Genomic DNA, 214,348 nt, shown 5'->3' on the forward strand with positions numbered 1-214,348 from the left:
AATCGGCTCAAACATGAAGAAATGAAATGACTGAGTCAGCCGAGAAGAATTTCCCCGCTTATTCGCACCTTCCTTAGTTGTTGTTAGATATATCACGCTTTAACGCAAAATATTCATTCGAATATCATTCTTCGTGACCCAGACCAAAATTACCAGGGTTGCTTGTTCCGTTATTAGGTAGAACCCTCTATTTTTTCTCCATAGACTGAGGATGAAAGCCAAGTAATGCCACAACGAATATATCAAGGTTGTTGTCATTACCATCATCTATATCACGAGCAAGGAGATTGTCATGGCCAAAAAATTGAAAGCACTGGCAAGTTCGGTGACCGACAACCAACTCACCTCCACCATCAAGGAGTCCACCCAGCAGATCTGGTTGGCGGGTCTGGGTGCCTATGCCAAAGCCCAGGAAGAAGGCGGTAAAATCTTCGAAGCCCTGGTGCAGGAAGGGGAAGCCCTGCAAACCCGTACCCGCCAGAGTGCAGACGAGAAGATCGCTGCCATGACCGACAAGACGGCCGGTACTTGGGGACGTCTGGAGCAGGTATTCGAGGATCGCGTGGCCCGCGCCGTCGCCAGCCTTGGCATCCCGACCCGCAAGGACATCGACAAACTCTCCAAGCGCATGGCTGAGCTGACCGAGGTGGTACAACAGCTGATCGATGCCCAGGACCTGGATGACGTTGCCCCGGCTGACGAGGCCAAGCCTGCCGCCGCTGCAGCCAAAAAGCCGGTTGCAGCCAAAAAGCCGCCGGTCAAGAAAGCCGCCGCTCCCATCGCCAAGGTGAAGGAAGAGGTGAAAGCACTGGCAACGGAAGTGGAGAGCGTGGCCAAAGAGGTCAAGGAGAAGAGTGAAACCACGCTCTTCTGATCCACTGACCGGCTTGTTCTGATTGCGTAATGATCCACCGGCCCATGCCCTCTGCTGGGCCGGTTTTGCATGAGAAGGGAGGCAAATCATGAGCACGATTGCGGTTGCCCTCGCCGGAGGGGGACCTCTGGGGGGGATCTACGAGATCGGAGCCTGCGCCGCCCTGGCCGACAGTATCAAGGGGCTGCGTTTCGAGCAGGCCGATATCTATGTGGGGGTGAGCTCGGGGGCGGTGATCGCCTCGGCGCTGGCCAACGGCATCTCGCCGGACAAGCTGGTGCGGATCCTGTTAAGCGATGACACCGGCGAGTTCTTCGACCCCTCCACCCTGCTGCGTCCCGCCTTCGGGGAGTATTTTGACCGGCTCACCTCGCTGCCACCGCTGGTGCTGACGTGTCTGGCCGACTATCTCTCCTCACCCTGGAACAAGAGCCTGCTCGGCTCGTTGCAGGGGTTGTCCCGAGCGATCCCGACCGGCATGTTCGACAGCCGCGGGGTGGATCGGATCCTCACCCAGTTTTTCTCCCGCCCCGGTCGCAGCAACGACTTTCGTGAGCTTGCCAGCCGGCTGTTCGTCATCGCTACCGAGCTCGATACCGGCCGCGCGGTGGCCTTCGGCAGCCCGGGGCTGGACCAGGTGCCCATCTCCGCCGCGGTGCAGGCCTCGGCCGCCCTGCCCGGCCTGTTCCCGCCCTCGCTCATCGATGGCCGCTACTACGTGGACGGGGCGCTGATCAAGACGCTGCACGCCTCGGTGGCGCTGCAGGAGGGGGCCGACCTGGTGTTTTGCATCAATCCGCTGGTGCCCTTTGACGCGGGGCTGGCCAGCGAACACCCTGCCAAGCTGGTGGACCGCGGTCTGCCGGTGGTGCTGGCCCAGACGTTTCGCGCCATCATCCACTCGCGCATGCACGTGGGAATGGATCGCTACAAGCACCAGTATCCGGAGGCGGATGCCCTGCTGTTCGAACCCTCTTCGGCCGACGGCGAGATGTTCTTTACCAATGTGTTCAGTTACCGGGATCGGCGCCATCTGTGCGAGCACGCCTTCCAGCATACCCGCCAGGATCTCTGGCAGCGACGGGCCGAGCTTGGCCCCATTCTCGCCAAACATGGGCTGGAACTGGATCTGAGCGCGCTGGTCGATGAACAGCGTTCCCTGCTGACCCCGGGCACCGGCTCGGTGGCGGCGCTGGATGCCTCTTTGACCCAGCTGCAGCACTGGCTGACTCGCCGCTATGGCGGCAAGGGTCGCCGGCAATCGAAGGAGTAGCATGGACTGCAAACCCAAGCGGCGCACGCGGGATCGCATCCTGGCCACCGCCCTCGCCCAGTTCAACCTGCTGGGCGAGCCGACCGTCACCACCTCCGCCATCGCGGCCGAGCTGGAGATGAGTCAGGGCAACCTCTATTACCACTTTCACAACAAGGAGGAGATCGTCAACGCCCTGTTCGGCGAGTTCGAACAGGAGATGGCCCACCTGCTCGATACCATTACCCCGCCGTTGAACGAGGCGGAGGACATCTGGTTCTTCTTGCACCTGATGTTCGAACTCATCTGGAAGTACCGTTTTTTCTACTACGACATCAGTACCCTGATGAGCGGCAACCACAAGGTGGAGCTGCGCTTCTCGGCCCTGCTGCGACGCAAGGAGCAGACCGCCGCCGCCATCTGTCACAGCCTCTGGCGCAGCGGCCTGCTGCAAGGCGATGAGACGCAGGTGACGGCGCTGGCCGCCAACATCGCGCTGGTCGGGACCTTCTGGATCTCCTACCAGCGGGCGCTGCATCCGCGGGCCGATGCCGACATCGCGCTCGGGGTGTTTCAGGTGATGCAGCTGGTGGCCCCCCGGCTGCGCGCCGATGCCCGCGCCGATCTGGATGCCATCGCCACCCATTATCAGCCCACCACCACGGCGAGCTGACAGCATCGTGTATTTGATTGTGTTTTTAACAGGGAGAATCATATGACCACTTCACAGCCCAAATTGTCCGATTTCACCCCCTTCCCCTGGCCGGATGCGGCCTATGACTATGCCGGGGAGCGCCTTGAGCAGCATTGGGAGCGGCTGCACCAGGGGGATGCCGAGCCCTGGCCCGAAGATGAACAGGTGCAGGAAGCCTGGCGCGCCTATCACGCCGGTGATTTCGCCCGCGCCGTCAGCCTGGGGCTGGGCGCCGGCGAGGAGGGCCTCAACGTGGCGAACAAGGCGCTTGTGATCCACGCCAGCTACCTGCTGGATGACAAGTATGCCAAGCGCGAAGCATTCGAGCTGGCCGCCAGCAACGCCGAGAAGTTGCAAAAGCGCCAGCCGGGCAACGTCAACGCCTGGTACTTCCACGCCCTGGCGCTGGGTCGCTACAGCCAGGTGATCTCGGTCTCCAAGGCGCTCTCCATCGGCATTGGTGACAAGATCAAGAGCAGCCTGGAGCAGGCGCTGATCCTTGAGCCTGACCACGCGGAAGCCCATACCGCCTTCGGTGCCTGGCATGCGGAGATCATCGACAAGCTGGGCGCCATGATCGGTGGCATCACCTATGGCGCCAAGAAGGATGAGTCCGAACGTCACTTCAAGGCGGCGCTGGCCATCATCCCCCACTCCGCCATCGCCCGCATGGAGTACGCCAACGCCATGGTGATGATGCACGGCAAGAGCAAGATGGCGGCCGCCGAGGCGCTCTACGGCGAGGCCGCCGCGTGCGAGCCGCTGGATGCCATGGAGCGGCTCGACCTGGAAGCCGCCCGTGAGGAGCTGGCGGACGAGTAAGGCAGCCATTGCCGCAATGAAAGAGGCCAACCCCCGGGTTGGCCTCTTTTCTTTTTCACTTTTTTTCTTGCAGGCTTCCTTTCTTGCCGGCTCCTTCTCTTGCAGGAGTGGCGCGGTCAGCCGTGCAACAGCTGATCCAGCATGTCGGGATCGTAGAGCAGGTCCGGCTCCATCAACACCAGCAGCAGCAACTGCTCAAACTCCACGGCGAAGCGCTCGACGATGAGATCCGGGTCCGGCACCCGCTTCTTGTCGGTGATGAGACCGAGCTGCACCTTGTTGTCATAGGAGAGAATGGAGACGCCGACCGCAATGTCGCCGGCCTGGGGCACCCAGAACAGCGGCTGACGCAGGCGGGCGCCGGCCAGATAGAGGGTCTGCTGCGGGCCCGGCACGTTGGTGATGACCGCACTGGCCTTGGCCGAGAGGATGTCGATGGCCTGCTGCTGCACCGCCTTGGGCGCCATGCCCATCACTTCCAGCAGGTTGAGCACCACCGCCGGCTGCAGGGAGGACTTGAGCGCCTGCATCCGATCCCGCACCGCATAGAGCCGTTGCAGCGGGTGCTCGATGTTGAGGGGCAGATCCAGCGCCACCAGCCCGAAGCGATTGCCCAGCGCCCCCTTGTCGTCCGGGGCGCGCATGTTGACCGGCACCAGCGCCCGGATGTCGATGTCGGTCTGGTCGCCCTGCTCCAGCAGGTAGTGACGAAACGCGCCGGCGGTGGCGGCGATCAGCAGATCGTTGACCGAGCAGCCGAGCACTCGCCCCACCGCCTTCACGTCCGGCAGCGGGATCTGTTCTGACCAGGCTACTCGCTTGGTGCTACCAGTCTCCCCCTTGAGCCGGGTATTGGCGTCATCGGAGAGGGTGGCGATGGTGTAAAGCTCGGCGGTCACGTCCCGGCTGGTCTTGAGGTAGTCCATCGCCTTGGTGGGATGGGTCAGTACCTCGACGTACTTGGACCAGAGGGTGCCGGTCAGCTTGAGGCCGGCCCGCAGCAGGCGACTGCCCTGTTGATCGTGCTCCTCGTCGCCGTCGTCGTTGGCCACCGGCTCGGGTTGCGGCCTGGGGGGCGCCACCGGGCTCTCGTCCATCATGGTCAGCATGGCCCGCACCAGGGAGAAGCCGTCCCCCATGGCGTGGTGAAAACGCACTACCAGCGCCTGGCCGCCCAGAGAGGTATCCACCAAGTGCATCTCCCACAGCGGGCGCTGGTGGTTGAGGGGGGTGGAGGCAAAATCGGCCACCAGCCGCTCCAGCTCGGCCTTGCCGGCCTTGCCTGGCAGGATCACCCGCTTGAGGTGCAGGTCGAGGTCGAAGTCGGGGTCGGTGCGCCAGTAGTATTCGCCCCCTTCCAGGCAGGCCTTCTGCCCGAAGCGCGGCTGTACCCGAACTGTGTGCAGCAGGCTCTCCCGCAGTATGGCTTCATCCAGCTGACCGTCGAACATCAGCACGCCGACGATCTGCATCAAGTTGTTGGGCCGGTCCATCCGCAGCCAGGCGGTATCGACACAGGAGATGAGTTCACACACAGACATGTATTATCCCTATCGTTGCACGTTATTTGTTCAATTCTGTTTCAGACATTGGCTTAACCAGGAATGAATAAACAAATAACGCTTTATATGTTGGTGAAACTGCACGGCGATTAATTCATGATGATGTTTCATGACAAAAATGGAGGCGATTTTCATGCCTCTTAAAATAAAACAAACAAAGTGTGTTTGGCCCTTCTAATAATAAATATCAGGCCGGGTAACGATAGTGGAATCGGTTATTTCATGATTATTTCTTGCGCTGGATCAGTATTTATTGGCCCCATCAGCGCCGGGTTGGGCAAGGCAGGCGCTGATCGACGTATTCGAGGATCTCCTGCTCCAGCACGCTACGCACCGGCAACAGCATCAGGCCGAGGCGCACCTCCAGCGACAGGGTATCGTCGGTGAGGAACAAAGAGCCGTTGACCCCGGCGCCACGAAACAGCAAGCGGGTCTCCTCCTCGTCTTCCCACTCGCAGTCGAGTTCGTACTCCTCGCTCATGTCCTGGGCGATGGCTTCGGCGGCCAGTCTGGCGCCGGCGAGGCCCAGCGGGTGTTGGCGGCTGACCTGGATGGTCGACAGGCTGCTGCCGGCAAGGGGATCGTATAGAAACATGCTAATTCTCTGAGCGATGACAACATTTATTGATATTAAACACATGAATCAAACAAGTGAAAGCCATTTGCAACATTTTTGGGACTCACTTAACAAAGCCTGTTGAGTAAAAGCTCCATCGATTCCGCCTGGGCTGCCGCCGCGTTACACTGGGTCGGCAACACGTGACGAGCGTCGGCAAGGCGCCGCCTGTCGTCATGTCTATCCGTGACAGGCCATTGGAAACAGGTCAAGAGAGCCGCAGATGACCCAACAGCAACAACCATTCGATGACCCGCAACCGGATGAAGAGAGTACTCTGGCGCGACTCTATCGCCAGCTCAACCGGGTGGCCGCGCTGCGCGAGCAGATGCGCACCCATCCGCAGGATCAGCAAGACAGGGACGCATTGCGCCAATGGCAGGCCGATCGGCTGGGACGCACTCACCGTGACCTCTTGGAGAGCAAGCGCTACGGGCCGGCCGCGCAGTTCTTCCTGACCGATCTCTACGGGCCGGGAGATTGTGCCCGCCGGGATGCGGATGTGATGCGGGTGATGCCGACCGCCGAGCGACTGTTGCCAGAATCCGGTCTCAAGGTGCTGGCGCAGGCCATTGAACTTGATGCCCTCTCCGAGGAGCTTGACTACCTGATGGTGGTGGCGCTGCGTCGCAGTGGCCGCATGGCGCGGTTGAACGCCAAGGCCTATGCCCTCGCCTATCAGGAGGTCGGTGAAGAAGTGCGCCGCCGTCATCAGTTGCAACTGGTCAACGAACTGGGGATGACCCTGGATCGGCTGGCCAGAAAGCCGCTGCTTGGGGCGACCTTGAAGCTGATATCGGGGCCGGCCCATCTGGCGGGACTGGGCGAGCTCTTTACCTTTGTCGAACGGGGTTACCGGGTGTGTCACCACATGGGGCGGGCCAACGAGTTTCTCGAGACCATCGCCAGCCGCGAGACGGCGATCATGCTGGCGCTGCTGACGGGCGACGAGACTGTGCTGGATTGATCTTGGGAGCCATCCGGGCAGACATGACAAAGCGGGCCGAGTGGCCCGCTTTTCGTTTATCGCTGTTTGCCTGTAGATAGCGGTCAGATCACCAGCAGATCCATAAAGGCGTGCACCGGGGTGGCGGCCAGTTGCTTGCCATCCTGGCAAAGGGCCAGGATCGCCTCGGCCCGTTTGGCCGGGAAGCGGGTGGCCAGGTTGTGGCGGAACTTCTCTACCAGCAGCGGGATCCCCTCTTCGTGGCGGCGACGATGACCGACCGGGTACTCCACCTCCACCTTGGCGGTGTGGGTGCCGTCCTTGAAGAAGACCTGGATGGCGTTGGCAATCGAGCGCTTGTCCGCTTCCAGATACTCGCGGCTGTAGCGCTTGTCCTCCTGCACCACCATCTTGGCTCGCAGCCCATCAATGCGGGGATCGATGGCCACGGCGTCCTCGTAATCCTCGGCGATGAGGCGCCCGAAGATGAGCGGTACCGCCACCATGTACTGCAGGCAGTGATCCCGGTCGGCCGGGTTGTTGAGGGCGCCGACCTTGCTGATGATGCGAATGGCCGACTCATGGGTGGTGAGCTCGATGCGGTCAATCTCGTCGAGGCGTCCCTTCACCTGCTCATGCAGCTTCATGGCGCACTCCACCGCCGTCTGAGCGTGGAACTCGGCGGGATAGGAGATCTTGAACAGCACGTTCTCCATCACATAGCTGGCGTACCCCTGGTGCAGGGCGAACTGGTTACCCTTGAACAGCACGTCGTAGAAGCCCCACTTGGGGGCGCTCAGCACGCCGGGATACCCCATCTCGCCGCTCATGGTGATAAGGGCCAGGCGCACCGCCCGGGAGGTGGCATCCCCCGCCGCCCAGCTCTTGCGCGACCCCGCATTGGGCGCATGACGGTAGGTACGCAGGCTCTGGCCATCGACCCAGGCCTGGGAGACCGCATCGATCACCTGATCGCGGCTGCCGCCCAGCATGTGGGTCACCACGGCGGTACTGGCAACCTTCACCAGCACCACGTGATCGAGACCGACCCGATTGAAGGAGTTCTCGAGCGCCAGTACTCCCTGAATCTCATGGGCCTTCACCATGGCCGTCAGCACATCGCTCATGGTGAGCGGCGCCTTGCCTTCGGCCACCCGGGTACGGGAGAGCCAGTCGGCGGTGGCGAGGATGCCACCCAGGTTGTCGGAGGGGTGCCCCCACTCGGCGGCCAGCCAGGTGTCGTTGTAATCGAGCCAGCGGATGATGGCGCCGATATCCCAGGCCGCCTTGACCGGGTCGAGGCAGAGCTGGGTGCCGGGTACCCGGGCGCCGAAGGGCACGATGGTGCCCGGTACGATGGGACCAAGGTGCTTGGTGCACTCGGGAAAACGCAGGGCCAAGAGGCCACAGCCCAGGGTATCCATCAGGCAGTAACGGGCGGTATCGAGGGCGGCCTGGCTGGTAATGGGGTGATTGCAGACGTAATCGGCAATATCGACCAGCACCTGATCGGGGTCTGGTCTGTGGTTGACGTCGACGTTGGCGGACATCGTGACTTCCTTATCGTTGTTGTGAATGAAACGGGGTGATGAAACGGCGCCCTGCCCGCCCGCCTGCGCACATCGACCCCGCTGTTGCCGGTGTCGGGTGACGCAATGGGGTGACAGGACCGCCCATGGTTATCGCTGCTGCAGCGAGACGAAATGCCGGGGCGCCGGGCCGACGTAATCGGCGCTCGGACGGATGATCCGGTTGTGTTCGCGCTGCTCCATCACGTGGGCGCACCAGCCGGTGACCCGCGAGCAGACGAAGATGGGGGTGAACAGCTTGGTCGGGATCCCCATGTAGTGATAGGCGCTGGCGTGGAAGAAGTCGGCGTTGGGGAAGAGTTCTTTCTCCTCCCACATCACCTTCTCCGCCTCGCAGGAGACGCGGTATAGCCTGTCATCGCCCACCGCCTCGGCCAGCTTGGCCGACCACCCCTTGATGATGACGTTGCGGGGATCCGAGGTGCGATAGACTGCGTGGCCAAAGCCCATGATCTTCTCCTTGGCCGCCAGCTTTGCCAGCAGCTCGCGCCGCGCCTGGGCCTCATCCTGCCAGGGTTCGATCATCGCCATGGCGGCCTCGTTGGCCCCGCCATGGAGCGGGCCGCGCAGGGTACCGATGGCCGCGGTGACACAGGAGAACATGTCAGATAGCGTCGAGGCGCAGACCCGCGCCGCGAAGGTGGAGGCGTTGAACTCATGCTCGGCGTAGAGAATGAGGGAGACGTGCATCACCCGACGCTCCAGCTCGCTCGGCGCCTTCTGGTGCAGCAGCGCCAGGAAGTGGCCGCCGATGCACTCTTCGTCGGTGTCGAGGGGGATGCGTACTCCGTCGTGGCTGAACTTGTACCAGTAGAGGAGAATACCCGGGAAGGCGGCCAGCAGCCGATCCGCCACCTCGTGCTCGTGTTCGAAGCCATCTTCCGGCTCCAGATCGCCGAGCATGGAGCAGCCGGTGCGCAGCACATCCATGGGATGGGCGTCGGCGGGAATGCGCTCGAGCACCTCCAGCAGGGCGGCAGGCAGGGTGCGCAGACTGCGCAGCGTCCGCTTGTAATCTTCGAGTTGCTGCTCGTCCGGCAGCTCGCCCTTGAGCAGCAGGTAGGCGACCTCTTCGAACTGGGCGCCATCGGCCAGCTCCTGGATGTCATAGCCGCGATAGGTGAGCCCGGTGCCGCTCTTGCCCACGGTGCAGATGCTGGTCTCCCCTGCGCTCTGGCCACGCAGGCCGGCGCCACCCAACGGTTTTTGCTGTCCCATTTTTCCTCCTAGTCCCTGGATGTAAACAGACGGTCCAGCGTCTGCTCGTAGTGGTGATAACCGAGGAAGTCGTAGAGCGACTCCCGGGTCTGCATGGTGTCGACGACGGCCCGCTGATGGCCATCCTGGCGAAGGTGCTGATAGACGTTGAGGGCCGCCTGATTGGCCGCCCGGCTGGCACTCAAGGGATAGAGCACCATGTCGACGCCATGGGCGGCGAGCGCCTCCTTGTCGAACAGCTCGGTTTTGCCGAATTCGGTCATGTTGGCGAGAATGGGCACCCCGGCCGCCTGCTTGAACAGATCATACTGACCGAGCTCGGTCACCGCCTCGGCGAAGATCATGTCGGCCCCGGCGGCCACGTAGGCGGCGGCGCGCTCCAGCGCCGGGCCAATCCCCTCCACCGCCAGCGCGTCAGTGCGGGCCATGATGACGAACTCGCCATTCTCGCGGGCATCCACCGCCGCCTTGATGCGATCGCACATCTCCTCCAGCGAAACCACCGCCTTGTTGGGCCGGTGGCCACAGCGCTTCTGGGCCACCTGATCTTCCATGTGCACGGCGGCCACCCCGGCTCGCTCGAAGGCGCGCACGGTGCGGGCGATGTTGAATGCCCCGCCCCAGCCGGTGTCGATGTCGACCAGCAACGGCACACGGGTGGCTGCTGTGATGCGCTCGGCGTCGATCAGTACGTCATTGAGGGAGGTCATGCCGAGATCCGGCAGGCCATAGGAGGCGTTGGCAACGCCGGCGCCTGACAGATAAATGGCCTGAAAGCCGCTGCGCTCCGCCATCAGCGCCATGTAGGCATTGATGGTGCCGACGATCTGCAGGGGGCGTTCGTTGGCGAGGGCGGTGCGAAAATGCAGGCCTGCCGAGGGGGTAAGGCTGGACATCATGACTCCTTTCACTTGTCTGGTCAGACTATCTAATATCACGTTTACGTTAACGTCAATCATACTTTCGTGGCATGCCCCCGCCAGGCAAGACAGGACGCGGGTTTTAGGGTAAATTTCACCAATTCCTTCAACAGGTTGAATCGTAATGTCGGATCTCAATCCCGTGATCGTCTGCCCGGCTTGCGACTTGCTGATCGAACGCAAGTTATTGCCGCTGAGGCGCCATGCCCACTGCCCCCGCTGTCACCAGCATCTGTACGGGCGCTATGCATTTCGCCCCTCCCAATTGATGGCGCTGACCATCACCGGCTTCCTGTTGCTCCCATCCGCCTTCTTCGAACCGCTGATCTACCTGCGCCTGGCCGGCGTCAACTCGGACGCCAACCTGCTCAAGGGCATCATGGTGCTGCTGCTCGAGCACGAGATCTGGGTGGCGGGGCTGGTGTTCTGGTGCGCCGTGCTGGCGCCGGTGGGCTTGCTGCTCGGGATCTTTGCGCTGGCCTCGGGCCTTGCCAAACGCTGGCACATACTGGCGCCAACCCTGAAGGCGGTGGAGGTGTTTCGTCACTGGGCCATGCTGGAGGTCTACATCGTCAGCCTGCTGGTCGCCCTGTTCAAGCTGATCGACATTGCCGACGTGCGTCTCGGCGGCGGTCTGTTGAGCCTGGGGATCCTGATGCTGCTCAACCTGACCCTGCTGATCCTGTTTGACCCGGCCCCCTACTGGGAGCGAGTACCGCTGGAGGAGCCGGACCATGTCCCAGACCAGCGCCCGTGAACTGGGGCTCTGCCGCTGCCACACCTGCGGCCTGCTGGTGCGCTATCAGGCGGGCAGCGTCTGCCCTCGTTGCCATAGCCGGCTGCAGGTGCGCATTCCCCACTCCCTGGCCTGGTCCTGGGGGTTGCTGGCGCTGGCCAGCTTCATGTTGTTACCCGCCAACCTGCTGCCCATCACCCATTTCTACAACAAGGGATTGTTGCAGTCCGACACCATCTTCAGCGGTATCATGATGCTCTATCGCAGCAAGATGTCGGGCATCGCCACCATCGTCCTCACCGCCAGCATCATAGTGCCGGTGGGCAAGATCCTGGGGCTGGGCTGGATCTGCTGGCAGCTGCAGCGAACCAAGCCGGTGCGGCGCAAACGCCAGCTCATCATGTATCGCATCATCGATTTCATCGGCCGCTGGTCCATGCTGGACTTGTTCGTCATCTCGCTGATGGTGGCCCTGGTTGATCGCGGGGTGCTGCTCAACGTGCGGGCCGGCCCCGGCGCCACCGCCTTTGCCGGCGTGGTGGTGCTGACCATGATGTCGGCTCGCATGCTGGATACGCGCCTGCTGTGGGACAAGGCGGCCCGCTAGGGTCTGCCATCACATATGCCTGAAACTGTTTGTCTTTATCTGAACTGCTGTTTATCTCAGCCAATTAAGGAGTCGGTATGATCGGGGCTGAACCCGTCATTGAGAAGCGTCGCTGGTTGTCACCCGTCTGGTTGCTGCCCTTTATCGCCCTGTTGCTGGCGGGGGGCTTCATCTACCAGCAGTTTGCCAGCAGTGGCCAGCTGATCCGCATCAACTTCGCCCAGGGCAACGGTATCCTGCCGGGCAAGACCCAGGTGCGTTATCAGGGGGTCGCCATCGGGGTGGTGCAGGAGCTGGAGCTGGCCGAGGATGGCCGCAAGATAGCCGTGCTGGCCAAGATTGACAGCCGGGCCCGCCCGCTCATCCGCAAAGGCTCGGATTTCTGGCTGGTGAGCCCCAAGGCGTCGCTCACCGAGATCTCCGGCCTCGATACCCTGGTCTCCGGCAACTACATCAACCTGCAGCCCGGGCGGGACAACAACCCGCTGCAGGAGGAGTTCGACGCGCTGGACGGCCCTCCCCCCGGTTATCAGGCCCAGGGACGGATGCTGCACCTGACCGCCGATTCGCTCGGCTCGGTCGGCATCGGCGCCAAACTCTATTTTCGCGGCATCGAGGTGGGCAGCGTCATCAATACCCGCCTTGGCGAAGAGAACCAGAACGTGATCCTGGATCTGGTGATCGAGCCGCGTTTTGAACACCTCATCAAGGCCGACACCCGCTTCTGGAACATCAGCGGCATCAAGGGCTCCTTCAGCCTGGCAGGGGTCAATGTGGAGGCCGGCAGTCTTACCTCCATCCTGAGCGGCGGCATCGCCTTTGACTCTCCCAAGGACTCTCCGGAGCCGGAGAAAGGCCAGGTCTTTACCCTCTACAAAGGCTTGGCCGAGGCGGCCCGCGGCGAGCGAATTGACATCCAGGCGGGAGATCTGCCCATCAAGGAGGGGATGCCCATCCTGTTCGAGGGCATCGAGATCGGCCGCATCGACCCCATTCGCCTGACCGACAAGGGCCGGGTGGTGACCGCGCTGATCAACCCGGAGCAGGCGTTTCGGATCACCGGCAACAGCCGTCTGGTGTGGGAGAGCGTCTCCCTCGGTGCCGGCGGCATCAAGCATGCGGATCGCCTGCTGGCGGGGCCGGCCATTCGCCTCGACTATGTGGCGGGCGAACGGGTCAAGGCCATGACCCTGAGCAGCAAAGAGCAACCGGGTGGCATCAAGCTGGTGCTGCAGGCCGACGATCTGGCCGGCCTCAACGAAGGGGCCCCGCTCTGGTACAAGGGCTTGCAGGTGGGCCAGATCAGCCAGCTCACCCTGGATGGCGGCGGCAATGCCAGCGTGGCCCTGGTCGTGCAGAGCCAGTATCAGCATCTGCTCAACCGGGCCCGTTTCTATCGGGCGGCGCCGCTGCAGATCGATGCCGACCTGAGCGGCATCAAGGTGGAAACCAGTCCGGCCAGCGCCTGGATCGGCGGCGGCATCAAGCTGGTGCAGGCCCCCGCCGGCGAGCGGGTCAACCGGCTCTATCCCAGCCAGGAGCTGGCCCTGCTCGGTACCCGGGATGCCAAGCCCCGTCGCTGGGTGTTGAAGGCGGAGCAGGCTGATGGCATCGGCATCGGCTCCCCGGTGCTCTATCTGGGGCTCGAGGCCGGCAAGGTCAACGCGCTGCGCGCCGCCAAGGAGGGGGTGGAGATCGAACTCGAGATCGCCGGTGTCTATGCCCCCCTGCTGGAGCAGCAGCCGCAATTCTGGAAAAAGCCGGCGCTGGACACCCGGGTGCGGGTGGATGGCGTGCAGGTCAAGGTGGGGAACCTCGCCACCCTGCTGCGCGGCGCCATCGAATTCGATCGGCTCGGCACGGGTCGCAGTAGTCACCAGCTGTTTGACAACAAGGAGCAGGCCAAGGCCAAGGTACGGACCCTCTCCCTGGTGGCCGACACCAACCCGGGACTCGGGGTCGGCAGCACGATCCGCTACCGCGGGGTCGACATCGGCAAGATTGAACAGATTGAACTGGAGCCGACCCTGGGTCAGGTGATCTTCAAGGCCGAGCTGGATGGCCAGTATGCCGCGCGCTTCCTGCAGTCTGGTGCCCGCTTCACCCTGGTGCAGGCCAAGTTGGGGCTGGGCGGCGTGGCCCACCTCGATACCCTGATCAAGGGCGCCTTTGTGGAGGCACAGCCCGGCCAAGGCGCTGGCAAGGAGCGTTTCCCCCTCAGCCAGAGCGGCCCGGCCGGCCTGGCGCTCACCCTCAAGAGCGCGTCGGTCAACGGCTTGAGCGTCGGCAGCCCATTGCTGTTTCGCAAGATGGTGGTGGGCAGCGTGACCAAGGTGGCGCTGGCCCGCGATGGCAGCGAGGTGCTGATCGACGTCAACGTGGAGCAGGAGTACGCCCATCTGGTGCGGGCCAACTCCCGCTTCTGGAACGTCTCCGGGGTCAAGGCGGATATCGGCCTGACCGGTGGCACCATCGAGGTGGAGACGGTGCAGAGCCTGCTCGCCGGCGGCATCGCCTTCAACACTCCGGAGAAAGAGATGGGGCCGACCGTCAAGGCCGGTCACAGCTACCCGCTGCATGCCAAGGCGGAGAAAGAGTGGCAGGAGTGGAGCCCCCGCATCCAGCCCTGATCTCTCCCCTCACCCACGCTCACCCAAGCCCGGCACTGTGCCGGGCTTGTTTTTACCCGCCGTGTTTTCAGAATATTCCTACCCTTGTGATAAGATGTCGCCCCTCTTTTTCGGTCAACGAGACTGCACCGTGCACGACAACACCTATCTTCCCGATCACTTCTTGCGCCATATCGCGGCCATCATGCCGGCGCACCTCTCCATGGATGAGTTCGTGGCCAGTTGTCGACGACCGCTGCGGCGCAGCATCCGGGTCAACACCCTGAAGATCTCGGTGGCGGCATTTGTGGCGCGGATGCAGCCGCTCGGTTGGCAGCTCGATCCCGTGCCCTGGTGCGACACCGGCTTCTGGCTCAGCCGCGAAGACGAGAGCGTGCCTCTTGGCAACACCGCCGAGCATTTGAGCGGCCTCTTCTACATTCAGGAGGCGAGCTCCATGCTGCCGGTCACCGCCCTGTTTGCCTGCCAGCAGACCCGGTGCGACGGCATGCTGCTGGACGCGGCGGCGGCCCCCGGCTCCAAGACCACCCAGATTGCGGCCCTGATGAACAACCAGGGCATGCTGGTTGCCAACGAGTACTCCAGCAGCCGGCTCAAGGTGCTCAGCGCCAATCTGCAGCGCTGCGGCGTGACCAACGTGGGCATGACCCACTTCGATGCCAAGGTCTTCGGCCAGTGGTTGCCGGAGACCTTCGATGCCATCCTGCTCGACGCCCCCTGCTCCGGCGAGGGCACGGTGCGCAAGGATGAAGACGCCTTGCGCAACTGGAGCATCGAGAGCATCGACGAGATCGCGGCGGTGCAACAAGGCTTGCTGGAGAGTGCCTTTCATGCCCTCAAACCGGGCGGCGTGCTGGTCTACTCCACCTGCACCTTGAGCCTGCAGGAGAACCAGGCCGTCTGTCAGTCACTGCTGGACAAGTTTGGCGATGCGTTCAGCTTTGACTCGCTGGCTGACCTCTTCCCCACTGCAGAGCAGGCCTGCACGCCGGAAGGATACCTGCACGTTTGGCCCCAAATCTTCGACAGTGAAGGCTTTTTCGTTGCCAGATTGCGCAAGCACCACTCCGTGCCCAACACCATGTTCAAACCGGGCAAGCTCGGCAAATTCCCCTTCTTTCCGCTGCCGGCCAAGGAGTCCGAGCCCATGCTGCGCGAGATTGAAGCCGCCTTCGGGGTCGTGCCACAGGGAAATCTGTTTGGCCGCAGCGAGGAGATCTGGCTCTTCCCCCAGCTGTTCGAACAGGTGCAGGGCAAGCTGCGCTTCGATCGCATCGGGCTGAAACTGGCGGAGACCTTCAAGAAGGGGTATCGGCTGACCCATGAGTGGGCGCTGGCCTATGGCGATGGCGCGAGCAAGGGATTCGTCGAGCTCGGCATTGCTGATGCGCGGGAGTTCATGATGGGGCGGGATGTGTGGCCGGAGCAAGCCGCTGGCACTGGCGAGGTGATCGTCCGCTATCAGGGTCATACCCTGGGCATGGGGAAATGGGTGGGCAGCCGGGTCAAGAATGCCCTGCCCCGCGAGCTGGTGCGCGACAACAATCTGTTCGTGTAACGAGTGTTCTCGGAGCAGGAAAACCCACACTCCGGTTGAACTTTTACGTGGATCTTGAAAAGCCTTGAGCCTTGTCTAAGCTTAAGGCTATCCGAACACCAGTTAGCGCACGGCTCTGCAAGGAGCCAATTCCCCTATGCCAGGTACAAGGAATTCGTACCTGGCTTTTTTTATGTTCGCCGTTCGCATCTAGCAATGAAGCATCATGCCGCCGGTGCGTTTACTCGAGCACCTCTGCCGGCTCTGGCACTTCGACATGCGGCGCGGCTTGTTCCTGTTGCAGCTCATGTTGATAGAGCAGATCGATGGCCTGCTCGATGAGAGAGGCCTGGCTGTCTTCGAGCTGCAACCCCAGCATGGCCAACCGTTCGGCGTGGCGATTGCTGATCCAGCATTGTAATCGGCTGTGCGTTTCCTGTTTGCGTTTCACATGCTGGCGCTGCCGCTCGGCGTTGTCTTGTGCACTGCTCACTTTCATTTCCTGGCTTATCCACCTTGCAACTTTGATTCTTGTCACCTGTTATCTCTTACCAGTTCTTCACTATTCGCTGGCGAACGTGAGGAGCCTGGCTCTCCCCTCTTGATGGGGTGAGTTCAGTGCGCTGCAAATATATCATTGGATCAACAAGATATCATTTAACATAAAAATATGAGTGACGCGGTTAGCTTACAGCAAGCCATCCAGGGCGTGATCCGAGAACTTGTGGGCATCGTCGAAATACTCCTGCAAAGTGCGGATATCCTTGTGGCGGGTAACCTCGATGATCTTGTTCATCGGTTTGCCGGCAGTGACCGCCGAGGTGATGAAGCCACGGCGCAGGCTGTGGCCACTGACCTGGAGATCATCGATGGCCTGACCGGTACGCCGCTTGATCATCAGGTTGATACCCTGCGGACCGAGCGGCTCCTGCATGAGCTGACCCCAGCGATTCATGCGGCGAAACAGGGCGCCCTCGCTGATCCTGCTCTGTTTGAGCCAGTGCGCCAGCGCCGACACCGGACAATATTGTTTGCCGGGCACCAGGGCGATCTCTGTTTCATGCAGCTGATGCTTGCTGGGTTTGAGCCGAAGACGGATCCCCTGCCCCACAAAATCGAGATCATCCACCTCAATTCTTGCGGCCTCCGAGCGTCGCAAGGCGCCGCTGAACATCAGCAACAACAAGGTGTAATCCCGCAGCCCCGCCAGATTGCCGGTGTCGATTTCGTCGAGTACACAGGCCAGTGGTTTCAGGGTCAATGCCCCCGTTTTGCGTTTGCGGTTGTCACCGAGCCGCACTATGCCCCGCATCATCTCCTTTATCTCCGCGTGCTCGGTCGGCATGGGGTGGATCCCCTTCTGCTTGAAGGCATAACGAATGCCGGCGAGCCGTCTTACCAGGGTGGCGGGCTTGCGGGGTTCACCGTTGCGCAGCTCCCCCTTCCCCTCTTCTTTGTCCAACCAGACCCAGTCAGCCAGGATGCCGTCAGCCTGATCTGCCAGGAAGTTCATAATGTGATGATGGGTGGTCTGCAACGGATCGAGCCCATGCAGCTGACACCAGAACACGAAGATGCGGGTATCGGCCTGATAGGCATTGAGGGTGGAATCGGCTTTGGCGCTGCGCAGGAAGCGTCTGGCCCGGCTGTTCAACTGAGGATCGAAGACACTCTGTAAAGCCTGTTGAGTTTGGGCCTGGATGTGTGGGTAGTTCACTTAACTCTATGATTTAATGCGGAGTTTCGTTGGATCTTACAGGATCTTGCAGATCTATCAAGTATCGATAATGAATATTATCGATACTTATGAAGAGTCCTTTTAACCTATTTCAGCCCCCTCATTTATTCCTCAGCTCCCTCTCATCCCTGCTCCGTTTTATCAGGGTTGGGGATTTTATCTCATCAGTATCCACGACACCAAGTGAGAGATAACGACCTTCCGTGATCGTTTTTGGATGGGTCATGATAGTACCGATTGTCATAGTAAAACGCCCCGCTATGCGGGGCGTTGTTTGTTATCGCTTTGCCAACTTGAACAACTCAAAGAAGTTGTGACTGGTCGCTTGCGCCAATTCGGCCAGCGGTATTTGCCGCAGATCCGCGATGAACTGGGCCACGTCGCGCACAAAGGCCGGCTCGTTCTCCCTGCCCCGGTGCGGAACTGGCGCCAGATAAGGTGAGTCGGTTTCAACCAGCAGCCGCTCCAGCGGCAGCGCCTTGACTACCGCCTGCAGAGCTGCCGCATTCTTGAAAGTGGCGATGCCGGAGATGGAGATATAAAAACCCATCGCCATGGCCGCCTCGGCCATCTCGAGCGACTCGGTGAAGCAGTGCAACACCCCGCCGACCTGCTCGGCCCCCTCTTCGCGCATGATCTGCAGGGTATCCTGCTGGGCATCACGGGTATGGATGATGAGGGGTTTGTTCAGAGCGCGGGCCACCCGGATATGCTCGCGGAAGGAGGCCTGCTGTACTTCCTTGTTCTCCGGCGAATAGAAGTAGTCGAGCCCGGTCTCGCCGATGGCCACTACCCTTTCATCTGCCGCCTGGGTCAACAACAAGGCGGCATCGACACCAGGCTCTTGGTTGAGAGGGTGCACACCACAGGAGGCAAACACTTGAGGATAAGGGGCGATCGCTTCCAGCATGGTCGGGAACTGCGCCTGGGTAACGCTCACGCACAGAAAATATCCCACGTCCTGCTCGGCGGCCTTGGCCAGCACATCGGCCATATTGGTCTGCTTGCTGCCATAGCTCAGGCGATCGAGATGACAATGGGAATCAACGAGTAACATATAAAACCTTTGTAGCTAGATCTATAACCAGCGAGTCAGCCAGTTCATCAGATGGATGGTGGGATTGGAGAGCTGTCCCGGCTGGCAGGCTATCTTCAGCTCGACCAGCTGTTGCTCTGCCTCCAGCAGCTTCTCGCTGGAATGAAGCTCGGCCAGTTGCTGACTCAGCGCCGTCAAATCCGGCATTGCCAGCTGATGATGGCCGCAACCGGCCTGCGTCTTGAGGGCATCGCACAAGAACAGCTGCAGCCAGTGCAGCCTGACCTGGGTATCGGTCGCCAGCAGACCGCTCACGTGGTTGGCCCGGGTCGGCGTCTGTGCCAGCGCGAGAAAACTCTCCAGCAGATCCCGGCGGGCACTGTCTTGCTGCTCTTCGATATAGCGCAGCACCCGCAGCGGCGCCCCCTGGCAGATCCGTACCTGGGCCAGCGTGGCCTGATGACCCTGCTCGGCCAACCAGCGCACCGTCTCACCCTCGGCAGGCAACTGGCAGACATGTTTGTGACAGCGACTGAGAATAGTCGGCAGCAGACGGGAAACCTGAGAGGCGATCAGCAACAGCAAGCTGTCGCCGGCGGGCTCTTCAAGGGTTTTGAGCAGGGCGTTGGCGGCCGACTCCGTCATGCGCTCCGCATCGGGGATGATCACCACCTTGCCGCGAGCAAGCTGGGCCGAATTCTGCAGCCGTGAACAGATCTCGCGAATGGCCTCGACCCCGATGGTCTTGCTCTCCGTCGTCAGGCGGCCCAGATCCGGATGATGGCCCTTCTCAAACAGCTGGCAGGAGTGACATTGGCCACAGGGCTCACCCCGATCGGGCCGATGGCAGAGGTGCAAGCGCGCCAATTGTTCCGCAAGCTGCTCCTTGCCAAGGCCGGGATCACCGAGCAGCAACCAGGCGTGACCGAGTCGGCCGGCCGCGGCGGTCTGGCTCAAGGCATGCCAGTCCGGGATCAACCAGGGATACATGAGGGCTCATCTTTCAGGTAGTGGGCCAATGCAGCCTCGATGGCTACCTTGACCTGCTCCGGCGCTTGGCCGGCATCGATCACCTTGATTGACTCATCGGCGGCGGCCAATTCCAGATAGCGCTGGCGGGTGCGTTCGAAGAAGCTGAGCTGCTCGAGCTCGATCCGGTCCAGCTCACCGCGGTGGCGGGCTCGCTGCAGGCCGATGGCAGGATCGATGTCGAGATAGAGGGTCAGATCCGGTTTGAAGTCACCGAGCACGGCCCGTTTGATGGCACCGATGAGATTCGCATCGATGCCACGGCCACCGCCCTGATAGGCCTGGGACGAGAGATCGTGGCGATCGCCCACCACCCAGATGCCGTCGGCCAGCGCCGGCTTGATGCGGGTCTCGACCAGCTGGACCCGGGAGGCGTACATCAGCAACAGTTCGGCTTCGATGGTGAGGCGCTCGTCGTGCACCTCCTTGACGATAGCCCGCATCCGCTCCGCCAGCGGGGTACCGCCCGGCTCACGGGTACACTCGATCCGCGCCACGCCGTGGCCATGCAGATAGTCGGTCACATAACGCACCGCGGAGCTCTTACCTGCTCCTTCCAGTCCTTCAATCACGATAAATTTAGACATTAGGGTTTCTTCAATATGTATTCGCGGACCGCCCGATTGTGTTCATCGAGGGTCTTGGAGAAGTAGTGGGCTCCGCCCCCTTTGGCGACAAAATAGAGGTAGTCGGTCGATTTGGGGTTGAGCGCCGCCTCGATGGAAGCCTTGCCCGGCATGGCGATGGGCGTGGGCGGCAAGCCGTCGATCACATAGGTGTTGTAGGGGTTCACATCGGTCAGGTCGCTGCGGCGGATGTTGCCATCATACCTGTCCTTCACCCCGTAGATGACGGTGGGATCGGTCTGCAGCTTCATGCCAAGACGCAGGCGATTGACGAATACCGAGGCAATCTGGGCCCGCTCTTCCGGCTGACCGGTCTCTTTTTCGATGATCGAGGCCATGATCAGCGCCTCATAAGGGGTCTTGTAAGGCAGATTGGCCTGGCGCTTGTCCCAGCTCTGCTGCAGAAAGGCTCGCATGTCCTGATAGGCGCGACGCAGGATGGAAATATCGCTGGCATGAGTGGTATAGGCGTAGGTTTCCGGCAGGAACCACCCCTCCAGCTTGCCATTGTCGATGCCAAGCTCCTGAGCCAGATCCGCTTCGCTCTGCTCCACCGTCAACCGCTCCAGATAAGGGGCGCTGGCCAGCTGCTTCAGCCAATCCTCGAAACGGGATCCTTCGACGAAGGTCAGGCTGAAGTGAAACTCCTTGCCGGAGGCGAACAGGGAGAGGGTCTCCTTGAGCGGAGCCCCCTCCTTGATTTCATAGGTGCCGGATTTGATGGCAACCAGCTCGGGGTGACCGCGCAGCCAGAGCCGCACCGCCCAGGGACTGGTTTCCCCCTCCCCCAGTTCGGCGATCAGGCGCGCCGCATGGGCCCCCTTCTCGACGGTAAAGAGGCGGGTCGGCCCCTTGTTGGTGAGCGTCTCCACCTGCTGCCATTTGTAATGTACATAGCCCCCGGCCACGGCGACTGTCAGCGCCGCGCCCGCGAGCAGGGTGTAAAGCCGATTAAACTTCAATGACCAAACGCTCCTGTAAACGGCGGATCAATACCGGACTGGCATATTGGGTCTCCCCGATGCCGGTCACCGGCACTATGCCCATCAGGGTATTGGTCAGCCATACCTCTTCGGCCTGCCACAGTGACTCCAGCGGAGCCTCCACGACACGCAGTTCAATGCTCATCTGTTTTAGCATTGCCATCACATGGCGCCGCATGATGCCGTCTATGCCGCAGTGGGTAAGATCCGGCGTAAACACCGTTCTGCCACGGCGCCAAAACAGATTGGCACTGACCCCTTCTACCAGAAATCCCCGGCTGTTCAAGACTATACCTTCGACTCCCGAACGCGCCGCAAGTTCGCTTTTCAGCAGCACCTGCTCCAGCCGGTTGAGGGTCTTGAGGCCCGCCAGCATGGGGGCGTCGCCCAGTCGTTTCTGGCATACCAGCAGGGGAATGCCGGTTTGCTGCCACGCTGAATAGTGAGCCGGGTAAGCGGCCAGCGACAGGATCCGGGTCGGCGCATGGCAGGCAGTACCATCATACCCCCGGCCACCACTGCCTCGGGTCAGCATCACCTTGATCACCGCCAGCGTCTGATCGCGAGCCATCCCGGCGACCTCGTCACCAAGGCGTTGCCAGTCCACCTCGGCAAGGCCGAGTCTGGCGCTTGCTTGCTGCAGCCGTGCCAGATGAGCCGGCCACCAGACGGGGCGACCATCCTTGACCAGCAAGGTGGTGAAATGGCCATCGCCATAAGCCAGGCCACGATCCATGGCGGAAACGCTGTCTGTCGGTATTCCATTGATCAGCAAAAGGATCCCTCCGATAAAAAAGGCCCGATACTGTCGTATCGGGCCCATACTATCCGCCCAGGGCGAATTATACGCGTTTGAAGATCAGTGAGCCATTGGTGCCACCAAAACCGAAGGAATTGGAGAGGGCATATTCGAAGTTGCCAGCCTTGGCAACATGAGGCACCAGGTCCAGATCGCACTCATCATCCGGGTTGTCCAGGTTGATGGTGGGCGGCGCCATCTGATCGCGCAGCGCCAGTACCGTGATGATCGCCTCGATGGCGCCGGCGGCACCCAGCAGGTGACCGGTCATCGACTTGGTGGAGCTGATCATCAGGGATTTGGCATGCTCGCCAAACACCGCTTTCATGCCGCGCAGTTCGGCCACGTCACCCAGGGGGGTGGAAGTGCCGTGGGCGTTGATGTAGCCCACCTGCTCGGGGGCGATGCCAGCATCCTTGATGGCATTTTGCATGGCGCGGGCGCCACCGTTGCCGTCAGCGGGAGGCGCTGTCATGTGGTAGGCATCGCCACTCATGCCAAAACCGACCAGCTCGGCGTAGATCTTGGCGCCGCGGGCCTTGGCGTGTTCGTACTCTTCCAGCACCAGCACCCCGGCGCCATCACCCAGCACGAAACCGTCGCGATCTTTATCCCACGGACGGCTGGCCTTGGTTGGCTCGTCGTTGCGGTTGGAGAGCGCCTTGGCTGCCGCAAAACCGCCCATCCCCATCGGGGTGGAGGCTTTCTCGGCGCCGCCGGCCACCATCACGTCCGCATCGCCGTAGGCGATCATCCGGCCGGCCATGCCGATGGCATGGGTACCTGTGGTGCAGGCGGTGGTCACGGCGATGTTCGGCCCTTGCAGACCCTTCATGATGGAGAGATGACCGGACACCATATTGATGATGGTGGACGGTACGAAGAAGGGGCTCAGCTTGCGGGGGCCGCCGTTGACGAGGCTGCTGTGGTTCTGTTCAATCAGACCCAGGCCGCCGATACCGGAACCGATCGCCACACCGACGCGCTCGGCATTTGCCTCGTTGATGACGAGACCGGCATCATCCAGCGCCTGTATGCCTGCGGCGATACCGTACTGGATGAAGAGATCCATCTTGCGAGCTTCTTTGCGGTTGATACCGTACTGCTCGGGATCGAAATCCTTGACCTGGCCTGCGAAACGGGTCGCAAACTCGCTGGCATCAAAGTGTTCGATGGGAGAAATGCCGCTCTGCCCGTTGAGCAGGGCTTGCCAGCTGGATTCGGCAGTGTTGCCTACCGGGGAAAGCATCCCCAAGCCGGTCACCACGACTCTGCGTTTTGACACTGAGGTAGTCTCCGAGAGGTGTTTTGAAAAGGGGTAAACATAAAAGAAGCGGCCCTTGGGCCGCTTCTTTCAGAACAGGAACTTATTCCTGATTAGCGGTGATGTAGTCGATAGCCGCTTGAACAGTGGTGATCTTCTCGGCTTCTTCATCAGGAATTTCGGTATCGAATTCTTCTTCCAGCGCCATTACCAGTTCAACGGTATCCAAAGAGTCAGCGCCCAGGTCGTCGACGAAGGAGGCAGCGTTCTTAACGTCTTCTTCTTTAACACCCAGTTGTTCGATGATGATTTTCTTTACGCGTTCTTCGATGTTGCTCATGACCTGAATTTTCCTTTAAAAATACGCTATTGCGTCTGGTTGGGGTAGTTTATTCAATTGACGTGAGTTTGCAAGTGGCTTGCCGCTGGTCAAACCACGAAATTCGCCAAACTTCGGCGTACTATCGCAAATTTGAACAGATCTCACGACAAATTGATTACACCATGTACATCCCGCCATTAACATGCAGGGTTTCGCCAGTGATGTAGGCGGCATCATCCGATGCCAAGAATACCACAGCAGCGGCAATTTCTTTTGGATCGCCCAGACGAGCGGCAGGCACCTGGCTCATGATGCCGGCACGCTGCTCTTCATTGAGCGCCTTGGTCATATCGGTCTCGATGAAACCGGGGGCAACCGCGTTAACGGTAATGCCGCGGGAGGCCACTTCACGGGCCAGCGACTTGGTAAAACCAACCAGCCCCGCCTTGGCGGCAGCATAGTTGACCTGACCGGCATTGCCCATGGTTCCCACCACGGAGCCGATGCTGATGATGCGGCCATTGCGCTTCTTCATCATGGCGCGCAGCACCGGTTTGCTCAGTCGATACAGGGAAGTGAGGTTGGTGTCGATGATCTCGTTCCACTCATCATCCTTCATCCGCATCAGCAGGTTGTCACGGGTGATGCCGGCGTTGTTGATCAGGATGTCGATGTCGCCAAAACGCGCCTTGATGGCGGCGAAGACGGCTTCGATGGATTCCTGGCTGGTCACGTTCAGTGCCATGCCGCAACCCTGTTCACCCAGATAGGCGCTGATCGCCTCGGCGCCGCTCTCGCTGGTCGCCGTGCCGACTACCTTGGCGCCACGGGCCGCAAAAGTTTCGGCAATTGCACGGCCGATGCCACGACTGGCACCGGTCACCAACACAACCTTATCGGTAAAGCTCATTACTTGCTCCTGTTTACTTGATCTGGGCCAGCGCCTGCTCGAAAGAGGCGGCGTCGTTGGCATGAATACCTTCCACGCGCTTGTCGATGCGCTTGGCGAGCCCGGTCAATACCTTGCCCGGTCCCATCTCGATCTCGAGGGTAACCCCCTCATTGGCCATCCGCTCGACAGTCTCGGTCCAACGAACCGGGCTGAACAGCTGACGCACCAGAGCCTGTTTGATGGCGGCCGGATCCTGTTCACAGGATACGTCGACATTATTGATGACAGCGATGGCAGGAACCTTGATCTCGATCCCGTCCAGCGCAGCTGCCAATTTTTCTGCGGCAGGTTTCATCAGGGCGCAGTGAGAAGGCACGGAGACCGGCAGCGGCAGTGCACGCTTGGCGCCGGACTCTTTCATCAGCACGTTGGCACGCTCGACGGCCTCTTTGTGGCCGGCGATGACCACCTGGCCCGGAGAGTTGAAGTTGACTGGGGAGACCACTTGTCCTTGTGCCGCTTTTTCGCAGTTGGCGGCGATGGCGTCATTATCTAGGCCGATGATGGCGGCCATGGCACCGGTGCCTTCCGGCACGGCTTCCTGCATGGCCAGACCACGCAGCTCAACCAGTTTGACCGCATCGGCAAAGGCCAGTGCACCGCTGCACACCAGGGCGGAGTACTCACCCAGGCTGTGACCAGCCATCACGGCGGGGGTTGCCCCACCCTGCTGTTGCCACAGGCGCCACAGCGCGACAGAGGCTGTCAGCAAGGCGGGCTGGGTGCGCCAGGTCTTGTTCAGATCGTCGGCCGGACCATCCATCACCAGGGCAAACAGGTCATAACCCAGCACCTGGCTCGCCTCGGCGAAGGTCTCCTTGATCACGGCATGTTGTTCCGCCAGCTCGGCCAGCATGCCGACGGTTTGGGAGCCCTGTCCCGGGAAGGCAATGGCAAATTGGGTCATCATTGATTCCTTTAGATAAGACAAAAATGAGAGCGGCAGGATGAGCCAGATTGCTCATCCCGACGACGATCAGAGGCGAACCAGCGCCGAGCCCCAGGCAAAACCACCGCCGAAGGCCTCCAGCAATACCAGCTGGCCCGGTTTGATCCGGCCGTCACGCACCCCTTCATCGAAGGCGATGGGCACGGAGGCGGCAGAGGTGTTGCCGTGCTTGTCGAGGGTCAGCACCACCTTGTCCAGCCCCATGCCAAGCTTCTTGGCGGTGGCACTGATGATGCGGAAGTTGGCCTGATGAGGCACCAGCCAGTCCAGCTCGCTCGGCGCGATGCCGGCGGCGGCCAGTGTCTCGGTGACGATCTCGCTCAAACGGGTGACCGCTACCTTGAACACATCGTTGCCCTTCATGTACATGTAGGCTTCAAGTTCGGCCCCCGGCATGCCGCGGCGCGGCTGCGGCAGCTTGAGCAGATCGCCGTAACGGCCATCGGCATGCAGATGGGTGGAGAGAATGCCCGGCGTGTCGCTGGCGCCGATCACCACGGCCCCTGCCCCGTCACCAAAGAGGATGATGGTGCCGCGGTCTTCCGGATCGCACATGCGCGACAGCACATCGGCCCCGACCACCAGTACGTGGCGGGCAGCACCGGATTTGACGAACTGATCGGCGATGGAGAGCGCGTAGGTAAAGCCGGCGCAGGCAGCGGCCACGTCAAAGGCCGGGATCCCTTGCACCCCGAGCAGGCCCTGCAATTCACAGGCGGCGGCCGGGAAGGCGTTCTCGGCACTGGTGGTGGCCAGCACTATCATGTCGAGATCGGCAGCGGTCAAGCCCGCTGCGTCCAGGGCGCGCAGAGCGGCCTGGTGAGACAGGGTGGCGACGGTTTCATCGGCACCGGCAATGCGACGTTCACGGATCCCGGTACGCTCCACAATCCACTCGTCGCTGGTTTCCACCATCTGTTCGAGATCGGCATTGGTACGTACCGAGTTCGGCAGATAACTGCCAGTACCCAAAATTTTGCTATGCATAGAGTTCTTATAGATCCCTGTCGGAAAAGACAGATTCAAGGCGATCTGCTATTTGCAATGGAAGTTGATGCTTGGCCTCTTGCGCGGCCAGCAGGATCGCGTTACACAGGGCGCGCCGTTCGGCCCGCCCGTGGCTTTTTACCACAATGCCGCGCAATCCTAACAGACTTGCACCGTTATACTGGTCGGGGTTCAGGTAAGAAAAACGCCGTTTGAACATAAATCCGGCGATGCGACCAAGAAAACTGCGTTTTTTGCGGGGATATCCGGCCAGTTGGGCCATCATCCGCACGACCCCTTCCGCCGTCTTGAGGGCCACGTTGCCGACAAAACCGTCGCAGACGATCACGTCGCACTCGCCGCTGAAGATCCGGTCCCCTTCGACAAAACCGACGAAGTTGAGCGCCTGGCACTGACGCAGCAACTCGGCACTGTGGCGCACCAGATCGTTGCCCTTGATCTCCTCCTCCCCCACGTTGAGCAGGGCCACCCTGGGAGTGGCAATGCCCTCCACCTTTTCAGCCACCACGGCCCCCATCACCGCAAATTGCAGCAGGGTATCGGCATCGCAGCTGACGTTGGCGCCAAGATCCAGCATCACGGTACGTTTGCCGGAAAGAGTGGGCAGCGCCTTGATGAGGGCGGGTCGGTCGACCCCGGGCAGGGATTTGAGCACGCACTTGGCCATGGCCATCAGCGCACCGGTATTGCCGGCGCTGACGCAGGCATCGGCCTCGCCAGCTTTCACCAGATTGAGGACGACCCGCATGGAGGAGTCTTTCAGGGTGCGCAGCGCCACGATCGGTTTGTCGCCCATGCCAACCACCTGGGATGCATGCACGAAACGAACGCGGGGATGATTCAGCAAGCCATGTTGCTGCAAAAGAGGGGTGGTCTGGTGTTGGTCACCGACCAGGATCAGTTTTAACTGGGGTAAAAGAGACAGTGCCTGCACGGCGGCAGGCACTGTTTCCGAGGGGCCAATATCTCCCCCCATGATGTCTAGCGCGACAGTTTGCGTAGACAAAGGCAATCCTTAAGCGATTACCTTTTTACCGCGGTAGAAACCATCGGCAGTCACGTGGTGACGACGATGGATTTCGCCACTGGTCTGATCAACAGTCAGGGCAGCGGTGGTCAGCGCATCGTGGGAACGACGCATGCCACGCTTGGCACGGGTTTTACGGTTCTGTTGTACGGCCATTGTAGGCTAACTCCTAAATTCACTTACGTTTAAGCTCTTCAAGAACTGCAAAGGGATTCGGCCGCTCATCAGCAGGTTCGATTTCACCCCAGGTCATCTCCATGTTACCGCGCGGGCAAGCATCCATGGGATGCATGGCCACCTGCGGCAACGAGAGGATGAGTTCATCCTCCAGGATTTGATGAAGATCCATCTCGCCGTTTTCGTCCAACTCAATGGGCTCATAAGCTTCCGGCAGTTCTTCCTCGTTTGTTCTCTCGAACAGCGGAGTGTAGATAAATTCAGCTTCACAGAGATGCTCGAATGTTTCTCCACAACGCTGGCAAACCAGGTCAACCTTGGCATGGGCAGTGCCTTTCATAACGGTCAACTTCTGGACATCTTTGCCAAAGTGCAGCGATACATCGATATCACTCTGCAAGCCTGCGGTTGATTCCTCCAGCCTGGGCATCTGCGACTTTTCCACTATCCCGACATAATCGAGCAGCTTCGAGGCACTACGGACTGGATCAACCTTTACGGGCAACTTCACCTTTTGCATAGGGCGCGAATATTATAGGTCCAACAACTGATAGTCAAAGGAAAAAGTCCTTACCGCCGATGATTTTAACCTCACAACCCCCGCACATGGCGGAACTTGCGCTCACCGGTGACTGATTATGCCATAAACCAAAGGATCCGACACCGGATCCTGGCCGCATTTGCGTTGACGGCGGGGATCCGGCTCACTCCTTGACAGCAGAATTTCACAGCGTAGGTAGCTCAACCACTCCCCTGCCCCCACAAGGTTCATGGATGGCTGCCGCACAACCCGACTGGGCGCCCCTGCCGCATATGGGCGCAAGGGCAAGGCTCGGGCGGGATGGCCTCCATCAGACGGCGGATGGCCCGAAAACTGTCCAGTGCCGCCTGGGCGGCGATGGGATTGATGAGCCAGCCAGGCAGGTTGTCACCCGGGTTGGTATAGGTTTCGAGGCGTATCAGGGTGGTACCGTTGAGTTGCGGCACCGCCTCCCAGCGTCCTTCACTGGCCCGGATCCGCACCCGACCGGGGTAAGGCGGCAAAGCATCAGGGGCGGCCCATACCGTCAGCACCAGGCCGCAATTTGGCAGGCGTTGCAGGCGGGAGTGGGTGATAAGCTCCCGCTCCTGCACCGGCCAGGGCGCAGAGAGCCGGGTATAGACCAGATCTTCATCGGGTGCCGGCTTGGCCAGCACCCTTACCTCCAGGCTCTGGGGCAGCCACTCCTGATGGCGAGCGGTATCACGCAGCACGGCCAGCAGTGCCGACGGCGGAGCGGCCACGTTCATCTCCAGGCGCAAAGCCTGAAATGCGCCAGGGGGATGAGCCCAGCTCCACAGCAGTATGCCCGCCTCCCCCGCCTGCAGGTGCCAGCCCTGTGCCCAAGCCGGCACGCAGAGCAACCATAACAGCCATATCCCGACTCTCATCATCCATGACCCCGCCTTGCCCATTCCTATGCTTATAGCCGTTTTTCTGGCCCTGCGAGGTACAGGTCAGGGTTAACCCGCGCCAGCGGCCCCGATATGCTGGTGGTAAAGCCGTTTGATCTCGTCGCGCAGCCACAGCACCTTGGTGTTGTGGTTGTTGCGTTTGTGCCAGAGCAGGATAAAGGCGATGTCGAGTTGCCGGTAGAGGGCTTCATCCAGCGGCAGCGGCAAGGAGATCAGATTGTCATGGTGCTGGCGGGCATAGCTGGCGCAATAGGAGGGCACCACCGCGATCAGTTCGTGGTCTGACTGGGCTGCGATGTGCAGCGCCTGCTCGAAGCTGGAGACCCGGATCGGCACCTGCCGGCTGAGCCCCTCATCATCCAGCAGGCTGTCGAGCGCCCAGGCATCGCTCGCCTCCCACACCACGCTGACATGGGGATAGGCGAGAAAGTTGTCGAGATTCCAGGTGCGGGCCAGCAGCGGATGATCCTTGCGCAAAAACACCATGGGCCTGTCTTCGAACAACACCTCGTGATCGATGTAATAGGGCAGCCGGTTGATCCTGGCCAGCGAGCTGGGGTGGGTTTCCCTCGCACAGAAGCCGAGATCGGCATCGCCATTGATGATGTCGTTGAGGGAGTGATGGTCCCAGTTCATGATCCGGATGGTCGATTTGCGATAGGTTTCATAAATCACCATGGGCAGGTCATTGAGAAAGCTGATGTAAAAGGGTGACTCCAGCACCAGCCTGAACGCGGCCCCCGCCGGAATGGCATTGCCGCAGAGGGAGGCAATGTTGCCCGATAGCTGGAACCACTCCTTGAGCTCTTCCTCCAGGGTGAGCGACAGATTGGTGGGCTCCAGCCCCCGCTGAGTGCGAAGGAACAGCGGGTCGTCGAACCAGTCGCGCAGCCGCGCCAGCGCCTTGCTGACGGTAGGCGCCGTGACATTGAGTTTCTTGGCAGCCTTGGTGACACTGCGCTCTTGCAGCAACAGCCGAAATACCACCAACAAATTGAGATCGAGGTCGATCAAGGGTCGCATGCTCAGGGATTCTCCATGACCGGGGCACCGTGGGCGGCGCTGTCGAAGGCCGGCCCCAGGGCGCGAAAGAGCAGATAGAGTAACACGGCGCCGAGCAGGGCACAGGCAAGCAGCGTGCTGGGTGCAAAGCCAAGCCACCCCATCAACCAGATATAGCCGGCGCTCACGGTTATCTGGGCAAGACAGAGGGTGGCGCTGGCAAGGGCTATCTGATGACGGCAACTGGCCAGCGCCTCGCCCATGGCGATGCCGACGCTCGCGGAAAAACCGATGCAGGTGAAGGCAAAGCCCGCCAGCAGCAGCCGCAGACCCCAGGAGCTCTCAAGATGAGAGGCCAGGATCAGCAGCAGCGCCAACCCCAACCCACCGTGGGCCAGCGCGAGCAGGCTGTGCTTGTGGAGCCGACGCAGCAACCAGGGGGCGAAGAAGGAGGTGATCATGCTGATCATCGCCATGATCATCATGATGCGGGCATACTCTGCGCTTGCCAGCCCCTTTTGGGTCATCAGGATCATGGGTGAAGTGCTGACATAGGTCAGAATGCAGGTCATGCCGGCACTGCTCAACCCACACATCCAGAGAAACTGCGGCACTCGCAAGAAGGCAAAGCGGGCTGCTGACGCACTCGAGGATGGTTCAGGGTGCAGCGGCAGGCTCTCTTTCAGCCCCAACAGGTTGATCAACAGCACCACGCCGCCGAGCAGCGCCATGGCCTGAAAGATGGCAGGCCATGGGAAGCCGGTCAGGATGAGATAGCCGAGCAGCGGCGCCAGTACGGGGATCACGCAGATGATCCCATTGATGGCCGACAGCACGGCCGCCAGCCGGGCCGGTGGCAACACGTCTCGCAGCACGGTAAAGGTCATGATGTAGAGCGCGCCGGCCCCTGCCCCCTGCCCCACCCGCGCCAGCAGAAACTGCGCGGTGTCGTCGGCGCTGCCGGCCAGCAGCGACGCCAGCATAAACAAGCCGGCCCCGCTCAGGATCACCGGCCTGCGACCGTGGCGATCCGCCAGCAGGCCGGCCAGCGGGACGGTCGCGGCCATGCCAAGCAGATAGAGGGAAAACGCGGTGTGCAGCTGAGCCTCGCTGGCCTGAAGGCTGGCGCCTATGTTGGGCAACGCCACCAGATAGAGATCGATCCCCACCGGGTAGAGCGTGATCATCAAAAAACAGCAGAGCATGTAACGGCCCATGGTGACTCCTCAGCGAATGGGTAGCATCGACGGGGTACTATAACGTCAGGCCGGATGAATAAGCCGATAGCGGTGTTTTCCAATCTCGACATGCTGGAAAAAAGAGAGTAGCGGCGACATTTGCCCTCGCCGCACGGGGGCGATACCATCCACGTCTGCCCGTTTCTGAACCTGGATACCTGATTGCCATGTCGCGTCCCCTGATCCTCGCCTCCACCTCCCGTTACCGCAAAGCCCTGCTGGAAAAGCTGGGCCTCCCCTTTGAGTGCGCCGCGCCGAATGTCAATGAATCCGTGCTGCCCGGGGAGGATGCACAGACGCTGGTGGCTCGCCTTGCCCATGCCAAGGCCCGTGCCATTGCCGACCAGCATGATCAGGGGCTGATCATCGGCTCGGATCAGATGTGCGTCTGTGATGGCCGGATCCTGGGCAAGCCGGGAACGGTCGAGCGAGCGGTGGCCCAGCTGATGGCGGCCCAGGGACGCAGCGTCACCTTTTATACCGGCCTGTGCGTGCTGGACGCCGCGTCTGGCCGCGCCGAACAGCTGATAGAACCCTTCACCGTTCACTTTCGCCAGCTGGATGAGGCGGCCATCCGCCGCTATGTAGAAGCTGAACAGCCCCTCGACTGTGCCGGCAGCTTCAAGTGTGAAGGCATGGGGATCGTGCTGTTCAAGGCCTTGGAAGGGCGCGATCCCAATGCGCTGATCGGCCTGCCGCTGATCGGCCTGATCGAGCTGCTGGCCCGCCACGGTATCGCCCTGCCCTGATGGGAGCGGTATGCCAGCCATGAAAAACGGGAGCCAAGGCTCCCGTTTTTCGTTTATTCATCGGTTATATTGCAAGGCTAATCCAACAACCGCTGGAGCTCCGCCATGGTATCGACCACCGCCAGCGGATGGTGGGTCAGCAAGCGGGTACGGTCGTGCACGCCCCAGCTCACTCCGATCCGCGGCATGGCCAGCGCCTCGGCCATCGCCATGTCGTGGATGGAATCACCGATCATCACCGCCTGGTGCGGGGCAATGCCCAGCTCATCCAGAATTTGCGTCAGCATCAGGGGATCAGGCTTGGAGTTGGCCTCGTCCGCCCCGCGCGTGGCGGCAAAGAGCGGCCGCAACCCGGTTTCATCCAGTACCCTGTCCAATCCACGCCGGGACTTGCCAGTGGCGACCGCCAGGGCCACCCCTTGTGCATGCCAATGCTGCAACAGCTCCCTCGCCCCGGCAAACAACGGACTGGGTGTGCTGTCATGGATGTAATGGTGGCGATAGCGGGCGATCAGGGCGTTGGCTCGCTCACCCCCCTGCTCCAGGGAAAACAGCCGGGGGATACCGACCTCCAGACTGAGACCGATGATCTGGTGCGTCTCGACGGCGGTGGGCACGGGCTCACCACAATCACCCGCCGCGTGCGCCACACAGGCAACAATCCGGCCCACCGAGTCCATCAGGGTACCGTCCCAGTCGAAGATGGCGAGCCGGATGGTCTGCATCAGCGGGCCAACTTGTTCAGAAAGTCGTCGAGTTCGGGGGCCAGCGGTGCTTCCACCTGCATCTCGCGGCCATCGGCCGGATGAATGAAGCTCAGCTTCCAGGCATGCAAAAACAGTCGTTTCAGCCCCTGGCTGCGCATTTTATCGTCAAATACGGCTTCTCCATACTTGTCATCACAGGCGATGGGGTGACCCGCATGCTGGGTATGCACCCGGATCTGGTGAGTACGACCGGTGATTGGGCTGCACTCCACCAGGGTGGCCTCGGCAAACTGACGGGCAATCCGGAAACGCGTCTCGGAAGGCTTGCCATCGCTGCTGACCCGCACTACCCGCTCGCCGGATTGCAGGTCATTTTTGCGCAGCGGCGCATTGACCACTTTGACGTGAGGCTGCCACTGGCCACGCACCAGCGCCAGGTACTGCTTGCGCATGGTCTTGACCCGCAGCTGCTCATGCAGGCTGCGCAGGGCGCTGCGCTTCTTGGCAACCAGCAGTACGCCGGAGGTGTCGCGATCGAGCCGATGCACCAGTTCGAGGAAACGGGCTTCCGGACGCAGGGCGCGCAGCCCTTCAATCACGCCAAAGCTCAGGCCGCTGCCGCCGTGTACCGCCATGCCGGACGGCTTGTTCAGCACGATCATGGCATCATCTTCAAACAGGATCTGGCTCTCCAGACGCTGGATGCTGCCAAGATTGGCCGAGGGCAGTTCGTTCTTTTCGGCAACCCGCACGGGGGGGACCCGTACCTCGTCGCCAGTGCAGAGTTTGTATTCCGGTTTGATGCGCTTTTTGTTGACGCGCACTTCCCCTTTGCGAAGGATGCGATAGATCAGGCTCTTGGGGACGCCCTTTAGCTGAGTCTTGAGAAAATTGTCGATGCGCTGCCCTTCATGCTCAGCTTCGATGGTGAGCAGCTGCACTTGTTGATGTATCTGTGTCATGGCGCGGATTTTAACACTGCCGGCGGCCCTTGGCTGCATGCTTTGTTGAAAAATGGCGCCTTGCTATAAAAGTGGTTTAAATGGGATAATAAACAAGGTTTTGTCATTGTGTTCAAGCCTTGTACTAAGTGGCCAAAATTTATGCCACCCAATCCCGAAACACCGTGTATACAAGAACATGACGGTTCCCGGGTGCGAGGTACAGCGCATGGAGAACGCAAACAGAACCGCTAATTTGTCTCCACACCGGTATCCTTTTCATGCCTTCTCGAGAAGGCTGGACCAGAGTGCCCTTAGTTTGCGCCTCATGCATACCCCAACCGGGAGGTTGCCCCAGTATGCTGAAGACCCGAGGCCGGCGCCGGCAGGATCCTGTGGAGGAAATCAAAATGACAAAATAACGAGAACTCAATGAAAAGAATGCTAATCAACGCGACTCAGGAAGAAGAGTTGCGCGTAGCGCTGGTTGACGGACAACAGCTCTACGATCTGGATATTGAAAGTCCGGGACACGAGCAGAAAAAAGCGAACATTTACAAGGGCAAAATCACCCGCGTAGAACCCAGTCTTGAAGCTGCTTTTGTCGACTATGGCGCCGAGCGCCACGGTTTCCTGCCGTTAAAGGAAATCGCCCGCAATTACTTCCCCTCCGGTTACTCCTATCAGGGTCGTCCCAACATCAAAGAAGTGGTCCGCGAAGGCCAGGAAGTGATCGTCCAGATCGATAAGGAAGAGCGTGGCACCAAGGGTGCAGCCCTCACCACCTTCATCAGTCTGGCCGGCAGCTACCTGGTACTGATGCCGAACAATCCTCGCGCCGGTGGTATCTCCCGCCGTATCGAAGGTGATGAACGGACTGAACTGAAAGAAGCCCTGAGCGGCCTGACCGTGCCGGACGGCATGGGCCTCATCGTGCGTACCGCCGGTGTGGGCAAATCCCCGGAAGAGCTGGAATGGGATCTGAACGTTCTGCTCAACCACTGGGATTCCATCCACAAGGCGTCACAGAGCCGCTCTGCACCGGTGCTGATCCATCAGGAAAGCAACGTCATCGTGCGCGCCATCCGTGACTACCTGCGTCGCGATGTCGGCGAGATCCTTATCGACAACCCGGTCATCTTCGAGCGTGCCAAGGCGCATATCGAGCTGGTTCGTCCCGATTTCCTCAATCGCGTGAAGCTGTACAAGGGTGAAGTTGCCCTGTTCAACCACTTCCAGATCGAGAGCCAGATCGAGTCGGCCTTCCAGCGTGAAGTGCGTCTGCCCTCCGGCGGCAGCATCGTCATCGATCCGACCGAAGCACTGACCTCCATCGATATCAACTCCTCCCGCGCCACCAAGGGCGGCGATATCGAAGAGACGGCGCTGCAAACCAACCTGGAAGCGGCCGACGAAATTGCCCGTCAATTGCGTCTGCGCGACTTGGGTGGCCTGATCGTCATCGACTTCATTGACATGACCCCGGTTCGTCATCAGCGCGAAGTGGAAAACCGTCTGCGTGAAGCGGTGCATCAGGACCGTGCCCGCATCCAGCTGGGCCGGATCTCCCGTTTCGGTCTGCTGGAGATGTCTCGCCAGCGTCTGCGCCCCTCCCTCAACGAGTCCAGCAGCCATATCTGCCCTCGTTGCCAGGGTCAGGGTGTGATCCGTGACAACGAATCACTGGCGCTGTCCATTCTGCGTCTCATCGAAGAAGAGGCCATGAAGGACAACACCGAGCAGGTTCACGGTCAGGTGCCGGTGGATGTTGCCGCCTATCTGCTCAACGAGAAGCGTGCCTCCATCGCCAGCCTGGAACAGCGCAATGATGTGCGTGTCTACATCATTCCAAACCAGCATCTGGAAACCCCGCACTACGAAGTGACCCGCATCCGTCAGAACGAGATCCCGGAAGCGGCCAGCTACGAGCTGAAAACCGAGATTGCCAAGCCGGTCTACCAGCCGAAACAGGCTCAGGTGATCGAGCGCGAACAACCGCTGCTGCAAGGTTTTGTCCAGGCGCCCCAGCCGGCTCCCGCCGCACCGGCCCCGGTCGTGGCTCCCGCCGCACCAGCCGCCCCCGAAGCCGGTCTGTTTGGCAAACTGTTCAAGGCCATCTCCGGCTTGTTCGGTTCCGACACCGCCCCTGCCGACGTGAAGGCCCCTGCCGACAAACCGGCAGCCCAGCGCGAAGCACGCAAGGATGAGGGGCATCGTCATCAACGCGATGAAACCCGCAGCCGTGGTCAGCGTGGTCGTCGTGATGACAACCGTGGTAACCGCAGCCCTGCCGATACCGCAGAGAAGCGGGAAGCGGGTGCCAACCGTGAAGGTGGTGAAAGCCGCAACCGTCGTCCCCGCAAAGAGCGTGAGCCGCGTCAGGAGCGTGAAGCCCGTGGCGAAGTGCGTGAACAGCGCATGGAACGTGAACCTCGCGAGACTCGTGAGCCGCGTCAGGAACGCGAACCCCGCGCACCGCGCCCTGCTCGTGAGCCCCGTGCTCCGCGTGAACCTCGTGCCGAAGTGGTCGTTGAAGCGGTAGAAACCGTCGATACCACCACCATGGTCAACGACGAGCCGCGTCTGGAAAAAGAGCAGAAAGTGGCTGAGCGCCGCGAACGCCGTCAACTGCGCAAGCAGATCCGGGTCGATGCCCCGGCCAGCGACGTTGCCGCCCTGCCCGCCGATGCTCCGGTTGTTGCCGAAGAGGCCTCCGATGCAGTAGAGCAGCACGATGAGCAGGCCGAAGGCCAGCGTCGTTCCCGCCGTACGCCGCGCAATCAGCGTATCGAAGGCCAGCGTCGCAAGCGCATCAATGAAGATGCCCGCAGCCAGCGTGAAGATGAAGAGCAGTCTGCCGAAGGCGCTACCCCTACCCTGACTGCAGCTGCCCAGGCAGATGCCGCCCAAGTGAAAGTGGAAGAACCGGCAGTTCCTGTCATCACCATTCCCAGTGCTGAAGCGGTTGCCGCCGCCCTGCAGGCCTCTGCTGCGCTGACCGAGCATGTCGTGCCTGAAGCCGTTGTGGCCGAGGCTCACGAGCAGGCTGAAGTCGTGGCTGCAGAGCCAGTGGTAACCGAAGCGGTAGTTGCTGAAGAAGCCCAGGTAGCGGTTGTCAACGAGCCAGTGGTTGCAGAAGTTGCTGCCCCGGTCGCAGTGGAAGCCATTGCTGTCGAGGCTCCGGCCATCGAGACTGCCGTGGTTGAAGCTGCACCTGCTGCACCTGCTGCACCGGCAGTTGAAGAAGTGGCTCCGGTAGTGGTTGTAGCCGAGGTTGCCCCTCTGGTAGTTGAACAGCCAGCTCCGGTCGCTGAGCCTGTCATCGCTGACGAGGCTCCGGTAGCCACTGCCGTAGCAGCCCCTGTGGCCAAGCAAGTCAAACGTGGTGGTGGCCTGCTGGCCGGTGCCCGCAAGGCCTCTGCGCCGATGGCCACACCGGCTGCGGCCCCTGCCCTGCCAGTACGTGAGCCGGTTGCTCATGCTCCGCTGGTTCGCAGCGAAGTGGCAAGCTCAGGTCGCCATGGCGGCAGTACCGCTGCCGTCAACGTTGCAACCAGCCCGGCCGGTCGTCCTTGATGACTCGCTAGTCTGACAAAATGAGCCACACATTGTGTGGCTCTTTTTTTATGTGCGGCATAGCACCGTCAGCTCGTCTCGATTACCCGTCCCTTTACTGCGCCACGACCTCTACCTACCTATTAGCACTTAGTACCCCAAGTCTTCCTCATCATATTGAATAACCACAGCCATTGGCTCGCTGCGGCTCAATCCACACTCCTTGTTTTGTCTTCCTGCTGCCGCGACTGCATGGCTCCTGGTTTAGGCTGGCTGGATAAGATAAGAGCCGGCACAGATACAAATATCGCGTAGTGTGTATACATCCTTGACGACATTGATGCGCATGGACTGCATGGCCAAGCCTGCCATCCATCTCGAAATCGGTTTGAAGTGCGCATGCCTCTGTCAACCGGCATCGGTTGACCATTCAACCTTCCATCCTCTCGGCAACTTAGGCGTACCGCCAAGCGGCGTAGGCAAAGACCCCTCTTCCACAGCCGTCAACACAGCTAATCCCATCTGCTAATTTAGGCCGTCATGTGCCATGAGATAGCAGGCGCCGACCTTCGCCGAGCAGCTCCATGGCTCTCGCTGCACCCTAGCAGGGGCAGAACCGCAAAAGACGTCCACTCTGCCAACCCTCCGATCTTGAATGCCTGTTGATGGGTGGGGATGAGCTTAGTGGGTGAGAGAACTAATTGATTGAATGGAATAATTAGTTTGATGGCATATAAAAGATGGTCAGGCTGGAAACCCGGCGGGTAGGAACCTGACATCACACACACGTTTTTGAGGCCATGAAAAAAGGGCCGCAAGGGCCCTTTCTCAACACGCTTTTGGTATCTGCAATCAGCTGAACAGATGATGGCTGATCAGGAACAGACCACCAGAGAGCAGCATGGTCAGCGGCAGGGTCAGCACCCAGGCCATCAGGATGGTCTTGATGGTCTGGCTCTGCAGGCCCGACTTGTTGGCCACCATGGTCCCCGCTACCGCAGAGGAGAGGATGTGGGTGGTCGATACCGGCATCCCGGTCAAGCTGGCCACCCCGATGGAGGCGGCAGCGGTGATCTGGGCGGCAATCCCCTGGCTGTAGGTCATGCCGGAGGAGCCAATCTTCTCGCCTACGGTGTAGACGATACGACGCCAGCCCACCATGGTGCCACAGCCCAGCGCCAGCGCGATGGAGACGATGACCCAGGTCGGTGCATATTCGGCAGTGGCCGTCAGATCCTTGCGCCATTTGGCAAGGTCCGTCAGCTCTTTGGCCGGCAGCGGCAGCTTGGACACCTTGCGAGCGGTATCGTCGATGCACAACAGCAGACGGCGCACTTCACGGCGATCGGTCAGGTCCATCTCTTCATAGGTCCGCACCTGGGCAAGACGATTGTCCAGCGTGGCCATGGCCTGCAGGGCACCATCGGCAGCACAGTGGGTCATCAACTCTTCCTGGGCCTGGGCAGGCACACTGAAGTTCACTACCTTGGAAACCTGCTCATGGTTGCGCTGATAGATCTCCATGATGCGCTGATTGGCATCCTGGGTGCGATCCAGGTCATAGGAACGGCTGTTCATGTCCAGTGCGAAATAGGCAGGAGCCATGCAGATCAGCACCAACATCACCAGACCAATGCCCTTCTGGCCATCGTTGGAACCGTGCACAAAGCTCACCCCCATGGCGGAGCAGATGAGGGTCACCCGCGCCCAGAACGGCGGATGCTTCTTGCCATCCACCAGCAGACGCTCTTCCGGGGTCTTGTGGATCTTGCTGCCCTGCCAGACACGTTTCATGGCAAACAGCAGCAGCGCAGCGATGATGAAACCGACGGTGGGAGAGATGATGAGGGAAAGCATGATGTCGATGGCTTTCGCGACGTTGATGCCTTCCTGCAGCGGTTGATGGCTGATCCAGGCATAGGCGCCGCCTACCCCCAGAATGGAACCGATCAGCGTGTGTGAGCTGGACGCCGGGATCCCGAAGAACCAGGTACCCAGATTCCACACGATGGCGGAAAATAGCAGGGAGAACACCATGATCAGACCCTGAGTGGAGTCCATCCCCAGCAGCAGATCGATGGGCAGCAGGTGGACAATGGCATAAGCCACGCCCAGACCACCCATCATGACCCCGGCAAAGTTGAACAGACCGGAGGCCACTACTGCCATGTGTGCCGGCATCGCCTTGGTATAGATAACCGTTGCTACCGCGTTGGCGGTATCGTGAAAGCCGTTGATGAATTCATAGGCCAACACAAAAAAAACGGCCAATACCAAACCGATTGACCACCACAAACCCAAACCACTAAACATTTCAAACATAAAAAACGAACCTGTTTATGAGTTGCGGCGGATTATGCCAGAAGGCTGGTAACGCCATACCCGTTGTTGAAATATTTCAGTAAGAAAAAAAAAGAGCATTCCGCCAGTAAATAGCTTAAAGCCAGTCAGCATGCGGCTTATCACAGATTAATTAAACAGACCTTGCCTGACAAAAACAGTCCCCAAACGGGAACAATTCATCATCAGTATGCCGCAGAGATCACTCTCACCGACCTCGGCTCCGTCAATTTTCGACCGACCGTATCGCCCTGTTTGTACAAATGGCAGGCAAGATCACTCCCTCGCCCTGCCCTCTTTGCCACATCCACCTGCCCAAGCGAATGGAGAAGGGCGCCAGCGGCGCCCTCTTTTAACACATTGCCGACGGCTCGACTGTCGATCCGATCTCAGTCCTGATTGATGCGACTGGCAACCGCACCCTGCTGGCTCTTGTACTTGGCGTTTTCCCGTTTGTTATAGGGACGCGCCGCCACACCTGAGAGCATCTCGAAGTTCAGCGCACCGATCTTCATCTTGGGGCGCAACGCCAGCGGCAGCTTGCCGCCGTTGTAGAACTCCAGCACGATGCGACCGGACCAGCCCGGATCGATGCGGTGCGCGGTCACGTGCACCATCAACCCGAGGCGGGCCAAGGACGAGCGGCCATCCAGCCAGCCCACGATGTCGGCCGGCAGGGTGACCGATTCGTAGGTCACCGCCAGGGCCAGCTGACCCGGGTGCAGATAGAAGGCTTCGCCATCCGGCACATGGATTTCATCGCTCATCACCCGATCGATGGCGTCGGCCATTTCGCTGCTGGGGCCGCTCAGATCGATATAGGGGGCGGTGTGATCGCGAAACACCCGAAACTCGTTGCCCAGCAGCACGTCGACGCTGACGCCGCTGATCCGTTCAATACCGGGTCTGGGCTCAATGACGATCTTGCCTTCATCTAGATGACGTTCGATATCGGTATCACAAAGACGCATTGGGCGACTCTCCTGACAAATTGTTCATTTAAAAAAGCCGGGCATCACCCGGCTTGATATCTCTCAACCAATCAACATGTGGCGGATACGCGCCTTGAGCATGTCGATGGCGATGCGGTTCTTGCCGCCACGGGGGACGATCACGTCCGCGTACTGCTTGGAAGGCTCGATAAACTGCAGGAACATGGGGCGTACCGTCTTCTGGTACTGCTTGAGCACCGAATCCATGGTCCGGCCACGTTCCTGCACGTCACGCACCAGACGGCGCAGCAGGCAGATGTCGAGCGGCGTATCCATGAAGATGGAGGCATCCATCAGATCCCGCAAGCGGCTGTCGGTGAGCAGCAGGATCCCTTCCAGAATGATCACCCGGCGCGGTGCGAACGGGGTCACTTCACTCATGCGGGTATGTTCGGTATAGGAGTATTGGGGAATATTGACCGCATCACCTTGCACCAGCTGGCTCAGGTGCTGGACCAGCAGGTCGTGATCCAGCGCGTTGGGGTGGTCATAGTTGGTTTTGACCCGCTCTTCCATGGTCAGGTGGGTCTGATCGCGGTAGTAGCAATCTTCGGTGATCACGCCAATCTGACCGGCTCCCAGCTCGGCCACCAGCTCTTCATAGATGGTTTGGGCTATAAGACTCTTGCCGGAAGCGGATGCACCAGCAATACCGATGATCACACACGAATGTTGAGTATCAGACATTGAAAATACCTAAAGAGAAGAGCAGTGGGGATGGTTTAAACCGATCCATTATATAAAAAAGGGTGAGCCATGCCCACCCTCAAATCCACCCCAGGCGGTCGACCGCCGATTATTCATCCAGCGCCATGGCATAGAGGGGGGTCGCAATCGGTTTACCGCTGAAATAGAGTTCAGCCCCCACCCGACGGGCCAGTTTCAGATAGGCCTCTGCCAGCTCCCCGGTCGGGGCGCCAAACACGGTCGGACAGCCATCGTCCATGTGCTGGCGGATGTCGATATGCAGCGGCAGCTGGCCAAGCAGCGCTACCTGATACTGTTCCGCCATCTTCTGGCCACCACCGGTACCGAACAGCGGCTCATGATGACCACAGGCGCTGCAGACGTGGTAACTCATGTTTTCGATGATGCCGAGCACCGGTACGCTGACCTTGTTGAACATGGCCAGTCCCTTGCGGGCATCCGCCAACGCCACGTCCTGCGGCGTGGTGACGATCACCGCCGCCGTGGTCGGCACCTGCTGGGCCAGGGTCAGCTGGATGTCGCCGGTACCCGGTGGCATGTCCACCACCAGATAGTCCACTTCACCCCAGCGGGTCTCGTGGAGGATCTGGGCCAGCGCCTTGCTCGCCATAGGGCCACGCCAGATGGTGGCATCCTGCTCGGCCACCAGATAGCCGATGCTGTTGCTCTTGAGGCCGCAGGCCATCACCGGCTCCATCAGCTTACCGTCAAGGCTGACGGGGCGCTCCTTCAAGGTCCCGGTCATGGTCGGAATGGAGGGGCCATAGATGTCGGCATCCAGAATGGCGACCCGCGCTCCCTCTTTTTGCAGCGCCAGCGCCAGGTTGACCGCGGTGGTGGACTTGCCCACCCCGCCCTTGCCGGAGGCGACCACGATGATGTTGCGAATGCCCTGCACCGCCGCCAGCCCTTGCGCTCGCGGCAGGCTGGCGACCTCGATTTCGCCCACCCAGTCGATACGGGTGGCCCCGCTGGCGCTGCGCAGACGAGCATCGAACTCCTGCTTGATCTGCTCAAACAGGGAGTGGCCTGCAAAGGGCAGCACCAGCTTGATGGTCAGCGTCGAGCCCTGTTTGTCGATGCTGCGCACGAAGCCGGCAGCCACCAGATCCTTGCCCCAGCCAGTTGGCTTAAATTCGGCGAGGATCTGTTTTACTGAATCAATCACCATTAACTCCTCATTATCTTGTCTTTATCTTGAGGTGAACGGTTACCGCACACAAATCAGTGGCTTGCCTGCTGGTCGACCAGCGTGTGCCGGCAGGGCGGACGAGCCACAACCCTAGGCAGGCTACCCCCAATTCGGGTAACATGCACGGCACTCTATCATCCCAACAAGCACATCAAGAACGACTATATGGCAACTGATCCTCGTACAATGCTGGTAACCTGCGCCCTTCCCTATGCCAATGGCTCCATCCATCTTGGCCACATGCTGGAACACATCCAGGCCGATATCTGGGTTCGTTATCAGCGAATGCGCGGTCACCAGGTGCACTTTGTCTGTGCCGACGATGCCCACGGCACCCCGATCATGCTCAAGGCCCAACAGCTGGGGATCACCCCGGAAGAGATGATCGCGGCCGTCTCCAAGGAGCACCAGGCCGACTTCGCCGGGTTCAACATCAGTTTTGACAACTATCACTCCACCCACAGCGACGAGAACCGCGAGCTGGCGGAGCTGATCTACGGCCGTCTGCAAGCCGGCGGCAAGATCAAGAGCCGCACCATCTCCCAGCTGTTCGATCCGGAACAGTCCATGTTCCTGCCGGACCGCTTCGTCAAAGGCACCTGCCCCAAGTGCAAGTCCCCGGAGCAGTATGGCGACAACTGTGACAGCTGCGGCGCGACCTACAGCCCGACCGAGCTGATTGATCCGAAATCCGCCGTCTCCGGCGCCACCCCGGTGATGAAGGACTCCGAGCACTTCTTCTTCGACCTGCCGCAGTTTGAAAAATGGCTGGCAGAGTGGGTGCGCGGCTCCGGTGCCATTCAGGAAGAGATGGCCAACAAGATGCAGGAGTGGTTCGAGAGCGGCCTGCAGCAGTGGGACATCACCCGTGACGCCCCCTACTTCGGGTTCGAAATTCCCGGCGCCCCGGGCAAGTACTTCTACGTCTGGCTGGATGCCCCCATCGGTTACATGGCGTCGTTCAAGAACCTGTGCAACAAGCGCGGCGACATCGATTTCGACAGCTACTGGAAAGCGGACTCCGAAGCCGAGCTCTATCACTTCATCGGCAAGGACATCGCCTACTTCCACTGCCTGTTCTGGCCGTCCATGCTGGAAGGCGCGGGTTTCCGCAAGCCGACCAAGGTCAACGTGCACGGCTACGTGACCGTCAACGGCGCCAAGATGTCCAAGTCCAAGGGCACCTTCATCAAGGCATCCACCTATCTCAATCACCTGGATCCGGAGTGCCTGCGTTACTACTACGCCGCCAAGCTCAACAGCCGCATCGACGATCTGGACTTGAACCTCTATGACTTCGTCGCCCGCGTCAACGCCGACGTGGTCAACAAGCTGGTCAACCTCGCTTCCCGCAACGCCGGTTTCATCGCCAAGCGTTTCGACGGCAAGCTGGCCGCCACCTGCGCCGAGCCTGAGCTCTACGCCGAGTTCGCCAACGCCCGCACTGCCATTGCCGAAGCCTACGAGAGCCGCGAGTTCAGCCGCGCCATCCGCGAGATCATGGCGCTGGCCGACAAGGCCAACCGCTACGTGGATGACAAGGCTCCCTGGGTCATCGCCAAGCAGGAAGGCGCTGACGCCGAGCTGCAGGCGGTCTGCTCCGTCGGCATCAACCTGTTCCGGGTGCTGATGGCCTACCTCAAGCCGGTGATGCCGCTGCTGGCCGAGCGTGCCGAAGCCTTCCTGGGGGAAACCCTCAGCTGGGACGGTGTCGCCCAGCCGCTAACCAACCATCAACTGGCCCCGTTCAAGGCGCTGTTCTCCCGCATCGAACCGGCCAAAATCGAAGCCATGATCGACGCGTCCAAGGAAGATCTGGCCAAAGAACAGGCACCGAAAGCGAGCGGCCCACTGGTAGACGATCCCATCAGCGAGACCATCAGCTACGACGACTTCGCCAAGATTGACCTGCGCGTAGCCCTGATCAAGAAGGCCGAAGCCGTACCGGAAGCGGACAAACTGCTCAAGCTGCAGCTGGATATCGGCGGCGAGACCCGTCAGGTGTTTGCCGGCATCAAGTCCGCCTACAACCCGGAAGATCTGGAAGGCAAGCTGACCGTGATGGTGGCCAACCTGGCCCCGCGCAAGATGCGCTTTGGCATGTCCGAAGGCATGGTGCTGGCGGCAGGCCCGGGCGGCAAGGATCTCTGGATCCTGGAGCCGCAGGAAGGTGCCCAGCCCGGCATGCGCGTCAAGTAAGCACTGCCCGGTCATCAAGCAACGAGGGAGGCCTGCGGCCTCCCTTTTATTTGCCCTCTTCGCCCCCTTCCCTCTTTCCTCTCCCCACTGAACGCCCTGGGTGGTGAGCGCTTCACCCTTTCGGTGCTTGTTGCACCTGGGTAATTTGCCTAGACTGGCGATTCACTACGGGCCCATGGCCCCCTTCATCAGGCAAGGAGCAAGCATGATCACCTTATATGGCACCCCCGTCAGCCGGGCCCTGCGCGTATCCTGGTTACTGGAAGAGCTGGACGTGGCGTGGCAGTTCCAGTTTCTCGACTTCGCCAAGGGCGAGAACCGCAGCGACTGGTTTCTGACCCTCAACCCGAGCGGCAAGATGCCGGTGCTCAAGGACGGGGAGTTCGTGCTGACCGAATCCGCCGCCATCATGCAGTACCTGGCCGAGGTGTATGGCCCGAACTGGCTGCCGGCCAGAGGGACCCAGGCCTCGGCGCTACACGCCCAGTGGGTCAGTTTCATCACCTGCGAGCTGGAGCAGCCGCTGTGGACCATCGGCAAGCACCGCTTCGCCCTGCCCGAGACCCAGCGTCTGCCGGCCATCTTCCCAACCGCCAAGTGGGAGTTCGACAAGGCAGCGGCCATCGCCGAATCCTGGGTGCCCGAGCAGGGTTACCTGCTGGGTGAGCAGGTAACCATCGCCGATCTGCTGCTGGCCCATACCCTGATGTGGGCCACCCGCTTCGAGCAGACCATTCTCCCCAAGCTGGCGGCCTATCGGGATCGTCTGGCCAAACGCCCCGCTCTGCAGGCGGTGCTGGCCAAGACCCAGGCCATCGCCGATGCCGCCTAGGCCGGCTGACTCAAGAGTGCCATCGATGCAAACGGGAGCCTGTGCGGCTCCCGTTTTTCATGGCTGTTCGACGTCATTGGCATAGCAAGGCGCTCAATTGGTATGAAAGCCGCTCCCCTTGGGTGGCGGCGCCGCTTCATACTCCATCCGGGTCACCTCGGCGGTACGCGGCCCGCGCTCCAGCCAGCCCAGCATCATTTGCACGCTCTGCTCCGGCCCGCAGATGAGGATCTCCACCGAGCCATCTTCCAGGTTGTAGGCGTGGCCCCGCAGCCCCAGTTGCAGCGCCCGCTCCCGGGTGAAGTAACGAAACCCCACTCCCTGAACCAGACCCCACACTCGCACGACAAACGATTGCTCTCCCATTTCTAACACCTTCCCCTTAAGAAATTTCCCCCCAAGGCGATAATGAGCGCGACACTCTCATCCCCTTGCAGGACGCAATACCATTATGAAAGAAGTAAAGTTTCGGTGGGTTGACCGTTATCTCATTCACCTCACGATCAGCGAAAAATTTCTCATCACCTTCTGGTGCCCGCTGCTGTTCATCGCCTTTCTCAGCTGGTATCTGCTGGCAGACGGTCACCAGCAACAGATGCAGCTGCGCCTGGATCAACTCAAACAGCGGGTCGAACTCAGCGCCCAGCTATCCAGCCAGCACGCTGGTCTCACTTTGCCGGCCGAGCTCACCCTGAGCCCGACCGGCAGCACAGGGTTAACCCGGCAGGGCGACATCTATCGATACGGTGCCAGCGCCGGTCAAGCCGGGGTCATCACCGGCACCCTGGATGCCTCCCGCTACTCCATGTGGGATGGTCAGGGCACCACGCTCACCATCATCGCCGTGCTGGCTGCCCTGCTGGCCCTGGTCACCCACTACCTGATGACCTTTGTCTCCGGTGCGCTCTACTCCACCAACAAGGCATTGCAGACCGTGGCGGATGGCGATCTCACCTTCCGCCTCAACTTCTTCCCGGTGCGCGACGAATTCTCCATTCTGGCGGGCAGCATCGACAGGTTCACCGACCGCCAACACAAGATAGTGCAACTGGTGGAAGAGTCCGCCGAGGCGCTCACCCTGGCCGCCGACGAGTTTCGCGATCACGCCAGCGAGGGTGAGAGCATGGCCCGCTCCCAGCGCCAGCACATGGACTCCCTGGCCGCCGCCATGGAGCAGATGTCCGCCGCCATCCGTGAAGTGGCCCGCAACGCCAACGACACTCTGCAGCAGACCCGCCAGTCGAGCGAAGAGGCGGCCAACGGCGCCGCCCGGGTATCGCGCACCATCGCCGCCATCCGCACCCTGGCCGACGAGATCGGCAACGCCTCCGGCGCGGTGGAACGACTGACCCACAACGCCAATCGCATCAACGAAGTGGTCAACGTCATCAATGCCATCTCCCAGCAGACCAACCTGCTGGCCCTCAATGCCGCCATCGAGGCGGCCCGCGCCGGCGAGCAGGGCCGCGGCTTTGCGGTGGTGGCCGACGAGGTACGCACCCTCGCAAGCCGCACCCAGCAGGCCACGGTGGAGATCCAGCAGATGATCGAAGAGCTGCAGGCCGGCACCGGCGCGCTGAACGACATCATGGAGAAAACCGTAGGTCGCGCCGCCAGCAGCCAGGCCTTGATCAGCGAAGTGGGGCTCGACATCGACAAACTCAGCAACCACAGCGATGCGGTGCTGGAGATGAGCACCCAGATCGCCACCTCCAGCGAACAGCAGAGTTCGGTGGCCGAGGAGATCACCCGCAATCTGGATCAGGTGCGCCACGAAGCGGGCCAGGTGGAAGAGTCCGCCAGCGCCTCGGTGGCCGGCACCGCCGGCCTCAAGGCCACCGCCACCGAGCTGGCGCAGGCATTGAAAGGGCTAAAAATCTAACGTACCGCCAAACAGCAGAGGCCATCCATGGGACGGCCTCCGTTGTTTCAGCATCAATTCACAATCTGAATATCATGACTTCACAATCATCTGCCAAGGGAGAAATCCCTTTGTTGAACTCATGGCACTGCAGAGTGCCATGAGTTCAACTTGCTGCTCATGACTGCAGCAGACTAAGTGCCATATTGGGCCGACTATTGGCCTGACTTAATATGGATGAGCTGGCCTGCTGCAAGATCTGGGTACGAACCAGACGCGCCGACTCACTCGCCATATCGGCATCACGGATCCGTGAACGGGCAGCACTGAGGTTCTCATTAGCATTGGCAAGATTGCGCACCCGTGCATCCAGTGCATTGGCCTGCGCACCGAGTCTCGCACGCTGCACTCCCAGCTGTTTCATTCCCACATCCAGCGTCTTGATCGCTCTGCTGGCATTGTCATTATTCAGAACATCAATGTTATCAATGGTGTATTTCTTCTTGTCTGCTTGATAAAAGCCCAGCGCATTCAAGCTAGCCCCTTGCATATCGATGTTAGAGTACTTGTCGCCTGATGAATGCAGCTCTATCTGACCGATATATGTCGTGGGGGTAACGTCAGGCAACAGAGCGCTCAAAGAGGAGTTGCTGCTCACTGGAAGTGCCGGTGGAGCGGGCTGCGGAGGGGCCGTTGTGCCATTGGCCAGCGCCAGGCTGTTGCCCTGAGCACTATGCATGGTCAAAGCATTGCTGGCGGGATTTCTGTTGTTGGAGGCACTCACATAAAAACCCAGACCTGCCGCTTGAGCAGTACTGTTGATGCGCTGAACCACGGTTGCCATGATGGCACTATTTTTCGCTGTCGGATTGACCGGATCCCATCCAGTCATGTCAATGCCGGTAGTCAAGTCCACAGAGTGGCCTGCCACATCGATATAGGATGGCAAGGCGGATAAATCGACTGCGGAGGCGACTGAAAAAGGCAGTTGTTGCGCTTTTACCGGCCCCTCATTATTGGGGAAAGTGGTGCCATTGATATCTGCCACGAATGCTTCCAGGGTGGAATAATCCTTGTCAAAGGTCACGCCATTGAGAGTCACAGGTTGAGATGAAAGTTTGAGATCAGCAATGTCATATGCTCCCGGCTTGCTGCCTGCCGGACTGCGCGCTTGCCACTCCATCTCTCCCAAATTTTTGGTCTGGGCATTGAGATCGGTAATGATGGTATTTTGTCCTGCATAAGCACCGACCGAAAAAATGCCTTTGTAGCTCCCCGCCAGCAGATCCTGTCCGGCAAACCGGGTGCCTGTGGCAATCCGGTCCATCTCCAACTGCAGTTGCTTGAATTCAGCATTCAAGGCCGCGCGATCCTCTGCCGTATTGGCACCGCTTCCCGACTGAAGAGCCAAGGTGCGCATTCTCTGCATCAGGTTTACCGACTCATCGAGTGCACCATCGGCCACATTGATGACCGAGATCCCATCATTGGCATTGCGGATCGCCGTGTTGGTTCCGTTCACTTCACTGGTAAGACGATTGCTGATCTGCAAGCCGGCTGCATCATCGGCGGCACTGTTGATACGCAGTCCGGATGACAGTCGTCGATATACAGAGTCCAGCGTATTTGCTGACTGACCAAGATGGCGAGACGCATTGAGGGCAGAAACATTGGTGGCAATAGAAAGTGACATGGACAGCTCGATGCAAGGAAAGATTCAAAATAGCCCCCACTCTATCGACATCACCAAATGGCTCTTTAGAGGAAATCTCACAAAATAAAGATAAAAATACCAATATGGATATATTTTGCGCATCAAGAAACGATTATTGAACATAAATTAAGCACCTCAAACCACAGCCACTGAAATAAGCAGTCTGCAACACCAACAAGAAATCTCCTCAAACTGCGCATATCCTGCATCCAACCATTGTCCAACGGCAAAGATGAGTCATTCGTCATATACCAGCAAAGACTGGCTTAGCCGCCCTATTGCCCTTAGAATGTGGCCCCTTTTCTTTTGACCATCTGGCAATCCCCATGAGCGCTTCCATCTATCTCGTCAAAGGCCGCGAAAAATCCCTGCTGCGTCGCCACCCCTGGATCTTCTCCAAGGGGATCGAGCGGGTACAGGGCAACCCCATCGATGGCGATACCGTCGAGATCTACACCCAGGATGGCAAGTGGCTCGCCCGCGGTGCCTGGTCCGGCAGCTCCCAGATCCGCGCCCGGGTCTGGACCTTCGACAAAGATGAAACCGTCGATCTCGACTTCTTCATCCGTCGCCTCAAATACGCCCAGGAGTCCCGCGACGGGCTCATCAAGCGTCAGGGCCTCACCGGCTATCGCCTCTGCGCCGCCGAATCCGACGGCCTGCCGGGTCTGACCATCGACCGTTATGCCGACTTTCTGGTGTGCCAAATTCTCTCCGCCGGCGCCGAGTTCCAGCGCGATCTGATAACGCAAGCACTGCGCACTCTCTACCCCGAGTGCAGCATCTATGAACGCTCCGACGTGGCGGTACGCAAGAAGGAAGGGCTGAAAGAGCGCACCGGTGTCATCTATGGCGAGACCCCGACCGAGCCGGTGGTGATCGAGGAGAATGGCGGCGTCAAGATCCTGGTGGACATTCGCAACGGCCACAAGACCGGTTTCTATCTGGATCAGCGGGATAACCGCCAGGCTGCCGCCAAGTACACCGAAGGCAAGCGGGTGCTCAACTGCTTCTGCTACACCGGTGGTTTTGGCGTCTACGCCCTCAAGGGCGGCGCCAAGGAAGTGGTCAACGTCGATCTCTCCCAAAATGCGCTGGACATCGCCCGCCAGAACGCCGAACTGAACGGGCTGGATACCAGCAACACCCAGTTCGTCCGTCACGACGTGTTCAAGCTGCTGCGTGAATACCGCGAGAAGGGCGAGAAGTTCGATGTCATCGTGCTGGATCCGCCCAAGTTTGCCGAGAGCAAGGCCCAACTGCTGGGCGCCTGTCGCGGCTACAAGGACATCAACATGCTGGCGTTCCAGCTGCTGGCACCGGGTGGCGTGCTGCTGACCTACTCCTGCTCCGGCCTGATGGAGCAGAGCCTGTTCCAGAAGATCGTCGCCGATGCGGCGCTCGATGCCGGCCGCGACGCCCAGATCCTGGAGCTCTTGTCCCAGGCATCCGATCACCCCATCGGTACCGCCTATCCGGAAGGCTTCTACCTCAAGGGGCTGGTGGTGCGCGCCCGCTAAGCCGAGCAGACCAGCGCCCCCCCCTTGTTCCCGGTTCCAGATCCGGGCCAGGACTGGGTCCGGCAAGCCATCAAAAAGCCCGCGATCAAAGCGGGCTTTTTTATGCAGCCGCCAAAGAGATAACCGCCCCCCGACTTTGCCACCAGCAGCGATGGGTGCTCCTGTCTCTCCTCTTCAACTGACGACTGCCATCCTTAAGCTGGAATTGCCGCCTCGTTAGCCCGATCCTCATCTCTCTTTCACCCTAAGCATGGCATACACAGTCCGCCAGCAGAGACATGCCCGGTATTTGTTTTATGCAAAAACATGAAATATTACGCATCAACATTAAAAATCCCTCGGGGAAATATCGGCCATAAACGCATACTCACTCACCTGAATGAATATCACTGTTTTTTCCCTGCGGTTGATGCCGCCATGCCCTGTCCGCCTCGCACATTGCCCGGGGCGGCAATGCCCGCCCGCCACAAACCATTCCGTTCAGTCACGCGCCGGCGCGCCCAGCGGAAAATAGTGTCGAAATGGCCTGCCCTCCTCCACTACCCGCACGATGGAGGGATGGCTAAGCAGCCGGGCGCGATAAGCACGCAGACGGCCATAGCCAACGGGGATCTCGTGGGCCCAGTCGGCGTAGAAGAGCGAGGGGGCGGCGGCGCAATCGGCCAGCGTGAAGCCAGCGCCGGCAATCCAGTGGCGCCCTTCGAGCCGCAGATCGAGCCAGGGGTAGATCTGATCGAGCAGCTCGCGGGCCTCCGATACGCCATAGCGGTCGCGATCCGCGACCGGGCGCAGTGCATCCAGCACCACTTTTTGCATCGGCGTCATCACATAGTTGTCGAAGACGCGATCCAGCATATGCACCCCCAGACCCGCATCGCCAGGCGGGATCAGGCTGACGGGGCCCGGGTGGTGCGCCTGCAGATGGGCGACTATGGTGCTGCTCTCGAGAATGCAGCGACCGTCATCGAGCAACACGGGAAAGCGCTTGAGTGGCCACAGGGCGGCAAGTTCGGCGTTGGCCGCCGGCTCTTCGAGATTCAGGTATTCGAACGGGGTGGCATTCTCGTAGAGGGCGATCAGCACCTTCTGGCTGTAGGATGAGAAAGGATGGGCATAGAGTTTCATCGGGACAATCCTTGCACGCTGATGGATGACTTCCCTAGTCTAGATCCCCTCTTCACCTTCGCTGCAGCGCTTATTCCTTGCTGGTTTTTGGATGATAAATGCGCATTCATGACGACAATCACACCCGTATGGCTCTCTTTTAGGTAGGGTGATCCCGCCTGTGGCCGCCAAGCCAGGGCAGCCGACTCATCAGGGTTGATGAGCGGCACCACAACAAAAATTGATGTCAGGCCAAGCTGAACATCATCAAGGATCCCGTCATGAATCAATCATTGCCGCTGTTGACGCCGCTGCGGGGCATCGCTGCCCTGATGGTGGTGCTGTTCCACGCCCGCTTGCTGCTCTTTCCCCAGTGGATGGAGTCGATCGCCGGCCACACCCAACTCATCGAGAACGGCTACCTCTGGGTCGATCTGTTCTTTATTTTGAGCGGGCTGGTGCTGGCCCACGTCTACGGGGAGGCCTTCGCCCGCACGCCCCGCACCATAAGTTATGGCCGCTTCCTCTGGCTGCGACTGACCCGGGTTTATCCCCTCTACCTGGTGACCCTGCTGCTGCTGGTGGGGTGGGAGCTCTACAAGGCCCACCATGGGATTGGCTTCTACGCCGGCCCCCTGTTCAAAATGTGGGAGTGGGAGGGGATGCCTCCTTTCGGCTCGCCCTTTACCCCGGCCGAGGCGCTGCCAAGCAGCCTGTTGCTGCTGCAGGTGGTGACCGATCACGGATTGACCTGGAACTTCGCCGCCTGGTCGCTCAGCGTGGAGTGGATTAGCTATCTGCTGTTTCCGCTGCTCATTCCCCTCGCCGTCACCCACAGCCGCTGGAGCAACCTCGCCCCCTTGCTGGCCCTGACTGTGCTGGCCTTTATCGTGCACAGCCGGGGTACCCTGGATGTCACCAGCGGGGCGCTGGCCATCGGGCGCGGTGTGAGTGAATTCGTGCTCGGCCTCTGGCTGCTGCCGAAGGTGAAGGCTGCCCGCCAGTGGCCCATGATGCAGCAGGATCTGCCGCTGCTGATCGCCTTTCTGCTCCCCTTCGCACTGATGCAGTTCACCATGACGCCGCAGCTGACCCTGCTGCTGATCAGCGCCTACGTGTTGCTGATCTGGATTGCCGCCTGCCAGGGCGATCGCCAGAGCCCGCTGCTGCGCCTGCTGGATAACCGCGTCACCAACTGGCTGGGGGATCTCTCCTACTCCATCTACCTGCTGCACGCCCTGGTGCTGCTCACCGGCTGCGAGCTTGTCCACTATCTGGCGCCAGGGCTCACCGCGTGGTGGTACGCCCAGACCAACCCCTTGCTGGGTGTGCTGGCCACGTTGTTGATGCTGGCGGTGCTGATCGGGCTCTCGGCGCTGAGCTACACCCTGCTGGAGCGGCCGCTGCAACGGCGTCTGCGCCGGCTCGGCAAAACTCGCCAGCCGGTAATGGAGCAAGCCGGCTAAGTTCCCCACCAAAAGATGGCCCCGATGGCAGCATGGCTCGCCTTCGGGGCTACGCCGGGGGAGGACCTTGCCGGCGTCATGCCCAACGGATCCCTTCCTCTAAACCCGCCAATTCCCTGCGCTTTGTGTGAATTCCAGTTCGAACCTGAAAGACCATTTATGGCATAATGGCCCGTCCTGTGGCCCTTGGCGGGGCTGCGCCGGCGCATCTGTCGCCTCTCCTCCCCCGTCCTGCCAGACTGCCTTGCACGGCTGCCTGACATCGCTGCGCTCAAAGCCAGCCAAGGCCACCCGAATTTCGCGCGCATACGCGCACATTTGACGGCTCCACAGAGCCGCTGCACTTATTTGTACACGCAAGTTTGCACACACAAGGGGAAAGTATGTCTTCCATTCGTCTGACCCAATACAGCCACGGCGCTGGCTGCGGCTGCAAAATCTCTCCCAAGGTGCTCGACACCATTCTCAAAAGCCAGATCCCGGGCTTTGACGACCCGACGCTGGTGGTCGGCAACAGCAGCAAGGATGACGCGGCCGTGGTCGATATCGGCAACGGTCAGGGTATCGTCTCCACCACCGACTTCTTCATGCCCATCGTCGATGATCCCTTCACCTTCGGCCGCATCGCCGCCACCAACGCCATCAGCGACATCTACGCCATGGGCGGCAAACCCATCGTCGCCATCGCCATCCTCGGCTGGCCCATCAACACCCTGGCGCCGGAAATGGCCCAGCAGGTGATCGACGGCGGCCGCCAGGTATGCCACGAAGCGGGTATTTCTCTGGCCGGCGGCCACAGCATCGATGCCCCCGAGCCCATCTTCGGCCTCGCGGTGACCGGTATCGTGCCGCTCAACGCCATCAAGCAGAACGACACCGCCAAGGTGGGTGATACCCTCTATCTGACCAAGCCCCTTGGCATCGGCATCCTCACCACCGCCCAGAAGAAGGGCAAGCTCAAACCCGAGCACGAGCAACTGGCCCCCAACGCCATGTGCACCCTCAACAAGATTGGCCAGCGCTTTGCCGAGCTACCCGGCGTACACGCCATGACCGACGTGACCGGCTTTGGTCTGGCCGGCCATCTGCTGGAGATGTGCGAAGGTTCCGGCGTCAGTGCCCGCCTGGACTTCAAGGCGCTGCCGCTGCTGGACGAGGTGGATTACTACCTGAGTGAGGGCTGCGTACCGGGCGGTACCCTGCGCAACTTCGACTCCTATGGCGACAAGCTGGACGCCATGGATGATCGCACCCGCAACATCCTGTGCGACCCGCAGACCAGCGGCGGCCTGCTGGTAGCCGTCGGTAAAGAAAGTGAAGCCGAGCTCCTCGCCATTGCCGCACAGGCAGGGTTGACCCTCTCCCCCATCGGCCAGCTGCAGGCCCGCACCGGCAACCAGTTCATCGAGGTTGTCCAATGAGTGCACTGCCACTGGCCACGGATTACGCCCGGATTTTTCTGGATGACGTTCCGCTCATCGACCTGCGCGCGCCCATCGAGTTCAAGGAGGGGGCCTTCCCCTGCTCGACCAATCTGCCATTGATGACGGATGATGAGCGGGCTCAGGTCGGTACCTGCTTCAAGCAGCAGGGGCAGGCGGCCGCCATCGCACTGGGCCATCAACTGGTCGGTGGCGCCGTACGGGCAGAACGCCTCGAGGGCTGGCTGGCCCAGCTGTGCCGGCAACCGGATGCCGTGCTCTACTGCTTTCGCGGCGGCCTGCGCTCGCAAACGGTGCAGCAGTGGCTGCATGAAGCTGGGGTCACCCGCCCGCGGATCGCCGGCGGCTACAAGGATCTGCGCCGCTTCCTCATCGACACGCTCGATGGGGCGGCGGCAGAGTGCCAGTGGACCGTGCTGACCGGCATGACCGGCTCCGGCAAGACCCACATGCTGGCCGAGGTGTCCCAGGCGCTCGATCTGGAAGGCCATGCCTGCCACCGGGGATCCTCCTTTGGCCAGCTGCCCGGCGGCCAGCCCGGCAACATCAACTTTGAAAACAACATGGCCATCGAGCTGCTCAAGCGCCGCCACAAGGGCGAACAGGCCTTCGTGGTAGAGGACGAGAGCCGGCTCATCGGTCGCTGCTGCCTGCCGAACACCCTGTTCGATGCCATGTGCGAGGCCCCGCTGGTGGTGGTGGATGTGCCGCAGAGCGAGCGGGCTGAACAGATCCGCCAGGACTATGTGCACGATCTCTGGCTGCGTTATCAGGCCATGTTCGGCGCTGAAGAGGGCTGGCCGCTGTTTGCCGCCTACCTGACCGATGCGCTGGCTCGCCTCAAGCGCCGTCTCGGCGATCAGGCTCACCGCGAGCTGGATGCGCTGATGCAGACGGCCCTCACCGAGCAGGCCAGCAGCGGTGATACCTCGCTGCACCTGGCCTGGATCACCCTGTTGCTGACCCGCTATTACGATCCCATGTATCTTTACCAGCTTGGCAACAAGCGCGAGCGCATCATCTTCCAGGGTGACAAGCAGGCTTGCCTCGACTTCTTTGCCAAGCAGCGCGCCTGAATCAGCGGCCCATCAAGAGGACCCCATATGTTGAAATTCGAGGTGATCCCGGTCACCCAGTTTGCCCAGAACTGCTCCCTTATCTGGTGTGACGAGACCCATCAGGCCGCCCTCATCGATCCGGGCGGCGAAGCAGACAAGCTGTTGGCCGCCATCGCCAAACGCGGGCTGACCCTAACCCATATCCTGCTGACTCACGGTCATCTGGATCACGTGGGTGCCGCTGTCGAGCTGCGGGAGAAAACCGGGGTGGCCATCACCGGCCCCCACAAAGAGGATGGGTTCTGGCTCGACATGCTGCCCCAGCAGAGCCAGATGTTCGGCTTCGCCCATACCCCCGCGTTCACGCCGGATCACTGGCTTGAGCAAGGTGACAAAGTAAAGGTGGGTCAATGCGAGCTGGAGGTGTACTTCTGCCCAGGCCACACCCCCGGCCATGTGGTGCTGCTCTCTCAAACCGAGCGGCTCGCCTGGGTGGGCGACGTGCTGTTTGCCGGCAGCATAGGTAGGACCGACTTTCCCCGTGGCGATCACGGGACGCTGATCAAGTCGATCACCGAGACCCTGCTGCCCCTTGGCGATGACATCGTCTTCATCCCCGGCCACGGTCCCAGCTCGACCTTCGGCCGCGAGCAGGCAAGCAATCCCTACCTGACGCAACCTATCTGGTGATCCCCCGCTCCTCGCGGGTGTCCCACTGGGCCTTGAGGCGCAAGATCTCCGGCATGATCTCGAGAAAGCAGGCGAGCAGCCGGGGATCGAAGTGCTGGCCAGCACCGTCACGCATCGTCACCAGCACCTGCTCCAACGGCCAAGGCTCCTTGTAAGGGCGACGCACGCTCAGGGCGTCAAACACATCGGCGATGGCCACGATCCGCGACGCCTCGGGGATCCCTTCGCCGGTTTCTCCTGCGGGATAACCCGAGCCGTCCCACTTCTCGTGGTGATGCAGGGCAATCTCCGCCGCCATCCGGAAGATGAGCCCGTCTGAGCGCTTCAAGATTTCGTAACCGATGCGCGGATGAGTGCGCATGATGGCCCACTCATCTTCGGTAAGGGGGCCGGGCTTCTTGAGGATGTGATCGGGGATCCCAATCTTGCCCATGTCGTGCATGGGGGCCGCCAGCTCCAGTAGCTCGGACTGATCCGCACTCCAGCCTGCCGCGTCGGCCAGGGCTCGGGCATAGGCGGCCATCCGCCAGATATGTACCCCGGTGTCGGTGTCGTTGTAGTGACCCGCCTCGCTCAGCATCACGATGGCGGTACGGTAGCTGCGCTCGAGCTGATCGAGGCGCACCAGCGAGAGGTGAGTGCGCACTCGGGCCCGTACTGTGCTTGGGCAGACCGGCTTGTAGATGTAATCCACCCCGCCCGCCTCGAACCCCTGGCTCTCGCTGTCCGGGTTGTCGCTCGCCGTGATGAACAGTACCGGGATCCCGGCGTGGGCCGGATCGGCCTTGAGCCGGCGGCACACCTCGTAGCCGTCCATGTCAGGCATGCGCACGTCAAGCAGGATCAGGGCCGGTTCGTGGCGCGCCACGGCGGCCAGCCCCTCCTCGCCGCCCTTGGCAAAAAAGAGGCTGTACTCCTCCTTGAGGATTTGCCGCAACAGCCCGAGGTTGCTCGGCTCGTCGTCGATGATCAACACGCGCGGTCGATTCATGATCCAGGTACCTCCCGATTGTCCAGATACCCCTCCAGCTTGCACGTCGCGAGCTGGATGTCGAACAGCTCCAGGGCCGCACTGATCTCGCTCACCAGCTCAGCAGGCAAGTAACTCTTGGCCTGGCCCAGCGCCGGTTCAATCAGTTCCAGATCCTCGCTTACAAGGGCCTCACGCAGGGCGTGCAGGCACACCTCCTGCGCTTCACCTTGCGCCAACGGGGAGCTGACGGCCCCCGGCTCGCGTCCGGCATAGAGGTCGATGGCCTGCTGCGCCCGCTCCAGCGCCTCAAGGAAGGGAGCCATCAGCTGACTGGTGTCCCCACCCTGTTCGATGGCCTCATTGAGTTCTGCACTGATGCGCGCCACATCGGTGAGCGACAGGCTGCCCGCCACCCCCTTGAGCTTGTGTGTCAGGCTCGCGGCCGCATCAGTCTCGTGCTGGGCGATGTAGTCCGGCAGCACGGTACCGACCGTCATGTAGTCATCGCGGAATCGGCGCAGGTATTTGAGATAGACGGAGGCCTCGCCCCAGTTGCGAAGCCCGGTATCGATATCAATGCCGGCCACCGGCTCCACGGCAGGTGGCGCGTCGTTGATCGTGAGCGGCACCACGCTGTCGGGCAGGTAACGCAACAGGGTCGCGATGAGCTGCTCCACGTCGAGCGGCTTGGCGATGAAATCGTTCATGCCGCAGGCCAGCGCCGCTTCGCGTTGATCCTTGAACACCCCGGCGGTGAGTGCCAGCACGGGCGTCTCCTTGTGTCCCGGCAGCTGGCGCAGGCGACGGGTCGCCTCGTAGCCATCCATCACCGGCATCTGCACGTCCATGAGCACCAGATCGATACGCTGCGCCGGGTCGGCAAGACAGGCCAGGGCCCGCTCCCCGTCGATCGCGGTGATCACCTCGGCCCCCTCCCGCTGCAGCAGGCGGGTTGCCACCTCCAGGTTGATGTCGCTGTCATCGACCAGCAGTATGTGAATGCCAGGCAGGCGCAGACGGCGCTGGCCGCTCTCCAGCAGATCCACGTGCTCGCGTTTCTCATGGATGAGGCGCGCCACTGCGTTGTAGAGGCTGGAGCCGGTGACCGGCTTGTGCAGCACCAGATCCACCTGCTCCGAGCCGGGGCGGCGCATCAACTCTTCCTGGGAATAGGCCGTTGCCATGATGATGATGGGCGAGCGATCCTGCTGCTCGAAGGCTTGGCGAATGGCCACGCAGGTCTCGAGACCGTCCATGCCCGGCATGATCCAGTCGAGCAGGATCACGTCGAAACGCTCCCCCTGCCGCAGCAGATGGTGCAAGGCCTGCTCGCCCGACTCCACCACCCGTGACTGCCAGCCGAGGGAGCCCACCGTCATCGACAGGGTGTCGCGGGTCACCTGGTTGTCGTCGGCGATAAGCAGCGAGACGTGCTGCAACCGCTCGTGGAAAGCCTCTGGCCGCTCTACCTGCTCCAGCCGGACGCGGAACCAGAACTCGCTCCCCTTGCCCAGTTCGCTGGTGACACCGATGTCGCCCCCCATCAGGTTCACCAGACGGCGACTGATGGTTAGGCCGAGCCCGGTTCCCCCAAAACGGCGGCTGGTGGAGGTGTCGGCCTGGGAGAAGGCATTGAAGATGTTGGCCTGCTGCTCGGGCGGAATGCCGATCCCGGTATCGCGCACCCGAAACAGCAAGGTGGCCATGCCGTCTTGCTCGGCTTCCAGCTCGACCCTGACTTCCACCTCCCCGCGCTCGGTGAACTTGATGGCGTTGCCGGTCAAGTTGAGCAATACCTGCTCGAGGCGCAGGGCATCCCCAACCAGGTGGGCAGCCTGCTCGGGGGCGCTGCTCACCACCAGCTCGAGGTGCTTGTTGCCAACGCAGGTGGACATGATGGCCGCCACATGATCGAGCACCTCTTCCAGGCTGAATGGCACCTGCTCGAGCTCGAGCCGGCCCGATTCAATCTTGGAAAAATCGAGGATGTCATTGATGATCCCGAGCAGAGCCTGCCCGGCCTGATGGATCTTGCGTACCAGGGCGCGCTGGCCATCGTCGAGCCCCCCCTGTTCGAGCAGGTAGGCCAGCCCCATGATGGCGTTCATGGGGGTGCGGATCTCGTGGCTCATGTTGGCGATGAAATCCCCTTTGACCCGCGCCAGTCTGGCCGCCTCCTGCTGCGCCAGCTGCTCCCGATGCCGGCTGAGCACCAGCGAGGCCACTGCGGCGCCGAACAGCAACAGCAAGATGGCGCAAGTGGCCGAGATGATCCCCCAGATATGAGTGCGAATGGCCAGCAGCTCGCTGCGTGGCACCATGGAGGCAGCCTTCCAGGCCAGCTGATCGTGATTCAGTGCCGGGTACAGCGTGGTCCAGCTCCACAGACCGTCGGCAAGCTCAACCTGGCCGCTCGAAGCCCCCAGGAATGCCTGCCAGGCCTGGGGAGAATACTGCTTCAAGGTGAGGTCCGGACGCTCGAGCATGAAGCCCCACTCTTGTGCCGGATCCGGGCTGCGCAGCCAATAGCCATCCTGATTGAGCAGCATGGTATGATCGGCGGCCCTGCCACTGCTGTTGGCGAATACCTTGAGCATACGGCCGGCCTGCACGTTGATGAGCAGCAAACCCAGATCGCGATTTCCCAGGCGCAGGCGCTTGGCAATACGGATCATGGGATTGAAGGGACGATCGATCACCCCCTGCTCGACGTTGAGATCAAGCGGCGAGACGTAAATCCGCTCCCAGGGCAGCGCCATGGCATCGCGGAAATAGTAACGATCCTTTTTGTTTTGCAGCTGGTCATCGGGCACACGCTGCAGATGCTGGCCCTGACGATTGAAGCGCACCAACTCCATGCCATCGGGCGCCAGCCAGCGTACCTGGGCATAGTCAGGATTGCGGTTCATCAACACGGTAAACTGGGCGGCAATGTTGTCACGCTCGTTGCGACCCGCCGCCTCGAGCAGGATTGGTTCTTCAGACATGCTGCGCACATGGCGCAGCGGCACCGCCAGTTCGTCATCGAGACGACCGCTGGCAAGCGACAGGAAGGTGCTCTCATCGCTGCGTACACGGTAGAGCTCGCGCTCGATCAGTGCGTCACCCAGCAGATACCCACCCACCAAAACCAGTACCAGAATGGGTGTGAACAGCAGGAAATATCCCCGTATGATTCCCTTCATCACGGTCAACATTACCCCGTATTTGGACTTGTTCGAATACTTTATAGATGCCAGAGCATCACAGTTGGTGTGTTGCTGTCAATCATGCCTTCAAGTAAAGACTAACAGTACTATTTGAGTATTTTATTTTTATCGGGGAAAAATGCTGTAAAAACAAAGAGGCCACCCAATTGGGTGGCCTCTTTACTGGAACGTTTGCTGTCGATTAAACGCGAACGAAGTCCAGGTGAACCAGCTTGTAACGTACCGGGTGACGCTGGATAGCCTTCACTTTCACGTTAACTTCTTCGCCGTTGATAACCAGAGTCAGTACAGACTCGTAGAATTCCGGCTTTTCTTGGGCCAGGATGAATTTCTTGTGGTCAACGGTGATGGACTGGGCTTCTTTGCCTGCACCGTAAACGATGGCAGGAACTTGGTCAGCATGACGCAGGCGGCGGCTCGCACCTTTCCCCAGGTCAGAACGGACTTCAGCTTGGAATACGAAAGACATAATGTTTATCTCATATGGATGAATGTATGGTGTTGACTGCGACCGGTCAGCACCTCGCAAAACGAGGGCGCATACTATCACGGGCCCCGAACAGTGACAAGAGACCTTAACGCCCCTGCTCCAAGCGGGCAAAGCGCTGCTGCCGCTGAGCCGGGCTCAGGGCATCGAAGCGGGCCAGGGTCTGTGGCGCCGGACAATACAGGGTGTCTCCGGCCTTGACCCGAATGCCGTTGCCCATCAGCGCCCGATTGTCATCGACGATGGCCAGCAGATAGCTGTAGGTATCCCCCGCCGCCCCCGTCACGGTACCGCTCTGGGCCAGCATGGCGGCGATGCGCCAGAGCGTCTCCCCCGCCGCAACCTGATGACATACCCGTTTGCCGCCCGCCGCTGGCGCCGCCAGCGTGAGGGTACTGCCGGTCGGCTCGCTTGCCAGTGAAACCAGCGCGGGATCCTGCGCCTCACCTGCTTGTGCAAGCAGCGTCGCAGGCGCTTGCCAGTCCGCGGCTCGCAGATTCAGAACGGCCAGCAGGGGCTCGGCATCCTCTGTACTATTGCTACGGGGCTGACCTGGTCGCTGTGGCGCGGCAAACTCGGCCATGAAGGGCACACCAAGGGTGGCCACCTCTTGCTGCTGATGCTGCTGGTAAGGGGGAGCCGCAACGGGTGCCAGCCCGTAGGCCGCCTCGTCAATGCGCCTTAACCTGGCCAGATAGGCCTTGGAAAGCTCCGCCTCCCCTTCGAACAGATCGAACGGTGGCACCAGCCTGGCCGGAAACAGCACCTGCCAGCGCCCCTTCTTCTTCTTGAGTTCCAGGGTGGGAAATTGATTGCCCCGCCAGGCCACGAACATGGCGGGCGGGGTGCGTTGCAGCGGGTAGTATTCCGGATTCAGTTGCACCCAGGTTTGCTCGGCAATGGGTTGATAGCCACTGATGTTGACCATCGCCATCCCTAACCAGATTCCAAGCATCCTTGCTCCTCCGTCAGCGTCCAACCGGCCGGCAATACGGCACCGGCCTCTCTCCTTTACAGCAGATTAGCACTGAGCGATAGCGTTCAGCACCCGTTTATCCGACACCGGATAGGGGGTTCCCAGATTCTGGGCAAAAAACGACACCCGCAGCTCCTCGATCATCCAGCGGATATTGGCCACCTCGGTGGGAATAAGCTGGGATTTGGGGATCTTGGCGAGCAGCGCCTTGTACTCCGACTCCACGCTGTGTACCTTGAGCATGTAGACCCGATCCCGGTTGGGATCGATGGCAAGCTTCTCCAGGCGCCGCTCGATGGCCCGCATGTAGCGCAGCAAGTCAGGCAGCCGCTGCCAGCCGGTCTCGGTGACAAAGCCCTTGTGGATGAGGTTGCCCAGCTGCTGCTGGATGTCGGACATGGCAAAAGCGGTGTCGAGCTGCATCTTGCCCTTGAGCCGTTTCTTGATCTCATGGGAGAGGGTCAGCACGGCTTCCACCTGCTTGGCCACTTCCACCACCGCATCGTTGAGCTCGGCGCGGACATACTCCTTGAGCGCCTCGAAACCGGCCTCGTCCCACGCCATGCCGCCGTGCTGCTCGATGAGCTTGTCGCAACCACAGGCGATACAGTCGTCGATAAGCTCGGCCACCTTGCCAAACGGGTTGAAATAGAGCCCCAGCTTGGCCTTGTTGGGCAGCTTCTCCTGCAGATACTTGATGGGCGATGGCACGTTGAGCAGCACCAGCCGGCGCTGACCGGCCCACATCAGCTGCTGCTGCACCACCGGGCTCTCCACCAGCTGGATGGCGACCGAATCCTTCTCATCTACCAACGCCGGATAGGCCTTCACCTCGAACCCGCCCCGCTTCTGACTGTACTCTTGCGGCAGCTCGCCAAAGCTCCACAGGGTGAGGCCAGACTGCTCGATATCATCGTCCGCCACTTGTGACAGAGTCTCCTGCACCTTGCCGCGCAGCGACTCTTTCAAGGCCTCCAGATCTTTGCCTTCCGCCACCTTCTTGTGTTTGTCGTCCACCACCCGGAAGGTGAGTTTCAGGTGTTCGGGCACCGCAGCCCAGTCCCAGGATTCGCGGGGCACGGTCACACCGGTCATGCGGCGCAGCTGGCGCTCCATCTCGTCCAGCAGCGGCCCCTGCTCGGGGTTGATGCTGGCGAGCAGTGCATCGGCATAGTTGGGCGCCGGCACAAAGTTCTTGCGCATCGGCTTTGGCATCGACTTGATGAGAGCCACCAACAACTCATGGCGCAGCCCCGGGATCAGCCACTCGAACCCCTTCACCTCCACCTGGTTCAGGAGCGGCAGCGGAATATGCAGGGTCACACCATCTGCCGCCTCCCCCGGCTCGAACTGATAGGTCAACTTGAGCTTGAGGCGCCCCTGCTGCCAGAAATTGGGGTAGTCGAGATCGCTGATATGGGCGGCATCCCCCTTCATCAACATCTCTTTCTCGAAGTTGAGCAGCTCGGCGTCCTGCTTTTGCGCCTCTTTCCACCACTTGTCGAAGTGGCGGCTTGATATCACCTCCTCCGGCAAGCGGGCATCGTAGAAGCGGAACAAGTCCTCATCGTCCACCAGGATGTCGCGCCGACGGGACTTGTGCTCCAGCGCCTCCACCTCGGCCAGCAGCTTGCGGTTATCGCTGAAGAAGCGATGGCGGGTCTCGAAATCCCCCTCCACCAGGGCACGGCGGATAAACAGCTCACGGCACAGCGCCGGATCGATGCGACTGAAGTTGATGGTGCGCTCATTGACCAGGGCCAGGCCATAAAGCGTCACCTTCTCCTTGGCCATCACGGCGCCATTTTTCTTCGACCAGTGGGGGTCGCTATGGTGCAGCTTGATGAGGTGACCTGCCAGCGGCTCCACCCACTCGGGTTCAATCTTGGCGTTGATGCGAGCGTAGAGGCGCGAGGTCTCCACCAGCTCGGCGGCCATCACCCACTTGGGTGGCTTCTTGAACAGACCCGAGGCCGGGAACAGGTGGAAGCGGCCATTGCGGGCCCCGAGGAATTCGGGCTTTTCCAGATCCTTGTTGCCGATATGGCTCAAGAGGCCGGTCAGCAGCGCGCAGTGCACCGTCTTGAAATCCGCCGGTTCATGGTTGGCTTTAAAACCCAGCTCTTTGACCGTCTGGCGCAGCTGGAAGTGAATGTCCTGCCACTCGCGCACCCGTAGGTAGGAGAGAAACTCCTTCTGACACATGCGGCGGAACGGGTTGCTGCCCAGGGCATCCTGCTGCTCTTTCAGGTAATTCCACAGATTGACGAAGGCGAGGAAGTCAGAATCCTTGTCTTCGAAGCGTCTGTGCTGCTCGTCGGCGGCCTGCTTCTTCTCCATGGGCCGCTCGCGAGGATCCTGAATGCTGAGAGCGGCCGTGATCACCATCACCTCGCTCAGGCAACCGGTCTGCGCCGCGCTGATCACCATCTTCGCCAGACGCGGATCAAGGGGGATGCGCGAGAGCTGGCGACCGGTCTCGGTCAGCTGCAGTTTCGCTTCGCGATCACCGGTGGCGGGCAGCTCGCGCACCGCCTCCAGCTCTTTGAGCAGGGTCAGGCCGTCCTTGATATGGCGCGACTCAGGCGGCTCAACGAAGGGGAAGGCCTCCATGTTGCCAAGGCCGAGCGCCAGCATCTGCAGGATGACGGAGGCCAGGTTGATGCGCAGGATCTCGGGATCGGTGAAGGCCGGACGGCCGTTGAAATCCTCCTCGGAGTAGAGACGGATACAGATACCGTCCGCCACCCGACCGCAACGCCCCTTACGCTGATTGGCGCTGGCCTGGGAAACCGGTTCGATGGGCAGGCGCTGCACCTTGGTGCGCCAGGAGTAGCGGCTGATGCGAGCGGTACCCGGATCGATCACATACCGGATACCGGGCACAGTGAGGGAGGTTTCCGCCACGTTGGTGGCGAGCACGATGCGCCGCCCTGCGTGTTGCTGGAACACCTTGTTCTGCTCGGCGTTGGAGAGGCGGGCGTAGAGCGGCAGCACCTCGGTGTCGCGCAGGTTGAGCTTGCGCAAGGCATCGGCGGTATCGCGGATCTCCCGCTCGCCGTTCATGAAGATGAGGATGTCCCCCAGCCCCTCGCGGGCCAGCTCTTCCACTGCATCGAAGATCCCCTGCAGCTCGTCGCGCTCCTCCAGCCCCTCGCTCTTGTCACTGGTGAGCGGACGATAACGGACCTCCACCGGGTAGGTGCGACCTGACACTTCGATCACCGGCGCCTTGTTGAAATGGCGGGAGAAGCGCTGCGGGTCTATGGTGGCCGAGGTGATGATCACCTTGAGATCGGGGCGCCTTGGCAACAACTGCTTGAGATAGCCCAGAATGAAGTCGATGTTGAGGCTGCGCTCGTGGGCCTCATCGATGATGATGGTGTCGTACTGGGTGAGCATCCGATCGTTCTGGATCTCCGCCAGCAGGATGCCGTCGGTCATCAGCTTGATGTGAGTCTGCTCACTCACCTGATCGGTAAAGCGCACCTTGTAGCCCACGTAGTGGCCGAGTTCGGACTCCATCTCCTCGGCAATACGGGCCGCCACGGTACGGGCCGCCAGACGTCTTGGCTGGGTGTGGCCGATGAAACCCTTCACTCCGCGCCCGAGCGCCAGACAAATCTTGGGGATCTGGGTGGTCTTACCCGAGCCGGTTTCACCGGCGATGATCACCACTTGATGCTCTTCAATGGCTTTGGCGATCTCCGCCTGCTTCTGGCTGACCGGCAGGTTGTCCGGATAGGTGACCTTGGGTACGCCCGCCAAACGGGATTGGTAGCGCGCCTGTGCCGCATCCAGATCGGCGGCGATGGTCTCGAGTACGGCGGCCTGTTTGCCCTCGGGCAGCTTCTTGGCCCCGTGCAGACGGCTGGAGAGACGGCGGGCGTCGAGATTCATGCAGGCAGGGAGACGGCGGCGCAGCGCCTCGATAGAGAGAGACAAGGTACGAATTCCTTAAAAGAGTGCCCGGCAAGGGGGCCATATCGATAGCTGGGAGAGATCCTAAAGAGCGAGGCCGGAGGGTGCAAGCCTTAAAGCGGCCGCAAGGGCGATGAAAGAGGCGTTATCCGGGTAGCAAGCCCTTCATGACGGACTCACCATAAGAAAGAGCAGGCCAGATGCCTGCTCTTGGGATGACAACAGTGCCCCCATCAGCCGGGCTCAGGCCCGCGCCTTGCGCACGAAGCAGGCTCCCAGCTGGGCATGGATGGCCTGCATCACGTCGTGGCGGCTGATGACCCCAAGCAGATGCCCCTCCTCCACCACCGGGTAGATCTTGGGTTTTTGCCCCATCATCATCTCGGCCAGCTCCAGGATGCTGGTATCGGGGCCGACGGCCAGCACCTCCTTGCGCATCACGTCCCGTACCTGGGCCACCTGTTCGCAGTGATAGGCCTCTTTCAACATGACGGCGATGCAGTCCTGCTCGGAGACCCAGCCAATCAGATGACCCCGCCCATCCACCACGGGACCGCCAAGCTGACGGCTGTTGAGAAATTTTTCCACCGCCGCCTGCACCATCATCTCCGCGCTGAAGGTGATGGGCCGAGTCTGCATGTAATCCTTTGCCTTGAGTGATTCCATCCTGCATTCCCCCAACCGGCCTCCCGGCCGGGAGGCGCGAGCCGGGCACTATGTCCGGCTCACTCCAAGCATAGCTTGCATGGATCAGGAGATGGATTGCAGCAACAGCAAGAGCTCGTTCTGGCTGTGGCAGTCGGTCTTTTTGAAGACCCCTTTCAGGGTCGAGCGCACGGTTTCCACCTTGACGCCGCGCAGCTCGGCGATGTCGTTGCTGCTGTAGCCCTTGCTCATCAGCACCAGCAACTCTTTCTCGCCGATGGTGAGCGGATAGAGACTGGCCAGCGCTTCGATGTCGGGATTGAAGGAGTGTTCGGGATCCCGCAGCACCACTTCCACATACCGCTCGAAGCGGTTAAGACCGCTCATCAGGGTGCACTGGATCAGCAACGGCCGCAGATTGGGCTGACGGGGAATGGACATATAAGCGCTGGCACCGGGTAGTAGATAGGCAAAGCCATTCAATATCTCTTTGAACTGGCGTTGCTGCTCCTTATTTTGCAGCGAGAAAATACCATTGCCTGCCCGCAACTCCACGTTCTCGTCGGCAATACGATTGAAGGCCACGTTGGAATAATGAATATGCCCTTTGTCATCCACGATGGCGCTGGGTTTATTGTGGTTTTTTACCAGCTGTTGCAGCTGATAGTTCTGGGTTTCCAGGGCCAGCAGGTTCCAATAATGTTGGCTCCAGGCCGCGAGGCCAGAATAAACTTCGCCAAGGGAAGAAATTTCCTGGGCGCTGAAATCATCCTGGGTGGCCGCCCGGTAGGTACACAGGCTGCTAAGCCCCCGCCCCTTCACCCGGCAGACACCGCCGGCCGCGAACTGGGCACCGAAGCTGGCCAGCAGACCCGCCGAGTTGGACAGCGTGTTGGCGCTGACGATCCCCTGGCAGCCCTTGTCCAGATAGTGATTGAACCACACATCCTGGCGATGGTGCTGGACGTAGAACTGCTGCTGGGCCTCAGTCAAGCCGCTCGCGAAGAGCTTGATGCCATCACTCTTGTCATCATCGCGCAACAAGAACAGCGACGAGCTGCCCGACACGTCGGAGCGGAACTGATCCACTACCAACTTAATGTCAGAATCATTAATACCGCACTCATATAACTGGCTTATATAGGGCGATACCCTTTCTTTTACTAATGCCTTCACACCCGAACTCCTAATTCTTATTTTTATTGAAGTGGCATCTTACTCTGCAATGAGAAACGCGAAAAGTAGTCAAATGAACAAAGGTTTTATAACTGATCCATAAATAGTAATGATGAAACGACATAAGCGTCTTCGAAAGCGAAAATCTTAAATCCAAGTTAATGTTTTATATGATTTTTGTCGCTGATGTTGGATTTGTCTGCAACAAGGCAACAGGCCAGTACCACGGTCAATTGTGCGCAAAAGCACTCCTCTTGCATCATTTGTTGCGACAAGTTGCACTGCAGCGACAAAATCATCCCGCCAGCCGGGCCGTTGCCCCAGTTATTCTGGGCCTGCCGCTGGTGCTATGCACTCCTCGATTCGAGCGTATTGGCTGGCAACTTGTCCGGATAGCTGAGGGCAACAACCAGGGTTCTCTCGGCAACTCGAAGCGCTTTATCTCGACCTTTGTCCCCAGCATCCTCCTCATCGTCTTGGTCAACGTGGATCAGCTGGTGGTGATCTGGCTGCAGAATGAGCACACCCAAAAGACGCTATCACCTCACTTGCTGTTGACGTCTCCAGTCAAGCGAAGATCTCAACGCAATGCCATCTGCTCTGCCTGCCTTCACCATTGCCTCGATACCAGGTTCATCTTCCATCAGGAGTCGCGCATATCGAGCTCCAGAAAACCGATATGAAAAATAAAAACATGGAAGCGGTCAGCGGTATCAATATATGGCCGATATGTTTATCCATGGCTCGTCAAGCACATTGCTGACTACAGATAAAAAGAATAAGTGAAGCAATTAATGCATTTATGTTGCAAGTAGCAAAGCAAGACAAAATGTCTCACCACAATAAAGGTGAACCTCTTAAGTAATATTTGGTAACAACTTGTTCATTAGCATTCTTCAGAATATGTGATACTAGATTTAACATCGATATTTTAGTGTGATGAACCTTTATCAATATGGATATTACCATGACCCATTTTCAGACCACGGATGTCAGTCTGTTCGTTATCAAAGCGCAGCCTTGTCTGCCGAGAGGACCTCATGCAGCCCACTAGCACAGCCCCGAATACACATCTGTACGGATTATTGCTGATGGTGCTGGCCATCACCCTGATGGGCCAGTTTGGACACCAGTTGTGGACCCCCGACGAGCCTCGCGAGGCAGCCATCGCCTGGGAGATGTTCACCAGCCGTGAACTGGCCATCCCGACGCTGGGCGGCAGCAGTTTCATCGAAAAACCGCCCCTCTATTACATCCTCACCATTCCCTTTCTTGCCCTGCTCCGCGACAACCTCGGCATCACGGTGGCGCTGCGTCTGGTGGGGGCGCTGTGGGCCATGGCAACCCTGCTGTTCACCGGCCTGCTGGCCAGGCGGGTACTTGGCTCCCGCACTGCTGCGATCTGGTCGGTGATCGCCCTGGGCACCATGGAGGGCTTCATCATGAACAGCCACTGGATCCGGGTCGATACCAGCCTCGCCTTTCTCGTCGCTTTCACCATGTGGGCATTTGCCGAATGGTATCTGGCGGATCGCCAGCACATGCTCTGGTGTGCAGGGCTTGGGCTCTCCCTCTGCTTCCTAGTCAAGGGCCCTATCGGTCCCATCACCCTCTTCTTCGGCTGGCTGGCGCTGTTTCTGCCGGCACTCAAACGCCATCTTGCACGCCAGGAGGGAGGCCGCTTCGTGATACAGCACCTCGGCATGACCCTTCTGTTTATCACCCCTATCGCCGGCTGGCTGCTGGCCCTGTGGCAGCATCCTGAGGGGGAGTCGCTCTGGCAGCAGTGGTTCTGGCAAAATCAGGTGGGCAGGTTGACGGGCAGCTCGACCGAACTCGGTCACATCAAGCCCGGTGAATACCTCTTTTACCTTGGCGGGCTGGCCGAATACACCCTGCCCTGGCTGCCCCTGGTGCTGCTCTGGTGCTGGCAAACCCTGAGGCAAAAGCAGTGGAGTGCCTCCCGCCTGTTTCTGCTGAGCTGGGCGCTGTGCACCCTGCTGCTGCTCAGCATCGCCTCCACCAAGCGGACTCTTTACCTCTTTCCACTGATGCCGGTCTTTGCCCTGATGATCGGGCAACTGGGCGTCTGCTGGCCTCGCTGGCTCAATGGTTATGGCTGTGGCTGGACCTTGTTCATGTTCCTGTTTGCACTGGCGCTGCTGATGGCTCCCTTTTATCTGCCGCTGTTGCCGCTGGAAATACCCGATAACGTGCTCAGGGTCATCAGTACGCTGGGTTGGCGGCATGTATTTGCGGCCATATTGCTTATCTTTGCGGTAGAACAGTTGTGGCGCTGGCGTGAAATACACGGTGCGACCTTGCTGGCCAGCGCTGCCGGTATTATGTTTCTGCTGACGTTTATTCTGGCCTACCCCGCCATTGATGCTGCCAAAAATATGAAAGATGACACCCAATACTTCTTGGTTAAAATACCGATAGAACAACGCGCCAATATTGCCGGCTGGCAATTTGGTGAAACCGAACGCGGATTATTTTCGGTATATGGCAACTGGAAAATAACCAATGTCGACAAGGCCCGCCTCAATGCTATTTTGACCTGCAAGGACCCCGTCTATACTAGCCTGCTCATCAACCAGGATGACCCGCATTTCCAGCTGACCCAGTTGCTGGCAGAGCAGCCTTACCGGCTGCTGGCGACAGGCCACCCCAGGGTGGACAAGGATGCCCGAGCCATCTATTGGGTGAAGGGACGCTGCCTGCCTTGATGATCCCCCCTGCATGGCTGGGTTAGCACTGCACAGTTGCGCGCCAGCAGGCGACCAAACAAGACCGGCTATCGCCTTGCAAACCGGATAAAAAAACACGGCGAATACATCTCTGTATCCGCTGTGTCATCTGGTCACACCGTCATCCGCAAGTAACGCGGTACGGCGCACTTGCCAGGCCGAGCTTAGAACGGCATCTTGAAGCCGGGGGGCAGTTGCATGCCGCCGGTCAGTTCGCCCATCTTGCTCTTGTTCTGCTCTTCCACGCGACGCACGGCATCGTTGACGGCAGCGGCCACCAGATCTTCCAGCATCTCTTTGTCATCTTCCATCAGGCTCGGGTCGATCTCGATGCGGCGCACGCTGTGGCTGCCGGCCATGGTGACCTTGACCATGCCAGCGCCGGCTTCACCGACCACTTCCATCTGGGCAAGCTGCTCTTGCATCTTCTGCATGCGCTCTTGCATCTGTTGGGCCTGTTTCATCAGGTTCCCCATTCCACCTTTACCAAACATATGTCGTCTCTCGTCTTGAAATCCGGCATCCAGCGCCGGGCCGTGGGTTTACCCGTCCTAAGTGGGGACGGCCAAACCATTTTTCAACCGGGCACCTGGCCCGGCATGGTGTTTGTCAGCGACTCAGCGGCTCTATGCTGTCGTGGTGAAGCACGGCGCCGAATCGCTGCTGCAAAAATTGCACGTTGGGATCCTGCTCCAGATCCCGGGTGACCTGCTCACGCACCCCGAGATAGAGGCGATGTTCTATCTCCAGCGGCGTTTCCTGCTCAGGCACGTTGCCCAGCGTGACCTCCACCTGCACCGGTTGCCCCAGCTCGGGGCCGATGATCTCGGCCAGATCGGCGCGCGCCCTGTCGCTGATCAGATGGCGCTGCTCCGGTTTGAGGGTCAACAGAACCTTGTCCCCCTGCTGACTCATGACCGAGTTGATGGCCAGCTGACGCAGCCGGCCACCGACACCGGTGCGGGCAATCAGCTCGGCCCAGGGATCGCCACAGCTGCTTAGCAGGGAAGACGGGATCAATCTGGCCGCCACTTCTCCCGCTTGCGGCTGGCTGTCACCCTCCAGCTCGTCCCAGTCGATGGTCTCCATCACCGAGACGGCAGGCGCCGGCTCGCTGGCAACGACCTCGCGAGGGGCCATCACAGGAGCCGCAACAGGCGCAGCGCTAACCTGCCGAGGTACACTACCGTCCAGATCCCAGGGTGGCAGATCGTCTGACTGAGGACGAGCAACGGCCGCGGGGACAGGCGCCGGCGACAAAACCTCGGCAGCCCGCTCCGGCAGAGGGGCGCTGGCGAACGCATCGCTGAAACCTTGGCTCAAATACTCTTCGTAGTCGCTGCCGCTCTCTTCATAGGCATCGAGCGGCGGCAAGTCGTCATACCCCGTCTGCGGGGCTGGCCGGGCAGACGCCTGCCCTTGCCCATCAACCCGCGCCGGTTGCGGCTCGAAAGCCGGGGCTGGCGTGGCGACGGCTGGTTGTATCGCAGTTACCGGTCTGGCGGCTGCCACCGGTTTGGCAGGAGCTGTGCGCGCAGCGCTGGTCGCCGCCGACGGTTCGCTACGCAAGCGACTGCGCAGCAGATTGCGCTTGCCGAGCAGGCTTTGCATGCTGGAGACCGTCGAGGGAACGGCCTCTGCGTCGGCCACCACCTCGGCCTGCGGGATTGATTCGGGCTCGGGCTCGGCCATGACAGGCACTGAGGAAGGAGCCACAGACGGCTCTGCCGGCAGGTTGCCGGACGCGGCCGGCAACGTCGCCGCCTCGTAGCCCATCTGCTCGGCCTCGCGCAGCAACTCATCCTGCTCGGCAAACAGCGGATCCAGCTCGGCGCCGTTATCCTGTCTCTCCAAAGCTGGCTCGACAGCTGTAGGCTCGGCCATCACCACAGGGGCCATGGTCGCGGCAGGCGCGGTGGCGGCAACCGCAGACGAAGCCAGTGGCGCTGCGCTGGCAGCCGGGGCCGGCTCAGCCCCCTGGGGCTTTCCCGGCGCCGCTGCGCCACTTCTCGCCTCTGTCGCAAACCCTCCCATGGCGGGGGGCAGCGCCGTCAGGCTGGCAGGGTGCAGTACTTCGCGCCGGGGCGAGAAGGCCAGCATCCGCAGGCAGGTCATCTCCAGTGCGGTGCGGCCATCGGGGGCCCAGGGCAGATCCTTGCGACCGCCCAGCACGATTTGATAGCAGAGCTGCACCTCTTCCGGGCTCATGGCCTGGGCCAGCTGCAGCAGGGCATCGGCATCTGCCCCCTGCTCCTGCACGGTGGCCGGCAGCAGCTGCGCCATGGCGATGCGATGGAGCAAGCCTTCCAGCTCGGCGTGCAGCTGATCAAAGTCGGGACCCAGGGTGGCGATTTCGGTGATCTTGGCCATGGTGGCCGGCGCATCCTGGCGCAGCACCGCCTCCAGCAGCTGGTGCAGATGGCGATGATCGAGCGTGCCCAGCATGGCCAGCACGCTGTCGAGGCGCACGCTGCCATTACCGTGGGCCAGCGCCTGATCGGTCAGGCTCAGGGCATCGCGCATACTGCCGTCAGCCGCCTTGGCCAGCGCCAACAAGGCGCGTGGTTCAAAGGGTTGGCCCTCCTGATCCAGCACCCATTCGAGCTGCTTGGCGATCTGGGTCTGATCCAGACTCTTCAGATGAAACTGCAGACAGCGCGAGAGGATGGTGATCGGCAGCTTCTGCGGATCCGTGGTGGCCAGCAGGAACTTCACATAGGGAGGCGGCTCTTCCAGGGTTTTCAGCAGCGCGTTGAAGCTGTGGCGCGACAACATGTGCACTTCATCGATGAGATAGACCTTGAAGCGGCCACGGGCCGGCCGGTACTGCACGTTGTCGAGCAGCTCGCGGGTATCTTCCACCTTGGTGCGCGACGCCGCATCGATCTCCAGCAGATCGACGAAGTTGCCCTGATCGATCTCGCGGCAGGTGTCACACACCCCGCACGGGTGGCTGCTGATCCCCTGCTCGCAGTTGAGGCTCTTGGCCAGGATGCGGGCGATGGTGGTCTTGCCGACCCCGCGGGTGCCGCTCAGCAGATAGGCGTGATGCAGCCGTCCCTGATCCAGGGCGTTGGTCAAGGCGGTCAGCACATGATGCTGGCCTACCACTTGTTCAAACGTATGGGGGCGCCATTTACGCGCCAGAACCTGATAGCTCATAGATCTCGATGCAGGGATGACAAGGCATTGAGGCTGGATGCTAACACAAATGCGGGGCGGGCTGTATCGGCTATCGGCCAGGGCGGGAGGGATCGCTTGAATTTCAAACCGATGCCCGTACGGGCACCGGTCTGGACGCAGGCAAGGCTGACGAGACCTGCCTGCTTGGTGAAACTGGGGGCTTATTCGCCCGGCAGCTCGACCAGAGAAACCACCTTGACGCCGGCGGCGGTCAGGCGGGCATCACCACCGAGGGACGGCAGGGAGATAATGAAAGCGGCATCAACCACTTCACCGCCGGCGCGGCGAATGAGCTTGACGGTGGCATCGACGGTGCCGCCGGTGGCCAGCAGATCGTCCACGACCAGCACCTTGTCACCGGGTACTATGGCGTCGGTGTGCAGTTGCAGGGTATCGGTGCCGTATTCGAGGGCATAGGATTCTTCGATGACGGCGCGGGGCAGCTTGCCCGGCTTGCGAACCGGCACGAAGCCCAGACCCATGGCGTAGGCAACCGGCGCGCCGAAGATGAAGCCGCGCGCTTCGGTACCGACAATCTTGGTGATCCCTTGATCACGATAGTGATTGGCCAGCAGATCGATGGTGGCCTTGAAGGCATCGGCATTCTCGATCAGGCTGGTGATGTCGCGAAACAGGATGCCCGGCTTCGGATAGTCGGGAATGGTCTTGATGCTCGCTTCGATAAATTTCAGGGTTTCCGGATTCATGGTTTGACCGTTTGTTTTTCGACGCAGATGGTCGTTTCTCTCAGCTTCCCGCCAGCGGGAAATAAAAAGGCCCGTCACGCAAAAATGACAGGCCGACTCCATAGCATTATTGCCGCAATAGCTTAGGGACTTCACTTCTCCATTGCAACTGGCTCCAGCACCGGCAGACGCATTAACCAGGTGAGCAGGATCACCATTATGGCAATGAGCAGCAGCCTGACCCACAGCAGGGGGACCACCGCCAGCGACACCGAGAAGGAGAGCAGAATGAAGAGGATGGCGCGCCGCCGCGCATGGCGGCGAATGCCGCGATACTGCTGCCAGTCGGCAATGGGCGGCCCGAACCAGGGATGGGCCAGCAGCCAGCGGTGAAAACGGGGCGACGAGCGGGCAAACAGGGCCGCCGCCAGCAGCATGAAGGGCGTGGTCGGCAACAGGGGCAGCACGATGCCGATGATGCCGGTCACGAATGCCAGCCAGCCCAACCCCATCAAACACAAACGTTTCATCGTAGCCCCTCTTACCATGCCCTTGCGTCATCCTAACAGGATCCGCCCCCATGTTGACAACGATTCCCATTATCATGGCAACTGATGCCCTGGATTGCGGGGCTTGCGCACCAGTCATGGCCTGAACCTGCCCATTCCCGTGGCATGACGGCTGACAACCTGCCCCGTTACCACTACAATCTGCGCTCTTTTTTCTCTGTTTGCCCTTCGGAACCGGTTATGCGCGTTATTTTGGCCCCCATGCAGGGGGTACTGGATCACTTGATGCGGGAGGTGCTCACCTCCGTCAACGATTACGACCTCTGCGTCAGCGAATTCATCCGGGTGGTCGATCAGCTGCTGCCGGCCAAGGTGTTCCATCGCCTCTGCCCCGAGCTCAAACAGGACGGCAAGACCCGGGCCGGCACCCCGGTGCGGGTACAGCTGCTGGGCCAGCACCCCGAATGGCTGGCCGAAAACGCGCTGCGAGCCATCGAACTCGGCTCCCCTGGCGTCGATCTCAACTTCGGCTGCCCTGCCCCCACGGTCAACAAGAGCAAGGGGGGCGCCGTGCTGCTCAAAGAGCCCGACACCATCTATCGCATCGTCAAGGCGGTACGCGAGGCGGTGCCTGCCCATCTGCCGGTGAGCGCCAAGATCCGCCTCGGCTACGATGACAAGGAGCTCTATCTGGAGAACGCTCATGCCGTTCATCAAGGGGGCGCCAACGAGCTGGCCGTGCACGCCCGCACCAAGCGCGAAGGCTACAAGGCGCCGGCCCACTGGGAGTATGTGGACGCCATTCGCCGTGCCCTGCCCATTCCCGTCACCGCCAACGGCGAGATCTGGGATCATGCGGATGCCCTCGCCTGCGCCCAAGTCTCCGGCTGCGACACCCTGATGGTGGGTCGCGGCGCCATCTCCCTGCCCAATCTGGCCAACGTGATGAAAACCGGCTGTGCCCATATGAGCTGGGCCGAGGTGCTGCAGCTGATGGTGAGCTACACCGAGCAGGACTTGGCAAGCGAGAAGGCGGACTACTACCCGAGCCGGATCAAGCAGTGGTTCAGCTATCTCAAGCGGGAGTATCCCGAGGCGGATCGGCTGTTTGAGGAAATACGGGTACTCAAGGAGACCCACCCCATCCGGGATGCCTTGCTGCAGGCGTCGAAAACTGTGATCTAACCGTCCTTTACTTGACGCATATCATCTTGATAATCCTGTCGCTTCCCTATACTGCCCCAGATTCGTAATTCGACTGTTGGGGGCTAGTGTGTGTGAAATGACGCAAGCTCAGTTGGCCGTGTGGCGTGATCGCCTGCTGACTGACTGGGCGCAAGTAAGAGAAGAGCTGATCGGTCAGCTCAAAGCCTGTCGGCGTGACGAGTGGGCAGAGAAGGTGGATCACTGCGAGCGGGATCAACTGGTTGATCTGACCAGCCGCCTCGACTTGCCCAAGGTGGAGCAGAGCGTGGCTCGCCTCAAGCGTATCGATGCCGCCCTCTGTCAGATGGATCTGGGCCTCTATGGCCTCTGTTCCGACTGCGAGGAGCCGCTGGCCATCGAACAGCTGGAACAAGACCCGACCCTGCAACGCTGCCCGCGCTGCGAGGCCCGCTATCGCAAGGGATTCCACGCCCACGAACTCTGAGGGATGCACGCCCGTGCATCCTCTTCTGCGGGCTGGTCAGCCCGACATTTCTATTCAATAATCAACAACAACCACGCTGAACAGGGACATCTCCGTGTACAGAGTCTTGTTGTTATGGTGTTTGTGCTGCTCCGCCTGGGCGCAAGAGTCGCTGCTGGTAGGCTGGTCAAGCTGGCACCCGTTCAGCTTTCGCGACGAACAGCAGCAACTGCAGGGGCTGGATATCGACCTGCTGGAAGCCATCTTCAACCGGGCTGGGTTTCACGCCAACTACAGCGAGATGCCCTGGGCCCGTGTGCTGCGCGAGCTGGAGTTCGGCACCATCCAACTGACCATGTCCGCCAACCAGACTGCCGAGCGCAACCTGTATGCCCGCTTTACCCTGCCCTATCGCAATGAAGAGACTGTGCTGCTCATCCGCCGTCAGGACAAGGGGCGCTGGCAGGAGATAACCCAGCTCTCCGACTTGCTCTCCCGGCCGGACTTCACCATCGGCCTGCTGCGTGATTTTGATTACGGCACCGATTTTCGCACCTTCATGCTGTCACCCCAGATGCAGCAGCGACTGCTGGTCAGGCTGAAAATGGAACCGCTGATCAAGCTGCTGCTGGCCGGCCGGATCCAGGGGGTTGTCATGGACCCCATGGGGTTGCAGCAGCTCAATCTGGCCGGGATCCCCCTCGATCAACTGACCACCCTGCTCGACATCCAGCAGACCCCTGTCCACCTGATGTTGAGTCGACGCACCACCACGCCGCAGCAGCTGCAACGGCTTGATGAGGCGATCCGGGCCCTGCTGCAGAGTCCGGAGTACGGGCAGATCCTGGCTCGCTACCGCTATCCGCTGCAGTAACGCCGACAAAAAAAGGGCCCCAAGGGCCCCTTTTTTATCTTGTGATCACTGTGCCAGCAAATGGCCAACCAGTTCATGGCGCCAGCCCTGCAGCAGCATCGGCTTGTCGGCCCGGGCGCGCTCTTCCTCGTTCATGCGCCAGCTCCAGGTGAAGTACTGGTGAATGATCTTCTTGCTGGCAACCAGCTCGGGCGGAATGTTGCTGGCCTTGGCCTTCTCTTCCACCATCCCCTTGATCCGCTTGAGCTCGGCCTTGTACTGGGGGTAGTCCACCAGCCGGCGAATGGGCTCGGGCCAGCTGTCGGGATCGCTCTGCTGGGCCGCGGCCACGATATCCAGCATCCGCTTGCCGTGGATCTTGATCTCGATGGGGGCCAGCCCCAGCTCGTTCAGATCGCGCAGCGAGGTCGGTCTGCGCTCCGCCACCTTGAACAGGTGCAGCTCTTTGACCACGAAGTTGAGGGCCAGATCACGGCGCACTGCCTCCTGCTGACGCCAGGCGGCCAGCTCACGCAGAATCGCCAGCTCACGACGCCCCAGTTGCCAGGCATTGACGATGTCGAGATAGGCCTGGCGGGGATCGCTGGTCTGGGTCTTGCGGGCGGAGTGGTTATGGCACTCCTGCTCGAACCAGGCGAACTTGCCGCTCTCATGCAGCTTGGCCATCACCTTCTCGTAGAGCGGCAGCAGATAAAACACGTCGGCCGCCGCGTACTCGAGCTGACGGGGAGTCAGCGGGCGCGCCAACCAGTCGGTGCGGGCCTGATCCTTTTCCAGCTCCACCGCGAGAAACTCGTTGACCAGGGCGCCAAAGCCGACCGATACCCCGTAACCCAGGAAGGCGGCTGCCAGCTGGGTGTCGTGCATCTGGTTGGGCAGATGGCCCGCCTGATGCTGGATAAGCTCCAGATCTTCACCGGAGGCGTGCAAGATGGCGATCTGCCCTGCCCGGCCAAGCCGTTGCCAGAGGGAGGAGAGATCCAGCGTCAGCGGATCCAGCAGTGCCAGATGCTCACCGTCATAGATCTGGAACAGGCCCAGCTGGGGATAGTAGGTGCGGGTGCGAACGAATTCAGTATCGATGGCCAGGGGAACATCGGCCAGGGAGGCGAGATACTGATCCAGTTCGGCTTGCTGTGAAATGAGTTGATAGTGCATCTGTGCCTGCGCGTTGATCAGGGCCAAAAGAAAAAACCGTGGGCTGACCCACGGTTTTGCATAACGACGGCAGGCTGCTTGGCAGCGCCACGCCGGTTACTGCTTGGCAATCTCCTCGTCGCGCAGCACGCGGCGCAGGATCTTGCCCACATTGGTCTTGGGAAGTTCGTCACGAAATTCTACCAGTTTCGGTACCTTATAGGCAGTCAGATGTTTGCGGCAGTGAGCAATAATCTCGTCTTCCTGCAGCTTTGCATCTTTCTTGACCACGAAGATCTTCACCAGCTCGCCGGAGACCTTGTGCGGCACGCCGACAGCGGCCACTTCCAGCACTTTCGGGTGCAGCGCCACCACGTCTTCAATTTCGTTCGGATAGACGTTGAAGCCGGAGACCAGGATCATGTCCTTCTTGCGATCGACGATCTTGAAGAAGCCCTGCTCGTCGCACACCGCAATGTCACCGGTACAGAGCCAGCCATCCTGCATCACCTCGGCGGTGGCTTCCGGCCGCTGCCAGTAGCCGCTCATCACCTGCGGACCACGCACCTGCATCTCGCCGGGTTTGCCAAGCTCGTGGATCACCTGACCTGCATCATCCACCAGCCGGATGTCGGTGGAGCAGACCGGCAGGCCGATGGAGCCGTTGTAGTCGAGCAGATCATAGGGGCAGACGCTCACCAGCGGCGAACATTCGGTCAGGCCATAGCCTTCCAGCAGCGGTGTATCGGTCAGCCCTTTCCACTGTTCGGCCACCGCCCGCTGCACCGCCATGCCACCACCTATGGTCAGCTTCAGGCGGGAGAAGTCCATCGACTGGAACTCACCGTTGTTGACCAGCGCATTGAACAGGGTGTTGACCCCGGTGATGCAGGTAAAGGGGTACTTTCTGATCTCTTTGACAAAGCCCGGGATGTCGCGCGGGTTGCTGATGAGCAGGTTGTAACCGCCGATGCGCATGAACAGCAGGCAGTTCACGGTCAATGCAAACACGTGATAGAGCGGCAGCGCGGTGACCACGAACTCCTTGCCTCGTTCCAGCATGGGGCCGTATACCCCGAGGCACTGCTCGACGTTGGCGATGAGATTGCGGTGAGTCAGCATGGCCCCCTTGGAGAGGCCGGTGGTGCCGCCGGTGTACTGCAGGAAGGCCAGATCGTCGTTGTTGATCTCGGGCTTGATGTACTGCAGATAGCGGCCCTTGGCCAGCGCCTGGCGCATGGTGCTGGCGTGAGGCAGATTGTATTTGGGTACCAGCTTCTTGACGTATTTCACCACGAAGTTGACCAGGGTGCCCTTGGCCAGGCCCAGGTTGTCGCCCATGCGGGTCAGGATCACGTGCTTGACCGGGGTGTCGTAGACCACTTTTTCCAGGGTATGGGCAAAGTTGGAGACGATGACGATGGCCTTGGCACCGGAGTCCTTGAGCTGATGTTCCAGCTCGCGCGGGGTGTAGAGCGGGTTGACGTTGACCACTATCATGCCGGCACGCAGGATGCCGAACACCGCGATGGGGTACTGCAGCAGGTTGGGCATCATCACGGCGACCCTGTCACCCTGACTGAGCTTGAGCTCGTTTTGCAGGTAGGCGGCAAAGGCGCGGGACTGCTCTTCGAGGCGACGGTAGGTAATGGTCTGCCCCATGTTGACGAAGGCAGGCTGGTCGGCGAATTCGTTCACCGACTCTTCAAACATTTCGACCAGGGAGCTGTATTGGTCTGGATTGATCTCGGCGGGCACCCCTTCTGGATAACGCTTCAGCCAGACTTTTTCCACGAACTTCTCCTGCATAACTAGCACCTGTGCGCTCACTGTGTTGCCTCCGTCCCTGTTCACATCCATTTCAAGCAGTTGTTTTAAGCTCATACTCTAATGCCGCCCATATTTACATAGGGCAACATCAATTAACAGCAAATTAACAACGGAAAAATGTGAGGGAGAAGACAAACCTGGAATTATTGAAAGCCGTCGATTCTACCGAATTTGACAAAATTTTTCGATACAAACCGCGGTCTCTGCCGAATTTTCCATATGAAAATGGTGGTTTCCCGCCAAAACGACCCGCTCTATCTGGGTAAACGCGGCATGACGCTGTTGCCACTGCGCCTGCAGGCTGGCAAAACCCTCTGCACCGGCGATAAACAGTACCGGGCAACGGATGGCCCGGATCAGCGCCTGGGCCTGCCCTTCGCTCATGCGCATGGGGGAGAGATCCCGCAAACAAGGATCGCTGCGCCAATGCCAGCGCCCTGCCCGTACTTCCAGCTGCCGCTCGCAGATGAGGCGTGCCGAACCTGGGTCAATGTCGGCCACCTTGCAGCGCGCCACCACCGCTTCATCGATGGACGCAAAGCCCAGGGAGGCTCGCTCACGGGTACGACTGCGATTCAGGATGGCGCGGCGCAGCTGCTCCGGCACCGCCTCGTCGGGTTGGCTGAGAGGCCCGAGCCCCTCCAGCAGGATGAGTCGCTCCACCTGCTCGGGGAAGACCCCGGCATAGGCGGAGGCGATCAAGGCCCCGAGGGAGTGGCCAAGCAGCGTGAAGGCCGTCCAGCCCGCCGCCTGGACGATCTGGTAGAGATCGTCCAGCCAGTCGACGAAGACATAGGGCGTGCTCTTGTGATCCGAGTGACCGTGCCCCTGCAGATCGATGCAGACCAGCTGAAAGTGGGTCAGATAGGGCGCAAGGGGCACAAAGCTCGCACTGTTGTCGAGCCAGCCATGCAGCGCAACCAGCAAGGGTTTGCTGGTCTGCTCACCCGGCGCTGGCTGACTCTCAAGCAAGGCCACCCGGCGGCCATCGGCCAGGGTCAGGAAGCGCTCCTGCAGCATGGTCTTCACTCCCGGTCCTAGCGGCGCAGCGGCCGTCTCGGCCAGTAGGGATCATAGAAGGGGTCGTAGAAGTAGGGATCCACATAGCGAACCTCCACCTCCTTGACCGGCGGCCACAGCTTGCTGCCCGTCACCTTGAGCACCGAGAAACGGTATTTGTGCTCACCTATCTGGCTGTCGAGCGGCTTGTCGATGGTGCCGAGCACCGTCAGGCTGCGCCCCTTGGCATAGAGGGTCGGGTCGACAAAGCCCTGCATGATGGCCAGAAAACGGCCCGGGCTCTGCTCGGTCTGCTCTGGCACCCCGTTGGACTTGAGCGGCAGATAGACCACCTCGATGACGCTCTGATCCGCCTTGTTGTGTACCGCCGAGATCACCCCGCTCCAGCGTGCCGGTTTGCCCTCCAGGCCGGCAAGGGCCGGCTGATAGGCCACCAGCTGGTTGGCGGGCTCATAGGCCAGCTCTTTCGGGACCGAGCTGCAGGCACCGAGCAAGATCCCTGCGGCCCCCATCACCATTGCACGCTTCAACATGTCACGCTCCTTTGGCCGGATGAAACCGGCCTGTCAACCACCCGCAATGGGGCATGTTCCGATCGGCGTAAGCGACATGCCTGCCACTCCCGCCCTTATTCGCGACCCGGCAGCTTTTTCCAGGTCACCTTGTCACGCAAATAAACCGGTGTCGCCTGCTCCACTGCCACCGCCTCGCCAGCCAGCCAGGCGCAGCGCGCCAGCGGCAGCATGTCCAGCGCCGCCGGGAAACGCACCTGGCTCACCACCAGCTCGTCGGCAAGACCACTCAAAATCTCGCCATAGGTCTCAAAACCGGTGCCGACGCAGGTCACCCGACCCGCCAGCTTGCCACGGGCGTCAACCAGTGCCGCGGGATCGCTCACCACCTCGTCGCCCACCAGTTGCATGCGGCCGTCGATCAGCTCATAACGGCCGAAATAGACCTCGTTCATCCGCGCATCGATGGCGGTCAGCACCTGCTCGGCGCCATCCAGACGATGGGCACCTTGCGCCATGGCGGCCAGGGTGGAGAGGCCGATCAGCGGCACGCCAGCCCCAAATGCCAGGCCCTGCGCCACACCGATGCCGATGCGCACCCCGGTAAAGGAGCCGGGACCACGGCCAAAGGCGATGGCATCGAGCTCATCCAAGGTTATCCCGGCGTCGTCCAACACAGCCTGAACCATGGGCAGGATCTTGCGGGTGTGATCCCGCGGCGCCTCCTCCCAGCGGGAGAACACCTGCTCCCCCACCAGCAAGGCGGCGGAGCAGGCTTCGGTGGCGGTATCAACGGCCAGGATCTTCAACTCGTTCATGCTTTCCAATCTCTATAAAATCAGTCAATTACATAATCTGCAAGCAGACAGTGCCAGCAGTTTTTCAAAATGTTGCAAGGCTTGGCCGGCCGCGGCCGCGCAAACGCGATCACCGACCGGCGAGCGCCTGCTGCTCAAAGAAATTCCCCAGCATCGCCAGCTCCCGGGTCCGTGGAATGGCGGGCAGACTCTTGATAAAGGTGGCACCGTAGGGCTTGTTGACCATGCGGGGATCACAGATGACCAGTACTCCGTGATCACCGCGATCACGGATGAGCCGCCCTACCCCCTGTTTCAAGGCGATGACCGCCTTCGGCAGCTGGATATCGGCGAAGGGATCGCCGCCCCTGAGCTTGCAGTCATCCACTCGCGCTTTAAGCTGCGGATCATCGGGGCTGGCAAACGGCAGCTTGTCGATGATAACACAGGAGAGCGCCGCTCCCCGCACGTCGATCCCCTCCCAGAAGCTGCTGGTCGCCACCAGCACGGCGCGGCCATTCTCGACAAACTCCTTGAGCAGCCGCTGCTTGTTGTCCTCCCCCTGCAACAGGACGGTACGGCCGATCTCCCGGCGCAGCACCTCGGCCACCTGGCGCATCACCTGATGGCTGGTACAGAGGAAGAAACAGCCCCCCGGCGTCTTGTTGATCAGCGGGATCATCAGATTGGCCAGCTGCTCACCGCGGCCAAAGGCATTGGGCTCAGGCAGAAAGCGCGGCACGCACAGCCGCGCCTGCTCGCCATAGTCGAACGGGCTGTCGAGAATAAGCTCGGCGCTGCCGGCCAGCCCCAGCTCGGCTTTGAAGTGATCAAAGCGCATGTCCACCGTCAGGGTGGCCGATGTAAACACCCAGGCGACCTCTGGGCGCAGCACCTCGGCACCAAAGCGCTCAGCCACCGACAGCGGGGTCAGGTTGAGGGTAAAGTGCAGCCGCGAGCAGTCATACCAGTAGGAGAAACCGGTCTGGTTGATGGCCAATACCTCTCCCAACCGAGTGCGCAGCTCACTGATCCGCTCGAAACAGTGATCCAGCTGCTCGCCGCGCCCGAGCGCCAGTTTCAGCACTTCATAACAGAGTCCGAGAGCATCGTTGAGGCGGGCCAGCGCCTGGCCCCAGAGCGGCTGGCGCAGCATGTCGCGGGTGTTGCCGCGCCCACCATCCACTCCGAAGGCGAGCCGCAAATCCTGGCTGGCGATGGCGAGCCGGTCGGCCGCCTTGCCGAGCTGGGCCATGTCGTGGGCCTCGGCCCGATAGGCGAGCTGGATATCCTGCGCCAGATCCAGGATGGTGCGGCTGCCCACAGACTTGCCGAAGTAGTTGGTGGCGATCTCGGGCAGCTGGTGCGCTTCGTCAAATACGTAAACCTGCGCTTCGGGCACCAGCTCGCCAAATCCGGTGTCTTTGACCGCCATGTCGGCGAAGAAGAGGTGGTGGTTGATCACCACCACCTGGGCATCCATGGCACGGCGGCGAGCCACCACCAGATGGCAGTCGTCGTAATAGGGACAGTCGCGACCGAGGCAGTTTTCATTGGTGCTGGTGACGTGCGCGAGGATCTCGGCGTTCTCCTGCAGCCCCGGAATATCCCCCACGTCGCCGTTGTCGGTGGCGGTGGACCAGGACTTCACCTTGACCAGGTCATTGAGTACTTCCGGTTTTTGCAGGTGGGATTCGCTGAGCAGCCGGTTCATCCGCTCGATGCACAGATAGTTGCTGCGCCCCTTGAGCAGGGCCACCGGCGGGGTATAGGAGAGCGCCCCCGTGATGGTGGGAAGATCCCGGTAGAAAAGCTGCTCCTGCAGGTTCTTGGAGCCGGTGCTGATCACCACCCGTTTGCCGGATTCCAGTGCCGGCACCAGGTAGGCGTAGGTCTTGCCGGTACCGGTGCCCGCCTCCACCAGCAAGCGACCATGCTCCTTGATGGCACGCGCCACCGCCTCGGCCATCTCCAGTTGCGGGGCACGGGCTTTGAAGCCGTCGATATGGCTGGCCAGAGGGCCGTCTGGCTTGAACAGGGTCTGGATGGTCAAAAGGGCGTCCCGCAGCAAAAGGAGGCATTATGCCAAAAGTGTGGCAAAAGCGGGACTGATTCTGCGCCTAGACGAAGAGATCGATCTGGTGATCGGGATCCGGTTTGTGATCATCCTCTTCAGGTGCTGGCTGATCATGCTTGGCCGATGGGTAAGGCTGCTGGCGCTGCTGGGAGTCACCGTTGTCGGTGCTGGTCTTGCGCAGCTGATGCTTCTGGCTGATCTGGGTCACTTCCCGCTTGATGTCGTCACTGCTCGGGGCAGCCGGTGCCCGGGGCAGAATGGGGAATAACAGGTCCTGGCTGGGCATGATGTCGCCTCCTCTGGCTCACCTTGTCTAGTTATCGACCAAAAAACCGTTTTCTCAACTTTAATCGACCAAATCACATTTTCCGGTTGCTTTTTCCGTCAAGGCAGGTAGTTTAAATCGGGCGTCAACTACGACATCTTATTTGTAAAGGATTAATTACATGCAGTTCACCAGCCTGAAGACTCATCACCACCATCATCATCCCGAATAGTCTTTCAGGAGGTTGACTGCTGGAAGACACTTAACTGGTGACTTCCAAAAGGACCGCAAGATTCATAAGCCCTCGGAAGCACTGACTTCCGAGGGCTTTTTCGTTTTTGACTAGAAGGAAATCGAGCAATGGAAACACAACGTCTGCGCATCGCCATGCAAAAATCCGGTCGTCTGAGCCAGGACTCCCAGGCCCTGTTCAAGAGCTGCGGCCTCAAGATCAACCTGCGCGAACAGCGCCTCATCGCCCATGTCGAGAACATGCACATCGACATCCTGCGGGTACGCGATGACGACATCCCAGGGCTGGTGATGGAAGGGGTGGTCGACCTTGGCATCATCGGTGAAAACGTGCTGGAAGAGGTGCAGCTCATCCGCGCCTCCCAGGGCCAGCCCTTTGCGGTCAAGACCCTCAAGCAGCTCGACTTCGGCGGCTGCCGCCTCTCCCTGGCGGTGCCGGACGACGTCACCTATACCGGGCCACAGAGCCTCGCCGGCAAGCGCATAGCCACCTCTTACCCGGGGCTGCTCAAGCGTTTCTTCGACGAAAAAGGGCTCGGCTTCAAGAGCGTGATGCTGGGAGGTTCGGTGGAAGTGGCCCCCCGCGCGGGCCTGGCCGATGCCATCTGCGATCTGGTCTCCACCGGCGCTACTCTTGAGGCCAACGGCCTCAAAGAGGTAGAGGTGATCTACCGCTCCAAGGCAGTACTGGTGCAAGCGCCTAACCCCTTGTCCGATGCCAAACAGAAGATCATCGACACCCTACTGCCCCGTATTCAGGGGATGCAGCAGGCGCGCGAGAGCAAGTACATCATGCTGCATGCGCCCAAGGACAAGCTCGATGCCATCACCGATCTGCTGCCGGGCGCCGAGCGTCCCACCATCATGCAGCTGGCGGGCGAGACCAACCAGGTGGCGCTGCACGTCGTCTCCAGCGAGACCCTGTTCTGGGAGACCATGGAACAGCTCAAGGCGCTGGGTGCCAGCTCCATTCTGGTGCTGCCCATCGAAAAAATGATGGAATAAGGAAGGAACATCATGCAGACCCTGATCTGGAAGACCCTCTCCCCCACCCAGCAGGCCGACGTGCTGACCCGGCCGGCCCTGAGTGACGAAGCCGACATCGGCGCCGTGGTGCGGGAGATCATCGCTGCGGTGCGCAGCCGGGGCGATGAGGCCCTGCGCGAGCTGAGCCAGCGCTTCGAGCGCGCCCCCCGCCAGCAACTGCAGGTGAGCGATGCCGAAATCGAGGCCGCCTGCGCCCGCTTGGATGATGACATCAAGGGCGCCATCGAGGCGGCCATCGCCAACATTCGCACCTTCCACGCAGCCCAAGTACAACCCGTGGTGCGGGTGGAGACTCAGCCCGGGGTGGTGTGCGAGCTGCGCACCCAGCCCATCAGCCGGGTCGGCCTCTACGTACCGGGGGGCAGCGCGCCGCTCCCCTCCACCGTGATGATGCTGGCCATTCCGGCCCGCTTGGCCGGTTGCCGTGAAGTGGTGCTCTGCACCCCATCCCCGGCGAGCGACGAGATCCTGTTCGCCGCCCGCGCCTGCGGGGTCGAGAAGGTGTTCGCTATCGGCGGCGCTCAGGCCATCGCTGCCATGGCCTATGGCACCGAGACCATTCCCAAGGTGGACAAAATCTTCGGCCCGGGCAACGCCTATGTGACCGAAGCCAAGGGCCAGGTGTCGCGCGACTGGCGCGGCGCCGCCATCGACATGCCCGCCGGCCCCTCCGAGGTGCTTGTGATCGCCGACGAGAGCGCCAACCCCGCCTTCGTGGCGGCGGATCTGCTCTCCCAGGCCGAGCACGGCCCCGACAGCCAGGTGGTGCTGGTGACCACCTCGCCGCTGCTGGCCGACGCCATCAACGGCGAGATCAAGCGCCAGCTGGCCAAGTTGACTCGCCGCGATATCGCCGCGCAGGCGCTCGGCAGCAGTCTGGTGATCCTCTGTGACGATCTGGCCGAGGCCTGCACCATCTCCAACGCCTACGCGCCGGAGCACCTGATCGTGCAGACCCGCGCTCCCCGTGATCTACTGGATCAGCTTGAGAATGCCGGCTCCATCTTCTTGGGAGCATGGACACCCGAGTCGGTCGGCGATTACGCCAGCGGCACCAACCACACCCTGCCCACCTACGGCTATGCCCGCACCTGCTCAAGCCTGGGCCTCGCCGATTATCAGCGCCGCTACACGGTGCAGGAGCTGAGCGAGCGCGGCATTCAGGGCCTTGGCCCCATCGTCGAGCGCATCGCCCAGGCCGAGGGGCTTGATGGCCACAAAAATGCCGTCACCCTCAGGTTGAACGCGCTGGCCGCCGCGCCCCAACAAACAGCACAGCAGAAGGATTTGTCATGAGCATTGCCAACCTGGCGCGCCGCGTGGTGCGGGCCCTCACCCCCTATCAATCCGCTCGCCGCATCGGCGGCAAGGGCCACGTCTGGCTCAACGCCAACGAGGCGCCGCTGGCCTATCCCTTCACCATCGAGGGCAGCCGTCTCAACCGCTACCCCGAGTGCCAGCCGGCCGAGGTGGTGAACGGTTATGCCGCCTACGCCGGGGTCAACCCTGATCAGGTGCTGGTGAGCCGCGGTGCCGACGAGGCCATCGAGCTCTTGATCCGTACCTTCTGCGAAGCGGGTGAAGATCAGATCCTCATCTGCCCGCCCACTTACGGCATGTACGCCATCAGCGCCGAAACCTGTGGCGTCGGCATCGTCGAGCAGCCGCTGACCGCCAGCCACCAGCCTGACTGGCCCGCCATTGCCGATCGCCTTTCCGACGTGAAGCTGGTGTTCCTCTGCTCCCCCAACAATCCCACCGGAGATCTGGTGGGTCGCGACGGCCTTATCGCCCTGCTGGAGAAAGCGCGGGATCGCGCCATCGTGGTGGTGGACGAGGCCTATATCGAGTTCTGCCCCGAGGCGTCCGTGGTTGACCTGCTGGCCCGCTTCCCCAATCTGGTGGTGATCCGCACCCTCTCCAAGGCCTTTGCCCTGGCGGGGATCCGCTGCGGCTTTACGCTGGCCAGTCCCGAGGTGATCGCCATGCTGGCCAAGGTGATCGCCCCCTATCCCATCCCCGAGCCCATCGCCCAGATCGCGGCGCAGGCCCTCTCCCCCATGGGACTGGAACTGATGCAGGAGCGAGTGGTGGAACTCAACAAGCAGAAAGCCGCCTTCAAGGCCGCGCTGGCAACCCTGCCCTGCGTGAAGGAGGTGTTCGAGGACAAGGGCAACTTCGTGCTGGTGCGCTTTGTGGATGGCGCCGCCGTCTTTGCCGCCATGAAGGCCGCCGGCATCATACTGCGGGATTTCTCGACCAAGCCTGGCCTGGACAACAGCATTCGGGTCACCATCGGCTATCAGGGCGAGATGGATGCCGTACTGGCCGTATTGCGTGACCAGCCCTCTCCCTCTTTTTAAGACAAGGATGTAGCGATGAAGACCCCGTTTTTGTTTATCGACCGCGACGGCACCCTGATTGAAGAGCCGGTCACCGACAAGCAGGTGGACAGCCTCGCCAAGCTGCGCTTCGAGCCCATGGTGATCCCGGTGCTGCGCGAATTGCAGGCCGCCGGCTACGTGCTGGTGATGGTGACCAACCAGGACGGGCTGGGCACCGCCAGCCTGCCGCTGGAGAACTTCCAGCCCCCCCACGACCTGATGATGCACCTGTTCGAATCGCAAGGGGTGAGCTGGGAGCAGGTGCTGATCTGCCCGCACTTCCCCACCGATGGCTGCAGCTGCCGCAAACCTCACCTCGGGCTGGTGAAGGAGTATCTCGCCTCCGGTCGCATCGACTTTGCCAACTCCTTCGTGATTGGTGACAGACAGACCGATCTGCAGCTGGCCGACAACATGGGCATTCGCGGTATTCGCTACCACCCGCAAGATCACGACTGGCTCGCCATCCGTGATCAGCTGCTGTCCAAGGGACGTGTGGCCGAGGTGGAGCGTTACACCAAGGAGACCCGCATTCAGGTGGCGGTGGATTTAGACAAGAGCGGCGGCAACCAGATCGCCACCGGTATCGGCTTCTTTGATCACATGCTGGATCAGATAGCGACCCACGCAGGTTTTCGGCTCAAGCTCAAAGTGAGCGGCGATCTGCACATCGACGATCACCACACGGTGGAAGACGTCGGGCTGGCTCTGGGTCAGGCGCTGCGCCAGGCCCTTGGCAACAAGCGCGGCATCGGCCGCTTCGGCTTCGTGCTGGCGATGGACGAGGTGCAGGCGGTGATCGACGGTCGCCCCCGCCTGGTTGACGGCGCCAATGACAGTGCCCAGGCCCCCTCGTTGACCGAGCTGGACGTGGCCACCGCGCTCGACTTGAGCGGCCGCCCCTACTTCGTGTTCGACTGCCCGAGCGGTTTTGGCCGCGACAGCGTGGGCGAGATGGCCACCGAGATGGTGCCCCACTTCTTCCGCTCCCTCTCGGACGCCATGGCCATCACCCTGCAGATGAAGGTGGGCAGCGGCAACACCCACCACCAGGTGGAGGCGCTGTTCAAGGGCTTTGGCCGCGCCCTGCGTCAGGCCATTCGGGTGGAAGGGAGCGAGCTTCCCTCCAGCAAGGGGGTGCTGTGATGGATGTGAGCAAGCAGAAGCTGGTCATTATCGACACCGCATTGATGGTGCGAATCTCGCCAATCGATATGAGTAAGGGCAGACGATGAACAATCAAAAACTTGTCATCATCGACACCGGCTGCGCGAACCTCGCCTCGGTGCGCATGGCATTCGAGCGCCTCGGCGTGCAGCCGCGGGTCTCCCGCGAGGCTGCCGACATCGAGCGGGCGGACAAGCTGATCCTGCCCGGCGTCGGCACCGCGGTGGCCGCCATGAAGAATCTCAACGAACGGGGGCTGGTGCCGCTCATTCGCGCCGCCAAGCAGCCGCTGCTGGGTTTTTGCCTCGGCATGCAGATGCTGGCAGAGGCGTCCGAAGAGAGCATGGCTGCCAATGGCAAGACCCATGCCTTGATCGATTGTCTTGGCATAGTACCGGGCAGGATCAAGCTGATGGAGGTGGGCAACCTGCGCCTGCCCCACATGGGCTGGAACCAGATTGAACACGACGAGACCCATCCTCTGCTCAAGGGGATCCCGAGCGGCAGCTACTTCTACTTCGTGCACTCCTATGCGCTGGAGGTAACCGAGGCGACGCTGGCGACCTGTGACTACGGCAAGCCTTTCACCGCCATCGTGGGCGGGGTTGCAGAGCACAGCAATTTCTTTGGCGCCCAATTCCACCCGGAGCGCTCCGGCGCGGCCGGTGCCCGCCTACTGCAAAACTTTTTGGAGCTGTAACAAGGATGATTATCCCAGCCATTGATCTGATTAACGGCCAAGTCGTGAGGCTCTATCAGGGCGACTACGGCCAGAAAACCGCCTACAGCGACAGCCCGCAGGCCCGCTTCGACGAATATGTCTCCCAGGGGGCGGTGCAACTGCACCTGGTGGACCTTGATGGTGCCAAGGATGCCAAGGCGCGCCAGCTCCCCCTCATCGCCCAGCTGCTGTCGGCCACCGAAGCACCGGTGCAGGTCGGGGGTGGTGTGCGCAGCGAGCAGGATGTGGCAGACCTCTTGGCCGCCGGCGCCAGCCGGGTGGTGATCGGCTCCACCGCAGTCAAATCACCGGATCTGGTGGCCAGCTGGATGGAGAAATACGGCCCCGAGCGCATCGTGCTGGCGCTGGACGTCAACATTGATGCCCAGGGCAATCGCCATATCGCGGTGGCCGGCTGGCAGGAGAACAGCGGGGTGACCATCGAAGCGCTGATCGAGCGCTTTCTGCCCGCCGGGCTCAAGCACGTGCTCTGCACCGACATCAGCCGTGACGGCACCCTCTCAGGCACCAACGTCGAGCTCTACCGGGATCTCTGTGCACGCTATCCGAGCGTCGGTTTTCAGGCCTCCGGCGGTATTGGCGGCATCGAGGACATCGAGGCGCTCAAGGGTTCAGGGGTCAAGGGGATCATCCTCGGCCGCGCCCTGCTGGAGGGCAAGTTCTCGGTAGGGGATGCCATCGCCTGCTGGGGAAATGGCAGCCTGTAAGCAAGCCGCAGCGTCGCCATCAGGACGTCGATTGAGAGAGAGGCTCCCTGCCGGGTCGTCCGGCCGGCAGCCTCTTCATCAAGGGGTAAATCGAGGTAAGTCCTTATTACTTGGTAACAATTGACTCTATACTCGAATTCACTGAGACAACGTCACGGAGGACCTATGTTTACATCTCACTCCGCCACCATCCTGATTGTCGATGACTCACCCGAAAATCTGATGGTGCTGACCGACCTGCTCTCTCCCACCTATCGGGTGCTCGCCGCCCAGAGCGGGGAGAAGTGTCTGCGGATCGCCACTGGCAAGACAATCCCGGATCTCATCCTGCTGGATGTGATGATGCCTGGCATGGACGGCTATGAGGTGCTCAAACAACTGCGTATTACCCCTGCAACCAGTCGTATTCCGGTGGTGCTGCTCACCGCCCTCGCCGACCCCCAGAGCGAGGAGTACGGGCTGTCGCTGGGAGCCGCCGACTACATTACCAAACCCATCAAGCCGGCCATCGTCCAGGCGCGGGTACGCACCCAGCTGGAGGCCAAACAGGCCCGCGACGGCCTGCAGAATCAGAACGCGGCGCTGGAAGCCGAGGTGGCACGCCGCATGACCGAGAACGACCTCATCCAGCAAGTCTCCATCCGGGCGCTCGCCCATCTGGCGGAGATCCGCGACCCCGAGACCGGCAATCACATCTTGCGCACCCAGGGCTATGTCAGGCAACTGGCCTGTGCGCTGGCCAGTCACCCCCGTTTTAGCGACACCCTGACCCCCCGCTACATCGATCTGCTGAGCCGCTCGGCGCCGCTGCACGACATCGGCAAGGTCGGCATTCCGGATCAGATCCTGCTCAAGCCGGACAAGCTGACCCCGGCGGAGTGGCAGATCATGCGCACCCACGCCAAGCTCGGCAGCGACGCCATCGAAGAGGCCGAACGGGATATCGAGCAACCACTGGCGTTTCTCACCCTGGCCAAGGAGATAGCCCACTGGCATCACGAAAAGTGGGATGGCAGCGGCTATCCCGACGGCCTGCAAGGGGACGCCATCCCGCTCTCGGCCCGCCTGATGGCTCTGGCAGACGTATTCGATGCGCTGATCAATGTGCGGGTCTACAAGGCGGCCATGCCTTATGAGGAGGCGCGCGCCTTGATCCTCTCCGGCAGCGGCCAGCATTTCGATCCGGATGTGGTGACGGCGTTTGACAACCACTTCGAGCAGTTCGTCGCCATCGCCGAGCGCTACCAGGATGACAATGAGGCCAGACATGGCTGAGCAGCCTTCGTTGACCCGGGCCCATGTGCTCAACGTCGTGCTCACCTATGCCGCGGTGGCGAGCCTGTGGATCCTGCTCTCCGACAAGGCGGTGGAGTGGCTGTTCAGCACTCCGGCCCAGTTCGCGCTGGCCAGCACCATCAAGGGGTGGCTGTTCATCCTCATCACCGCCACCATGCTCTATACCATGCTGCGCCGGCGCATCGACCAGCCGACGGTGACCACCACCCCTTCCCGGCGCCAGCTGTTGCCGTTCGTGCTGCTCAACGGCCTGATCCTGGCCCTGACCGCCATGGCCATCGCCCAGAACATCAACCTGACCCAGGACAAGGAGGCAGCCCGGCTCGAGACCATTGCCGATCTCAAGAGCAAGCGCATCACCGAATGGCTCAGCGCCCGGGAATTTGACGCCCACATTCTGTTTGAAAACCCGCTATATGCCGCGCTCTATCGCGAAGCCCAGGCCACCCGGGCCGGTCATGCCAACCTGATGACCAAATTGGACGAATTTATCTCCATTCGCCGCTTCAGCGCCGCCAGCGTGCTCTCGCCAGAGGGTAACCTGCTGTGGCACACCCCGGATGCCGGCGGCCTGAGCACCCAGTTGCGCGCGGCGTTGAAGGATGCAACAAGCGGCAGCATCACCCGGGTCGGCCCCTATCTGGACGAACAGGGTCAAGCCCGTCTCGATTTTATCGCCCCGCTCCCCATGGCGGGCGACAAGTCGCCTTTCATCGTGCTGCAGATAAGCCGTAGTGACTGGCTCAACAACATTCTCAAATCCTGGCCGGTGCCGGACAGCAGCGGTGAGGCCCTGCTGTTTCGCCGCAGCGGCGATCAGATCCAGTTTCTCAACGATGTGCGCTATCGCCCCGGTTCGGCTCTCACCCTGCATTTGCCCGTCAGCAGCAAGGAGTTGCTGGCGGTCCAGTTCCTGCAGCAGAGTCGCAATGAAGAGGACAAGGCGCTCTTCTTTGGCAAGGATTACCGCAACACGCCGGTGTTTGGCACCGTACAGCCGGTCATGGGCACCGACTGGTATCTGCTGGCCAAGATAGACAAGGCCGAACTCACCCGGGCGGAGCTCAAAGAGAGCGTCTGGATCGGGTTGATCGGCCTGCTGGTGCTGCTTATCGCCAACACCGGCATCGTGCTGCTGCGCCAGCACACCCGGTTGCAGATGGCCGAGCAGATTCGCCAGTCCCAGGCCGGCCGCCTGCAGGCGCTGCAACTGCTCTCTGCCATCGCCGACAGCTCGGAAGATGCCATCTTCGCCAAGGACAGAGAGGGCAAATACATTCTGTTCAACCGCGCCGCCAGCCAGTTCGTCGGCAAATCGGCCAGCGAGATGCTGGGTCAGGACGACATGGCCATCTTTCCCCCCGATCAGGCCCGCATGCTGATGGCGCTGGGTGAACAGGTGATCGCCAACAACCGGGTACAGACCCAGGAGGAGTACCTGACCCTGCCAGGCGGTGAGCGGGTGTTTCTCGCTACCAAGGGGCCGCTGCAGGACAGCGATGGCCAGGTGATAGGCATCTTCGGCATCTCTCGCGACATCACGGATTTCAAGCGGGCCGAAGCGGGCCTGCGCGAGCGGGAGGGGCTGTTTCGCGCCCTGGTGGAACAGTCACTGGCCGGCATCTACATCATCCAGCAGGGCCAGCTCTGTTACATCAACCCAGGTTTTGCCCGCCTGTTCGGCTACGCCTCGACCGCTACCCTGCTCAAAATCGGCACCCTGCACGCCCTCGCCAGTCCGAAAGACAGCGCCAGGGTGGCTGAGCAGCTGCAGCGCTGCGAACAGGAAGACAGCGAGATCCACACCCGCTTTACCGCCCTGCACCACGACCACCAGAACATCGAGATGGAGCTCTATGGGCGCCGTGTCGACTATCGCGGCCAACCTGCCGTGCTTGGTCTGCTGCTGGATGTCACCGAGCGCGAACAGGTCGAGCAGGCCCTGACCCGACAGGCCAGCGAGCTTCGCCAGCAAAACAATGAACTGGAGCGGTTCAACAAGGTGATGGTGGACCGGGAGCTGGCCATGCTGGCCCTCAAGCACAAGATCAACGAGCTGTCACTTCAGCTCGGGCAACAGCCCCCCTATCCGCAGGCCCCCACCCCGCCGGAGGAGTCCCTATGACGCGCTGGTCTTCACTGTGGCACCTTCGCCAACCCAGACAGCGCTGGGGGGTCTGCCTGCTGGCGGTGCTGTTGCCCGTGCTGATGCTGCAGATCCGGGTCCAGCTGCCCATTGCCTTTGGCGAGCGGCCGCTGCTGGTGCTGTTCATGCTGCCCATCACCGTCTGCGCCCTGCTCGGTGGCCTGCTGCCCGGCCTGCTCTGTACCCTGGTGAGCGGTCTGCTCACCACCTACTTTCTGCTCGCCCCGCTTCATGAGCTGCGCATCGGCGCCGGGCAGGATCTGGTGCAGTGGGGCATTCTGATCGCCAACGGCGTTCTTATCAGCCTGCTCAGCGCAGCCGTGCACCGCTCCCGCGCCCGGGAAACCCAGCGCTGGCAAGAGCTCAGCAGCATCCAGTCCCGCCTGCAACAAAGCGAGACCCGCTTCCAGGCCACCTTCGAGCAGGCTGCGGTCGGCATCGCCCTGGTCTCCCCGGACGGCAAGTGGCTGCGGGTCAACCGGCGGTTGTGCGACATGCTGGGCTACCAGGCCGACGAGCTGATGGGCATGACCTTCCAGCAGATCACCCACCCGGATGATCTCTTCATCGATCAGACCTACGTGGCCCAGATGCTGGCAGACGAACGGCAGCACTACACCCTGGAGAAGCGTTACCTGCGCAAGGGCGGCGAGGTCCTCTGGATCACCCTGACGGTGGCGCTGGTCAAGGACCTCAAGGGAAAACCGGATTATTTCATCTCGGTCATCGAGGATCACCAGCAACGCAAGGAGACCGAAGAGGCGCTGCGCCGCAACGAGGGGATCCTGCGCGAATCCCAGCACCTGGCCAAGATCGGCAACTGGCGCTGGAACATCGCCGATGACAGCCACTTCTGGTCGCCGGAGATCTACCGCATCTATGGCCGCGATCCCTCCCTGCCACCCGCCATCTACCCCGAGGTGAGGAAGTACTTCACCCAGGATGGCTGGCGCGCCATCGCCCAGTCAGTCGAGCGCTGTCTGCAGGATGGCCTGCCCTACGAGTGCGATGCCGAGGTGATCCACGAGCAGGGCGAACCCATCTGGATCATCGCCCGCGGCGCCGCCCTGCGCGCCAACGACGGCACCATCGTCGAGCTGTATGGCACGGTGCAGGACATCACCGAACGCAAGCTGGCCGAGCAGCAACTGCTGCACAACCAGCAGGTGGCCCTCGATACCCAGCGCCGCGCCAGACTGGCGGCGCTCAACCTGATGGACGATGCCATCAGTGCCCGCATCCGCGCCGAAACCACCAGCAGTGCCCTGCGCGAGAGCGAGCAGCGGCTGCTGATGGCTCAGGAGGGAGCCCACGTCGGGATCTGGGAGTGGAACATGCAGGGTGGCCGGCTCTTCTTCTCGCCCGAATGCGCCCGCCTCTATGGTCGCAGCGCCGAACAGCTCAGCGAGTTCAAGCAGTGGCACAGCTGCCTGCACCCGGACGACAAGCCCCGCCTCGACAAGTTGCTGGCCGAGCTGCCGGCAAGCGGCAAACCCATCGAGATCGAATTTCGCATCCTCTTGCCAAACGGCGACGTGCGCTGGCTCAGCAGCAAGGGCAGCATCTACCGGGATGCCCAGCAGCGCCCGCTGCGCCTGCTCGGCATTCACCTCGACATCACCGAACGCAAACAGGCCGAGCAGCAGTTGCGCCAGCTTTCGCTCGCCCTGGAGCAGAGCCCGGATGGCGTCTTCATCACAGATACTCAGGCCCGCATCGAATATGTCAACGTCGCCTTCCTGGCCGCCAGCGGCTACCAGCAGAGCGAGGTGATAGGGCAGACTCCCTCTCTGCTGCGCTCCGGCCTCACCCCCAAGGCCACCTACATCGCCCTGTGGGATGCCATCAAGCGCGGCCAGCGCTGGCACGGCGAGTTCATCAACCGGCGCAAGGACGGCTCTCATTATCAGGTGCTCGCCACCGTCTCTCCCATTCGCCAGGAGAATGGAGCCGTGACCCACTACGTGGCGGTGCAGGCCGACATCACCGAGAAGAAGCAGCTCGGCGAGGAGCTCGATCAGTACCGCTATCACCTGGAGGAGATGGTCAACGAGCGCACCCTGCAGCTGGCTCAGGCCCATCAACGGGCAGAGAGTGCCAACCGCGCCAAGAGTGCCTTCCTGGCCAACATGAGCCACGAGATCCGCACCCCGATGAACGCCATTTTGGGGCTCACCTATCTGCTCAAGCGCGATACGCCGGATCACACCCAGCAGGAGCGACTGGAGAAGATCGACAACGCCGCCCAGCACCTGCTCACCATCATCAACGACATCCTGGATCTCTCCAAGATCGATGCGGGCAAGATGGCGCTGGAGCAGAGCGACTTCTCCCTTACCGCCATGCTGGACAACGTCAGCGCCCTGATGAGCGAGCAGGCGCGCGCCAAGGGGCTCACCATCATAGTCGACATCGGCGATACCCCGGCCTGGGTGCACGGCGACATCACCCGCCTGCGTCAGGCGCTGCTCAACTACGCGGCCAACGCCATCAAATTCACCGAGCAGGGCTCGGTCACCCTGCGGGTCCGGGTGGATTGCCCGCTTGCCGGCGGCTATCTGCTGCGCTTCGAGGTGGAGGATACCGGCATCGGCATCAGCCCGGAGCAGAGCGAGAAGCTGTTTCAGGCTTTCGAGCAGGCGGATGTCTCCACTACCCGCAAATATGGCGGCACCGGCCTTGGGCTGGCCATCACCAGCCGGCTTGCCACCCTGATGGGAGGGGAAGTCGGGGTCACCAGCGCCCTTGGCAAGGGCAGCTGCTTCTGGTTTACCGCCCGTCTCGCGGTGGGTCAGGGCGAACCGCAGCAACCGGCAGCGCTCGAACAGACGGTGCAGCAGGCCCTCTTCTTTGCCAACCACGCCAGGGTATTGCTGGTGGAGGACAACGCCATCAACCGCGAGGTGGTGCTGGAACTGCTCAACAACAGCGGCCTCGTCATCGAGACGGCGGTCAATGGCCAGGAGGCGCTGGAGCGCGTCAGCCAGCACCCGTTCGATCTCATCCTGATGGACATACAGATGCCGCTGATGGATGGCTACAGCGCCACCCGGGCCATCCGGGCCCTGCCGGGCTGGGAGCAGGTTCCCATCCTGGCGCTGACCGCCAGTGCCTTCGAAGAAGACAGAAAGGCCTGCAAATCCGCCGGCATGAACGACTTCATCGCCAAACCGGTGACCCCCACCAAGCTGTTCGAGGCGCTGCAGCAGTGGCTGCCCAGCAGCACGGTCGCAGCTCCCAGATACCAGCGGCGGACGACCGACCTGCTGACCGGTCCCCTCACCCGCCTGCAAAATCTGCCCGGGCTGGATCTGCAACAGGGGCTGGCGGCGCTGCAGGGCAACCAGAGCAAATACGTCGCCCTGCTGCGCCACTTTGCCAGCGAGCACAGTCAGGACATGCAGCTGCTGGAGAGCCACCTGCACGCTGGCGACAGGCCGGCCGCCAGCCGGCTGATCCACACCCTGCGCGGGGTGGCCAGCACCCTCGGGCTGGTGGAACTGGCCGCCCAGAGCCAACAACTGGAGCAGGAGCTGGCCAACAACAGCCAGACCCTGGCCGAGCGGATGGCACCGATCGATCGCCTCCTCAGCGAACTGCCAAGTCTGCTGGGGGAAGAAGATCCCAGCCCCGCCGCGAACGCCGCGCCGCTTGGCAGCCACTGGCAACAACAGCTGCTGCGCCAGATGGAGGAGTTGCTGGTGCAGAGCGACACCGCCGTGATCCCGCTGTTTGAGCAGTACGCGGCCCCCCTGCTGCTCACCCTGGGGACGTCAGGCGAGATCCTGGCTCGCCAGCTGAAAGTGTTTGATTTTGATGGTGCCCTGCTCACCCTTCGTGAGCTGCTGGCAGCAGATGGCTCTCAGCCAGGCTTGAGCGGCCAGGCGCCTGCTGGCACCAGCCGGCATCAGGGCGCGAGCAAGCTGGATAAAGGGTTGAATCACTGAATAAAGTCGTGCATATAGTGGTACTCCCCCGAGTGAAGACGCCGCCCGTTTCGGGTCTCTTTTTCCCGCTCAGGAACCCGCTGTTAAAGCATGCAAGCCACCTTTTTCACTCGCCGCCGGGCCCCTGGGCCCGTTGGCAACAACGTTAGTTTTAACAGTGCTTTACATGGAGCAACGAGCATGTTGTCAAAGCGTATTATCCCCTGCCTCGACGTCAAAGATGGCGTGGTGGTCAAGGGAGTGCAGTTTCGTAATCACGAGGTGATGGGCGGCATCGTCGAGCTGGCCCGCCGCTACGCCAGCGAGGGGGCCGACGAGCTGGTGTTCTACGACATCACCGCCTCGAGCGATGAGCGGGTGGTGGACAAAAGCTGGGTAAGCCGGGTGGCCGAGGTCATCGACATCCCCTTCTGCGTCGCCGGCGGCATCAAGAGCGTGGAGGATGCCCGCCAGATCCTGGAATTTGGGGCCGACAAGGTCTCCATCAACTCGCCGGCGCTGGCCGATCCCACCCTCATCACCCGACTGGCCGAGCGCTTCGGCGTGCAGTGCGTGGTGGTGGGCATCGATTCCTATTTTGATGCGCAGAGCGGTCACTATCAGGTCAAGCAGTTTACCGGTGACGAGAGCCGCACCCGCACCACCGCCTGGCATACCCTCGATTGGGTCGAGGAGGTGCAAAAGCGTGGCGCCGGTGAAATCGTGCTGAACGTGATGAATCAGGATGGCATGCGCCAGGGCTATGATCTCGAGCAGCTCAAGCTGGTGCGGGCCGTCTGCAAGGTGCCGCTCATCGCCTCCGGCGGTGCCGGTGCCATGGAGCACTTTCGCGATGCCTTCACCCTCGCCGACGTGGACGGGGCGCTGGCCGCCTCCGTGTTCCACAAAGGCCTTATCCCCATTCCCGAACTGAAACGCTGGCTGAAAACCGAAGGAGTCGCCATCCGTGAATAATCAAGCAGTAAACAACGAGCAGCCGCTCGCCGAACGTCTGGACTGGGCCAAATGTGACGGCATGATCCCCGCCATCGTCCAGCATGCCGCCAGCGGCGAAGTGCTGATGCAGGGTTTTATGACCCGCGAAGCACTGGCAAAGACCCAGGCCAGCGGCCAGGTCACCTTCTTCAGCCGCAGCAAGCAGCGCCTCTGGACCAAGGGGGAGAGCTCGGGCCATGTGCTCCAGCTGGTCGCCATCACCACCGACTGCGATCAGGACTCCCTGCTGATCGCCGCCAACCCCATCGGCCCCACCTGCCATCTGGGCAATCCCTCCTGCTTTGACGGTCACCCTGTACCGCCCCTTGGCTTCCTGGCCGAGCTCGAGCAGATCCTGGCAGCACGCAAAGGCGCGGATCCGGCCACCAGCTACACCGCCAGCCTCTATGCAAAGGGCACCAAGCGCATCGCCCAGAAGGTGGGTGAAGAGGGCGTCGAAGTGGCGCTGGCCGCCATGGCCAAGGATCGGGAGGAACTTATCAACGAATCCGCCGATCTGCTCTATCACCTGACCGTGCTGCTGCAAAATGAGGGGCTGGGATTGCAGGATGTCGTTCAGCGGCTTTATGAACGGCATAATAAATAAATTTTCTTATTGCTTAACGGGCTATTCAGCCCGTTAAGCTCAGTCAAATGACATCGCTAACTCAACCCAGTTTCTATATACCGACATATCTAATCTGGATTTTTCATATAGCTCTGCATTTAAAATGTAATACTTCAGAGCCTCGCAGTGCTCATCTCTATTAAATCGAGAATGCTGATCAATTAAAATTTTATTTTGTTCTAATAGATGAACAGATGCATTATTGTGTTCACCAAGATAACTCCAAAGATAGTCTCTGATTAAATTTTCAATTTGAATACTGTATTCACCAGCAACAAATTCGACTCCCTGCACTGCTCTCATGGAGAGATATATTGAGCCTTGCAGTTCATTTAATGCCTTTGGTTTTATTTCCTGCATCTTTACATTTGCCAGTTTCTGTCTGCTTCTTGCCATTGTGATTATCATTTCATAATCGGATGGTTTTATCTCATGTAATGCAAGCATATAAGCCAAGAAGACTACATTAATATCGTCTTTCTCTAAATTTAAAAGTACCAATGTCATACGGTCAATTAACTTCTCTGTACTTCGCAAAGATAAGTGGCATGCATCAGATATGGATGACAATACTGTGATAATAGCTTCTATATTTAACCCTTAAGGCCAAACATTATCAAAAGAATGATCTACAAGTACACTATTAGATAAATTACTTTCTATAAAATGTCGTTTTGAACCAGCTAACAAGCTAAAGCGCCTACTAAAAAAACGACTTAAATATGTATGTGCATCAAAATCAGCGCCGTAAATCACCTTCACTGCATGTTGCAATTGCTCTGTATCCGTTGCCAATACAAAAACAACTTTGGGAATGTCGAATATATGCTTGATTGTTTCCAGCATTTCTACCGCATAGGAGGGGCGGCAGCGATCCAGTTCATCAATCAAAATAAAAGCGGGATAATCAAGATCTCCATTACCTAATCCAACAGCCCCTTCCACCCATTGCCGTATCTCTTGTTTAAGATACTGGATAGATTCATAACGCTCTTTCTGATTACTGCATAAGGCATCTACCAGCTGATTGGCATCATCCCCTTCCAGAGAAAAATCATCTTCTTCCAATCCAGCCTTCTTAATGGCCGCTTTCAATGCCAGTTTGCCGCCGACCTTAAATAATCCCAACAAACGCTGACGCATTCTCTCGGGAATAGGGTTCTCTTTACCTGCAACATGCTTTAGCTGGTCAATAATCGAAGAGATCACCGTCAATAAGGGATCATCAGAAAAGTCCTGCTGCCAAGCATCGATATAGACGGTGGGATAGTGCTGTTTCAGCTCCATATACCAGCGCTTGATAAACCAGGTTTTGCCTGCCCCCCATTCGGCATTGAGGTTCAACACATAGTTGCGCTGTTTGCCCTCTGTCGCCAGATAATTGGTCAGAAATTCGGCATAGCGAGCGCGATCCAGTCGATCTCCCGCGAGAGTATCCTGCACTCCTTCAATGGCCCCCGGACCACTCCATGCAATGGAGTTTTCCCAATTAAACTCTGCACGCGTCATAATATTTTCCTGCCTCGATATTGAGCAGGATATTACCAGAGTGAGCTCCGAAAGAGTTTGATGGACATAGAAGTTTGGTGCCATTTTGCTCCAGGCAAAATGGCACCAACTCAAAACTTGGGATGAGAGTGGCTAGCTCCTACCCCAGCTGCTGGCGCAGCATAAATTTCTGCACCTTGCCGGTGGAGGTTTTCGGCAGCGGGGTGAAGATGATGCGCTTGGGTGCCTTGAAGTGGGCCATCTGCTCGCGGCAAAACGCAATGAGTTCGGCCTGGGTGAGTTCGCGCCCCTCCTTGAGCTTGACGAAGGCGCAGGGCACCTCCCCCCACTTCTCGTCCGGCATGGCTATCACCGCCACCTCGTCCACATCGGGATGGCGATAGAGTACATCCTCCACCTCCAGACTGGAGATGTTCTCCCCGCCGGAGATGATGATGTCCTTGGATCTGTCCTTGATCTCCACGTAACCGTCCGGGTGCCATACCGCCAGATCGCCGCTGCGAAACCACCCCTCCGCCATCGCCTCGGCGCTGGCGACCGGGTTCTTGAGATAGCCCTTCATCACCACATTGCCGCGCAGCACGATTTCGCCCATGGTCTTGCCATCCCGGGGGACCGGCTCGCCGCTGACCGGGTTGATTACCCGCATCTCTCCCTGCAGCGGTGACGCAACACCCTGGCGCGCCTTGAGACGCGACAACGTGGTGGCATCCTGCCCCTGCCAGCTCTGCTGCGGCTCGCACAGCACGCAGGGGCCATAGGTTTCGGTGAGGCCGTAGACGTGGGTCACGGCGATCCCCATCGCCTCCATGCCGGCGATCACGGTGGCGGGGGGCGCCGCCCCTGCCGTCATCGCCTTGATGGGGTGGTCGAGCCCGCGTTTGAGGGCCGGATCGGCGTTGTTGAGCATGTTGAGTACGATGGGGGCGGCGCAAAAATGGGTCACCTTGTGCTCGTGCAGCGCCTCATAGATGGCCGCCGCCTGCACATGGCGCAGGCAGACGCTGACCCCGGCCGTCGCCGCCAGGGTCCAGGGGAAGCACCAGCCGTTGCAGTGAAACATCGGCAGGGTCCAGAGATAGACGCTGTGCTTGGGCAGCTCCCAGGAGAGCACGTTGTTGACCGCATTGAGGTGGGCGCCGCGATGGTGATAGACCACCCCCTTGGGGTTGCCGGTGGTGCCGGAGGTGTAGTTGAGGGAAATCGCCTGCCACTCATCTAGCGGCAGCCAGCCTAGCTCATCCCCATTGCCCTCTGCAAGAAACGCCTCATAGTCAAGGTCGCTGACCAGCTCCCCCTCCCGGTAGAGGGGATCGTCGATGGCGATGAGCAGCGGCGCGAGTTCAATCAATGCCAGCGCCTTTTGCACCAGGGCGCCAAACTCCCGGTCTACCAGCACCACCTTGCTCTGGGCATGCTGGAAGATAAAGGCCATCGACTCGGCATCGAGCCGGGTGTTGATCGTGTTGAGCACGGCGCCGCTCATGGGCACTCCGAAGTGGGCTTCAAACATCGCCGGGGTATTGGGGGCGACGATGGAGACGGTATCCCCCTCGCCGATGCCGCGGTGGCGAAGGGCCGAGGCCAGCTGGCGACAGCGTCGCTCGGTCTGGGCCCAGCTCTGGCGCAGGGGGCCGTGGATCAGCGCCGGATAGTCGGGGTAGACCCGGGCGGCCCGCCCCAGAAAGCTGATGGGGGTCAGCGCCTCATAATTGGCGGGATTTTTTTCCAGATCGCGCTGATAGATGTTCTGCTCTGTCATCGGGTTCCTTCCTCGCAGGTAGCAAAAGCGGTGCGCTCCCGGGAGCGCCGGCAACCATCGTCTGGCGTCCTGCCAGAGGGTGCTCGTATCGGGGATCACAGCCTAGCGCGAGGTGATGGTCGCAGGTATTAGCAAAACGTCTTAGAGGCGCTGCGCCGGCGACGATAATCTGACCGAACTGCATGCTGGTGCCTGTTTTTTCAGCGACAAATATCGACGGCCAATATCCTCGGCATAAAACCCGGCAAATAATGAATATGCTGATGCTTGCATGCAAGCTGGGCATATCAGGTTGCAGGCTTGCCGATATGGATATATTTATAAACATCGCCAGCTGGATACTTATGGCATAAGCAAGCACATCGATTTATTGCCAACAAATTAATGATAGATTTCTCATGAAATATATTTTGTGACGGCTTCCATAAAGCAGGCCCGCAGCGCTGTTCATGCTTCCCCTCGGCGGGTTATGGTTTCTTGGTGAAACAATCTACAGGATGTTCAATATCAGGCCAGATTTCTCGCCATACGATGCGCCACAACCAGTGAGTTTGCGCACGCCCGCTGCATGACGAAGGAACCCTATCGACCCGATATTCCGCCGAGCCCGAACCTGCTTTATCGAGGAGCATTTTATGTGTGCCGAGCCGAATACCAAAACCCGCAGACAATTTCCCACCGCGTTTACTATTTTGTTTTTGATCATGTTGTTGGCCATCGCCCTCACCTGGATAATTCCGGCGGGCGCCTATGCCAAGCTCTCTTATAATGCCGCCAGCCATATGCTGACCATCAATACGCCGCAAGGGGAAACCCGGCGAGTGCCCGCCACTCAGGATGAGCTGACCAGGCTCGACATCAATATCGGGGTGGAGCAGTTCGTCAATGGCACCATCCGCAAGCCCATCGCCATCCCCGGCACCTATGAGCGGCTGGCCCAGGCGCCGAAGGGACTCTCCGACGTGGCGGTGAGCATGGTCAAGGGCACCATAGAGGGGGCCGACATCATCGTCTTCATCCTGGTGCTGGGGGGGCTTATCGGCGTCATCAACAAGACCGGTGCCTTCAATGCCGGGCTGGTGGCGCTGTCGCGCAAGACCCGCGGCAACGAGTTCCTGTTTGTGGCGCTGGTCTGCTTTGTAATGGCATTGGGGGGCACCACCTGTGGACTGGAGGAGGAGGCCGTCGCCTTCTATCCCATCCTGGTGCCCATCTTTCTGGCGCTCGGCTATGACGCCATCGTCTGCGTGGGGGCCATCTTCCTTGCCGCCTCCATGGGCACCACCTTCTCCACCATCAACCCCTTCTCGGTGGTGATCGCCTCCAACGCCGCCGGCATCCCCTTTACCGAGGGACTGAGCGTTCGCGCCGTCGGCTGTCTGGTGGGCACCCTGGTGGTGATCGGTTATCTCTACTGGTATTGCAAGAAGATCAAGGCCAACCCCGCCTTCTCCTACACCTATGAGGACAGAGAAAGCTTTCGGGCCCGCTTCCTGAAAGAGGGCTCCCTCGATGAAGGGGTCCCCTTCACCCTGCGCCGCAAGATCATCCTGACCCTGTTTATCCTCGCCTTTCCCCTGATGGTGTGGGGCGTCTCCATGGCCGGCTGGTGGTTCCCGCAGATGGCGGCCTCCTTCCTTGCCGTCGCCATCGTCATCATCTTCATCTCCGGCCTCAGGGAGAAAGAGGCGGTCGAGGCTTTCACCCAGGGGGCGTCCGAGCTGGTGGCGGTGTCGCTCATCATCGGGCTGGCGCGGGGGGTCAACCTGGTGCTGGATCAGGGGATGATCTCGGACACCATCCTGGCCTATGCCTCCAGTCTGGTGGCCGGCATGCACGGCGCCGTGTTTGCCGTGGCCCAGATGCTGGTGTTCACCCTGCTGGGGCTGGTGGTGCCCTCCTCCTCGGGGCTGGCGGTGCTCTCCATGCCCATCATGGCGCCGCTCGCCGATACCGTGATGATCCCGCGCTACATAGTGGTGTCGGCCTACAACTGGGGGCAATACGCCATGCTGTTCCTGGCCCCCACCGGGCTGGTGCTGGTCACCCTGCAGATGCTCGGCATCCAGTTCAACCAGTGGGTCAGGTTCGTGCTGCCCATGGTGGGCTTCGTGCTGGGCTTCGGCGCCCTGATGCTGGTGGCGCAGGTGATGCTGATCTAGGGCACATGGCCCCCGCCCCGGCGGGGGTCATGCCTTAGATCTGGAGAGCCTAGTGGCGCACCCTGTGCTGCTGGCGAAAACAGAAGAGCTTGAGGCTGATGTCGGCAAGGTCGGCGGGCAGCTCCTGCGCCGTCTCACAGAGGGGTTGATAGAGGGAGTCCAGCAACCGCTGGGCTTGTTCCCGGGTGATGATGCCGGCCTGCACGGCCGGTTGTATCCATCTTGGCAGCATCGACATATGAACCCCCTTGCTGACCGGATGACCGCAGCCGAACTGGCCTGACTGCGGGTGGCGCCTGCCGGCTCACATTGGGGTGGGCCGCCAGAGACGCGCGATTGATCCTCTCTGCCAACAGAGCAAGCATAATGCTTGCCGTGATCTGTTATCGGCCGCCAGCCATCCTGGCAACAGTGATTTATCAAGCGGTTGGCATGCCCTGACTGACGCAGGGGGATGACAAGTTCCTCTGGTTTGCCACTGCGCCAGCCGGCGGTGGCAGGAGCTTGGCGCAAAATGGGAAAATAGGCCCAGCTGAATCGCAAAATGCCACTCGCAGATCGCTTTTGCTGCCTTTCCCCCGCCTTTGTCGCCAAAGCCCGACACCTTTTTGACGAGGCATTTTTTGGTGCAGTCAGGGGCTGTCGTGCCCGCACCGGCTTTGCCTTGTGCCTCCTTGCCCTTGTGCCAAGATGACCGCAAGCAAGAGACGCATCCCGTGATGCATTTGAGGAGAAGAGAAAATGAACAAATCCATGTTGGCAGGAGTCGGGATCGGTGTGGCCTCTGCGCTGGCCTTGTCAGCCGCCGCCAGCGGATCCCTGTTTTCATCACAGCCTCAGTTCGCCGAAGTGCTGGCCAGCAAAGCGGTGACCGAGACCATCAAGACCCCCCGTCAGGAGTGTCGCAACGTCACCGTGACTCACCGCAAACCGGTGCAGGACGAGCACAAGATCCTGGGTACCGTGGTCGGCGCGGCGCTGGGCGGGGTGCTTGGCAACCAGTTTGGTGGCGGCAACGGCAAGAAGGTGGCAACCGCCGCAGGTGCCGTGGCGGGTGGCTATGCCGGCAACCAGGTACAGGGCAACATGCAGGCCGGTGATACCTACACCACCACCGAACAGCGCTGCAAGACGGTGCAGGAGAGCAGCACCCGCACCCTGGGTTATGACGTCACCTACCGCCTCGCCGGCCAGGAAGGGGTGATCCGCATGAACAAGGCCCCCGGCGCCACCATCCCGGTCAAGGATGGCAAGCTGGTGATCGACGGCCCCCAGAGCGGCAGCTGATCCCGTCAGCCTGTCCCGCTCAGAGGCCCATCCTGGTGATGGGCCTCGCTGTTTTTGGCGCTCTTGGCCGACAACAGAAACAACAGAAAGGGGCCCGCAGGCCCCTTTTCTTATTGCTCAATCATCCTCAGTGGCGACCGAAGGGCCACCAGGACTTGTCGTTGTCCAGAATGTCGACCCGGGTCTCCTGCAGGTTACCCGGCTGGCCACCTTGCAATGTAGCCAGGCTCACCTTGAACTGCTCGGTGGGCTCGACAAACCAGTCATCGATGATCAGCACCTTGACCGACTTGCTGCCCCCCTCGCCCGCGGCCCAGCTCACCGACTGACCGAACCAGGGCAGGAAATCCAGCCCCCAGCGCGCCGTGACCCCGTCAAGGGCCACCCGGGCCCGGGCCGGTTTGCTCAGATCGCCGCTGCGTACCAGCGGGATATCGGCAAACCACTGCCCCTCGTTCACCGTCAAGCTAGCTCGCGCCAGCGAGATGGTGGACGGCGCCAGCTTGTCCTTGATGGTCACCAGGGTCTGGTGCTGCTCGCCCAGGGTCGCGCCACTCGGGTCAAACAGCTCCAGGGTAAAGGTCTCGTCCCCTTCGCGCAGGGTGTCGCTCTTCACCGGGATGCTGATGGTCTGGCTGTCGCTCTGTCCGGCGGCCCAGTGCAGGGTGCCGGTGAGCGGCGCCACGTCGTTGGCATCGGCGCTGCCGTAGGCAATGCGGTAGCTGACGCTGGCCTCCCCATAGGTGCCGTCACGGCGCGCCACGCTCAAGGCCAGGGTGTTGCCCTCCTCCACGTTGGCAGCGGCGCTCTCGAGGCTCAATACTCCGGCGGGCGGCAGCGGATACTGAATGGCTACCAGCACGGGATCGTGATCCGAGGCGCTGAAGGGCCCTTCGGATTTCGCCAGCTGGCCGCTGTACTTGCTGCCGTACTCGAAGAAGTTGCTCTCGGCAGAGTTGATGTGCCAATCCTCGATGCCGATCACCTTGGCCGCGAGGCTCGGGTTTGCCAGGGCGTGATCCAGGTTGCCGAGCTCCCCTTCGTAGCTGTAGGAGTAAGTGTCGGTGCCGTGGAAGCGGGTGTTGAGGTTGATAAGGCCATACCCCTTGCCAAGAGCGCTGCCGCTCTCCTCGAAGGGCTGACCCGCCAGAGTGGTGAAGGAGGCGCTCATGATCTGGCGCGATTGGGCAGCCGGATCATAGTCGGTCAGCACCCGGATGGGATCCTCCATGCCATAGGCGTTCATGTCGCCGATAAGCAGCAGATCCCCGGCCAAATCCTTGAGGTGCTCCCCCAGCACCTTGGCGGCGGAGACCCGCAGCGCATTGCAGTGGCCCTGGCCATCGAGGGGATCGGCAGTGGCATAGTCGGGGTAATCCTCGAAGCAGGCGGAGCCCTTGGACTTGAGGTGGTTGACCACCAGGGTCAGCGGCGCATCCCCCTTGAGCGAGCTGAAACGCTGCACCAGCGACTCGCGCATCCCCTGATTGATGGTCACCGGCTTGCCGCTGGCGTCCTGCGCCTCGGCCTGCTGCACCGGCAGCGCGATGAGGCTGGCAGCCCCCTCCGGGGTCACCTTGGCGGGCCGGTAGATGAGGCCCACCGTGATGGCGTCGGTGCCGATGGGCTTGCCATCCGGTGAGGCAATCCAGCGGTAGTGATCCGCCTCATCCGGCTGGGCGGCGTTGAGGGCCGCCACCAGGTTGGCGATGGCGGAGTTGTCGCCATAGCCGTTGTTCTCGATCTCCATCAGCCCCACCACGTCGGCGTTGAGGCGAGTGATGGCGCTGACGATCTTGGTGCGCTGCAACTCGAACTCCACCACCGTCGGGGCGCCCCGGTTGCTACCGGTGGGGTTGGCATCGCCCCCCACGACCGTGGTGAAGAAGTTGAGCACGTTGAAGCTGGCGACCCGCAGATCCCCCGCCTCGGCGAGTTCCGGCGTTTCCACCCGATCCCAGCCACTGTGATCTATCTGGCTCGCGTCGATGCGGTTGCTGGCCACCAGTCGGAACAGGTTGTAGGAGTAACCAAGCGCCCCCTCCAGCCCGTTGAGCTTGTCGCCGATGCGCAGGTAACCGTCCTCGGCGTTGAAGCCGGGGAACCAGGGCAGCACGCCGTCCGGCGCCTTGGCGTCGGTCTCCACCACCAGCTGGTTCTGCTGGTTGCGCAGGGCCCAGTTGCTCGCCTCCTGGCTCATGGCGGCAAATTTCTGGGTCGACTTGATGAGCGGCGCACCATAGGCCAGCACCAGGTTGTTGCGCTTGCCGTCGTAATCGAAGCTGAAGTTGCGGGTCACCACCAGGCTGGAGCCCGGCACCAGCCGTACCTGCATCCCCTCGTGACGCTCCAGCAGCTGGCTCAAGCTCTCGCCCGCCACCGGCAGCAGATCCACCGCAGCCGGGATGGCCCCCAGCGGCCGGGTCACCACCAGCTCGTCGGCGTTGAGCTGGGTCTGGTTGAAATACTCCTTCACCTTGCCAGAGACGCACACTTCGGCGCCCGGGACGATGGCAGCATTGGCCTTGGTGCTGTAGACGAAGAGGCCGTCGGAGGTGGCCGGATCGCCGTCCCCCTGCTCATCTTGAATGAAGAAGCCCTTGTAGAGGCCGCTGACCACCTGGGTCACCACGCCGCGGGTGGCGTAGGCCTGTTCCGATTCGAACTTGCCGGCCGGCACCAGCGGGCTGCTGGTGCCGGGGCTCTGAATGGCAGGCACCGGCACCAGGCTGTCCACCGGGCAGACGAAGGCGGGCGGCTGGGTGCCATCGCAGGGGCCATCGCCACTGCAACCCAGGCCGCTGGCGTCATCTTTCGGGGCGGCCACGTATTCCTGCGCCGGATCGAAGGGGGCGGTTGCATCAGTCCGACCCGTGGTGACGGTGGCCTTGCGACGCAGGGTCATGTCCAGGGTCGAGACGTTGCCCGACACCCAGGCCGTGCCCGGATCCACCCCCACCTGGCCGAAGCTGTCCACTATCTCGCTGCCGCGATAGAGCACCAGGGCGTCGTCACCGTTGAACACCAGGTTGCCGCTGGTGCGGTTGGCCTTGGCCAGGATCTCGCTGCTGGCGGAGGGGTTGGCCAGCACCAGAGTGGCCCCCGGGGCCAGCGTGCCTTGCAGCGCCAGGCTGTTGGTGGGTGATTCGCTGATGGGTTTGCCGTTGGCGTAGAGCGCCAACCGGTATTGGGAAAGATCGACGAGGTCGCTGCCGAGGTTGCTCAGCTCCACCGCCTTGTTGTTGCCCGAGCCTTCCAGGTATTCGCTGATGAGCAGCTGTGCCTGTGCCGGTCCCGCCAGCGCCAGCCCGACGGCCAGCGCTACCAGAGAGTGTCTTCCTGACATGCCAGTTTCCTTTTTCTTTTTGATGTTATGTTTTGCGCCCCGCCAAGCGGGCCGCAGCACCTGATTACAACCCTGATTGCGTATCATGGCGGCCTTCGCCGACCATGGCGCCTACTCTGCCCGTTTGCGCGAAGGGTCACCGCGAGCTGGCTAACAATTACAGAAAAATGTTGCGACCAGGTGACAAAAAAGGGGGCTTTTTTCAGACCCCTTGCCACTATTTTCCGTTATTTCCCGCCCGCCGGTATTTGCTGCCGCCAATAGGCAAAAGGGGCGCACAAGATGGCGACACAAGCTGACATATCGCGTAAAAACAGTCGCTTGCCACCCCACCAGCTGCCGCACGCAGCAGCCTGTTTATTAATTAGGCGATCTGGTAAGCGACACCGGATGGGTGCCCCCCATTGCCCGCCCAAAATAACCAGATGCACGCTTGAGCGGCGGGGTGAAAATAACCTCCCGGCCTATTTCAGGCGCCGTCATGTCAGTGCCGAACGACGGTTTGCAAGGCTCATCGAGGGGCGACTCCGTCACCCCTTGCAGCACTTCTTCACCGCCCGCACCACGTTCTGATAACCGGTGCAGCGACACAGATTCCCCGACAGGCCTCGGCGGATCTCCGCCTCGGTCAAGGGTCGGCGATCTGTCTTGTCGAGCAGGGCGGCGCTCGCCATCACGAGGCCCGGGGTGCAAAAGCCGCACTGCACCGCCCCCTCGTCGATAAAGGCCTGCTGCACGTCGGAGAGCTCGTTGCCTCTGCGCTCCCCCTCCACGGTGCGAATGGATTTGCCATCGGCCCACACCGCCAGATAGAGGCAGCTGTCGATGGCGGTGCCATCCACCCGCACGGTACAGGCGCCGCACTCACCGACACTGCACCCCTCTTTCACGCTGATGAGCCCCTGCCCACGCAGGAAGTGAAGCAGCGACATGGTGGGCGACACCGCGTAGGAGTAAGGCTTGCCGTTGATCTCGCACTGGATCGCAACAGTGGGACAGCTTTGCGGTTGCATCATAGGATCTTGCCTCCGGCACGTTCGACGGCGCAGGTGATCACCCGCTGCGCCAGGGTTTTGATCAGGTGCAGGCGAAACTCTTTGTCTGCCCGCCAGGAGGAGCGCGGCGCCACGTCGGCCACCACCGCCTCGGCAATCGCTGCCAGCGTGGCGCGAGTCAGCGGTTGCCCCTCGGCCGCAGCTTCGGCGTGCGGGGTGCGCACCGGCGTCGGTGCCGCCACCCCGTAGGCCAGCCGCAGACTCTTGAAGTGGCCATCCTCAATCTGGCAGTAGGCGGCGCAGCCGATGGTGGCGATGTCCATGGCACCCCGCATGGCGTATTTGAAGTAGTGGGAGCCCACCTGGGGGTGCGCGTCCGGGGCAAAGTGAAACGCCACCAGGATTTCCGCCGGTTGCAGCGCCACCTTGCCCGGGCCGGTGTGAAAGCCGGCGATGGGGATGCGGCGCGTGCCATCGGGGCCGGCGATTTCCAGCTCGGCCTCCAGTGCGACGGTGGGCGCCGCCGAGTCGGCACTGGTGGCGCCGTTGCAGATGTTGCCGCCATAGGTGGCGACGTTGCGGATCTGCGGCCCGGCTATGGTGGCGGCCGCTTCCGCCAGCATCGGCAGGCGGCGCTGCACCAGCTCGTTTTCGATGAGCTCGGTAAAGGTAGTGCCGGAGCCGATGCGAATAGAGCCGTCGGCCAGCCCGCTCACCCCCTTGAGCTCGGGCAAGTCGTGAATATCGACGATATGACGATAGGCGGCGTTGAGGTGATGGAGCTGGATCATCACATCGGTGCCGCCAGCCAAGAGGCGCGCCTCTGGGTCGGCCTGGCGCAGGGCAACCGCCTCGGCCACGCTGTGGGCCTTGTAGTAACGGGCAATATCAAACATGGCGTTGCTCCTCCCCTGATCCCTCGCCAATCAAACCCGCCGCGACAAACTCCCGGAACAGGGTCTTGGGGGTGATGGGCAGCTCGTTGATGGCGACCCCAGTCGCCATGCGAATGGCGTTACGGATCGCCGGGCCCGGCGAGATGATGGGTGGCTCCCCCAGGGATTTGTGGCCATAGACCGACTGGGGCTCGTAGGTCTGCACGAAGTCGCACTCGAGCTCGGGCAAATCCAGCATGGTGGGGAACTTGTAGTCGAGCAGGTTGGGGTTGCGCACCACGCCGGTCTTGGCGTCGATGATCATCTCCTCGAACAGCGACCAGCCGATCCCCATCCCCATGCCGCCGTGCACCTGCCCCTCCGCCAGCTGCGGGTTGAGGATCTTGCCCGCATCGTGCAGGTTGAGGATGCGGTTGATGGTCACCTTGCAGAGATCGATGTCGACACTGAGATCGACAAAGGTGCAGCCAAAGCTCGGCGGGTTGGTGGTGGTCTTGTGGGAAACCTCGGAGGTGATCTGGCCGCCGATAGTGAGGTGGTAATAGGCGTTGACCGATACCTCGGCGACGCTGATGAGCACCTTGTCCGGCGCACCCGCCAGCACCACGTAACCGTCGATCAGGGTGAGCGATCCCACATCCTGATGGCAGAGCTGGGCCGCCAGCGACAAGATGCGGGCCCTCAGTTGCAGCGCCGCCTGATGGATGGCGGGGGCCGCCACATAGCTCTGGCGCGAGGCGAACGAACCAGGATCGTAGGCGGTGATGTCGGTATCCTGGGTCGAGATGACCCGGATCTGCTCAAACGGAATGCCTAACGTCTGGGCCGCCATCTGGGCAAAGACGGTGTCCGACCCCTGCCCTATCTCGGTGGCGCCGATCTGCAGATTGACGGTGCCATCCTGGTTGAGCAGCATGCGGGCGCCGGCAATTTCGACCCCCACCGGATAGGTGTTGGAGCCGTAACTGAAACAGGCCACCCCGATGCCGCGCCGCACCCGGCTCGCCGGATCCTGCGCCAGACATTCGGCCTTGAGCCGCTCCCACTGGAACTGCTCGCCGCCCCGGCGCAGACACTCGGGCAAGCCGGCGCTGTAGATGGTCTTCTGGTTGACCTGATTGACATCCCCCTCGCGGGCCACGTTGGCGATGCGCACCGCAAGCGGATCCAGACCCAGCTCGGCGCAGGCATCGTCCAGCATGCACTCGAGGGCAAACACCACCTGGGGCGCGCCGTAACCGCGCATGGCACCGGCGGTGGGCAGGTTGCTATAAAACGTCTTGGCGTCATAGCCAAAGGCGCTGCGCGGATAGAGGTAGCTTATCTTGTTGGCGCCAGCGCTGGCGATGGAGTGGCCGTGGGAGGCATAGCCGCCGGTGTTGGAGAGCACGTCGAGCTGATAGCCCTTGAGGGTGCCATCCCGGCTGATGCCGAGGGTGCCGTCGATGGCAAAGCCGTGGCGGGTGCGGGAGGCAAAGAAGCACTCCTCCCGGCTCAGGGTCACCTTGACCGGCACGCCGCCAAGCTGGTAGCTCAGAAACGCCGCCATCGGCTCTTCCAGCACATCCTGCTTGTTGCCAAAACCGCCGCCCATGTAGGGCTTGATCACCCGCACGCTCGACCAGGGCAGGCCGAGGGATTTGGCCACCCGGCTGCGCACAATCTGGGGGATCTGGGTGCTGGTGACGACGATGATGTGGTCCGGCTGATCCATGTAGGCGTAACAGGTCACCGTCTCCAGATGACAGTGCTGCACCACCGGCGTCTGGTAGTGCCCCTTGAACTGCATGTCGGCGGCGGCGATGGCCTGTTCCGGCTCACCCGCCCGGATCTGGCTCTGGCGCAGCAGGTTGCCGGTCGGGTGGATGGGACAGGCGCCCTCGGCCAGGGCACTGGCCGCATCCGTCATCACCGGCAGCGGCTCGTAGGTCACCTTGACCAGGGAGGCAGCCTTCTCGGCAACCAGCGGATCGCGGGCCACGACTATGGCGACGCCATCGCCAAAGTGGCGCACATGGTCGGTGAGCAGACGCCGGTCTTTCACGTCCCGCTTGGCCTCATCGAGGGACCAGGCGTGACCGGCGGTGCGAAAACAGGTGGTGGGCACATCCTCGTGGGTGAACACGGCTTCGACCCCGTGCAGGGCCAGCGCCTCGCTGGCGTCGATGGTGAGCACCTTGCCGTGGGCGATATGGCTTCGCACGTACTTGGCGTGGCGCATGCCGAGCATGATGTTGTCGTCGGTGTAGCGGGCGCTGCCGGTCACCTTGGCCTCGGCATCCACCCGCTTGAGCGGTAATCCTATGGACATATGCAAGTCCTTTGTCAGGCAGAAAAAATCAGAACCGGTATAAAAAACAGCAAGATATGCGCCCGTTTCCGGCACGTCGGGCCAACCGGGGGGCAAAGGCGGCGAGCAAAGGGAAGAAGTGTGAAGAAGATCCCATCCGGCTCTCCGTCATGGCCGTGGCCGACCCCGGAATAGCAGCCCATGGAGGACTCGGCGGCGCCAGTGCCGGGCGGCGTTATCAATCTGGTAAGCCCCGTTATCAAAATGGTATGAGTGCGGTTTAAAGGGCGGGGCCGGCCAAGAGAGGCTGGCCCCGCGATAGAGAAGAACGCGATGCGGACTAGATGGCCCAGCCGCCGGCATAGAAGAGCACCAGCGCCAGGGCGATGATGACGGTGCCGACGTTGAGCTTGCGCCACTCCTTCGAGCAGATGCGGCCGATCACCAGGGCGCTGAAGCCCAGCATGATGCCGGTGACGATGTTGCAGGTGAGCACGATGAAGACGGCGCACAGCAGGCCGGACATGGCCCCGACGAAGTCATCGAAGTCAAGCCGGGCGACGTTGCTCAGCATCAAGAGTCCCACGTACATCAGGGCCGGCGCCGTGGCATAGGCCGGCACCAGGTAGGAGAGCGGCGAGAGGAACAACATCAGCAGGAACAAGACCCCCACCACGGTGGCGGTGAGACCGGTCTTGCCCCCTGCCGCCGTGCCCGCCGCCGATTCGATGTAGACGGCGGCCGGCGCGGCCCCCACCAGACCGGAGAAGATGCTGCTGATGGAGTCGGCGCTGAGCGCCTTGCCGCTGTTGATGATGTGGCCATCCTTGTCCAGCAGGTTGGCCTGCCCCGCCACCGCGCGAATGGTGCCGGTGGCATCAAACACCGCCGTCATCACCAGCGCCAGCACGCTTGGCAGCACCAGCGGCGAGAGCGCCCCCATGATGTCCAGGCTGAAGATGAGGGACTTGCCCTGCTCGTCGGCGAGACTCGGCATGGCGAACAGCCCCTGGTACTTGACCGCCGGATCGAAGATGAGGCCGAAAATGGAGATGGCGATGATCACCAGCAGGATCCCGCCCGGAACTTTAAGCTTCTCCAGCCCGACGATGACCGCCAGCCCGATGAGGGACATGATGACCGGCATGGAGGTAAAGGCCCCCAGCGCCACCGGTAGCCCCTCCAGCGGGTTCTTGATCACCAGCCCCACCCCGTTGGCGGCGATCAGCAGCAGGAAGAGCCCGATCCCGATGCCGGTGCCGTGGGCGATCCCCATCGGCAGGTTGTCGAGGATCCAGCTGCGCACCCCGGTCACCGAGATGGCGGTAAACAGCACCCCCATCAGAAAGACGGCGCCGAGCGCCACCGGGATGGAGATCTGCTGCCCCAGCACCAGGCTGAAGGCGGTAAAGGCGGTAAGCGAGATGGCGCAGCCGATGGCCATCGGCAGCTTGGCCCAAAGCCCCATCAGCAGCGAACCAAAGCCCGCCACCAGACAGGTGGCCACGAACACGGCGCCGGGGGGAAAGCCCGCCTTGCCGAGCATGCTGGGCACCACGATCACCGAATAGACCATGGCGAGGAAGGTGGTGAGCCCCGCCAGCACCTCCTGGCGCACGTTGCTGCCTCGCTCGCTGATCATGAAGTAGCGATCGAGTGCGCCGCCGGCGGGCTGTCGTCCCGCCGCCGCCCCCTTGTCCGCAACTGCCCCGTCCATCTCGTTTATCCTGTTTGTCTGGCTCATGGCCGACTCCTTCCTGCATCCCTGAATGTGTCGTGACGAAATGGCGGTCGGTGCCGTGGATCTCTGCTGCCACGGTCGCCGGCATCATGGGGTTGGCAGGCAAGGCAAACGTTTGACTTGCCGTCTAAAAAACCGGGCCATTTCACCTGCTGTGGCGGGGCAAGCGCCTCGCCTGTCGTGCGGCGCAGGCACCACGCTGGTCCCTGCTGCCGTGTTCCCGGGGCGAGCATGCCCGCCCCTCTCCTGTGAAAAGCGGATCAGCCCCGCTCGTGCACCAGCTGACCATCCACGTAGGTGCGGTAGATGGATCTGTCATCCCCCAGGGTCAGCAGCACGAACAGCTTGTCGCGCAGGGTGGTGGAGTTGTCATAACGCAGCTGCTGCAACGGGGTGGCGACCGGGTCGAGCACCACGAAATCCGCCTCCTTGCCCACCGCGAAGCTGCCGATCTGCTCGTCCAGCCCGAGCGCATGGGCGCCGCCTAGGGTGGCGAGATAGAAGGCCTGATAGGCCGAGAGGCGCTCGCCCTGCAACTGCATCACCTTGTAGGCCTCGTTGAGGGTCTGCAGCATGTTGAAGGTGGTGCCGGCGCCGATGTCGGTGCCCATCCCCACCTTCACCTGCTTGTGCCACGCCTTGTGCAGCTTGAAGAGACCGCTGCCCAGATACAGATTCGAGGTGGGACAAAACGCGATGGTGGAGCCGGTCTCCTTCAGGCAATCCCACTCCTGCTCTTCCAAATGGACGCAGTGGGCAAACACGCAGTTGTGGCCGGTGAGGCCGTGCTGGTGATAGACGTCGAGATAGCCCTGATGCTCTGGGAAGAGGGATTTTACCCAGGCTATCTCGTCCTTGTTCTCACACAGGTGGGTGTGCAGATAGGTGGTCGGGTACTCTTCGCGCAGCCGTCTCGCCATCGCCAGCTGCGCCGGGGTCGAGGTGGGGGCAAAACGCGGCGTGATGGCGTAGAGCAAGCGGCCGTTGCCGTGCCAGCGCTCGATGAGCGTCTTGCTCTGTTCATAACTGCTCTCGGCGGTATCCAGCAGATAATCTGGCGCGTTGCGATCCATCATCACCTTGCCGGCGATCATCCGCATGTTGATGCGGCTGGCCGCCTCGAACAGGGCATCCACCGACTCGGGGTGGACGGTGCCGAACACCAGCGCCGTGGTGGTGCCGTTTCGCAGCAGCTGCTTGATGAAGAAGGTGGACATCTCGCGGGCATACTCGAGATCGTTGTAGCGCCGCTCGGCCGGGAAGGTATGGCGGTTGAGCCACTCCAGCAGCTGCTCGCCATAAGCCCCCACCATCTCGCTTTGCGGGTAGTGGATGTGGGTGTCGACAAAGCCTGGCACTATCATCTTGCCGCGATAATCCCGCACCCGCACCTGGGCCGGGATCCGCTCCTTGCCCTCCTCCCACTGGCCGAACCAGTCGATGCAGCCGTTGCGGATGATCAGCAGGCCATCTTCAATGAGGCGGGCATTGGGCTCTATCTCCTCGGGCTGGCTCACCACCCGGGTGATGTCAAAGAAGCTGCCACGCACCGCCTTGACGGAGTTGTCGTTTTTCATCTCTCAATTCCCTCTTGTTGTTCGTTAGCCGCGATCCACTTGCGGGGCGCGCACCTGTCCCTCCTCCGTCGCCAGCCCCTGTTGGCGGGCGGTGGCCGACGAAGCGGGCCGGGTGGCAAAACGGGTGTCGGGCTTGTCGCTCAGCTGGATCAGCTCCACCGCCTCGGCGGCATTGGCGGCCGCCTGGCGTCTGCGGCTTTGCGGCAGCACCAGATTCATGATGATGGCGGTGATGCCGCCGGCGCAGATGGGGTTCTCCACCAGCATGTAGATCCCCGCCGGCAGCACCTTGAACACGTTCGGGTCGTAGGAGACCCCGAGCCCCAGCCCGAGCGAGGTGGCGACGATCAGGGTCTCGCGCCGATCGAAGCCGTGACTGATGATGATGCGCCCGCCGGCGATGGCGATCATGGAGAACATGATGACCATGGCGCCCCCCATCACCGGCGACGGTATGGTGGTGAAGAAGCGCCCCACCACCGGGAAAAGGCCGAGCAGCACCAGGATGACGGCGATGAACTTGCCCACGTGGCGCGAGGCCACCCCGGTCATCTGGATGACGCCGTTGTTCTGGGCGAAGGTGGTGAGCGGCAGGGAGCCGAGCGCCGAGGCGATCACCGACACCAGGCCGTCCGCCAGCACGCCGCCGGAGAGCCGTTTTTGAAACTCGGGGCCCTGGATCTGCCGGTGGGAGACCATGGCAGTGGCGGTGATGTCCCCCACCGCCTCCAGCACGCTCAACAGATAGATGGTGCCGGCCAGCACGAAGGCGTGCAGATCGAAGGAGAAACCGTACTTGAACGGAATGGGCACAGTGATGAGCGGCAGGTTCTCAAGGGCGGTGAAATCCACCATGCCGAGCATCAGGGCCACCGCATAGCCCACCAGCAGGCCGATGGCGATGCCGCTCATGCGAAGCAAGGGGCTTTTGCTGCAGTTGAAGGCGACGATGACGCAGAGCACCAGCAGCCCCAGGCCGATGTTCTCGTATTTGCCGAAGGTGCCGCTACTCATGGCGGAGAAGCCGCCGCCAAAGTCGATGATCCCCACCTTGATGAGGCTCAGGCCAATCATCAGCACCACCACCCCGCTCACGGTGGGGGTGATCACCCGCTTGAGATAGGGCAGCACGAAGGAGGAGCCCATCACCAGGAAGGCCCCGACGAAGGAGACTCCGAGCAGGGTCGAGACGATCAGCTCCTCGTGCAGGCCATCTTTTTTCATGGCGCTACCCAGCGCAATCATCACGGTGACGAAGGAGAAGTTGACCGACTGGATGGAGAGCAGCCCCGAGCCAATGGGGCCGTAGCGGTTCACCTGCAGCCAGGTGCCGATGCCGGAGGCGATCATCGCCATGGAGACCAGGTAGGCGGTGGTCTCGGTGGAAAGGCCAAGGGCCCCGCCCACGATGAGGGCCGGGGTCACCATGGGCACGAAGATGGCCAGCAGGTGGGTCACGGCCCCCATCAGGGTTTGGTAAAAGGGAGGTTTGTCTTCGAGCGCGTAAATCAGGTCCGAGTGCTTGCGTGTTGTTTTAGACATCTTGATTGTCCCATCACACAGAATATGGGCGGAGTACTCATTCCGCTGTCAGGTGCTGGGGGCGAGCCTGCGCCCGCCCCTCACCTTTTCTTTTGTTATGCCGACGCTTGTTGCTCCAGCTTGCCCAGTTCACGCAGGATCTGCTCCGGCGTGAAGTGCCACTTGCGCAGCCAGACACCGCAGGCGTCGTGGATGGCGGTGGCGATGGCAGGTGCGGCGCCGTTGACCCCGATCTCCGAGATGGACTTGGCGCCGTAAGGGCCGACCTTGTCGTCACTCGGTACCAGAAAGGCCCTAAAATCGCGCGGAATGTCGCCAATCTTGGGCGCGCCATAGCTCTTCAGATCCCGGGTGAGCGGAATGCCCTTGCCGTCGTAGCAGATCTCCTCGGTCAGGGAGTGGCCGATGGCCCGCATGGTCGCCCCGTAGATCTGGCCGAGCGCCAGCTCCGGGTTGATGGGAGTGCCGCAGTCGAGCAGGGCGTAGAACTTGTCGAGCCGGATCTGGCCGGTTCTGACGTTGACCGCCACCTCGGCGAAGTTGGCGCCGTACGGGAAGGCGAGCTCCGAGGTGATGTAGCTGGCAGTGCCCACCAGGATGCCGAAGCCGGTACCGGTCTCGGCCTTGTGGGCCAGCTTGGCGAGGCTCACCTCCCCCAGCTTGCCGCGCACCAGGCCCGGGAACGCCAGCTCAACATCTGCTACCGGTTCGCCCAGCATGGCGGCGCCGTGGAACAGGATCTTCTCCTTGAGGTTCTCGGCCGCCTTCTTGGCCGCGTTGCCGGAGAAGCAGGTGCCTGACGAGGCGTAGGCCCCCTTGTCGAACAGGGCGTGGTCGGTGTCACCGGAGATGACGTGCACATCCCCAAGCGGGCAGTGCAGCACTTCGGCAGTCAGCTTGGCCACCACGGTATCGAGGCCAGTACCGATATCGGCGCCACCGGAGTGGACGATAAAGGTGCCGTCCGATTCCAGCTTGACCATGCAGTTGGCCTGATCGATATCCGGGATCCCCGATTTTTGCATGATGATGGCGACGCCACGACCGATGCGCCAATCCCCGTCGGCGGGTTTGGGGCTGTCCCAGCCGATCAGCTCGCGACCTTGCTTGAGGATGGGTTCAAGGGCACAGCTGGCCGCATGGGGTACCGAGGTGGGCATCTTGCCCTCGCCGATGGCACCCAGCACCTTGAGGATGTCCCCCTCGTGCACCCGGTTGTGCTCCACCATCTCGAGCTGATCGATCCCCAGTTTCTCGGCAAGTTCGGCAATCGCCATGGTCAGCGCGAAGTTGCCCTTGGGCGCGCCGTAGCCCTGATAGGCCCCGGTCGGGCAGATGTTGCTGTAGTAGGTGTTGACGGTAAAGCGCACGTTCTCGCACGGATAGAGCGGCAGGGAGAGCGCCGGGCCGTTGCTTGGCACCGTCAATGAGTGGTTGCCGTAAGGGCCGGTGTTGGCACGAAAATCCATCTCGATGGCGGTGATGGTGCCATCCTTCTTGGCCCCCACTTTCACCTTCACCTTGGCCACATGGCGCGAGGTGTTGCTGATGAACTCCTCTTCACGGGTGTAGCGGAAGGTGACCGGACGACCGGTGACCCTGGTCGCCCAGGCGCACACCTCTTCCAGCAGGATATCCTGCTTGGAGCCAAAGCCGCCCCCTACCCGCTCCTTGATCACATGCACCTGGTGCTGCTTCATGCCGACGATGCGCGCCACCTGACGGCGCACGTGCCACGGCACCTGGGTGGAAGCGTGAATGACCAGACGATCGCCATCCATGTAGGTGAAGCAGATGTGCGGCTCGGTCGGGCACTGCTGGGCCTGGGTCGACTCGTAGGTGCGCTCGACAATCTCGTCCGCCTCGGCAAAGCCCTTGGCCACATCGCCAATCTGGCCATGGACGCTGGCGGCCAGGTTCTCGTGGGGACGGGAACCGATGGGGAAGTTGATGATCATGTGCTCGTCGCCGCGGCGCACCGAGCAGGCGTTCTGCTGCTCCAGATCTGCCGGCGCCCCGGCCATGTAGACGATGGGCTCGTCGTGCACCAGCGGCGCATTGGGGGCCATCGCCTCGTCTATGTTCATGACCGCCGGCAGCACCTGATACTCGACCTCGATGAGTTTGAGCGCCGCCAATGCGATGGCTTCGCTCTCGGCCACCACGGCGGCCACCCGATCACCGACGTGACGCAGCTTGCGGCCAAACATGCGGCGATCGAGCGGTGACGGCTCGGGCGCGCTCTGGCCACCCGGGGTGTAGTAGACATCCGGGCAGTTGAGGTGGGTGATGACGTGCACCACCCCCGCCATGGCTTCGGCGCGGCTCACGTCGAGTTTGGTGATCACCGCATGGGGATGGGGGCTTCGCAGCATCTTGATGACCAGCGCATCCTCGCTGACCCTGTCCTCCACGTAGCAGGGCTTGGCCTGCACCATCTTGGCGGCGTCCACTTTCGGGCAGCTCTTGCCGATATGACGCAGATCGTCACGAAACTCGGGGGCAATCTGGCACAGGTAATCGGGATCCTTGAGGCGCGAGCTGGCGAGATCTATGGCCTGATAGAACTGCTGGTAGCCGCCGTCGCGGTGAAACAGGCCCGAGAGCGCGTCGTCGATTTGATCACGGCTGGGGTTGGGATGGCGATCAAGCAGGTCGGTGACGATGAGCGCAGCAGCCGGATCGTTGTAGCCGGACTGCACCACGCCCACGTCCACCATGGCCTGCTGTACCAGACTGAGCTGGTTCCAGCTGCCGAGCGACTCGGCGGTGCGCACCTGCGCGCCCTCCAGCTGGGCGGCGATCAGCAGGGAGGCGTTGATCACCTTGCCGTTGAACAGGATGGCGTCGGAGCCGGCAAAGCCAAAGCCGTCGTCGCTGTTGCGCACCGAGTGCATCCGGCACTGGTTGAACAGCACCCGCTGGGCATTCTCGCCAGCCGGGGTGATGACGGTGCGCAGGGCACCGTTCAGGGTAAAGTTGAGTTCCATCATGCCTGTACCTCCTGCTGCTGGCACTCCACCAGCAGATCCGCCACCACCACCCCGCTGATATAGCGCTTGTAGGCCACGCTGCCACCGAGATCCGCGCGCGGCGCAATCAGTGCGCTTACCGCCGCCTCCAGCGCCGCATCCCGCAGCTCATGACGCTCCACATCCCGCAGACGCATCGGTTGCGGCGTGACACCCGCCAGGGCGACCCGCATCTCGCCAAGGGCATCGAGGGCCACCGCAGCAGTCATCACCGCCAGGCCATCGGCGTTGCGGCTGATGCGGCGAGTGGCGCAGCGCAGCTCGGGCTCCGGCAGCACCACCCCCAGCACCAGCTCCTTGCGCTGACCGGCCAGGTAGGCATCGATGGGTTGCAGCTGGTTGTTCTCCAGCACCACCACGGCTTCGAGCACCAGCAGTACCGGCAGCAGCGGGGAGTCCTGCTGCTGGCAGGCAATTTCGCCGCCGAGGGTGGCCTGATTGCGCAGATGGCGGGAGTAGACAAACCCCAGCGCCTCGCACAGGGCGGCCGGGGTACGGGGGTCGTCTTTGAGGGCTTGCAGGGTAACGGTGGCGCCGATGTGGAGCTGACCGTGCTGCTGCTCAATCTGGCCAAGCCCGAGCTTGTCCAGCGAGATGGCGACCTTCTTGTCGGTACGGGTCGGCGCGGCGTTGAGCTTGCTGCCCCCCCCCATGTAGACGGCGTCGTTGCCAAAGCGGGCCTTGAGTTCCAAAGCCTGACCCAGTTGCTCGGGTCGGAAGAATTGCTCAATCATGTGTCGTCCTTACTCTTGCAGCCCGCCGCCGGGCAAATCCACAGGGCGGGCAATCCAGTCCAAACGTGCGGAGGGTGGCCTCAGGCCAGCTGATCCATCCGTTGCCACAGGCGGCTCGCCACCTTGCTGGCCTGCTCATAAAGAGGCTCGACGTCAAAGGCGAACTCGCGATCCTGATAGACCATGCGACCCTCCACCATCACGCTGTTGACCGAGGATGAGCCCATGCCGAAGGCGAGATGGCCGCCCAGGTTGCGCGGCGCCAGCGGGGTCGGTGCTGCGTAGTCGCAAATGGTGAGGTCGGCCTTGTAACCCGGCTCAAGGCGGCCAAATTTGGCGCTGAAGTTGCGCTCCAGCAGGGTATTGCCGTTCCAGAGGAAGCGGGCAAAACTGTCAGGCCAGAGCGCTCCGCCGGCATCCTTGTGCTTGAAATAGGCAAACTTGAGCTCTTCGAACATGTCGGAGCCGATACCATCGGTGCCGAGCGCCAGATTGCGATACTCCGGCAGGTGCATGTTGTAGCCCACGTGGTTGTTCATGTTGGAGCGGGCGTTGTGCACCAGGAAGGCATCGCGGCTGTTGAGCAGCTCGATGTCGGCCGGGCTCAGATAAATGCCGTGAGCGATCAGGGTCTTGCTGTCGACAAGGCCAAACTCGTCCAGCCGGGCGATGGGCTCCTTGCCATGGTGGTGGTGGCCGTGGGCCATGTCGTAGCGGTCTTCCGCCACATGGATATGCAGACCGCGACCGGTGACCTGCACCGCTTCGCGCAGCATGGCGAGCCCCTCGTCGGGCACGGTGAAGGGGGCGTGGGCACCGATGTGGGCCTCCACCAGATAGGGTTCGCTCCCCTTGGCCTTGGCGGCATCAATGGCCTGCGCGAACAATATGTTCTCCTCCACCCCGGCCTGCAGTTCGGCGAGGCCGCCGTTGCGATCCGTGGTCTCGAAGCAGGTCATGCCGCGCAGACCCGCCTCCACAAACCCTTTGCGCAGCACGTTCAGGGAGCCCTTGATGAAGTTGGGCGAGGCGTGGTGGTCAATCACCGCGCTGCAGCCGCTCTTGATCGCTTCCAGCGAGCAGATGAGGCCGCTGTAGTAGAGGGACTCTTCATCGAGCGCCCGATCGAGCCGCCACCAGAGGTTTTTCAGGGTGGAGATAAAGTCCGGGCAGGGGGCGATGTTGGCCATGATCCCCCGCGACAGGCCGGAGTAGAAGTGGTTGTGGGCACAGACGATGCCCGGCATCACCAGCTTGCCGCCCATCTCCCGATAGTTGGCCTGCGGGTAGAGGGCCCGCAGATTGGGCCCCACCGCTTTGATAAGCGATCCTTCGATGGCGATATCCACCCCTTCCAGCACCAGCGTTGGCTCCAGCTGGACGGCGGTGACGTTTTTCAGAATAAACATGGTTGGCTCCTTCGCTTATTCGTGGTTCGCTCAGGCCTCGACGGCCCCCAGCAGGTAGGGGTGATGAGCGTGGACATGGCTGATGATGCGGCACATGTCGCCAAGGGCCGCAGGCGCATCCTTGATCCGGCTCTGGGCGTCTATGGTCAGGCGATAGGTCTCGCCGCCCTGACGTACCCGCAGCTCACCGCCATCCGCCAGATAGAAACCGGGGTTGCGGCTGTTGTCGAAGTCCTCGGGCAGGCTGAAGATGGTGACCTTGTCCTGATAGGGCTTGCCCTGCCAGGGGCAGAACTGGGCGCAGTTGCCACATTCGTTGCAGTAGGCATCCAGGTGCAGGGTCTGGAACTGGTCCTTGAAGCCCGGCACAGCGATGGCGACGTTGGCCCGGTTGGGGCAGACGTCCACACACTTGCTGCAGAGGTAGTTGCACTCGAGGCAACGGTGCGCCTCTTGCGCCACGAAGGCCTCCCGCTCGCCCTTGTCCACCAGGGTGACGGCGATGTTTCCCTTGCGGCGGTAGATCTCGTCTTTGCCCGACGGCTGGGTGGTCACGTCACGCTGCTGGCTGGCGATATGCTCGCGAGAGAGCACCAGATCCGCAGCGCGGCGGGCGCCACCGATGGCACCGACGATGGAGGATGGGCCGCTCTGCACGTCACCGATGAGGAAGACGTTGCGACGGCTGGTTTCGCCGCTCTGGCTATCCACCTCGGGCCAGCCATCGCTGCCCAAGGGAATGCCCATGGCTTTGAGCACTTCACAATCAGGCTGCTCGCCGATGGCGGTGATCAGCGCATCCATCTGCATCACTTCGGTCTGCTCGGTGGGCACCGGACGGCGGCGGCCCTGTTCGTCAGGATCCCCCAGCGCCATCATCCGAACTGTGAGCTTGCCATCTTTGTCAAAGCGCTCCGGATTGGTGAGGAAGCAAAAACGCACCCCATCTTCCACCGCTTCCAGATACTCCTCGCGATAGGCGGGCATCTCTTTTTCGCTGCGGCGGTAGATCACGGTCACATCGCTGACACCGGGCACCTTGAGGGCGGCGCGGGCGCAGTCCATGGCGGTGTTGCCGGCACCGATCACCGCCACATGGCGGCCCAGCGGCAGCGGCTTGCCCTGATTGAAGCTGCGCAGGAAGTTAAAAGACTTGTAAATCCGCTCATGACCCCCTTCGAGGCGCATGCCGCCGTTCTTGTCGGCACCGATGCCAACGAAAACATAGCTAAAGCCCTGGGCGTGCAGCTTGTCGACGGTGAGCGCCGGATCGCAGCCAAACTCGAACTTGACCCCGTGGGCGGCGACAAAGTCGATGTCGTGCTGGATAAGCTCGGCCGGAATGCGGAACTCGGGGATGATGTGCTTGACCACGCCACCGGCATCCGCCTCGCGCTCGAACACGGTGACCGGATGACCGGCGCGAGCCAGGAAGTAACCGGCGGAGAGACCGGCCGGGCCTGCACCAATCACCGCCACCGGGTGCTTGTCACCGCTGCCTGCCGGCTTGTGCCAGCGCGCCTTGTACCCTTCCCAGCCCCGCTCCAGCGCCACCTTTTTCAGCTCGCGGATATTGAGCGGGCTGTCGTAGTCGAGACGGGTGCAGTTGTACTGGCACTGGTGATCGCAGATGTGGCCGGTGATGGCAGGCAGGGCGTTACGCTGATAAATCAGCTCAAGGGCAGCGACATATTCCCCCTCGCCCATCAGGCGAATGTACTCGGGAATATCCTGATGCACGGCGCAGGCGGTGACGCAGGGCGCCACATAGCAATCGGTCAGCGGCAGGCCGCCACCCACTTCGATGCGATCCTCGGACTTCCACTCCTTCTGGGTGTAATCCATGGTGAGGGCCTTGGCGGCCAGGGCTTCCAGCTTCTCGACATCGACCTGGGTCATGGCCCAGCTATCGGAAGCGTCAATCTCGTTGAGGCACTCGATCTGACGCAGGTAGCCACCCGGTTTCAGCAGATCGGTGGCCATGGTGATGGGACGAATGCCGGTCTCGAAGATATCGCTGATGTTGAACTTGCTGGCACCGCCCGAGTAGGAGATGGGCAGCTTGCCATCGAAGGCGCGGGACAGCACGGCCGCCACGTTGATGGAGAGCGGGAACAACGCCCGGCCGGACATGTACATCTCATCCCCCGGCAGTGCCCCTTTGCGGTTGATGGTGCCGAGGGTGTTGGTGAGCTTGACCCCGAAGGTGAGCCCCTTCTCGGCCCCCAGCGCCATCAGACGGGTCAGCATGGCCTTGGCCTGATCCAGCTTGAGGTCGTGATCGAACGACGCTTCGCTCAGACCAATGTAATCAAAGCCGCAGGTATCGAGGATCTCGCGCACCCGCGGGTAGCCCAGCAGGGTCGGGTTCAATTTGACGAAGGTGTTGAGCCCCTTCTCTTCCAGCATGTAGCGGCAGATGGCCTCGATTTCGTTGGGCGGGCAGCCGTGCATGGTGGAGAGGGTGACGCCGTGCACCAGATTGGCCGGGATACGATCCACCAGCTGTTGCAGGCGATCGCGCCGTGCCCCCAGCCCCAGCTCGGCGATAAACTGCTCGTCGGCCACGAGGTCACGTACCACCTGCTGGTACTCGGCAAATTTCGGATTGCTGCCAGCATCCATCAGGCTGTGGATGAACTGCTGCATCGGCGGCTGTTTGATGCCATCGAGGTTGTACCCCACGCTCATGTTGAAGATGAAGGACTTGGCCTCCCCGTCGAGGCGCGGGTCGAACACCTCCTCCAGCAGATAGAGGGCAAACCAGGCTTTCAGATACTCGTCAAACGCCTTGGGCAGGGTGAACTCGGTGGACCACTCGGTGTTGAAGCATTCGTCTTCGGCATCGATGCAGGGCTTTTCCAGTTCGAGACGGTCCAGGATCTGCACCGTCTTGAGCTCGATAAAGCGCCCGCCGGTCAGCCAGGAGGTGACGATGTTCTGGGCCAACTGGGTATGGGGGCCGGCTGCCGGGCCGATGGGGGTCTCGCAGGTTTCACCGAACACCTTGATCTTGCGCTCGTCCTGCTTGCGATAGAATTGCGCGGCGGGAATGCCGAAGATGGATTGACTCGCTTTATATTCCGAGAAGATACGGACCAGAAGGTTCTTGAAGGGAACGGGTCGCATAATATCGCCCATGTTGATCTCCTTGCAGCGGCACTGCTCATTGACAGGGTGAATAAATGGGGCCCATCCACAACCACGCATAAAAAGCCCCTTAAAACTGACAAGAGCAACAATCAGGCCAGCGCCGGATCTTTTTATTTTTCAGCCATAAAAACGTGAGGCACCTCCAATTAATAAAACATCGAAAGCCGATACCAGTTTCGACAATGAGAGTGGCTATCAACACCGAGTTTAAATAATGGAAACGCCGCCCTCACGGCTAAAAATGATCTCACTTTGGCGCGGCGCGCTATCAGTTTGATAAAGAGCGAGGCCGCCGCCATTATCAGGCCGGCCAGGATGATAACGGCCGCTGTCGGCCCCGGATAACGGGTTAGACAAGGGGATAAATATGCAAACCAAGGCCGGACAAGCCTCTGCCAGCCGACCCGTTCAGCGCTCGAATGCTTCGTTTTCCAGCAGCGCCTGATAGCGCTCCGGGGTGTCCACATCCTGCAGGATGGCGGCGCTCTGCACCTCGATAAAACGATGGGGATGCGCCAGCAGCCAGCGGCGCACCGAACCCTGTGCCGGCGCTGCTGCCAGCGCTGTGGCAAGGGCTCTTGGCAACAGCACAGGGTGGCCCGCCTCCCCCTGATAGGAGGGAAAGAGGGTCTCATCCCCCCGCGCCTGCCAGAGCGTGCGGTACACCTCGGGGGGGATGCAGGGCAGATCGCCGTGGCTCACGAAGAGGTGATCGCTGCTACAGGCGGCGAGTCCCGCACGGATGGAGCTGCCGAGCCCCTGTGCATAATCATGGTTGTGTACCAGCAGGATACGGGGGTGATTGGCGTAGCGACTGATCAGCTCATCGGCGCGGTGCCCCACCACCAGAATGACCCGGTCACACAGCACCAGGGCATTTTTGAGACTCTCATCAAGAATCGTGCTCTGGCGATACGGTAGCATCAATTTCCACGCGCCCATTCGTGATGAGAGCCCGGCCGCCGTAATTAGGCAGTCACACCGCTCGCGCGAATGCCAGTGCTTCTCACTGACCGCGCCTCTATTTTCATCGGTCGTCGCCATGGCTATTTCATCACCTATTCTGCTCACCTCGCCAAATATCGAGAGTGTATTAAACCCGCTCACCGAAAATATTGATGGGCGTACCACTTTAATTAGTCTTTGCGGCGCCGGGGGGAAAACCAGCACCCTCTTCTGGCTGGCCGACTATTTCCATCAACAGGGCAAGAAGGTGCTGCTCACCACCAGCACCCGGATGTTTCTGCCCGCCCCCTCCTCTCGGCGCACCCTGCTGATCGAGGCCGACCCCATCCGGCAGCTGACCCGCTGCCAGGCCCTGCCCGATGAGCCGATGCAACTGGTGCTGTTCAGCCACCTCGATCGGGCCAGCGGCAAGGCGGTGGGGCCGAGCCCTCAGCAGATCGATCTGCTCAAGGGGCAGCAACGCTTCGACATCATCCTGGTGGAGGCGGACGGCGCCCATCACAAGTTATTGAAAGCGCCCGCTTTGCACGAACCTTGCATTCCTCAGCACAGTGATTGGGTGATCGCCCTGGTGGGCGGCGCCATGGTGGGCGCCAGCGCCGACCCGGCGCAGATCCACCGCTGGGCCGAGTTCCAGGCCCTGTGCGGGATTGCGGCCGGCGAGCCGCTCGACTGGGCCCTGTTTGATCGGCTCATCGCCCACCCCGAGGGGGCGTTCAAGGGCACCCCGCCCGGGGCGCGCCGAGTCTGGTTTATCAATGGCGATTATCAAAATGAGCAGCAGTGGCTGCCCGCCCTGATAAACCTGCTGCAACGCCACCCCGAGCTCCACGCCATCTGGCAGGGGGCCGTGCGTGAACCCGGCGCCATTCATCATGTTTGCTGTCGGCCTGCCCCCGAAGCCGCGCAGTCGCTGACCCGTTAAGGATGATACGAGGTACCTTATGAATCTGTTTGCACACGCTGCCCGACTGGAGCAGGAGAACACCCCCTTTGCCATGGCCCAGATCATCGAGAGTCGCGGCTCCACCCCGCGCCATCAAGCCCAGATGCTGGTGATGGCCGATGGCCGGATCCTCGGCACCATCGGCGGCGGCATGATAGAGCGGCTGGTGATCGAAGAAGCCGTGGCGGCCATTGCCGAGCGCAAGCCGCGCATCTTCCACGGCCGGATGGCGCGCAACGGCGAGCATGCGGTGGGCTCGGATTGCGGCGGCGCCATGTCGGTCTATATCGACGTCTACGGCCTGCGCCCCCGCCTGGTACTGATCGGCGCCGGCCACGTCAACCGGGCACTGGCCCATGCCGCGGCGCCGCTCGGCTTTGACATCCACGTGGGGGATTGCTTCGAGGGGAGCCTCAGCCCAGATCGCTTCCCGGCCGGCACCCATCTGCAGCAGGCCGACACCATCAGCGCGGTGATCGAGCAGCTGGCCATCGAGCCCGCCAACTTCGTCATCATCGCCACCAACCATCAGGACAAGGAGGCGCTGGATCGGCTCATCAGCTGTCCCCTCGCCTACCTGGGGCTGCTCGCCAGCAAGCGCAAGGTGCAGACCTTCACCCAGGCCCTGCGCCAGCAAGGGGTGAGTCAGGAGCAACTGCAACGGCTGCACGCCCCCATCGGCTACAACATAGGTGCCGAGACCCCCGAGGAGATCGCCATCAGCATCCTCGCCGAGCTGCTGCAGGTGAAAAACGGTAAATCGGGTGGCCTGATGCAGGATGACGTGCGCCTCAAGCGGGACCAGCTGGTGGTGATGCGCGGCTCCGGCGATATCGCCACCGGGGTGGCGCTGCGCCTCTACCATGCCGGCTTCAAGGTGGTGATGCTGGATCTCGACAAGCCCACCGTGATCCGTCGCACCGTCGCCTTCGCTCAGGGGATGTTCGACGGCGAGACCCGCGTCGAAGGAGTGCAAGCCAAGCGGGTCGAGAGCGTCGAGCAGGTGTTCGAGCAGCTGGATCTGGGCATTATCCCGCTGCTGGTTGACCCCGACTGCGCCACCCTCGCCGAGCTCAAGCCCCGCTATCTGGTGGATGCCATCTTGGCCAAGCAGAACCTCGGCACCCACAAGGAGATGGCCCCCATCACGGTGGCCCTCGGCCCGGGTTTCGAGGCGGGGCGCGACTGCGATGCGGTGATCGAGACCAACCGCGGCCATCATCTGGGCCGGGTCATCTATCAGGGCCCCGCCCAACCCAATACCGGCATTCCCGGGGTGATCGAGGGACACTCCGCCCGCCGAGTGGTGCGCGCCCCTGTCGCCGGGGTGATGAAGAGCATTATCAAGCTCGGTGATCTGGTGCAGGAGGGAGATGTGATCGCCCATGTGGGGGACGCCCCCATCATAGCGCCGCTCTCCGGCATGGTACGGGGATTGCTCAGCGATGGCATCGAGGTGACCGTCGGCTTCAAGATCGGTGACATCGATCCGCGCGGCGAGCGGGCCGATCCCACTACCGTCTCTGACAAGGCGCGAGCGATCGGTGGCGCCGTGCTGGAGGCCATGATGCATCTGGCCCAGCGCAGATAAGCCAGCGCGCCAACACAAAGGGCCCGCCATGATGGCGGGCCCTTTTTATTTCGTTGCCGACAATCAACTCAGCCGTGCTTGACGCGGGTCTCCCCCGCCACCGACACCAGGGACCGTTTGCCCTTGCGGCTGATGACGACCAAGGCCAGTACGATAAGGCCAATGCCGCTTCCCTCCACCGGTCCCGGATTTTCACCGAGCAGCCACCAGGAGAGCAGCACGCCGCTCACCGGCACCGCCAGGGTGCTGAGCCCGGCTATCCCGGCCGGCAGCTTTTTCAGCACGAACAGCCAGAGGCTCCAGGCCAGCGCCGTGGCGAAGATGGCGCTGTAGGCGAGCGCACCAAACACATAGGGCTGCCAGTCGATGGGTCGCTCCGGCACCAGTGCCGCTACCAGTGCCATCACCAGGGTGGCGTAGATCATCTGCCAGGTGGTGAGGGACATCAGATCCACCGACGGGTGGCGGGCATACATCCGCTTGGCGATGATGGCGCTGATCCCCCAGCAGATGCCGGATGCAATCCCCAGCAGCGCGCTCTTCATGGAATCCAGGTGCAGTTGCCAGGGCTCGATCACCAACAGCAGGCCGCAAGCCGCCACCCCGACCGCCAGATAGTGGAGCTTGCGCATCCGTTCACCCAGGAAGAGCGCCGCGAAGATCACCACCCAGAACGGCATGGTGTAACTCAGAATGGCCACCTTGCCCGCCCCGCCGCTGATGAGCGCCCACTGGGCCAGCCCCACCATGCCGCAGGTCTGGAACAGGGCGATGGCGAGGGTATAGCGAAACGGGGTGGGCTTGAGATAACGGCGGCCGCGCAGGCACTGTACCAGCAGCAACACCAGGGATCCGCACAGGCAGCGCAGGGCGGTGAACTCGAATGCCCCCGCGTAGAGCATCACCTGCTTCATCACGATCCAGCTGTAACTCCAGATGGCGGTGAGCAGGACCAATCCCCCCAGCGCCGCCATGTTCAACTTGCTATTCATTGTGCTGCCTTGTTGCTGCGGCCGGTGCGTCCGCCATTCGGGGCGCCATCTTACTCCTCTGCCGTCCCCCTGCCCACTGCGGATAAGAGCTGGCCGGCCCATGCTTCCCGCCAGCCAATCCCTGGCACCAGTCAAAAGAAAAGGGGCCTTGGGCCCCCTGTTTGCAACCATCAAAGGCGAGGCTACAGGCTGATCAGGGTGCCGGTCTTGCCGGCAATGCCGTCAGCGGCCTTCTCCAGCAGGGTGATCAGGGATTTACGCCCCGCCATGGAAGTGGCGAACGAGAGCGCCGCCTCCACCTTGGGCAACATGGAGCCCTTGGCAAACTGCCCCTGGGCGATAAAGCTGTTGGCATCGGCCACGCTCAGGGTATCGAGCCACTGCACCTCGGGCTTGCCGAAGTTGATGGCGACCTTCTCTACCGCGGTAAGGATGATCAGCATGTCAGCATCGATGAGCTCCGCCAGCCTGGCACTGGCCCAATCCTTGTCGATCACCGCGCTGGCACCGCGCAGGTGGTTGCCCTCCCGCAGCACCGGAATGCCGCCACCACCGACAGTGATCACCACCTGACCGGCGGCCAGCATGGCGGAGACGGTCTCTTTCTCGATGATGTCGATGGGTTTGGGAGACGCCACCACCCGGCGATAGCCGCGACCGGCATCCTCTTTGAGCCGCTCGCCCTTGGCCATCAGCGCCTCGGCCTCCTCCTTGCTGAAGAAACCGCCGATGGGTTTGCTGGGGTCGAGGAAGGCGGGATCGTTTTTATCCACCTCCACCTGGGTCACCAGGGTGGCCACCGGCTTGTGAATGCCGCGCTCAAGCAGGGCCTCGCGCAGGGCGTTTTGCAGGTCATAGCCGATGTAGCCCTGGCTCAGGGCCACGCAGACCGACATGGGTAGATGGGGCGCTTTAGGGTCGTGGCGGGCCGCCACCTCGAACGCCTGCTGGATCATCCCCACCTGCGGGCCGTTGCCGTGGGTCACCACCACCTCGTGCCCCTGGGCGATCAGGTCGGCAATGGTGCCCGCCGTGCTCTGCACCGCCTTCATCTGCTCGGGCAGGTTGTTGCCCAGCGCATTGCCGCCAAGGGCCAGTACGATTCGCTGTTTCATCTTGTTATCTCCAGTGAGGGGACAAGCCGGCGCGATACCGGCCCACCTTTTGTTGTGCACATAAGCTTGCGGGTTAGCCTGTTTCGAACGGATTGTCAGCCTGCCACTGTGGGACAAGGCGAGTGCCGATCCGGCGCCAAGGCCGGATCAAAGGGCGCTCTGGCCAGAAAACGGCCGTGACCACGGCGCCCCAGAAACTCGCCATCGCGAGCCACTGTCTCGCCGCGACTCAGGGTCAGCCTGAGCCGACCGGGGCAATGCATCCCCTCGTAGGGGCTGTAGTCGCCGTTGTCGTGCAGGGCGGCGTGACGGATCAGGGTCTCGCCACGGGGATCCATCACCACCAGATCGGCGTCAGACCCAAGTTGCAGGCTGCCCTTGCGCGGCCAGAGGCCAAACAGGCGCGCCGGGTTGGCGCTGGTGAGGGCCACGAAGCGGGACGGCGAGATGCGCCCGCCGAGCACTCCGTGGGCAAACAGCAGCAGCATCCGGTTCTCCACCCCGGGCAAGCCGTTGGGACAGCGGCTGAAATCGCCACCCGACAGGGTCATGCGCTGGGCGTGGGAGAAGTTGCAGTGATCGGTCGCCACCGTGTCGATGTCACCCGCTGCGATGCCGACCCACAGCTTGTCCTGCTCACGGCGCGAGCGCAGCGGCGGGCTCAGCAGATAGTCGACCCCGTTCTCCTTGTAATAACACTGCTCATCGAGCAGAAGATATTGCGGGCAGGTCTCCACCCAGACCGGCTGCTCCTGACGGCGCGCCAGTTTCAGATACTCCAGCCCCAAGCCGTTGGAGAGGTGGACGATATAGAGCGGCGCATTGCCAGCGAGCCCCGCCAGATTGATCATCCGGGCAATGGCCTCCGCTTCGCACTCCAGCGGGCGGCTTTGCGGGTGATACCAGGGCTCACAGTGGCCGGCGGCCAGCAGGGCCGCCCGGCGCGCCGCAATGGCGGCGTCGTTCTCGGGATGGACGGTGGCGAGCGCCCCCACCTCTTTGAGGCGGGCCAGGGCGCGCAGCACGTCGTGGTCCCCCAGCTTGTACTGGTAGGTGAGATAGAGCTTGAAGCTGCTGATCCCCTCCTCCTGCACCATGGCGGCCATCTCGTGGAGGATGGCGTCATCCACATGCTGTACGACGCCGTGAAAGCTGTAGTCAATCACCGCCTGATCGGCGGCGTAATCGTGATAGCGGGCCAGCTGGTGATGCAGATTGCACCCCGCCGGGCCAAATCCCATGTGATCGACGATGGTGGTGGTGCCACCACAGGCGGCGGCACGGGTACCGCTGAAAAAATCATCGCAACTGCGGGCAATCCCGACATCGATGTTGAAGTGGGTATGGACGTCGATGCCACCTGGCATCACGTAGCAGCCGCTGGCATCGATCAGCTCGGTTTCGCCATCGGGCTCGATAGCGGCGGCGCGCTCAAGGATCACCCCGTTCTCGATCAGCAGATCCTGACGATATTCACCTTGTGAGTCGACCAGCACACCGTGTTTGATCAGCCGTTTCATCCCCACCACCTCGCACATCCAATCGCGTCAAACAGCAAGGCCCCGCCTGCTAAAGACGGGGCGCTTGCCACACATGCAACAGCCGGACGGTGATGGCCATCACCGCCCGGCAGACCCCTTACTTGTCCAGCTCGGCCAGATAGAGCATGGGGATCACGGCGTACATGGCGGCGCACTTGACCAGATGCTCCTTCCAGGTTTTCTCGTTCGGCGCGTGGGCTTCCGGCTCTTTGCCCGGGCCAAAACCGATGACCGGGATGCCGTGGCGGCCCATGATGGAGACCCCGTTGGTCGAGAAGGTCCACTTGTCCACCACCGGCGCCTTGTTGAACAGCTGGGTGTACGCCTTGGAGAGGGTCTTGACCGTGATGTGATCCTCTTCCACCTTCCAGGTCGGGAAGTAGCACTCGGTCGGGTAGACCAGGCCGGTGTAGGCCGGACGGTCGTACTGGTACATGGAGACCTCGGCGCCGGCGGCTTGCACCGCAGGCAGGGCGCGGATCTCGTCGAGCGCCCCTTGCCAGGTCTCGCCCCAGGTGAGGCGGCGGTCGATGGAGACGGCGCAGCTGTCCGCCACGGCGCAGCGGCTTGGCGAAGTGAAGAAGATCTCGGAGACGGTCAGGGTGCCCTTGCCGAGGAAGTCGTCGTTGCCGAGGTTGTGGCTAAGTTCCTGCAACTCGCCAAGGATCGGGCCCATCTTGAAGATGGCGTTGTCACCGCGCTCCGGCGCGGAGCCGTGGCAGCTCACCCCCTGCACCTCCACGCGGATCTCCATGCGGCCGCGCTGGCCACGGTAGATCTGGCAGTCGGTGGGTTCGGTACTGACCACGAACTCGGGGCGGATCTTGCTCTGCTCGATGATGTACTGCCAGCAGAGGCCGTCGCAATCCTCCTCCTGCACGGTGCCGGTCACCAGCAGGGTGTACTCGTCTTCCAGCCCCAGATCCTTGATGATCTTGCCGGCGTAGACCATGGAGGCCATGCCCCCTTCCTGATCGGAGGCACCGCGACCGCCGACTACCTCGTGATCTTCCATCCCCTCATAGGGGTCGAAGGTCCAGTTGGCCATGTTGCCGACCCCCACGGTATCGATGTGGGCATCCATGGCGATCAGGTGCGGGCCGTGGCCGATGTAGCCCAGCACGTTGCCCATGGGGTCGATCTCCACCTTGTCGAAGCCGACCTTCTCCATCTCCTGCTTGATGCGCAGCACCACCCGCTCTTCATCGCAGCTCTCGCTCGGGATGGCGATCATGTCGCGCAGGAACTGAGTCATCTCGGCCTTGTACTGGTAGGCCTTCTCCAACACCATTTCAAACGGAATTTGCTTGCTCATTGTGTCTCTCCATAACCAACCTGGGGTGCGGGAGTGCGCCTCCCGCCCGCTACTCGTCATGGCACCCGCCGGGCACCATCCTGTTTCAATTCGTGCCTAGTCGCAGGCGGGGTGCTTGCCTTCCCACACCACTTCCCGGTAATGGGCCACGTCGGTGTCCCCTTCGGTGTTGATCACCAGCACCACCGACTGCTCATCGAGCCCAAGCCGGGCCATCAGCGCCGCGCGATCCGGGTGGTGACGCACCGCCGCCAGCACGCCGGTGCCGACCGAGCCGGATTCGCCGGAGATGATGCGGGGATCATCGCCAAGGGGGTTGCCAAGCACGCGCATGCCGAGCGCCGAGACCTTGTCGTGACAGGAGATGAACTGGGTAGTGCAGCCACGCAGCACCGGCCAGCCGAGGGGATTGGGTTCGCCGCAGGCGAGACCGGCCATGATGGTGCGCATGTCGCCCCCCACGTTGACCATCTCCCCCGCCACGCCGGAGCGGTAGATGCAGTCGGCCTGATCCGGCTCGACCACTATGCTGTGCAGGTTCTTCGCCCCGAAGCAGTCCACCAGATAACCGAGCACGCCGCCCGCCAGCGCCCCGACCCCGGCCTGCAGCAGCACGTGGGTGGGCTGCTTGATGCCCATGGCCTGCATCTGCTCGACCGCTTCGTCGGCCAGGGTGGCGTAACCCTGCATGATCCAGGTCGGGATCTTGGTGTAACCCTCCCAGGCGGTGTCCTGCACTATGTACCAGCCGCGCTCCTCGGCCATCTTCATGGTCAGGCGCACTGTGTCGTCGTAGTTCATGTCGGTGACGATGCACTCGGCCCCCAGCGCCAGGATGTGGTCCACCCGCTCCTGGGCCGAGCCCTTGGGCATGTAGACCACCGCATGCTGACCCACCTGCTTGGCGGCCCAGGCGACGCCACGACCGTGGTTGCCATCTGTGGTGGTGGCGAAGGTCATCGGCTCCCTGATGGTGCGCTTGATGAGATCGAAGGTGAAATCCTCCACCGCCACCCCGTATTTTTCACAGAGCAGGTTGGCGATGGCGTAGACGCCACCCAGCATCTTGAAGGCGTTGAGGCCAAAGCGTTTGGACTCATCCTTCACCAGGATGTGCTTCACCCCGATATAGCCAGCGAGCGCTGTCAGATCGCACAGGGGGGTGGGCTCATAACCGGCCAGTTTTTTATGAAAGGCGCGGGCCTTTTGCGCCTGCGCACGGGAAAACAGGGGCAGCGACTCACCGGTAAAGAAACGGTTATCGGCAATCTCCATCTTCAGGGAAAATTGGGACATGAATACCTCGCAAAGAGTCATCTCGCCGGGGATCATCGAGTGAAAAGCGCCCCGGGGAGAGAACCCGTGACAATAATTGCGTGATGACGATGGCCGGGCGGGACTTATTTCCCGCCCGGCCAGGCCAGGCCATTATTTGACGCGTTTTTGCGCCTCTTTAATCAAGCCTTCGAGGGCGGCGCCCGGTGCCGAGAATTTACGGGCGACAATCATGGCGGCGATAATATAGGGCTTCCAGCTCGCCTCTTTATAAGTGGCGATCCGGTATTTCTCGAATACCCCTTCACTCACTTCCCCTTCCTTGCAGGAGACGCCAGAAATATCCGCCGGCAGGCAGTGCATATAGAGTGCCTCGCCCCCCTTGGTGAGGGCCATCATCTCTTCGGTGCATTGCCAATCCTTGTGCTTGGCGTTCTGCGCCAGACAATGCTGCTCCAGCTCCTTGAGGCCAGCGTGATCGTTGGCCCGCAGCAGCTCGGTGCGCTGCTCCATCACCTGATAGGGTGCCCAGGACTTGGGATAGACGATGTCGGCATCCTTGAACGCCTCTTCCATGGAGGTGACCTGACGGAAGCTGCCGCCGGAGGCCTTGGCATTCTCCCTGGCCACTTCGATCACGTCCGGGATCAGGTCATATCCTTCCGGGTGGGCCAGGGTCACATCCATGCCAAAGCGGGTCATCAGGCCGATGATGCCCTGCGGCACGGAGAGCGGCTTGCCGTAGCTGGGGGAGTAAGCCCAGGTCATCGCAATCTTCTTTCCCTTGAGGTTCTCGAGGCTGCCGAAGTGCTCCTGCAGCCAGGCGAGATCAGCCATGGACTGGGTCGGGTGATCAATGTCGCACTGCAGGTTGACCAGCGCCGGGCGCTGGGGCAGCACCCCCTTCTCGAACCCTTCGTCGAGTGCCGCGCCCACTTCACGCATGTAGGCGTTGCCGGCCCCCAGGTACATGTCGTCGCGAATGCCGATGGCATCGGCGCAGAAGGAGATCATGTTGGCGGTCTCACGGACGGTCTCGCCGTGGGCAATCTGGGACTTGCCCTCGTCCAGATCCTGCTGGGTCAGGCCCAGCAGGTTGAGGGCGGAGGCGTAGGAGAAACGGGTACGGGTGGAGTTGTCACGAAACACCGAGATGCCAAGACCGGTATTGAACAGCTTGGTGGCGATGTTTTCGGCGCGCAGTCCCTTGAGGGCCTCGGCCAGTTTGAGCACCAGCGCCAGCTCCTGAGGGGTCTGCTCCCAGGTCAGCAGGAAGTCTTTTTCATGCAGGTTGGACTTGAGTTCATTGATCTCTTTGATTAACTGGTTCACTGCTTTCATCGTTAGCCCCAATCTGTTGATGAGAAATGCATTGCTCCCCTTCCACTCACAGGTCACCGAAACAAGGGCCATTGGGTGAGTTCATCGGTCAGCGTCAAATAAGGGCAATCAATAAGCGTGCCAACGCATAAATAAGCGGGAAATAACCAGAAAAGGCGTCTTGAATGTGAGCCGGCGCACAGCCTGAGGCTATATGGCGCCCCGCCAAGGCAGGTGAGATAGCTTATTTTCAAGCGGATGACTGAGCGCTGCTGAAATAACGAGAGAATAGGGTGAGATAAGTCCAAGCCGGCCCTGATAATTATCAGTCCGGCTATCACCAGAGCCTGCCAATTGATATAAAGCGGGGCCACATTCTCATAATGATAACGCCGCGATTGTCGGTCGCGGCGCGGTGAGGCGGGGCCGCCAGGCGACCCGCTGCGGGCTCAGGCCTGCACGGCTATCTCGTACTTCTTTATCTTGCGATAGAGGGTGGCGATGCCGATCCCGAGTGCCTGGGCGGCCAGCTTCTTGTTGCCAAGACGCAGCAGGGTCTCCTCTATCATCTGCTTTTCCATGTTCTCCAGCCCATTCTCGCTAAGTGGCAGCGCCAACCCGCGCTCGACCTGGCCGGCAGCCGACTCTTGCAGGCTTGCCTCTGGCGATGACCAGGGCGCCCCCGTAGCCGATGCCGGGTTGCCAGCGGCAGGACCCAGCGCAGGGTCGGCCAGCACGCCATGGGGATAAGGGTCGGGCGAGAGCGGCATACGCGCGATCTGCGCCATGCTGCGTGACGGCTCGTCCACCCCACTGCGCTGGTTGCGCAGAATATTGGGGGGCAGCAGGATACTCTCGATCACCTCCCCCGCCTGCACCACGTTCACCAGGTACTCGATGAGGTTGCTGAGCTCGCGCACGTTGCCGGGCCAGCGGTAGCCTTCGAGCAGCGCCATCACCTCCGGGCTCAGTCCCGGATACAGCAGGCCGATGCGGCTGGTGTGCAGGTTGAGGAAGTAGTGGGTCAGCAGCGCCACGTCCCCCTCCCGCTCGCGCAGAGGCGGCAGGTGGATGGGAATGACGTTGAGGCGATAGAAGAGATCCTCGCGAAACTTGCCCTCGGCGATGTACTGCTCCAGATGCTGGTGGGTCGCGGCTATGATGCGAATGTCCACCGGCACCGGCCGGCTGGCGCCGATGGGGGTCACCTCCCGCAGCTCCAGCACCCGCAGCAGCTTGGCCTGCATGGTAAGCGGCATGTCCCCTATCTCGTCGAGAAACAGGGTGCCCTGCTGGGCGGCCTGGATCAGTCCCTGCTTGCCGGTGCTGGAAGCCCCGGTGAAGGCCCCCTTCACGTAACCGAACAGCTCGCTCTCGAGCAGCTGCTCGGGGATGGCGGCGCAGTTGATGGCGATGAAGGGCTTGTCGCGGCGCGGGCTGAGCCGGTGGATGGCGCGGGCCACCACCTCCTTGCCGGTGCCGCTCTCGCCGCACACCAGCACGCTGGAGGGGCTCAGGGCGATGCGATGGAGCAGCTTTTTCAGGGCCCGCATCGGCTTGCTCTCCCCGATCAGCATGCTGACCCCCTCGTCGGGCTCCAGCGGCGGGTTCGGCGTGCCGTGGGACTGGTGAAACGCCATCAGAAACAGCTGCTGGCCCTGCACGTGGTGCAGCTGGCCGATGATCAGCTCCTGGCGATCCCCTAGGGTGACGATGTGCTGCAGGTGGCCGGTCAACCCCTGCTGGGCAAAAGTGAGCGGCCGCAGCCCTATCTCGCAGCCCAGCAGCGCCTCCTGCTGGCAGTTGAGCTGCTTGAGCGCGACCTCGTTGGCGTAGAGCACCTGGCTCTTCTCGTCGAGCAACAGGCAGCCCTGATCCATGTGGTTCATCAGGCTCAGGAAGACCTTGTTGACCCCGTCAGACAGGCCGCGCGAGTCGAGCAGCTTGGCCACGAAGATGCTGGAAATGTGCTGCACATAGTCGCACACCTCCTGCAGGTTGTTGTTGAGGCGGGCCTGCTGCTCCGGATTGAAGGCCACCAGGCTGATCACCCCGATGCAGTTCTCCTCCACCATGATGGGCACCCCGAGAAAGGCCCGCTCCCGGCAGCTCTCCTTGCAACTGCACCCCTCGCAGACCGGATCCTCGCTGGTGTGGGTGACGATCTTCTCGCGCTGATGCTCGATGACGTAGCGCAACAGGCGGGAGTCCCCCTCCAGCTGGCGACCGAAGAACTTGCCGTAAGGGCCGGTTCCCGCCACCCGCACCATGTTGGCGTCCACGATTTCCACTTCCAGTTGCAGCACGCTGGCCAGCATCTTGGCAAAGCGCAAAATGGTGGGCTGGATCTGCATCAACAAACATTGGTTACTGACGGACATCATGTTGTAAATCCCCTGGCTCCCACCCCGGGTGGGATTCATGCTGGCCAGATACTATGCCAATTCGATGGCAGCGACTTCGCCGAGGATCACGAAAAGGGAACTTGCACCCACCCCGCATCCCGGATGTGAGAGCTGGCGCAAGCTGGGGCAGAGAAACGCCAAGGAGCAGGCCGCCCACATCATCTGGTGGGCGCTAAAACGACGAGAAGGGCCGGATCAACTGCTCAGATGCAGGGCCAGCCAGACTGCCAGCGGGATCACCAGAACCGAGAGCGCATTGCCGCCGAGCACGATGCTGGCCACCTTCTCGGGCTGGCACTGGTACTGCTCGCACAGCATGTAGTTGAGCACCGCCGGCGGCAGCGCCACCGACAGCATCAGCAGCGGGATCCAGGCCGGTTGCAGCGGCAGCAGCCAGACTGCCAGCCCCAGGGAGATGCCACCGGCCAGCAGATAGAGCAGGTTGCACTTGAGGGCGAGCCCCAGGTGATCCAGCTCCCCCTCCATCAGCCGGATACCGAGGGCAAACAGCATCAGCGGCACCGAGATCTGGCCGAGCAGAGAGGCGCTGGTCACCAGGTATTCGGGCAGCGGGATGTGCAGATTGGCCACCAGCAGGCCTGCCAGAGCGGCCCACAGCACAGGGCTTTTCAGCCAGAGCCAGCGGGAGGTGTTGGCCGAGAGGATGAACATGCCCACCGAGAAGTGGAGCAGGTTGGAGAGCACGAACAGTATGATGATGGCGCCCAGCTGCTGCTCGCCGAAGGCCAGCACCATCAGCGGAATGCCGAGGTTGCCGGTGTTGCGAAACATGGCGGGCAGGATCAGGGCCGGTCGGCTGATGCTGCGAAGCCTGAGCAGAGAGAGCAGCAGCCCCGGCAGCAGGATCACCAGGGCCCCCGCCGCGATGAGCGAGAGGTGGGCCATCAGATCCAGCGGGTATTTGATCAGCGCCGAGAAGACCAGCGCCGGGGTAAATAGCTCGATATTGGCCCGGTTGACGTAACCCAGCGCGCCGCCCGGACGCAACCTGCCGTAGAGGGCGCCAAGTCCCACCACCGCAAACACCGGAATGACGATATTGAGCAGCGCGCTGAACATGGGCGAGTCCTTTACAGTTCGCGGGCGGGAGTTCCCATCAGCAACACGGGATCCAGGGTCACTTCCTGGCGGCCGTTGCTCACCCAGAGCTGGCCATCGGAGATGGTGCAGGTGAGCTGCATGGTGCGCTCCACCATCTCGGTCAGCGGCAGGGTCTGGCTGTCGGAGAGCTCAATCACGGTGAGGTTGTCGTGCAGGCCGAGTTTGCCCTGGTTCTGCTTCCACCAGACGCTGGTGCCACGGCCGCCGTAGAGGTAGAGCACCACATGACGGGAGCGGTTGCACGCCTTCTTGAGGCGGCGCTCGTCGGGCTGGCCGAGCTCTATCCAGAGTTCAATCTCGTCGGAATAGTTCTTGCGCCAGAGTTCCGGCTCGTCATCGGCGGAGAGGCCCTTGGTGAACTCCAGTCGCTCGGCAGCGTGCCAGGCGAAGGCCGCCAGCCGGATCATCATCCGCTCGTCGGTCTCGGAGGGGTGACGGGCCAGGGTGAGAGAGAAGTCCTGATACAGATTGCGATCCATGTCGGACAGGCTGAGCTGAGCCTTGAATACGGTTGCCTTGAGAGCCATAGAAAACCTTGAATACCTTGGGAAGCGGGCCGAAACGAAAAACTGCGCGCCAGTGTAATCAAAATCGGCGGCCGGTTCGACCTCAAGCAGCACACATTTAGCCCCTGGAGCGCAGATAACTGCCTGCCAAGGCTCAAAAAACAAATGCCAGTCCGAAGACTGGCATTTGGCGGTATGAACGAAAGAAGCGGATCACTTCTCGGCGGACTTGACCCCGAAGGCATTGAGCAGCAGGCAGCAGGTCACTGCCACCGCCACAAACCCGCTCAGGAAGATAAAGGGCATGGCCCCGTATCCCAATACAGTCCAGATGGTTTGTTCAAGCAGACTCATTATGTGTCCTTCATCCAGTGAAATGGGTGTCCCTTTCGTGACGGGGTTATCCCCCCGTTCCTGATGATGCTATTTGACCCCAACCAGCGCCTGAGTCCTATGCCACCAAAGTAATAAATAGGGGGCTAGTTTGAGTTGGATCAACAATTTATCCCTTGCCGAGGAAAAATATGGACGGGATTCAACCAGTTGTCAGCCTGCTGCCCCCGCATTTTCCATCTCGGCGCCAAAAAGAAGGAGGCGACCCCGGGGTCGCCTCCTTGTCGGTTGGCCTGTTGCCGCGAGCGGCGCCCCCTCAATAGAAGCGCTGCTGCTCGGCCGCCATCGCCTTGAGGCGATCGCAGGGGGCGAAGCGGTCGCCGTAGCGCTTCTGGTAGTGCTCAAGGCGCCCCACCAGGTGCTCGATGCCGAGGCTGTCCATGTAGCGGAACGGGCCACCCAGGAACGGCGGGAAGCCGATGCCGAAGATGGCGCCGATGTCGCCGTCGCGAGCCGAGGCCACCACGCCGCTGTCCAGCGCCATGGCCGCTTCATTGAGCATCATCAGCACGCAGCGCTCGGCCAGCTCCGCCTTGGCCAGCTTGGCCTGGGGCGAGATGCCGAGCACACCGTAGACGCTCTCGTCCACCGTCTTCTTGCCCTCTTTGCCGGTGAGCTTGCTGCGCGGGGCCGCCTTGCCGTAGAGGTAGAAGCCCTTGCCGTTCTTGCGCCCTTTTCGATCGTTTTGCAGCAGCTTGTCAAAGGCCGCCGGGGCCTGGAACTGCTCACCCCCCAGCTCTTTTTCGAGGATCGGGGAGATCTTGGCACCCACGTCGATCCCCACCTCGTCCAGCAAGGTGATGGGGCCCACCGGGAAGCCGAAATCGAGCAGGGCGCCGTCCAGCACCTCCACCGGCTCCCCTTCCAGCACCAGGCGCGCCGCCTCGTTCATGTAGGGGGCCAGAATGCGGTTGACGTAGAAGCCCGCCTCGTCCTTGACCACGATGGGGGTCTTGCCCTGGGCGCGGGCAAAGGCCAGGGTGGTGGCGACCGTCTCGGCACTGGTGCCGGCGTGGGGGATGATCTCCGCCAGCGGCATCTTGTCCACCGGGCTGAAGTAGTGCAGCCCCACCACCCGCTCCGGGTGCGCCGCCGCCGAGGCGATCTGGTGGATCGGCAGAGAGGAGGTGTTGGAGGCAAACACGGTGTGTTCGCCGCACTCGCGCTCCACGTCCTTCACCATCTGGTGCTTGAGGGCAAGATCTTCGAACACCGCCTCCACCACCATGTCGACACGGTGGAAACCGGAGTAGTCGAGGGTGCCGGTGAGCAGGCTCATCTGCTTCTCAAGCTCGCTGCGCAGCAGTTGGCGACGCTTGAGCTTCTTGGCCAGGATGTCGTAGCTGTAGCGCATGGCATTGCCGATGCCGCTGCTGGCCACGTCCTTGATCCGCACCGGCACGCCTGCCTTGGTGGCAGTGACGAAGGCGATGCCGCCCCCCATCAGACCGCCGCCCAGCACGGCGGCGTGACCCACCTTGCGCGGTTCCGCCCCCTGATAGGTGACCTCCTTCTTCATCTCGGTGGTGGCAAAGAAGATGGAGCGCAGGGCAGCGGACTCGCTGGTCATCACCAGCTCGCCAAAGTGGCGGGATTCGGCGGCAAGGCCGGCCTGCATCCCCTCTTCCACCCCGATGCGCACCACTTCCAGGATCAGATCCGGGGCCGGGTAGTTGCCGCGGGTCTTCGCCTTCACCCCTTTGCGGGCCTGATCGAACAGCACCTTGCGGCCAAGCTTGTTGGTCTCCAGCAGCTTGCCCTGCAGATCCCGCTTGAGCTCGTGACGGGGCTTGCCCTTCTTGGCCAGCTTGATGGCGGCCTCCAGCAGGATGGAGGGCGGCACCACATCGTCCACCAGCCCCAGTTTCTTGGCCTGCTTGGCCCGCACCTGCTTGCCGGTCAGCATCAGGTCGAGCGCTTTGGCCACCCCGATGAGACGCGGCAGACGCTGGGTCCCGCCGGAGCCCGGCAGCAAGCCCAGTTGCACCTCGGGCAGGCCTAGCACCGTCTTGCCGTGATCGGTGACCACCCGGCCATGGCAGGCCAGTGCCAGCTCCAGCCCGCCGCCGAGGCAGGGGCCGTGAATGGCGGCGATCACCGGGATGGGCAGCGACTCGATCTCGGCGAAGATCACCTGCCCTTCCCGCGACAGCGTCTCGGCATCCTTGGCGCTGGTACAGGCCGCCAGCATGCTGATGTCGGCGCCGGCGATGAAGGAGTCCTTCTTGCCGGAGACCACCACCAGGCCGATCAGCTCTTTATTGGCTTTCACCTCGGCCAGCACCGCGCGGATCTCCTCTACGAAGGCGGCCTTCAGGGTATTCATGCTCTCGCCCGGCACATCCATGGTGAGAATGCCGATGCCATCCTGGCGTACCGCCAGGGAAAAAGTCTTCTCGCTCATCACTCTACCTCCAACACCATGGCCACGCCGAGACCACCCGCCGCACAGGCGGTGTTAAGCCCCAATCCCCCACCCCGGCGCCGCAGCTCGTGCAGGGTCTGGGTGATCATGCGCGCACCGGTCGCGGCAAAGGGGTGACCAAAGGCCAGCGAGCCACCGAGGACGTTGAATTTGTCCATGTCCACCTCGCCGATGGCCTGATCGCGACCCAGCTTGCTCTGGGCAAACTCTTTGCTGGCAAACATCTTGAGGTTGGCCAGGGTCTGGGCAGCGAAGGCCTCGTGCATGTCGATCAGGGTCAGGTCGGCCAGCGTGATGCCGGCGCGGTCCAGCGCCAGCGGGGTGGCGTAGGAGGGGCCCATCAGCATGTCCTGCCACACGTCGATGGCAGAAAACGCGAAACTGCGGATATAACCGAGCGGCTCGAGGCCCAGCTCGCGGGCCCGCCCTTCGCGCATCAGCAGCACGGCGGCGGCGCCGTCGGTGAGCGGGGTGGCGTTGGCGGCAGTGACGGAGCCGTGCACCCGGTCAAACACCGGCTTGAGCTTGGCGTAGCTCGCCAGATCCGAGCTTTCGCGGATGTTGTTGTCTCGCTCCAGCGGCGCCTTGTAGGGCGGTACGTGGGCGGTGAACACCTCGCCACTCAACTTGCCATCGGCCCAGGCCTGGGCGGCCAGGGTATGGGAGCGGTGCGCCAGCGCATCTTGCGCCTCGCGGCTGATCTGGTGGCTCTTGGCCATCTGCTCGGCGGTCTGCCCCATGGAGAGACCGGTGGAGTACTCGGCCACGGCGGGCGGCACCGGCAGCAGATCCTTGACCCGCAACTGGCGCAGGATATTGAAACGCTGCTGCAGATTGCGCGCCTTGTTGAGATCCACCAGGGCGCGGGCCAGCTTCTTGCTCACCCCGATGGGCAGCACGGACGAGGAGTCAGCGCCGCCGGCGATGGCGATGTCCACCGTGCCGGCCATGATGGATTCGGTGACGTTGGCGACGGCCTGGAAACTGGTGGCGCAGGCGCGCGACACGCTATAGGCATCAGTGCTGACGCTCATGCCGGTGCCAAGCACGATCTCACGGGCAATGTTGGGGGCTTCCGGCATCTGTACCACCTGGCCGAACACCAGCTGGTCGATGAGCTTGGGATCGAGATCGGTGCGAGCGAGCATCTCGCTCACCACCAGTTTGCCCAGATCCACCGCAGGCACGCCGTGAAAGGCGGTAGCCTGCTTGGCAAAGGGAGTGCGCAAACCCGCCACGACGGCAATCCGTTCGCCCTGGCGAGTCGTCAGTTTCAATGGCTCTTTCATCCTGGCTCCTTGGTTAAACGAGAAGACTAAAGGGAGAGGTCTGACCTCATTGCGCCACATCTTAACAATCCACTCACAAATTTCATACGGCTGATTGAAACTAAATTGCCGCCATCTTGGCCCCCTCCCTCGCCCTTGTGCGCCAACTGGAGTATAAAAAGATCAACTTCTATGAAAACAACGGGTTTATTGCATGGCAGCGGCCGAGTTCAGACAGCTTGGGGACTATCTGGGTAGTCAAATTCTGGGACAGGGCCCCCTCATCGAGGGGCTGCTGATCGCCCTGTTATGTGAAGGACATGTGTTGATCGAGGGGGCCCCCGGTCTTGCCAAGACCCGGGCCGTCAAGGCGCTGGCCGGCGCGGTGGAGGGGCGCTTTGCCCGCATCCAGTTCACCCCCGACCTGCTGCCTGCCGATCTCACCGGCAGCGAGGTGTTTCATCCCCAGGATGCCAGCTTCGTGTTTCAGCCCGGCCCCCTCTTCAACCACCTGGTGCTGGCGGACGAGATCAACCGGGCGCCGGCCAAGGTGCAGTCCGCCCTCTTGGAGGCGATGGCCGAGCATCAGATCACCGTGGGCAAGAAGAGCTGGCGCCTGCCGCCGCTCTTTATGGTGGCCGCCACGCAGAACCCCATAGAACAGGAGGGGACCTATCCCCTGCCGGAGGCCCAGCTCGATCGCTTCTTGCTCAAGCTGCTGGTGGACTACCCGAGCCCCGCCATGGAGCTGGCCATCCTCCAGCTCAACGCCCGTAGCGACACCCTGCCGACGCCGCCGCTCACCCTGAGCCAGGCCGATCTGCTGGCGGCCCGCAGCGCGGTGCAGGCGGTGCAGATGCAGGGGCGCCTCGAGCACTATCTGGTGCAACTGGTCTGCGCCACCCGCCCCGGCAGCGGCCTGTGTCCGGAACTCGAACCCCTGGTCGCGGTGGGCGCCAGCCCCAGGGCCAGCATAGGTCTGGCCAGAGCGGCTCGCGCCAGGGCCTGGCTGGCCGGACGGGATTTCGTGCTGCCCGAAGACATTCAGCAGCTGGCACCGGCCGTTTTGCGCCATCGCCTCATCCCCAGTTATCAGGCGCTGGCGGACAACCTCGACAACGAGGCGCTCATCACCCTGCTGCTGGACGCGATCCCATGCCCCTGAGCTCGCTCGTTTCCTCTGTGCGAGCCCTGTTGCCATGACGCACGCCGCCGATCCCCTCGCCCATCCCGATATCGCCCTGCCGCTCGCCAGACTGCTGGCGATCAGGCTGTGGGCCCGGCAGGGACCGCGCTCGCGCATTCAACCGGTGGCGCAGGGGCGGCTTGGCCGCACGCCGGGACTCACCTTTCGCGAGCTGCGCGCCTATCAGGCCGGCGACGAGGTGCGCCACATCGACTGGCGGGTGACAGCTCGTCTTGGTCGACCCTATACCCGGCTCTACAGCGAGGAGCAGGATCAGGCCCACTGGCTGCTGCTCGATCTCTCCCCGGCCATGTACTTTGGCTCTTGCCACCAGCTCAAGGCGCGCCTGGGTTGCGAGCTGGCCGCCGCCCTGCTCTGGCAAGGGGAAAAGCAGGCCAACACCCTGATCTGCCACGGCGTGGAGTCACACCTGCAACACCAGCGCGGCCCCCTGGTGCCCTTGCTGGAGGCCCTCTGCCACCACTACCGGCTGGGGTTGGCGCGCACGCCGCCCCCCCACGCCCTGGCCCATACCCTGGCCCGGCTCAGCCTGCCCCACGGTGCCAGATTGACCCTGATCACCGATCACAGCCCCCTCGACGAGGCGCTCTGCCGCCAGTTGCAACTGCTCGGCCGGCGCCACGACCTGCATTGCTGGCAAATTCGGGATCCGCTGGAGGCAGCCCTGCCCGCCCAGGGCCGCCTGGCGGTGCGCGCCGGCCAGCAAAGCGGCTGGCTCGAGGCCGGCGAACCGGGGTTCGCCTGGCGCTATCAAGAGGCCGCCGAGCAGCTGGCCCGCCAGAGCCATCAGCAACTGCTGCCGCTGGTGCAGCGCCTCTACCGGCTCGACAACGGCCAGCCGCTGCAACGCCAGTGGCAGGAGGGGGCATGCCGTCAATTCTGAACTGGCTCGCCAGCGCCGTGCCGGGCAGCAGCGTCCCCACCTCGCCGCTGGCGGCCCAACTGCGCGACATTCACCCCGGCCCGCCGCTGCAACTGGCCTCTGATCCCCGCCTGCTGGGCTGGTGGTGGCTGCTGATCGCGCTGCTGGTCGGCGCCATGATCATCCTCGGCGGGCAGAGCCTGCTGCGTTATCACCGCTGGCGGCGACAGCTCGACTGGCAGGCCCCCGACCTGGTGCCCCAGCTGCAAGCCGTGTTGCGCGAGGCCGTGCTGCCCCGCTGGCCCGAGGCGGCTTCCCTGCAAGGAGAGCCCTGGCTCGTCTTTCTTGATTCTCTGGGGCTCGATGCTCTGGGGGGCAGCCGCTTTCACGAGCTGGCCCCGCACTGGTCTGCCTGGCTCTACGGAGGTCAGAGCCCGGATGCGCAGCAGCGCCAGGAACTGCGCCGGGCCTACCTCGCCTGGGGACGTCACTGCATCTGCCCGCCAGCCTGGTTGCTGGACCTGCGCACTCGCTGGCGGCGGGGGCGAACCCGCCTGAGCGGCACGCACGTCGGGAGAGAGCCATGATCCTCGCCTGGCCCTGGTTTGCCCTGGCGCTGGCGCTGCCGCTGCTGGTGCGCTTTGGTCTGCCGCCCCGCCCCAGCGGCGCACATGATCCTGGCGTATTGACCCATGCCGGCTTTCCCTTGCTGCGCCCCCATGCCGGCCAGCCCCTGTGGCGAATGGCGCTGTGCTGGTGCGCCCTGGTGCTGGCGCTCTGCCGCCCCCAGTGGCAAGAACCGCCTCAGGTGAGCTACCAGAGCAGCCGGGATCTCATCCTGGCGGTGGATCTTTCCGACAGCATGCGCACCCAGGACATGCTGGATGAAGGGGAGCAAAAAGACCGGCTCAGCGCGGTGCGCCAGCAGATAGACAGGCTCATTGCCGCCCGCCCCGGCGATCGCATCGCCCTCATCGTGTTCGCCGATCACGCCTACCTGCTCTCGCCCCTGACCCAGGAGACCAATGCCCTGCTCGGTTTGACCCGCGAGCTAGATTTCGAGCTGGTGGGACGCACCACCGCCCTCGGCGAGGCCATCCTGCTTGCGCGCCAGCACAAGGCCCCCAATCGCTCTACCGCCCTGTTGCTGGTCACCGACGGGCGCAACACCGCTGGCAGCGCCGATCCCCTGCGCGAGGCCAAGCAGGCCGACGCCGCAGGTATTCGCCTCTATACCCTGGGGGTGGGCGCCGATCCGGATACCTTTGCCGAGGCGATGACCCCCGCGCAGGCCCCGGCCCAGAGCGACCCCAGTGCCGAGCTGGACGAATCCCTCTTGCAGCAGCTGGCCGAGGTGGGCCATGGCCGTTACTTTCGGGCACGCACCCAGGGGGATCTCGAGGCCATCAATCAGGCGCTGGACACCCTGGAGCCCGTCGCCACCGCGCAGACCCGCTATCGCCCCAACCTGGAGCTCTACCCCTGGCCGCTGGCGCTGGCCTGGCTGCTGCTGAGCTGGCCCACTAGGTTGCGCTGGCCGCTGCGGCTGAGCCGCAAAACCGCACTGCCTGACACCCCTTCCCGAGGCGCCCCATGATGGAGCTCACCCTGCTGCGCCCGCTCTGGTTGCTGGCCCTGCTGCCCTGGCTGTGGCAGGGATGGCGCCGTCGTCGCCAGGCGCCGCTGCTGGCCCCCGCCATGCAGGCCTATCTGCTGCCGGGGCAGCGGCGCCACTTTCCCTGGCTCTGGCTGGCCGGCCTGCCGCTGATCCTGGCCTTGAGCGGCCCGGCCCTGCGCCAGCAGAGCCAGAGCGTTCCGAGCCCGGCCCTCGACATCTGGCTGCTGGATCTCTCCCGCTCCATGCTGGCCACCGATCTGCTACCGGACCGGGCCACCCGGGTGCGGGTGTTGCTGCAGGATCTGCTGGCTGACCGAGCGCAGCAGGAAGCGGCCCATCCCATCGCCCTCATCCTGTTTGCCGGGGATGCCTACCTCGCCATGCCGCCGACCCGGGATCACCAGGCCCTCGCCCTGCTGCTGCCCGACCTGCGCCCGGCCATCATGCCAAGGCAAGGCAGCGCGCCCGAGCGTGCGGTGGCGCTGGCGCTCAAGCAGATCCCCGCCGGCCAGCAGGCCCGCCTGCTGCTGATCACCGACGACCTGACCGCCCGTCAGGCCGAGCGGATCAAGGCGGTGTGGCCCTGCCAGGGCAGCCTCTTTTGCCACGCCCAGGTACAAGCGCGCCTCGACGTCTTGCTGGTCAACAGCGGCCAGGCCAGTCGCCTGCCCGCCGCCATGGGCGGTGGCTTCGGTCGCACCCTGCCGGCCCCCGACGTGGCCACCCTGCAACAGTTGGCCGGCGATCTCGGCGGTCAACTACAGTGGCTGCAACAGGAGGCGCCACGCTTTGCCCCCCTGCCCATGAGCCAGAGCACAGGCACACACCAGGCCATGGATCTCGGCCCCTGGCTGCTGCTGCCCCTGCTGCCGCTGGCGCTGCTGGCCCGCATTGGCACCCTCTGGCTGGTGCTGGTGGGGGCGCTGCTGCTGACGCCACCCTCTCTGCAGGCCAATCCGGCGGTTGCCAACCCGCCCCCGGTCGGGGACAACCTGGCCTGGCAGGCCTTCTTGCAGAAGCGCTATCAGGAGGCCGCCCGCGCCTTTGCGGATCCCGTCTGGCAGGGCAATGCCTGGTATCGGGCAGGCGACTATGCCAAGGCGGCGGCCGCCTATGGCCGGGCCAGCACCGCCACAGCCCATTACAACCGGGGCAATGCCCTGGTGCAGCTCGGTCAGCTGGCGGCGGCCGAGCAGGCCTATCTGGCGGCGCTGACGCTGGAACCCAGCCATCAGGATGCGCGCTACAACCTGACCTTGCTGCGCGCCCAGCCGCCCGAGGCAACCCCACAGGCGCAGGATCCCAAGCCCATCGATGCCCCCGAGCAGGCCGCCACCCCGGATGCCCCCCTGCCTCCGTCGCCTCCCGTCCTGCTGCTGGAGCAGCGGCTGCGCAAGGAAGATCAACGCAGGCGCCAGCAGGAGAGCGATCGCGGCCTCGCCCCTGGCAACCTGAAAGGAGAGGATCCCTGGTGAACCGCCTCTTCACTCGTTGCCATGCCCTGTGCCTGTTGCTGCTCTGGCTGATGACGGCGCAGGTTTTTGCCGCCCCGCCCCGAGCCGAGCTGCTGCCGGGGGCCGATCACCGCGACTGGTTGCTGATCATCGAAGCGGACGGGGAGCGCCAGAGCAATGAGCTTGCCATCACCCCCCTGCTGCGTCAGTTCGCGGTGGGCAAGGTGACCATGAGCCGGGTCAGCGCCCCGCAGCAGAGCCTGACCCGCTGGCAGATCCCCCTGCACCTGCTGGATACCAGCCCGCAGCAGGTGCCAGCCCTGCCACTGGGGGCGGAGCAGACGCCGCCCATCCCCTTTCCGCCACGCAGCGAAGCCGGCAACCTGGCGCCAGCGCCTGCCATCTCCCCCATCGAACTGCAGGCCCGGGTGCTGCAGCAGGGGCCGCTCTACCCCGGCCAGCCCTTTGTCTATCAGCTCAGCCTCTGGCTGCCGGCCAACATGGAGGCCCCCAACCTCACCGAGCCGGCCAGCGATGCCTTCACCATTCGCCGCCTCGGCAACGATCAATGGCAACCACCGGCGAGCCCCGGCCTGCCCGGCCGCCTGACCCGCAGCTGGCTGCTGCAGGCCAAAGAAGCGGGGCGCCATCCGCTGGAATCCCCCCGCTTTCAGGGGAGCCTGCCGCAAGATGATGGCGGCAGTGACCCGCTCTCGGCCCGGGCGGCGACCCTGTTCGTGCAGATCGACGAGCCCCCGCTGCAACCGGTGGCGAGCCAGCTCACCCTGAGCCAGCGGCTGGATCCCCCGACGGCGGCCAGAGCGGGTGAGCCGGTGATCCGCACCCTGACCCTCACCCTGGAGGGGGGGGATGGCAGCCGCCTCAATCTGGCACGCCTGATCGGCTCATCCGGCCTGCCCGCCGGCATCCGGGCTAGGCCGGATGGGGAGCAGCAGCAGGAGCGCTATCTCGCCAAGGGGACGCTGCGCTTCGAGCGCGAGTGGCGCCAGGCCTTGACCGTGGACGAACCCGGTGACTACCTGCTGCCCGCCATCGAGCTGGCCTGGTTCAACACCCAGCGCGGGCGCATCGAATATGCTCGGCTGCCCGCCACGCCCCTGCACATCGCCGCAAGCACGCAGGCGCAGCCGGTGCAGGATGGGCCGAACGACGAGAGCCTGCTGTGGGTCATCTGGGCTCTGCTGCTGCGGGCCTGCTGGCGCCACGGGCCGCGCTGGCACGCCTTCTATCGCCTGCAACAGGCGCTGTGTCGGGCCGATGCCGAGCAAGCCCGGGCCCGCTTGCTGGCGTGGGCCCGCCTGCGCTGGTCACTGCCCCATCCCCGCCTCGATGCCCTGCCCTGTCGCCGCGATCCCGCCCTTGCGCCCCACTTCGCCGCTCTGGAACGAGCCTGTTTTGCCGCCGCTTCCCCTGCTGACAGCCACCCGCCAACCTGGCCGGACTTTGCCAGCGCCCTATGCGGCCACGAAACTTTTGCGATAGCCTATGGCCTCAGGCAACTGGCCAGGATCGGTTGATCCCGGCCTTCATTCAAATAAGGAAGCCCAGCGATGGCTTTAGGTTTTTTCAGAAAAAAAGGTGCCACGGTCGGAAAGGATCCCACGACCTCCCCGGTCTATGGAGGCATGGCAGACAAACAAACCAAATACGAAGCCTTGGTACATGCCCTGCACGGGGACATCTACCGCTACGCCTACTGGCTGTGCCGGGATCCTCAAGTGGCGGAAGATCTGGTGCAGGAGACCTTTCTGCGCGCCTGGAAGAGCATCGACTCCCTGCTCGACGACAAGGCCGCCAAGGCCTGGCTCATCACCATACTGCGGCGGGAAAATGCACGCCGCTTCGAGCGCAAGCAGTTTGACCTCGTCGATCTCGACGAGCATCCCCAGAGCGATCAGGAGGCACTGCACAGCGAGCAGGAGATGGAGAACGAGTGGCTCAGACGCCACATCGCCCGCCTGCCGGCCGAATATCAGGAACCCCTGCTGCTGCAGGTGCTGGGGGGCTTTAGCGGCGACGAGATAGCGGCGCAGCTGGGGCTCAACAAGAACACCGTCATGACTCGCCTGTTTCGGGCCCGCAACCAGATAAAAGAGGCCATGGAGTCAACGACCCAACAGAGAGGACACACCAATGGATGAGCTGGAATTTCGCCGTCGGGCCATAGCCCATCCACATGAGCAGGATCCCGCGTTTCTCGAGCAGGCTCAGCGCTCCCCCGCCAACCGCAAGCATCTGGACGAGATGAAGCAGCTCGATCGCAGCCTGCAGCAAGCCATGGAGGTCGAGGTGCCGGCCGGTCTGGCCGAGCGCATCCTGCTCAGACAGGCGCTGGAAGCTGATCAGGAACAGGTGGTTCCCCTGCCGGTGCGCCCGCGCAGCAACTGGCGTGCGCTGGCCATGGCGGCCTCGGTCGCCTTCCTGCTCGGCATGAGCACCCGCTGGCTGAGCTGGCCGCTGGCCGCTCCCGACGAGCTCTCGCTGGCCCAGGTCGCCATGGCCCACGTCTATGGCGAGGAGCCCTTCATCAAGGATGTGGACGAGCAGGTGAGCCTGCGCACCATCAACGCCAAGATGGAGAAATATGGCGCCACCTTGATGGGCATGCAGGGGCTGAAGATCACCTATGTCAACCACTGCTCCTTCTATCAGGGGCCGGCGCTGCACATGGTATTGCAGGGCAAGATGGGCCCGGTCACCCTGTTCCTGGTGCCCAAGCACGTGCCACTCACCCTGCAGTCCACCTTTGAAGATGGCCAGCTCAAGGGCGAGATCCTGCAACTCAAGGGGGCCAACATGGTGCTGATCGGTGGGATGGAGGAGCCGCTGGCGCCGGTGGCAGAGCAGCTGGAATCCCGGCTGCACTGGTCGATTTAACAGGCATTAACCCAATCTTGACTCGCCTCGTAGCGGGTCAAGCCAACGGGCAGACCAATCAGGTTGGCTGCCCGTTTATCTCCTTTCCCGTCACGATTCTCCCCTATTCGCCGCTCATTCCCCGCAAATACCCAAAAATATTTTTGTGATGCAGATCGCCGTATGTGAGTGTTTTTTATCCGATTAATGGTAAAAGAGACTATTTAAGCGGCGAATTCAAACAAATGATTAACACTCTGGAAACTTTTATGTATTCTGCTGTCACTGGTCTGATTTCTTACCTCCTACCAGATCCATAGAATCACGCCAGAATTGAATGGGAAGAAGCTGAAATAACAACAGATCTTGTCACATACAGAGGCAAAATAGCCCTGATGCCGACGGAAAATCTGCCTACAAGAGAGAACACTATGACAACTGCCTTTTTCAAAAAGAGCCTGATCGCTGCCGCCGTCACCCTGGCCAGTACCCAAACCTTCGCCGCCGCGTTCCAATTGAACGAACACTCAGCCTCCGGCCTGGGTCGTGCGTATGCAGGGGAAGCCGCCGTGGCGGACAACGCCTCCGTGTTGTCCCGCAACCCGGCAGCCATGACCCAGTTTGACAAGATGGCGTTCTCTGTCTCCGGTACCTATATCAAGCCGGACGTGGATGTAAATGGTGACATCTATGCAGGCTCCGCCAAGATGGCCGGTGCCAGCGAAAGCGGCATCGCGCCGAGCGCCTTCGTGCCTGCCACCTACTTCATCCAGCCGCTGAACGACCAGTGGGCCTGGGGTATCGGCCTGTTCTCCAACTACGGTCTGTCGACCGAGTACACCGAGAACTTCAACGGTGGCTCCATTGCCGGCAACACCGAACTGCTCACCTTCAACATCAACCCGAACATCGCCTACCGCGTCAACCAGCACTTCAGCGTCGGCGCCGGTCTGAACCTGGTCTATGCCAAGGCTGAACTGAACCGCCGCGCCGGCGTACTGGCCGCCGTGCCGCCACTGAGCAGCGTACCGGGTATCGGCAAGGACACCATCGTCAGCCACCTGAAGGGGGACGACTGGGGCTACGGCTGGAACGTGGGCACCATGTATGAAGTGAACGAGAACAACCGCTTCGCGCTGACCTATCGCTCCCAGGTAGACCTGAAGTTCAAGGGTGACTATCAGGGCTCCTCTTCCCGCTTCAATACCGTCGGTGGCGAACTGCCACTGGATCTGCCGGCCCAGGCCGAGTTCGCCGGTTACCACCGTCTGAACCAGCAATTTGCCGTGCACTACTCCGTCAACTGGACCGACTGGAGCGCCTTCCAGGAGCTCAAGGCCACCAGCGACAGCTGTAAAGATGGGAATATTGTTGGCCAGTGCCTACAAAAACCAGAGAAGTTCAAGGACTCCACCCGTTACTCTCTGGGCGGTACCTGGTACGTCAACCCGTCTTGGGAAGCTCGTATCGGCTTTGCCTACGACAACACCCCGATCGAGCCGGAATACCGCAGTCTGAGCATCCCGGATTCCGACCGCGTATGGTATAGCGCTGGCGCCACCTACCACATCGACAAGGACATGAGCGTCGACTTCGGCATGGCCTATCTGGATGGCAAGAAAGTGGACGTCAACGAGAAGCTGGTCGAAAGCAACGAAGCCCTACGCTGGAAAGGCACCTCCCACGGCAACGCCTTCCTCGCTTCCGCTCAGTTCAACATGAAGTTCTGATAATCAGCGAATTGACCAGAGCGCCTGCGGGCGCTCTTTTCTATTCCAAATTCATGTTTCAGCGTACATCTGTAGTAAACAACTGTACGCTTTTCTTTTTTTATCAAGCTATTAGCAGTACATCCCCCAGCATTTAATTCCGTTTTCATCCCCTTGCCCCCACGCCCGTTGCCTTACTGGTCATACCATATAAAATCCTGCCTCCAACCATAAGAACGTTCGAACTCCAGGTTCATTTTCAAGGACAATGCAATGCACTCCATCATGAAGCCGTCTCTCATCGCCCTGCTGGTGCTGTCGAGCCAGGCCCAAGCGGCAGGTTTTCAGCTGGCCGAACAATCCGCCACCGGCATGGGCCGCGCCTTCGCCGGCGAAGCCGCCATCGCCGACAATGCCAGCGTGCTCTCCCGCAACGCCGCCGCCATGACCCGTTTCGATACCATGGCCTTCTCCGGTGGCTTCATCTATGTACACCCCGATGTCAACATCGAGGGCACCACCCGGGTGCCGACCCCCAAGGGGCCGGTCAGCCTGGATGCGGCGGCCCACGACATCGCCGATGATGCCTGGGTGCCCAACGCCTACCTCATAGTGCCGCTCAATGACCAGTGGCGCCTGGGGCTGGCTGCTACCTCCTATTACGGGCTCGGCGTCAAGATGCCGGACAACTACAATGCCGGTCACTTCGGCAATGTCTCCGACATCAAGACCGTGGATCTGGGGGCGTCGCTGGCCTACCGCGTCAACCGCGTCTGGTCCGTCGGCGCCGGCCTCTCCGCCATTCAGGGCGAAGGGGAAGTGGGTGGCACCTTCCCGTCCAACAACCAGATCGCCAAGCACCTGAAAGGGGATGGCTGGGCCATGGGCTGGAACCTGGGCACCCTGCTGGAACTGTCGGAGGCGACCCGCATCGGCCTCTCCTACCGCCACGACGTCACCCTGAAACTCTCCGGCGACGCCATCGGCATCGATCAGAACGGGCAGCCCTTCACCGATACCGGCAGCCTGGATCTGCCGCTGCCCGCCACCGCCGAGCTGGCCCTGTTCCATCAGCTGACGCCGGCACTGGCGCTGCATTCGAGCATCAACTGGACCAACTGGAGCAAGTTCGTGCAGCTGGAATCCGAGCTCGATCACCACGGTGTCATGCACATCAAGGATGAGCACTGGGAAGACAGCTGGCGCTACGCGCTGGGCCTGACCTACCAGCTGGCACCGCAATGGCAGCTGCGCTCCGGCCTTGCCTATGACCGCAGCCCGGTCCCGGCGGATCGCCGCACCATCTCCATCCCCGACTCGGATCGGGTCTGGTACAGCGCCGGGGTGGGTTATCAGATCGATCGCAACCTCTCGCTGGATCTGGGGGTGACACTGATCGACGGCAAGAAGGTGGACGTGAGCGAGACCATGCAACTCAAACCCGGCATCCCGCAGACCACCTCCACCTTCCAGGGCACCTCGGAAGGGGACGCCTGGCTGGCCGGTCTGCAGCTCAATTACCTGTTCTGAAGCGGGCGGGCATCCTCTGCCCGCCCACTCAAGCACTATGCCAGTTATTGACCGTTTCTGGCCTCCAAGCGCTGGCATAGTGCGCGGCTTCACAATAAAATCAATCCAGTACACACGCTGGAGAGATGCATGTATTCATACGTAGCAAGGCAGCCCATCCTGGATCGGGAGTTGAACACCCACGCCTATGAGCTGCTGTTTCGCGACAGTCTGGATAACGTGTTCCCCCCCATCTCCTCCCAGCAAGCCACCGCCAGACTGGTGGTCGAACAGTTCCTGCAACAGAACATCGATCAGCTGCTCGGCGGTCGCCCCTGCTTCATCAACTTCCCTCATTCGCTGCTGCTGGAAGGGCTGGCCGAGTGCCTGCCGCCGGAGAAGGTGGTGATCGAGATCCTGGAAGATGCCGATCCCGACGATGCACTGCTGGCCAAGGTGAAACAGTTGCACGGGCTGGGCTATCAGCTCGCCCTCGACGACTTCACCCTGTCGCCGGACTGGGAGCGCTTCCTCCCCTACATACACATCATCAAGTTCGATCTGCGCGCCACGTCGCTGCTGCAGATCAAGGTGTTCATCCAGCAGCATCAGCAGCTCAAGCTCACCTATCTGGCGGAGAAGGTGGAGGACAAGGCGGAGTTTGAGCGGGTCAAGCGCCTTGGTATCGACCTGTTCCAGGGCTTCTTCTTCAGTCGACCCGAGATGGTCAAACAGGCAACCATGGAGCCGGCCCAGGTGGTGGTGATGCAACTGCTCAACGTGGTCAACCAGCCTGAGCCCGACCTCAACCGCATCGAGCAACTGCTGAGTCAGGACATCTCCCTGTCCCTCAAGCTGCTGCGTTACGTCAACCACCTCAAGAGCCACGCCAATCCCATCTCCTCCTTTCGCCAGGCGGCGGTCTATCTCGGCCACACCCAGCTCAAACGCTTCGTGACCCTGGTCGCCGCCACCAGCGCCGGCCACGGCAAGAGTGCCGAGCTCTATCAGATGTCGATGATCCGGGCCCGCTTCTGCGAGCTGCTGGCCCACACCCATGCACCAACTCAGGAAGCCCAGCAGGCCTTCATCACCGGCCTCTTCTCCCTGCTCGATGTGTTGATGGAACAGCCGATGGACAAGCTGCTCGGCACCATTCCACTGATCGAAGAGATCCGGGTCGCCCTGCTGGAACGCAAGGGCAATCTGGGGTTCTATCTGTCGTTTTGCGAGGATTACGAGAGTGCGAACTGGCAGCGGATCACAGCCAGAACGGCCCGACTCGGGCTCAATGAAGAGAAGGTCAGTCAGCTCTATCTGACCGCCACCGCCTGGGTCAACCAGCAACTCCAGGCGATGGCGGAGACAGATTAACCCAGCTCGATGGCGACCGCCGTCGCCTCCCCGCCCCCGATACACAGACTGGCCACCCCGCGTTTGAGACCGCGTTCGCGCAGAGCATGGATCAGGGTCACCAAGATCCTGGCACCACTCGCCCCCAGCGGATGACCCAGCGCGCAGGCGCCGCCATTCACGTTGACCTTGTCATGGGGCAGCTGGCAACCGGCCATCGCCAGCAGGCTGACCATGGCAAACGCCTCGTTGACCTCGAACAAGTCCACCTCCTCCACCCGCCAACCCACCTTGGCCAGCAGCCCCTTGATGGCCCCGATCGGCGCGCTGGTAAACTCGGTGGGCAGGGCCGCGTGGCTCTGATAACCCACCAGTCGCGCCAGCACCGGCAGCCCCAGCTGCGCTGCAGTGTCGGAGCGCATCAGGATCAGCGCAGCCGCCCCGTCCGAGATGGAGCTGGCATTGGCCGCCGTGATGGTGCCCGTCTTACTGAAGGCCGGCTTGAGCTGGGGGATCTTCTCGGGCCTGGCCTTGGCAGGCTGCTCATCCTCGGCCAGCAGCAGGGTATCTGCGGCCATCACCGGTGCCAGCTCCGCCGCAAAGGCCCCGCTGCGCTGGGCCGCCAGTGCCCGCTCCAGCGATGTGATGGCAAAAGCATCCATGTCGGCACGGGTCAATCCGGCGCGATCGGCGCTCAGCTGGGCATAATGCCCCATCAACTGCCCTTCGTAGGCATCCTGCAGCCCGTCGAGGAACATGTGATCGAGCACGCTCTGGTGCCCCATCCGAAAACCGCTGCGCGCCTTGTCGAGCAGATAGGGGGCGCGGCTCATGCTCTCCATCCCGCCGGCGATCACCACCTTGGTATCGCCGAGCCGCAAGCCATCGGCCGCCAGCATCACCGCCTTCATGCCGGAACCGCACACCTTGTTGACCGTGGTGCAGGGGATGCTGTCCGGCAGACCCGCCTTCAGCACCGCCTGGCGGGCGGGTGCCTGGCCGACCCCGGCACTCAGCACGTTGCCCAGATAGGCTTCATCGATCTGCTCTCCCTTGAGCCCCACCTCTGCCATGGCCGCGGCAATGGCACAGGCGCCCAGTTCGGGTGCCGTCAGGTTGGCCAGGGTTCCCTGGAAGGCCCCCATGGGGGTACGTTTGGCCGCAACAATCACGATATCCATCAATTGCACTCTCCTTGTTACATTGAAATAACATATGCTGCCGCCGCTGCGGGAACAAGACTTGCGGGGCAGTTGACGTTTGGGTAAGGTGCCAGCCAGGATTGACAGCCAAGATAGCGCCATGAACCGAACCAAGGATGACACGCGGACCTACAGCATCAGCGAACTGGCCCGTGAATTTGATGTTACGACCCGAAGTATTCGTTTTTATGAAGATCAGGGACTTTTGAATCCTGCCCGTCAGGGACAGACCCGGATCTACAGCCGGCAGGACAGAGTGCGGCTCAAGTTGACCCTGCGCGGCAAGCGACTGGGCTTCAGCCTGGCGGATATCCGCGATCTGTTCGATCTCTACGATGCGGACAAGAGCAGCCGTACCCAGCTGCAGACCATGCTGGGGCTGGTGGCCGACAAGCGGGAGACCCTGCAACAGCAGCTGGAAGACATCAAGATGGTGCTGCTGGAGCTGGACGCCGCCGAGCAGCGCTGCCAGCAGGCACTCGCTCAGCTCGGCTGACGCTCACAGCAACAAGCATAAAGAAAGGGGCCCGCGGGCCCCTTGTTCATTGCAGCTGGATTATTTGTTCCAGCGGTCCGGATCGTAATCCGGGCTGTAGCGGTCGACGATGACGGCGCAGGCCGCATCGCCGGTGATGTTGAGGGCGGTACGGATCATGTCGAACAAACGATCCAGCGCGAACAGCAGCGGCAGCCCTTCGATGGGGATCCCGGCTGCCAGCAGCACGGCGACCACCAGGAAGCTCGGGCCCGGCACACCGGCCTGACCGATGGCCCCCAGGGTGGCGGTCACTATGATGGCGGCCCAGGCACCCATGGAGAGATCGATCTGGTAGACCTGGGCGAAGAAGATGGCGACCAGACCGTAATAGATGGCGTTGCCGCTCATGTTGATGGTGGCGCCCAGCGGCAGCACGAAGGAGGCCGTGGCATTGGTCACCTTCAGCTCCTCCTCGCAGGTCTCCATGTTGACCGGCAGGGTCGCCATGGAAGAGGCGGTGGAGAAGGCGACGATCTGCGGCTTCTTCATGGCAGACAGATATTTGCGTACCGGCGTGTTGGAGAAGAGCACGATCAGCAGCGGATAGACCACGAAGGCGAAGATCAGGATGGCGGCCAGATAGACCACGAACAGCTTGAGCACCAGGGTCAGCACGTCGAAACCGTAGGTGCCGATGGCATCGGCCATCAGGCCGAACACGCCGAGCGGCGCGATCAGCATCACCTTGTTGATCATCCAGACAAAGGCATCCACCAGGGTATTGAGGCCATCCACCAGCGGTTTGGCCCGCTCGCGGGGTTGCTTGGCCAGGGCGATGCCGAGGAACATGCAGAACACCAGGATCTGCAGGATGTTCGCCTCGTTCAGGGCGCTGAACACGTTGGTCGGGATCATCCCGAGCAGGGTGGCCACGGCGTCCGGCAGAGCCCCTTTGTCGGCATAGTCACCGGAGAACATGGAGGCCATGGAGCCGAACTCGACCCCGACACCGGGCTTGAAGATCTGGCCCATCACCAGGGCCAGCAGTACTGCCAGCGCCGAGGTACCGAGGAAGAAGGCCAGCGTGGTGACGCCAATCTTGCCCGCCGCCGGGCTGGCGCCGAGGTTGGCCGCCCCCGACAGGATGGCCACCGCCACCAGCGGGATCACCAGCATCTTGATCAGCTGGATGAAGAGAGTACCGAGCGGCGCAAATACGGTGGCTTGTTCACCCATGAACGCCCCTACCAGTGCCCCCAGCACCATGGCGACCACGACCTGGAAGCCAACGTTCTTAATGAGTCCTTTTGTTAACACAGAATGTTCCTTTAAGTAGCAAATATTCGCACTTTCCCAGTGCAATCAACCAAACAGGGGATGAACAGCTGTCCATTCCACTAAGCGCGCGCTTTATCTCATATTTATTCGCTGTTTTAAATCGTCAAATCGTTAACGGGAGTTATTGATAAGTTTGCAACAAAGTAAAGATTCAAAAGGCTCACGGCGATTTTTCCCGCTTTATTCATGACAACTGGCAAAAGATTGTGCTACTTTGGCTAGGCAAACGTGCATACAGGGATGAAAACATGCTGAAAGTTAACGAGTATTTTGATGGAAATGTAAAATCCATCGGTTTCGAGCAAAAAGGCGACAAAGCCACCGTGGGTGTGATGGAAGCCGGTCACTACCAGTTCAATACCGCCGCCCCCGAGCGGATGACGGTGGTCAAGGGGGCGCTCACCATCCAGCTGGCCGACGAAGACGAATGGCACACCTATGAGCAGGGTCAATCCTTCGACGTGGCCGGCCACTCCTCCTTCAAGCTGGAAGTGAAAACCCCCACCGCCTATCTGTGCGAGTTTCTCGATTAAACCGCCGGCAACCCTTGCCTGAACACGCACAAAGGAGCCGCCCCCGGGCCGCTCCTTCTTTTTTGGCGCAATCCGCCCTCCTCTTTGCAGCCCATCCTCTCTTTCATTTGCGTGCCGCCATCACACCCCTCGGTTTTCCCGCTTTCCATCGACTACAAAAAATTTACAATATTTAGACGAAACCCATAATCGGAGTGGTGTCATGATCAGTGTCTTCGACCTGTTTTCCATCGGGATCGGTCCCTCTTCTTCTCATACCGTGGGGCCGATGCGCGCCTCCTACGCCTTTGTCAACGCGCTCAAGCAGCAGGGAGTGCTGCCCAGTACCGAACGGGTAGAAGTGGAGTGCTACGGCTCGCTCGGCCAGACCGGCAAGGGCCACGGCACCGGCAAGGCCATCATCCTGGGACTGGCCGGTTTCGAACCCGAGTCGGTGGACATCGAAGCCATCCCCGCCTTTTTGACCGAGGTGGAGCGCAGCCAGTCGCTGCTGCTGGCGGGTGAACAACCGAGCCAGTTTGCCCGCAGCGGCGCCATCATCTTCAACCGGCGCAAGACCCTGCCCGCCCACTCCAACGGCATGACCCTGCGCGCCTTTGCCGGGGAACAGCTGCTGTTTAGCCAGACCTACTACTCCATCGGCGGCGGTTTCATCATCGAGGAGAGCCACTTCGCCAATGCCAAGGAGGAGGCTGCCCGCTTCGATGCGGCCCACCCCATTCCCTACCCGTTCGAGAGCGGCGCCCAGTTGCTGGCCCACTGCCAGGAGAGCGGCCTCTCCATCTCCGGGGTGATGCTGGCCAACGAGAAGGTGTTTCGCACCGAAGCCGAGATCAAGGCGGGCCTGCGCAAGATCTGGCAGGCCATGCAGGGCTGCGTCGAGCGTGGTTGCCGCAGCGAAGGGGTGCTGCCCGGCGGCCTCAAGGTGAAACGGCGGGCCCCGGCGCTCTATCGCCAGCTCAGCTGCGAGACCAATTTCAACAAGGATCCGCTGATGGTGATGGAGTGGGTGGATCTGTTTGCGCTGGCCGTCAACGAGGAGAACGCCGCCGGCGGCCGGGTGGTGACCGCCCCCACCAACGGCGCCGCCGGCATCATTCCCGCCGTGCTGCACTATTACGATCGCTTCGTGCGCAAGGTGGATGACGAGCTGCTGCTGAGCTACTTCCTCGCCGCCGCCGCCATCGGCATCCTCTACAAGAAGAACGCATCGCTCTCCGGCGCCGAGGTGGGCTGCCAGGGCGAGGTGGGCGTCGCCTGCTCCATGGCGGCGGGGGCGCTGACCGAGATCCTGGGCGGCAGCCCGGCGATTGTCGAAAACGCCGCCGAAATAGGCATGGAACACAACCTGGGGCTCACCTGCGATCCAGTCGGTGGCCAGGTGCAGGTGCCCTGCATCGAGCGCAACGCCATGGGGGCGGTCAAGGCGATCAACGCCGCGCGCCTGGCCCTGCGCGGTACCGGCGAGCACAAGGTGTCGCTGGACAAGGTGATCAAGACCATGTGGGAAACCGGCAACGACATGAAGACCAAATACAAGGAAACCGCCCGCGGTGGCCTGGCGGTTAACATCACCGAGTGTTAAAAATCGGTAACTTGCTCCATTTGGTTCCTAAATACCCGGCATTGTCGGGTATTTTTATGGGCAAACGCTTAACAAAATGGATAAGCATCAAAATAAATTTTATACTCGCCCGCTCTGATTCAACAAAAATAGATCTATTTCAACTTTTTTTGGGCTTTGAGCCGTTACACTGTGGCTATCTGGTTCATTGACCTCGGCGACGACGCCCTCGTCCCATGGATCACCCCGTTTCTGCGAGTGGGCATGGCGCCCCCTTCTATCCTGAGGTAATTGTTACATGATCAGCGTTTTTGATATCTTCAAAATCGGTGTTGGCCCCTCCTCTTCCCACACTGTCGGCCCGATGAAAGCTGCCAAACAGTTCGTGGATGAACTGCGTGCAGGCGGCAAGATCCGTGACATCACCCGGATCCAGGTCGATGTCTACGGCTCACTCTCCTGGACCGGCAAAGGTCACCACACCGATACCGCTATCATCATGGGTCTGGCGGGCAACCTGCCGGAAAATGTCGACATCGACGGCATTCCCGAGTTCATCTCGCGCGTCGAGCAGACCGGTCGTCTGCCCATCGGCCTGCACTGCCATACCGTCAGCTTCCCGCGCGATGCCATGGTGTTCCATGACGAAGCCCTGCCGCTGCATGAAAACGGCATGAAGCTGACCGCCTTCATCGAAGATGCTGCCGTCTACAGCAAGACCTACTACTCCATCGGCGGTGGCTTCATCGTTGACGAAGAGAACTTCGGCAAGGCCGACAGCGGCGACATGTCCGTCAGCTACCCGTTCAAGAGCGCGGCCGAGCTTATCGCCCACTGCAGCCAGACCGGCCTCTCCATCTCCGCCCTGATGATGGAGAACGAGAAGTGCTTCAATACCCCGGAAGAGATCTACAAGAAACTTGGCAAGATCTGGACCACCATGCGTGAAGGTATCGAGCGCGGCTGCCGCACCGAAGGCGTTCTCGCCGGCCCGCTGCGCGTACCGCGCCGCGCCGCGCCGCTCTATCGTCAGCTGACCACCAACGAGAACCTCTCCAACGATCCGATGAACATCGTGGACTGGGTCAACATGTTCGCCCTGGCGGTGAGTGAAGAGAACGCGGCCGGTGGCCGTGTGGTAACCGCGCCGACCAACGGCGCCGCCGGCATCATCCCGGCCGTGCTGGCCTACTACGACAAGTTCATCCAGCCGGTTGGCCGCGACGACTACACCCGCTTCTATCTGGCCGCCGCCGCCGTCGGCATGCTCTACAAGATGAACGCCTCCATCTCCGGCGCCGAAGTGGGCTGTCAGGGGGAAGTGGGCGTCTCCTGCTCCATGGCCGCCGCCGGTCTGACCGAGTTGATGGGCGGCAGCCCGGAGCACGTCTGTGAAGCCGCCGAGATCGGCATGGAACACAACCTGGGTCTGACCTGTGATCCGGTCGCCGGCCAGGTGCAGGTGCCCTGCATCGAGCGCAACGCCATCGCCGCCATGAAGGCGGTCAACGCCTCCCGCATGGCGCTGCGTCGCACCTCCAAGCCGCGCGTCTCGCTGGACAAGGTGATCGAGACCATGTACATCACCGGCAAGGACATGGACTCCAAGTACCGTGAAACTTCCCGCGGTGGCCTGGCCATCAAGGTGATGCAAGTCGCCTGCGAATAAGTCGGCGTAGCAACAATAAAAACGGCGGGAATTCCCGCCGTTTTTATTGCCTGTCGTTTGGATATTGCGCCCCCTCTCGTTCAGAGAATTTGCCGCATCCGATCGTTATTCCTACGCTGATGGCTTGCCCCCCATGGCATATCCGGCGGCACCATTCCGATCGCTATTCCCACGCTGGCTGCTTGCCCTCGGCGACAAATCCGGCGGCACCATTATCGATTATTCCACGATACGATCGGCCAGGGTGCCCACCGCCACCACGAAATAGTGGGAGCGATTCCAGTCGCGCAGTACCCGATAATTGGGATAGGCGAGATAGGCTGCCCCGCCCTCCCCATCAGGCTGCACCAGCGAGGCCTGCAGCGACGCCCGCGGCAAGTCTGTCCCATCTGCTTTGCGCACTCCGAGGGCCTGCCATGCCGACAGCGCCCGGCTCTCCTCCAGCCCGATCAGCGCAGGATCCAGCCCTGCCGGCACCCTCACCCGACGACCCCAGGTTTCATCCCCGTGCCAGCCGTTCTGATGCAGATAATTGGCTGCCGAACCAAACACATCCGCCAGATTGCCCCACAGATCCTGCTTGCCGTCCCCGTCCTGATCGACCGCATATTTGAGGTAGGACGAGGGCATGAACTGCACCTGCCCCATGGCACCGGCCCAGGATCCCTTGAGATCGGCTGGCGCCATTTTCTGCTGCTCCAGAATGCGCAGGGCGTCGAACAACTGCCCCTTGAAGAAGGCCTCACGGCGCCCCTCCCAGGCCTGGGTCGCCAGCGACGACATCAGCGGATATTTGCCGGTCAATTTGCCGAAATTGGTTTCAATGCCCCACAGGGCGACAATAAAACGAGGTTGCACATCATATTCCGCCCCTATTTTTGTGAGCAGCGGCAAATACTGACGATATAGCCGTTTGGCTTGATTGACTTTCCATTGCGGCACGGCGCGAGGAATATAAGTGGCGAGGGTCTGTTTAAATTCCGGCTGATTTTTATCGTGCCGAATGGCGACCTCGATCAGGTAAATATCGGCGAAGGCGGCGGTGACCGTCGCCGGCGAGATCCCGGCGGCCAGGGCCTCTTGTTTGAGACCCGTCACATAACGTTCAAAATCGGGGCTGGCCTGCAGCGGGTAACTGACGATCCCGCTTATCAATAACAGAGCCAGCCGACCCTTCATTCCCGTTCGGCCTTTAATTGGGCCTTGTGTTGTTCCAGCAGGTTTTCCGGTGGCGGTGGCACCTGCAGATAGAAGCCCTGGCTCTGCAGCGCCTCCATCACCCGGCTGGTGGAGGCGATCCCCAAGGGCTTGGCTGGGTCCAGTTTGGTCATCAATACCAGTTCGGGACGGCCGAATGCACTCATCAGCACCTCGGGTACGCGGGAAAAATCCTCTCTTCTTTCAACAAAAAGATAGGTCTCGGCTTTTTTGCGACTTTTATAGACTGCACACAACATGGAAATTGATATAATCCAACCGGTTTATTGCCTCTGAGGATGGCAAACTATAACATCGGGAATTGAATAACAATAACGGATTACCGTCTCTGTCTCGGGGAAGATTCATGGTTGAGCGCGATAACGAATTGAAAGGGACCACCTTCACTATTTCTGTGTTGCATATCAGCGATGGCAAACCTGAGCGGATCCGCCAGTTGCTGGCGGCCAAAGTGGCTCAGGCGCCCCAGTTTTTTAATTGTGCCCCCCTCGTCATCAATGTGGAACGGCTCACCGATATCCCCGACTTCGAACAGCTCAAGGAGCTGGTGGAATCGGAAGACTTCGTGCTGGTCGGGATCACGGGGGCCCAGAGCGAGGCGATGAAGACGGCCGCCAAGGCGGCCGGACTGGCGGTGATGGCCTCCGGCAAGAGCCGCAAGGCCGAGCCGCAACCCCAGCCAGAGCCGGCTCCAGCCCCGGCCCCCATCGTCGAGGTGAAAGCCGTGCCGGCTCCGCTGGTAGCGAGCAAGGTGCATGTGGGCCCGGTGCGATCCGGCCAGCAGCTCTATGCCGCCGGCACCTCGCTGGTGGTACTGGGCTCGGTCAGTCCGGGCGCCGAAGTGATCGCCGATGACAGTATTCATATTTATGGCACTCTGCGCGGCAGGGCCATTGCCGGTGCCAAGGGCAACCCCCAGGCACGGATCTATTGCCAGCAATTGCAGGCCGAGCTGCTCTCCATCGCAGGCACATTCCAGCTGAGCGATGCGTTGCCGGCCGGCCTCATCCAGCAACCGGTTCATGTCCGGCTGGATAACGAACAACTCCGTATAGACCGTATCAAATAGAGTTACAAGGAAGCGAGAATGGCGCGAATCATAGTCGTTACATCGGGTAAAGGTGGCGTTGGCAAGACCACAACCAGCGCGGCCCTGAGTACCGGTTTAGCTCAGCGTGGCCACAAGACCGTGGTCATCGATTTTGACATTGGTCTGAGAAATCTGGACCTCATCATGGGCTGCGAACGGCGCGTGGTGTATGACTTCGTCAACGTCATCAATGGCGAGGCCAACCTCAACCAGGCCCTCATCAAGGACAAGCGCTGCGAAAACCTGTTCATCCTGCCCGCCTCCCAGACCCGGGACAAGGACGCCCTCACCCGTGAAGGGGTCGAGAAGATCCTGGATCAGCTGACCGAGATGAAGTTCGACTACATCGTCTGCGACTCCCCGGCGGGGATCGAAGCGGGTGCCCTGATGGCGCTCTACTTCGCCGACGAGGCCATCGTCACCACCAACCCGGAAGTCTCGTCGGTGCGAGACTCGGACCGCATCCTCGGCATCCTGGCCTCCAAATCCCGCCGCGCCGAGCGTGGCGAAGACCCTATCAAGGAACACCTGCTGCTCACCCGCTACTGCCCGACTCGCGTCAACCGTGGCGACATGCTGAGCGTGCAGGACGTGCAGGAGATCCTGGCCATCAAACTGCTCGGGGTGATCCCGGAGTCCCAGGCGGTGCTGCGTGCCTCCAACTCGGGGGAACCCGTCATCCTGGACAAGGAGTCCGATGCCGGTCAGGCCTATGAGGATGCCGTTGCCCGCCTGCTGGGCGACACCAAGGATTTTCGTTTTCTGGAAGAAGAAAAGAAGGGCTTCTTTAGCCGACTGTTCGGGAGTTAAGCATGTCATTATTGGATTATTTTCGTTCCAACAAGAAACAGAGCACCGCACAACTGGCCAAGGAGCGGTTGCAGATCATCGTGGCTCACGAGCGTTCATCCAGAGGGGGGCCGGATTACCTGCCCCAGCTCAAGCAGGATATCCTCGACGTGATCCGTAAATATGTGCAGATCGACCCTGATAAGATCACGGTCCAGCTGGACAAGAAGAGTGATGAGTTGTCCGTGCTGGAGCTCAACATCACCTTCGCCGATGACAAGAAGGGATGAGCTGACGCCCTATGCGTGACCCCTTCCCCCAATGAAGACCGGATCCTGTGTCAGGATCCGGTTTTTTATTGCCACGGCGCCGCCAGCCGTACTCGCCAAGCAAGCAGGGGCCAGCTAGAATACCGCGCGCCACCGGCCGGCCTTGCCGACGGGGTTTTTCTTTTATTTTCAGCTGGAACAGATCGCTTATGTCTTTGAACGACGAAATGCACAGCGTCGAGGAACTGCTCGACACCGCTCTGGAACTCTTCATGGAGCTGGCCTCCGACAACCTGCCGGAGCAGGAGATTGCCCGCTTCAATCAGGAGTTCAACGATCGCGGCCTGCTGGCGGAAACCGATCCGGCCGATGACTGGGAAGCGGATGTCGGGTTCGAAGTCAGTGACGCCGAGTATGCCGAAGTCTGGATCGGGCTTGGCAACGAGCAGGAAGAGTACGAGCACCTGTTCGCCCGCATGCTGCTCTCCCGCCGTGTTGACGAGAAGTTCTGCCACATCGAATGGCTGCCCCAATAATTCCGGATCCCGATGATCCCAGCCACTACGTCTGGGAGCCAGAGCCGGAGCCCGACCCCGTGCGTCCCGCCCTCGCCAGACGCCTGCTGAGCGGGCTCGGCAAACTGCTGCTGGCAGCGCTGCTCAGCACCATCGTCTCGGTGGCATTGCTGCGCTTCATCGATCCGCCCATGTGGACCTGGCGCCTCGAGCGGGCGCTGTTTCCACCGGCCAAGGTGGCCGAGGTCAAACACGACTGGGTGCCGCTCGAGCAGATCTCCCGCGAGCTGCAACTGGCGGTGATCGCCGCCGAAGATCAACGCTTTGCCGAGCACAACGGCTTCGATATGGATGCCATCAGCTCGGCGCTCAAGCACAATCAGCACAGCGAACGGGTGCGCGGTGCCAGTACCCTCAGTCAGCAGACCGCCAAGAACCTCTTCATGTGGAGCGATCGCAGCTTCCTGCGCAAGGGGATCGAGGCCTGGTTCACCCTGCTGATGGAGCTGGGCTGGGACAAGTCCCGCATTCTCGAGATGTACCTGAATATCGTGGAGTTCGGGCCCGGCATCTACGGCGCCGAGGCGGCTGCCAGGCACTACTTCGGCAAACCGGCCGCCCGTTTGACCCGCTACGAGGCCTCCCTGCTGGCCGCCGCCCTGCCCAATCCCTGGCGCTACCGGGTCAAGCCTCCTTCACCCTACGTCCAGCAGCGCTCGGCCTGGATCCGCCGTCAGATGGGCCAGCTGGGTCAGATCACCCTCAACAAGGTGCATCAGGCCGATTGACCAGCCGGCTGCCAAGGCTCAACTGCCGGCAGCCGGATCGTCTGCCGGCGGGCCCAGATGGCCGCCTATGGTGCCCCGATGCAGCGGCAGATAGTGCCACCACCAGGCCTCTCGCCGCCGTTTGATCTGCTGTCGCCTTGTCCGTCGTTTCATGGCACCTCTCCCTTGGCCATCCCCCTTCAACCATACCCCTTTGCCGACGCCCTTGCCCAGACCTGGCGCACCATGGCCACTGGTCTGGCCGCCACCGCCAATAATTGCTACAGTAGCGAACCTCGATGTATCTGGAGTGATTTCATGGAACAGCGTACCCCGGATCAACTGGTCGAATGGGCCTATGATCAGTTTCTTGAGCAGGCCGCAGACATGCTGGCCCCCGAACAAATCGTCGACATCACCCTGGAGTTCGAACAGCGTGGCGCCGTCGAGGCGACCCTGCCCAACGCCGACTGGTCAGCCGAACTCGGTGTGCCGGTCGACATGGAACGCTGGGTCGAGGTGTGGGTCGGCTTGCTGGATCATCAGGAGGAATTTGAGGTGATTTTTGCCACCTTCCTGCTGCCCCGTCATCTAAATGAGCACGATGTCCATGTGCGCTGGCACCGCCAGCAACAGGCATGAAAAAGGCGCCCTCGGCGCCTTTCTCTTTTCTGCAAAGCCCCTCAGGGGCGGGCCGCAATGGCCTTGACCAGACAGCGGCGGCACCAGCAGGCGCTGGCCTCCCCCATGGGCAGGGCCGGCAACTGGCTGCACCAGCACTCGGCGATGGTCGCACCGGCTGACACGGCGCAAAAGGCCGGTTCACCGCAGCCGGGGCAGCGGTGGGTGCTGGTTGAACCGTCCAGCTGCGCCATCACCGCCAGCTGGGCATCACTGTCCATGGCGGACCAGCGACCTATCTCGGTCAGGGTACGGCCACAGCCAAGACAGAGGCCGTCTTTCGCCTGGCAATGGCCAATGCAGGGGCTCGGCACTTATTCGCCATCCGGCGCGCTATCGGCAACCACGAGCGTGATGCAGTTGTCCTCGAGCACAATCTTGCCCTGCTTGTAGAGGCCGCCGATGGCCTTCTTGAAGGTGCCCTTGCTCATGCCGAGCAGCTTGTAGATGAGCTCGGGTTCGCTCTTGTCACCCACCGCCAGGCTCCCGCCCTGCTTCTTGAGACGGGCCAGGATCAGCTCACCGGCATCGTCCATCCGCGCCATGCCCGGCTTTTGCAGGGTCAGATCCAGCTTGCCGTCGTCACGCACCTGCTTGACCCAGGCGGTCAGTGGCCGGCCTGTGGTGACCCGGCCGAACACCTCGTTCTTGAAAAGCATGCCGGCGTATTCGCCGTTGACGATCGCCTTGATGCCGAGCGGCGTGCGCTCGCCGGGCAGGGCAGTCACTTCGTCACCCGCCTTGAAGGGGGGCTTGTCGGTGCGCAGGAACCGCTCGATGCGGCTGGTGCCCACCATGCGGCCCTCATGATCAAGCATCAGCCGCACCAGATAGACGTGGCCCACCTGCATCGGCTTGTTCTGCTCACGGGTCGGCACGAACAGATCCTTCTTCATGCCCCAGTCGAGGAAGGCACCGATCTTGTTGGCATTGACCACCTTGAGGCCGACGATGTCGTCCACCATGGCAAACGGCTTGTCAGTGGTGATCACCGGTTCGCAGTCGGCATCCAGATAGAGGAAAACCTTGACCTCACTGCCTTCAGCCACCCCTTCCGGCAGTTGGCGTTTGGGCAGCAGCAGCTCGCCATATTCGTCGGCCGCAAGCCAGGCGCCGCGCTCTTCGAGCTCGACTACGGTAAGGGTGTTCATCTTGCCAATCTGTAGCATGGTGTTCTCTTCTTTCATTGTCCGGATGGCCAATTTTTCATTGTCCGTATGGGCGCGCATGTTACCCCAAGAGCGGTAACAGGGCCTAGTCCCTTGCCCTGTTCGCGGGTGATTTTCAGGGCCTTTTGGCCACTTTACGGCGATATAATCGCCAGTCAGCCGCCCTTTAGCTGCAAATAACCCCACTTTTGGGTAGACTTCGCCGCTGTCAAAATCCAGAGGAACTGTCGATGAATCCATCCACTCGTACCCGTCATCTCAATCAATGGATCCAGACCCACAGTGGGCAGGACATGACCTACCCGGCGCTGCACGGCTTTTTGTGCGCCCGCTTGGTCGGGCCGGATGCCCCTGACTGGCAGGCCCCGCTGGCCGGTCTGTTGCCCCATGACGCCGAGCTGGATGAAAAGAGCAGCGACGCGCTGCACCATCTGATCGCCGAGCTGGAAGCCCAGGCCGATGAGGCCCAGCTCGTCCTGCCGAGCCAGTGCCGCCTCTCCACCGAGAGTCCGGAGCAGGTCTTCGAGCAGAGTCACCCGCTCGGTCAGTGGTGCTACGGCTTCAGCCAGGGCTTTGCCACCTGGCCCAAGCCCAAGGATCTGAACGACCCGACCACCCAGTACCGTTTCAGCCTGGCCGCCGAGCTGAGCCTGTTTCGCGACAAACCCATGGCGCAGATGCTGCACTCGGCCGCCGGTAGCGACCTCCCCTTCATGGAGTTCTGCAAGCGCCAGCGCCAGAACATGAAGACCGCCCTCAACCAGCTGCTGCAACTGGACGAGTATCAGGCCGTGCCAAGCTCGGAGCTGACGCTGGACAGCGAGCAGGCCGAGCAGTGGCAACAGTGGTTCGAACGGGCCGACGCCAGTCGCGATCCGCACAGCCGCCTCGGCTGGTTCGACAAGGTGATCGCCGACGCCGAGCCGCTGTTCGACGCTGCCTTCTGGCAGCAGATTGCCGGCCATGGCTGGAGTGCCCACGAAGCGCGCCCGCTGCTGGCCGCCCGGGCTGGACGGGCCGACTGCCTGCTGCGCCTCGGCCAGCTGGAACAGGCGCGCAGCGAATATCTGGCGCTGCTCGAGCTGTGCGTGGCCGACGAGCTGGGTTGCCGCTATCCCCTCTCCAGCCTCTATGCCCTGCAAGGGGAGTGGCAGGCCCTGCAGGCCCTGCTGGTGCGCTTTGATGAAGCCTCCAGCTGGCTGCTCTACAACAAGGCGCTGATGACATTTGTCTGCGCGGGGGCCGAGGCCGCGCAGCCGCTGCTGAGCGCCGCCACCAAGGCCAACGCCCATGTACCGGCCTGTCTGCTGGGCCAGCGCAAGCTGCCCAAACAGGAGCCCCACAGCTGGCAGGCGGGCAGTCGCGACGAGGCGGCGCTCTACACCCTGCAAAGCCGCGAGGCCTGGCTCAAGCACAACGCCTTGATCTGGCTGCGCAAAGGCTGAGCCCGCAGCACAAAACCAGCCTCGAACAGACCCGGTTGCGGCGGATGACGTGCGCAACCGCACATTTCTCTGGTGCATGTTCAGACAAACGGCCTTGTGTTACGTATCATCAAGGCCAAAGTATCAAGAGAAACTGCACCCGATGCAGCCGTCACAGCAGGATGTCATATGTCAAAGATCATAGAGCTGCTTGCCCACTATCCCCCCTATCAGCTGGTTCACGCCGCCGAGATGGTGCGCGACACCTTTGAGCAGTTTTACCAGCAGCGCTATCAGCTGACGGTGCCCCAATGGCGCCTGATGATGGTGCTCGGCCCCAACTACCCCATCAGCCAGAAAGAGCTGGTCGAGGCGAGCGGGATGGACAAGGTGCGGATCTCCCGCGAAATTCACCGGCTGGTGGAGAAAGGGATCCTCTTTACCGAGAGCAGCGAGCACGACAAGCGGGTCAGCCTGGTCTCCTTCACCCAGGCGGGGCTCACCCTGTTCCAGCAGCTCAAGACCGAAGCGGGCAGCTGGCAGCACACCCTCACCGACTACCTGCCGGCCGAGGCACGCCAATCCATCCGTCTGCACCTGCAAAGCGTCAGCGACGCCATCGAACAACTTCACCTGCTGGATAGCGAGCGACCCTCATGAATCTGAACAACTTTGCCACCATGGACGTCAACATGCTGCTGAGCCTAGTCAACATGCAGCTGCGTGATCGCTTCGATGATCTCGATGATCTCTGCAAGGCGCAGGATCTCGACAAGGCGGCGCTGGTCGCCAGGCTGGCCAGCGGCGATTTCCACTACCAGGAAGATCAGAAACAGTTCAGATAGGGATCCGGATCACAACCCGGCCCATGCCGCTGGCTCCGGCGGCAAAAGCTGCTATGGTGATGGCTACCCCGGTCAACTGACCTGCGGCAAGAGGTATGGATACATCTTGCTGTCACAGACCGTGGTTAGCCTTCTACTCACCAGCCGCAGCCAAGGATGACCCATGATGTTCCTGACCCGCCCGACCAGCCTGATCACCCTCTGTGCACTGCTGATGATCAGCCTCTTGTCACCGCGCCTGCCCGACAGCGCCGAGCAGTGGCTCACCACCTTGCTGCTGGGCTCCCTGGTAGCGGTCTGCCTGATGGTCGGCAGCGGCTGTCGCCGCTTTCTGCGGGATTGACCTGTCCGGCCCCATTCGCCACAAGACCCCAAAACAGACAACGCAGCCCGAGGGCTGCGTTGTCGCTTTCTGACGTCTGGCAAAGTGCCGTCTTGATCAGAGTGCCAGGGTCTCCAGCTGGCCTTTGGCCTGCTCGATGCCCTTGGCCTGGGCATCCGGGCCCATGCCCATGCCTTCGGCGTAGATGAAGTCCACCTCCTTGATGCCGATGAAGCCCAGCACGGTACGCATGTAGGGGGTCACCAGATCGGTGGCGCTGCCGACGTGCATGCCGCCGCGGGGGCTGATCACCAGGGCGCGGGTGTTTACCACCAGGCCGACCGGACCGGTTTCGGTGTAACGGAAGGTGACGCCGGCGCGGGCCACCAGATCGATCCAGTTTTTCAGCTGGGTCGGGATGTTGAAGTTGTACATGGGGGCGGCAATCACCACCAGATCGCTTGCCTTCAATTCGGCGATCAGCTCGTCGGACTGTGCCAGCACGGCCAGTTGACGCTCATTGAGGTTCTCACCACCGCGCAGGCCCATGGCCAGCTCGCCATCCAGCACCGGCAGGTTCAGGGACGCCAGATCACGCACGGTGACGGTGTCGGACTGATGGTCGGCCAGAAAGCCGTCGATCAGGGCGTTGGATTGGGAATATTGGCCCAGGATGCTGGACTTGAGTACGAGGATATTGGCCATGGTGAAACTCCATTTGGTTGTCGGTTGAACAGCGGTGCTGTCGATGGAGGTCACTCTAAACATTGGGCTTCTATACAGATAGCGAAAATAGATGCTCAACTTATTCAAAATATTTGATGTTAGCTCACTCTCTCGCCAGCCACCGTTTCGCCGCCCCGCCAAGGCTTGGCAGAACAAACGATTGCCGTTATGATCCGCCGCACTTTTTTCAGCGTTCCGGATCCCATGACACCCTCGCGCAGGCACTCTCCCTTTGCCGGTGCAGTCTGGATGATGGTAGCGGGCCTCTGCTTCGCCGCCGTCAACAGCCTGAGCCAATATGTCAGCTTCAAGCTCGGCCTTCCTTCGACCCAGGTCGCCTTCCATCAATATCTGATTGCCCTGGTCTGCCTGCTGCCCTGGCTGGTTCGTCACGGTCTGCGCCAGTCGCTGATGACCAACCAGCTGCGGCTGCACTTGCTACGGGTCGCCCTGGCGGTGGTCGGTATCCAGTTCTGGCTGTGGGCGCTGGCGGTGCCCGTACCCATCTGGCAGGGCATCGCGCTGCTGATGACGTCGCCGCTGTTTGCCACCCTGGGGTCGGCGCTCTTTCTCAAAGAGCAGGTGAGCCGGGTCCGCATTCTGGCGACCCTGGCCGGCTTTGTCGGCGCCATGCTGATCCTGGCCCCCTGGACCGACGATTTCAGCTGGGCCTCGCTGCTGCCGGTGGCGGCGGCGCTGTTCTGGGCCGGCTACTCCTTGCTGGTGCGCTATCAGGCGGCGAGCGAGTCGTCCCACACCATCGTCGTCTACCTGCTCATCTTCAGCACCCCGTTCAACGCCATGCTGGCGCTGCCGGAGTGGCAGTGGCCGAGCGAAACCCAGTGGCTGCTGGTGGCTGCCTCCGGCGTGCTGTCGGCACTGGCCCAGATGTCCATCGCCCGCGCCTACAGCGTGGCCGAAGCCTCGTTTGTGCAACCCTTTGATTTTGCCAAGCTGCCGATGAACGTGCTGGCCGGCTGGCTGGTGTTTGGCTGGGCGCCGCCCGGTCGATTGTGGCTCGGGGCCGCCATCATCATCGGCGCCATCACCCTGCTCACCCATCTGGAGCAGCGCGCCCACAAATCCGTTTCCTGAGGTACGCCATGCGTGCCTCTTTTTTTGCCCGCTATTCGCGCAATAGCGGCCATCAACCATCACTCACGACATCAGGAGAGATCACATGTTTGGAACCGCTACCCGCCCCGGCGCCACCCGCGCCCTGCTGCTGGGCTCTGGCGAACTTGGCAAGGAGGTCGCCATCGAGCTGCAACGCTTCGGCATCGAGGTGATCGCCGCCGACCGCTATGCCGATGCCCCCGCCATGCAGGTGGCGCACAGAGCCCATGTACTGGACATGCTGGACGGCACCACCCTGCGCGCCCTGGTCAACGAGGTCAAACCGGATCTGATCATTCCCGAGCTTGAAGCCATCGCCACCGATACCCTGGCCGCCCTGGAGCAGGAAGGCGTCAAGGTGGTGCCGAACGCCCGCGCCACCCAGCTCACCATGAACCGGGAGGGGATCCGTCGCCTCGCCGCCGAGACACTGGGCTTGCCCACCTCCCCCTACCGCTTTGCCCAGAGCAAGGAGGAGTTTGTCGCCGCCGTTGACACCATCGGCCTGCCCTGCGTGGTGAAGCCGGTGATGAGCTCGTCCGGCAAGGGCCAGAGTGTGCTGCGCGATCTCGCCAAACTGGACGAGAGCTGGACCTATGCCCAGGAGGGCGGTCGCGCCGGCCGCGGCAAGGTGATCGTCGAGGGCTTCGTCCCCTTCGAGTACGAGATCACCCTGCTCACAGTGCGCGCCGTCGACAGCATCCACTTCTGTCAGCCCATCGGCCATCGGCAGGAAGATGGCGACTACCGCGAATCCTGGCAGCCGCAAGCCATGAGCGAGCTGGCGCTGGCCCGCTCCAAAGAGGTAGCTGCCAAGGTGGTAGAAGCCCTCGGTGGTTACGGTTTGTTCGGGGTCGAACTCTTCATCAGGGGTGACGAGGTGTGGTTCAGCGAGGTCTCGCCGCGCCCCCACGACACCGGCATGGTAACCCTCATCTCTCAGGATCTCTCCGAGTTCGCCCTGCACGTGCGCGCCATTCTGGGGCTGCCCATCGGCACCATCACCCAGTACGGGCCGAGCGCCTCCGCCGTGGTGCTGCGCGAAGGTCACAGCCAGAACATCCGCTATCAGGGGATTGGCGAGGCATTGGCGCTGGTGCCGGGTGCCCAGTTGCGGCTGTTTGGCAAGCCGGAGATCGCCGGCCGCCGCCGACTCGGCGTGGCGCTGGCTCGGGCTGAAGATTGCCCCACCGCCGTCGAGCAGGCCAAAGCCGTGGCCGCCAGGGTGGACGTGCTCTTCTGACCACTGTTTTTTGTCTCGCACAAACAAACGTTTGCCTGCGTGATCCGGCGCAAGGGGCATGGCAATGCCCCTTTTGCATTGAGGCGCCTCGCTTATAATCCCCCCTTCACCTATGTCAGGAGTACAAGATGTTAACTGCCGTGATCTTCGATATGGATGGTGTTCTGATCGACTCGGAACCCTTTTGGCAACGGGCCCAGATGGCCGTGTTCTCCGAGCTGGGACATCCCCACACGGTGGAAGATTGCGAATCGACCATTGGCGTGCGCATCGATCAGCTGGTGGCCCACTGGTATCGACTGCGCCCCTGGAGCGGCCCCAGCCAGGAAGAGGTGGTGCAGCGCATTCTGGATCGGGTCAACGCGCTGATCCTCTCCGAAGGTCAGGCCAAGGCCGGTGTGCTGGAGGCGCTCGATCTCATCGAGGCCCGCGGCCTCAAGGTGGGTCTGGCGACCTCCTCCCCCTTTGCCATGGTGGAAGCGGTACTCGGCAAGCTCGGCATTCGCGATCGCTTCCTGGCGGTCCACTCCGCCGAGGTGGAGCGCTTCGGCAAGCCGCATCCAGATGTCTATATCCACGCCGCCGAGAAGCTGGGAGTGGAGCCGGTGCATTGTCTGGCCATCGAAGACAGCTTCACCGGCCTGCTGGCGGCCAAGGCGGCCTCCATGAAGGCGCTGATCGTGCCGGACCCTGCATTAGTGGGCGATCCCCGTCTGGCCATCGCCGATCACCAGCTACGCTCGCTCACCGAGCTGGATGCCGAGATGCTGGCCAACTGGGTCAAGTAAACAGCACGCAGGTGCTGTCGGACTGACCTCCTGCCTCCCTTGATCCCGGTCATAAACGTGCGCTTGCTCGCGGTCAGGACAGAGCGAACCAACTAGAATCAGGGGAGATAGGCGGCCCACGGGCCCGAGGAGGTCATCATGATCGAGTACACCAGCAAGCGCATCGTCTGCCCCCACTGTGGCCATCATACCCGGGTCGAGCTGGATGCCAGCCAGGGGGATCAGGAGTTCTACGAGGATTGCATGGCCTGCTGCAACCCCATCCACCTGCGACTGCATCGGGATGAGGCGCGCGACTGCCTGCAACTGTTTGTGGACGCAGACGACGAGCAGATGTTCTGACTGCCAGTGAACCCACCCACAAGATCGCCAAGGGCCTGCATGATGCAGGCCCTTTTCAATGGCAAATCCCTGAGGGCGCGTTGGTCAACTTACCCCGGCTGACGGGCCGCCAGTACCCGCTCCACCGTATCGACGATGGCCTGGGTCTGGGGATCGATCTCGATGTTGGTATGCCAGCCGGCTTTGACCCAACCCAGGTTGGTACGGGCCAGCGTCTCGGGAATGAGATTGACGCAGAACTCGCTGCCGCGCACTTCCCCCACGGTGAGGCTGATGCCGTCGATACCGATGTACCCCTTGGTCAGCACGTATTTCATAAGCGTGGGGGCGAGGCGATACCACACCTGCCGGTTGTTGGGAGTGTCGATGACCGAGACGACCTGCGCGGTGCCCATGATGTGGCCGGACATGGCGTGGCCGCCAATCTCGTCGCCAAAGCGGGCGGCCCGCTCCACGTTGACCTTGTCCCCCGGCTGCAGCTGGCCGAGGTTGGTGAGGCGCAGGGTCTCCTGCATCAGATCGAAGCTGACCAGCTCCCCCTCGACCCGGGTGACGGTCAGGCAGCAGCCGTTATGGGCCACGGAGGCGCCCAGCGCCAGCCCCTCGCCCCAGGCCGGGTTCGGCATGCGGATCACGTGGGTACGAAAGTTGGGCAGCTCGTCGATGGCCACCAGTTCGGCGGTCCCCTGTACTATGCCGGTGAACATGTCTCGTCTCCTGCTACGAAAAAAGGCAGGGTAACCTCGCCCCGAGCCCCAGACAAGCGCGCTGGCTGACAAGCAGGCGGCCGATCGCTATAGTGACGGCATTCAAACCAGCGCTGACAAGGAAATAAAAATGCAGGTATATCAATGCTGTGAGGCCATTCGCATCGCCTACAACCAGATTGGCTCCGGGGAGCAGGGCTATGTGCCGCAGGCCATTGCCGCCACCATCAGGGCGCTCAACGCCGTGGCATCGGACGAGCGGGTGCCGGCAGATCTGCGCGAACAGGCCGCCTACGCCGCCGCCAACCTGCTGATCAGCGATCACGAGGACGCCTGATCCGGCCCTTGCGCCAAACGTTTCGTCCCGGATGAATTTCAGGCTAGAATGACCCCCCCGCACTTTGCATTCCCGTTTCGGGAGTGCAAAGGCCCTTCCCGCTACCCGCTCTTTTTACGCTTTATCTGATCCACTCGGAGGTGTCAGTGCAACGTTATTGGTCCGAGGCGAGGCAACTCGTTCGTCTAGCCAGTCCCATTCTGGTGGCCCAGGTCGCCCAGGTCGCCATGAGCTTCGTCGATACCGTGATGGCGGGCCAGGTCAGCGCCGTGGATCTGGCGGCGGTGTCGGTGGCCTCCAGTTTCTGGCTGCCGATCATCTTGCTGACCCAGGGCATCATCATGGCGCTCACCCCCATCGTCTCCCAGCTCAACGGGGCCCGCAAGCGGGACGAGGTACGCCCCGCCGTGCATCAGGGCTTCTGGCTGGCACTGATGGTGATCCCGATCGCCATGCTGGCGCTCTATTTCAGCCCGCTGGCGCTGCACCTGATGAAGGTGGATCCCGTCATGGCCGCCAAGACCACCGGCTTTTTGCACGCCATCATGTGGGGTCTGCCCGCCTTCGTACTGTTCCAGGTGCTGCGCAACTTCAGCGAGGGGCTCTCCCACACCATGCCGACCATGGTGATCGGCTTCGTGGGGCTGGCGGTCAACATCCCCGCCAACTATGTCTTCATCCACGGTCACTTCGGCATGCCCAAGCTCGGTGGCGTGGGCTGCGGCGTGGCCACCGCCATCGTGCTGTGGGCCATGCTGCTGGCGATGATCGTCTATGTGAAGCTCTCCTCTCATTTCAAGGAGATCAACCTCTTCTCCCGGCTCGCCCGCCCCAACGGCAGCCGGATCTGGCGCCTGTTCCGGTTAGGCTTTCCCATCGCCATGGCCATCTTCTGCGAAGTGACCCTGTTTACCGTGGTGGCCCTGATGCTGGCCCCCTTCGGTGCGGAGACGGTGGCGAGCCACCAGATAGCCCTCAACTTCTCCAGCCTAGTGTTTATGCTGCCCTTGTCGATTGGGGTGGGTGTCACCATCCGGGTCGGCCACAGCATCGGCGAGGGTCAGCCCGAGCACGCCCGCGTCGCCGCCCGCACCGGCCTGATGCTGGGCATGGCGGTGGCTGCCGGTACCGCCGCCCTCACCGTGCTGCTGCGCGAGCATATCGCCAGTATCTACACCGACGACCTGCAGGTGATCACCCTCGCGGCCATACTGCTGTTCTTCGCCGCCATCTACCAGATCTCCGACTCGGTGCAGGTAGTGGCCGCAGCCGCCCTGCGTGGTTACAAGGACACCAAGGCGATCTTTTACGTCACCATCGTCGCCTACTGGGGACTGGGGCTGCCCACCGGCATGATCCTGGGGCTGACCGACTGGCTGGTGCCGCGCATGGGGCCGCAGGGCTTCTGGATCGGTTTCATCGTCGGTCTGACCGGCGCCGCCCTGATGCTGGGAGCCCGGCTGCGCTACATCTATGGCCGCTTTGCCAGCCCGGAGGCCTGCAGCGCCCTCTCCAAGGCGCAATAGGGCAAACTCGCCTGCAAAATCAACAGGCTGCGCAAGAACTGGGCAAACAGTCTGCTTTGTGCGTGCGGCCTGTTGACAGCCTTGGGGGGCATGGGTAGTATGCCGACCACGTCAGCAGTGCTGGTGTGGTGAAACGGGTTTCTGGCCCGGTTTGCAAAGTGGGTTTATAGCTCAGTTGGTTAGAGCACTACCTTGACATGGTAGGGGTCGTTGGTTCGAATCCAATTAAACCCACCACTTTTCCGTGATGCGTCCTTAGCTCAGCTGGTTAGAGCACCACCTTGACATGGTGGGGGTCGGTGGTTCGAATCCACTAGGACGCACCATCATGGAAACCTGTTATGCGTCCTTAGCTCAGCTGGTTAGAGCATCACCTTGACATGGTGGGGGTCGGTGGTTCGAATCCACTAGGACGCACCATAACAGCTTGAATATATTGCAGATGTGGATTTATAGCTCAATTGGTTAGAGCAGTACTTTGACATGGCGTAGGCGATGTCGTTGGTTCGAATCCAGTTGAACACAGATGTGGGTTTATAGCTCAGTTGGTTAGAGCACTACCTTGACATGGTAGGGGTCGTTGGTTCGAATCCAATTAAACCCACCACTCCCCTGCAATCAGATTAAAGTCGCCTTGCGCACCCTGCGTCCTTAGCTCAGCTGGTTAGAGCATCACCTTGACATGGTGGGGGTCGGTGGTTCGAATCCACTAGGACGCACCAGATTAGAAAAGCCCGCTCCTCGAGCGGGCTTTTTGCATCTCCCCTTTCCTGCTTCTCGCGGCATCCTCACGGCCGAACCCGCCATACGCTCAACCATGCCTGGCAGGTCAACATCCCCGCCCGCTCCACGCCGCTTAAAAGAGATCGAGCTGCTGGCCGCAGATCCGCTCGAACGACTCGCCGATAAAGGGGAGGATCGCATCGGCAATGGGCCTTAACTGCTTGTCGATGTAGTGCTCGTAGTCGATGGCGCTGCGCCGGTATTCCAGCGGCTCGGGGCCATTGAGGGTCATCAGGTAGGCGATGGAGCCCCTGTGCTGGTAGCGCTGGGGCAGGCCGCGGCGCAGGTTCTCCTCGTCCGCCAGGCGCGCCGCCCGCACATGGGGTGGCACGTTCTTCTGATACTCCTCGAGTTTTTGGCGCAGCCGCTTGCGATAGACCAATAGCTCGTCGTGCAGGCCGGCCCGGGTCTCGTCCACCATGGTGCGCACATAGCCGCTGGGATCCTGGTCGTGAAACACCATTTCGTAGAGGCGGGTCTGAAACGCCTTGGCAAGGGGCGTCCAGTCGGTGCGCACCGATTCGAGCCCCTTGAACACCAGCTGCTCCTCTTCACCTGCCTGATGGCCCGCCACCAATCCGGCATAGCGCTTCTTGCTCCCCTTCTCCAGCCCGCGAATGGTGGGCATCAGGAAGCGGCGATAGTGGGTCTCGTACTGGATCTCCAGATAGCTCGGCAGGTTGAACTCGCGCGTGATCAGTGCCGCCCAGTTGTCGTTGATCATCTTCGCCAGCCGCCGGCCAATCTCGTCCGCCTGCTCGGGGCTGGCATCCCGCCCCAGGTGCACGAAGGTGGAATCGGTGTCGCCATAGATCACCTCGAAGCCCTCCCCTTCGATCCACTCCCGGGTCTGCTGCATGATGCCGTGACCGCGCAAGGTGATGGAGGAAGCAAGCCTTGGGTCGTAGAAGCGGCAGCCCCCCGAGCCCAGCACCCCGTAGAAGGAGTTCATGATGATCTTGATGGCCTGGGAGAGCGCCTTGTTGCTGGCGGCCTTGGCCCGATCCCGCGCCGCCCACAAGGTGGCGATGAGATCCGGCAGGAAGTGGCGCTCACGGGAGAACATGGCGCCGCGAAAGCCCGCAATGGCGTGCTCGGGATGCTGCAGCCCCTCGATGAGCCCCATGGGATCGATGCAGAAGGTGCGGATGATGCTGGGATAGAGGCTCTTGAAATCGAGCACCAGCACGTGGCGATAGAGGCCGGGTTTGGAGTCCATCACATAGCCGCCGGGGCTTGCGAGCCCGCCGTCGGCCGGCAGATTGGGGGCCACGTAGCCGCCGCGATGTAGCCGTGGCAGATAGAGATTGGTAAAGGCGGCCACCGAGCCCCCTACCCGGTCCAGCTCAAGGCCGGTGAGGGAGGCGCGCTCGATGGCAAAGGGGATGAGGTGGCAGAAATCGAAGATCTCCCACACCAGCCGGCAATCTTCCAGGTTGTAGCGGGCCAGCGCCTCCTTGTCGGAGTGGAACAGCTCGGTGATCTTCTCGCCCCGGTTGGCCACGTCCTCGATATCCTTGCCGCGGCCGAGTAGCTCGCTTGCCACCGCATCCAGACTGTAACTCGGGAACTGCCAGGTGGCGCTTTTGAGGGTGTCGATGCCGTCCAGCACCATGCGCCCGGGGATGATGACGCTGCCGCTCTGGGGGTCGTTGCGCGAGGATCGCCAGAAGCAAAGCTCGTGGCCGCGCCCCAGCCGCAGCCGCCGCTTGTTGAGCTCGGCGCGGCGCAGCAGCAGGCGAAAGTCGAAGTTGACCACGTTCCAGCCAATCACCAGATCGGGGTCGTGCCGCACAAACCAGCGCTCCAGCGCATTCAGCAGGGCGCTCTCGTCCGCCACCCACTCGACCTGGGTACTCCAGCTGTCGGCATCCGCCTCCGGCGTACCGATCATGATGACCCGCGCATCCTCTTCGCTATAGAGCCCCACCGAGAAGAGCGCCCCGTCCATGGCGCACTCCACGTCCAGCGACACCCAGGAGAGGGTCGGCGTCACCGCCTGCGGTGCGCAGCGTGCCTCGTTCACCTCCCAGTAGCCGTGCTTGCCCCCTTTCTTGAGGGTGCGCCCCTCGAAGCGCACGCCGGCGGTGATGAAACGCTCCATCAGATAGCGCTCCGGTAGCCGGATATCCGCCTCGAAGTGCTCCAGCCCGCGGATGAGCAGCAGCTCGATGGCGCGGTGAAAGGCGCTCAAGGTGGCAAAGTAGCAGCCCACCACGGCGCGGCCGTCGAAGGTGTGCATCGGCAGGCGGCGAAACCGCCCGCTCACCCCCGCCCCCTTGAACAGCTCGGCGGCTTCTTCCATATGGCTCTGGGGCAGGAAGAAGACCGGCTCCTGTCCCGGTACCACCAGTCGCACCGGCCCCTGCGCGCTCCAGAGCCACATCACGATCTCGGTGCGTTCGCCATGCCCGTTGCGGCCGCGCACATCCCGCCCGTGACGGGTCAGGATGAAGCCATCGAGTGGCAGAGTAACGGGAGGAACAGGCTGGATTTCGGTCATGCAGGCTACTGGGGTCAACGCTGGGATGGAACCATTGTACGTTCATACAGTGCTTTGCTGCAATTGCCACGCCAGCCGCAATGGCCACGCCAGGCTGCGAGTCGCGCCGCAAACTGGTAAGCTCGGCCAGAGTGGCAGCCACTGCCGGTGGCGGCTTTATTCGCCGTGCTATTCATCACCCACTCTTCACCCGACATCAGGAGGTCATGTGGCGCTCTACTCTCTGCTGGATCAGCTGGCCATTCCCTATCAGCGCATCGATCACGCCCCCGTCTTCACCTGCGAGGAGGCCAGTCGGCTGCTGCCCAAGCTGCCCGCCGCCAAGACCAAGAACCTCTTCCTGCGTGACCCGAAGAGCGAGCGACTGTTTCTGGTGGTGACGCCGGAAGAGAGCCGGGTCGATCTCAAAGGTCTGGCTGCCGCCCTTGGCGTCAAGCGGCTGAGCTTTGGCTCGCCAGAGCGCCTGGAAGCCGTGCTTGGCCTCACCCCGGGTTCCGTCACCCTGCTCGCCATGGTGCGCGACAGGGAAAAAGCGGTGGAACTGGTGGTGGATGAAACGATCTGGCAGGCCGAGCGGGTGCAGTGCCACCCGCTGGTCAATACCGCCACCCTGCTTATCCGCCTCGACGACGTGCGCCGCCTGCTGGCCCACCTCGGCCGGGAGGCCACCGTCATGCGGCTGCCGGTCGTGAGCGACTGACCCAAGAGGGAGGGAAGCATAAACTCCCCGGCGTCATGCCCCGCCCCTGATTAATCGAGTCAGCAGCCCTCTTGTGGCGGTTGTTGCCGCGATCGTGCCCGGATCACTTAAACCATTGCTCAGCGGCGCAATTCATGCTGTGATCCGGTCCAGTCACCCGGCCCTGAGGTCGCTGCGCCGTTCCCGGCAGGAAGAGCCCAAACCCTTGATGCAGAGTCTGTTTTCCTCGGCCCAGTTGCTGAGTCTGGTGCTGTTCGTCAGCCTGTCGCACATCGGGGTCGCGGCCATTTTCGCCTACTTGTGGCATACCCAGCGACCGCTGCGCTCCCTGCTCTACTGGTCGGCCAGCGAACTGGCCATCGCCGCTGCCTTTGGCTGCCTGCTGCTGCGAACCCTCACGGGGGAGAGCTCCCTTGCCAATATCCTGCTTACCAACCTGCTGCTCATCGCCACCCCGCTGCTCTATGAGCGGGGGCTGCGCCACTTCTTTCGGCGCGAGGCCGACCGTTTCGGCTGGCTCTGCCCGCTCCTCGCCCTCGCCGGCTTCCTGCTGTTTGCCGTTACCGCCGCGCAGCTGCCACCGGATGACATACACAGCCGGATCGTGGTGCTCTCCGGGGCCATCTCGCTGCAGATTTGCCTGCTGCTGTGGCAGCTCTGGCGCTATCAGCGGCTGGCCCCCGCCTACCGGGTGCTGCGCTTCGCCATCCTGCTGCTCGCCCTGCAACTGGCCCTGCAGCTGGTCAGAATGGCCAAGCATCAGTGGTGGCCGGAGTCGGCCGCCTCCAGCCTGACCGATCCCCTGCTCGGCCCGGTGATCCTGCTCAGCCTGCTTTTTACCATCGCCCGCAGCTTCATTTTGCTGAGCCTGGTGCACACTCGCCAGCAGCAAGCGCTGCTCGCCACCCAGCGCGAGCTGGAGCGACGCGCCAACCTGGATGCTCTGACCGGGCTGGACAGCCGCCACCATTTCGAGCAGCAGCTGGCGGCGCGCGCCTGTCGCAGTGCCCGCCCATGGCAACTGCTGCTGATCGACCTGGACAACTTCAAGCAGATCAACGACCGCCACGGTCACCCCGCCGGCGACGCCATGTTGCGGGCGGTGGGCCGGGTGATCCGGGAGAGCCTGCCACCGGCGGGGCTGGCCGGCCGCCTTGGCGGCGACGAGCTGGCACTGCTGGTGATGGAGACATCGCAAACGCTGCCGGCCTGCTGCCAGACCCTGCAGCAACGGGTCGCAGACGCCACCCGGCCGCTGGCCGGCGGCCCCATCAGCCTCAGCATCGGACTGACCTCGCTGCAGCAGGGTGAGCGCTTCGAGCAGGCCTATCCGCGCGCGGATCGGGCACTCTATGCCGCCAAACAGGCTGGCCGCCAGCGCGCCTGCATCCAGGAGCCGCACCACAGCAAGCCCAGGCCGCTGTGGCCCCTGGCCACCCAGACCTGATGCAACCCCTCATCGAGTGCCGGGCCGCTCGGCTGACCGACGCCCCCGCCTACCGCCGCTACGTGGCCGAGTGTGGCGCCGCCGGGTTGCCGCTTTATCAGGTGGCGCAATTCGACCCGGAGCAGTGGCTGCAGGAGTTGCTCGCCCAGGCCGATGGACTGCATCTGCCGCCGGGCTACCCGCCCACCACCACCTATTTTGCCCTCGAAGGGGAAGAGATCCTCGCCACCTTGCGCCTGCGCCACGGCGACAACCCGGCCACCCGCCAGTGGCTTGGCCACATCGGTTACGAGACCCGTCCCTCCCGCCGGGGTCAAGGCGTCGCCCGCACCCTGCTCGGCTGGCTGCAGCGCCATGTGCTGAGCGAGCCCGTGCTCATCAGCTGTGACGAGGCAAATCCCGCCTCGCTCAAGGTCATTGCCGCCGCCGGCGGGCAATGGCTGGATCGCCGCTACCATACTGGCGATCGCTGCTGGCTCCGGTTTTACCGACTGGTCCCGGCCAAGGGCCAGGGCTGAGCGGCAGACAATAAAAAAGAGCGCCACAAGGCGCTCTTTTTTCACTGACCACGGCCACCAGAAAGATCAGTAGCTGTCTTCCTCTTCGGCCTTCATCCTGGCCTGACGGGCCAACGCCTCCTCCTGGGCGCTCTCGATCTCGTGCAGCACTGAGTCGAGATCCACCTGCTCGCGGCTCTCCTCGAACAAGCCGGTCAGCTCGCTGTCCGGGGTCAGCTTGCCATCTTCATACAGGGCCCACATCTCCCGGGCGTAGCGGGTTTTGAGCAGCTCGGGGGCATACATGCCGTAGTAGTTGCGCATGTTGTTGACGTCGCGCTCCAGCATGGCCCTGGCCTGGTTGTTGGCGGCGGCATCCACCACCTGGGGCAGGTCGATGATGACCGGGCCCTGTTCATCCACCAGCACGTTGAACTCGGAGAGATCGCCGTGGATGAGGCCGGCGCAGAGCATGCGCACCACGTAACGGATCACCTTGGCATGGTCGATGACCGCCTGCTCGGCAGAGAGCGCCACGTCGTTGAGACGGGGGGCGACATTGCCCTCTTCGTCGGTGATGAGCTCCATCAGCAGCACGCCATCGAGGCAGACATAGGGCCTGGGCACCCGCACCCCGGCCGCCGCCAGTTTGAACAGGGCATCGACTTCGGTGTTCTGCCACACCTCTTCGTGCTGCTTGCGACCGTATTTGGAGCCTTTCTCCATGGCGCGGGCATCGCGACTGCCGCGCACCTTGCGCCCTTCCTGATAGACCACGGCCTGCTTGAAGCTGCGCTTGGACGCCTCTTTATAGACTTTGGCGCAGCGGATCTCGTCGCCGCAGCGCACCACATAGACGTCGGCCTCTTTGCCGCTCATCAGCCGGCTGATGACGTCATCGACCAGGCCGTCATCAACCAGAGGTTGGATTCGATTTGGAATTTTCATGGCCGCCCTTTTACCCTATTTGCGCATCAGAAGATAGCCCCTCCCGGGCCACTTGCCTATCCCTGTTTCCTGACGGCGCCCGGCGTGCCGGCAACCGCGATGATCCCGGTGCGATAACCCACGCCGCCGGGTCGGCCGGCCTCACTCCCCGGGAGGGAGATCGCCACGGATCCGCTTAATGCCCTCTTCGTAGAACCCATCCGAACCTTGCTGGTGCTCCATGGTCTCGAAGATCTTGAGAAACCACATGTACTGCTCGGGATGCTGGCGCAGCTGCTGCTCCACTATGCCGTTCATGGCACAGACATCGGCCACCAGATCCGCACCGGGATAGGGGTCGAAAGGCGGCTCGATCTCCAGCCGGTAGCAGCCCTCCTCCTCGTCATAACAGGCGAGAATGGGCACCGCCCTGGCGCCGGTCAGTTTCACCAGCTTGGGCAGGGCCGGCAGGGTCGCCTTGGGATGGCCAAAGAAAGGCACGAAGATGCTGGCCTCGCGGCCGTGATCCTGGTCCGGCAGGTAGAAGAAGCTGGCGCCGCTGCGGATCGCCTTGATGGCCGGCTTGATGCCGACGCTGCGCTCATATACCTTGCCGCCCTTGGCCCGCTCGCGGTTGATGTACCAGTCAAACACCTGATCTTTCGGGCTCTTCATCATGGTGCACATGGTCAGCCCCCGAATGGCGAAGTAGCGGCCGATCATGTCCACCGCCCAGGTGTGGGGTACCACCAGGATCACCGGCCGGCCGGCGGCCCGCTCTGCCTCGATATGCTCCCAGCCACGCACCTTGACCCGGCTGGCCAGATGAGCGGCGCTGCGCAGGGTCAGTTCGGCAAAGCCCATGAAGGTCTTGAGACCGACCCGGATCGATTTGAGCAGCAGGGCCTGACGGCCAGCCTCGTCCAGCTCGGGAAAACAGATCTTGAGGTTGGTCTCGGCAATGTAGGCCTGCTTCTTAGAAATCCGCAGTAGGGTGGGTGCCAGACGGTTGGCGAGCCGGTCGCGCAGGCCATGGGGCACCAGCGCCAGCAGACAGAGCAGACCGAGCGCCAGCCAGCTGCCACACCAGCGCGGATGCAGCAGACGGGGATGAAATGAGGTGTCAAAAACCGGATCGTGTGAGGACATGGCCGCCATCAAGTCATAGAAAATAAACGGTTATTTTAATTATCCTGACAAATTTTTCCACTTTGGCGGCCACGCCCCCCGGCTACCGGGCTGGCAGGCAAGGAAGCCCTCCCCCCATGGCGGGTCACCATCGCCAATAAAAATGGCCCCGCAGGGCCATATGACATAAAGGCGTGTCACCTCAGGGCAGCGGCTGCAAGCCACTGCGGATGCGCTGGATCCCCGCCTCGTAGCGACCATCCAGGCCGACCTGATCCTCACGGGTATCGAAGATCTTGAGGAACCACATGTACTGACCGGGGTCGCGGCAGAGCTGCTGCTGCACCATGTCGTTCATCCGGCAGGTGTCGGCCATCACGTCCTCGGTGGGATAGTTGTCAAACGGCGCGTCGATCTCCAGCCGGTAGCAGTGCTTGGCCTCGTCATAGCAGGCCAGCAGCGGCACCGCCTTGGCGCCGCTCACCTGCACCAGCCGTGGCAACGCCGGCAGCGTCGCCTTGGGGTGCCCGAAGAAAGGGGCAAAGATGCTCTTCTCGCGGCCATGATCCTGATCTGGCAGATAGAAGAAGCTGCGACCGCCCTTGATGGTACGGATCACCGCCTTGATGCCGGCACTGCGCTCATAGACCCGGCAGCCGTTGCGGGCGCGGGCCCGATTGAGGTGCCAGTCAAAGACCGGGTTGCGCGCCCGTTTCATCATGGTGCACATGGGCACCCCGCGCCGGGTGAAGTAGTAACCGGCCGCATCCACCGGCCAGCTGTGGGGCACCACCAGGATCACCGGTCGGCCGGCGGCCTGCTCCGCCTCGATATGTTCCCAGCCGCTGACCTGCATCCGGCTCATCAGATAGGCGGGGCTACGCACGGAGAACTCGCCAAAGCCGAGCAGACTCTTGAGACCGACCCGGATCGAGGTCATCAGGATGGCGTCGCGTTCGGCCTCGCTCTTTTGCGGAAAACAGAGTGCCAGGTTGGTTCTGGCGATATAGATCTGCTTTTTCGAGATACGGAACACCAGCGGTGCCAGGGCGGCGGCGAGACGGTCGCGCAGACGGACCGGCACGAACGCCAGCAGCATCAGTACGCCAAGCGCCAGCCAGCTGAGCCAATAGCGTGGATGCAGAAATCTGGCCTCGAAGCGGGTGTCAAACACGGGATCATGGGAAGACATGGATGGGGATCAAGCTAAGAAAATGGAGCTGCATTGTATTCGTCCTGACAGGTAATACCAGTGAAATTCATCATTGTCCCCCCAGGCTGGGCGCTGGCGCAAAAAACGGGGCGCCAACGGGCATGAATGGCACCTTTCGCTGCCAGAACCGGTACAAAAAGCGCTTCACCCGAGGGTAAAGCGCTTGGTCATTATCCGGTTGATGGCCCCTGTCTGCTGCAAGGTTGCTCATCAACACCCCGTATCCCGGCTCTCGCCGTCCTCTTCTTAGCGACGAACCATGCCGTGCGTCATCTCGTCGCTGCCGCCGAGCGGCAGGAAGAACATCAGGTAGCGCAGGGCCACATAGCCGACGATCAGGGTGGCGGCGCCCAGTTCGAAGTGGGCCAGCAACCGGATCTGCTCGACATACTCGGCAGCCTGGGGCCACTGCTCGGCCAGGTGGCTCACCTTGAACAGGGCGGTGGCGCCGATCACCAGCGGGAAGGTGAAGGCGGCGTAGCCCGGTGAGAACGGCAGACGCAGCAGCTTGATGAAGGCCAGATAGATGATGCCGGTCATCAGCACCGCAATCCCCAGCAGCACGGCCACCAGCAGCAAGGAGGGTTCCTCGCTCACGGTCAGGTAACCGGCCAGTGACAGGCTGGCGGGGGCCGCCAGGATGGCGATGGTCGGCTTGGCGGCATCCGGCACTTCATGGCTGAAGATGAGGCGATAGAGCATCAGCGGCAGCATCAGGCCGTAGCAGAGCATGCCGAACCAGAGCAAGCCGTTGGCCAGCGCCGCAAACTGGCCGCCCGGGAAGGCGACGTCAGCAACGATGATCCCCACAGGCGGCACGAACCAGCTCGGCACCATGTGGTGGATTTCAAACTGTTTGGCCCGATGCCAGACGAAAGTGGCCAGGAACGCCAGGTGCAGCAGCACAGCAAACAGCCAGAGCCCCTCGCCCAGACCGGCGTCGAGCATGCCGACCGCCTTGGAGACCACCATGGTGCCCATGGCATAGGTGGGCACCACGCTGCCGACCACGGGGTGGGCCAGATCCTGCCACAGCAGGCGCGGGTGCAGCAGAAACTTGAAGGTCAGGATCACCAGCAGCACGGCGGCAACGGCGGCGCCCAGCAACTGCAGGCGGCCATCGAAGTGACCGGCATTTTCCCAGCACCAACCGAGACTGGCGATCCCGAGCGCCAGCCCTGCCATGGGAGTCGGGGCTTTGCCTAAGGATTGACGGGTTCTTGCGATCATGTCTGAAACCTCTGATGAGAGACGATGGGCATAGGATAATGGCCCCGTATCGTTTACGATATCTAAATGAATTAAATCAATCGTTCAGGATATCCAAACATGAAGCTGACCCTGCAACAACTCAAGGTCTTTGCCACCATCGCCCGTTACGGCAATCTGGGGCTGGCCGCCAATGAACTGTGCCTGAGCAAGGGCGCCGTCTCCCAGTCGTTGCAGGAGCTGGAGCGCCAGCTCGCCACCCCGCTGTTCGATCGCATTCATCCCAGATTGCAGCTCAACAACGAGGGGCGACTGCTGCAACCGGCGGCCGAGGAGCTGCTGACCCGGATGCAGGACATCGAAACCCTGTTCAGCCCGGATGCCGAACCGAGCGGCCAGCTGCGCCTGGGCGCCAGCCAGACCATCGGCAACTACCTGCTGCCAGCCCTGCTCGCCACCAGCAAGCAGGAGCTGGGGCAGCCGCCCCGCGTCACCATCACCAATACCCACCAGCTCTGCCACCTGCTGGCCAACTTCGAGCTGGATCTGGCGCTGATCGAGGGGGAGAACCACCACCCGGATCTGGTCAGCGAGCCCTGGCTCCACGACGAGATGCTGATCGTGGCCCAGCCCGCTCACCCCCTCGCCGGCCGCAGCCGTCTCTCCCTCGCCCAGCTGAGCGATGAGACCTGGGTGCTGCGCGAGCCCCAGTCCGGCAGCCGCGAGCAGTTCGAGCAGCAGATCCAGCCCGAACTGCCGCGCTGGCAGGCGGGGCTCGAACTCAATACCCTGGAGGCGGTGATGCTGGCGGTCGAGAAGGGGCTCGGCATCTCCTTCATCTCTCACCTGGCGGTGTCGGATCGGTTGCAGGCCGGTCGTCTGGTGGCCCTGCCCCTGACCCGTCGCTTCCCCCGTCAGCTCTCCCTCATCTGGCATCGGCAGAAGTATCACTCCGCCACCCTGCGCCGCTTTCTGCAATTTTGCCGCGCCCAGGAGGATGTGTTGCACAGCGATGCCAGCCACACCTGAGCCAATCGGATGATCGGGCAGCATATTGCCCTTGCCACCAAAGTATCGGCAGCAATAGAAGAGGGAGAGCCCAGGCTCTCCCTCTTTGTCATTCAGCCTTGTGACTCAGCGTTTCGCGGGCTGCAATCCCCGCTCGACCCAGCCCAGCACTTGTCTGCTCAGCGCCTGCGGCACCCAGGGCGAGTCGCTCAATCCTTGTCTGACGCAGGCGGCAAAGTGATCCGCCTCGTGCTGCATGCCACCGCCCCCGACCGGCTGCGCGATGTCGTGTGGCCAGGCTGGCAGGGGGTCGCCACCACGCCACGCTATCTGCTGGGGATTCCACCACTTGCCCACCAGCTCCAGCGCCCAGCCGGGCCCGGACAGCCAGGCAGACTTGTCGAGATCCGCGACGATGGAGGCGGCCAGTTCGGCCTTGAGCGGGCCGGCAAACTCAAAACGGACGGCTTCGTCCACCTCGCCCGCCTGGCGAGACAGCGTGACCTCGGGCTCACCCGCCGCCAGTCCGAGCTGGTGACACAGGGCGGCATAGAGCCAGAGCGGATAGACCCCCACATCCCAGGCGGCGCCGCCGGCCAGCGCCGGGTCGAACAGCTTGCCGTCCCGCGCCTGCACCGAGCCAAAGGCGGCCCGCAGCCTGTCGGGGGCCGGCAGGGCGGCAAGCCGCCCCAGCAATTCACGCATGGCGGGGAAGCACATCACCTTCATCGCCTCCATCAACAGCAGGCCCCGCTCGGCGGCGAGCCGCACCAGCCGATCCCAGTCCGCCACCCGGGTCACCGCCGGTTTTTCCACCAGCACGTGCTTGCCCGCCAGCAGCATGAGTTCGATCAGGGCGGCGTGCTCCGGGTGGATCACCGCCACATAGACCGCCTCCACCTGGGGGCTGGCCGCCAGCGCCTGATAGCTGCCATGGGCGTGGGGCAGCCCCTGCTCGTCGGCAAAGGCCTGCGCCCGCGCTTGATCACGGGCGGCGATCGCCACCACCCGGCTGCCACTGGCGTGCCCGTTCACATCCTGACAAAAACGGCGAGCAATGGCCCCCGCCCCGGCAATCCCCCAGCGCAGCGGCTGGTCGCTTGATCTATCTTGCATCCCTGTTTCCTTATGCTGTCTGCCAGTCAGTCATCATGCCTTCGCCAGGCTGCGCAACCAGCGGATCTCGTCGCCCCAGATGGACTCGTCGATGGTCTCCAGGATCAGCGGAATGCCGTCGAAGCGATGGTCATTCATGATGTGATGAAACACCGCCTCCCCCAGGTTCCCCTCGCGCAGACTGTGGTGGCGATCGACCCGGCTGCCGAAGGTGCACTTGGCGCCGTTGATATGCATCCCCTTCAGATACTGGAAGCCCACCGTCTGCTCGAACTCGGCAAAGACGGCGGCGCAAGCGTCTGCAGTGCGCAGGTCATAACCGGCAGCAAAGGCGTGACAGGTGTCAAAGCAGATGCCGACCCGACTCTTGTCCTCTACCCCGTCGATGATGGTGGCCAGATGCTCGAACGACCAGCCGAGGTTGGTGCCCTGGCCAGCGGTATTTTCGATCACCGCCGTCACCCCCTGGCTGCGCTCCAGCGCCCAGTTGATGGATTCACTCACCAGCTTGAGGCTGGCCGCCTCCGGGATCTGCTTCAGGTGGCTGCCCGGATGAAAATTGAGGTAGCAGAGCCCCAGCTGTTCGCAGCGCTTCATTTCGTCCAGAAAGGCATCGCGGGACTTGGCGAGGCCGTCGGGGTCGGGATGACCCAGATTGATGAGGTAGCTGTCGTGGGGCAGGATCTGCTCGGGGCGAAAGCCCCCCTTCTCGCAGGCCAGCTTGAAGGCGCGGATGCTGGTCTCGGAGAGCGGCGCCGCCTGCCACTGGCGCTGGTTCTTGGTAAACAGGGCGAAGGCATTGGCGCCGATGGCCTGGGCGCGGGCGATGGTGTTCTCCACCCCGCCGGCCGCACTGACGTGGGCTCCGATAAATTTCATCTCATCTCCTCTGCACTGTTGCTGGGTCTGGCCGCGCAGCAAAGGGGCGACCAACATGGGGCGTCATTATGCCCAAGCCCGCCCCTTGCGCCAAACCGGGATTGTCGATGGCAACCATAGAGAGGCCCGCAGTGCCGGCCGCCGATGAGAGTAACGTCAACGAGTCAATCGGCCGCGTCGCTCCCGACGCTTTGCTGCCCGCTATCACGCAGTCCGTCAGGCTCCAGGGCTGATGCCAGAATGCCGCTCAACCACAGGATGAACGCCTGCACCCGGGGAGCCAGCTGGCGGCGATGGGCATAGAGGGCGTGAATGGGCAGCGGCGGCGCCTGCCACTTTGGCAGGATGGCCACCAGCTCGCCGCTGGCCAGCAGTGGCTCCACCCCGACTCGCGGCAGCTGGATAATGCCAAGCCCGGCCAGCGCCGCCGCCAGATAGGATTCGCTGTCGTTCACCGTGAGCGCCCCGCTCATCGCCAGCACGGCGCGAGAGCCATCCCCCTGCAGGTACTCGAAACCGCTCTCCCTGAGCCCGCTGCCGCCACCGTAGTGCACCAGCCGATGGTCGCTCAGCTCGCTCAGATTGCGCGGTGTTCCATGGCGGGCCAGGTAGGCCGCGCTGGCACAGTTGATCTGGCGGTAGTGGCCGAGGGGGCGCGCCACCAGGCTGGAGGGCTCGAGTGCCCCGACCCGGATCACGCAGTCAAAGCCCTCCCGCACCAGATCAACCCGCCGGTCCGTGCTGCTCAGCAGCAGTTGCAGGTCGGGGTGGGCCGCAAGCCAGGCGGGCAGCGCCGGGATCACCAGATGGCGGGCCATCCGGCTCGGCATGTCCACCCGCAGCTGGCCGCTCAGCTGCCCCTGCTGGCGAAACAGCGCGTTGAACTCCTCCATGTCCGCCAGCAGATCCTGGCAGCGGGCGTAACAGAGCTTGCCATCCGGGGTCAGCTGCACCCGCCGGGTGGTGCGTTGCAGCAAGCGGGTGCCCATCTGCTCCTCCAGCCGCCGAATGGTCGCCGAGAGCGTCGCCTTGGGGACTCCTAGCTGTTCGGCACTGCGGGTAAAGCTCTCCAGCTCCGCCACCCGCACAAACATTCTCATCGCATCCAGTTGATCCATGCCGCCATTGTCTCGCCAATTGGAACAGTGCATTCATTATCGCCGTATTTATCCAATCAACAATGGACAATAGAGTGATCACACCGGCTCATCCCGAGCGCATTACCCACAGACAGGAGTCCTCACATGGCCCACCCCATCGCACTCATCACCGGCGCCAGCCGCGGCCTTGGCAAACAGGCGGCGCTGGCCCTCGCCGCTCGCGGCGTCGACCTCATCATCACCTATCGCAGTCAGGCCGATGAAGCGGCGGCCGTGGTGGCCGAGGCGACCGCACTCGGCGTCAGGGCCCACGCCTTGCCCCTCGATGTTGCCGACAGCAGCAGCTTTGCCACCTTCGCCCGCCAGGTACAGGAGTTGCTGAGCACATGGCAGCGCCAGCAGATCGATTTTCTGGTCAACAACGCCGGCATCGGCATTCACGCCACCATAGAGCAGACCACCGAACAGCAGTTCGATACCCTGTTCAACATTCACCTGAAGGGGGTGTTCTTTCTGACGCAGCAGCTGCTGCCGCTGATCCGCGATGGCGGGCGCATCCTCAACCTGTCGAGCGGGCTCACCCGCTTTGCGCTGCCCGGTTATGCCGCCTATGCGGCCATGAAGGGGGGTGTCGAAGTGCTGACCCGCTATTTGGCCAAGGAGTTGGGGCCGCGCGGCATCGCCGTCAACGTGGTGGCACCGGGGGCCATCGAGACCGACTTTGGTGGGGGTGTGGTGCGGGACAATCAGGCCGTCAACGACTTCATCGCCAGTCAAACCGCCCTGGGACGGGTGGGCCAGCCGGAAGACATAGGTGGCGTGATTGCCGCCCTGCTCTCCCCTGACAGCCGCTGGATCAATGCCCAGCGCATCGAGGCCTCGGGCGGCATGTTCCTCTAGACCTGCCTGCGCAGAGGATAAGCCCCTGCCAACGGAGACAGCCCGTCAGTGGCTTGAACTGATTTCAGGAGCTTGCCCGCAGGCGGCACACAGCGCCTGCGGCAGATGGGCGGCCAGGGTCGCAACCACTTCCACATCGACCCGGCTCTGGCTGGCCAGTTGCTGCAAAAAGCCGAGCGCCTGCCCGGCGCTCAACCCCTCCCGGTAGGGTCGGTTCTGCACCATGGCCTGGAAGATGTCGGCCACCCGCAGGATCTTCGCCTCCAGCGGCATCGCTTCGGCGGTCAGGTGGAAAGGGTAACCGCAACCATTGGGCTCTTCATGGTGATAGGAGGCCCACAGGGCGATCGCCTCGAAGCCGTCGATATGGCGCAGGATCTGGTAGGTCTCGAAACTGTGGGTATTGATGATGGCCCGCTCCCGCTCATCGAGTGACCCCGCCTTGTCGAGGATCTCGTCAGGCACCCGCAGCTTGCCGAGATCGTGCAGCAGCCCGGCAATCTCCAGCTGCTCGCAGTGCCCCTCTTCAATGCCCATCAGCTCGGCCAACAGCCGGGCCAGTCTGGCCACGCCGAGGGAGTGGGCCACGGTGAAGGGACTCTTGGCATCGACGATGGCCGAGAAGATCCGCGCCAGCTGCTTGAGCTCGCCGTTGCTGGTGAGACAGGGTTCCCGCTCGCTCAGCATGTCGTGCATGTAGTCGCTGATGGCGCGCCCCTCCAGTTGCAGCCAGAACGCCTCCGAGCGGGATGCCAAGAGGAAGGCCGCCACCAGCTCGGGATCGAAAAACTCGCCGGCGCACGCCTCGATCCGTTGCCGGATCTCGTGGGTGTGCATCAACAGGGAGCCGTCGCCGTAATGAGGTGCCGCCAGGGCATCCACCCGGTCTACCAGAAAAATGAGATTGGCCTGGCGCATCACGCCCGCCGCCAGTCCAGGGGTTTGTACCAACCGGTGCCAGTGGGTGTGGTGATAACGGATGGGTTCCGCCAGGGGCGCCAGCGGCGGAAAGTCCTTGAGCAGGTCATGACCGACCTCGCAGTGGAACTGGGAGGACTCCCAGTCAAACTCGCTGACCAGATGACAATGAATAAAGGTGGAGGAGACGCCGATGTCGTGCAGCACCCCCAGCTCGAACAGGCAGGCTCGCTCGCTGGCATTTGCTCCCAGCGCCTTGCCGCACTCAGCAGCCATGATGCCGACCCGCTTGCCGTGTGCCACATCACCGATGCCGACCAGATCCAGCGACGCCGACAAGGCGTATACCACCTGGCGCAGATCAACCTGCTGGGAAACGTGCTCACCGCTGCGGGTGTATGGGGTGTTGCTGTTCATGATGCGTGTCCACCTCTGCCAACGTGAAACATCCCGTGTCTGGGGCCGGGTAAACACCTTGAATTTAAATCAGAATATGAACTCTGGTGGTAGCTTCACCCAGATACCCCTCATCTAATTGACAAAAAGATGAGTTGGATCAATTTGGCAAGGCACGTGCCGGTTGTGTAATAGATGTGAAGAAAATGAGGCCTTGTGGTTACCTGAAACCATCATCAATAGTCATTCGGAAATGGTCTATGGTTAGAGCGAAACGGCCTCAACAGGCTGGATATCAATAAGTTGCCCATAAGGAACCCACCATGAAAGCGCTAACCTTACCCCTGTTTTACCTCTTGTCTTTACTCTTCTGCGGCCAGGCCTACAGTGCCGATGAAGTCATCCTCAGCGTCGCCGCCAAGGGTTGCTGCAACAACGCCGGCAAGATGGAGTACAGCCGCGCCCAGCTGCAGGCGCTGCCGCAAGCCAGCGTCACCACTACCACTCCCTGGACCAAGGGCTCCCATGTCTATCGCGGCGTCTTGCTCAAGACGCTGCTCGATACCCTCGGCGTCACTGCCGACAAGATAAAAGTGATGGCCCAGAACGACTACTTCGCGGTGATCCCGCGGCAAGATGTCGAGAAATACCCTGTGCTGCTGGCCATCGAGGAAGATGGCAAGGCTCTGACCCTGCGCAACAAGGGCCCAGTCTGGGTCATCTACCCCCTGTCGGACCACCCCGAGCTCAATATCGAGCAATATCACAGCCTGATGGTGTGGCAAGTGCTCAAGCTTGAAGGGATGTAATGATGATCAAGGGCAAGTTCCTCTCCCTTGCCTTTATCATGGTCTCCTTTCTGGGGGTGACCATCTAGTCACTCTTCAATTACGATCGCACCTTCAACGACATGGTCAAATACAACCAGCTCTCCGCCTGGTCTCTGGCCCAGCTGGAGCTGGAGCTGCACGGTTTTGACGAGCAGCTGTCGCTGTATCGCAGCGGTCAGACCGATGCCGGGCAGTTGAACAAGGCCTATGACATCGCCTGGAACCGGCTGGACATTTTCCTGACCGGACAGGAGACCGCCCTTATTCGTTCCCGCTACCAGGCCAGCGAGAGAGTCGGCGCCTTCTTTGAGGTGCTCAAGGAGTATGAGCAGGACGTGGTCAACCCCACCCCCGATTCAGCCCGGCTGGCCGAGATGGAAACTAGGCTAAGCAAGCTGTTGCCTTCCATCCGGGATCTGATGGTGATGAACTTCACCGGCCCCTCCGCCATCAAGCAGCGTCAGGAGCTGCAGCAGTCCAAGGAAGGGCATGTACTGGTGCTGGTCGTCCTGCTGGCCATCGGCCTGCTCATCCTGTTCGTGGTCTCCCGGGAGATGAAGCTGCAATACTTCCTGGCCTGGAACGACCCACTGACCCTGCTGCCCAACCGGGCCGCCTTCATGACCCGGCTGGAGCGGCTGGCCAAGAGCAAGCAGCCCGACGACTGTACCCTGACCATCTGCCTGGTCGAGTTGAACAATTTCAAGGAGGTCAACGACAGCCTGGGCTATGCCGCCGGGGATGAACTGCTCACCATGGTGGCCAACCAGATCAGAGAGTATGCCCATGAGCAGGCCTTCATCGCCCGCATGGGCGGCGATGAATTTGCCCTCTTCATCTATGGCGCCATGCCCATCGAGCACCGTGTTCCCTACCTTGTCCGGCTGCTGGATGAATTGAGGCCCACCGTCTTTCAGGCCGATCCGGCGCACCGGGTGCGCGTCAGCATGGGGATAAGCCAGCACCCCATCACGGCCCACAAGATCGAGGAGCTGATCCTGTTCGCCGACATTGCCCTCGCCAATGCCAAAAAGCTCAAGGAAAACCACCTGCAAGTGTTCAACCACCGGATGTTCGAGCACTACAGTCGCAACCGGAAATTGGCTGCCGAGCTGCGTGAACATCTGAATATCATCTCCAACAGCACCCTCTATCTGCACTATCAGCCGGTGATAAAACCGGGCAATGCCTACAACATGGGAGCCGAGGTGCTGATCCGCTGGCATCACCCCGAATACGGCTTCATCAACCCGCTGGACATCATCGCCATGGCGGAGGAGAACGGCCTCGGCGAGCTGCTCGGCAAATGGATCTTCAGCCGGGTCAACCACGACATGTCGCAGCTGCCGGCCAGCTTCGTGGACAAGCTGGAGCTGGCCATCAACCTCTCCAACTCCATGTTCACCCCGGCCCTGTTCCACCAGGTGAACGAGATGCTGCAACAGAGCCCGCTGCGCGCCGAACAGCTCATTCTGGAGCTGACCGAGACCATCGCCCTCGACGATCTGCCGCTCAGCCAGCGCATCTTCAAGGAGCTCAAACACATCCACGTGCGCATCGCACTGGATGATTTCGGCACCGGCTGGTCCTCCTTCTCCTATCTGATGTCTCTGAGCTTTGACAAGCTCAAGATTGACAAGTCCTTCGTCAGCAACATCGAGACCGACCCGCGGCAATTCATGTTCGTCGAGTCCATCACCAAGCTATCCCATCAGCTGGGGCTGGTGGTGGTGGCCGAGGGGGTGGAGAGCCTGCATGAACTGCAGCAGCTGGCCCATATTGGGGTGGACGAGATCCAGGGCTACTACTACTCCAAGCCGCTCTCCCCTGCCGAATTTTTCATCTATGCCATGACCCATCTGGCCCATAGCGCCGAGGAGAGCGTGGACGTCAGCTATCACTGACCTCACATCCCATTGCAGTCCACCCCCTCTTTCGTCTCACCGTCTCGTTCCCACCAAAAACAACAGGCCCCGCCGGTGGGCGGAGCCTGTCAAAGTACTGCTGCTCAGTTTGTCTAGAGCGTTTTGCCGCCCGAGCTTATTACCGTCTGGTACCAGTAGAAGCTGTCCTTCTTGAGCCGACGCAGGGAGCCGCCCTGCTCATCACGCTCCACAAAGACGAAGCCGTAGCGCTTCTGGTAGCCGTTGAGCCAGCTCAGGATGTCGGTGAACGACCAGGCACAATAGCCCAGCAGCTCCACTCCGTCCTGCAGCGCCTCCTGGCACGCCTTGACGTGGCTGCGCAAATAGTCGATGCGGTAGTCGTCGTGCACCCGATCTCCTTCTGCCAGCTTGTCGAACTCGCCGAGGCCGTTCTCGGTGATCATCAGCGGCAGACCGTAGCGAGAGGAGAGCCGGCGCAGGGCGATGCGCATCCCGGTCGGGTCGATGGCCCAGTCCCAGTTGCTGGTCTCTAGGTGCGGGTTGGGGGCCGTCTTGTAGAGGCCGGGAATGCCGCTCGAGGGAGTGGTACCCTTCTGCCCTGTGGTGTTGATGCGCTGCAGGGTCTGGCCGCCGAGCGGGTTGTCGGTGAAGGTCAGCGTGTAGTAGTAGTTGACCCCGATGTAGTCGGGCGTCCCTTCCCGCAGCAGCTCGAGATCGCCCGGCAGGATATCCGGCGCTTCTCCGGTCTCCCGCAGGTAGGCAAGCGCCGCCTGCGGATAACGGCCAAAGCAGTAGGCATCCAGCCACCAGAGGTTGGTGAACTCCTCGGCGTTTTCAAACGCCAGCATATCTTTGGGATCGCACGACGCCGGATAGGCGGGCGAGTAGGCAAAGCTTGGGCCGATCAGCCCCCCCGGCACGTGCTGGCGGAACGCCTTGATGACCCGGGCGTTGGCCAGGAACGCGATGTGGTTGGCAGCAAAGAAGCGCTTGCGGTCCTGCACTGCGGGCGGGTGCGTGCCGAGCTGATAGGCGTTGGTCAGGTTGTAGTTCTGCTCGTTGAGCGACACCCAGTACTTCACCTTGCCGGCAAAACGTTGATACAGGGTCACGCAGTAGCGCTCGAAATCCTCGATGATGCGTCTGTCTTCCCAACCACCGTACTCATCCTGTAGCGCCTGGGGCAAGTCCCAGTGATAGAGGGTGAGTACCGGCTCTATCTGGTGAGCCAGCAGGGTATCGATGAGTTTCTCGTAGAAGGCCAGCCCCGCCTCGTTTACCTCGCCGCGGCCGGTCGGGTAGATACGCGGCCAGCTCACCGAGAAGCGGTAGGCCTTGAGCCCCATTTCCGCCATCAGCGCCACGTCCTCCTCCATGCGGTGATAGTGATCCACCGCCACGTCGCCGTTGCTGCCCTCAAAGGTCTTGCCCGGCAGCTTGGTGAACAGATCCCACACCGAGGGGCCCTTGCCATCGGCGTTCCAGGCCCCTTCCACCTGGTAGGCGGCGGAGGCGGCGCCCCATAGAAAATCGGCGGGGAAGTCGTTGAACTTGTGGTGATGCATCTGGGGTTGCTCCTTCTGCGGCGGTGGCACCGGCCACCTTTATCGCGCCGACTGGCGGCGCCCAATGGAATTGGCATAAGCATCGAACAGTTATAAAATTCCGTCCAATGACAAATCAAACCATTCAACATTCCAAACAGGAATCATAGGGGCCGGGATGGAGTTACGGGATCTGAAAGCCTTCGTCACCCTGGGAGAAGTGCTGCACTTCGGTCAGGCAGCGGTGCGCCAGCACGTCACCCAGTCGGCCCTGAGCAAGCAAATACGGCGGCTGGAAGAGGAGCTGGGCGGCGAGCTGTTCGAGCGCAATGCCAGCAGTACCCGCCTCACCGTGCTGGGGCGGGCCCTTTACCAGGATGCCAGCGCCTTGGTGGCGGCCAGCGAGCAGCTCGGGCGCACCGCCCGTGACGTGCTGGCGGGCAACAGCGGCACCCTGCGCATCGGCTTTGGGGTTGCTACCAAGATCCTGGTGCCCGCCGCCATCGCCCGTTTTCGCACCGAACGCCCGCAGGTCACCATAGAGCTCAACGATCTCTCCACTCACCACCAGTTGCTGGCCCTGAGCGAGGGCAAGCTGGATCTGGGTTTTTGCCGCCTGCCCGCCCCCAAGGGGTGGCACTGTCTGCCGGTGGTGCGGGCGCACTTTGTCGCCGTGCTGCCGGCCAGCTACGCCGGCGTGAGCGAACTGGCGGATCTGGTGGACAAGCCGCTGGCTATCTTGCGCCGGGACAAGGCCCCCTCGTTTTATGATCACCTGATGAACTATCTGGCCCAGAGCGGGCTGCGCTTTCGCGATATCCAGTACGTCAACGACTTCGCCGCCGGCGTCGCCACCGCAGCCGCCGACATCGCCTGGACCCTGGTGCCCTCCTCCACCACCATAGAGCACCCTGATGTGCTGACCCTGCCGCTGCATGATACCGAAGCGAGCTGGATCATCGGCCTCATCCGCCCGCCCCACAGCAAGGGCCCGCTCATCGACGCCTTCTGGCAGATTGTCGCCGACCTGAGTGAGCCAGCTCCCGCGCTGCAAACGGGGCCTTCTCCAGAGCAGCCATGAGCCTGCTCGGCGCCTCTCTCTTCCCCCCTGGCAGGCGGCCGCTTGGTGATAGCGCTGACATCCCTTTGCCGATCAAGTGATTATGGTGAAGAAGGGGGGTGGATAGTGATAGCTTTTCGGCAGTTGGCTCCATTAGAATCAATCGTTTTACGATCACTCACCCTCATCGCGGATGCCACACTGCCATGCTGCTTCACCGGTTATTGAAAATTGATCTGCGTCGTCTGATCCTGGCGCTGGCCGTCGTCGGCGTCATGGCGACCCTGAGCAACAGTTTCTATGCCACCTACGAGGCGCAACGGGAGCTGTTGATCTCCAATACCCTGGATGCCAACCGCGTCTACGCCGCCAAGCTGGCCGACATGACCAATACCATGATCCAGTCCAGCCAGAGCCAGCTGGCCTACAGCGCCACCCTGCTCGCCCCTGCCATGGCCGATGACGATGTCCTGCTGGGTGAAGTCCGACGCTTGCAACAGCAGACCGCGACGTTCAACTCGGTGGCCGTGGTCAATGCCGACGCCGTGGTGGTGAGCGTCTATCCGGATACCCTCAAGATCAAGGGCGCCAAGCTCACCTCCGCCGGTTCCAGAGCCGCCATCACGACCCGGCGGCCGGTGATCACGGATCCCTTTATCTCGCTCTCCGGCAACTATCTCATCAGCCTCTCCAGCCCCATCTTCGACAAGGAGAAGAATTATCTCGGCTATGTGGCGGGCACCATCTATCTCCAGTCACCCAATCTGCTCTCCGGCATGCTGGGCCAGCACTACTACCAGGATGGCTCCTCCCTCTATGTGGTCGATCGCAACAGAACCCGCATCTATCACCCGGACCGTGCCAGGGTCGGTGAAAAAATCCGTGACAACGGGGTGGTCGATCGGGTGTTGAACGGCGAAGAGGGGGCGCTCGAGCTGACCGATGAGACAGGCACCGAGATGCTGGCCGGCTTTGCCCCCATCCGCCAGACCCACTGGGGAGTGGTGGCGCAGCGTCCCCGCGCCGCCACCCTGACCGGGCTGGATCAGCAGATGATGCGGGTGCTGCTCAAGATCATTCCCATCAACCTGCTGATCCTGCTGTTCATCTGGATTTCCGCCATCTTCATCTCCAGGCCGCTGTGGCAGCTGGCACACAAGGCCAAGCTGATGGATCAGCAGGAGTCGCTCAAGAACATCGCCAGGATCCGGGCCTGGTACTTCGAGGCGGCGCAGCTCAAGCAGGCCATGCTCAAGGGGCTGGGGCTGCTCAATACCCGGATCACCCAGCTGCACAATGACAGCCATACCGACGCCATGACCGGTCTGTTCAACCGCCGGGGCATGCAGCAGGTGCTCGACAGCTATCAGGCGCTGAGCCAACCCCTCGCCGTGATTGCACTGGATATCGACCATTTCAAGCAGATCAATGACGGTTTCGGCCATGATGTCGGGGATCAGGTGCTGGCCACCCTCGCCACCTTGATGCAGCAAGGCGCCAGGCAGGCCGATGCCGTGTGCCGCAGCGGCGGTGAAGAGTTTCTGATCTTGCTGCCCGGGCTGTCGCTCCCTCTCGCCTTCGAGATCGCCGAGCGGCTGCGCCAGCGGGTTGCCGCGCACCCCATGCCCGGCGCCGGCCACATCACCATCTCGCTCGGGGTCGCCCATTGGCCAGGCAGCGATGACGATCTCAACGCCGTCCTGAAGCAGGCCGACCAGGCACTTTATGAAGCCAAGCGACGGGGACGCAATCGTACCGTGCAGGCCGGTCGTGACCAGCAGATCCCATCTGATGGCGCCCTGCCACCGCCCGAAGATGCCCCCGAACGCGTGCAGCACGGCTAGACAACGTCAGCTGGGCAACCAGGTGTACAGATCCGGGTTCATGGGCGTCTGCTGCGGCAAGCGGCTTGATGCGACAGGCGGTTCGCCGTCAGCCAGCACATGGCCCGACTCGATGGCTCATTGACCCGATCAGACGTCGAGCCTGCGCTGAGTCAGCCACTCCACCATGGCCGGATCGCGGTGCGAGAAGAAGGCGCTGACCGCCATATCGAGCGCCGCTATCTGTACCATCTCCTCATGACTGAGTTCAAAGTCGAAGATAGCGAGATTCTCCTCCATCCGTTCCTTGCGCACAGACTTGGCCAGCGCCGCTATGCCCCGCTGGTACAGCCAGCGCAGCACTACCTGCCCCACACTTTTCCCGTGTCTCGCCCCGATGGCGGTCAGCTGCGGATGCTGGAACAGTCCGTTTCTGCCCTCTGCAAAAGGAGCCCACGCCTGCGGCTGTATGTGTCTGCTCTGCATCCAAGGCACGGCATGCAGCTGCTGATTGAAGGGGTTCACCTCTATCTGGTTGATGGCAGGCGCCACCTTGTTGAATGCCATGAGATCCGCCAGCCGGTCCGGGTGGAAGTTGCTGACGCCAATCGCCCGGATCTTGCCGGCTTGCTGCAACTCCGCCATCGCCCGCCAGGCGCCGTGGACATCCCCGTAAGGCTGGTGGATGAGATAAAGATCCACATAATCGAGCTGCAGGCGGTTCAAGGAGCGCTCGAATTGCGCCTTGGCCCCCTCATAGTTGGCATCCTGCAACCAGAGTTTGGTGGTGATGAACAGCTCGCCGCGCTCGATGCCACTCAACCTTATCCCGTTGCCGACCTGGGTTTCATTTTGATAGGAGGCGGCGGTATCGATCAGCCGGTAACCTGCATCGATGGCCTCGATGACGGCACGTTCGCACTCTGCCGCCGCCATCTGGAAGACTCCAAAACCCTGCAGGGGCATCTCGATGTCATTGTTCAGCTTTACTGCTTGCATGATCTGCTCCTAGTTGTTTGTCATTGGCATGTCATGAACCGCCACCATGCCAGATCCAGTCAGCCTGGCTGCGGGTAACCGCGTCTTGATGACCTTCAAGATGGCAACGCCGCTCAATCCCGCCACCAGATTGTGAAACCGGCCCGCCCGATACTGAGCGGAATCCTGGTGTTCGGGCAGCCCCGATTGCACTACAGACGAGATGATACCGGCCATCGCGGCTCCTGTGAGTCATAACAACAGAACGGCCCCGGCCAACCGGGGCGACGCGAACCAGCGTCTCGACACGCGGCAGTGGCCGGGCTCGCTTTCCAGCAGGGAGCCTCAGCGCCCCACCAGTTTTCCCAGGTGCGCCGGGTAGCGCCCCCCTTCCAGCTCGATGCCTGCCACGGCGGCGTCAATATCGGCCAGCTCGCGGCTGCCGAGCCTGATGGCAGCCGCCCCCAGGTTCTCTTCCAGCCGGTGCAGCTTGGTGGTGCCCGGAATGGGCACGATCCAGGACCGCTGGGCCAGCAACCAGGCAAGCGCAATCTGGGCTGGCGTCACCCCCTTGCTGGCGGCCAGATCCCCCAGCACCTCCACCAGGCGCAGGTTGGCCGCGCGGGCGCCTTCGGCAAAGCGCGGCACTATGCTGCGAAAATCGTTCGCCTCGAACCGGGTATCAGCCTTGATGGCTCCCGTCAGAAAGCCTTTACCGAGCGGGCTGAACGGCACAAAACCTATCCCCAGCTCGTCAAGCAGCGGCAGGATCCCCTGCTCCGGCTCCCGCCACCAGAGGGAGTATTCGCTCTGCAGCGCCGCTACTGACTGCACCTTGTGGGCACGGCGGATGGAATCGACGCCGGCCTCGGACAGGCCGAAGTGACGCACCTTGCCCTCCTGAATAAGATCGCGCACCGTCCCTGCGACGTCTTCCATCGGCACATCGGGATCGACGCGGTGCTGGTAGAAGAGATCGATGACGTCGGTGTTGAGGCGGCGCAGCGATGCTTCCGCCACGGCGCGGATATTCTCCGGCCGACTGTCCAGCCCATCAGGCACCTTGCCATTTTTGAAGCCGAACTTGGTGGCGATCACCACCTTGTCGCGAAACGGGGCCAGCGCCTCTCCCAGCAACAACTCGTTGTCGCCCGGGCCATAGGCCTCGGCGGTATCGAAGAAGGTGACCCCGAGCTCAAAGGCACGCCGGATCAGGGCGATCGCCTCTGCCTTGTCGGTCGCGGGGCCATAGCCAAAGCTCAAGCCCATGCAACCCAGACCGATGGCGGACACCGTCAGCCCGCTGTTACCCAATTGACGTGTTTGCATGTTTGCTCCTGTTCTCACAATGCAGCCGGAACTGCCCTGATAACCATGGATGCTCAGCCTCTTGTCTCAACCCAACCGGGGGGAGACAAACGTTAAAGGCTGGCACGTTGGATGGACGAACTATAGAGATGGGATAAACATCGAACTAGACGGTAAATAGCGGAATCAGTTACAACCAAATGATGTAAATCCATGAGCAAGACCATGATCAACGAATTGCGATCCATCACCACCTTCGTCCACACGGCCGAGCTGGGCAGTCTCAGCAAGGCGGCCGAGGCTCAGCAGATCTCCCCTCAGGCCGCCAGCAAGGCGCTCGGCCAGCTGGAAGCGTATCTGGGGGTGCGTCTGTTTCATCGCACCACCCGCAGCATGTCGCTGACCGAAGAGGGTCAGCGGTTTCTGGAGGCGTCGCAGCCTGCCCTGCTCGGCCTGCAACAGGCTCTGACGGCTGCGCGCCAGACCCGTGAGGAGTTCGCCGGTCCGCTGCGGATCGTGGGCCCGCGTTCCGTGGTGCAGACCATCATAGGGCCGGTGCTGGAGGAGTACTGCCGGCGCTATCCTGATGTGCAACCGGATATCCAGCTCGATGACAGGGTCGGCAACTGGGTGGAGGAGCGGGTCGATGTGAGGTTGCGCATCGGCATCTCTCCTCAGGAGGGGCTGATCGCGCGCCGCCTGTTCCCCATGCAGCTCATCATCTGCGCCGCCCCCGCTTATCTGCGCAAATATGGCGTGCCCCTCACCCTGCATGATCTCGGCCTGCACCGCTGCAGTGCCTTTCGCCACGCGGGCAACGGTCGCCTGGTGCCCTGGCATGTCAAGATAGGGGACGAACCGCAGGAACATCCGGTACGCCCGGCACTCTCCACCAACGACGAGATGGTGGAGCTGGGGGCCGTGCTGGCTGGCGACGTCATCGGCCAGCTGGCCGGGCCAACGGCAGCGGCGCATATCCGCGCCGGCCGCCTGGTGCCCCTGCTGCTCGAGCACATGACCCAGATGCACGGCCTGTTTCTCTACTATGGCAGTCGCGCCGCCCAGCCCGCCAGGGTACGCCACTTCATCGATCTGGCGATAGCCTGCCTCACGGACAAGCGCGACTATGTGCTCGACATGGATGAACTGGCGCAGGCCCATTTGGCCGGCACGGGGTCACTGCAACCGACATAACGTCCCAAATAAGCGCTCGGGGTTGCTGATTGCTGGGTGCGTTCCGGGCTTGGGCGTTGGTGCACGGCAAGCACTTCTCTTTCGAAAAAGGGTCGTAGCGGGGTGAGAATAAAGAGGATGAAATGGCAATAGAGCCCACGGAAAGTGACTGAAGGGAAAATGCTCGCGTAAGGTGCCGGCCCTGAAGATCAAGGGGAAGTTTGCACCAGACTCCAGGCACCTTGCGGTCGTACCTGATAAGTTGCTGCAGAGGGTCGGAGATCCGAGATTAAGAGGCCTGACTCATCCACATAAAGTGGATTACCAAGAGGTCTGAAGGGGGTAATTAGCTGTAACTTATTGATGTCGTCTAAACCATAAGTTGACATAACACACAACCAGAGATCAATGACTTATGAAAGACTGATAACCCATAAGTTGACATAAAAATTACCCATAAGATGACATAAAATGGCATCAGCCTCTGCTCCCACCCCTAGAGAGAAGTAATTTTACGACACCACCTTAGCGCCTCTGTAGTGATTGAATAACATACAAATTGGGAGACCAATTATCTGCCATAGAGGCTGGAATTGTCTAGCTCAGCCTTATGGCTGGTTTTTTAGTCAAAAGGAAGCGGTTCTGTATAGACATTTCTTCGCTAATGATTATCCGATAGTTTCATATATGGATAGATTATTAGTAAACCACCCAGGCGACCTGGGTGGTTTGTATCACTAGGTTCAGACAAGAAGTTATTGGCTTTTCGTTATCATAGCTTAATCACTATTGCTATCGGCGTGCACAACCCCAAACGACTTAAATCTTATGAATTTTGAACCAAATTGTTCTTCAGGAACCTTGAGCTTTATAAGTTCATAAAAATTTTCGTCATGTGTAGAAAGTATTATTTGTCGATCAAATTTCACAGAGATATTTCTTAGTAAGTCGATGACTGAAAGGACATTAATCGAGTCCATTGAATGAATTGGATCATCAATTAGTATCGCCCTTACTGGATCGCTATCGTGCTCAATGTGCAGAGCTTTCGCAAGGAAAATACTAAGACTAAGTATATTTAATTGTGCAGAACTAAAGTATAGAGCCGGAGATATTGGCTGACTAAACTCATCTTCATAAAGATATATCTCTAGCCTAGGCTTATCTTCAATTGGAAAAATACATTCAAATCTTACAGTTTTGAAAAATGGATGTGGATCAATTTTTCTATAGATAGATGTGATTAAGTCTGTGTAAAAGAAGTTGTCGATGCGCTCCTTGAGCTTAAGCTCAATTTTCTTCAGTTCCCGACTCAGTGAAATAGATAGGTTTTCGATCTGGTTTTTTGTGTCTCTATGCGAGTCAATTTTAGCCCTCAATTCTCTATATTTAAAGAATGGCAGGACATCTTTTATTTGGGCTTGGACGATGTTGGTGAGCATCAAAGATGCTGAAGCTGTAGAGGTTTTCTTGTCAAGGTCAGTTTTTTTTAGCTGCAACTCATTAAGTAATGATTCGGTTGGTGCGCTGAAGTCATTAACAAGAGGGATAAGAAACGCTTCTATTCGCGTCGTCGCATCTTCAATGTGGCGTAATTCTTCAGTCAGTGACACCAGTTTCTCAAGAAGTGGGGGCTCGGATGAATATTCACCTGGTTGGGATAGTGTATTTTGGAGTTTTGTGATGGATTCAGATGTTGCAGTTATTTCTCTATGTAGGCTGATTTTTCTTTCAGTTAGCTCATCGAATATTGGCGAAAAAAGTTCCAGAACATCTCCCTCTGGAAGTATATATTTTGTTTTAAGGGTTTTGTATAATATGTATATGTCACTCTGTTCGATTACCTCTAATTTGGCGAGAATTTCAGCCCTGTTTGAGGCTATTTTTCCAGCCGCATCATTGGCTGATTTGATTGAAGTGATTAGCTCTTCAAGGCTGTTGTCGATCTTGACTATGTCCGCTTTGACACTCGATATGGCATCGCCGATAAATTTGATGTAGTCGTCTTTGTTAAGGTTTCGAACCCCTGCCCTAAGTCTATGTATATCATCAGTTTTTACTGCCAGATCATGTTTCACGTCTGCCAGTTCACGATCTAAACGTGCGACTTCAGATTCCACATTTGATAGCCGCTCGTTGATCTTCGCGATCGCAGCTGTTTTCAGAGAAGTCAGGTAGCTGTGCCCGCGGTCTAGAAAATCATCTATCTGAACAATTCTTTTCTCAAGGTCTGCTCTGCTCATTAGAAGCGAGTGGAGTGCGGCTTCGATGCTTCCATTCGATTGGATTTTCTCCAAAAGAGCTGTATGAGATTCATACTGTGCGTTGCACACCGGGCACGCATCAGACAGAGTTTTGGATAAAAGAGTTTTTGCCATGCTTATTAGGGAGAACAGATCCGCGGATTGGCCGCTTAAGTCTTTGGCATTTACATCTAATGTTTGGATTCGCTCTTGTATGTCATTCCTTAGCTCTAAGTTCTGATGATAATTCATCACGAATTCGGGGTCTGGCTTAAGCAGCGCTTGAGCATCCTCTGAAATTATTGATTTCCCGACGGCGAGGTTGGTGTACTTTGACAGTTCGTCTTGTAATGATTTTTTAAGAGCATGCGCTGTTGTAGTCCACCTCTCTGATTCGGTGATCTTGGAATTGAGGGCATGGATGAGTTTGTCTCGTGCATCAATTTCGACAAACTGAGCTTCGACTTTGGACAAATCGTCAAGCAGGGAAGCCATTTGTGTATCATTGTTGATCCGTTCACGTCGCAAAGACTCTATGGTCTGGGTGCTTGCACTATTAGATATAGTTATGTTGGCGAGCTCTTTGTCGATTGCAGATATCTTTTGATTATGGTTGGTAATATCTTTAACTATATTATTAAGCTGTTGCTGATTGGATAGTATCAGGGAGATTATCTGAGCCTCATCAACAGTGCTTCTAAGCCGCTGCTCTAAATTATTTTTGGTATCTATCGCCTTAAATAGAGAGTTAATGTCATCTCGGTTTGAATTTATTTTGGCAAGATCAACCTTAAGCTTGGCACTGTGTTCTCGATATTGGGTAAGGTGAGATAGATTGCCTATGCAGTAGTCAATCGCTTGCCTCCGCTGACCTAAAGACTCTAGCTCAGTATTTAATTCAATTACGCGTTTCGAGAGCATTGACAGTAGTTCTGTTTGCTCCAGCTCTGAGAATGCATTCCCGATTTTAGGAAAGCTACCGCCATTGAGATTTATCTCGCCTATAGTCTGGTTTACTTCATCTACGCTGAATTCCAAGGTGGGTTCGCGTAAATTTTCTTCGAGAGAGGATATTATATCACTGAGCTGTTTTAGCTCACGGCTACAGGACTTAATCGAAGTGAATAGGCTGCTGCGATACTTTTCGTCGTTCCCTCCAAAGGCCCCCATGAAACGATCATAGCGTTGCTCTGGTCGCTCTTCTTTTAAGAAGGCATCGATAGCATCTTGAGATAAAAAAATGTCTGTTAAATGTTTCGTCGTTTTGTCTGTTCGCGCTGTGTCATAGGTGTAGTCGCGCTGTCCCGCGGCGGGACGCCTGACCTGACGATAAAAGTCTTTTTTTCCGGTTGTGCATACCTTTACGTACGATGGAGCCCCCTCATCAATATACCTATTTTTGAGTATCCTTTGAGATGACTCGCTCGTGTTTAGGTATAGTGATGCTGAATCATTGTTTATACGCTGGCTGTCTCTGATATAGCGACTGATATTGTTTGTTATTGCCCATTCCACGGCGTCGTAAAAGGAGCTTTTCCCAAAACCATTAGGTGCATATATTGAAATAAAATTGGACACCTTGCCGTCTGAGTTTGTAAAATCGAATGCCCCATCGCCGTCCTCAGCGTATGCGCGAAAACCTACGATATCCACGGATTTAAATTTCATTGTCAGAAATCCACTTTGCTAAATGAAGAACGTTTTCCGAAGAAAGGATTGGGTTTGACCTTTTGTCGGATATCAATTGGTTCAGTTTTTTGTGCAACTGGGTTAGGTCCGCATCATCTGTTGGAGGGGCATATGAGAATATATGGCTAAGTTTTAAGTCGGCACCTAGAATTTCATTGTTTAAATGTGCTTCAGGGTCGAATTTGCTTGTGGCCTCTGAAACTACAAGCTTCCTCATGGAGAATTTATCGTTTTCGATCTCGTATTTTGTGGTTTTGGCAATGCTGGATGGGGTTATGAATGCGAGATAAATATTCCATGCATCAAATTTATTGTCCAGTTTGCTTTGGTAATCATAGGCGATGACGCTGGCTACTTTTTTCCATAATAACAGAAGGTCGGCTTCATCTTTTACCCAACAAACAAAACAGCTTATGTAATCATCTGGTTCTGAACGATACAGTGAGAATACCGCGCGGGGGAATTGTTTTGATAGAAACTCAATGCTTTGAGTGGATTTAGATATATGCATTGTAGAGTCCTTTTACTAGGGAAGGTGCGAACAAGTCCCTGATATGAGATCATGTTTGTCATCTGGAGCCATGGAACAGGGTTCATCATGA

General features: G+C 61.4%; 181 protein-coding genes, 5 tRNA genes, 1 pseudogene and 1 other annotated feature. Of the genes and pseudogenes, 85 read left to right on the top strand and 102 right to left on the bottom strand.

The features are described from left to right. The first annotated feature begins 292 nt into the window (after positions 1 to 292). From PG881_RS10710 to PG881_RS10725, 4 genes are all read left to right on the top strand, one after another. Entirely contained in the window at positions 293 to 874 is a 582-nt protein-coding gene (locus PG881_RS10710) for a phasin family protein (RefSeq protein ID WP_024945221.1), read from the top strand. A gap of 88 nt (positions 875 to 962) precedes the next feature. Then, positions 963 to 2,147: a patatin-like phospholipase family protein gene (locus tag PG881_RS10715; protein WP_270799853.1), complete on the top strand. Its 1,185-nt coding sequence runs from the start codon at positions 963 to 965 to the stop codon at positions 2,145 to 2,147. A gap of 1 nt (position 2,148) precedes the next feature. Continuing rightward, positions 2,149 to 2,799 carry a TetR/AcrR family transcriptional regulator gene (locus PG881_RS10720; protein WP_270799855.1) on the top strand — a complete coding sequence of 217 codons (651 nt, stop codon included), beginning with the start codon at positions 2,149 to 2,151 and terminating at the stop codon, positions 2,797 to 2,799. A gap of 42 nt (positions 2,800 to 2,841) precedes the next feature. After that, a complete protein-coding gene (locus PG881_RS10725) occupies positions 2,842 to 3,642 on the top strand; it encodes a hypothetical protein (protein WP_270799857.1) in 801 nt (266 codons plus the stop codon). 116 nt (positions 3,643 to 3,758) lie between these two features. Here the strand turns inward: PG881_RS10725 and PG881_RS10730 are convergent, their stop codons facing one another. Together PG881_RS10730 and PG881_RS10735 are read right to left on the bottom strand one after the other, a co-directional pair. Then, positions 3,759 to 5,183 carry a wax ester/triacylglycerol synthase family O-acyltransferase gene (locus tag PG881_RS10730; RefSeq protein ID WP_017408428.1) on the bottom strand — a complete coding sequence of 475 codons (1,425 nt, stop codon included), beginning with the start codon at positions 5,181 to 5,183 and terminating at the stop codon, positions 3,759 to 3,761. 283 nt (positions 5,184 to 5,466) lie between these two features. Continuing rightward, a complete protein-coding gene (locus PG881_RS10735; RefSeq protein ID WP_270799860.1) occupies positions 5,467 to 5,844 on the bottom strand; it encodes a polyhydroxyalkanoic acid system family protein in 378 nt (125 codons plus the stop codon). 199 nt (positions 5,845 to 6,043) lie between these two features. Between PG881_RS10735 and PG881_RS10740 the strand changes: the two genes are divergently transcribed. Further along, positions 6,044 to 6,787 carry an FFLEELY motif protein gene (locus PG881_RS10740; RefSeq protein ID WP_270799861.1) on the top strand — a complete coding sequence of 248 codons (744 nt, stop codon included), beginning with the start codon at positions 6,044 to 6,046 and terminating at the stop codon, positions 6,785 to 6,787. Between the two features lie 83 nt (positions 6,788 to 6,870). Here the strand turns inward: PG881_RS10740 and PG881_RS10745 are convergent, their stop codons facing one another. The 3 genes from PG881_RS10745 to prpB form a co-directional block, all read right to left on the bottom strand. Further along, positions 6,871 to 8,316, bottom strand: coding sequence for a bifunctional 2-methylcitrate dehydratase/aconitate hydratase (locus PG881_RS10745; protein WP_270799863.1), 1,446 nt, complete (start codon positions 8,314 to 8,316; stop codon positions 6,871 to 6,873). Between the two features lie 129 nt (positions 8,317 to 8,445). Next, positions 8,446 to 9,573, bottom strand: coding sequence for a bifunctional 2-methylcitrate synthase/citrate synthase (prpC, locus tag PG881_RS10750; RefSeq protein ID WP_025201733.1), 1,128 nt, complete (start codon positions 9,571 to 9,573; stop codon positions 8,446 to 8,448). 8 nt (positions 9,574 to 9,581) lie between these two features. Continuing rightward, positions 9,582 to 10,469, bottom strand: coding sequence for a methylisocitrate lyase (gene prpB / locus PG881_RS10755; RefSeq protein WP_041218032.1), 888 nt, complete (start codon positions 10,467 to 10,469; stop codon positions 9,582 to 9,584). Between the two features lie 148 nt (positions 10,470 to 10,617). Between prpB and PG881_RS10760 the strand changes: the two genes are divergently transcribed. From PG881_RS10760 to rsmF, 4 genes are all read left to right on the top strand, one after another. Next, on the top strand, positions 10,618 to 11,250 hold the full coding sequence (locus PG881_RS10760) for a paraquat-inducible protein A (RefSeq protein ID WP_016350706.1): 633 nt from the start codon (positions 10,618 to 10,620) through the stop codon (positions 11,248 to 11,250). Next, positions 11,228 to 11,836 carry a paraquat-inducible protein A gene (locus PG881_RS10765; RefSeq protein WP_016350707.1) on the top strand — a complete coding sequence of 203 codons (609 nt, stop codon included), beginning with the start codon at positions 11,228 to 11,230 and terminating at the stop codon, positions 11,834 to 11,836. Before PG881_RS10760 ends, PG881_RS10765 begins: the two co-directional genes overlap by 23 nt. A 77-nt stretch (positions 11,837 to 11,913) precedes the next feature. Next, positions 11,914 to 14,466, top strand: a complete 2,553-nt coding sequence (locus PG881_RS10770) for an MlaD family protein (RefSeq protein ID WP_270799867.1) — start codon at positions 11,914 to 11,916, stop codon at positions 14,464 to 14,466. Between the two features lie 130 nt (positions 14,467 to 14,596). Further along, positions 14,597 to 16,024: a 16S rRNA (cytosine(1407)-C(5))-methyltransferase RsmF gene (gene rsmF / locus PG881_RS10775; RefSeq protein WP_270800140.1), complete on the top strand. Its 1,428-nt coding sequence runs from the start codon at positions 14,597 to 14,599 to the stop codon at positions 16,022 to 16,024. Between the two features lie 220 nt (positions 16,025 to 16,244). Here rsmF and PG881_RS10780 read toward each other — a convergent pair whose 3' ends face one another. From PG881_RS10780 to PG881_RS10865, 18 genes are all read right to left on the bottom strand, one after another. Next, positions 16,245 to 16,514: a RepB family protein gene (locus PG881_RS10780; RefSeq protein WP_062726108.1), complete on the bottom strand. Its 270-nt coding sequence runs from the start codon at positions 16,512 to 16,514 to the stop codon at positions 16,245 to 16,247. A 177-nt stretch (positions 16,515 to 16,691) separates the two neighbouring features. Continuing rightward, the gene (locus PG881_RS10785; protein WP_408770504.1) at positions 16,692 to 17,633 is read right to left on the bottom strand and encodes a site-specific integrase; all 942 of its coding nucleotides are present in this window, start codon (positions 17,631 to 17,633) and stop codon (positions 16,692 to 16,694) included. Positions 17,634 to 18,018: 385 nt separating this feature from the next. Continuing rightward, the gene (locus PG881_RS10790; RefSeq protein ID WP_011706112.1) at positions 18,019 to 18,798 is read right to left on the bottom strand and encodes a TatD family hydrolase; all 780 of its coding nucleotides are present in this window, start codon (positions 18,796 to 18,798) and stop codon (positions 18,019 to 18,021) included. Between the two features lie 21 nt (positions 18,799 to 18,819). Continuing rightward, positions 18,820 to 19,767, bottom strand: a complete 948-nt coding sequence (gene holB, locus PG881_RS10795; protein ID WP_270799874.1) for a DNA polymerase III subunit delta' — start codon at positions 19,765 to 19,767, stop codon at positions 18,820 to 18,822. After that, positions 19,752 to 20,393, bottom strand: coding sequence for a dTMP kinase (tmk, locus tag PG881_RS10800; protein ID WP_270799876.1), 642 nt, complete (start codon positions 20,391 to 20,393; stop codon positions 19,752 to 19,754). The genes holB and tmk overlap by 16 nt, the downstream gene beginning before the upstream one ends. Then, on the bottom strand, positions 20,393 to 21,394 hold the full coding sequence (gene mltG, locus PG881_RS10805; protein ID WP_016350715.1) for an endolytic transglycosylase MltG: 1,002 nt from the start codon (positions 21,392 to 21,394) through the stop codon (positions 20,393 to 20,395). The genes tmk and mltG overlap by 1 nt, the downstream gene beginning before the upstream one ends. Next, positions 21,384 to 22,238, bottom strand: a complete 855-nt coding sequence (gene pabC / locus PG881_RS10810; RefSeq protein ID WP_270799879.1) for an aminodeoxychorismate lyase — start codon at positions 22,236 to 22,238, stop codon at positions 21,384 to 21,386. Before pabC ends, mltG begins: the two co-directional genes overlap by 11 nt. Before the next feature lie 19 nt (positions 22,239 to 22,257). Further along, positions 22,258 to 23,499 (bottom strand): beta-ketoacyl-ACP synthase II, encoded by a 1,242-nt coding sequence (fabF, locus tag PG881_RS10815; RefSeq protein ID WP_017408413.1) that lies wholly within the window; start codon positions 23,497 to 23,499, stop codon positions 22,258 to 22,260. Between the two features lie 82 nt (positions 23,500 to 23,581). Beyond that, entirely contained in the window at positions 23,582 to 23,818 is a 237-nt protein-coding gene (acpP, locus tag PG881_RS10820; protein ID WP_005300909.1) for an acyl carrier protein, read from the bottom strand. Positions 23,819 to 23,975: 157 nt separating this feature from the next. Continuing rightward, entirely contained in the window at positions 23,976 to 24,710 is a 735-nt protein-coding gene (gene fabG, locus PG881_RS10825) for a 3-oxoacyl-ACP reductase FabG (RefSeq protein WP_005300916.1), read from the bottom strand. A 13-nt stretch (positions 24,711 to 24,723) separates the two neighbouring features. Further along, on the bottom strand, positions 24,724 to 25,659 hold the full coding sequence (gene fabD, locus PG881_RS10830) for an ACP S-malonyltransferase (RefSeq protein WP_016350718.1): 936 nt from the start codon (positions 25,657 to 25,659) through the stop codon (positions 24,724 to 24,726). A gap of 69 nt (positions 25,660 to 25,728) precedes the next feature. Continuing rightward, positions 25,729 to 26,688, bottom strand: coding sequence for a beta-ketoacyl-ACP synthase III (locus PG881_RS10835; RefSeq protein WP_016350719.1), 960 nt, complete (start codon positions 26,686 to 26,688; stop codon positions 25,729 to 25,731). Positions 26,689 to 26,695: 7 nt separating this feature from the next. Beyond that, entirely contained in the window at positions 26,696 to 27,715 is a 1,020-nt protein-coding gene (plsX, locus tag PG881_RS10840; RefSeq protein WP_029303012.1) for a phosphate acyltransferase PlsX, read from the bottom strand. A gap of 9 nt (positions 27,716 to 27,724) precedes the next feature. Further along, a complete protein-coding gene (rpmF, locus tag PG881_RS10845) occupies positions 27,725 to 27,892 on the bottom strand; it encodes a 50S ribosomal protein L32 (protein WP_005300935.1) in 168 nt (55 codons plus the stop codon). 19 nt (positions 27,893 to 27,911) lie between these two features. Beyond that, positions 27,912 to 28,433 carry a 23S rRNA accumulation protein YceD gene (gene yceD, locus PG881_RS10850; RefSeq protein WP_011706102.1) on the bottom strand — a complete coding sequence of 174 codons (522 nt, stop codon included), beginning with the start codon at positions 28,431 to 28,433 and terminating at the stop codon, positions 27,912 to 27,914. 248 nt (positions 28,434 to 28,681) lie between these two features. Further along, the gene (locus tag PG881_RS10855) at positions 28,682 to 29,347 is read right to left on the bottom strand and encodes an START domain-containing protein (RefSeq protein WP_270799883.1); all 666 of its coding nucleotides are present in this window, start codon (positions 29,345 to 29,347) and stop codon (positions 28,682 to 28,684) included. A gap of 69 nt (positions 29,348 to 29,416) precedes the next feature. Further along, positions 29,417 to 30,391 (bottom strand): HTH-type transcriptional regulator YidZ, encoded by a 975-nt coding sequence (yidZ, locus tag PG881_RS10860; protein ID WP_270799885.1) that lies wholly within the window; start codon positions 30,389 to 30,391, stop codon positions 29,417 to 29,419. A 2-nt stretch (positions 30,392 to 30,393) separates the two neighbouring features. Further along, a complete protein-coding gene (locus tag PG881_RS10865; protein WP_270799887.1) occupies positions 30,394 to 31,587 on the bottom strand; it encodes an MdtL family multidrug efflux MFS transporter in 1,194 nt (397 codons plus the stop codon). Positions 31,588 to 31,775: 188 nt separating this feature from the next. Here PG881_RS10865 and PG881_RS10870 point away from each other — a divergent pair, with 188 nt between their 5' ends. After that, positions 31,776 to 32,357 (top strand): Maf family protein, encoded by a 582-nt coding sequence (locus PG881_RS10870; RefSeq protein WP_270799889.1) that lies wholly within the window; start codon positions 31,776 to 31,778, stop codon positions 32,355 to 32,357. A 77-nt stretch (positions 32,358 to 32,434) separates the two neighbouring features. On the opposite strand, the gene PG881_RS10875 is transcribed toward PG881_RS10870, so the two are convergent. Both PG881_RS10875 and rluC read right to left on the bottom strand, forming a co-directional pair. After that, entirely contained in the window at positions 32,435 to 33,082 is a 648-nt protein-coding gene (locus PG881_RS10875) for an HAD family hydrolase (RefSeq protein ID WP_270799891.1), read from the bottom strand. Next, the gene (gene rluC, locus PG881_RS10880) at positions 33,082 to 34,026 is read right to left on the bottom strand and encodes a 23S rRNA pseudouridine(955/2504/2580) synthase RluC (RefSeq protein ID WP_201886112.1); all 945 of its coding nucleotides are present in this window, start codon (positions 34,024 to 34,026) and stop codon (positions 33,082 to 33,084) included. The genes PG881_RS10875 and rluC overlap by 1 nt, the downstream gene beginning before the upstream one ends. A gap of 411 nt (positions 34,027 to 34,437) precedes the next feature. On the opposite strand from rluC, the gene rne reads away from it, so the two are divergent. Further along, positions 34,438 to 37,581 carry a ribonuclease E gene (gene rne, locus PG881_RS10885; RefSeq protein WP_270799896.1) on the top strand — a complete coding sequence of 1,048 codons (3,144 nt, stop codon included), beginning with the start codon at positions 34,438 to 34,440 and terminating at the stop codon, positions 37,579 to 37,581. A gap of 831 nt (positions 37,582 to 38,412) precedes the next feature. Here the strand turns inward: rne and PG881_RS10890 are convergent. The 4 genes from PG881_RS10890 to apbC form a co-directional block, all read right to left on the bottom strand. Beyond that, entirely contained in the window at positions 38,413 to 39,882 is a 1,470-nt protein-coding gene (locus tag PG881_RS10890; RefSeq protein ID WP_270799899.1) for an inorganic phosphate transporter, read from the bottom strand. Positions 39,883 to 40,289: 407 nt separating this feature from the next. Then, positions 40,290 to 40,871, bottom strand: a complete 582-nt coding sequence (dcd, locus tag PG881_RS10895) for a dCTP deaminase (protein ID WP_011706092.1) — start codon at positions 40,869 to 40,871, stop codon at positions 40,290 to 40,292. A 63-nt stretch (positions 40,872 to 40,934) separates the two neighbouring features. Next, a complete protein-coding gene (gene udk, locus PG881_RS10900; protein ID WP_011706091.1) occupies positions 40,935 to 41,579 on the bottom strand; it encodes a uridine kinase in 645 nt (214 codons plus the stop codon). Positions 41,580 to 41,688: 109 nt separating this feature from the next. Further along, a complete protein-coding gene (apbC, locus tag PG881_RS10905; RefSeq protein ID WP_270799901.1) occupies positions 41,689 to 42,771 on the bottom strand; it encodes an iron-sulfur cluster carrier protein ApbC in 1,083 nt (360 codons plus the stop codon). Positions 42,772 to 42,957: 186 nt separating this feature from the next. On the opposite strand from apbC, the gene metG reads away from it, so the two are divergent. Continuing rightward, the gene (gene metG, locus PG881_RS10910) at positions 42,958 to 44,991 is read left to right on the top strand and encodes a methionine--tRNA ligase (protein WP_270799903.1); all 2,034 of its coding nucleotides are present in this window, start codon (positions 42,958 to 42,960) and stop codon (positions 44,989 to 44,991) included. Between the two features lie 205 nt (positions 44,992 to 45,196). After that, on the top strand, positions 45,197 to 45,823 hold the full coding sequence (locus PG881_RS10915; RefSeq protein ID WP_270799905.1) for a glutathione S-transferase family protein: 627 nt from the start codon (positions 45,197 to 45,199) through the stop codon (positions 45,821 to 45,823). Between the two features lie 93 nt (positions 45,824 to 45,916). On the opposite strand, the gene PG881_RS10920 is transcribed toward PG881_RS10915, so the two are convergent. Beyond that, positions 45,917 to 46,189 carry an acylphosphatase gene (locus PG881_RS10920; RefSeq protein ID WP_016350729.1) on the bottom strand — a complete coding sequence of 91 codons (273 nt, stop codon included), beginning with the start codon at positions 46,187 to 46,189 and terminating at the stop codon, positions 45,917 to 45,919. A gap of 85 nt (positions 46,190 to 46,274) precedes the next feature. Here PG881_RS10920 and PG881_RS10925 point away from each other — a divergent pair, with 85 nt between their 5' ends. Further along, positions 46,275 to 47,705: a methyl-accepting chemotaxis protein gene (locus tag PG881_RS10925; RefSeq protein WP_270799907.1), complete on the top strand. Its 1,431-nt coding sequence runs from the start codon at positions 46,275 to 46,277 to the stop codon at positions 47,703 to 47,705. Positions 47,706 to 47,862: 157 nt separating this feature from the next. Here PG881_RS10925 and PG881_RS10930 read toward each other — a convergent pair whose 3' ends face one another. Further along, complete coding sequence (locus PG881_RS10930; protein ID WP_270799909.1) at positions 47,863 to 49,377, bottom strand: flagellin N-terminal helical domain-containing protein; 1,515 nt, start codon at positions 49,375 to 49,377, stop codon at positions 47,863 to 47,865. 347 nt (positions 49,378 to 49,724) lie between these two features. Here PG881_RS10930 and PG881_RS10935 point away from each other — a divergent pair, with 347 nt between their 5' ends. Next, positions 49,725 to 50,918 carry a class I SAM-dependent methyltransferase gene (locus PG881_RS10935; RefSeq protein WP_024944750.1) on the top strand — a complete coding sequence of 398 codons (1,194 nt, stop codon included), beginning with the start codon at positions 49,725 to 49,727 and terminating at the stop codon, positions 50,916 to 50,918. 480 nt (positions 50,919 to 51,398) lie between these two features. Here PG881_RS10935 and PG881_RS10940 read toward each other — a convergent pair whose 3' ends face one another. Beyond that, positions 51,399 to 52,043, bottom strand: a complete 645-nt coding sequence (locus tag PG881_RS10940) for a glutathione S-transferase family protein (RefSeq protein ID WP_270799915.1) — start codon at positions 52,041 to 52,043, stop codon at positions 51,399 to 51,401. A gap of 260 nt (positions 52,044 to 52,303) precedes the next feature. Here PG881_RS10940 and PG881_RS10945 point away from each other — a divergent pair, with 260 nt between their 5' ends. From PG881_RS10945 to PG881_RS10960, 4 genes are all read left to right on the top strand, one after another. Further along, positions 52,304 to 53,488 carry an acyltransferase family protein gene (locus PG881_RS10945; protein ID WP_202001055.1) on the top strand — a complete coding sequence of 395 codons (1,185 nt, stop codon included), beginning with the start codon at positions 52,304 to 52,306 and terminating at the stop codon, positions 53,486 to 53,488. A 383-nt stretch (positions 53,489 to 53,871) separates the two neighbouring features. Further along, a complete protein-coding gene (gene selD, locus PG881_RS10950) occupies positions 53,872 to 54,909 on the top strand; it encodes a selenide, water dikinase SelD (RefSeq protein ID WP_270799920.1) in 1,038 nt (345 codons plus the stop codon). Further along, the gene (gene mnmH / locus PG881_RS10955; protein ID WP_270799922.1) at positions 54,906 to 56,006 is read left to right on the top strand and encodes a tRNA 2-selenouridine(34) synthase MnmH; all 1,101 of its coding nucleotides are present in this window, start codon (positions 54,906 to 54,908) and stop codon (positions 56,004 to 56,006) included. The genes selD and mnmH overlap by 4 nt, the downstream gene beginning before the upstream one ends. A gap of 27 nt (positions 56,007 to 56,033) precedes the next feature. Beyond that, on the top strand, positions 56,034 to 56,678 hold the full coding sequence (locus PG881_RS10960) for an MBL fold metallo-hydrolase (protein WP_270799923.1): 645 nt from the start codon (positions 56,034 to 56,036) through the stop codon (positions 56,676 to 56,678). Here the strand turns inward: PG881_RS10960 and PG881_RS10965 are convergent. The 7 genes from PG881_RS10965 to PG881_RS10995 form a co-directional block, all read right to left on the bottom strand. Continuing rightward, complete coding sequence (locus tag PG881_RS10965; RefSeq protein ID WP_270799925.1) at positions 56,668 to 57,669, bottom strand: response regulator; 1,002 nt, start codon at positions 57,667 to 57,669, stop codon at positions 56,668 to 56,670. The two genes, PG881_RS10960 and PG881_RS10965, sit on opposite strands and share 11 nt — an antisense overlap. Beyond that, on the bottom strand, positions 57,666 to 60,836 hold the full coding sequence (locus PG881_RS10970; RefSeq protein WP_270799927.1) for a hybrid sensor histidine kinase/response regulator: 3,171 nt from the start codon (positions 60,834 to 60,836) through the stop codon (positions 57,666 to 57,668). Before PG881_RS10970 ends, PG881_RS10965 begins: the two co-directional genes overlap by 4 nt. A gap of 205 nt (positions 60,837 to 61,041) precedes the next feature. Continuing rightward, a complete protein-coding gene (gene rplY, locus PG881_RS10975) occupies positions 61,042 to 61,329 on the bottom strand; it encodes a 50S ribosomal protein L25 (RefSeq protein ID WP_024945378.1) in 288 nt (95 codons plus the stop codon). A 106-nt stretch (positions 61,330 to 61,435) separates the two neighbouring features. Next, the gene (locus tag PG881_RS10980) at positions 61,436 to 62,302 is read right to left on the bottom strand and encodes a hypothetical protein (protein ID WP_270799929.1); all 867 of its coding nucleotides are present in this window, start codon (positions 62,300 to 62,302) and stop codon (positions 61,436 to 61,438) included. Positions 62,303 to 62,368: 66 nt separating this feature from the next. Next, positions 62,369 to 66,268, bottom strand: coding sequence for an ATP-dependent RNA helicase HrpA (gene hrpA, locus PG881_RS10985; protein ID WP_270799932.1), 3,900 nt, complete (start codon positions 66,266 to 66,268; stop codon positions 62,369 to 62,371). A 219-nt stretch (positions 66,269 to 66,487) separates the two neighbouring features. Beyond that, positions 66,488 to 66,910 (bottom strand): CBS domain-containing protein, encoded by a 423-nt coding sequence (locus PG881_RS10990; protein WP_017408387.1) that lies wholly within the window; start codon positions 66,908 to 66,910, stop codon positions 66,488 to 66,490. 84 nt (positions 66,911 to 66,994) lie between these two features. Further along, a complete protein-coding gene (locus tag PG881_RS10995; RefSeq protein WP_011706072.1) occupies positions 66,995 to 68,065 on the bottom strand; it encodes a helix-turn-helix transcriptional regulator in 1,071 nt (356 codons plus the stop codon). A 170-nt stretch (positions 68,066 to 68,235) separates the two neighbouring features. On the opposite strand from PG881_RS10995, the gene PG881_RS11000 reads away from it, so the two are divergent. Next, positions 68,236 to 68,748, top strand: coding sequence for a hypothetical protein (locus PG881_RS11000; RefSeq protein ID WP_270799935.1), 513 nt, complete (start codon positions 68,236 to 68,238; stop codon positions 68,746 to 68,748). Positions 68,749 to 69,105: 357 nt separating this feature from the next. Beyond that, positions 69,106 to 70,794 carry an ArnT family glycosyltransferase gene (locus PG881_RS11005; protein ID WP_333563422.1) on the top strand — a complete coding sequence of 563 codons (1,689 nt, stop codon included), beginning with the start codon at positions 69,106 to 69,108 and terminating at the stop codon, positions 70,792 to 70,794. A gap of 185 nt (positions 70,795 to 70,979) precedes the next feature. Here the strand turns inward: PG881_RS11005 and PG881_RS11010 are convergent, their stop codons facing one another. The 4 genes from PG881_RS11010 to PG881_RS11025 form a co-directional block, all read right to left on the bottom strand. Next, a complete protein-coding gene (locus PG881_RS11010; RefSeq protein ID WP_011706069.1) occupies positions 70,980 to 71,309 on the bottom strand; it encodes a YbaB/EbfC family nucleoid-associated protein in 330 nt (109 codons plus the stop codon). A 115-nt stretch (positions 71,310 to 71,424) separates the two neighbouring features. Continuing rightward, on the bottom strand, positions 71,425 to 73,977 hold the full coding sequence (gene dnaX / locus PG881_RS11015; protein WP_270799939.1) for a DNA polymerase III subunit gamma/tau: 2,553 nt from the start codon (positions 73,975 to 73,977) through the stop codon (positions 71,425 to 71,427). A 182-nt stretch (positions 73,978 to 74,159) separates the two neighbouring features. Further along, positions 74,160 to 74,705: an adenine phosphoribosyltransferase gene (apt, locus tag PG881_RS11020; protein ID WP_016350746.1), complete on the bottom strand. Its 546-nt coding sequence runs from the start codon at positions 74,703 to 74,705 to the stop codon at positions 74,160 to 74,162. Positions 74,706 to 74,836: 131 nt separating this feature from the next. Further along, positions 74,837 to 75,214 (bottom strand): YbaN family protein, encoded by a 378-nt coding sequence (locus tag PG881_RS11025; RefSeq protein WP_041218116.1) that lies wholly within the window; start codon positions 75,212 to 75,214, stop codon positions 74,837 to 74,839. A 219-nt stretch (positions 75,215 to 75,433) separates the two neighbouring features. Here PG881_RS11025 and dusC point away from each other — a divergent pair, with 219 nt between their 5' ends. The 3 genes from dusC to PG881_RS11040 all read left to right on the top strand — a co-directional run bounded on the left by dusC (position 75,434) and on the right by PG881_RS11040 (position 77,697). Continuing rightward, positions 75,434 to 76,378, top strand: a complete 945-nt coding sequence (gene dusC, locus PG881_RS11030; RefSeq protein WP_270799943.1) for a tRNA dihydrouridine(16) synthase DusC — start codon at positions 75,434 to 75,436, stop codon at positions 76,376 to 76,378. 97 nt (positions 76,379 to 76,475) lie between these two features. Beyond that, positions 76,476 to 76,844: a TraR/DksA family transcriptional regulator gene (locus tag PG881_RS11035; RefSeq protein ID WP_011706064.1), complete on the top strand. Its 369-nt coding sequence runs from the start codon at positions 76,476 to 76,478 to the stop codon at positions 76,842 to 76,844. Between the two features lie 94 nt (positions 76,845 to 76,938). After that, positions 76,939 to 77,697 (top strand): substrate-binding periplasmic protein, encoded by a 759-nt coding sequence (locus PG881_RS11040; RefSeq protein WP_270799945.1) that lies wholly within the window; start codon positions 76,939 to 76,941, stop codon positions 77,695 to 77,697. 45 nt (positions 77,698 to 77,742) lie between these two features. Here the strand turns inward: PG881_RS11040 and rnd are convergent, their stop codons facing one another. From rnd to PG881_RS11075, 7 genes are all read right to left on the bottom strand, one after another. Continuing rightward, complete coding sequence (gene rnd, locus PG881_RS11045) at positions 77,743 to 78,855, bottom strand: ribonuclease D (RefSeq protein WP_270799948.1); 1,113 nt, start codon at positions 78,853 to 78,855, stop codon at positions 77,743 to 77,745. 96 nt (positions 78,856 to 78,951) lie between these two features. Further along, on the bottom strand, positions 78,952 to 80,628 hold the full coding sequence (gene fadD, locus PG881_RS11050; RefSeq protein ID WP_011706061.1) for a long-chain-fatty-acid--CoA ligase FadD: 1,677 nt from the start codon (positions 80,626 to 80,628) through the stop codon (positions 78,952 to 78,954). Between the two features lie 198 nt (positions 80,629 to 80,826). Further along, the gene (locus PG881_RS11055) at positions 80,827 to 81,684 is read right to left on the bottom strand and encodes an alpha/beta fold hydrolase (RefSeq protein WP_442866400.1); all 858 of its coding nucleotides are present in this window, start codon (positions 81,682 to 81,684) and stop codon (positions 80,827 to 80,829) included. Positions 81,685 to 81,701: 17 nt separating this feature from the next. Beyond that, positions 81,702 to 82,217, bottom strand: a complete 516-nt coding sequence (locus PG881_RS11060) for a Slp family lipoprotein (RefSeq protein WP_011706059.1) — start codon at positions 82,215 to 82,217, stop codon at positions 81,702 to 81,704. 95 nt (positions 82,218 to 82,312) lie between these two features. Beyond that, a complete protein-coding gene (tsaB, locus tag PG881_RS11065) occupies positions 82,313 to 83,014 on the bottom strand; it encodes a tRNA (adenosine(37)-N6)-threonylcarbamoyltransferase complex dimerization subunit type 1 TsaB (RefSeq protein ID WP_270799952.1) in 702 nt (233 codons plus the stop codon). A 109-nt stretch (positions 83,015 to 83,123) separates the two neighbouring features. Next, positions 83,124 to 85,046, bottom strand: a complete 1,923-nt coding sequence (locus tag PG881_RS11070; protein ID WP_024945368.1) for an ATP-dependent DNA helicase — start codon at positions 85,044 to 85,046, stop codon at positions 83,124 to 83,126. 67 nt (positions 85,047 to 85,113) lie between these two features. Then, positions 85,114 to 85,356, bottom strand: coding sequence for a hypothetical protein (locus PG881_RS11075; RefSeq protein ID WP_201973721.1), 243 nt, complete (start codon positions 85,354 to 85,356; stop codon positions 85,114 to 85,116). 186 nt (positions 85,357 to 85,542) lie between these two features. Beyond that, positions 85,543 to 85,671: a sequence feature (His leader region), on the top strand. A 24-nt stretch (positions 85,672 to 85,695) separates the two neighbouring features. Here PG881_RS11075 and hisG point away from each other — a divergent pair. From hisG to hisIE, 11 genes are all read left to right on the top strand, one after another. Beyond that, positions 85,696 to 86,592 (top strand): ATP phosphoribosyltransferase, encoded by an 897-nt coding sequence (hisG, locus tag PG881_RS11080; RefSeq protein WP_270799961.1) that lies wholly within the window; start codon positions 85,696 to 85,698, stop codon positions 86,590 to 86,592. A gap of 12 nt (positions 86,593 to 86,604) precedes the next feature. Further along, positions 86,605 to 87,930, top strand: a complete 1,326-nt coding sequence (gene hisD, locus PG881_RS11085) for a histidinol dehydrogenase (RefSeq protein ID WP_270799963.1) — start codon at positions 86,605 to 86,607, stop codon at positions 87,928 to 87,930. Beyond that, on the top strand, positions 87,927 to 88,997 hold the full coding sequence (gene hisC, locus PG881_RS11090) for a histidinol-phosphate transaminase (RefSeq protein WP_270799965.1): 1,071 nt from the start codon (positions 87,927 to 87,929) through the stop codon (positions 88,995 to 88,997). The genes hisD and hisC overlap by 4 nt, the downstream gene beginning before the upstream one ends. Before the next feature lie 15 nt (positions 88,998 to 89,012). Beyond that, positions 89,013 to 90,164: a bifunctional histidinol-phosphatase/imidazoleglycerol-phosphate dehydratase HisB gene (gene hisB, locus PG881_RS11095; RefSeq protein WP_270799966.1), complete on the top strand. Its 1,152-nt coding sequence runs from the start codon at positions 89,013 to 89,015 to the stop codon at positions 90,162 to 90,164. Between the two features lie 85 nt (positions 90,165 to 90,249). Further along, on the top strand, positions 90,250 to 90,885 hold the full coding sequence (gene hisH / locus PG881_RS11100; RefSeq protein ID WP_270799969.1) for an imidazole glycerol phosphate synthase subunit HisH: 636 nt from the start codon (positions 90,250 to 90,252) through the stop codon (positions 90,883 to 90,885). A gap of 5 nt (positions 90,886 to 90,890) precedes the next feature. After that, positions 90,891 to 91,634 (top strand): 1-(5-phosphoribosyl)-5-[(5-phosphoribosylamino)methylideneamino]imidazole-4-carboxamide isomerase, encoded by a 744-nt coding sequence (gene hisA / locus PG881_RS11105; RefSeq protein WP_011706048.1) that lies wholly within the window; start codon positions 90,891 to 90,893, stop codon positions 91,632 to 91,634. A gap of 165 nt (positions 91,635 to 91,799) precedes the next feature. Continuing rightward, the gene (locus tag PG881_RS11110) at positions 91,800 to 92,909 is read left to right on the top strand and encodes a response regulator (protein ID WP_139390462.1); all 1,110 of its coding nucleotides are present in this window, start codon (positions 91,800 to 91,802) and stop codon (positions 92,907 to 92,909) included. Further along, positions 92,902 to 95,055 (top strand): PAS domain-containing protein, encoded by a 2,154-nt coding sequence (locus PG881_RS11115; RefSeq protein WP_270799974.1) that lies wholly within the window; start codon positions 92,902 to 92,904, stop codon positions 95,053 to 95,055. Before PG881_RS11110 ends, PG881_RS11115 begins: the two co-directional genes overlap by 8 nt. Further along, the gene (locus tag PG881_RS11120) at positions 95,052 to 99,023 is read left to right on the top strand and encodes a PAS domain S-box protein (RefSeq protein WP_270799976.1); all 3,972 of its coding nucleotides are present in this window, start codon (positions 95,052 to 95,054) and stop codon (positions 99,021 to 99,023) included. The genes PG881_RS11115 and PG881_RS11120 overlap by 4 nt, the downstream gene beginning before the upstream one ends. A gap of 180 nt (positions 99,024 to 99,203) precedes the next feature. Continuing rightward, positions 99,204 to 99,977 (top strand): imidazole glycerol phosphate synthase subunit HisF, encoded by a 774-nt coding sequence (gene hisF, locus PG881_RS11125; protein ID WP_024945358.1) that lies wholly within the window; start codon positions 99,204 to 99,206, stop codon positions 99,975 to 99,977. Further along, positions 99,970 to 100,605 (top strand): bifunctional phosphoribosyl-AMP cyclohydrolase/phosphoribosyl-ATP diphosphatase HisIE, encoded by a 636-nt coding sequence (gene hisIE, locus PG881_RS11130; RefSeq protein WP_270799980.1) that lies wholly within the window; start codon positions 99,970 to 99,972, stop codon positions 100,603 to 100,605. Before hisF ends, hisIE begins: the two co-directional genes overlap by 8 nt. Positions 100,606 to 100,644: 39 nt before the next feature. Here the strand turns inward: hisIE and PG881_RS11135 are convergent, their stop codons facing one another. From PG881_RS11135 to PG881_RS11145, 3 genes are all read right to left on the bottom strand, one after another. Next, on the bottom strand, positions 100,645 to 101,133 hold the full coding sequence (locus PG881_RS11135) for a hypothetical protein (RefSeq protein ID WP_270799982.1): 489 nt from the start codon (positions 101,131 to 101,133) through the stop codon (positions 100,645 to 100,647). Positions 101,134 to 101,226: 93 nt separating this feature from the next. Further along, on the bottom strand, positions 101,227 to 102,135 hold the full coding sequence (locus PG881_RS11140; RefSeq protein WP_270799983.1) for a KAP family P-loop NTPase fold protein: 909 nt from the start codon (positions 102,133 to 102,135) through the stop codon (positions 101,227 to 101,229). A 139-nt stretch (positions 102,136 to 102,274) separates the two neighbouring features. Further along, positions 102,275 to 103,897, bottom strand: coding sequence for an acyl-CoA synthetase (locus PG881_RS11145; RefSeq protein ID WP_270799985.1), 1,623 nt, complete (start codon positions 103,895 to 103,897; stop codon positions 102,275 to 102,277). A 635-nt stretch (positions 103,898 to 104,532) separates the two neighbouring features. Here PG881_RS11145 and PG881_RS11150 point away from each other — a divergent pair. Further along, entirely contained in the window at positions 104,533 to 106,059 is a 1,527-nt protein-coding gene (locus tag PG881_RS11150) for a YfcC family protein (RefSeq protein WP_270799986.1), read from the top strand. 49 nt (positions 106,060 to 106,108) lie between these two features. Here the strand turns inward: PG881_RS11150 and PG881_RS11155 are convergent, their stop codons facing one another. Then, positions 106,109 to 106,297 carry a hypothetical protein gene (locus PG881_RS11155; RefSeq protein WP_017764436.1) on the bottom strand — a complete coding sequence of 63 codons (189 nt, stop codon included), beginning with the start codon at positions 106,295 to 106,297 and terminating at the stop codon, positions 106,109 to 106,111. Between the two features lie 503 nt (positions 106,298 to 106,800). Between PG881_RS11155 and PG881_RS11160 the strand changes: the two genes are divergently transcribed. Beyond that, a complete protein-coding gene (locus PG881_RS11160; protein ID WP_016350791.1) occupies positions 106,801 to 107,346 on the top strand; it encodes a glycine zipper 2TM domain-containing protein in 546 nt (181 codons plus the stop codon). A gap of 127 nt (positions 107,347 to 107,473) precedes the next feature. Here PG881_RS11160 and PG881_RS11165 read toward each other — a convergent pair whose 3' ends face one another. The 12 genes from PG881_RS11165 to mocA form a co-directional block, all read right to left on the bottom strand. Then, positions 107,474 to 110,692, bottom strand: coding sequence for an ExeM/NucH family extracellular endonuclease (locus tag PG881_RS11165; RefSeq protein WP_270799989.1), 3,219 nt, complete (start codon positions 110,690 to 110,692; stop codon positions 107,474 to 107,476). Positions 110,693 to 111,222: 530 nt separating this feature from the next. Next, the gene (gene xdhC / locus PG881_RS11170) at positions 111,223 to 111,708 is read right to left on the bottom strand and encodes a xanthine dehydrogenase iron sulfur-binding subunit XdhC (protein ID WP_118881187.1); all 486 of its coding nucleotides are present in this window, start codon (positions 111,706 to 111,708) and stop codon (positions 111,223 to 111,225) included. Continuing rightward, complete coding sequence (gene xdhB / locus PG881_RS11175) at positions 111,705 to 112,583, bottom strand: xanthine dehydrogenase FAD-binding subunit XdhB (protein ID WP_270799992.1); 879 nt, start codon at positions 112,581 to 112,583, stop codon at positions 111,705 to 111,707. Before xdhB ends, xdhC begins: the two co-directional genes overlap by 4 nt. Next, the gene (gene xdhA / locus PG881_RS11180; RefSeq protein WP_270799995.1) at positions 112,576 to 114,894 is read right to left on the bottom strand and encodes a xanthine dehydrogenase molybdenum-binding subunit XdhA; all 2,319 of its coding nucleotides are present in this window, start codon (positions 114,892 to 114,894) and stop codon (positions 112,576 to 112,578) included. The genes xdhB and xdhA overlap by 8 nt, the downstream gene beginning before the upstream one ends. A gap of 319 nt (positions 114,895 to 115,213) precedes the next feature. Further along, positions 115,214 to 116,590 (bottom strand): NCS2 family permease, encoded by a 1,377-nt coding sequence (locus tag PG881_RS11185; protein ID WP_011706033.1) that lies wholly within the window; start codon positions 116,588 to 116,590, stop codon positions 115,214 to 115,216. Positions 116,591 to 116,874: 284 nt separating this feature from the next. After that, a complete protein-coding gene (gene guaD / locus PG881_RS11190; RefSeq protein ID WP_270799997.1) occupies positions 116,875 to 118,191 on the bottom strand; it encodes a guanine deaminase in 1,317 nt (438 codons plus the stop codon). A 24-nt stretch (positions 118,192 to 118,215) separates the two neighbouring features. Next, positions 118,216 to 119,733 (bottom strand): nucleobase:cation symporter-2 family protein, encoded by a 1,518-nt coding sequence (locus tag PG881_RS11195; protein WP_270800000.1) that lies wholly within the window; start codon positions 119,731 to 119,733, stop codon positions 118,216 to 118,218. Positions 119,734 to 119,828: 95 nt separating this feature from the next. Beyond that, the gene (locus PG881_RS11200) at positions 119,829 to 122,726 is read right to left on the bottom strand and encodes a molybdopterin-dependent oxidoreductase Mo/Fe-S-binding subunit (RefSeq protein WP_270800002.1); all 2,898 of its coding nucleotides are present in this window, start codon (positions 122,724 to 122,726) and stop codon (positions 119,829 to 119,831) included. Next, positions 122,723 to 123,499 carry a molybdopterin-dependent oxidoreductase FAD-binding subunit gene (gene ygfM, locus PG881_RS11205; protein ID WP_011706029.1) on the bottom strand — a complete coding sequence of 259 codons (777 nt, stop codon included), beginning with the start codon at positions 123,497 to 123,499 and terminating at the stop codon, positions 122,723 to 122,725. Before ygfM ends, PG881_RS11200 begins: the two co-directional genes overlap by 4 nt. An 80-nt stretch (positions 123,500 to 123,579) precedes the next feature. Next, positions 123,580 to 124,908 (bottom strand): putative aminohydrolase SsnA, encoded by a 1,329-nt coding sequence (gene ssnA, locus PG881_RS11210; protein WP_270800004.1) that lies wholly within the window; start codon positions 124,906 to 124,908, stop codon positions 123,580 to 123,582. Positions 124,909 to 124,938: 30 nt separating this feature from the next. Next, the gene (gene ygfK, locus PG881_RS11215; protein WP_270800006.1) at positions 124,939 to 128,049 is read right to left on the bottom strand and encodes a putative selenate reductase subunit YgfK; all 3,111 of its coding nucleotides are present in this window, start codon (positions 128,047 to 128,049) and stop codon (positions 124,939 to 124,941) included. A gap of 420 nt (positions 128,050 to 128,469) precedes the next feature. Then, positions 128,470 to 129,105: a molybdenum cofactor cytidylyltransferase gene (gene mocA / locus PG881_RS11220; protein WP_257497586.1), complete on the bottom strand. Its 636-nt coding sequence runs from the start codon at positions 129,103 to 129,105 to the stop codon at positions 128,470 to 128,472. Between mocA and yqeC the strand changes: the two genes are divergently transcribed. Beyond that, on the top strand, positions 129,104 to 129,952 hold the full coding sequence (yqeC, locus tag PG881_RS11225; protein WP_024945345.1) for a selenium cofactor biosynthesis protein YqeC: 849 nt from the start codon (positions 129,104 to 129,106) through the stop codon (positions 129,950 to 129,952). The two genes, mocA and yqeC, sit on opposite strands and share 2 nt — an antisense overlap. Positions 129,953 to 129,971: 19 nt before the next feature. Further along, the gene (yqeB, locus tag PG881_RS11230; protein ID WP_270800010.1) at positions 129,972 to 131,564 is read left to right on the top strand and encodes a selenium-dependent molybdenum cofactor biosynthesis protein YqeB; all 1,593 of its coding nucleotides are present in this window, start codon (positions 129,972 to 129,974) and stop codon (positions 131,562 to 131,564) included. A 68-nt stretch (positions 131,565 to 131,632) separates the two neighbouring features. Here yqeB and PG881_RS11235 read toward each other — a convergent pair whose 3' ends face one another. The 12 genes from PG881_RS11235 to fadI form a co-directional block, all read right to left on the bottom strand. Next, positions 131,633 to 132,556, bottom strand: a complete 924-nt coding sequence (locus tag PG881_RS11235) for a DMT family transporter (RefSeq protein WP_270800012.1) — start codon at positions 132,554 to 132,556, stop codon at positions 131,633 to 131,635. A 182-nt stretch (positions 132,557 to 132,738) separates the two neighbouring features. Next, complete coding sequence (gene arcC, locus PG881_RS11240) at positions 132,739 to 133,671, bottom strand: carbamate kinase (protein WP_010633906.1); 933 nt, start codon at positions 133,669 to 133,671, stop codon at positions 132,739 to 132,741. A gap of 95 nt (positions 133,672 to 133,766) precedes the next feature. Further along, positions 133,767 to 135,191 (bottom strand): dihydropyrimidinase, encoded by a 1,425-nt coding sequence (gene hydA / locus PG881_RS11245; protein ID WP_270800015.1) that lies wholly within the window; start codon positions 135,189 to 135,191, stop codon positions 133,767 to 133,769. A gap of 118 nt (positions 135,192 to 135,309) precedes the next feature. Continuing rightward, a complete protein-coding gene (locus tag PG881_RS11250; protein ID WP_124252397.1) occupies positions 135,310 to 136,527 on the bottom strand; it encodes a YgeY family selenium metabolism-linked hydrolase in 1,218 nt (405 codons plus the stop codon). 96 nt (positions 136,528 to 136,623) lie between these two features. Continuing rightward, a complete protein-coding gene (gene dpaL / locus PG881_RS11255) occupies positions 136,624 to 137,823 on the bottom strand; it encodes a diaminopropionate ammonia-lyase (protein ID WP_270800018.1) in 1,200 nt (399 codons plus the stop codon). Between the two features lie 132 nt (positions 137,824 to 137,955). Further along, entirely contained in the window at positions 137,956 to 139,143 is a 1,188-nt protein-coding gene (ygeW, locus tag PG881_RS11260; RefSeq protein ID WP_270800021.1) for a knotted carbamoyltransferase YgeW, read from the bottom strand. Positions 139,144 to 139,571: 428 nt separating this feature from the next. After that, complete coding sequence (locus tag PG881_RS11265) at positions 139,572 to 141,506, bottom strand: sigma 54-interacting transcriptional regulator (RefSeq protein WP_270800022.1); 1,935 nt, start codon at positions 141,504 to 141,506, stop codon at positions 139,572 to 139,574. A gap of 216 nt (positions 141,507 to 141,722) precedes the next feature. Beyond that, on the bottom strand, positions 141,723 to 142,607 hold the full coding sequence (locus PG881_RS11270) for an AEC family transporter (protein ID WP_270800024.1): 885 nt from the start codon (positions 142,605 to 142,607) through the stop codon (positions 141,723 to 141,725). Positions 142,608 to 142,618: 11 nt separating this feature from the next. Then, the gene (locus tag PG881_RS11275; protein ID WP_016350817.1) at positions 142,619 to 143,176 is read right to left on the bottom strand and encodes a YaeQ family protein; all 558 of its coding nucleotides are present in this window, start codon (positions 143,174 to 143,176) and stop codon (positions 142,619 to 142,621) included. 192 nt (positions 143,177 to 143,368) lie between these two features. Next, positions 143,369 to 143,509 (bottom strand): TIGR02808 family protein, encoded by a 141-nt coding sequence (locus PG881_RS11280; RefSeq protein ID WP_005301193.1) that lies wholly within the window; start codon positions 143,507 to 143,509, stop codon positions 143,369 to 143,371. Positions 143,510 to 143,804: 295 nt separating this feature from the next. After that, positions 143,805 to 145,952: a fatty acid oxidation complex subunit alpha FadJ gene (fadJ, locus tag PG881_RS11285; protein ID WP_270800026.1), complete on the bottom strand. Its 2,148-nt coding sequence runs from the start codon at positions 145,950 to 145,952 to the stop codon at positions 143,805 to 143,807. After that, positions 145,952 to 147,262 (bottom strand): acetyl-CoA C-acyltransferase FadI, encoded by a 1,311-nt coding sequence (fadI, locus tag PG881_RS11290; protein ID WP_024945337.1) that lies wholly within the window; start codon positions 147,260 to 147,262, stop codon positions 145,952 to 145,954. The genes fadJ and fadI overlap by 1 nt, the downstream gene beginning before the upstream one ends. Positions 147,263 to 147,455: 193 nt before the next feature. Here fadI and PG881_RS11295 point away from each other — a divergent pair, with 193 nt between their 5' ends. The 11 genes from PG881_RS11295 to PG881_RS11345 all read left to right on the top strand — a co-directional run bounded on the left by PG881_RS11295 (position 147,456) and on the right by PG881_RS11345 (position 159,851). Further along, complete coding sequence (locus PG881_RS11295) at positions 147,456 to 148,406, top strand: AAA family ATPase (protein WP_206817502.1); 951 nt, start codon at positions 147,456 to 147,458, stop codon at positions 148,404 to 148,406. Positions 148,407 to 148,440: 34 nt separating this feature from the next. Beyond that, the gene (locus PG881_RS11300; protein ID WP_257684991.1) at positions 148,441 to 149,331 is read left to right on the top strand and encodes a DUF58 domain-containing protein; all 891 of its coding nucleotides are present in this window, start codon (positions 148,441 to 148,443) and stop codon (positions 149,329 to 149,331) included. Next, positions 149,316 to 149,897 (top strand): DUF4381 domain-containing protein, encoded by a 582-nt coding sequence (locus PG881_RS11305; protein ID WP_257684990.1) that lies wholly within the window; start codon positions 149,316 to 149,318, stop codon positions 149,895 to 149,897. The genes PG881_RS11300 and PG881_RS11305 overlap by 16 nt, the downstream gene beginning before the upstream one ends. Continuing rightward, entirely contained in the window at positions 149,894 to 150,907 is a 1,014-nt protein-coding gene (locus PG881_RS11310; protein ID WP_257684989.1) for a VWA domain-containing protein, read from the top strand. Before PG881_RS11305 ends, PG881_RS11310 begins: the two co-directional genes overlap by 4 nt. After that, positions 150,907 to 152,403, top strand: a complete 1,497-nt coding sequence (locus PG881_RS11315) for a tetratricopeptide repeat protein (protein ID WP_257685138.1) — start codon at positions 150,907 to 150,909, stop codon at positions 152,401 to 152,403. Before PG881_RS11310 ends, PG881_RS11315 begins: the two co-directional genes overlap by 1 nt. Next, entirely contained in the window at positions 152,400 to 153,920 is a 1,521-nt protein-coding gene (locus tag PG881_RS11320) for a hypothetical protein (RefSeq protein ID WP_270800062.1), read from the top strand. The genes PG881_RS11315 and PG881_RS11320 overlap by 4 nt, the downstream gene beginning before the upstream one ends. A gap of 33 nt (positions 153,921 to 153,953) precedes the next feature. After that, a complete protein-coding gene (locus tag PG881_RS11325; protein WP_017408325.1) occupies positions 153,954 to 154,544 on the top strand; it encodes a sigma-70 family RNA polymerase sigma factor in 591 nt (196 codons plus the stop codon). Next, positions 154,537 to 155,280, top strand: coding sequence for a DUF3379 domain-containing protein (locus PG881_RS11330; RefSeq protein ID WP_257684987.1), 744 nt, complete (start codon positions 154,537 to 154,539; stop codon positions 155,278 to 155,280). The genes PG881_RS11325 and PG881_RS11330 overlap by 8 nt, the downstream gene beginning before the upstream one ends. 410 nt (positions 155,281 to 155,690) lie before the next feature. Beyond that, positions 155,691 to 156,989: an outer membrane protein transport protein gene (locus PG881_RS11335; protein ID WP_139387753.1), complete on the top strand. Its 1,299-nt coding sequence runs from the start codon at positions 155,691 to 155,693 to the stop codon at positions 156,987 to 156,989. Between the two features lie 252 nt (positions 156,990 to 157,241). After that, complete coding sequence (locus tag PG881_RS11340) at positions 157,242 to 158,498, top strand: OmpP1/FadL family transporter (protein ID WP_168754746.1); 1,257 nt, start codon at positions 157,242 to 157,244, stop codon at positions 158,496 to 158,498. Positions 158,499 to 158,627: 129 nt separating this feature from the next. Continuing rightward, positions 158,628 to 159,851 (top strand): EAL and HDOD domain-containing protein, encoded by a 1,224-nt coding sequence (locus PG881_RS11345; protein WP_024945326.1) that lies wholly within the window; start codon positions 158,628 to 158,630, stop codon positions 159,849 to 159,851. Here the strand turns inward: PG881_RS11345 and PG881_RS11350 are convergent. Further along, positions 159,848 to 161,011: a thiolase family protein gene (locus tag PG881_RS11350; protein WP_270800071.1), complete on the bottom strand. Its 1,164-nt coding sequence runs from the start codon at positions 161,009 to 161,011 to the stop codon at positions 159,848 to 159,850. The two genes, PG881_RS11345 and PG881_RS11350, sit on opposite strands and share 4 nt — an antisense overlap. Positions 161,012 to 161,132: 121 nt before the next feature. Here PG881_RS11350 and PG881_RS11355 point away from each other — a divergent pair, with 121 nt between their 5' ends. Continuing rightward, complete coding sequence (locus tag PG881_RS11355; RefSeq protein WP_016350830.1) at positions 161,133 to 161,528, top strand: MerR family transcriptional regulator; 396 nt, start codon at positions 161,133 to 161,135, stop codon at positions 161,526 to 161,528. A gap of 60 nt (positions 161,529 to 161,588) precedes the next feature. Here PG881_RS11355 and PG881_RS11360 read toward each other — a convergent pair whose 3' ends face one another. Next, the gene (locus tag PG881_RS11360) at positions 161,589 to 162,827 is read right to left on the bottom strand and encodes a dicarboxylate/amino acid:cation symporter (RefSeq protein WP_103827502.1); all 1,239 of its coding nucleotides are present in this window, start codon (positions 162,825 to 162,827) and stop codon (positions 161,589 to 161,591) included. Between the two features lie 269 nt (positions 162,828 to 163,096). Between PG881_RS11360 and ppnP the strand changes: the two genes are divergently transcribed. The 3 genes from ppnP (at position 163,097) to PG881_RS11375 (ending at position 166,614) form a co-directional block, all read left to right on the top strand. After that, complete coding sequence (ppnP, locus tag PG881_RS11365) at positions 163,097 to 163,381, top strand: pyrimidine/purine nucleoside phosphorylase (RefSeq protein WP_010633884.1); 285 nt, start codon at positions 163,097 to 163,099, stop codon at positions 163,379 to 163,381. A 202-nt stretch (positions 163,382 to 163,583) separates the two neighbouring features. Continuing rightward, complete coding sequence (locus tag PG881_RS11370; RefSeq protein ID WP_011705997.1) at positions 163,584 to 164,966, top strand: L-serine ammonia-lyase; 1,383 nt, start codon at positions 163,584 to 163,586, stop codon at positions 164,964 to 164,966. 277 nt (positions 164,967 to 165,243) lie between these two features. Next, positions 165,244 to 166,614, top strand: a complete 1,371-nt coding sequence (locus tag PG881_RS11375) for an L-serine ammonia-lyase (protein WP_011705996.1) — start codon at positions 165,244 to 165,246, stop codon at positions 166,612 to 166,614. A 219-nt stretch (positions 166,615 to 166,833) separates the two neighbouring features. On the opposite strand, the gene PG881_RS11380 is transcribed toward PG881_RS11375, so the two are convergent. Next, positions 166,834 to 167,793, bottom strand: a complete 960-nt coding sequence (locus PG881_RS11380) for a lytic murein transglycosylase (protein ID WP_270800077.1) — start codon at positions 167,791 to 167,793, stop codon at positions 166,834 to 166,836. Then, positions 167,790 to 168,071 (bottom strand): YcgL domain-containing protein, encoded by a 282-nt coding sequence (locus tag PG881_RS11385; protein ID WP_011705994.1) that lies wholly within the window; start codon positions 168,069 to 168,071, stop codon positions 167,790 to 167,792. The genes PG881_RS11380 and PG881_RS11385 overlap by 4 nt, the downstream gene beginning before the upstream one ends. 107 nt (positions 168,072 to 168,178) lie before the next feature. On the opposite strand from PG881_RS11385, the gene minC reads away from it, so the two are divergent. The 5 genes from minC to mtgA all read left to right on the top strand — a co-directional run bounded on the left by minC (position 168,179) and on the right by mtgA (position 171,283). Then, entirely contained in the window at positions 168,179 to 168,901 is a 723-nt protein-coding gene (gene minC / locus PG881_RS11390; protein ID WP_024945321.1) for a septum site-determining protein MinC, read from the top strand. 18 nt (positions 168,902 to 168,919) lie between these two features. Further along, the gene (gene minD / locus PG881_RS11395; protein WP_011705992.1) at positions 168,920 to 169,732 is read left to right on the top strand and encodes a septum site-determining protein MinD; all 813 of its coding nucleotides are present in this window, start codon (positions 168,920 to 168,922) and stop codon (positions 169,730 to 169,732) included. 2 nt (positions 169,733 to 169,734) lie between these two features. Continuing rightward, the gene (minE, locus tag PG881_RS11400; protein ID WP_011705991.1) at positions 169,735 to 170,001 is read left to right on the top strand and encodes a cell division topological specificity factor MinE; all 267 of its coding nucleotides are present in this window, start codon (positions 169,735 to 169,737) and stop codon (positions 169,999 to 170,001) included. Between the two features lie 188 nt (positions 170,002 to 170,189). Further along, a complete protein-coding gene (locus tag PG881_RS11405) occupies positions 170,190 to 170,516 on the top strand; it encodes an HI1450 family dsDNA-mimic protein (RefSeq protein ID WP_043162467.1) in 327 nt (108 codons plus the stop codon). Between the two features lie 59 nt (positions 170,517 to 170,575). Then, positions 170,576 to 171,283 carry a monofunctional biosynthetic peptidoglycan transglycosylase gene (mtgA, locus tag PG881_RS11410; RefSeq protein ID WP_011705989.1) on the top strand — a complete coding sequence of 236 codons (708 nt, stop codon included), beginning with the start codon at positions 170,576 to 170,578 and terminating at the stop codon, positions 171,281 to 171,283. Between the two features lie 18 nt (positions 171,284 to 171,301). Here mtgA and PG881_RS11415 read toward each other — a convergent pair whose 3' ends face one another. Then, positions 171,302 to 171,436 carry a hypothetical protein gene (locus tag PG881_RS11415; protein WP_256681954.1) on the bottom strand — a complete coding sequence of 45 codons (135 nt, stop codon included), beginning with the start codon at positions 171,434 to 171,436 and terminating at the stop codon, positions 171,302 to 171,304. Between the two features lie 144 nt (positions 171,437 to 171,580). On the opposite strand from PG881_RS11415, the gene PG881_RS11420 reads away from it, so the two are divergent. Next, complete coding sequence (locus PG881_RS11420; protein ID WP_016350838.1) at positions 171,581 to 171,904, top strand: HI1450 family dsDNA-mimic protein; 324 nt, start codon at positions 171,581 to 171,583, stop codon at positions 171,902 to 171,904. 41 nt (positions 171,905 to 171,945) lie between these two features. Here PG881_RS11420 and PG881_RS11425 read toward each other — a convergent pair whose 3' ends face one another. Then, positions 171,946 to 172,257 carry a DUF1289 domain-containing protein gene (locus tag PG881_RS11425; protein WP_016350839.1) on the bottom strand — a complete coding sequence of 104 codons (312 nt, stop codon included), beginning with the start codon at positions 172,255 to 172,257 and terminating at the stop codon, positions 171,946 to 171,948. After that, positions 172,258 to 173,130: a CvfB family protein gene (locus PG881_RS11430; RefSeq protein WP_045526749.1), complete on the bottom strand. Its 873-nt coding sequence runs from the start codon at positions 173,128 to 173,130 to the stop codon at positions 172,258 to 172,260. Between the two features lie 212 nt (positions 173,131 to 173,342). Here PG881_RS11430 and PG881_RS11435 point away from each other — a divergent pair, with 212 nt between their 5' ends. The 4 genes from PG881_RS11435 (at position 173,343) to PG881_RS11450 (ending at position 175,724) form a co-directional block, all read left to right on the top strand. Further along, positions 173,343 to 174,557: a UPF0149 family protein gene (locus tag PG881_RS11435; RefSeq protein WP_270800085.1), complete on the top strand. Its 1,215-nt coding sequence runs from the start codon at positions 173,343 to 173,345 to the stop codon at positions 174,555 to 174,557. Between the two features lie 168 nt (positions 174,558 to 174,725). Further along, positions 174,726 to 175,196, top strand: a complete 471-nt coding sequence (locus PG881_RS11440; protein ID WP_016350842.1) for a MarR family winged helix-turn-helix transcriptional regulator — start codon at positions 174,726 to 174,728, stop codon at positions 175,194 to 175,196. Continuing rightward, complete coding sequence (locus tag PG881_RS11445; RefSeq protein WP_016350843.1) at positions 175,193 to 175,381, top strand: DUF4250 domain-containing protein; 189 nt, start codon at positions 175,193 to 175,195, stop codon at positions 175,379 to 175,381. The genes PG881_RS11440 and PG881_RS11445 overlap by 4 nt, the downstream gene beginning before the upstream one ends. 163 nt (positions 175,382 to 175,544) lie before the next feature. Then, positions 175,545 to 175,724, top strand: a complete 180-nt coding sequence (locus tag PG881_RS11450; RefSeq protein ID WP_039214394.1) for a hypothetical protein — start codon at positions 175,545 to 175,547, stop codon at positions 175,722 to 175,724. Positions 175,725 to 175,820: 96 nt separating this feature from the next. On the opposite strand, the gene PG881_RS11455 is transcribed toward PG881_RS11450, so the two are convergent. Beyond that, positions 175,821 to 176,408 carry an FMN-dependent NADH-azoreductase gene (locus PG881_RS11455; RefSeq protein ID WP_270800088.1) on the bottom strand — a complete coding sequence of 196 codons (588 nt, stop codon included), beginning with the start codon at positions 176,406 to 176,408 and terminating at the stop codon, positions 175,821 to 175,823. A 225-nt stretch (positions 176,409 to 176,633) separates the two neighbouring features. On the opposite strand from PG881_RS11455, the gene PG881_RS11460 reads away from it, so the two are divergent. The 4 genes from PG881_RS11460 to PG881_RS11475 all read left to right on the top strand — a co-directional run bounded on the left by PG881_RS11460 (position 176,634) and on the right by PG881_RS11475 (position 179,918). Further along, positions 176,634 to 177,524, top strand: a complete 891-nt coding sequence (locus PG881_RS11460) for a DMT family transporter (RefSeq protein ID WP_052213274.1) — start codon at positions 176,634 to 176,636, stop codon at positions 177,522 to 177,524. Between the two features lie 85 nt (positions 177,525 to 177,609). Next, entirely contained in the window at positions 177,610 to 178,788 is a 1,179-nt protein-coding gene (gene purT / locus PG881_RS11465) for a formate-dependent phosphoribosylglycinamide formyltransferase (RefSeq protein WP_270800091.1), read from the top strand. A gap of 128 nt (positions 178,789 to 178,916) precedes the next feature. Further along, positions 178,917 to 179,576 carry a hexitol phosphatase HxpB gene (gene hxpB / locus PG881_RS11470; protein ID WP_043123203.1) on the top strand — a complete coding sequence of 220 codons (660 nt, stop codon included), beginning with the start codon at positions 178,917 to 178,919 and terminating at the stop codon, positions 179,574 to 179,576. Between the two features lie 138 nt (positions 179,577 to 179,714). Continuing rightward, positions 179,715 to 179,918, top strand: coding sequence for a CPXCG motif-containing cysteine-rich protein (locus PG881_RS11475; protein ID WP_005301298.1), 204 nt, complete (start codon positions 179,715 to 179,717; stop codon positions 179,916 to 179,918). Between the two features lie 89 nt (positions 179,919 to 180,007). Here the strand turns inward: PG881_RS11475 and PG881_RS11480 are convergent, their stop codons facing one another. Beyond that, on the bottom strand, positions 180,008 to 180,625 hold the full coding sequence (locus PG881_RS11480; RefSeq protein ID WP_270800094.1) for a riboflavin synthase subunit alpha: 618 nt from the start codon (positions 180,623 to 180,625) through the stop codon (positions 180,008 to 180,010). Between the two features lie 130 nt (positions 180,626 to 180,755). On the opposite strand from PG881_RS11480, the gene PG881_RS11485 reads away from it, so the two are divergent. The 7 genes from PG881_RS11485 to PG881_RS11515 all read left to right on the top strand — a co-directional run bounded on the left by PG881_RS11485 (position 180,756) and on the right by PG881_RS11515 (position 183,210). Continuing rightward, positions 180,756 to 180,962 carry a YaeP family protein gene (locus PG881_RS11485; RefSeq protein WP_005301307.1) on the top strand — a complete coding sequence of 69 codons (207 nt, stop codon included), beginning with the start codon at positions 180,756 to 180,758 and terminating at the stop codon, positions 180,960 to 180,962. 146 nt (positions 180,963 to 181,108) lie between these two features. Then, a complete protein-coding gene (locus PG881_RS11490; protein ID WP_158197357.1) occupies positions 181,109 to 182,488 on the top strand; it encodes an MATE family efflux transporter in 1,380 nt (459 codons plus the stop codon). Positions 182,489 to 182,648: 160 nt separating this feature from the next. After that, positions 182,649 to 182,725, top strand: a tRNA-Val gene (locus PG881_RS11495). 12 nt (positions 182,726 to 182,737) lie between these two features. Further along, a tRNA-Val gene (locus PG881_RS11500) sits at positions 182,738 to 182,814 on the top strand. Positions 182,815 to 182,831: 17 nt separating this feature from the next. Continuing rightward, positions 182,832 to 182,908, top strand: a tRNA-Val gene (locus PG881_RS11505). A gap of 110 nt (positions 182,909 to 183,018) precedes the next feature. After that, positions 183,019 to 183,095 (top strand) — tRNA-Val (locus tag PG881_RS11510). 38 nt (positions 183,096 to 183,133) lie between these two features. Beyond that, positions 183,134 to 183,210 (top strand) — tRNA-Val (locus tag PG881_RS11515). Between the two features lie 134 nt (positions 183,211 to 183,344). Here the strand turns inward: PG881_RS11515 and PG881_RS11520 are convergent. Next, positions 183,345 to 185,774, bottom strand: a complete 2,430-nt coding sequence (locus tag PG881_RS11520) for a DNA polymerase II (protein WP_270800099.1) — start codon at positions 185,772 to 185,774, stop codon at positions 183,345 to 183,347. Positions 185,775 to 185,982: 208 nt separating this feature from the next. Between PG881_RS11520 and PG881_RS11525 the strand changes: the two genes are divergently transcribed. From PG881_RS11525 to PG881_RS11535, 3 genes are all read left to right on the top strand, one after another. Further along, positions 185,983 to 186,474, top strand: coding sequence for a prolyl-tRNA synthetase associated domain-containing protein (locus tag PG881_RS11525; RefSeq protein ID WP_269381910.1), 492 nt, complete (start codon positions 185,983 to 185,985; stop codon positions 186,472 to 186,474). A 208-nt stretch (positions 186,475 to 186,682) separates the two neighbouring features. Next, a complete protein-coding gene (locus tag PG881_RS11530) occupies positions 186,683 to 187,921 on the top strand; it encodes a GGDEF domain-containing protein (RefSeq protein ID WP_270800105.1) in 1,239 nt (412 codons plus the stop codon). Further along, complete coding sequence (locus PG881_RS11535; protein ID WP_270800107.1) at positions 187,921 to 188,439, top strand: GNAT family N-acetyltransferase; 519 nt, start codon at positions 187,921 to 187,923, stop codon at positions 188,437 to 188,439. Before PG881_RS11530 ends, PG881_RS11535 begins: the two co-directional genes overlap by 1 nt. 66 nt (positions 188,440 to 188,505) lie before the next feature. On the opposite strand, the gene PG881_RS11540 is transcribed toward PG881_RS11535, so the two are convergent. The 4 genes from PG881_RS11540 to PG881_RS11555 form a co-directional block, all read right to left on the bottom strand. Next, positions 188,506 to 189,366, bottom strand: coding sequence for a PA4780 family RIO1-like protein kinase (locus tag PG881_RS11540; protein ID WP_039214385.1), 861 nt, complete (start codon positions 189,364 to 189,366; stop codon positions 188,506 to 188,508). A 141-nt stretch (positions 189,367 to 189,507) separates the two neighbouring features. Further along, positions 189,508 to 190,503, bottom strand: a complete 996-nt coding sequence (locus PG881_RS11545) for an LpxL/LpxP family acyltransferase (RefSeq protein ID WP_270800110.1) — start codon at positions 190,501 to 190,503, stop codon at positions 189,508 to 189,510. A 172-nt stretch (positions 190,504 to 190,675) separates the two neighbouring features. Next, positions 190,676 to 191,665 (bottom strand): lauroyl-Kdo(2)-lipid IV(A) myristoyltransferase, encoded by a 990-nt coding sequence (gene lpxM / locus PG881_RS11550; RefSeq protein WP_011705968.1) that lies wholly within the window; start codon positions 191,663 to 191,665, stop codon positions 190,676 to 190,678. Between the two features lie 267 nt (positions 191,666 to 191,932). Further along, positions 191,933 to 192,916 (bottom strand): TDT family transporter, encoded by a 984-nt coding sequence (locus PG881_RS11555; protein WP_270800112.1) that lies wholly within the window; start codon positions 192,914 to 192,916, stop codon positions 191,933 to 191,935. A 99-nt stretch (positions 192,917 to 193,015) separates the two neighbouring features. Here PG881_RS11555 and PG881_RS11560 point away from each other — a divergent pair, with 99 nt between their 5' ends. Beyond that, complete coding sequence (locus PG881_RS11560) at positions 193,016 to 193,924, top strand: LysR substrate-binding domain-containing protein (protein WP_065477327.1); 909 nt, start codon at positions 193,016 to 193,018, stop codon at positions 193,922 to 193,924. 105 nt (positions 193,925 to 194,029) lie between these two features. Here PG881_RS11560 and PG881_RS11565 read toward each other — a convergent pair whose 3' ends face one another. The 3 genes from PG881_RS11565 to PG881_RS11575 form a co-directional block, all read right to left on the bottom strand. Then, a complete protein-coding gene (locus PG881_RS11565) occupies positions 194,030 to 195,019 on the bottom strand; it encodes a Gfo/Idh/MocA family protein (protein ID WP_270800116.1) in 990 nt (329 codons plus the stop codon). Between the two features lie 33 nt (positions 195,020 to 195,052). Further along, entirely contained in the window at positions 195,053 to 195,898 is an 846-nt protein-coding gene (nfo, locus tag PG881_RS11570) for a deoxyribonuclease IV (RefSeq protein ID WP_077095525.1), read from the bottom strand. A gap of 164 nt (positions 195,899 to 196,062) precedes the next feature. Further along, positions 196,063 to 197,016 carry a LysR family transcriptional regulator gene (locus tag PG881_RS11575; RefSeq protein ID WP_333563423.1) on the bottom strand — a complete coding sequence of 318 codons (954 nt, stop codon included), beginning with the start codon at positions 197,014 to 197,016 and terminating at the stop codon, positions 196,063 to 196,065. Between the two features lie 126 nt (positions 197,017 to 197,142). Here PG881_RS11575 and PG881_RS11580 point away from each other — a divergent pair, with 126 nt between their 5' ends. After that, positions 197,143 to 197,898, top strand: a complete 756-nt coding sequence (locus PG881_RS11580) for an SDR family NAD(P)-dependent oxidoreductase (protein WP_270800120.1) — start codon at positions 197,143 to 197,145, stop codon at positions 197,896 to 197,898. Between the two features lie 45 nt (positions 197,899 to 197,943). On the opposite strand, the gene PG881_RS11585 is transcribed toward PG881_RS11580, so the two are convergent. Further along, positions 197,944 to 199,233, bottom strand: a complete 1,290-nt coding sequence (locus tag PG881_RS11585; RefSeq protein ID WP_270800122.1) for an HD-GYP domain-containing protein — start codon at positions 199,231 to 199,233, stop codon at positions 197,944 to 197,946. 302 nt (positions 199,234 to 199,535) lie between these two features. On the opposite strand from PG881_RS11585, the gene PG881_RS11590 reads away from it, so the two are divergent. Together PG881_RS11590 and PG881_RS11595 are read left to right on the top strand one after the other, a co-directional pair. Then, positions 199,536 to 200,021: a molybdopterin-dependent oxidoreductase gene (locus tag PG881_RS11590; RefSeq protein WP_158197367.1), complete on the top strand. Its 486-nt coding sequence runs from the start codon at positions 199,536 to 199,538 to the stop codon at positions 200,019 to 200,021. Next, positions 200,021 to 201,946: pseudogene (locus PG881_RS11595) on the top strand (putative bifunctional diguanylate cyclase/phosphodiesterase). The gene PG881_RS11590 and the pseudogene PG881_RS11595 overlap by 1 nt, the downstream one beginning before the upstream one ends. A 113-nt stretch (positions 201,947 to 202,059) precedes the next feature. Here PG881_RS11595 and PG881_RS11600 read toward each other — a convergent pair. After that, entirely contained in the window at positions 202,060 to 203,493 is a 1,434-nt protein-coding gene (locus PG881_RS11600) for a glycoside hydrolase family 1 protein (RefSeq protein ID WP_029300729.1), read from the bottom strand. 157 nt (positions 203,494 to 203,650) lie between these two features. Between PG881_RS11600 and PG881_RS11605 the strand changes: the two genes are divergently transcribed. Next, positions 203,651 to 204,553 (top strand): LysR family transcriptional regulator, encoded by a 903-nt coding sequence (locus tag PG881_RS11605; protein ID WP_270800128.1) that lies wholly within the window; start codon positions 203,651 to 203,653, stop codon positions 204,551 to 204,553. 185 nt (positions 204,554 to 204,738) lie between these two features. After that, positions 204,739 to 206,376 carry a sensor domain-containing diguanylate cyclase gene (locus PG881_RS11610; RefSeq protein ID WP_270800130.1) on the top strand — a complete coding sequence of 546 codons (1,638 nt, stop codon included), beginning with the start codon at positions 204,739 to 204,741 and terminating at the stop codon, positions 206,374 to 206,376. A gap of 129 nt (positions 206,377 to 206,505) precedes the next feature. On the opposite strand, the gene PG881_RS11615 is transcribed toward PG881_RS11610, so the two are convergent. The 3 genes from PG881_RS11615 to PG881_RS11625 form a co-directional block, all read right to left on the bottom strand. Continuing rightward, entirely contained in the window at positions 206,506 to 207,354 is an 849-nt protein-coding gene (locus PG881_RS11615; RefSeq protein WP_016350870.1) for an aldo/keto reductase, read from the bottom strand. A gap of 9 nt (positions 207,355 to 207,363) precedes the next feature. Further along, a complete protein-coding gene (locus tag PG881_RS11620; protein ID WP_270800132.1) occupies positions 207,364 to 207,570 on the bottom strand; it encodes a hypothetical protein in 207 nt (68 codons plus the stop codon). Between the two features lie 108 nt (positions 207,571 to 207,678). After that, positions 207,679 to 208,662: an aldo/keto reductase gene (locus PG881_RS11625; protein WP_041218643.1), complete on the bottom strand. Its 984-nt coding sequence runs from the start codon at positions 208,660 to 208,662 to the stop codon at positions 207,679 to 207,681. Positions 208,663 to 208,854: 192 nt separating this feature from the next. Between PG881_RS11625 and PG881_RS11630 the strand changes: the two genes are divergently transcribed. Further along, the gene (locus PG881_RS11630) at positions 208,855 to 209,835 is read left to right on the top strand and encodes a LysR family transcriptional regulator (protein ID WP_270800133.1); all 981 of its coding nucleotides are present in this window, start codon (positions 208,855 to 208,857) and stop codon (positions 209,833 to 209,835) included. 758 nt (positions 209,836 to 210,593) lie between these two features. Here PG881_RS11630 and PG881_RS11635 read toward each other — a convergent pair. Together PG881_RS11635 and PG881_RS11640 are read right to left on the bottom strand one after the other, a co-directional pair. After that, positions 210,594 to 213,725, bottom strand: coding sequence for an AAA family ATPase (locus PG881_RS11635; protein ID WP_113995292.1), 3,132 nt, complete (start codon positions 213,723 to 213,725; stop codon positions 210,594 to 210,596). Further along, positions 213,715 to 214,257 carry an ABC-three component system middle component 1 gene (locus PG881_RS11640; protein ID WP_133295837.1) on the bottom strand — a complete coding sequence of 181 codons (543 nt, stop codon included), beginning with the start codon at positions 214,255 to 214,257 and terminating at the stop codon, positions 213,715 to 213,717. The genes PG881_RS11635 and PG881_RS11640 overlap by 11 nt, the downstream gene beginning before the upstream one ends. Positions 214,258 to 214,348 lie beyond the last annotated feature (91 nt).

It is taken from the genome of Aeromonas sp. QDB54, assembly GCF_027707385.1.
Taxonomy (GTDB): domain Bacteria; phylum Pseudomonadota; class Gammaproteobacteria; order Enterobacterales; family Aeromonadaceae; genus Aeromonas; species Aeromonas hydrophila.

What these genes read in the sequence shown, in the direction of transcription:
- PG881_RS10710 (WP_024945221.1), top strand. Translation starts at nt 293, where the DNA reads ATGGCCAAAAAATTGAAAGCACTGGCAAGTTCGGTGACCGACAACCAA.
- PG881_RS10715 (WP_270799853.1), top strand. Translation starts at nt 963, where the DNA reads ATGAGCACGATTGCGGTTGCCCTCGCCGGAGGGGGACCTCTGGGGGGG.
- PG881_RS10720 (WP_270799855.1), top strand. Translation starts at nt 2,149, where the DNA reads ATGGACTGCAAACCCAAGCGGCGCACGCGGGATCGCATCCTGGCCACC.
- PG881_RS10725 (WP_270799857.1), top strand. Translation starts at nt 2,842, where the DNA reads ATGACCACTTCACAGCCCAAATTGTCCGATTTCACCCCCTTCCCCTGG.
- PG881_RS10730 (WP_017408428.1), bottom strand. Translation starts at nt 5,183, where the DNA reads ATGTCTGTGTGTGAACTCATCTCCTGTGTCGATACCGCCTGGCTGCGG.
- PG881_RS10735 (WP_270799860.1), bottom strand. Translation starts at nt 5,844, where the DNA reads ATGTGTTTAATATCAATAAATGTTGTCATCGCTCAGAGAATTAGCATG.
- PG881_RS10740 (WP_270799861.1), top strand. Translation starts at nt 6,044, where the DNA reads ATGACCCAACAGCAACAACCATTCGATGACCCGCAACCGGATGAAGAG.
- PG881_RS10745 (WP_270799863.1), bottom strand. Translation starts at nt 8,316, where the DNA reads ATGTCCGCCAACGTCGACGTCAACCACAGACCAGACCCCGATCAGGTG.
- prpC (WP_025201733.1), bottom strand. Translation starts at nt 9,573, where the DNA reads ATGGGACAGCAAAAACCGTTGGGTGGCGCCGGCCTGCGTGGCCAGAGC.
- prpB (WP_041218032.1), bottom strand. Translation starts at nt 10,469, where the DNA reads ATGTCCAGCCTTACCCCCTCGGCAGGCCTGCATTTTCGCACCGCCCTC.
- PG881_RS10760 (WP_016350706.1), top strand. Translation starts at nt 10,618, where the DNA reads ATGTCGGATCTCAATCCCGTGATCGTCTGCCCGGCTTGCGACTTGCTG.
- PG881_RS10765 (WP_016350707.1), top strand. Translation starts at nt 11,228, where the DNA reads ATGTCCCAGACCAGCGCCCGTGAACTGGGGCTCTGCCGCTGCCACACC.
- PG881_RS10770 (WP_270799867.1), top strand. Translation starts at nt 11,914, where the DNA reads ATGATCGGGGCTGAACCCGTCATTGAGAAGCGTCGCTGGTTGTCACCC.
- PG881_RS10790 (WP_011706112.1), bottom strand. Translation starts at nt 18,798, where the DNA reads ATGTTACTCGTTGATTCCCATTGTCATCTCGATCGCCTGAGCTATGGC.
- holB (WP_270799874.1), bottom strand. Translation starts at nt 19,767, where the DNA reads ATGTATCCCTGGTTGATCCCGGACTGGCATGCCTTGAGCCAGACCGCC.
- tmk (WP_270799876.1), bottom strand. Translation starts at nt 20,393, where the DNA reads ATGTCTAAATTTATCGTGATTGAAGGACTGGAAGGAGCAGGTAAGAGC.
- pabC (WP_270799879.1), bottom strand. Translation starts at nt 22,238, where the DNA reads ATGGGCCCGATACGACAGTATCGGGCCTTTTTTATCGGAGGGATCCTT.
- acpP (WP_005300909.1), bottom strand. Translation starts at nt 23,818, where the DNA reads ATGAGCAACATCGAAGAACGCGTAAAGAAAATCATCATCGAACAACTG.
- fabG (WP_005300916.1), bottom strand. Translation starts at nt 24,710, where the DNA reads ATGAGCTTTACCGATAAGGTTGTGTTGGTGACCGGTGCCAGTCGTGGC.
- fabD (WP_016350718.1), bottom strand. Translation starts at nt 25,659, where the DNA reads ATGACCCAATTTGCCATTGCCTTCCCGGGACAGGGCTCCCAAACCGTC.
- PG881_RS10835 (WP_016350719.1), bottom strand. Translation starts at nt 26,688, where the DNA reads ATGCATAGCAAAATTTTGGGTACTGGCAGTTATCTGCCGAACTCGGTA.
- rpmF (WP_005300935.1), bottom strand. Translation starts at nt 27,892, where the DNA reads ATGGCCGTACAACAGAACCGTAAAACCCGTGCCAAGCGTGGCATGCGT.
- yceD (WP_011706102.1), bottom strand. Translation starts at nt 28,433, where the DNA reads ATGCAAAAGGTGAAGTTGCCCGTAAAGGTTGATCCAGTCCGTAGTGCC.
- PG881_RS10855 (WP_270799883.1), bottom strand. Translation starts at nt 29,347, where the DNA reads ATGATGAGAGTCGGGATATGGCTGTTATGGTTGCTCTGCGTGCCGGCT.
- yidZ (WP_270799885.1), bottom strand. Translation starts at nt 30,391, where the DNA reads ATGCGACCCTTGATCGACCTCGATCTCAATTTGTTGGTGGTATTTCGG.
- PG881_RS10865 (WP_270799887.1), bottom strand. Translation starts at nt 31,587, where the DNA reads ATGGGCCGTTACATGCTCTGCTGTTTTTTGATGATCACGCTCTACCCG.
- PG881_RS10870 (WP_270799889.1), top strand. Translation starts at nt 31,776, where the DNA reads ATGTCGCGTCCCCTGATCCTCGCCTCCACCTCCCGTTACCGCAAAGCC.
- PG881_RS10875 (WP_270799891.1), bottom strand. Translation starts at nt 33,082, where the DNA reads ATGCAGACCATCCGGCTCGCCATCTTCGACTGGGACGGTACCCTGATG.
- rluC (WP_201886112.1), bottom strand. Translation starts at nt 34,026, where the DNA reads ATGACACAGATACATCAACAAGTGCAGCTGCTCACCATCGAAGCTGAG.
- rne (WP_270799896.1), top strand. Translation starts at nt 34,438, where the DNA reads ATGAAAAGAATGCTAATCAACGCGACTCAGGAAGAAGAGTTGCGCGTA.
- PG881_RS10890 (WP_270799899.1), bottom strand. Translation starts at nt 39,882, where the DNA reads ATGTTTGAAATGTTTAGTGGTTTGGGTTTGTGGTGGTCAATCGGTTTG.
- dcd (WP_011706092.1), bottom strand. Translation starts at nt 40,871, where the DNA reads ATGCGTCTTTGTGATACCGATATCGAACGTCATCTAGATGAAGGCAAG.
- udk (WP_011706091.1), bottom strand. Translation starts at nt 41,579, where the DNA reads ATGTCTGATACTCAACATTCGTGTGTGATCATCGGTATTGCTGGTGCA.
- apbC (WP_270799901.1), bottom strand. Translation starts at nt 42,771, where the DNA reads ATGGTGATTGATTCAGTAAAACAGATCCTCGCCGAATTTAAGCCAACT.
- metG (WP_270799903.1), top strand. Translation starts at nt 42,958, where the DNA reads ATGGCAACTGATCCTCGTACAATGCTGGTAACCTGCGCCCTTCCCTAT.
- PG881_RS10915 (WP_270799905.1), top strand. Translation starts at nt 45,197, where the DNA reads ATGATCACCTTATATGGCACCCCCGTCAGCCGGGCCCTGCGCGTATCC.
- PG881_RS10920 (WP_016350729.1), bottom strand. Translation starts at nt 46,189, where the DNA reads ATGGGAGAGCAATCGTTTGTCGTGCGAGTGTGGGGTCTGGTTCAGGGA.
- PG881_RS10925 (WP_270799907.1), top strand. Translation starts at nt 46,275, where the DNA reads ATGAAAGAAGTAAAGTTTCGGTGGGTTGACCGTTATCTCATTCACCTC.
- PG881_RS10930 (WP_270799909.1), bottom strand. Translation starts at nt 49,377, where the DNA reads ATGTCACTTTCTATTGCCACCAATGTTTCTGCCCTCAATGCGTCTCGC.
- PG881_RS10935 (WP_024944750.1), top strand. Translation starts at nt 49,725, where the DNA reads ATGAGCGCTTCCATCTATCTCGTCAAAGGCCGCGAAAAATCCCTGCTG.
- PG881_RS10940 (WP_270799915.1), bottom strand. Translation starts at nt 52,043, where the DNA reads ATGAAACTCTATGCCCATCCTTTCTCATCCTACAGCCAGAAGGTGCTG.
- PG881_RS10945 (WP_202001055.1), top strand. Translation starts at nt 52,304, where the DNA reads ATGAATCAATCATTGCCGCTGTTGACGCCGCTGCGGGGCATCGCTGCC.
- selD (WP_270799920.1), top strand. Translation starts at nt 53,872, where the DNA reads ATGTCTTCCATTCGTCTGACCCAATACAGCCACGGCGCTGGCTGCGGC.
- mnmH (WP_270799922.1), top strand. Translation starts at nt 54,906, where the DNA reads ATGAGTGCACTGCCACTGGCCACGGATTACGCCCGGATTTTTCTGGAT.
- PG881_RS10960 (WP_270799923.1), top strand. Translation starts at nt 56,034, where the DNA reads ATGTTGAAATTCGAGGTGATCCCGGTCACCCAGTTTGCCCAGAACTGC.
- PG881_RS10965 (WP_270799925.1), bottom strand. Translation starts at nt 57,669, where the DNA reads ATGAATCGACCGCGCGTGTTGATCATCGACGACGAGCCGAGCAACCTC.
- PG881_RS10970 (WP_270799927.1), bottom strand. Translation starts at nt 60,836, where the DNA reads ATGAAGGGAATCATACGGGGATATTTCCTGCTGTTCACACCCATTCTG.
- rplY (WP_024945378.1), bottom strand. Translation starts at nt 61,329, where the DNA reads ATGTCTTTCGTATTCCAAGCTGAAGTCCGTTCTGACCTGGGGAAAGGT.
- PG881_RS10980 (WP_270799929.1), bottom strand. Translation starts at nt 62,302, where the DNA reads ATGCTTGGAATCTGGTTAGGGATGGCGATGGTCAACATCAGTGGCTAT.
- PG881_RS10990 (WP_017408387.1), bottom strand. Translation starts at nt 66,910, where the DNA reads ATGGAATCACTCAAGGCAAAGGATTACATGCAGACTCGGCCCATCACC.
- PG881_RS11000 (WP_270799935.1), top strand. Translation starts at nt 68,236, where the DNA reads ATGATTTTTGTCGCTGATGTTGGATTTGTCTGCAACAAGGCAACAGGC.
- PG881_RS11005 (WP_333563422.1), top strand. Translation starts at nt 69,106, where the DNA reads ATGCAGCCCACTAGCACAGCCCCGAATACACATCTGTACGGATTATTG.
- PG881_RS11010 (WP_011706069.1), bottom strand. Translation starts at nt 71,309, where the DNA reads ATGTTTGGTAAAGGTGGAATGGGGAACCTGATGAAACAGGCCCAACAG.
- dnaX (WP_270799939.1), bottom strand. Translation starts at nt 73,977, where the DNA reads ATGAGCTATCAGGTTCTGGCGCGTAAATGGCGCCCCCATACGTTTGAA.
- apt (WP_016350746.1), bottom strand. Translation starts at nt 74,705, where the DNA reads ATGAATCCGGAAACCCTGAAATTTATCGAAGCGAGCATCAAGACCATT.
- PG881_RS11025 (WP_041218116.1), bottom strand. Translation starts at nt 75,214, where the DNA reads ATGAAACGTTTGTGTTTGATGGGGTTGGGCTGGCTGGCATTCGTGACC.
- dusC (WP_270799943.1), top strand. Translation starts at nt 75,434, where the DNA reads ATGCGCGTTATTTTGGCCCCCATGCAGGGGGTACTGGATCACTTGATG.
- PG881_RS11035 (WP_011706064.1), top strand. Translation starts at nt 76,476, where the DNA reads ATGACGCAAGCTCAGTTGGCCGTGTGGCGTGATCGCCTGCTGACTGAC.
- rnd (WP_270799948.1), bottom strand. Translation starts at nt 78,855, where the DNA reads ATGCACTATCAACTCATTTCACAGCAAGCCGAACTGGATCAGTATCTC.
- PG881_RS11055 (WP_442866400.1), bottom strand. Translation starts at nt 81,684, where the DNA reads ATGCTGCAGGAGCGCTTCCTGACCCTGGCCGATGGCCGCCGGGTGGCC.
- PG881_RS11060 (WP_011706059.1), bottom strand. Translation starts at nt 82,217, where the DNA reads ATGTTGAAGCGTGCAATGGTGATGGGGGCCGCAGGGATCTTGCTCGGT.
- tsaB (WP_270799952.1), bottom strand. Translation starts at nt 83,014, where the DNA reads ATGAACGAGTTGAAGATCCTGGCCGTTGATACCGCCACCGAAGCCTGC.
- PG881_RS11075 (WP_201973721.1), bottom strand. Translation starts at nt 85,356, where the DNA reads ATGCCCAGCCAGGACCTGTTATTCCCCATTCTGCCCCGGGCACCGGCT.
- hisG (WP_270799961.1), top strand. Translation starts at nt 85,696, where the DNA reads ATGGAAACACAACGTCTGCGCATCGCCATGCAAAAATCCGGTCGTCTG.
- hisD (WP_270799963.1), top strand. Translation starts at nt 86,605, where the DNA reads ATGCAGACCCTGATCTGGAAGACCCTCTCCCCCACCCAGCAGGCCGAC.
- hisC (WP_270799965.1), top strand. Translation starts at nt 87,927, where the DNA reads ATGAGCATTGCCAACCTGGCGCGCCGCGTGGTGCGGGCCCTCACCCCC.
- hisB (WP_270799966.1), top strand. Translation starts at nt 89,013, where the DNA reads ATGAAGACCCCGTTTTTGTTTATCGACCGCGACGGCACCCTGATTGAA.
- hisH (WP_270799969.1), top strand. Translation starts at nt 90,250, where the DNA reads ATGAACAATCAAAAACTTGTCATCATCGACACCGGCTGCGCGAACCTC.
- hisA (WP_011706048.1), top strand. Translation starts at nt 90,891, where the DNA reads ATGATTATCCCAGCCATTGATCTGATTAACGGCCAAGTCGTGAGGCTC.
- PG881_RS11110 (WP_139390462.1), top strand. Translation starts at nt 91,800, where the DNA reads ATGTTTACATCTCACTCCGCCACCATCCTGATTGTCGATGACTCACCC.
- PG881_RS11115 (WP_270799974.1), top strand. Translation starts at nt 92,902, where the DNA reads ATGGCTGAGCAGCCTTCGTTGACCCGGGCCCATGTGCTCAACGTCGTG.
- PG881_RS11120 (WP_270799976.1), top strand. Translation starts at nt 95,052, where the DNA reads ATGACGCGCTGGTCTTCACTGTGGCACCTTCGCCAACCCAGACAGCGC.
- hisF (WP_024945358.1), top strand. Translation starts at nt 99,204, where the DNA reads ATGTTGTCAAAGCGTATTATCCCCTGCCTCGACGTCAAAGATGGCGTG.
- PG881_RS11135 (WP_270799982.1), bottom strand. Translation starts at nt 101,133, where the DNA reads ATGACATTGGTACTTTTAAATTTAGAGAAAGACGATATTAATGTAGTC.
- PG881_RS11140 (WP_270799983.1), bottom strand. Translation starts at nt 102,135, where the DNA reads ATGACGCGTGCAGAGTTTAATTGGGAAAACTCCATTGCATGGAGTGGT.
- PG881_RS11145 (WP_270799985.1), bottom strand. Translation starts at nt 103,897, where the DNA reads ATGACAGAGCAGAACATCTATCAGCGCGATCTGGAAAAAAATCCCGCC.
- PG881_RS11150 (WP_270799986.1), top strand. Translation starts at nt 104,533, where the DNA reads ATGTGTGCCGAGCCGAATACCAAAACCCGCAGACAATTTCCCACCGCG.
- PG881_RS11155 (WP_017764436.1), bottom strand. Translation starts at nt 106,297, where the DNA reads ATGTCGATGCTGCCAAGATGGATACAACCGGCCGTGCAGGCCGGCATC.
- PG881_RS11160 (WP_016350791.1), top strand. Translation starts at nt 106,801, where the DNA reads ATGAACAAATCCATGTTGGCAGGAGTCGGGATCGGTGTGGCCTCTGCG.
- PG881_RS11165 (WP_270799989.1), bottom strand. Translation starts at nt 110,692, where the DNA reads ATGTCAGGAAGACACTCTCTGGTAGCGCTGGCCGTCGGGCTGGCGCTG.
- xdhC (WP_118881187.1), bottom strand. Translation starts at nt 111,708, where the DNA reads ATGATGCAACCGCAAAGCTGTCCCACTGTTGCGATCCAGTGCGAGATC.
- xdhB (WP_270799992.1), bottom strand. Translation starts at nt 112,583, where the DNA reads ATGTTTGATATTGCCCGTTACTACAAGGCCCACAGCGTGGCCGAGGCG.
- xdhA (WP_270799995.1), bottom strand. Translation starts at nt 114,894, where the DNA reads ATGTCCATAGGATTACCGCTCAAGCGGGTGGATGCCGAGGCCAAGGTG.
- PG881_RS11185 (WP_011706033.1), bottom strand. Translation starts at nt 116,590, where the DNA reads ATGGACGGGGCAGTTGCGGACAAGGGGGCGGCGGCGGGACGACAGCCC.
- guaD (WP_270799997.1), bottom strand. Translation starts at nt 118,191, where the DNA reads ATGAAAAACGACAACTCCGTCAAGGCGGTGCGTGGCAGCTTCTTTGAC.
- PG881_RS11195 (WP_270800000.1), bottom strand. Translation starts at nt 119,733, where the DNA reads ATGTCTAAAACAACACGCAAGCACTCGGACCTGATTTACGCGCTCGAA.
- PG881_RS11200 (WP_270800002.1), bottom strand. Translation starts at nt 122,726, where the DNA reads ATGATGGAACTCAACTTTACCCTGAACGGTGCCCTGCGCACCGTCATC.
- ygfM (WP_011706029.1), bottom strand. Translation starts at nt 123,499, where the DNA reads ATGATTGAGCAATTCTTCCGACCCGAGCAACTGGGTCAGGCTTTGGAA.
- ssnA (WP_270800004.1), bottom strand. Translation starts at nt 124,908, where the DNA reads ATGTTTATTCTGAAAAACGTCACCGCCGTCCAGCTGGAGCCAACGCTG.
- ygfK (WP_270800006.1), bottom strand. Translation starts at nt 128,049, where the DNA reads ATGGGCGATATTATGCGACCCGTTCCCTTCAAGAACCTTCTGGTCCGT.
- yqeC (WP_024945345.1), top strand. Translation starts at nt 129,104, where the DNA reads ATGGCTATTTCATCACCTATTCTGCTCACCTCGCCAAATATCGAGAGT.
- mocA (WP_257497586.1), bottom strand. Translation starts at nt 129,105, where the DNA reads ATGGCGACGACCGATGAAAATAGAGGCGCGGTCAGTGAGAAGCACTGG.
- yqeB (WP_270800010.1), top strand. Translation starts at nt 129,972, where the DNA reads ATGAATCTGTTTGCACACGCTGCCCGACTGGAGCAGGAGAACACCCCC.
- PG881_RS11235 (WP_270800012.1), bottom strand. Translation starts at nt 132,556, where the DNA reads ATGAATAGCAAGTTGAACATGGCGGCGCTGGGGGGATTGGTCCTGCTC.
- arcC (WP_010633906.1), bottom strand. Translation starts at nt 133,671, where the DNA reads ATGAAACAGCGAATCGTACTGGCCCTTGGCGGCAATGCGCTGGGCAAC.
- hydA (WP_270800015.1), bottom strand. Translation starts at nt 135,191, where the DNA reads ATGAAACGGCTGATCAAACACGGTGTGCTGGTCGACTCACAAGGTGAA.
- PG881_RS11250 (WP_124252397.1), bottom strand. Translation starts at nt 136,527, where the DNA reads ATGAGCAAGCAAATTCCGTTTGAAATGGTGTTGGAGAAGGCCTACCAG.
- dpaL (WP_270800018.1), bottom strand. Translation starts at nt 137,823, where the DNA reads ATGTCCCAATTTTCCCTGAAGATGGAGATTGCCGATAACCGTTTCTTT.
- ygeW (WP_270800021.1), bottom strand. Translation starts at nt 139,143, where the DNA reads ATGAAAGCAGTGAACCAGTTAATCAAAGAGATCAATGAACTCAAGTCC.
- PG881_RS11265 (WP_270800022.1), bottom strand. Translation starts at nt 141,506, where the DNA reads ATGATGTCCGTCAGTAACCAATGTTTGTTGATGCAGATCCAGCCCACC.
- PG881_RS11270 (WP_270800024.1), bottom strand. Translation starts at nt 142,607, where the DNA reads ATGTTCAGCGCGCTGCTCAATATCGTCATTCCGGTGTTTGCGGTGGTG.
- PG881_RS11275 (WP_016350817.1), bottom strand. Translation starts at nt 143,176, where the DNA reads ATGGCTCTCAAGGCAACCGTATTCAAGGCTCAGCTCAGCCTGTCCGAC.
- PG881_RS11280 (WP_005301193.1), bottom strand. Translation starts at nt 143,509, where the DNA reads ATGAGTCTGCTTGAACAAACCATCTGGACTGTATTGGGATACGGGGCC.
- fadJ (WP_270800026.1), bottom strand. Translation starts at nt 145,952, where the DNA reads ATGAGCGAGAAGACTTTTTCCCTGGCGGTACGCCAGGATGGCATCGGC.
- fadI (WP_024945337.1), bottom strand. Translation starts at nt 147,262, where the DNA reads ATGAAAGAGCCATTGAAACTGACGACTCGCCAGGGCGAACGGATTGCC.
- PG881_RS11295 (WP_206817502.1), top strand. Translation starts at nt 147,456, where the DNA reads ATGGCAGCGGCCGAGTTCAGACAGCTTGGGGACTATCTGGGTAGTCAA.
- PG881_RS11300 (WP_257684991.1), top strand. Translation starts at nt 148,441, where the DNA reads ATGACGCACGCCGCCGATCCCCTCGCCCATCCCGATATCGCCCTGCCG.
- PG881_RS11305 (WP_257684990.1), top strand. Translation starts at nt 149,316, where the DNA reads ATGCCGTCAATTCTGAACTGGCTCGCCAGCGCCGTGCCGGGCAGCAGC.
- PG881_RS11310 (WP_257684989.1), top strand. Translation starts at nt 149,894, where the DNA reads ATGATCCTCGCCTGGCCCTGGTTTGCCCTGGCGCTGGCGCTGCCGCTG.
- PG881_RS11315 (WP_257685138.1), top strand. Translation starts at nt 150,907, where the DNA reads ATGGAGCTCACCCTGCTGCGCCCGCTCTGGTTGCTGGCCCTGCTGCCC.
- PG881_RS11325 (WP_017408325.1), top strand. Translation starts at nt 153,954, where the DNA reads ATGGCTTTAGGTTTTTTCAGAAAAAAAGGTGCCACGGTCGGAAAGGAT.
- PG881_RS11330 (WP_257684987.1), top strand. Translation starts at nt 154,537, where the DNA reads ATGGATGAGCTGGAATTTCGCCGTCGGGCCATAGCCCATCCACATGAG.
- PG881_RS11335 (WP_139387753.1), top strand. Translation starts at nt 155,691, where the DNA reads ATGACAACTGCCTTTTTCAAAAAGAGCCTGATCGCTGCCGCCGTCACC.
- PG881_RS11340 (WP_168754746.1), top strand. Translation starts at nt 157,242, where the DNA reads ATGCACTCCATCATGAAGCCGTCTCTCATCGCCCTGCTGGTGCTGTCG.
- PG881_RS11345 (WP_024945326.1), top strand. Translation starts at nt 158,628, where the DNA reads ATGTATTCATACGTAGCAAGGCAGCCCATCCTGGATCGGGAGTTGAAC.
- PG881_RS11350 (WP_270800071.1), bottom strand. Translation starts at nt 161,011, where the DNA reads ATGGATATCGTGATTGTTGCGGCCAAACGTACCCCCATGGGGGCCTTC.
- PG881_RS11355 (WP_016350830.1), top strand. Translation starts at nt 161,133, where the DNA reads ATGAACCGAACCAAGGATGACACGCGGACCTACAGCATCAGCGAACTG.
- ppnP (WP_010633884.1), top strand. Translation starts at nt 163,097, where the DNA reads ATGCTGAAAGTTAACGAGTATTTTGATGGAAATGTAAAATCCATCGGT.
- PG881_RS11370 (WP_011705997.1), top strand. Translation starts at nt 163,584, where the DNA reads ATGATCAGTGTCTTCGACCTGTTTTCCATCGGGATCGGTCCCTCTTCT.
- PG881_RS11375 (WP_011705996.1), top strand. Translation starts at nt 165,244, where the DNA reads ATGATCAGCGTTTTTGATATCTTCAAAATCGGTGTTGGCCCCTCCTCT.
- PG881_RS11380 (WP_270800077.1), bottom strand. Translation starts at nt 167,793, where the DNA reads ATGAAGGGTCGGCTGGCTCTGTTATTGATAAGCGGGATCGTCAGTTAC.
- PG881_RS11385 (WP_011705994.1), bottom strand. Translation starts at nt 168,071, where the DNA reads ATGTTGTGTGCAGTCTATAAAAGTCGCAAAAAAGCCGAGACCTATCTT.
- minC (WP_024945321.1), top strand. Translation starts at nt 168,179, where the DNA reads ATGGTTGAGCGCGATAACGAATTGAAAGGGACCACCTTCACTATTTCT.
- minD (WP_011705992.1), top strand. Translation starts at nt 168,920, where the DNA reads ATGGCGCGAATCATAGTCGTTACATCGGGTAAAGGTGGCGTTGGCAAG.
- minE (WP_011705991.1), top strand. Translation starts at nt 169,735, where the DNA reads ATGTCATTATTGGATTATTTTCGTTCCAACAAGAAACAGAGCACCGCA.
- PG881_RS11405 (WP_043162467.1), top strand. Translation starts at nt 170,190, where the DNA reads ATGTCTTTGAACGACGAAATGCACAGCGTCGAGGAACTGCTCGACACC.
- PG881_RS11415 (WP_256681954.1), bottom strand. Translation starts at nt 171,436, where the DNA reads ATGAAACGACGGACAAGGCGACAGCAGATCAAACGGCGGCGAGAGGCC.
- PG881_RS11420 (WP_016350838.1), top strand. Translation starts at nt 171,581, where the DNA reads ATGGAACAGCGTACCCCGGATCAACTGGTCGAATGGGCCTATGATCAG.
- PG881_RS11430 (WP_045526749.1), bottom strand. Translation starts at nt 173,130, where the DNA reads ATGAAAGAAGAGAACACCATGCTACAGATTGGCAAGATGAACACCCTT.
- PG881_RS11435 (WP_270800085.1), top strand. Translation starts at nt 173,343, where the DNA reads ATGAATCCATCCACTCGTACCCGTCATCTCAATCAATGGATCCAGACC.
- PG881_RS11440 (WP_016350842.1), top strand. Translation starts at nt 174,726, where the DNA reads ATGTCAAAGATCATAGAGCTGCTTGCCCACTATCCCCCCTATCAGCTG.
- PG881_RS11445 (WP_016350843.1), top strand. Translation starts at nt 175,193, where the DNA reads ATGAATCTGAACAACTTTGCCACCATGGACGTCAACATGCTGCTGAGC.
- PG881_RS11450 (WP_039214394.1), top strand. Translation starts at nt 175,545, where the DNA reads ATGATGTTCCTGACCCGCCCGACCAGCCTGATCACCCTCTGTGCACTG.
- PG881_RS11455 (WP_270800088.1), bottom strand. Translation starts at nt 176,408, where the DNA reads ATGGCCAATATCCTCGTACTCAAGTCCAGCATCCTGGGCCAATATTCC.
- PG881_RS11460 (WP_052213274.1), top strand. Translation starts at nt 176,634, where the DNA reads ATGACACCCTCGCGCAGGCACTCTCCCTTTGCCGGTGCAGTCTGGATG.
- purT (WP_270800091.1), top strand. Translation starts at nt 177,610, where the DNA reads ATGTTTGGAACCGCTACCCGCCCCGGCGCCACCCGCGCCCTGCTGCTG.
- hxpB (WP_043123203.1), top strand. Translation starts at nt 178,917, where the DNA reads ATGTTAACTGCCGTGATCTTCGATATGGATGGTGTTCTGATCGACTCG.
- PG881_RS11475 (WP_005301298.1), top strand. Translation starts at nt 179,715, where the DNA reads ATGATCGAGTACACCAGCAAGCGCATCGTCTGCCCCCACTGTGGCCAT.
- PG881_RS11480 (WP_270800094.1), bottom strand. Translation starts at nt 180,625, where the DNA reads ATGTTCACCGGCATAGTACAGGGGACCGCCGAACTGGTGGCCATCGAC.
- PG881_RS11485 (WP_005301307.1), top strand. Translation starts at nt 180,756, where the DNA reads ATGCAGGTATATCAATGCTGTGAGGCCATTCGCATCGCCTACAACCAG.
- PG881_RS11520 (WP_270800099.1), bottom strand. Translation starts at nt 185,774, where the DNA reads ATGACCGAAATCCAGCCTGTTCCTCCCGTTACTCTGCCACTCGATGGC.
- PG881_RS11530 (WP_270800105.1), top strand. Translation starts at nt 186,683, where the DNA reads ATGCAGAGTCTGTTTTCCTCGGCCCAGTTGCTGAGTCTGGTGCTGTTC.
- PG881_RS11535 (WP_270800107.1), top strand. Translation starts at nt 187,921, where the DNA reads ATGCAACCCCTCATCGAGTGCCGGGCCGCTCGGCTGACCGACGCCCCC.
- PG881_RS11540 (WP_039214385.1), bottom strand. Translation starts at nt 189,366, where the DNA reads ATGAAAATTCCAAATCGAATCCAACCTCTGGTTGATGACGGCCTGGTC.
- PG881_RS11545 (WP_270800110.1), bottom strand. Translation starts at nt 190,503, where the DNA reads ATGGCGGCCATGTCCTCACACGATCCGGTTTTTGACACCTCATTTCAT.
- lpxM (WP_011705968.1), bottom strand. Translation starts at nt 191,665, where the DNA reads ATGTCTTCCCATGATCCCGTGTTTGACACCCGCTTCGAGGCCAGATTT.
- PG881_RS11555 (WP_270800112.1), bottom strand. Translation starts at nt 192,916, where the DNA reads ATGATCGCAAGAACCCGTCAATCCTTAGGCAAAGCCCCGACTCCCATG.
- PG881_RS11560 (WP_065477327.1), top strand. Translation starts at nt 193,016, where the DNA reads ATGAAGCTGACCCTGCAACAACTCAAGGTCTTTGCCACCATCGCCCGT.
- PG881_RS11565 (WP_270800116.1), bottom strand. Translation starts at nt 195,019, where the DNA reads ATGCAAGATAGATCAAGCGACCAGCCGCTGCGCTGGGGGATTGCCGGG.
- nfo (WP_077095525.1), bottom strand. Translation starts at nt 195,898, where the DNA reads ATGAAATTTATCGGAGCCCACGTCAGTGCGGCCGGCGGGGTGGAGAAC.
- PG881_RS11575 (WP_333563423.1), bottom strand. Translation starts at nt 197,016, where the DNA reads ATGGATCAACTGGATGCGATGAGAATGTTTGTGCGGGTGGCGGAGCTG.
- PG881_RS11580 (WP_270800120.1), top strand. Translation starts at nt 197,143, where the DNA reads ATGGCCCACCCCATCGCACTCATCACCGGCGCCAGCCGCGGCCTTGGC.
- PG881_RS11585 (WP_270800122.1), bottom strand. Translation starts at nt 199,233, where the DNA reads ATGAACAGCAACACCCCATACACCCGCAGCGGTGAGCACGTTTCCCAG.
- PG881_RS11590 (WP_158197367.1), top strand. Translation starts at nt 199,536, where the DNA reads ATGAAAGCGCTAACCTTACCCCTGTTTTACCTCTTGTCTTTACTCTTC.
- PG881_RS11600 (WP_029300729.1), bottom strand. Translation starts at nt 203,493, where the DNA reads ATGCATCACCACAAGTTCAACGACTTCCCCGCCGATTTTCTATGGGGC.
- PG881_RS11605 (WP_270800128.1), top strand. Translation starts at nt 203,651, where the DNA reads ATGGAGTTACGGGATCTGAAAGCCTTCGTCACCCTGGGAGAAGTGCTG.
- PG881_RS11610 (WP_270800130.1), top strand. Translation starts at nt 204,739, where the DNA reads ATGCTGCTTCACCGGTTATTGAAAATTGATCTGCGTCGTCTGATCCTG.
- PG881_RS11615 (WP_016350870.1), bottom strand. Translation starts at nt 207,354, where the DNA reads ATGCAAGCAGTAAAGCTGAACAATGACATCGAGATGCCCCTGCAGGGT.
- PG881_RS11620 (WP_270800132.1), bottom strand. Translation starts at nt 207,570, where the DNA reads ATGGCCGGTATCATCTCGTCTGTAGTGCAATCGGGGCTGCCCGAACAC.
- PG881_RS11625 (WP_041218643.1), bottom strand. Translation starts at nt 208,662, where the DNA reads ATGCAAACACGTCAATTGGGTAACAGCGGGCTGACGGTGTCCGCCATC.
- PG881_RS11630 (WP_270800133.1), top strand. Translation starts at nt 208,855, where the DNA reads ATGAGCAAGACCATGATCAACGAATTGCGATCCATCACCACCTTCGTC.
- PG881_RS11635 (WP_113995292.1), bottom strand. Translation starts at nt 213,725, where the DNA reads ATGAAATTTAAATCCGTGGATATCGTAGGTTTTCGCGCATACGCTGAG.
- PG881_RS11640 (WP_133295837.1), bottom strand. Translation starts at nt 214,257, where the DNA reads ATGCATATATCTAAATCCACTCAAAGCATTGAGTTTCTATCAAAACAA.